At 68.0% G+C, this 227,218-nt stretch carries 207 protein-coding genes and 2 pseudogenes (1 of these 209 cut by a window edge); 110 read left to right on the top strand and 99 right to left on the bottom strand.

Features of this window, described 5'->3' with window-relative positions:
- Positions 1–736, top strand: the 3' portion of a protein-coding gene (locus tag CDO46_RS26060; protein ID WP_243724575.1) for a protein-glutamate O-methyltransferase CheR. 143 nt of this gene lie to the left of the window's left edge; the window shows 736 of its 879 coding nt (coding positions 144–879); its start codon lies off the left edge, out of view; it ends in the stop codon at positions 734–736.
- 77 nt (positions 737–813) lie between these two features.
- Positions 814–1,401, top strand: a pseudogene (locus CDO46_RS26055) (CheB methylesterase domain-containing protein); the annotation flags it as partial.
- Positions 1,402–1,586: 185 nt separating this feature from the next.
- On the opposite strand, the gene dapB reads toward CDO46_RS26055, so the two are convergent.
- Both dapB and CDO46_RS28745 read right to left on the bottom strand, forming a co-directional pair.
- A complete protein-coding gene (dapB, locus tag CDO46_RS26050; protein WP_087841464.1) occupies positions 1,587–2,396 on the bottom strand; it encodes a 4-hydroxy-tetrahydrodipicolinate reductase in 810 nt (269 codons plus the stop codon).
- A 5-nt stretch (positions 2,397–2,401) separates the two neighbouring features.
- Positions 2,402–2,944: an outer membrane protein assembly factor BamE gene (locus CDO46_RS28745; protein ID WP_243724592.1), complete on the bottom strand. Its 543-nt coding sequence runs from the start codon at positions 2,942–2,944 to the stop codon at positions 2,402–2,404.
- A 354-nt stretch (positions 2,945–3,298) separates the two neighbouring features.
- Here CDO46_RS28745 and fur point away from each other — a divergent pair, with 354 nt between their 5' ends.
- Entirely contained in the window at positions 3,299–3,718 is a 420-nt protein-coding gene (gene fur / locus CDO46_RS26040; protein ID WP_087841463.1) for a ferric iron uptake transcriptional regulator, read from the top strand.
- A 30-nt stretch (positions 3,719–3,748) separates the two neighbouring features.
- On the opposite strand, the gene recN is transcribed toward fur, so the two are convergent.
- Complete coding sequence (gene recN, locus CDO46_RS26035) at positions 3,749–5,392, bottom strand: DNA repair protein RecN (RefSeq protein ID WP_087841462.1); 1,644 nt, start codon at positions 5,390–5,392, stop codon at positions 3,749–3,751.
- A 32-nt stretch (positions 5,393–5,424) separates the two neighbouring features.
- Positions 5,425–6,321 (bottom strand): NAD kinase, encoded by an 897-nt coding sequence (locus CDO46_RS26030; protein ID WP_087841461.1) that lies wholly within the window; start codon positions 6,319–6,321, stop codon positions 5,425–5,427.
- Between the two features lie 227 nt (positions 6,322–6,548).
- Between CDO46_RS26030 and hrcA the strand changes: the two genes are divergently transcribed.
- The 6 genes from hrcA to dnaJ all read left to right on the top strand — a co-directional run bounded on the left by hrcA (position 6,549) and on the right by dnaJ (position 13,410).
- Entirely contained in the window at positions 6,549–7,553 is a 1,005-nt protein-coding gene (gene hrcA / locus CDO46_RS26025; RefSeq protein ID WP_087841460.1) for a heat-inducible transcriptional repressor HrcA, read from the top strand.
- Between the two features lie 83 nt (positions 7,554–7,636).
- Entirely contained in the window at positions 7,637–8,746 is a 1,110-nt protein-coding gene (hemH, locus tag CDO46_RS26020; protein ID WP_087841459.1) for a ferrochelatase, read from the top strand.
- Positions 8,747–8,750: 4 nt separating this feature from the next.
- Positions 8,751–9,131 carry an RNA-binding S4 domain-containing protein gene (locus tag CDO46_RS26015; RefSeq protein ID WP_087841458.1) on the top strand — a complete coding sequence of 127 codons (381 nt, stop codon included), beginning with the start codon at positions 8,751–8,753 and terminating at the stop codon, positions 9,129–9,131.
- A gap of 339 nt (positions 9,132–9,470) precedes the next feature.
- On the top strand, positions 9,471–10,037 hold the full coding sequence (grpE, locus tag CDO46_RS26010; RefSeq protein ID WP_087841457.1) for a nucleotide exchange factor GrpE: 567 nt from the start codon (positions 9,471–9,473) through the stop codon (positions 10,035–10,037).
- A 105-nt stretch (positions 10,038–10,142) separates the two neighbouring features.
- A complete protein-coding gene (gene dnaK / locus CDO46_RS26005; RefSeq protein ID WP_087841456.1) occupies positions 10,143–12,083 on the top strand; it encodes a molecular chaperone DnaK in 1,941 nt (646 codons plus the stop codon).
- 205 nt (positions 12,084–12,288) lie between these two features.
- On the top strand, positions 12,289–13,410 hold the full coding sequence (gene dnaJ, locus CDO46_RS26000; protein ID WP_087841455.1) for a molecular chaperone DnaJ: 1,122 nt from the start codon (positions 12,289–12,291) through the stop codon (positions 13,408–13,410).
- Positions 13,411–13,433: 23 nt separating this feature from the next.
- On the opposite strand, the gene CDO46_RS25995 is transcribed toward dnaJ, so the two are convergent.
- The 3 genes from CDO46_RS25995 to CDO46_RS25985 form a co-directional block, all read right to left on the bottom strand.
- Entirely contained in the window at positions 13,434–14,399 is a 966-nt protein-coding gene (locus tag CDO46_RS25995; protein ID WP_087841454.1) for a D-2-hydroxyacid dehydrogenase, read from the bottom strand.
- 4 nt (positions 14,400–14,403) lie between these two features.
- Positions 14,404–15,375: a tripartite tricarboxylate transporter substrate binding protein gene (locus tag CDO46_RS25990; protein ID WP_087841453.1), complete on the bottom strand. Its 972-nt coding sequence runs from the start codon at positions 15,373–15,375 to the stop codon at positions 14,404–14,406.
- Between the two features lie 90 nt (positions 15,376–15,465).
- On the bottom strand, positions 15,466–16,257 hold the full coding sequence (locus CDO46_RS25985; protein ID WP_087841452.1) for a class II aldolase/adducin family protein: 792 nt from the start codon (positions 16,255–16,257) through the stop codon (positions 15,466–15,468).
- Between the two features lie 121 nt (positions 16,258–16,378).
- Between CDO46_RS25985 and CDO46_RS25980 the strand changes: the two genes are divergently transcribed.
- On the top strand, positions 16,379–17,299 hold the full coding sequence (locus CDO46_RS25980) for a LysR family transcriptional regulator (RefSeq protein WP_087841451.1): 921 nt from the start codon (positions 16,379–16,381) through the stop codon (positions 17,297–17,299).
- 35 nt (positions 17,300–17,334) lie between these two features.
- Here the strand turns inward: CDO46_RS25980 and CDO46_RS25975 are convergent, their stop codons facing one another.
- Positions 17,335–18,213 (bottom strand): LysR substrate-binding domain-containing protein, encoded by an 879-nt coding sequence (locus CDO46_RS25975; protein ID WP_087841450.1) that lies wholly within the window; start codon positions 18,211–18,213, stop codon positions 17,335–17,337.
- A 163-nt stretch (positions 18,214–18,376) separates the two neighbouring features.
- On the opposite strand from CDO46_RS25975, the gene CDO46_RS25970 reads away from it, so the two are divergent.
- The 5 genes from CDO46_RS25970 to CDO46_RS25950 all read left to right on the top strand — a co-directional run bounded on the left by CDO46_RS25970 (position 18,377) and on the right by CDO46_RS25950 (position 23,704).
- Entirely contained in the window at positions 18,377–19,960 is a 1,584-nt protein-coding gene (locus CDO46_RS25970; RefSeq protein ID WP_087841449.1) for a rhodanese-like domain-containing protein, read from the top strand.
- Between the two features lie 17 nt (positions 19,961–19,977).
- Positions 19,978–20,982, top strand: a complete 1,005-nt coding sequence (locus CDO46_RS25965) for a tripartite tricarboxylate transporter substrate binding protein (RefSeq protein WP_087841448.1) — start codon at positions 19,978–19,980, stop codon at positions 20,980–20,982.
- A 57-nt stretch (positions 20,983–21,039) separates the two neighbouring features.
- Complete coding sequence (locus CDO46_RS25960; protein ID WP_087841447.1) at positions 21,040–21,498, top strand: tripartite tricarboxylate transporter TctB family protein; 459 nt, start codon at positions 21,040–21,042, stop codon at positions 21,496–21,498.
- A gap of 10 nt (positions 21,499–21,508) precedes the next feature.
- The gene (locus CDO46_RS25955; RefSeq protein ID WP_087841446.1) at positions 21,509–23,020 is read left to right on the top strand and encodes a tripartite tricarboxylate transporter permease; all 1,512 of its coding nucleotides are present in this window, start codon (positions 21,509–21,511) and stop codon (positions 23,018–23,020) included.
- Between the two features lie 90 nt (positions 23,021–23,110).
- The gene (locus tag CDO46_RS25950; RefSeq protein ID WP_087841445.1) at positions 23,111–23,704 is read left to right on the top strand and encodes a DUF2889 domain-containing protein; all 594 of its coding nucleotides are present in this window, start codon (positions 23,111–23,113) and stop codon (positions 23,702–23,704) included.
- Here the strand turns inward: CDO46_RS25950 and CDO46_RS25945 are convergent.
- The 3 genes from CDO46_RS25945 to CDO46_RS25935 form a co-directional block, all read right to left on the bottom strand.
- The gene (locus tag CDO46_RS25945; protein WP_087841444.1) at positions 23,694–26,477 is read right to left on the bottom strand and encodes a pitrilysin family protein; all 2,784 of its coding nucleotides are present in this window, start codon (positions 26,475–26,477) and stop codon (positions 23,694–23,696) included. The genes CDO46_RS25950 and CDO46_RS25945 overlap by 11 nt on opposite strands.
- A gap of 76 nt (positions 26,478–26,553) precedes the next feature.
- Positions 26,554–27,726, bottom strand: coding sequence for a VWA domain-containing protein (locus CDO46_RS25940; RefSeq protein WP_087841443.1), 1,173 nt, complete (start codon positions 27,724–27,726; stop codon positions 26,554–26,556).
- A gap of 185 nt (positions 27,727–27,911) precedes the next feature.
- Positions 27,912–28,787: a MoxR family ATPase gene (locus CDO46_RS25935; protein WP_087841442.1), complete on the bottom strand. Its 876-nt coding sequence runs from the start codon at positions 28,785–28,787 to the stop codon at positions 27,912–27,914.
- 288 nt (positions 28,788–29,075) lie between these two features.
- On the opposite strand from CDO46_RS25935, the gene CDO46_RS25930 reads away from it, so the two are divergent.
- Together CDO46_RS25930 and CDO46_RS25925 are read left to right on the top strand one after the other, a co-directional pair.
- On the top strand, positions 29,076–29,435 hold the full coding sequence (locus CDO46_RS25930; protein ID WP_087841441.1) for a cytochrome c: 360 nt from the start codon (positions 29,076–29,078) through the stop codon (positions 29,433–29,435).
- An 11-nt stretch (positions 29,436–29,446) separates the two neighbouring features.
- Positions 29,447–29,815, top strand: coding sequence for a c-type cytochrome (locus CDO46_RS25925; RefSeq protein WP_087841440.1), 369 nt, complete (start codon positions 29,447–29,449; stop codon positions 29,813–29,815).
- Positions 29,816–30,003: 188 nt separating this feature from the next.
- Here the strand turns inward: CDO46_RS25925 and CDO46_RS25920 are convergent, their stop codons facing one another.
- From CDO46_RS25920 to CDO46_RS25905, 4 genes are all read right to left on the bottom strand, one after another.
- Entirely contained in the window at positions 30,004–30,984 is a 981-nt protein-coding gene (locus tag CDO46_RS25920) for a tripartite tricarboxylate transporter substrate binding protein (protein ID WP_087841439.1), read from the bottom strand.
- A 27-nt stretch (positions 30,985–31,011) separates the two neighbouring features.
- Complete coding sequence (locus CDO46_RS25915; RefSeq protein WP_087841438.1) at positions 31,012–32,568, bottom strand: sulfatase; 1,557 nt, start codon at positions 32,566–32,568, stop codon at positions 31,012–31,014.
- A 111-nt stretch (positions 32,569–32,679) separates the two neighbouring features.
- Positions 32,680–33,567 carry a LysR family transcriptional regulator gene (locus tag CDO46_RS25910; protein ID WP_087841437.1) on the bottom strand — a complete coding sequence of 296 codons (888 nt, stop codon included), beginning with the start codon at positions 33,565–33,567 and terminating at the stop codon, positions 32,680–32,682.
- Between the two features lie 46 nt (positions 33,568–33,613).
- Complete coding sequence (locus tag CDO46_RS25905) at positions 33,614–34,039, bottom strand: DUF1841 family protein (RefSeq protein ID WP_087841529.1); 426 nt, start codon at positions 34,037–34,039, stop codon at positions 33,614–33,616.
- 137 nt (positions 34,040–34,176) lie between these two features.
- On the opposite strand from CDO46_RS25905, the gene icd reads away from it, so the two are divergent.
- Positions 34,177–35,436, top strand: coding sequence for an NADP-dependent isocitrate dehydrogenase (icd, locus tag CDO46_RS25900; protein ID WP_087841436.1), 1,260 nt, complete (start codon positions 34,177–34,179; stop codon positions 35,434–35,436).
- Positions 35,437–35,484: 48 nt separating this feature from the next.
- Here icd and CDO46_RS25895 read toward each other — a convergent pair whose 3' ends face one another.
- From CDO46_RS25895 to CDO46_RS25880, 4 genes are all read right to left on the bottom strand, one after another.
- Positions 35,485–36,621 (bottom strand): PepSY domain-containing protein, encoded by a 1,137-nt coding sequence (locus tag CDO46_RS25895; RefSeq protein WP_087841435.1) that lies wholly within the window; start codon positions 36,619–36,621, stop codon positions 35,485–35,487.
- 59 nt (positions 36,622–36,680) lie between these two features.
- Complete coding sequence (locus tag CDO46_RS25890; protein ID WP_087841434.1) at positions 36,681–36,890, bottom strand: hypothetical protein; 210 nt, start codon at positions 36,888–36,890, stop codon at positions 36,681–36,683.
- Between the two features lie 148 nt (positions 36,891–37,038).
- Complete coding sequence (locus CDO46_RS25885) at positions 37,039–38,013, bottom strand: tripartite tricarboxylate transporter substrate binding protein (RefSeq protein WP_165963220.1); 975 nt, start codon at positions 38,011–38,013, stop codon at positions 37,039–37,041.
- Positions 38,014–38,113: 100 nt separating this feature from the next.
- A complete protein-coding gene (locus tag CDO46_RS25880) occupies positions 38,114–39,088 on the bottom strand; it encodes a tripartite tricarboxylate transporter substrate binding protein (protein WP_087841432.1) in 975 nt (324 codons plus the stop codon).
- Positions 39,089–39,374: 286 nt separating this feature from the next.
- Here CDO46_RS25880 and CDO46_RS25875 point away from each other — a divergent pair, with 286 nt between their 5' ends.
- The 8 genes from CDO46_RS25875 to CDO46_RS25840 are packed head-to-tail and all read left to right on the top strand — an operon-like array spanning position 39,375 to position 47,370.
- Positions 39,375–40,571, top strand: coding sequence for an NAD(P)/FAD-dependent oxidoreductase (locus tag CDO46_RS25875; protein WP_087841431.1), 1,197 nt, complete (start codon positions 39,375–39,377; stop codon positions 40,569–40,571).
- A gap of 16 nt (positions 40,572–40,587) precedes the next feature.
- A complete protein-coding gene (locus CDO46_RS25870; RefSeq protein ID WP_087841430.1) occupies positions 40,588–41,202 on the top strand; it encodes an isochorismatase family protein in 615 nt (204 codons plus the stop codon).
- Positions 41,203–41,212: 10 nt separating this feature from the next.
- The gene (locus tag CDO46_RS25865) at positions 41,213–41,953 is read left to right on the top strand and encodes an arylmalonate decarboxylase (RefSeq protein ID WP_087841429.1); all 741 of its coding nucleotides are present in this window, start codon (positions 41,213–41,215) and stop codon (positions 41,951–41,953) included.
- An 18-nt stretch (positions 41,954–41,971) separates the two neighbouring features.
- Positions 41,972–43,294 (top strand): histidinol dehydrogenase, encoded by a 1,323-nt coding sequence (hisD, locus tag CDO46_RS25860; protein WP_087841428.1) that lies wholly within the window; start codon positions 41,972–41,974, stop codon positions 43,292–43,294.
- Positions 43,291–44,694 carry a 3-isopropylmalate dehydratase large subunit gene (leuC, locus tag CDO46_RS25855; RefSeq protein ID WP_087841427.1) on the top strand — a complete coding sequence of 468 codons (1,404 nt, stop codon included), beginning with the start codon at positions 43,291–43,293 and terminating at the stop codon, positions 44,692–44,694. The genes hisD and leuC overlap by 4 nt, the downstream gene beginning before the upstream one ends.
- On the top strand, positions 44,691–45,296 hold the full coding sequence (gene leuD / locus CDO46_RS25850) for a 3-isopropylmalate dehydratase small subunit (RefSeq protein WP_087841426.1): 606 nt from the start codon (positions 44,691–44,693) through the stop codon (positions 45,294–45,296). The genes leuC and leuD overlap by 4 nt, the downstream gene beginning before the upstream one ends.
- A gap of 33 nt (positions 45,297–45,329) precedes the next feature.
- A complete protein-coding gene (locus tag CDO46_RS25845) occupies positions 45,330–46,193 on the top strand; it encodes an oxaloacetate decarboxylase (RefSeq protein WP_087841425.1) in 864 nt (287 codons plus the stop codon).
- A 19-nt stretch (positions 46,194–46,212) separates the two neighbouring features.
- Positions 46,213–47,370 (top strand): iron-containing alcohol dehydrogenase, encoded by a 1,158-nt coding sequence (locus tag CDO46_RS25840; RefSeq protein WP_087841424.1) that lies wholly within the window; start codon positions 46,213–46,215, stop codon positions 47,368–47,370.
- On the opposite strand, the gene CDO46_RS25835 is transcribed toward CDO46_RS25840, so the two are convergent.
- The 9 genes from CDO46_RS25835 to CDO46_RS25795 all read right to left on the bottom strand — a co-directional run bounded on the left by CDO46_RS25835 (position 47,352) and on the right by CDO46_RS25795 (position 56,314).
- Positions 47,352–48,098, bottom strand: a complete 747-nt coding sequence (locus CDO46_RS25835; RefSeq protein WP_165963221.1) for a GntR family transcriptional regulator — start codon at positions 48,096–48,098, stop codon at positions 47,352–47,354. The two genes, CDO46_RS25840 and CDO46_RS25835, sit on opposite strands and share 19 nt — an antisense overlap.
- A gap of 86 nt (positions 48,099–48,184) precedes the next feature.
- Positions 48,185–48,787, bottom strand: a complete 603-nt coding sequence (locus tag CDO46_RS25830; protein WP_087841422.1) for a bifunctional 2-polyprenyl-6-hydroxyphenol methylase/3-demethylubiquinol 3-O-methyltransferase UbiG — start codon at positions 48,785–48,787, stop codon at positions 48,185–48,187.
- 27 nt (positions 48,788–48,814) lie between these two features.
- A complete protein-coding gene (cydX, locus tag CDO46_RS25825) occupies positions 48,815–48,910 on the bottom strand; it encodes a cytochrome bd-I oxidase subunit CydX (protein WP_087841421.1) in 96 nt (31 codons plus the stop codon).
- A gap of 20 nt (positions 48,911–48,930) precedes the next feature.
- The gene (gene cydB / locus CDO46_RS25820) at positions 48,931–50,085 is read right to left on the bottom strand and encodes a cytochrome d ubiquinol oxidase subunit II (RefSeq protein WP_087841420.1); all 1,155 of its coding nucleotides are present in this window, start codon (positions 50,083–50,085) and stop codon (positions 48,931–48,933) included.
- A 3-nt stretch (positions 50,086–50,088) separates the two neighbouring features.
- On the bottom strand, positions 50,089–51,678 hold the full coding sequence (locus CDO46_RS25815) for a cytochrome ubiquinol oxidase subunit I (RefSeq protein ID WP_087841419.1): 1,590 nt from the start codon (positions 51,676–51,678) through the stop codon (positions 50,089–50,091).
- Positions 51,679–51,694: 16 nt separating this feature from the next.
- Positions 51,695–53,380, bottom strand: a complete 1,686-nt coding sequence (locus CDO46_RS25810; RefSeq protein ID WP_087841418.1) for an amino acid ABC transporter ATP-binding/permease protein — start codon at positions 53,378–53,380, stop codon at positions 51,695–51,697.
- A complete protein-coding gene (cydD, locus tag CDO46_RS25805; RefSeq protein WP_254914692.1) occupies positions 53,377–55,038 on the bottom strand; it encodes a thiol reductant ABC exporter subunit CydD in 1,662 nt (553 codons plus the stop codon). Before cydD ends, CDO46_RS25810 begins: the two co-directional genes overlap by 4 nt.
- 214 nt (positions 55,039–55,252) lie before the next feature.
- The gene (locus tag CDO46_RS25800; protein ID WP_087841416.1) at positions 55,253–55,564 is read right to left on the bottom strand and encodes a hypothetical protein; all 312 of its coding nucleotides are present in this window, start codon (positions 55,562–55,564) and stop codon (positions 55,253–55,255) included.
- Between the two features lie 138 nt (positions 55,565–55,702).
- Complete coding sequence (locus CDO46_RS25795) at positions 55,703–56,314, bottom strand: NAD(P)-dependent oxidoreductase (RefSeq protein WP_087841415.1); 612 nt, start codon at positions 56,312–56,314, stop codon at positions 55,703–55,705.
- 318 nt (positions 56,315–56,632) lie between these two features.
- On the opposite strand from CDO46_RS25795, the gene egtD reads away from it, so the two are divergent.
- The 3 genes from egtD to CDO46_RS25780 are packed head-to-tail and all read left to right on the top strand — an operon-like array spanning position 56,633 to position 59,137.
- Positions 56,633–57,628: an L-histidine N(alpha)-methyltransferase gene (gene egtD, locus CDO46_RS25790; protein ID WP_165963222.1), complete on the top strand. Its 996-nt coding sequence runs from the start codon at positions 56,633–56,635 to the stop codon at positions 57,626–57,628.
- Complete coding sequence (egtB, locus tag CDO46_RS25785; RefSeq protein ID WP_087841413.1) at positions 57,625–58,896, top strand: ergothioneine biosynthesis protein EgtB; 1,272 nt, start codon at positions 57,625–57,627, stop codon at positions 58,894–58,896. The genes egtD and egtB overlap by 4 nt, the downstream gene beginning before the upstream one ends.
- Before the next feature lie 10 nt (positions 58,897–58,906).
- Positions 58,907–59,137 (top strand): hypothetical protein, encoded by a 231-nt coding sequence (locus CDO46_RS25780; protein ID WP_087841412.1) that lies wholly within the window; start codon positions 58,907–58,909, stop codon positions 59,135–59,137.
- Between the two features lie 15 nt (positions 59,138–59,152).
- Here the strand turns inward: CDO46_RS25780 and CDO46_RS25775 are convergent, their stop codons facing one another.
- Positions 59,153–61,102 (bottom strand): AsmA family protein, encoded by a 1,950-nt coding sequence (locus tag CDO46_RS25775; RefSeq protein WP_087841411.1) that lies wholly within the window; start codon positions 61,100–61,102, stop codon positions 59,153–59,155.
- A gap of 49 nt (positions 61,103–61,151) precedes the next feature.
- Positions 61,152–62,594 (bottom strand): RNA polymerase factor sigma-54, encoded by a 1,443-nt coding sequence (locus tag CDO46_RS25770; RefSeq protein WP_254914689.1) that lies wholly within the window; start codon positions 62,592–62,594, stop codon positions 61,152–61,154.
- 217 nt (positions 62,595–62,811) lie between these two features.
- Between CDO46_RS25770 and cls the strand changes: the two genes are divergently transcribed.
- Positions 62,812–64,203, top strand: coding sequence for a cardiolipin synthase (gene cls / locus CDO46_RS25765; RefSeq protein ID WP_087841409.1), 1,392 nt, complete (start codon positions 62,812–62,814; stop codon positions 64,201–64,203).
- Positions 64,204–64,211: 8 nt separating this feature from the next.
- On the opposite strand, the gene CDO46_RS25760 is transcribed toward cls, so the two are convergent.
- Entirely contained in the window at positions 64,212–65,288 is a 1,077-nt protein-coding gene (locus tag CDO46_RS25760; protein ID WP_243724576.1) for a sigma-54-dependent Fis family transcriptional regulator, read from the bottom strand.
- Between the two features lie 288 nt (positions 65,289–65,576).
- On the opposite strand from CDO46_RS25760, the gene CDO46_RS25755 reads away from it, so the two are divergent.
- From CDO46_RS25755 to CDO46_RS25740, 5 genes are read left to right on the top strand one after another with little or no spacing between them, the layout of a single operon-like run.
- Positions 65,577–65,738 (top strand): DUF1328 domain-containing protein, encoded by a 162-nt coding sequence (locus CDO46_RS25755; protein ID WP_087781354.1) that lies wholly within the window; start codon positions 65,577–65,579, stop codon positions 65,736–65,738.
- A 32-nt stretch (positions 65,739–65,770) separates the two neighbouring features.
- Positions 65,771–66,091: a YqjD family protein gene (locus tag CDO46_RS25750; RefSeq protein WP_087841408.1), complete on the top strand. Its 321-nt coding sequence runs from the start codon at positions 65,771–65,773 to the stop codon at positions 66,089–66,091.
- A gap of 54 nt (positions 66,092–66,145) precedes the next feature.
- Positions 66,146–67,531, top strand: coding sequence for a sigma-54 dependent transcriptional regulator (locus CDO46_RS25745; RefSeq protein ID WP_087841407.1), 1,386 nt, complete (start codon positions 66,146–66,148; stop codon positions 67,529–67,531).
- Positions 67,532–67,580: 49 nt separating this feature from the next.
- Complete coding sequence (locus CDO46_RS28765) at positions 67,581–67,754, top strand: hypothetical protein (RefSeq protein ID WP_165963223.1); 174 nt, start codon at positions 67,581–67,583, stop codon at positions 67,752–67,754.
- Between the two features lie 54 nt (positions 67,755–67,808).
- The gene (locus CDO46_RS25740) at positions 67,809–68,426 is read left to right on the top strand and encodes a hypothetical protein (RefSeq protein WP_243724577.1); all 618 of its coding nucleotides are present in this window, start codon (positions 67,809–67,811) and stop codon (positions 68,424–68,426) included.
- A gap of 21 nt (positions 68,427–68,447) precedes the next feature.
- Here CDO46_RS25740 and CDO46_RS25735 read toward each other — a convergent pair whose 3' ends face one another.
- The 6 genes from CDO46_RS25735 to fdxA all read right to left on the bottom strand — a co-directional run bounded on the left by CDO46_RS25735 (position 68,448) and on the right by fdxA (position 72,767).
- Entirely contained in the window at positions 68,448–68,735 is a 288-nt protein-coding gene (locus tag CDO46_RS25735) for a hypothetical protein (RefSeq protein ID WP_243724578.1), read from the bottom strand.
- Between the two features lie 101 nt (positions 68,736–68,836).
- On the bottom strand, positions 68,837–69,478 hold the full coding sequence (nth, locus tag CDO46_RS25730) for an endonuclease III (protein WP_087841406.1): 642 nt from the start codon (positions 69,476–69,478) through the stop codon (positions 68,837–68,839).
- A gap of 40 nt (positions 69,479–69,518) precedes the next feature.
- Positions 69,519–70,163, bottom strand: coding sequence for an electron transport complex subunit RsxB (rsxB, locus tag CDO46_RS25725; protein ID WP_087841405.1), 645 nt, complete (start codon positions 70,161–70,163; stop codon positions 69,519–69,521).
- A gap of 13 nt (positions 70,164–70,176) precedes the next feature.
- Positions 70,177–71,430, bottom strand: a complete 1,254-nt coding sequence (locus CDO46_RS25720; RefSeq protein WP_087841404.1) for a polyhydroxyalkanoate depolymerase — start codon at positions 71,428–71,430, stop codon at positions 70,177–70,179.
- A gap of 97 nt (positions 71,431–71,527) precedes the next feature.
- Positions 71,528–72,334, bottom strand: a complete 807-nt coding sequence (locus CDO46_RS25715) for a ferredoxin--NADP reductase (protein ID WP_087841526.1) — start codon at positions 72,332–72,334, stop codon at positions 71,528–71,530.
- A gap of 109 nt (positions 72,335–72,443) precedes the next feature.
- Positions 72,444–72,767, bottom strand: coding sequence for a ferredoxin FdxA (gene fdxA, locus CDO46_RS25710; RefSeq protein ID WP_087841403.1), 324 nt, complete (start codon positions 72,765–72,767; stop codon positions 72,444–72,446).
- A gap of 192 nt (positions 72,768–72,959) precedes the next feature.
- Here fdxA and panB point away from each other — a divergent pair, with 192 nt between their 5' ends.
- Positions 72,960–73,811, top strand: coding sequence for a 3-methyl-2-oxobutanoate hydroxymethyltransferase (gene panB, locus CDO46_RS25705; RefSeq protein WP_087841402.1), 852 nt, complete (start codon positions 72,960–72,962; stop codon positions 73,809–73,811).
- Positions 73,812–73,813: 2 nt separating this feature from the next.
- Positions 73,814–75,013, top strand: coding sequence for a nicotinate phosphoribosyltransferase (gene pncB / locus CDO46_RS25700; RefSeq protein WP_087841401.1), 1,200 nt, complete (start codon positions 73,814–73,816; stop codon positions 75,011–75,013).
- A 20-nt stretch (positions 75,014–75,033) separates the two neighbouring features.
- Here pncB and CDO46_RS25695 read toward each other — a convergent pair whose 3' ends face one another.
- The 9 genes from CDO46_RS25695 to CDO46_RS25655 form a co-directional block, all read right to left on the bottom strand.
- Positions 75,034–75,744: an ABC transporter ATP-binding protein gene (locus CDO46_RS25695; protein WP_087841400.1), complete on the bottom strand. Its 711-nt coding sequence runs from the start codon at positions 75,742–75,744 to the stop codon at positions 75,034–75,036.
- A gap of 28 nt (positions 75,745–75,772) precedes the next feature.
- Positions 75,773–76,519, bottom strand: coding sequence for an ABC transporter ATP-binding protein (locus tag CDO46_RS25690; protein ID WP_087841399.1), 747 nt, complete (start codon positions 76,517–76,519; stop codon positions 75,773–75,775).
- Positions 76,516–77,562, bottom strand: a complete 1,047-nt coding sequence (locus tag CDO46_RS25685; RefSeq protein ID WP_087841398.1) for a branched-chain amino acid ABC transporter permease — start codon at positions 77,560–77,562, stop codon at positions 76,516–76,518. Before CDO46_RS25685 ends, CDO46_RS25690 begins: the two co-directional genes overlap by 4 nt.
- Before the next feature lie 154 nt (positions 77,563–77,716).
- Entirely contained in the window at positions 77,717–78,586 is an 870-nt protein-coding gene (locus tag CDO46_RS25680; protein ID WP_087841397.1) for a branched-chain amino acid ABC transporter permease, read from the bottom strand.
- A 197-nt stretch (positions 78,587–78,783) separates the two neighbouring features.
- Positions 78,784–79,923 carry an ABC transporter substrate-binding protein gene (locus CDO46_RS25675; protein WP_243724593.1) on the bottom strand — a complete coding sequence of 380 codons (1,140 nt, stop codon included), beginning with the start codon at positions 79,921–79,923 and terminating at the stop codon, positions 78,784–78,786.
- A gap of 159 nt (positions 79,924–80,082) precedes the next feature.
- Positions 80,083–80,847, bottom strand: a complete 765-nt coding sequence (locus CDO46_RS25670) for an alpha/beta fold hydrolase (protein WP_087841525.1) — start codon at positions 80,845–80,847, stop codon at positions 80,083–80,085.
- 83 nt (positions 80,848–80,930) lie between these two features.
- Entirely contained in the window at positions 80,931–82,520 is a 1,590-nt protein-coding gene (locus CDO46_RS25665; protein WP_254914688.1) for a benzoate-CoA ligase family protein, read from the bottom strand.
- 79 nt (positions 82,521–82,599) lie between these two features.
- The gene (locus CDO46_RS25660; protein ID WP_087841394.1) at positions 82,600–84,177 is read right to left on the bottom strand and encodes a 3,4-dehydroadipyl-CoA semialdehyde dehydrogenase; all 1,578 of its coding nucleotides are present in this window, start codon (positions 84,175–84,177) and stop codon (positions 82,600–82,602) included.
- The gene (locus CDO46_RS25655; RefSeq protein WP_087841393.1) at positions 84,174–84,638 is read right to left on the bottom strand and encodes a DUF4863 family protein; all 465 of its coding nucleotides are present in this window, start codon (positions 84,636–84,638) and stop codon (positions 84,174–84,176) included. Before CDO46_RS25655 ends, CDO46_RS25660 begins: the two co-directional genes overlap by 4 nt.
- 171 nt (positions 84,639–84,809) lie before the next feature.
- Here CDO46_RS25655 and CDO46_RS25650 point away from each other — a divergent pair, with 171 nt between their 5' ends.
- From CDO46_RS25650 to CDO46_RS25620, 7 genes are all read left to right on the top strand, one after another.
- Positions 84,810–85,739 (top strand): helix-turn-helix transcriptional regulator, encoded by a 930-nt coding sequence (locus CDO46_RS25650; protein ID WP_087841392.1) that lies wholly within the window; start codon positions 84,810–84,812, stop codon positions 85,737–85,739.
- A gap of 317 nt (positions 85,740–86,056) precedes the next feature.
- The gene (gene boxC, locus CDO46_RS25645; RefSeq protein WP_087841391.1) at positions 86,057–87,736 is read left to right on the top strand and encodes a 2,3-epoxybenzoyl-CoA dihydrolase; all 1,680 of its coding nucleotides are present in this window, start codon (positions 86,057–86,059) and stop codon (positions 87,734–87,736) included.
- A 33-nt stretch (positions 87,737–87,769) separates the two neighbouring features.
- Positions 87,770–89,197, top strand: a complete 1,428-nt coding sequence (gene boxB, locus CDO46_RS25640; RefSeq protein WP_087841390.1) for a benzoyl-CoA 2,3-epoxidase subunit BoxB — start codon at positions 87,770–87,772, stop codon at positions 89,195–89,197.
- Between the two features lie 13 nt (positions 89,198–89,210).
- A complete protein-coding gene (gene boxA, locus CDO46_RS25635; RefSeq protein ID WP_087841389.1) occupies positions 89,211–90,482 on the top strand; it encodes a benzoyl-CoA 2,3-epoxidase subunit BoxA in 1,272 nt (423 codons plus the stop codon).
- A gap of 5 nt (positions 90,483–90,487) precedes the next feature.
- Positions 90,488–91,273: an enoyl-CoA hydratase-related protein gene (locus CDO46_RS25630; protein WP_087841388.1), complete on the top strand. Its 786-nt coding sequence runs from the start codon at positions 90,488–90,490 to the stop codon at positions 91,271–91,273.
- A 91-nt stretch (positions 91,274–91,364) separates the two neighbouring features.
- Positions 91,365–92,189: an enoyl-CoA hydratase/isomerase family protein gene (locus CDO46_RS25625; protein ID WP_087841387.1), complete on the top strand. Its 825-nt coding sequence runs from the start codon at positions 91,365–91,367 to the stop codon at positions 92,187–92,189.
- Entirely contained in the window at positions 92,186–92,638 is a 453-nt protein-coding gene (locus CDO46_RS25620; protein ID WP_087841386.1) for a MaoC family dehydratase, read from the top strand. Before CDO46_RS25625 ends, CDO46_RS25620 begins: the two co-directional genes overlap by 4 nt.
- A gap of 20 nt (positions 92,639–92,658) precedes the next feature.
- On the opposite strand, the gene CDO46_RS25615 is transcribed toward CDO46_RS25620, so the two are convergent.
- Genes CDO46_RS25615 through CDO46_RS25605 form a run of 3 tightly spaced genes read right to left on the bottom strand, consistent with a single transcriptional unit; the run spans position 92,659 to position 95,049 of the window.
- Positions 92,659–92,937 (bottom strand): DUF6587 family protein, encoded by a 279-nt coding sequence (locus CDO46_RS25615; RefSeq protein WP_087841385.1) that lies wholly within the window; start codon positions 92,935–92,937, stop codon positions 92,659–92,661.
- A 15-nt stretch (positions 92,938–92,952) separates the two neighbouring features.
- Positions 92,953–94,800: a ferrous iron transport protein B gene (gene feoB / locus CDO46_RS25610; protein ID WP_087841384.1), complete on the bottom strand. Its 1,848-nt coding sequence runs from the start codon at positions 94,798–94,800 to the stop codon at positions 92,953–92,955.
- A 6-nt stretch (positions 94,801–94,806) separates the two neighbouring features.
- The gene (locus CDO46_RS25605; RefSeq protein ID WP_087841524.1) at positions 94,807–95,049 is read right to left on the bottom strand and encodes a FeoA family protein; all 243 of its coding nucleotides are present in this window, start codon (positions 95,047–95,049) and stop codon (positions 94,807–94,809) included.
- A 197-nt stretch (positions 95,050–95,246) separates the two neighbouring features.
- Between CDO46_RS25605 and CDO46_RS25600 the strand changes: the two genes are divergently transcribed.
- The gene (locus tag CDO46_RS25600; protein WP_087841383.1) at positions 95,247–95,465 is read left to right on the top strand and encodes a hypothetical protein; all 219 of its coding nucleotides are present in this window, start codon (positions 95,247–95,249) and stop codon (positions 95,463–95,465) included.
- Positions 95,466–95,483: 18 nt separating this feature from the next.
- Here the strand turns inward: CDO46_RS25600 and CDO46_RS25595 are convergent, their stop codons facing one another.
- The 5 genes from CDO46_RS25595 to CDO46_RS25575 form a co-directional block, all read right to left on the bottom strand.
- On the bottom strand, positions 95,484–96,371 hold the full coding sequence (locus tag CDO46_RS25595; RefSeq protein ID WP_176400848.1) for a UDP-2,3-diacylglucosamine diphosphatase: 888 nt from the start codon (positions 96,369–96,371) through the stop codon (positions 95,484–95,486).
- Positions 96,372–96,448: 77 nt separating this feature from the next.
- Entirely contained in the window at positions 96,449–97,372 is a 924-nt protein-coding gene (locus CDO46_RS25590) for a triacylglycerol lipase (RefSeq protein WP_087841381.1), read from the bottom strand.
- Positions 97,369–98,130 carry a tetratricopeptide repeat protein gene (locus CDO46_RS25585; RefSeq protein ID WP_087841380.1) on the bottom strand — a complete coding sequence of 254 codons (762 nt, stop codon included), beginning with the start codon at positions 98,128–98,130 and terminating at the stop codon, positions 97,369–97,371. The genes CDO46_RS25590 and CDO46_RS25585 overlap by 4 nt, the downstream gene beginning before the upstream one ends.
- A gap of 511 nt (positions 98,131–98,641) precedes the next feature.
- Positions 98,642–100,900 carry a TonB-dependent siderophore receptor gene (locus CDO46_RS25580; protein WP_243724580.1) on the bottom strand — a complete coding sequence of 753 codons (2,259 nt, stop codon included), beginning with the start codon at positions 100,898–100,900 and terminating at the stop codon, positions 98,642–98,644.
- Positions 100,901–101,135: 235 nt separating this feature from the next.
- Positions 101,136–101,573, bottom strand: a complete 438-nt coding sequence (locus CDO46_RS25575; protein WP_087841379.1) for an RDD family protein — start codon at positions 101,571–101,573, stop codon at positions 101,136–101,138.
- A 457-nt stretch (positions 101,574–102,030) separates the two neighbouring features.
- Here CDO46_RS25575 and CDO46_RS25570 point away from each other — a divergent pair, with 457 nt between their 5' ends.
- From CDO46_RS25570 to ilvC, 3 genes are all read left to right on the top strand, one after another.
- Entirely contained in the window at positions 102,031–103,752 is a 1,722-nt protein-coding gene (locus CDO46_RS25570) for an acetolactate synthase 3 catalytic subunit (protein ID WP_087841378.1), read from the top strand.
- Positions 103,753–103,761: 9 nt separating this feature from the next.
- Positions 103,762–104,253: an acetolactate synthase small subunit gene (ilvN, locus tag CDO46_RS25565; protein WP_087841377.1), complete on the top strand. Its 492-nt coding sequence runs from the start codon at positions 103,762–103,764 to the stop codon at positions 104,251–104,253.
- Positions 104,254–104,438: 185 nt separating this feature from the next.
- On the top strand, positions 104,439–105,455 hold the full coding sequence (ilvC, locus tag CDO46_RS25560; RefSeq protein WP_087841376.1) for a ketol-acid reductoisomerase: 1,017 nt from the start codon (positions 104,439–104,441) through the stop codon (positions 105,453–105,455).
- A gap of 121 nt (positions 105,456–105,576) precedes the next feature.
- On the opposite strand, the gene CDO46_RS25555 is transcribed toward ilvC, so the two are convergent.
- On the bottom strand, positions 105,577–106,485 hold the full coding sequence (locus tag CDO46_RS25555; protein WP_087841375.1) for a LysR family transcriptional regulator: 909 nt from the start codon (positions 106,483–106,485) through the stop codon (positions 105,577–105,579).
- Positions 106,486–106,588: 103 nt separating this feature from the next.
- Between CDO46_RS25555 and CDO46_RS25550 the strand changes: the two genes are divergently transcribed.
- From CDO46_RS25550 to CDO46_RS25540, 3 genes are read left to right on the top strand one after another with little or no spacing between them, the layout of a single operon-like run.
- Positions 106,589–107,191, top strand: coding sequence for an amino acid synthesis family protein (locus CDO46_RS25550; RefSeq protein WP_087841374.1), 603 nt, complete (start codon positions 106,589–106,591; stop codon positions 107,189–107,191).
- Positions 107,188–107,979 (top strand): alpha/beta fold hydrolase, encoded by a 792-nt coding sequence (locus tag CDO46_RS25545; RefSeq protein WP_087841373.1) that lies wholly within the window; start codon positions 107,188–107,190, stop codon positions 107,977–107,979. Before CDO46_RS25550 ends, CDO46_RS25545 begins: the two co-directional genes overlap by 4 nt.
- A 34-nt stretch (positions 107,980–108,013) precedes the next feature.
- Positions 108,014–108,988 carry a tripartite tricarboxylate transporter substrate binding protein gene (locus CDO46_RS25540; RefSeq protein WP_087841372.1) on the top strand — a complete coding sequence of 325 codons (975 nt, stop codon included), beginning with the start codon at positions 108,014–108,016 and terminating at the stop codon, positions 108,986–108,988.
- Positions 108,989–109,166: 178 nt separating this feature from the next.
- Here the strand turns inward: CDO46_RS25540 and CDO46_RS25535 are convergent, their stop codons facing one another.
- Both CDO46_RS25535 and CDO46_RS25530 read right to left on the bottom strand, forming a co-directional pair.
- A complete protein-coding gene (locus CDO46_RS25535) occupies positions 109,167–110,135 on the bottom strand; it encodes a tripartite tricarboxylate transporter substrate binding protein (protein ID WP_087841371.1) in 969 nt (322 codons plus the stop codon).
- Positions 110,136–110,139: 4 nt separating this feature from the next.
- On the bottom strand, positions 110,140–111,054 hold the full coding sequence (locus tag CDO46_RS25530) for an alpha/beta hydrolase (RefSeq protein WP_087841370.1): 915 nt from the start codon (positions 111,052–111,054) through the stop codon (positions 110,140–110,142).
- 353 nt (positions 111,055–111,407) lie between these two features.
- Between CDO46_RS25530 and pssA the strand changes: the two genes are divergently transcribed.
- The 8 genes from pssA to CDO46_RS25490 all read left to right on the top strand — a co-directional run bounded on the left by pssA (position 111,408) and on the right by CDO46_RS25490 (position 131,406).
- Positions 111,408–112,151 carry a CDP-diacylglycerol--serine O-phosphatidyltransferase gene (gene pssA, locus CDO46_RS25525; protein ID WP_087841369.1) on the top strand — a complete coding sequence of 248 codons (744 nt, stop codon included), beginning with the start codon at positions 111,408–111,410 and terminating at the stop codon, positions 112,149–112,151.
- 389 nt (positions 112,152–112,540) lie between these two features.
- Positions 112,541–114,082: a 2-isopropylmalate synthase gene (locus CDO46_RS25520; RefSeq protein ID WP_087841368.1), complete on the top strand. Its 1,542-nt coding sequence runs from the start codon at positions 112,541–112,543 to the stop codon at positions 114,080–114,082.
- A complete protein-coding gene (locus CDO46_RS25515; protein WP_243724581.1) occupies positions 114,082–114,612 on the top strand; it encodes a GNAT family N-acetyltransferase in 531 nt (176 codons plus the stop codon). Before CDO46_RS25520 ends, CDO46_RS25515 begins: the two co-directional genes overlap by 1 nt.
- 162 nt (positions 114,613–114,774) lie before the next feature.
- A complete protein-coding gene (locus tag CDO46_RS25510; protein WP_132980079.1) occupies positions 114,775–115,275 on the top strand; it encodes a YbaB/EbfC family DNA-binding protein in 501 nt (166 codons plus the stop codon).
- A 200-nt stretch (positions 115,276–115,475) separates the two neighbouring features.
- Entirely contained in the window at positions 115,476–116,120 is a 645-nt protein-coding gene (locus tag CDO46_RS25505) for an STN domain-containing protein (protein ID WP_087841366.1), read from the top strand.
- On the top strand, positions 116,117–116,725 hold the full coding sequence (locus CDO46_RS25500; RefSeq protein WP_087841365.1) for an RNA polymerase sigma factor: 609 nt from the start codon (positions 116,117–116,119) through the stop codon (positions 116,723–116,725). Before CDO46_RS25505 ends, CDO46_RS25500 begins: the two co-directional genes overlap by 4 nt.
- A gap of 57 nt (positions 116,726–116,782) precedes the next feature.
- The gene (locus CDO46_RS25495) at positions 116,783–117,739 is read left to right on the top strand and encodes a FecR domain-containing protein (RefSeq protein ID WP_243724582.1); all 957 of its coding nucleotides are present in this window, start codon (positions 116,783–116,785) and stop codon (positions 117,737–117,739) included.
- Between the two features lie 158 nt (positions 117,740–117,897).
- Positions 117,898–131,406: a filamentous haemagglutinin family protein gene (locus CDO46_RS25490; RefSeq protein WP_176400847.1), complete on the top strand. Its 13,509-nt coding sequence runs from the start codon at positions 117,898–117,900 to the stop codon at positions 131,404–131,406.
- A gap of 63 nt (positions 131,407–131,469) precedes the next feature.
- On the opposite strand, the gene CDO46_RS25485 is transcribed toward CDO46_RS25490, so the two are convergent.
- Positions 131,470–131,835 carry a hypothetical protein gene (locus tag CDO46_RS25485; protein WP_087841363.1) on the bottom strand — a complete coding sequence of 122 codons (366 nt, stop codon included), beginning with the start codon at positions 131,833–131,835 and terminating at the stop codon, positions 131,470–131,472.
- Between the two features lie 236 nt (positions 131,836–132,071).
- On the opposite strand from CDO46_RS25485, the gene CDO46_RS25480 reads away from it, so the two are divergent.
- The 10 genes from CDO46_RS25480 (at position 132,072) to CDO46_RS25435 (ending at position 143,011) form a co-directional block, all read left to right on the top strand.
- Complete coding sequence (locus tag CDO46_RS25480) at positions 132,072–133,703, top strand: ShlB/FhaC/HecB family hemolysin secretion/activation protein (RefSeq protein WP_087841362.1); 1,632 nt, start codon at positions 132,072–132,074, stop codon at positions 133,701–133,703.
- Between the two features lie 55 nt (positions 133,704–133,758).
- Positions 133,759–135,558 (top strand): DUF2341 domain-containing protein, encoded by a 1,800-nt coding sequence (locus tag CDO46_RS25475; protein WP_087841361.1) that lies wholly within the window; start codon positions 133,759–133,761, stop codon positions 135,556–135,558.
- 14 nt (positions 135,559–135,572) lie between these two features.
- Positions 135,573–135,983, top strand: a complete 411-nt coding sequence (locus tag CDO46_RS25470) for a biopolymer transporter ExbD (protein WP_087781292.1) — start codon at positions 135,573–135,575, stop codon at positions 135,981–135,983.
- Between the two features lie 10 nt (positions 135,984–135,993).
- Positions 135,994–136,710: an energy transducer TonB gene (locus CDO46_RS25465; protein WP_254914687.1), complete on the top strand. Its 717-nt coding sequence runs from the start codon at positions 135,994–135,996 to the stop codon at positions 136,708–136,710.
- Between the two features lie 50 nt (positions 136,711–136,760).
- Positions 136,761–138,587, top strand: a complete 1,827-nt coding sequence (locus CDO46_RS25460; protein WP_087841360.1) for a putative porin — start codon at positions 136,761–136,763, stop codon at positions 138,585–138,587.
- Between the two features lie 10 nt (positions 138,588–138,597).
- The gene (locus tag CDO46_RS25455; RefSeq protein ID WP_087841359.1) at positions 138,598–139,293 is read left to right on the top strand and encodes a hypothetical protein; all 696 of its coding nucleotides are present in this window, start codon (positions 138,598–138,600) and stop codon (positions 139,291–139,293) included.
- A gap of 133 nt (positions 139,294–139,426) precedes the next feature.
- A complete protein-coding gene (locus tag CDO46_RS25450; RefSeq protein WP_087841358.1) occupies positions 139,427–140,359 on the top strand; it encodes a peptidylprolyl isomerase in 933 nt (310 codons plus the stop codon).
- Between the two features lie 25 nt (positions 140,360–140,384).
- Positions 140,385–140,897 carry a YbjN domain-containing protein gene (locus CDO46_RS25445; protein WP_087841357.1) on the top strand — a complete coding sequence of 171 codons (513 nt, stop codon included), beginning with the start codon at positions 140,385–140,387 and terminating at the stop codon, positions 140,895–140,897.
- 43 nt (positions 140,898–140,940) lie between these two features.
- The gene (locus tag CDO46_RS25440; RefSeq protein WP_087841356.1) at positions 140,941–141,180 is read left to right on the top strand and encodes a hypothetical protein; all 240 of its coding nucleotides are present in this window, start codon (positions 140,941–140,943) and stop codon (positions 141,178–141,180) included.
- A 175-nt stretch (positions 141,181–141,355) separates the two neighbouring features.
- Positions 141,356–143,011: a tannase/feruloyl esterase family alpha/beta hydrolase gene (locus CDO46_RS25435; RefSeq protein ID WP_087841355.1), complete on the top strand. Its 1,656-nt coding sequence runs from the start codon at positions 141,356–141,358 to the stop codon at positions 143,009–143,011.
- A gap of 174 nt (positions 143,012–143,185) precedes the next feature.
- Here the strand turns inward: CDO46_RS25435 and CDO46_RS25430 are convergent, their stop codons facing one another.
- Entirely contained in the window at positions 143,186–144,052 is an 867-nt protein-coding gene (locus tag CDO46_RS25430) for a pirin family protein (protein ID WP_087841354.1), read from the bottom strand.
- Between the two features lie 116 nt (positions 144,053–144,168).
- On the opposite strand from CDO46_RS25430, the gene CDO46_RS25425 reads away from it, so the two are divergent.
- Together CDO46_RS25425 and CDO46_RS25420 are read left to right on the top strand one after the other, a co-directional pair.
- A complete protein-coding gene (locus CDO46_RS25425; RefSeq protein ID WP_087841519.1) occupies positions 144,169–145,071 on the top strand; it encodes a LysR family transcriptional regulator in 903 nt (300 codons plus the stop codon).
- A gap of 11 nt (positions 145,072–145,082) precedes the next feature.
- A complete protein-coding gene (locus CDO46_RS25420) occupies positions 145,083–146,009 on the top strand; it encodes a LysR family transcriptional regulator (RefSeq protein WP_087841353.1) in 927 nt (308 codons plus the stop codon).
- 15 nt (positions 146,010–146,024) lie between these two features.
- Here the strand turns inward: CDO46_RS25420 and CDO46_RS25415 are convergent, their stop codons facing one another.
- Positions 146,025–146,999 carry a tripartite tricarboxylate transporter substrate binding protein gene (locus CDO46_RS25415; protein WP_087841352.1) on the bottom strand — a complete coding sequence of 325 codons (975 nt, stop codon included), beginning with the start codon at positions 146,997–146,999 and terminating at the stop codon, positions 146,025–146,027.
- Between the two features lie 151 nt (positions 147,000–147,150).
- Between CDO46_RS25415 and CDO46_RS25410 the strand changes: the two genes are divergently transcribed.
- Both CDO46_RS25410 and CDO46_RS25405 read left to right on the top strand, forming a co-directional pair.
- Entirely contained in the window at positions 147,151–147,870 is a 720-nt protein-coding gene (locus CDO46_RS25410; protein ID WP_087841351.1) for a class II aldolase/adducin family protein, read from the top strand.
- Positions 147,871–147,969: 99 nt separating this feature from the next.
- Positions 147,970–148,389: a cupin domain-containing protein gene (locus CDO46_RS25405; protein WP_087841350.1), complete on the top strand. Its 420-nt coding sequence runs from the start codon at positions 147,970–147,972 to the stop codon at positions 148,387–148,389.
- 5 nt (positions 148,390–148,394) lie between these two features.
- Here the strand turns inward: CDO46_RS25405 and CDO46_RS25400 are convergent, their stop codons facing one another.
- Together CDO46_RS25400 and CDO46_RS28185 are read right to left on the bottom strand one after the other, a co-directional pair.
- On the bottom strand, positions 148,395–149,369 hold the full coding sequence (locus tag CDO46_RS25400) for a fumarylacetoacetate hydrolase family protein (RefSeq protein ID WP_243724584.1): 975 nt from the start codon (positions 149,367–149,369) through the stop codon (positions 148,395–148,397).
- Between the two features lie 128 nt (positions 149,370–149,497).
- Positions 149,498–150,274 (bottom strand): helix-turn-helix domain-containing protein, encoded by a 777-nt coding sequence (locus tag CDO46_RS28185; protein ID WP_176400846.1) that lies wholly within the window; start codon positions 150,272–150,274, stop codon positions 149,498–149,500.
- 190 nt (positions 150,275–150,464) lie between these two features.
- Between CDO46_RS28185 and CDO46_RS25385 the strand changes: the two genes are divergently transcribed.
- Positions 150,465–151,454: a tripartite tricarboxylate transporter substrate binding protein gene (locus tag CDO46_RS25385; protein ID WP_087841516.1), complete on the top strand. Its 990-nt coding sequence runs from the start codon at positions 150,465–150,467 to the stop codon at positions 151,452–151,454.
- Positions 151,455–151,463: 9 nt separating this feature from the next.
- Positions 151,464–152,435, top strand: a complete 972-nt coding sequence (locus tag CDO46_RS25380) for a tripartite tricarboxylate transporter substrate binding protein (RefSeq protein WP_087841349.1) — start codon at positions 151,464–151,466, stop codon at positions 152,433–152,435.
- Here CDO46_RS25380 and CDO46_RS25375 read toward each other — a convergent pair.
- Together CDO46_RS25375 and CDO46_RS25370 are read right to left on the bottom strand one after the other, a co-directional pair.
- Positions 152,432–153,766 (bottom strand): hypothetical protein, encoded by a 1,335-nt coding sequence (locus CDO46_RS25375; RefSeq protein ID WP_338615627.1) that lies wholly within the window; start codon positions 153,764–153,766, stop codon positions 152,432–152,434. The genes CDO46_RS25380 and CDO46_RS25375 overlap by 4 nt on opposite strands.
- A complete protein-coding gene (locus tag CDO46_RS25370) occupies positions 153,763–156,438 on the bottom strand; it encodes a tannase/feruloyl esterase family alpha/beta hydrolase (RefSeq protein ID WP_087841348.1) in 2,676 nt (891 codons plus the stop codon). Before CDO46_RS25370 ends, CDO46_RS25375 begins: the two co-directional genes overlap by 4 nt.
- Before the next feature lie 116 nt (positions 156,439–156,554).
- Here CDO46_RS25370 and CDO46_RS25365 point away from each other — a divergent pair, with 116 nt between their 5' ends.
- Together CDO46_RS25365 and CDO46_RS25360 are read left to right on the top strand one after the other, a co-directional pair.
- Positions 156,555–157,469, top strand: a complete 915-nt coding sequence (locus CDO46_RS25365) for a LysR family transcriptional regulator (RefSeq protein WP_087841347.1) — start codon at positions 156,555–156,557, stop codon at positions 157,467–157,469.
- Positions 157,466–158,491 carry a tripartite tricarboxylate transporter substrate binding protein gene (locus tag CDO46_RS25360; protein ID WP_087841346.1) on the top strand — a complete coding sequence of 342 codons (1,026 nt, stop codon included), beginning with the start codon at positions 157,466–157,468 and terminating at the stop codon, positions 158,489–158,491. The genes CDO46_RS25365 and CDO46_RS25360 overlap by 4 nt, the downstream gene beginning before the upstream one ends.
- Positions 158,492–158,500: 9 nt before the next feature.
- Here CDO46_RS25360 and CDO46_RS25355 read toward each other — a convergent pair whose 3' ends face one another.
- A complete protein-coding gene (locus CDO46_RS25355) occupies positions 158,501–159,907 on the bottom strand; it encodes an MFS transporter (protein ID WP_254914686.1) in 1,407 nt (468 codons plus the stop codon).
- 131 nt (positions 159,908–160,038) lie between these two features.
- On the opposite strand from CDO46_RS25355, the gene CDO46_RS25350 reads away from it, so the two are divergent.
- On the top strand, positions 160,039–160,908 hold the full coding sequence (locus CDO46_RS25350; RefSeq protein ID WP_087841344.1) for a LysR family transcriptional regulator: 870 nt from the start codon (positions 160,039–160,041) through the stop codon (positions 160,906–160,908).
- A gap of 2 nt (positions 160,909–160,910) precedes the next feature.
- Here CDO46_RS25350 and CDO46_RS25345 read toward each other — a convergent pair whose 3' ends face one another.
- Positions 160,911–161,423, bottom strand: coding sequence for a hypothetical protein (locus tag CDO46_RS25345; RefSeq protein ID WP_087841343.1), 513 nt, complete (start codon positions 161,421–161,423; stop codon positions 160,911–160,913).
- Positions 161,424–161,457: 34 nt separating this feature from the next.
- Here CDO46_RS25345 and CDO46_RS25340 point away from each other — a divergent pair, with 34 nt between their 5' ends.
- The 4 genes from CDO46_RS25340 to CDO46_RS28850 all read left to right on the top strand — a co-directional run bounded on the left by CDO46_RS25340 (position 161,458) and on the right by CDO46_RS28850 (position 166,060).
- The gene (locus tag CDO46_RS25340) at positions 161,458–162,753 is read left to right on the top strand and encodes a branched-chain amino acid ABC transporter substrate-binding protein (protein WP_087841342.1); all 1,296 of its coding nucleotides are present in this window, start codon (positions 161,458–161,460) and stop codon (positions 162,751–162,753) included.
- Positions 162,754–162,903: 150 nt separating this feature from the next.
- On the top strand, positions 162,904–163,173 hold the full coding sequence (gene rpsO, locus CDO46_RS25335) for a 30S ribosomal protein S15 (protein ID WP_087841341.1): 270 nt from the start codon (positions 162,904–162,906) through the stop codon (positions 163,171–163,173).
- Between the two features lie 207 nt (positions 163,174–163,380).
- Positions 163,381–165,480: a polyribonucleotide nucleotidyltransferase gene (gene pnp, locus CDO46_RS25330; protein WP_087841340.1), complete on the top strand. Its 2,100-nt coding sequence runs from the start codon at positions 163,381–163,383 to the stop codon at positions 165,478–165,480.
- Positions 165,481–165,889: 409 nt separating this feature from the next.
- Positions 165,890–166,060 (top strand): helix-turn-helix domain-containing protein, encoded by a 171-nt coding sequence (locus CDO46_RS28850; RefSeq protein ID WP_369597227.1) that lies wholly within the window; start codon positions 165,890–165,892, stop codon positions 166,058–166,060.
- 74 nt (positions 166,061–166,134) lie between these two features.
- Here the strand turns inward: CDO46_RS28850 and CDO46_RS25320 are convergent, their stop codons facing one another.
- The 3 genes from CDO46_RS25320 to CDO46_RS25310 form a co-directional block, all read right to left on the bottom strand.
- Positions 166,135–166,506, bottom strand: a complete 372-nt coding sequence (locus CDO46_RS25320) for a type II toxin-antitoxin system HigA family antitoxin (protein ID WP_087841339.1) — start codon at positions 166,504–166,506, stop codon at positions 166,135–166,137.
- A 3-nt stretch (positions 166,507–166,509) separates the two neighbouring features.
- The gene (locus tag CDO46_RS25315; protein WP_087841338.1) at positions 166,510–166,812 is read right to left on the bottom strand and encodes a type II toxin-antitoxin system HigB family toxin; all 303 of its coding nucleotides are present in this window, start codon (positions 166,810–166,812) and stop codon (positions 166,510–166,512) included.
- A 163-nt stretch (positions 166,813–166,975) separates the two neighbouring features.
- Positions 166,976–167,881, bottom strand: coding sequence for a LysR family transcriptional regulator (locus CDO46_RS25310; RefSeq protein ID WP_087841337.1), 906 nt, complete (start codon positions 167,879–167,881; stop codon positions 166,976–166,978).
- 111 nt (positions 167,882–167,992) lie between these two features.
- Here CDO46_RS25310 and CDO46_RS25305 point away from each other — a divergent pair, with 111 nt between their 5' ends.
- The 4 genes from CDO46_RS25305 (at position 167,993) to CDO46_RS25290 (ending at position 172,004) form a co-directional block, all read left to right on the top strand.
- Positions 167,993–168,421 carry a hypothetical protein gene (locus CDO46_RS25305; protein ID WP_087841336.1) on the top strand — a complete coding sequence of 143 codons (429 nt, stop codon included), beginning with the start codon at positions 167,993–167,995 and terminating at the stop codon, positions 168,419–168,421.
- A 70-nt stretch (positions 168,422–168,491) separates the two neighbouring features.
- Entirely contained in the window at positions 168,492–170,021 is a 1,530-nt protein-coding gene (locus tag CDO46_RS25300) for an ABC transporter ATP-binding protein (protein ID WP_087841335.1), read from the top strand.
- Positions 170,008–171,081 (top strand): ABC transporter permease, encoded by a 1,074-nt coding sequence (locus CDO46_RS25295; protein ID WP_087841334.1) that lies wholly within the window; start codon positions 170,008–170,010, stop codon positions 171,079–171,081. Before CDO46_RS25300 ends, CDO46_RS25295 begins: the two co-directional genes overlap by 14 nt.
- Before the next feature lie 5 nt (positions 171,082–171,086).
- Positions 171,087–172,004 carry an ABC transporter permease gene (locus tag CDO46_RS25290; protein ID WP_087841333.1) on the top strand — a complete coding sequence of 306 codons (918 nt, stop codon included), beginning with the start codon at positions 171,087–171,089 and terminating at the stop codon, positions 172,002–172,004.
- Between the two features lie 18 nt (positions 172,005–172,022).
- On the opposite strand, the gene CDO46_RS25285 is transcribed toward CDO46_RS25290, so the two are convergent.
- The 5 genes from CDO46_RS25285 to CDO46_RS25265 all read right to left on the bottom strand — a co-directional run bounded on the left by CDO46_RS25285 (position 172,023) and on the right by CDO46_RS25265 (position 178,288).
- Positions 172,023–174,464 (bottom strand): penicillin acylase family protein, encoded by a 2,442-nt coding sequence (locus CDO46_RS25285; protein WP_087841514.1) that lies wholly within the window; start codon positions 174,462–174,464, stop codon positions 172,023–172,025.
- Positions 174,465–174,643: 179 nt separating this feature from the next.
- Positions 174,644–175,348, bottom strand: coding sequence for a 2OG-Fe(II) oxygenase (locus CDO46_RS25280; RefSeq protein WP_087841332.1), 705 nt, complete (start codon positions 175,346–175,348; stop codon positions 174,644–174,646).
- A gap of 41 nt (positions 175,349–175,389) precedes the next feature.
- Positions 175,390–176,112 carry a 2OG-Fe(II) oxygenase gene (locus tag CDO46_RS25275; protein ID WP_087841331.1) on the bottom strand — a complete coding sequence of 241 codons (723 nt, stop codon included), beginning with the start codon at positions 176,110–176,112 and terminating at the stop codon, positions 175,390–175,392.
- A complete protein-coding gene (locus CDO46_RS25270; protein WP_087841330.1) occupies positions 176,109–176,690 on the bottom strand; it encodes a methylated-DNA--[protein]-cysteine S-methyltransferase in 582 nt (193 codons plus the stop codon). Before CDO46_RS25270 ends, CDO46_RS25275 begins: the two co-directional genes overlap by 4 nt.
- A 161-nt stretch (positions 176,691–176,851) precedes the next feature.
- Positions 176,852–178,288: a catalase gene (locus CDO46_RS25265; protein WP_087841329.1), complete on the bottom strand. Its 1,437-nt coding sequence runs from the start codon at positions 178,286–178,288 to the stop codon at positions 176,852–176,854.
- A gap of 187 nt (positions 178,289–178,475) precedes the next feature.
- On the opposite strand from CDO46_RS25265, the gene CDO46_RS25260 reads away from it, so the two are divergent.
- The 3 genes from CDO46_RS25260 to CDO46_RS25250 all read left to right on the top strand — a co-directional run bounded on the left by CDO46_RS25260 (position 178,476) and on the right by CDO46_RS25250 (position 182,769).
- Positions 178,476–179,648 carry a BMP family ABC transporter substrate-binding protein gene (locus tag CDO46_RS25260; protein ID WP_254914685.1) on the top strand — a complete coding sequence of 391 codons (1,173 nt, stop codon included), beginning with the start codon at positions 178,476–178,478 and terminating at the stop codon, positions 179,646–179,648.
- 140 nt (positions 179,649–179,788) lie between these two features.
- A complete protein-coding gene (locus CDO46_RS25255) occupies positions 179,789–182,317 on the top strand; it encodes an ABC transporter permease (protein ID WP_254914684.1) in 2,529 nt (842 codons plus the stop codon).
- A 20-nt stretch (positions 182,318–182,337) separates the two neighbouring features.
- A complete protein-coding gene (locus CDO46_RS25250; RefSeq protein WP_087841327.1) occupies positions 182,338–182,769 on the top strand; it encodes a group II truncated hemoglobin in 432 nt (143 codons plus the stop codon).
- A gap of 7 nt (positions 182,770–182,776) precedes the next feature.
- On the opposite strand, the gene CDO46_RS25245 is transcribed toward CDO46_RS25250, so the two are convergent.
- Positions 182,777–183,688 carry a LysR family transcriptional regulator gene (locus CDO46_RS25245; RefSeq protein ID WP_087841326.1) on the bottom strand — a complete coding sequence of 304 codons (912 nt, stop codon included), beginning with the start codon at positions 183,686–183,688 and terminating at the stop codon, positions 182,777–182,779.
- A 100-nt stretch (positions 183,689–183,788) separates the two neighbouring features.
- On the opposite strand from CDO46_RS25245, the gene CDO46_RS25240 reads away from it, so the two are divergent.
- From CDO46_RS25240 to CDO46_RS25195, 10 genes are all read left to right on the top strand, one after another.
- The gene (locus CDO46_RS25240) at positions 183,789–185,147 is read left to right on the top strand and encodes an FAD-dependent oxidoreductase (protein ID WP_087841325.1); all 1,359 of its coding nucleotides are present in this window, start codon (positions 183,789–183,791) and stop codon (positions 185,145–185,147) included.
- Between the two features lie 46 nt (positions 185,148–185,193).
- Entirely contained in the window at positions 185,194–186,156 is a 963-nt protein-coding gene (locus CDO46_RS25235; RefSeq protein ID WP_254914683.1) for a tripartite tricarboxylate transporter substrate binding protein, read from the top strand.
- Between the two features lie 70 nt (positions 186,157–186,226).
- Entirely contained in the window at positions 186,227–187,708 is a 1,482-nt protein-coding gene (locus CDO46_RS25230) for a DNA recombination protein RmuC (protein ID WP_087841324.1), read from the top strand.
- 33 nt (positions 187,709–187,741) lie between these two features.
- The gene (locus tag CDO46_RS25225) at positions 187,742–188,131 is read left to right on the top strand and encodes an MAPEG family protein (RefSeq protein ID WP_087841323.1); all 390 of its coding nucleotides are present in this window, start codon (positions 187,742–187,744) and stop codon (positions 188,129–188,131) included.
- A gap of 84 nt (positions 188,132–188,215) precedes the next feature.
- Entirely contained in the window at positions 188,216–188,734 is a 519-nt protein-coding gene (locus CDO46_RS25220) for an SRPBCC family protein (RefSeq protein ID WP_087841322.1), read from the top strand.
- Positions 188,718–189,047 (top strand): helix-turn-helix transcriptional regulator, encoded by a 330-nt coding sequence (locus CDO46_RS25215; protein WP_087841321.1) that lies wholly within the window; start codon positions 188,718–188,720, stop codon positions 189,045–189,047. The genes CDO46_RS25220 and CDO46_RS25215 overlap by 17 nt, the downstream gene beginning before the upstream one ends.
- Positions 189,048–189,186: 139 nt before the next feature.
- Positions 189,187–189,648, top strand: coding sequence for a (2Fe-2S)-binding protein (locus tag CDO46_RS25210; protein ID WP_087841320.1), 462 nt, complete (start codon positions 189,187–189,189; stop codon positions 189,646–189,648).
- Positions 189,649–189,661: 13 nt separating this feature from the next.
- Positions 189,662–191,905 carry a xanthine dehydrogenase family protein molybdopterin-binding subunit gene (locus tag CDO46_RS25205; protein ID WP_087841319.1) on the top strand — a complete coding sequence of 748 codons (2,244 nt, stop codon included), beginning with the start codon at positions 189,662–189,664 and terminating at the stop codon, positions 191,903–191,905.
- Positions 191,906–191,948: 43 nt separating this feature from the next.
- Positions 191,949–192,914, top strand: a complete 966-nt coding sequence (locus tag CDO46_RS25200) for an AraC family transcriptional regulator (protein WP_087841511.1) — start codon at positions 191,949–191,951, stop codon at positions 192,912–192,914.
- Between the two features lie 66 nt (positions 192,915–192,980).
- The gene (locus tag CDO46_RS25195; protein ID WP_087841510.1) at positions 192,981–194,645 is read left to right on the top strand and encodes an isovaleryl-CoA dehydrogenase; all 1,665 of its coding nucleotides are present in this window, start codon (positions 192,981–192,983) and stop codon (positions 194,643–194,645) included.
- A gap of 6 nt (positions 194,646–194,651) precedes the next feature.
- Here the strand turns inward: CDO46_RS25195 and CDO46_RS25190 are convergent, their stop codons facing one another.
- On the bottom strand, positions 194,652–196,130 hold the full coding sequence (locus CDO46_RS25190) for a TAXI family TRAP transporter solute-binding subunit (RefSeq protein ID WP_087841318.1): 1,479 nt from the start codon (positions 196,128–196,130) through the stop codon (positions 194,652–194,654).
- Positions 196,131–196,144: 14 nt separating this feature from the next.
- Positions 196,145–197,359, bottom strand: coding sequence for a sodium/glutamate symporter (gene gltS / locus CDO46_RS25185; protein ID WP_254914681.1), 1,215 nt, complete (start codon positions 197,357–197,359; stop codon positions 196,145–196,147).
- A 116-nt stretch (positions 197,360–197,475) separates the two neighbouring features.
- On the opposite strand from gltS, the gene rpiA reads away from it, so the two are divergent.
- On the top strand, positions 197,476–198,162 hold the full coding sequence (gene rpiA / locus CDO46_RS25180; protein WP_087841317.1) for a ribose-5-phosphate isomerase RpiA: 687 nt from the start codon (positions 197,476–197,478) through the stop codon (positions 198,160–198,162).
- Positions 198,163–198,292: 130 nt separating this feature from the next.
- Positions 198,293–198,994, top strand: a complete 702-nt coding sequence (gene phoU, locus CDO46_RS25175; protein WP_087841316.1) for a phosphate signaling complex protein PhoU — start codon at positions 198,293–198,295, stop codon at positions 198,992–198,994.
- 288 nt (positions 198,995–199,282) lie between these two features.
- Here phoU and CDO46_RS25170 read toward each other — a convergent pair whose 3' ends face one another.
- Together CDO46_RS25170 and CDO46_RS25165 are read right to left on the bottom strand one after the other, a co-directional pair.
- Entirely contained in the window at positions 199,283–199,552 is a 270-nt protein-coding gene (locus CDO46_RS25170; RefSeq protein ID WP_087841315.1) for an oxidative damage protection protein, read from the bottom strand.
- 59 nt (positions 199,553–199,611) lie between these two features.
- A complete protein-coding gene (locus CDO46_RS25165; RefSeq protein WP_087841314.1) occupies positions 199,612–200,328 on the bottom strand; it encodes a GntR family transcriptional regulator in 717 nt (238 codons plus the stop codon).
- Between the two features lie 160 nt (positions 200,329–200,488).
- Between CDO46_RS25165 and CDO46_RS25160 the strand changes: the two genes are divergently transcribed.
- The gene (locus CDO46_RS25160; RefSeq protein WP_087841313.1) at positions 200,489–201,646 is read left to right on the top strand and encodes a hypothetical protein; all 1,158 of its coding nucleotides are present in this window, start codon (positions 200,489–200,491) and stop codon (positions 201,644–201,646) included.
- Between the two features lie 36 nt (positions 201,647–201,682).
- Positions 201,683–202,675 (top strand): tripartite tricarboxylate transporter substrate binding protein, encoded by a 993-nt coding sequence (locus CDO46_RS25155; protein ID WP_087841312.1) that lies wholly within the window; start codon positions 201,683–201,685, stop codon positions 202,673–202,675.
- Between the two features lie 76 nt (positions 202,676–202,751).
- Here the strand turns inward: CDO46_RS25155 and CDO46_RS25150 are convergent, their stop codons facing one another.
- The gene (locus CDO46_RS25150) at positions 202,752–203,306 is read right to left on the bottom strand and encodes a hypothetical protein (protein ID WP_087841311.1); all 555 of its coding nucleotides are present in this window, start codon (positions 203,304–203,306) and stop codon (positions 202,752–202,754) included.
- Positions 203,306–205,081: a hypothetical protein gene (locus tag CDO46_RS25145; RefSeq protein WP_132980102.1), complete on the bottom strand. Its 1,776-nt coding sequence runs from the start codon at positions 205,079–205,081 to the stop codon at positions 203,306–203,308. Before CDO46_RS25145 ends, CDO46_RS25150 begins: the two co-directional genes overlap by 1 nt.
- 103 nt (positions 205,082–205,184) lie before the next feature.
- Between CDO46_RS25145 and CDO46_RS25140 the strand changes: the two genes are divergently transcribed.
- Positions 205,185–205,499, top strand: a complete 315-nt coding sequence (locus CDO46_RS25140; RefSeq protein ID WP_087841309.1) for a DUF962 domain-containing protein — start codon at positions 205,185–205,187, stop codon at positions 205,497–205,499.
- Between the two features lie 28 nt (positions 205,500–205,527).
- Here CDO46_RS25140 and CDO46_RS25135 read toward each other — a convergent pair whose 3' ends face one another.
- From CDO46_RS25135 to CDO46_RS25115, 5 genes are read right to left on the bottom strand one after another with little or no spacing between them, the layout of a single operon-like run.
- Entirely contained in the window at positions 205,528–206,886 is a 1,359-nt protein-coding gene (locus CDO46_RS25135; protein ID WP_087841308.1) for an amidase family protein, read from the bottom strand.
- Complete coding sequence (locus CDO46_RS25130; RefSeq protein ID WP_087841307.1) at positions 206,879–207,817, bottom strand: alpha/beta fold hydrolase; 939 nt, start codon at positions 207,815–207,817, stop codon at positions 206,879–206,881. Before CDO46_RS25130 ends, CDO46_RS25135 begins: the two co-directional genes overlap by 8 nt.
- 19 nt (positions 207,818–207,836) lie before the next feature.
- Positions 207,837–209,141: a TRAP transporter large permease gene (locus CDO46_RS25125; RefSeq protein ID WP_087841306.1), complete on the bottom strand. Its 1,305-nt coding sequence runs from the start codon at positions 209,139–209,141 to the stop codon at positions 207,837–207,839.
- Positions 209,142–209,154: 13 nt separating this feature from the next.
- Entirely contained in the window at positions 209,155–209,646 is a 492-nt protein-coding gene (locus CDO46_RS25120; protein ID WP_217896334.1) for a TRAP transporter small permease, read from the bottom strand.
- Between the two features lie 19 nt (positions 209,647–209,665).
- On the bottom strand, positions 209,666–210,700 hold the full coding sequence (locus CDO46_RS25115) for a TRAP transporter substrate-binding protein (protein ID WP_207958666.1): 1,035 nt from the start codon (positions 210,698–210,700) through the stop codon (positions 209,666–209,668).
- Positions 210,701–210,876: 176 nt separating this feature from the next.
- On the opposite strand from CDO46_RS25115, the gene CDO46_RS25110 reads away from it, so the two are divergent.
- Both CDO46_RS25110 and CDO46_RS25105 read left to right on the top strand, forming a co-directional pair.
- Positions 210,877–211,686 carry an IclR family transcriptional regulator gene (locus CDO46_RS25110; RefSeq protein WP_207958667.1) on the top strand — a complete coding sequence of 270 codons (810 nt, stop codon included), beginning with the start codon at positions 210,877–210,879 and terminating at the stop codon, positions 211,684–211,686.
- The gene (locus CDO46_RS25105; protein ID WP_087841304.1) at positions 211,683–212,492 is read left to right on the top strand and encodes an aspartate dehydrogenase; all 810 of its coding nucleotides are present in this window, start codon (positions 211,683–211,685) and stop codon (positions 212,490–212,492) included. The genes CDO46_RS25110 and CDO46_RS25105 overlap by 4 nt, the downstream gene beginning before the upstream one ends.
- Positions 212,493–212,547: 55 nt before the next feature.
- Here CDO46_RS25105 and CDO46_RS25100 read toward each other — a convergent pair whose 3' ends face one another.
- The 5 genes from CDO46_RS25100 to CDO46_RS25080 are packed head-to-tail and all read right to left on the bottom strand — an operon-like array spanning position 212,548 to position 216,414.
- The gene (locus CDO46_RS25100; protein ID WP_087841303.1) at positions 212,548–212,940 is read right to left on the bottom strand and encodes a RidA family protein; all 393 of its coding nucleotides are present in this window, start codon (positions 212,938–212,940) and stop codon (positions 212,548–212,550) included.
- A gap of 31 nt (positions 212,941–212,971) precedes the next feature.
- A complete protein-coding gene (locus tag CDO46_RS25095; RefSeq protein ID WP_087841302.1) occupies positions 212,972–213,511 on the bottom strand; it encodes a hypothetical protein in 540 nt (179 codons plus the stop codon).
- A gap of 13 nt (positions 213,512–213,524) precedes the next feature.
- Positions 213,525–214,772, bottom strand: coding sequence for an aconitase family protein (locus CDO46_RS25090; protein WP_176400845.1), 1,248 nt, complete (start codon positions 214,770–214,772; stop codon positions 213,525–213,527).
- 32 nt (positions 214,773–214,804) lie between these two features.
- Positions 214,805–215,419 carry an RraA family protein gene (locus CDO46_RS25085; protein WP_165963232.1) on the bottom strand — a complete coding sequence of 205 codons (615 nt, stop codon included), beginning with the start codon at positions 215,417–215,419 and terminating at the stop codon, positions 214,805–214,807.
- Positions 215,420–215,433: 14 nt separating this feature from the next.
- Entirely contained in the window at positions 215,434–216,414 is a 981-nt protein-coding gene (locus CDO46_RS25080; protein WP_087841299.1) for a tripartite tricarboxylate transporter substrate binding protein, read from the bottom strand.
- Positions 216,415–216,611: 197 nt separating this feature from the next.
- Here CDO46_RS25080 and CDO46_RS25075 point away from each other — a divergent pair, with 197 nt between their 5' ends.
- On the top strand, positions 216,612–217,319 hold the full coding sequence (locus CDO46_RS25075) for a GntR family transcriptional regulator (protein WP_176400844.1): 708 nt from the start codon (positions 216,612–216,614) through the stop codon (positions 217,317–217,319).
- On the opposite strand, the gene CDO46_RS25070 is transcribed toward CDO46_RS25075, so the two are convergent.
- Positions 217,311–217,529 (bottom strand): DUF3820 family protein, encoded by a 219-nt coding sequence (locus CDO46_RS25070; protein WP_087841297.1) that lies wholly within the window; start codon positions 217,527–217,529, stop codon positions 217,311–217,313. The genes CDO46_RS25075 and CDO46_RS25070 overlap by 9 nt on opposite strands.
- 151 nt (positions 217,530–217,680) lie before the next feature.
- On the opposite strand from CDO46_RS25070, the gene CDO46_RS25065 reads away from it, so the two are divergent.
- Positions 217,681–219,381, top strand: coding sequence for an amidohydrolase (locus CDO46_RS25065; RefSeq protein WP_254914680.1), 1,701 nt, complete (start codon positions 217,681–217,683; stop codon positions 219,379–219,381).
- Positions 219,382–219,391: 10 nt separating this feature from the next.
- Here CDO46_RS25065 and CDO46_RS25060 read toward each other — a convergent pair whose 3' ends face one another.
- Positions 219,392–220,561, bottom strand: a complete 1,170-nt coding sequence (locus tag CDO46_RS25060) for a zinc-dependent alcohol dehydrogenase (protein WP_087841296.1) — start codon at positions 220,559–220,561, stop codon at positions 219,392–219,394.
- 89 nt (positions 220,562–220,650) lie between these two features.
- On the opposite strand from CDO46_RS25060, the gene CDO46_RS25055 reads away from it, so the two are divergent.
- Positions 220,651–221,655, top strand: coding sequence for a GlxA family transcriptional regulator (locus CDO46_RS25055; RefSeq protein WP_087841295.1), 1,005 nt, complete (start codon positions 220,651–220,653; stop codon positions 221,653–221,655).
- Here the strand turns inward: CDO46_RS25055 and CDO46_RS25050 are convergent.
- The 3 genes from CDO46_RS25050 to CDO46_RS25040 are packed head-to-tail and all read right to left on the bottom strand — an operon-like array spanning position 221,652 to position 224,027.
- The gene (locus CDO46_RS25050) at positions 221,652–222,827 is read right to left on the bottom strand and encodes a 4-hydroxybenzoate 3-monooxygenase (protein ID WP_087841294.1); all 1,176 of its coding nucleotides are present in this window, start codon (positions 222,825–222,827) and stop codon (positions 221,652–221,654) included. The genes CDO46_RS25055 and CDO46_RS25050 overlap by 4 nt on opposite strands.
- Positions 222,824–223,663: a class III extradiol dioxygenase family protein gene (locus tag CDO46_RS25045; RefSeq protein ID WP_087841293.1), complete on the bottom strand. Its 840-nt coding sequence runs from the start codon at positions 223,661–223,663 to the stop codon at positions 222,824–222,826. Before CDO46_RS25045 ends, CDO46_RS25050 begins: the two co-directional genes overlap by 4 nt.
- A 1-nt stretch (position 223,664) precedes the next feature.
- Positions 223,665–224,027, bottom strand: coding sequence for a protocatechuate 3,4-dioxygenase (locus CDO46_RS25040; RefSeq protein WP_087841292.1), 363 nt, complete (start codon positions 224,025–224,027; stop codon positions 223,665–223,667).
- Positions 224,028–224,170: 143 nt separating this feature from the next.
- Here CDO46_RS25040 and CDO46_RS25035 point away from each other — a divergent pair, with 143 nt between their 5' ends.
- Positions 224,171–224,710 (top strand): MarR family winged helix-turn-helix transcriptional regulator, encoded by a 540-nt coding sequence (locus tag CDO46_RS25035; RefSeq protein ID WP_087841291.1) that lies wholly within the window; start codon positions 224,171–224,173, stop codon positions 224,708–224,710.
- A gap of 23 nt (positions 224,711–224,733) precedes the next feature.
- On the opposite strand, the gene CDO46_RS25030 is transcribed toward CDO46_RS25035, so the two are convergent.
- The 3 genes and pseudogenes from CDO46_RS25030 to CDO46_RS25020 form a co-directional block, all read right to left on the bottom strand.
- Positions 224,734–225,738 (bottom strand): tripartite tricarboxylate transporter substrate binding protein, encoded by a 1,005-nt coding sequence (locus CDO46_RS25030; RefSeq protein ID WP_087841290.1) that lies wholly within the window; start codon positions 225,736–225,738, stop codon positions 224,734–224,736.
- A gap of 54 nt (positions 225,739–225,792) precedes the next feature.
- Entirely contained in the window at positions 225,793–226,848 is a 1,056-nt protein-coding gene (locus tag CDO46_RS25025) for an aromatic ring-hydroxylating dioxygenase subunit alpha (protein WP_176400843.1), read from the bottom strand.
- Between the two features lie 139 nt (positions 226,849–226,987).
- Positions 226,988–227,218: pseudogene (locus CDO46_RS25020) on the bottom strand (S-(hydroxymethyl)glutathione dehydrogenase); the annotation flags it as partial.

Here is a 227,218-nt window from a genome sequence, read left to right as displayed (position 1 = left end):
GTCGGACGCCAAGCGCAGCATGGTCTACAGCCGGCTGGCCCGGCGGCTGCGCGCGACCGGCCGTCCGTCCTTCAGCGCCTACCTGGAGGGCCTGCGCGCCGGCGCGCCTGAATGGGAATACTTCGTCAACGCGCTGACCACGAATCTCACGTATTTCTACCGCGAGAACCACCATTTCCAGATCCTGGCCGCCTACCTGAAGCGGCTGGCCGCCGAGCGCCCGGGCCAGACCCTGCAACTCTGGTGCGCGGCCGCTTCCACGGGCGAAGAGGCCTGGACCCTGGCCATCACGGCCGCCGAGGTGTTCGGGACCCTGGCGCCGCCGGTGCGCATCCTGGCGACCGACCTGGACACCCATGTGCTGGCCACCGCGCGCCAGGCCGTGTACCGGCGGGATCAACTGGCCAAGGTGCCCGACCAGCAGGCGCGGCGCTACTTCATCGAGGAAGCCGAGGGCTTGTACGCCGTGCGGCCCGAACTGCGCGCGCTGGTGAATTTCCGCCAGTTGAACCTGCTGGATCCCGCCTGGCCGGTGCGCGGGCCGCTCGATGCGGTGTTCTGCCGCAACGTCCTCATCTATTTCGACCGCCCCACGCAATTGCGGGTGGTCGAGCGCATGGCCGGGTTGATGCCGGCCGGAGCCCTGCTGTTCGTCGGGCATTCCGAAAGCTTTTCCCAGGGGCAGCAGCGCTTCGTGCTCCAGGGGCGTACCGTCTACGCCAGGCAGCCGGGCTGAGCGCATCCATGACCGACGAGCACCACCGGCCCGCCGACGGCCGCGCGCCTCCGCCGTCCCAATACGACCGCAGGCTGCTGGTCGCCATCGGCGCCTCGACGGGCGGCACCGAAGCGCTGCGCGACCTGCTGGAAGCGCTGCCCGCCGACCTGCCGCCCATCGTCATCACCCAGCACATGCCGCCCGGGTTCACGCGCAGCTTCGCCGAGCGCCTGGACAAGCACACGCCGCTGCGCGTCAAGGAAGCCGAGCACAACGAACGGCTGCATCCAGGGCACGTCTATGTGGCTCCCGGCCACGCGCACCTGGCGGTGCGGCCGCTGCCGCTGCTGGGCTATCACGCGCAGTTGTCCGAGGGCGAGCCGGTCAATCGCCACCGTCCCTCGGTCGAAGTCCTGTTCCTGTCGGCCGCCCGCGCGGCGGGGGCGTGCACCGTGGCCGTCATGCTGACCGGCATGGGCAAGGACGGCGCGCGGGCCATGCTGACGCTGCGCGAGGCCGGCGCCTACAACCTTGCCCAGGACGAAGCGTCGAGCGTGGTCTTCGGCATGCCTCGCGAAGCCATCGCCCTGGGCGCCGTCCACGAGATCGTCCCGCTGCCCCAGATGGCCCAGCGCCTGGTCATCGCCGTAGAAGCCAAGAACAAGGCCATCAATGGACCCTGAAAAGCAAAACGGCCCCATAAGAGGCCGTTCTAGCCGTTGCCAGGGCACAGCGGATCCGGCTTTGCCGGTCCGCCAGCACCGTTGAGGGGATGCGGCGCTCCGCCCCGAGACGTCCGCACCCAGACCCAGGATGCGGTGGATCCGGCTTTGCCGGTCCACCCGCATCGCCCCCTGCGGGGCGCGCGTTAGCGCGTAGGGGGGGACCTCAGACCCAGGACGTCCTGCATGTCATACAGGCCGGCCGACTTGTCCGCCAGATAGCGGGCGGCGCGCAGGCTGCCTTCGGCGTAGTTGACGCGGCTGCTCGAGCGGTGGGTGATCTCGATGCGTTCGCCCGGGCCACAGAAGAAGACCGTGTGGTCTCCCACCACGTCGCCGCCGCGGGCGGAGGAAAAGCCGATGGTGCCGTGCTTGCGGGCTCCGGTGTCGCCATGGCGGGCCCACTCGGCCACCTCGGACAGCGGCTTGCCCCAGGCCTGCGCCACGGTTTCACCCATTTTCAGCGCCGTGCCGGATGGAGCATCCACCTTGTGCTTGTGGTGGACCTCGAACACTTCCACGTCGTAATCGTCCTTCAGGATGCGGGCGGCGATGTCCAGCAGCTTGAGGGTGACGTTCACGCCCACGCTCATGTTGGGCGCGAAGACCACGCCGACCTTGTCGGCGGCCGCCGCGATCGCGGCCTTGCCGGCTTCGTCGAAGCCCGTGGTGCCGATGACCAGCTTGACGCCGTGGCGGCGGCAGGCTTCCAGGTGGGCCAGCGTGGCCTCGGGTCGGGTGAAGTCGATCAGGCAGTCGGCCTGGGCAAGAGCGTCCAGGTCGTCGGTGATGATGACCTTGCTTTGTTTGCCCAGGAACTCGGCGGCATCGTGGCCGATGGCGGGGCTGCCTGCGCGGTCCAGCGCGACGGCCAGTTCCAGGTCGGGGGCGGCGAGCACGGCTTCGATCAGCATGTGGCCCATGCGGCCGGTAGCCCCGGCAATGGCGATACGCATCGAGGTCATTCCTTGGTATTCGTGGCGGGTTGAGCGGGGGCCGCGTCGCCGGAGGGCGGTGCGGCGGGAGGCGCGAGCGGAGCGACCGGCGTGGCGACGGCGGGCGCGGAACCGGGGTCCAGGCTGGGAGAGGCGGCGTTGCCCTCGACCGTCAGGGGCGCCGCGTTCGGGGCCTGCTGGGCCGGCTGCGTGATGGCGCCCAGGGCCTTGCGCGTGTCCTTCTGCTGGAACGGCTGGCGGGCGGGCTGTTCATCGCCGGTCCAGCGCTCGAGCCGGTCGTTGACGAAATAGACGGTGAAGCGCCGTTCCTCGGTCTGCCCGTGGCCCGGCGTGAACAGGTACGGATAGTCCCAACGGTCGGAATGGAAAATGCTGGTCAGGGTAGGGCTGCCCAGGGCGAAACGCACCTGTTCGCGGGTCATGCCGGGGCGCAGCAGCTCCACTTGTTGCTGGGTCAGCCAGTTGCCCTGCTGGACGTCGGCCCGGTAGGGTTTGACGAAGTTCGGGACGTAGTTGTTGACCGAGCTGCATGCCGCCAGGCCCAGCAGCGCGGCCGGGGCCAGCCGCCGCAAGGTGCCGGCTTGGCCGTGGATGAAGGAAATCAGAGCGTTTGGCACAGATCCGCACTCGTCTTGATTGGGGAAACCGTTATCATAAAGCCCTCGGGGATTGCCTGGGCTTTTCCGGGGCTTTCCCGGCACTTCAGGACGGCTGCCGCGGGACGGGTAACAGGGCGCTTCGTGCGCCGAGCCGGGCCGTCCCGCCGCCTTCCATGCCGGAGCGCCGCGCCATGCGCGTGTCGCGCGCCAGATGGCTGACTGGGCTCGAAGACCCAGCACCCACGCCGGTTCCCGCCGTCCAGCGGGGACCGACACACGAAACCGCTTTCAGAAGGGATCATCATGACAGATCAAAGCGAACTCAAAAGTATAGGCCTGAAAGCGACCTTTCCCCGGCTCAAGATCCTGGATGTCTTCCGCAAGGCCGAAGTGCGCCACATGAGCGCCGAAGACGTCTATCGGGCCCTGATCGGCGAAAGCGTCGAGATCGGGCTGGCCACGGTCTATCGCGTGCTGACGCAGTTCGAGCAGGCCGGGCTGCTGGTCCGCAGCCAGTTCGACAGCGGCAAGGCCGTGTTCGAGCTGAACGAGGGCGACCACCATGACCATCTGGTCTGCACCAATTGCGGCAAGGTCGAGGAGTTCTTCGACGCGGAAATCGAAAAACGCCAGCAGAAGATCGCCAAGGATCACAACTTCGTGCTGACCGGGCACGCGCTGTCGCTCTACGGCATCTGCCAGAACTGCGCCAAGAGCCGCTGAAGGCAGGCAAGGGGCGGGCGCTGGCCCGCCTCAGTTGTTGCCTATCATTTCCCGCGCATGCTTGCGCGTCGTGGCGGTGATCTCTATGCCGCCCAGCATCCGGGCGATCTCGTCCACCCGTCCCCCCCTGTCCAGCCGATTGACCGTGGAGATCGCCGCGCCTTTCTCCTGGCGCTTGTCGACCCGCAGGTGCGTATTGCCGCAAGCGGCGACCTGGGGCAGGTGGGTGACGCACAATACTTGATGCAAACTGCCTAGTTCGCGCAGCAGCCTGCCCACCACCTCGGCCACCGCGCCGCCTATGCCCGTGTCGACTTCGTCGAAGATCAGGGTCGGAACCCGCGCTGCGCGGCTGGCGATGACGGACAGGGCCAGCGAGATCCGCGCCAGTTCGCCCCCGGACGCCACCTTGGCCAGCGGACGGGGCGTGGTGCCCGCATGTCCGGCGACGCGGAATTCGATGGCCTCCGATCCGTGGATACCGGGGTCGGCCGGCTCGACCGCGACCTCGAAGCGGCCGCCGGTCATGGCCAGCGTCTGCATGGCCTGGGTCACCGCCTTGGACAACGAGCCGGCCGCCTTCTTGCGGGCCCGGCCGAGCTTGGCGGCGGCGGCGTCGTAGGCGGCCTTGGCGGCTTCGGCCCTGGCGCGCAGCGCCTGGACGTCCTCGGCTTCCTTCAGGGTCTCGAGCTGGGCCAGCAGCGTGGCATGCCGTTCGGGCAATTCCTCCGGTTGCAGGCGGAACTTCCTGGCGGTGTCGAACACCGCCTGCAGGCGCGCCTCGACTTCGCCCAGGCGCTGGGGGTCGAGCTCCAGGCGCCCCAGATAGCTGTTCAGGTCGGAGACGGCTTCCTGCAACGCGATACGGGCCGATTCCAGCGCCTCGGACACCGGTGCCAGCGCGGCGTCGTGCACCGCCAGCTGGCCGATGCGCTGGGCCGCGGCGGCCAGGCGGGCATGGGCGGCGTCATCGTCTTCTTCCAGGGCGGCGATGGTCTGGCTGGCGCCGTCGATCAGCGACTGGGCATGGGCCAGCCTGCCGTGCTCGGCCTGCAGGTGCTCCCATTCGCCGTCCTTCAGCGCCAGCCTGTCGAGCTCGTCGGCCTGCCATTGCAGGCGCTCGCGCTCCTGCTGCAGCGAGGCCGCGTCGCGTTCCACGGCTTCGAGCCTGCGCGCCAGCTCGCGCCAGGCCTTCCAGGCCTGGGCCACCTCGCGCCGCAAGGCGCCGTGGTCCCCGTGGTCGTCCAGCATGTCGCGCTGGGAATCGGTCTTGAGCAGGCTCTGGTGCGCGTGCTGGCCATGGATGTCGACCAGGTGCTCGCCCAATTCGCGCAGCTGGGTCAGGGTGGCGGGTACGCCGTTGATGTAGCCGCGGCTGCGGCCCTGGGCATCGATGACTCGCCGCAGCACCAGGCTGTCGGTGTCCAGCTCGCGTTCGGCCAGCCAGTCCAGCAGGGCCGGCGGAACGTCGAACACCGCGCTGACCTCGGCCCGACTGGCGCCTTCCCGCAGCACCGACGCATCGGCGCGTTCGCCCAGGGCCAGCGCCAGCGCATCGATCAGGATCGACTTGCCGGCGCCCGTTTCGCCGGAGAAAACGGTGAAGCCGGGGCCGAATTCGACCTCGGTCTGGTCGACGATCACGAAATCGTTGATGTGCAGGGCGCGCAGCATACGAATGGGGCCGGTGGAAGGGGCGGGAAAGACTAGTCGATCGCGGTGCCGGAAATCTGGTTCCAGTGCAGCTTGCGCCGCAGGGTGGAAAAATAACTGTATCCGGCCGGGTGCAGGAAGCGGATGGTATGTTCGGCGCGTTTCACCAGGACGCGGTCGCCTTCCTGCAGCGACGACCAGCTTTGCATGTCGAAGTGCACGCTGGCGCTTTCGTCGCGGCCCCCCGGAGAGCGGGTGAGGGTGATGTCTATCGTGCAGTCGTCCGGGATCGCGATCGGCCGGTTCGACAGCGCCTGCGGCGCCACCGGCACCAGCACCAGCCCGCGCAGCGACGGATGCAGGATGGGGCCGTTGGCCGACAGCGCGTAGGCCGTCGATCCCGTGGGCGTGGCGATGATCAGGCCGTCGGCGCGTTGCTTGGACATGTACAGGCCATCCACCTGCACCGTGACTTCCAGCATGCCGCCCAGGCCGGCCCGGCTCAGCACCACGTCGTTCAAGGCCAGCGCCGAGACCAGCGTGGTTTCGCCCCGGATGACGCTGCAGGCCAGCAGGGTGCGGGTTTCCGACTCGAACTGGCCGTCGAGGATGCCGGCGATGGCGGTGCCGGCATCCTCGATGGGGACGTCGGTGATGAATCCCAGCCGGCCGTGGTTGATTCCCACCACCGGCACGTCCCAGGGCGCCAGCTGCCGCGCCACCCCCAGCATCGTGCCGTCGCCCCCCATGACGATGGCCAGCGACGCGCGCTGCCCGATCTCCTCGACGGTGGCGGAGGGGTAGTCCAGGACGCCGATATTGGTGGCGGTGTCCTTCTCGAACACGACCTCGCGTCCGGCATCGCGCAGCATCTGCGCGACCGCGCGCAACGGCGCGGCGATGCCGGTATCGTGGTATTTGCCGACGAGGGCGACGATGGGAAAATGCATGCAGGCATTATATGAGGGGAGACCCCCCAACGGGGCCCCATGTGGTCCTTTTTGCCATTCCCAATACTCAATCCGTTCACCCACCTTGAACGCCGTTCCTCTAAAGAACCCCGGCCCCTATCAGCCTGGCAGTTGCCAGGGCACTGCGGATCCGGCTCCGCCGGTCCGCCAGTGCCGCCCCCCCCGGGGGGGCGCGCGTAAGCGCGTAGGGGGGGTACAATCCCTTTATGGACGATCGCGCACGTACATTGTTGAAAGCTCTCATCGAGCGTTACATCACCGACGGACAGCCTGTCGGTTCGCGCACGCTCTCCAAGGTCTTCGACCTGTCGCCGGCCACGATCCGCAACGTCATGGCCGACCTCGAGGACCATGGCCTGATCCACAGCCCCCATACTTCCGCCGGGCGCGTCCCCACTCCCCGAGGCTACCGGATGTTCGTCGACTCGCTGTTGACGGTGCAGCCCTACGAAGTCTCCGAGGCCACCCACATCCAGACCCTGCTGCCTTCGGCCGAACCGCAGCGCGTCATCGCGGCCGCGGCTTCGCTGCTGTCCAAGCTGACCCAGTTCGCCGGCGTGGTGATGTCGCCCAAGCGCAGCCAGATGTTCCGCCAGATCGAGTTCATCCGGCTGTCCGACACCAGGGTGCTCCTGATCATCGTGACGCCCGAGGGCGACGTGCAGAACCGCATGCTGATGGTCCAGCGGGATTATTCCTCGACCGAGCTGACCGAGGCGGCCAATTTCTTCAACCAGCATTTCAGCGGCAAGTCGTTCGAGGACGTGCGCCAGATCCTCCAGCGGGAACTGAGCCAGTTGCGCGAGGACATCTCCCGGCTGATGGAGCTGGCGGTGGATGCCAGCGCCGAGGCGGCCACCGAGGACGACAGCGTCGTCATCTCGGGTGAATTGAACCTGTTGGGCGTGTCCGACATCACCGCCGACATGGACAAGCTGCGGAGGATGTTCGAGCTGTTCGAGAAAAAGACCGACCTGATGCAGCTGCTGGACGTCTCGAGCCGGGCGCAGGGCGTCCAGATCTACATCGGCGGCGACTCGCAGCTCGTGCCGATGGAAGAGGTCAGCGTCATCACGGCGCCCTACGGGGTGGACGGCAAGGTCGTGGGGACCCTGGGCGTGATCGGCCCCACCCGGATGTCGTACGAGCGGGTGATTCCCATCGTCGACATCACCGCGCGGCTGTTGTCCAACGCGTTGAGCCATCATTGAGCCGGCGTCCGCCGGCAACGGCCGGGGGCATCTCCGTCCCGCGCCGTTCCTCCCGCCATTCCTGAGACCCGCACACGCCACGCATGCGTTTCCTTCCCGAGCCGCCGCCGTCTTCCCTCCATCCCACCCGCACCGGCCTGCTGCTGGTCAACCTGGGCACGCCCGACGCACCTACTGCCTCCGCGGTCCGCCGCTACCTGGCCGAGTTCCTGTCCGATCCCCGGGTAGTCGAGATTCCGCGCCTGGTCTGGCTGCCCATCCTGTACGGCCTGGTCCTGACCCTGCGGCCGCGCGACGCGGCGGCGCGCTACGCCTCGGTGTGGACGCCCGAGGGTTCCCCGCTCCTGGCCTGGAGCCGCCGCCAGGCCGAGGCGCTGTCGCGCGCGCTGTCCGACCGGGGGCTGGTCGTGGAGGTGGCGCTGGCCATGCGCTACGGCAATCCGTCGCTCGAGGCGGCCATCGCCTCGCTGCGCGAGACCGGCTGCGAGCGCATCCTGGTCCTGCCGCTGTATCCGCAGTACGCGGCCAGCACCACGGCCGCGGTGTCCGACGCCGTGGGCGCGTGCCTGGCCCGGCTGCGCAACGTGCCCGAGGTCCGGTTCGTGCGCGATTTCCACGCCGATCCGGGCTATATCGAGGCGATGGCCATCCGCATCCTGGATTTCTGGCGCAGCAACGGGCGAGGCCAGAAACTGGTGCTGAGTTTCCACGGCCTGCCCAAGCGTTCCATCGCGCTGGGAGACCCCTATCACGAGCAATGCCTGGAGACCGGCCGGCTGCTGGCCGAGCGGCTGGGCCTGTATGCCGAACAGGTCGAGATTACGTTCCAGAGCCGTTTCGGCGCCGCCGAGTGGCTCCAGCCATATACTGAACCCCGGCTGAAGGAACTGGCGAAAAGCGGCGTGTCGGACGTGGACGTGTTCTGCCCGGGCTTCGTCGCCGATTGCATCGAAACCCTGGAAGAGATCGCGATGCAGGGCAAGGAAGCCTTCCTGCTGGCGGGGGGCCGGCAACTACGCTACATCGACGCGTTGAACGACTCGCCGGCGTGGATAGGGGCCTTGGCAGACCTGGCCGGGCGCCACATGCAAGGCTGGACCACCCGCTCCGAGGCCCGCCAGCCCACCGACGCGGCGCATGCAGCCGTCTTGCTGCAGCGCAAGAACGACAAGACGCCGGCGACGGACCGGTAATGTGATGGAAGAACTACGTATCGACAAATGGCTGTGGGCGGCACGGTTCTACAAGACCCGTACGCTGGCCCAGGAAGCGGTCGAGGCAGGGCAGGTGAAGGTGTCCGGCGAACGGGTCAAGCCCTCGCGCGCCGTGCGTCCCGGCGACATCCTGCAAATCCGCGCCGGAGACCAGGATTGGGAGGTCCTGGTCCGAGCCCTCTCCACCCAGCGCGGCCCGGCGGTCTTCGCGCGCACCCTGTACGACGAGACCCAGCAAGGCATGAAACGCCGCCTGGAAGCCATCGAACTGCGCCGCCAGAACGCCGACCCCGCCGCGACCCTGAAAGGCCGCCCCACCAAGCAAGACCGCCGCAAGATCGAGAGGTTTAGAACCCCCAATTGAGGACCCCCCCTACGCGCTGACGCGCGCCCCCCAGGGGGCGATGCGGGTGGACCGGCAAAGCCGGATCCACCGCATCCTGGGTCTAGTGGGACCATCTTGGGTCGTGGCCCGGTTGCTATCGCTGGCTGCCAGCGGTAGCAACCGTGCTTCAGTCCAAGATCGTTTCCCTAGACCCAGGAAACCGCGGATCCGGCTTTGCCGGTCCGCCGGTTTCGCCCCCTGGGGGGCGCGCGTTAGCGCGTAGGGGGGGGATATACTTGAAAGCGCAGATTTCACCCCCATCTCGCGCATAGAGTTCAAGCAAGTCACTGATTTTTCTGGTTTTTCATGGAGGCACCAATGTCGGCTGAGCACAAGCCTGGCGACCAACCCAATTTGGATCCCGAAAACGTGAACCCCGCTCCGGCGGCGGAAACGCCCGAAACCGAGGGCGGCGAGGATCCCATCGTCGCGCTGCAGGCCCAGCTGGCCGCGGCCCAGGCCGAGGCCAAGGACAACTACGATGCCATGCTGCGCGCCCGTGCCGAGGCGGACAATATCCGTCGTCGCGCCCAGGAGGAAGTCTCCAAGGCCCAGAAGTTCGGCATCGAGGCATTCGCGGAAAACCTGTTGCCGGTCAAGGACAGCCTGGAGGCTGCCCTGGCCCAGGAAAACCAGTCCATCGACACCCTGCGTGAGGGCGTGGATGTGACCCTCAAGCAGCTGATCGGCGCCTTCGAGCGCAACAAACTGGTCGAGATCGCCCCGGTGCCCGGGGACAAATTCAATCCGCACCACCATCAGGCCATCGCGTCGGTTCCGTCGGACGAGCCGGCCAACACGGTCCTGCAGACCCTGCAGAAGGGCTACATGATCGTCGATCGAGTACTGCGTCCGGCACTGGTGACGGTCGCGGCCGCCAAATAAGGCCCGCCGCGATCGAAAGAAGCTATCGCAGGCATTGAAATAACGAAATTCCCACCTATTTATTGATCAAGCGAAATTTTCTGATTTCTTTCAGGAACAAGGATTATGGGCAAAATCATAGGCATCGACCTGGGCACCACCAATAGCTGCGTCGCAGTGATGGAAGGCCAGCAGGTCAAGATCATCGAAAACGCCGAAGGCGCCCGCACCACCCCCTCGATCGTCGCCTACATGGAAGACGGCGAGATCCTGGTCGGCGCGCCGGCCAAGCGCCAGGCGGTTACCAACCCCAAGAACACCCTGTACGCCGTCAAGCGCCTGATCGGCCGCAAGTTCGACGAACAGGCGGTGCAGAAGGACATCGACCTGATGCCCTACGCCATCGTCAAGGCCGACAACGGCGACGCCTGGGTGCAGGTGCGCGACAAGAAGCTGGCCCCGCCGCAGGTGTCGGCCGAAGTGCTGCGCAAGATGAAGAAGACCGCCGAGGACTACCTGGGCGAGGAAGTGACCGAGGCCGTGATCACGGTGCCGGCCTACTTCAACGACAGCCAGCGCCAGGCGACCAAGGACGCCGGCCGCATCGCCGGCCTGGACGTCAAGCGCATCATCAACGAGCCCACCGCGGCCGCGCTGGCGTTCGGCCTGGACAAGTCGGAAAAGGGCGACCGCAAGATCGCCGTCTATGACCTGGGCGGCGGCACGTTCGACGTGTCCATCATCGAGATCGCCGACGTCGACGGCGAGAAGCAGTTCGAGGTGCTGTCCACCAACGGCGACACCTTCCTGGGCGGCGAGGACTTCGACCAGGTGCTGATCAACTACATCATCGCCGAGTTCAAGAAGGAACAGGGCGTGGACCTGTCCAAGGACGTCCTGGCCCTGCAGCGCCTGAAGGAAGCCGCTGAAAAGGCCAAGATCGAACTGTCGTCGGCCACGCAGACCGAGATCAACCTGCCGTACATCACGGCCGACGCCTCCGGTCCCAAGCACCTGAACCTGAAGGTCACCCGCGCCAAGCTGGAAGCGCTGGTCGAGGACCTGATCAACCGCACGATCGAGCCCTGCCGCATCGCCATCAAGGATGCGGGCGTCAAGGTCTCGGACATCGACGACGTGATCCTGGTCGGCGGCATGACGCGCATGCCCAAGGTGCAGGAGAAGGTCAAGGAGTTCTTCGGCAAGGATCCGCGCAAGGACGTGAACCCCGACGAGGCCGTCGCCGCCGGCGCCGCGATCCAGGGCTCCGTGCTGTCGGGCGACCGCAAGGACGTGCTGCTGCTGGACGTGACGCCCCTGTCCCTGGGTATCGAGACCCTGGGTGGCGTCATGACCAAGATGATCAAGAAGAACACCACGATTCCGACCAAGTTCTCGCAGGTGTTCTCTACCGCCGACGACAACCAGCCGGCCGTGACCATCAAGGTGTTCCAGGGCGAGCGCGAAATCGCCGCCGGCAACAAGGCGCTGGGCGAATTCAACCTCGAAGGCATCCCGCCCTCGCCGCGCGGCACGCCGCAGATCGAGGTCACCTTCGACATCGACGCCAACGGCATCCTGCACGTGTCGGCCAAGGACAAGGGCACCGGCAAGGAAAACAAGATCACGATCAAGGCCAACTCCGGCCTGACCGAGGATGAAGTCGAACGCATGGTGCGCGACGCCGAGGCGAACGCCGACGAGGACAAGCGCGTGGCCGAGCTGGCGCAGTCGCGCAACCAGGCCGACGCCCTGGTCCACGCCACCCGCAAGTCGCTGGAGGAATACGGCGACAAGCTCGAGGCGTCCGAGAAGGAATCCATCGAGGCCGCCATCAAGGATCTCGAGGACGTCCTGAAGGAAGGCGACAAGGCCACCATCGACGCCAAGGTCGAGGCGCTGTCCAAGGCTTCGCAGAAGCTCGGCGAAAAGATGTACGCCGACATGCAAGCCCAGGCCCAGGCCGCCGGCGCGGGTGCGGCTCCTGGCGGTGACGCCGGCGGAGCGAAGGCCGACGACAACGTGGTCGACGCCGACTTCAAGGAAGTCAAAAGAGACGACAAGTAAGCGGTACCCGCGGAGCGGCCTACAATGTGGGCCGTTCCGCTTTTCGTTTTGACTGCGCTGGTGCAGGCACCGGTGCAGGATTTGGGTAGGCCCCCTGGCTGCCCCGCGACGTCAGGGGGCCTACCCAAATCCGTCAATAGCACGCAACCGCTATTCACCAGAGATATTGCCGGCCTCGTGAAAACGGGCCACCGAAGAAAGAACCATGTCCACCAAACGCGATCTGTATGAAGTCCTCGGCGTTGCCCGCACCGCCACCGAGGAAGAAATCAAGAAGGCCTACCGCAAGCTGGCCATGAAGTACCACCCCGACCGCAACCCCGGCTCCAAGGAAGCGGAAGAGAAGTTCAAAGAGGTCAAGTACGCCTACGAGATCCTCTGCGAAGCCGAGAAGCGCGATGCCTACGACCGCTACGGCCATGCCGGCGTCGATGCGGCGGCCGCGGGCGGCATGGGCGGCGGGGCGGGGGGCTTCGCCGACGCGTTCGGCGACATCTTCGGCGAGATATTCGGCGGCGGCCGCCAGCGCGGCGGCGCCCAGATGTACCGCGGCGCCGACCTGAAATACAGCATGGAAATCACGCTGGAGCAGGCCGCCACCGGCTTCGACACCGAGATCCGCGTCCCCAGCTGGGACAACTGCGACACCTGCCACGGCTCCGGCGCCAAGCCCGGCACCCAGCCCAAGACCTGCCACACCTGCGGCGGTACCGGCGCGGTGCGCATGCAGCAGGGCTTCTTCAGCGTCCAGCAGACCTGCCCGACCTGCCACGGCACGGGCAAGGTCATCCCCGATCCGTGCACGGCCTGCGACGGCGTCGGCAAGGTCCGCCGCAACAAGACCCTGCAGGTCAAGATCCCGGCCGGCATCGACGACGGCATGCGCATCCGCTCCTCCGGCAACGGCGAGCCCGGCGTCAACGGCGGTCCTTCGGGCGACCTCTACGTCGAGATCCACATCAAGCCGCACGGCATCTTCCAGCGCGACGGCGACGACCTGCACTGCGAGCTGACCATTCCGTTCACCACCGCGGCGCTGGGCGGGGACCTGGAAGTGCCCACGCTGGGCGGCCGCGGCGAGATCAGCATCCCGGAAGGCACGCAGTCGGGCAAGGTCTTCCGCCTGCGCGGCAAGGGCATACGCGGCGTGCGCTCCAGCTATCCGGGCGACCTCTATTGCCACGTCGTGCTCGAGACCCCGGTGCGCCTGAACGACAAGCAGAAGCAGATGCTGCGCGACTTCGAGGCTTCGCTAAGCGAAGGCGGCGACAAGCATTCTCCGCAGAGCAAGTCGTGGACGGACAGGGTGAAGGAGTTCTTCAGCTGATATCGGACCGGACGACCGGACGTTCAGCGCACCCGGTTGCGCAGGCCGGCCCGGTCGCCGCTGGCCCAGGCACGCGCGTTGTGCGCGATGAGCGGCAGCACCTGGTCGGCATAACGGTCCGACTCGCCGCCGATGTGCGGCGTGATCAACAGCCTGGGTACCGACCACAAGGGATCGTCTTCAGGCAGGGGCTCGCGTTCGAATACGTCCAGCGCGGCGCCTGCCAGCCTGTCGCCGCGAAGTGCGTCCACGAGCGCGGCGGTATCGCATAGCGCCGCGCGCGCCAGGTTGATGAGGAAGGCGCCGGGTTTCATCGCCGCCAGCACGGCGGCGTCCACCAATCCCCGCGTTGCCTGGGTCAGGGGGGCCAGGAGCACCAGGAAGTCCGCTTGCGCAGCCACGTCGCGCAGCGTGCCATGGGCGTGCACCCGGTCGAAGCCCGCCACCTGGCGAGGGCTCGCCGATACCGCCAGCGTATGCATGCCCAGCGCCTGGCACTTGATTGCCAGTTCGCTGGCTATCAAGCCCGTTCCCACTACCGCGAGCGTCTTGCCGTGCAGCAGCGGCTGGCGTCGGCGCTGCCAGCGGCGTGCGCGTTGGTCCGCCAGGATGGACGGGAGATCGCGCGCCAGGGCGAGCATCAGCGTCAAGGCCATTTCCGAGACGGCCGGGCCGTGGATGCCGTGTGCCGACGTCAACGCCACGGCCGGCGGCAGGTCCGGATGATCCGCGATGCCGTCCACGCCGGAGGACAAGGCCTGCAGCCACTGCAACCGGGGCAAGGCACGCAGCAAGCCATGGTTCAACGCGCTGGCGAAACACGCCAGTGCCGTGGCCTGCCGAGCCGAATCGGGTATCGGCTGGTTCGGGCCAATCCAGTCGAACGCGAGATCAGGCAGGCGCCGGGTCAGTTCCCGCGCATAGTATTGGCCATCGGCGTTGACGATGAGCAGCCGGAAATCATCCGTGGATGCAGGGGACGTCCGCATGGCATCAGTCCGTGCTGATCTTCGCCGCCGAGATCAGCGGCCCGTAGGACTGCTGTTCGCTTTCGATGCGGGCCCGTACCGCGCTGGCGGTGGACGGCGCGGCTTCCTGGCCGAGCGCGTTCAGTGCCTGCCGGGCTTCCGGTGTCGCCAGCCACGCCCGGATTTCATCGCCAAGCTTGTCGATGATCGCGCTCGGCGTGCGCGCCGGGGCGTAGAGCGCGAACCACGTTTCCAGCTCATAGCCGGGGAAGCCCAGTTCGGCCAGGGTCGGCACGTCCGGATACATGCTGGAGCGTTGCAGCGACGTGGCAGCCAGTACCTTGATGCGGCCCGACTTGCCGAATCCTCCCAACGCGGCCTGGTCCAGCATGGCCAGCGGCGTGCGTCCCGACACCACGTCGGCGATCGCGGGGGCAAAGCCCTTGTAGGGCACGTGGTTGAGCCGCACGTCGGCCCGCTGGGCAAGCAGTTCCATGCCAAGGTGGGCGGAGCCGCCAATGGCATTGGACGCATACGACAGCGCGCCGGGCTTGGCCCGCGCCATGGCGAGCACCTCGTCCAGCGTATTGGCGCCGAGTTCGGCCGACACGCAAAGAAGGTACGGGCCCTTGGACAGCATGCTGATGGGGGCGAAGTCGGCCCGGACATCGTAGGGTACCTGCTTGCTGGTGAGCGGGATCAGGGACATGGTCGAACCGCCCGTCATCAACAGCGTGTAGCCGTCGGGGGTGGCCCGCGCGACCGCTTGCGCGGCGATCACGGTATTGCCACCGGAGCGCGATTCGACCAGCACGGGCTGGCCCAGGGTTTTTTCCAGGCGCTGGGCAAGCAGGCGGGACAAGCCGTCCGCACCGCCTCCCGGCGCGTACGGAATGATGATGCGTATCGGCCTGTCGGGATAGGCGTGGGCGGGCGTGGCCGCCAGGGCCAGCGCGGCGGCCAGGCCGGCGAACAGATAGCGGCAACGATGAAACATGCCTGTCTCCTTGCGCGCGGCTCTTGCCGCGCTGCGTTTTTGTCGTGAGGCCGGCGCGCGCCGGTGGCGGGCCGGATGCGATGGGGTGAATCAAGTGCGATAGGACGGATCCTTGCGGTCCAGCATGCGCAAGAGCGCGGGCCATTCGAGGTTGCCCAGGGGACTGACGGTTCCGTCCGAGCGGACCGTGCCGGGCGGACGGAAGCCGGCCGCGGAGATCTTGTCGGCCAGGGCGGAGTCGGGAAGAGTCAATTCCTGGCCGCTGGCCAGTGCATCGACCTGGGCCTGCATCGCCATTTCCAGGTGCCACATCATCGCGAAGGCCTGGCCGATGCTTGCTCCGGCCACCAGCGTGCCGTGGTTGCGCAGGATCATGACCGGCTTGTCGCCCAGGTCGGCGATCAGGCGTTCGCGTTCGGAGATCTGGTTGGCCAGTCCTTCGCTGTCATGGTAGGCAACCTTGCCGTGGAACAGCATGGCGTGCTGGGTCAACGGCAGCAGTCCGCACTTCATCGCCGACACGGCCATGCCGGCCCGGGTATGGGCGTGGATGACGCAGCGCGCATCCGGACGCGCGGCATGGACGGCACTGTGGATGACGAATCCGGCACGATGGACGGGATGCTGCGTGGGTTCGACGACGTTGCCGTCGATGTCGATCTTGACGAGGTTCGAGGCGCAGACCTCGTCGAACATCAGTCCGAAGGGGTTGAGCAGGAAGTGTTCCTCGGCACCCGGCACGCGCGCCGAGATGTGCGTATAGATGAGATCGGTCCACCCGTAGTGGGCATGGAGCCGGTAGCAGGCGGCCAGGTCCACGCGCATCTGCCATTCTTCGGCGTGGGGCACGGGGCGGGAGGAGGAGGGGGTATCGGTCCGCATGAATTCCTGAGCGTGTTCAATATGGCGAGGCGCTCCGGCCGCGCTTGGGATAGAGTATTGAATCGCCTGGTCGCGCCAAAGCCAATCAAAACATTTTGTTCGAATCTTGAGAAAAATCTGAATGAGCATCGAGACCCAGTTGAGCCTGCGGCAACTGCGGGCTTTCGTCGCCGTCTACAGGTTCGGCAAGCTCGCGACCGCCGCGAGCCGCCTTTCCGTGACCGAATCGGCGGTCAGCACCATGCTCAGACAGATGGAGTCCACGTTGAACCTGCGGTTGTTCGACCGCACCTCGCGGTCGCTGGTGCCGACCCAGGCCGCCCAGGAGATCATCGCCACCGCCGAACGCATACTGGGCGACGTGGCCTGGCTGGGCACGCGGATGGAAGACCTGGGCGACCGCCGTATCGGCCGCGTCCACGTGGCGGTCACCGCCACCGTGGGCAGCGTCCTGATGCCGGGCGTGGTGCGGCGTTTTCGCGACGCCTATCCCGGCGTGCAACTGGTGCTGGACGATTGCGCGCCGGACCAGTTCCTGGCCAGGGTGCTGTCCGAGCCCGTGGATTTCGGCATCGGCACGCCGGAGCGCGAGGACGCCCTGCTGATATCCCGGGTGCTGCTGCGCGATCACCTGTGCCTGGTATGCGCGACGGACCATCCGTTGGCGGGCCGCCGCCAGGTGCGCTGGCGTGACCTCGCCCGGGAGCCGGTCATAGCCGTGCGGCAGGGGTTGGCCTATGGCATGCGCGGCCGGATGGAGGCGGCCGCGGCCAGTGCCGGCATCGCGCTCAACGTCGTGCACGAGGTCAATTTCCTGTCCTCGGCATTCTGGATGGCGGCCAGCGGGCTGGGGGTGTCGATCTGGGCATCGGCGCTGGCGGGAGGCATGCGCTACGAGAATCTCACGCGCTGCCGGCTGGTGGGCCCGCGGGTACCGATGGATTTTTCGCTGGTGCATAAACGGGGCCGGAGCCTGTCGCCGGCCGCCGAAGCCTTCGTGGAAATCGCGCGCGACGAACTCGCGGGCATGGATACCCTTTAGGGCCTGTGCGAGCCTCCTTTTGGCGTGAACAGGTCCTAGGCAGCGCTTCCGCCGCGCAGGTCCAGCGGCCGCAAGGTGGACTTCAGCCCGTCGTAGACCTGGCGCAGCACCGGGTTCAGCGAGTCCGGGCGCATCCAGAGGTAGTAGCTCACGTCGGGCAGCCGGGGCAGGCCGTCCTTCTCGCCCAGCACCCGCATATCGGGCCCCAGCAGTTCCACCGAGCGGGCGGTCACGCCCAGGCCGGCCCGTATCGCAGCCTTGATGCCTATCATGTGCGGCGCGAGGTAGGCCGTGCGCCATGACATCCTGGCCGCATCGAGCGCGGTCAGCGCGATGCGGCGGTACAGGCTGTGTTCGTCCGCGATGATCAGCGGCACCGGCTTGCCGGGTTCGAAAACGTAGTCCGCCGAGCATAGCCAGACCGTGGGCGAGGTGCGTAGCACCATGCCTTCCAGCGCCGGATCCTCGCGCGTCGAGACCGTCAGGTCCAGTTCGCCCATGCGCAGCGACTCCATCAGGAAAGGGCTGCGGCCCACGTGGATCTCCATCTGCAGCCTGGGGGAGAGCCGCGCGATGTTCGCCAGCAGCGGCGGCAGGATGCTGTCGGCCACATCCTGCGGCGAGCCCACGCGCAGCGAGCCGGTCAGCTCGCGGTCTTTCAGGGCTCGCCACGCTTCGTCGTTGATGGCGATCATGTGCTTGGCGTAGTCCAGCAGCCTGCGCCCGTGCGCCGTCAGGCGCTTGTAGCGTCCGGCCTTCTCGAACAGCGGCACGCCCGCCTGCGCTTCCAGGCGCTGCATCTGCTGGGTCAGCGCCGCCTGCGTGCGGTGCGTCTTCTCGGCGGCCGCGAGGTAGGTCTCGTGTTCCGCGATCGCCACCAGGGTGCGCAACTGCGTCAGGTCGAAATTCTTCATATAAGAAATGCTTATATTTTAGGGTCGATTTCTAAATTGTGCTGGGTGTGCTCGCTGCATAGACTGTGGGTAGGTCAAAAGAATTATAAGTTTCCAAGATAGTTTTATCGAGGTCACCCAGGCCGGATGCGGGATCGACCGGCTTCATCCACAGATATCTCCCATGAGCAAAACCATCACCGCAGGGCAAGCGAAACAATGGCTGGACGAAGGCGGAGAGATCGCCTTCCTGGACGTGCGCGAGCACGGGCAGTACGGCGAAGAGCATCCTTTCTTCGTCGTGTCGGTTCCCTACAGCAGGCTGGAGCTGGACGTCGAGCGCCTGGTGCCGCGCAAGACCGTTCCCGTCGTGCTGCTGGACGACGGCGATGGCGTGGCCGAACGCGCCGCCGCGCGGCTGGAGGCGGTGGGCTATGGCCACATGCACGTGCTGCGCGGCGGCGCGGCCGCCTGGAAGGCCGCCGGCTACGGGATGTTCCAGGGCGTGCACCTGCCGTCCAAGACCTTCGGCGAACTGGTGGAGCACGCCTATCACACGCCCCGGCTCCAGGCCCCGGAACTGGCCGCCATGCAGGCGCGGGGGGAAGCGGTGGTGGTCCTGGACGGCCGTCCCGTGGACGAATTCCGCAAGATGAACATCCCGGGCGCGGTCTGCTGCCCCAACGGCGAACTGGCGCTGCGCATCCACGCGCTGGTGCCGGATGACCGCACGCCCGTGGTGATCAATTGCGCCGGCCGTACGCGCAGCATCATCGGCGCGCAGACCCTGATCAACATCGGCATTCCCAATCCCGTCTATGCCCTGGAGAACGGTACGCAGGGCTGGTATCTGAACGACCTGGCGCTGGAGCACGGCAACGACAGGCGCTATCCGCAGGTGGACGCGGCGGCGCCGGACTTGAAGGCGCGGCGGGACAGGGCCCGGGAGTTGGCCGGCCGGCACGGCGTCGCCGAGGTCGACGCGGCGACGCTGGCCGGCTGGATGCGCCAGGAGGATCGCACCACGTTCCTGCTGGACGTGCGCACCGGCGAGGAGTTCGCCGCCGGTTCGCTGCCTGGCGCCCAGCACGCGCCGGGCGGCCAGCTCCTGCAGGGCACCGATCTGTACGTGGGAGTCAAGGGCGCCCGGCTGGTGGTGACGGACGACGACGGCATCCGCGCGCGGGTGGTGGCGAGCTGGCTGGCCCAGATGGGGCGTGAAATCCATGTGCTGCCCCCCGAAGAATGGACCCGCGCGGGCGCGGCGCTGCCGCCGCCGGCGCCGGCGGTCGCCGTGCAGGGCCTGCCGCTGGTGGGCCCGGCGGAACTGGCCGCCCTGGTGGCCGCGGGCCAGGTGCAGATCCTGGACGTCCGCGCCAGCATGGCCTACCGCCAGGCGCATATCGCGGGGGCGCGCTGGGCCATCCGTCCGCGCATGGCGGGCCTGGCAGGCACGGAGTCGGGCGCGCTGGTGCGGGGGGCGGCCAGCGACGAGCTGGCCGCGCTGGCCGCGGGCGAGCTGCCCGAAGCGCTCCGCGCCGGGGCGCGCGCGCTGGTCGCGCCGGTTGCGCAGTGGCGGGAGGCGGGGCTGGCGGTCGAGGCCACGCCCGATACGCCGCGCGATGCAGACTGCATCGATTTTCTTTTCTTCGTCCACGACAGGCACGACGGCAACAAGGAGGCCGCCCGGCGCTATCTCGCCTGGGAAACGGGCCTGATCGGACAGCTCGACGCACAAGAGCGGGGCGCATATCGCATCTCGCCATGACACCTGAGGAGGAAAGCATGAAGACCAAGAACACGAAGCGAGGCGGCAGGGCGCCGGCGTCCGGCCTGCTCCTGGTCGCGGCGCTGGCCGTGGCGTGGGCGGGACCGGGGCGGGCGGCCGATCCGGGCGCCTTCCCGGCCAAGACGGTCCGGATGGTGGTGCCGGTATCGGCCGGCGGCAGCACCGACAAGATCGCCCGCCTGCTGGCGGAAAAACTGAATGCCAGGTGGGGCCAGGCGGTGGTGGTGGAGAACGTCACCGGGGCGGGCGGCTCGATCGGGGCGGCGCAGGTGGCCAAGGCGGCGCCCGATGGCTACACCCTGCTGCTGCACAGCGACGCCGTGGTGCTGAACACCGCGCTGCTCAAGAAGCCGCCCTATGCGCTCAAGGATTTCTCGGGGGTGGTGCGGGCCATCGCCAATCCGCAGATCCTGGTGGTCCGGCCCACGCTGGGAGTCAAGACCTTCCAGCAATACCTGGCGCTGGCGAAGAAGTCGCCGGGCCAGGTGACGGTCGGCCTGCCCACCAGCGGTGGAATCGCTCACATCGCTCACGAAATGATCCAGGCGCAGACCGGCATCGACGTCAACTACATCCCGTACCCCGGGGGCGGGCCGGCCGCGGTCGATGTCATGGGCGGGCACATCGACGCCACCATGATCACCATGGCCGCGGTCACCGAATTCATCAAGGCCGGGCGCCTCGTGCCGCTGGCCGTCACGACTTCCTACCGCTCGCCGGCGCTGCCCGACGTGCCGACCGTGGCGGAGTCCGGGGTGCCGGGATTCGACGTCGAGTCCTGGCAGGGCATCCTGGCGCCGGCCAAGACGCCCGCGGCCGTGATCGAGAAGATCAATCGCGACGTGATGGAGATCCTGCGCCAGCCAGACATCAAGGCGCAGGTCGAGAGCATGGGGTATGGCGTCGCGGGCGGCACGCCGGCCGAGTTCGACCAGTCGCTCAGGCAGGACCTGGAGCGCTATTCCAAGGTCATCAAGGCCGCGCGCATTACCTTGCAGTAACCGGGTGCGGGCCATCGCGCCCGCGGCTCCGGCCGACAAGACCAAGAAGAGGGGACCATGTATCCGCGTAGTGAAAAAAGGCTGGCCACGGGCCTGCTGTATCTATTGCTCGGGGCCGGCACGTCGCTGCTCGCCTTGGGCTATCCCATGGGCACGCCCGCGCGCATCGGGCCCGGCTATTTCCCGTTCTGGCTGGGGCTCCTGCTTGCGGCTCTGGGCCTGTCCATCACCGTGCGGGCGTACGCGGCGGGAGCGCCGCGGGAAAAACTGGCGCGCTGGGACTTCCGGTCGCTGTCCTGGATGACCGGATCGGTGGTGCTGTTCGGCGTCATGCTCAAACCCCTCGGGCTGGTGCTCGCGATCGCCACGCTGGTCGTCGTGGCCAGCCGCGCCAGCCACGAATTCACGTGGCGCGGCGCGCTGGCCAACGCGGCCGTCATGGTGGCGCTGATCGTCGGCGCATTCGTCCACGGGTTGGGGCTGCCGTTCAACCTGTGGCCGGCCTTCCTGGACTGAGGAGCCTCGCATGGAATTGTTGGACCATCTGGCGCTGGGCTTCGCCACCGCGCTGTCGTGGCAGAACCTTGCCTATGCCTTCGCCGGCTGCCTGCTGGGCACCCTGATCGGCGTCCTGCCCGGGCTGGGGCCGGTGCCGACCATCGCGATGCTGCTGCCCATCACCTATGCGCTGCCGCCCACGTCGGCGCTCATCATGCTCGCCAGCATCTACTACGGCGCCCAGTACGGCGGGTCGACCACCGCCATCCTGGTGAAGCTGCCGGGCGAGTCCTCGTCGGCAGTCACGCTGATCGATGGACATGCCATGGCCACGCAGGGCAGGGCGGGCCCGGCGCTCGCCACGGCGGCCATCGCCTCCTTCTTCGCCGGCTGCGTCGGCGTGCTGCTGCTGGCGGCGTTCGCCGCGCCGCTGGCCGAGATGGCGTTCAAGTTCGGGCCGGCGGAGTATTTCTCGCTGATGCTGCTGGGGCTGGTCGGCGCCGTGGCGCTGTCTTCCGAGTCGCTGGACGTGTCGCTGGGCATGATCGCCATCGGCATCATCCTCGGCCTGGTCGGGACCGACGTGAACAGCGGCACGGTGCGGCTGGCCTTCGAGATTCCACAGTTGATGGAGGGCATCGAGTTCACCTGCCTCGCCATGGGCCTGTTCGGCGTGGCCGAGATCGTGGCGAACCTGGAAATGCAGAAGGCCTCCGGAACGACAGCCGTGGCGCCCATCGCCAGCCTGATGCCCACCCGGGACGACATCCGGAGGATGGCGCCCTCGATCGTCCGGGGTACCGCGCTCGGGTCGGCCCTCGGCATCCTGCCCGGAGCGGGCGTGACCATTTCCGCCTTCTCGGCCTACACGCTGGAGAAAAAACTGTCGTCCAGGTCGGCGGAAATGGGGCATGGCGCCATCGAAGGCGTCGCCGCGCCCGAAGCCGCCAACAACGCCGCCGCGCAGACCAACTTCATCCCGCTGCTGACGCTGGGCGTTCCCGGCAGCGCCGTCATGGCCCTGATGCTGGGCGCGATGACCATCCACAACATCCAGCCGGGACCGCAGGTCATGACCAGCCATCCCGCGCTGTTCTGGGGCCTGATCGCGTCGATGTGGATAGGCAACCTGATCCTGGTGGTCCTGAACCTGCCGCTGATCGGACTGTGGGTGCGGCTGCTCAAGGTGCCGTACCGGCTGCTGTATCCAGCCATCCTGGTGTTCTGCTGCGTCGGGGTCTATTCGATCCAGAATTCGGTGGCGGACGTGTTCCTGGTCGCCTGCTTTGGCGTGGCCGGCTACCTGTTCGGCAAGCTGTCGATATCGCCGGTGCCGTTGTTGCTGGGCTTCGTGCTGGGGCCCATGATGGAGACGAGCTTCCGGCGCACGCTCATGGTGGCGCGCGGCGATTTCTCGGTATTCGTCACGCGGCCCATCTCGCTGGGGCTGCTGATCGCCACGGCGCTGTTGATCGTGCTGGCGCTTGCGCCGGCCATCCGGCGCAAGCGGGCCGTGGTGCTGGCCGAGGCGCAAGCCTAGCGTTGCTGGCATGGAGGCCGGGCCCGCCGATTCGATCGCGCGGGCCGGTGCCTCTACAATGGCTGGGCGCCAGCCAGGAAGCCTGCCATCATGCCTCTACCGGAACCCTCCGCCCGCCGCTCCGTCCACCACCGCGTCATCGACATGCAGACCTACGCCCGCGAAGACGGCCTCTACGACGTGGAAGCCCGGCTGGTCGACCGCAAGCCCTTTCCCTTCCAACTCATGAGTTCGGACGACCCGCTGCCCGCGGGAGAAGCGCTCCACGACCTGTGGATACGCCTGACGGTGGACGACGCGTATGTGATCCGGGACATCGTGGCGGCGTCGGATTCGACGCCCTGGCCGCTATGCAAGGAAGCCACGGACACGCTGCGCGTGCTGGTCGGCGAGCGCATCGCCCGGGGCTGGACGGCCATGGTCAAGGACCGGTTGCGAGGCGCGGCCAGCTGTACCCACTTGATGGAAATGCTGGTGCCGATGGCGACCACGGCCTTGCAAGGCATACGCGGGCTGCAGCGCGACATGCCCCTGCTGATGGGCGAGGAGCGGGCACGGGAGAAGATCGATTCCTGTTTTGCCTTCGGCCGCGACCGGGAAGTGGTGAAGATGCTGTGGCCGCAGCATGCGGCCGGGAGGCCCGACGGCGACGGGCCTCCCGACGGGGGGCGGACTACGGCTTGAAGGTCCCCGCCACCGCGGTGCTGAAGTCTTCGGGCTTGAAGTACTTGCGCAGCGCCGCGTTGACCTGCTCCGCGGTCAGGGCCTTGAGCTTGCGGTCGGATTCCGCCGCGAAGGCGAAGGTGCGGTCCAGGTCCAGGTAGTCCGACCAGGCACCCGCCAGCCGCCGATCCTGCGCGCGGGCCAGGTGGCGCAGGTTCATCAGCGAGTCGATGCCGTCCTTGACCTCTTGCGCGCTGAAGCCTTCGCGCAGGACGCGCTCGGATTCCTCCTTGATGGCCGTCTCCAGCCGCGCCCGGTTGCTGGGCGCGTAGATGGCGTACAGCGTCCACTGGCCCGAGGGTTCGTAGGACGAGGCCGACAGCTGGCTGCGCACGTTGTACGACAGGCCTTCGCGTTCGCGCACCCGCATCCACAGCCGCGAGGTCTCGGAACTGCCCAGCAGGTAGTTCGCCAGCATGGCCGCGGGATAGTCCGGATCGGTGTCCTGCAGCCTGATCGGCATGGTGGACAGGTAGAAGGCGTTGGCCTTGTCGGGCAGCGAGATGTCGAAGCGCTTGGCCGGCACCGCATGGTAGGGATCGTCCACGCGCGTGTAGGCCGGAGCCTTCTTCCATCCTTGCAGGCCCTTGGTCAGCGACTGCTCGACCGCCGCCGGGTCGAAGTCGCCCACGGCGGCCAGCCGCACGCGGCCCGCGCCGTAGAATCGGTCATGGAACTGCACCAGCGCATCGCGGGTCAGCGCCTTGTAGGCGGCCTCCTGCTCGTCGAAGCTGGGGGTGTAGCGCAGGTCGTCGGCAGGCCATGGGTTGTCGTGCCGCGCCAAGGCCTGTTGCGCGACGGCCGTGGGCTCCTGGCGGGCGCTTTCCACCGAGGCCAGGCCGCGGCGGCGGTACTCGTCCAACTGGTCTTCGGGGAAGTTGGCGTTGCGCAGCACGTCCAGCACCAGTTCCAGCGTGGCGGGCAGGTTGTCGCGGGTGGTCGAGATGTCGACCGCCGCGCTGGTGCCGCCCCCGGCGAAGCCGACGTCCGCCCGCAGCGCGTCGAAACGGTCCTCGATCTGCTGCCGCGTCATCGTGGCCGTGCCGTTGTCGAGCAGGGCGCCCACGGCGCGCGAGATCTCGCGCTGGCCGCGCAGCGTCTCGGCGTCGCCGAACTGCACCACCAGGCGGGCATTGACCAGGTGGCCGCGCGTCGACTTGGGCAGCAGCGCCAGCTTGACCGGCCCGTTGGGCAGGTCCAGCGTCTTGCGCTGGGTGCGGGCGTCGATATTGGCCGGCGTGGCGTCGAAGGCCTCGGCCTGCACGAAGTCGGTGTCGCCCTTGTAGCCTTTCAGCTCGGCCTGCAGGTCCAGGGGCTGCGGCGCGGGAGCGCGCTGGGGACCGTCGGTCGGGATGTAGGTGCCCAGCGTGCGGTTCGATTGCAGCAGGTAGCTTTCCGCCACGCGCTGCACGTCGGCCAGCTTCAGGTCGCGGATACGGTCCCGGGTCACGAAGAACAGTCGCCAGTCGCCCTGGGCGATGCTCTCGGACAGCGACACGCCCACCTTCTGCGGATCGCTGTAGGCCATGTCCCAGTCCTTGAGCCAGCGGGTGCGCGCGCGCTCCAGCTCTTCGCTGGTGATCGGCTGCGCCTTGATGGACTCGATGGTCTCCAGCATCTTGTCGCGCGCGGCATCCAGGCTGGCGCCGGGCTGCAGCTGGGCGCCCATCATGATCATGCCCGGATCGTACATGCCGAAGGTGAAGCCGAAGGTGGAGGCGGCCAGCTTGGTTTCCACCAGCGACTTGTACAACCGGCCCGAGGGCGCGTCGCCCAGGATGCCGGCCAGCATTTCCATGGCCGCGGAATCGGCCGCGCCGCCCTGCGGCGTGTGGTACATGGCCGCGACCATGGGCGAGCCGCCGGCGCGGCGCAGCGTGACGCTACGCTCGCCGTCCTGGACCGGTTCCTCGGTGTACAGGCGCGGCAGGGTGCGCTTGGGCTTGGGTATCTTGCCGAAGGTGCGGGCGATGACGGCCAGCGTCTTGGCCTCGTCGAACTGGCCCGAGACGATCAGCACGGCGTTGTCCGGCTGGTAGTAGGTACGGTAGAAGGCCTGCAGGCGGCCGATGTCGACGTTCTCGACGTCCGAGCGCGCGCCTATCGTGGTCTTGCCGTAGTTGTGCCACTGATAGGCCGCGGCCATCATCTTGCTCATCAGCACACGGAACGGATTGTTCTCGCCGCTTTCCATCTCGTTGCGCACGACGGTCATTTCCGAGTCCAGGTCCTTGCGCGCGATCAGCGAGTTGACCATGGCGTCGGCCTGCCAGCCCAGGTACCAGTCCAGGTTGGCCTCGTTGGCGGCGAAGCTGGCGAAATAGTTCGTGCGGTCGGTCCAGGTGCTGCCGTTGGCCTGCAGGCCGCGGCGCGAAAACTCGGCCAGCGCGTTGCGCATCGTGGGCGTACCCTTGAACAGCATGTGTTCCAGCAGGTGCGCCATGCCGGTTTCGCCGTAGTTTTCCTGGCGGGAACCCACGAGATAGGTCATGTTGACCGTAGTGGTCGGCTTGGACTGGTCGGGTGCCAGCAGGATGCGCAACCCGTTGTTCAGCCGGTATTCGTTGATGCCTTCGACCGAGGTGACCTTCTGTACGCCGGCAGGGACGGCTGCCTGCGTCCGGGCCTGGGCGGCGTGGGTAGCCGGCGGCAGCAGGGCGGCCGCGGACAGGGCCACGCAGGCGAAGGCCCGGCCCAGGAGACCGGAGCGGTTGGCGGTGAGCGATGATGGCATAGGCGGACTCGAACCGTTCAGGAAGTGGATTGGAGTGCCGGGCCGCGACAACGTTCCCGCCGCGCGGCCCGGGATGCTACTTGGACAGCAGCCGCATGGCCTGTTCCAGGCCGCTCAGCGTGACGGGATACATGCGGCCCTGCATCAGTTTCCGGATGATGTCGGTGGATTGGCGGTAGGGCCACAGGCCCTCCGGCTCGGGATTGAGCCAGACGAAACGGGGATAGGCCGCGGCCATGCGCTGCAGCCAGACCGCGCCGGCCTCGGTGTTGTGGTATTCCACCGAACCGCCCGGCTGCAGGATCTCGTACGGGCTCATGGTGGCGTCGCCGACGAAGATCAGGCGCCAGTCCGGGTTGTACTTGCGCAGCACGTCCCAGGTGTGGGCGCGCTCGGCGTGGCGCCGGCGGTTGCTTTGCCAGACCCAGTCGTACAGGCAGTTGTGGAAATAATAGACTTCCAGGTGCTTGAACTCGCTGCGCGCGGCCGAGAACAGTTCCTCGATCCGCTGGATGTGGCTGTCCATCGTGCCGCCCACGTCCAGCATCATCAGCACCTTCACCGTATTGTGCCGCTCGGGCACCATGCGGATGTCCAGGTGCCCGGCATTGCGCGCCGTGCTGCGTATGGTGTCGTCCAGGTCCAGTTCCAGGTCGGCGCCTTCGCGGGCGAAGCGGCGCAGCCGCCGCAGGGCCACCTTGATGTTGCGCGTGCCCAGTTCCACCTGATCGTCGTAGTCGCGGAAGCTGCGCATGTCCCAGGCCTTGACCGCGCTGTGGTTGCCGGCGCTGTCCTGGCCGATGCGGATGCCCTCGGGGTGGTAGCCGCCGCTGCCGAAGGGCGAAGTGCCGCCGGTACCTATCCACTTGCTGCCGCCCTCGTGGCGTTCCTTCTGCTCCTCCAGCCGCTGGCGGAACAGTTCCATCAGCTTGTCCCAGCCCAGCTTCTCGATCGCGGCCTTGTCCTCGGGCGACAGCTCGCGCATGAAGCGCTGCACCAGCCATTCGGCCGGGATCTCCTTGCCCGGCGGGAAGGCCGCCTCGATGCCCTTGTAGTAGCTGGCGAAGGCCCGGTCATAGCGGTCGAACTGGCTTTCGTCCTTGACCAGCGTCATCCGGGCCAGCAGATAGAACTCGTCCACCGACGGCGCGATCACCCGGCGCGACAGCGCTTCCAGCAGCGTCAGGTACTCGTTGATGGAGACCGGCAACTGGTGCTTGCGCAGATGGTAAAAAAAATCAATGAGCATGAGGCCCCCCTACGCGCTTCGCGCGCCCCGAACGGTGAGCCCCCCGCCGCTGCGCGGCAGCCCCCCGAGGGAGCCTGGGCCCGCCTTGGGGCGGCCCGGCGCCGGGCCCAGGGGGCGGCGCTGGCGGACCGGCGAAGCCGGATCCGCGGCACCCTGAATGACGCGCGGGGTGGATCGATGCGATTTCATGCCCGTCTGCCGCTTCTAGCCATGAGGATCAGGCGTTCGAACAGGTGGACGTCTTGTTCGTTTTTCAGCAGCGCGCCATGCAGCGGAGGCACGGCGGCTTCGCGGTCGGTGCTTTTCAAGGCTTCAGGCGGGATGTCCTCGGCCAGCAGGACCTTGAGCCAGTCCAGCAGTTCGGACGTGGACGGTTTCTTCTTCAGGCCCGGGGTCTCGCGCAGCTGGAAGAAGCTGTCCAGCGCCGCCGACAACAGTTCCTTCTTCAGGCCGGGGTAGTGGACTTCGACGATGCGTTCCATGGTCTCCTTCTCGGGAAACCGGATGTAGTGGAAGAAGCAGCGCCGCAGGAAGGCGTCCGGCAGGTCCTTCTCGTTGTTGGAGGTGATGATGACCAGCGGCCGGTGCACGGCACGCACGGTTTCACGCGTTTCGTACACGTGGAATTCCATGCGGTCCAGCTCGCGCAGCAGGTCGTTGGGGAATTCGATGTCGGCCTTGTCGATCTCGTCGATCAGCAGCACCACCGGCTCGGGCGAGGCGAAGGCCTGCCACAGCACCCCGCGCACGATGTAGTTCGTGATGTCGCGCACCTTCTCGTCGCCCAACTGCGAATCGCGCAGGCGCGAGACCGCGTCGTATTCGTACAGCCCCTGGTGCGCCTTGGTGGTGGACTTGATGTGCCATTGCAGCAGCGGCCGCCCCAGCGCCCGGGCCACTTCCTCGGCCAGCATGGTCTTGCCGGTGCCGGGTTCGCCCTTGATCAGGAGCGGGCGCTCGAGCGTGAGCGCGGCATTGACGGCCAGCGTCAGGTCGTCGGTGGCGACGTAGGTGTCGGTGCCCTGGAAGCGGGCGGCGGACGGCGAGACGGACTGGGGCATGGTCGGGCTGGCGGTAGGGCCCCGCGGGGGCGAAGCACCCAGTATAAGAAAACTCCGGACGGGCAGGGTGAACCGGCGCCCGTCCCGCAAAAGGGGCGGCGGACGGAGGTTGTTCCTGATGTATCATTAGGGGTTAAATAAAGACGGAAACCGGACCTGAGTACAACAATACGGTTTCTCGATGGAATAAAACGGAGACGCTTCGTTGGCCTGTGGGGGCCGGGCGTTGCCGCTCAGTCGTTTCGCCGCCCGGTATCGGGATTTCCTTGATTCTGATAGAGCGTTCTAATGAAGTTGAGCATAACGAAGCGGGCGCTGCCCGCGTTGGCCGCCCTGGCCGCCTGTGCGGTCGTCGGCTCGGCCGTGGCCCAATCGGCCCCGCCGGCTACCATCACCGGCAACGCCGATGCCGCCCGTGACAAGAATTCCATGTGCATAGGCTGCCATGGCATCCCGGGCTACAAAGCCAGCTTTCCCGAGGTCTATCACGTTCCGATGATTGCTGGGCAGAACGCCAAGTACATCGAGGCGGCGCTGAAGGAGTACGCCAGCGGCGCGCGGACGCATCCTTCCATGGTTGGCATCGCCAAGAGCCTGTCCGAGCAGGACATCGCCGATCTGGCCGCCTATTACTCCAGCCTGAAGTGAGCCGTCCGACCATGAAGACCATCCAGCGCCTTTCCTTCCTCGTCGGCAGCGCCTTGCTCTCGCTGTCGGCCGCCCAGGCCGCCGGCGACATCGCCGCCGGCAAGGCGGTGTTCGATCGCATCAACTGTGCCTCCTGCCACGGTGCCGATGCCAAGACCTCCATCGATCCCAGCTATCCCCAACTGGCGGGCCAGCATCCCGACTACCTCGCGCATGCGCTGAAGGCGTATCGCCGGGGCCAGTCCAATGCCGCGCCGTCGGCCAACATCCGCAAGAACGCCATCATGGGTGCGTTCGCCGTCCAACTGTCCGACAAGGACATCGAGGATGTGGCGGCGTACCTGTCCAGCCTGCCTGGCAACCTGGCCGTACGTAAGTAGTAGGGTCCTCCTACGCGCTGACGCGCGCCCAGAATGGTGGGCCCCAGCCGCTATGCGGCAGCCCCAAGGGGCCGGGACCCGCCTTGGGGCGGCCCGGCGCCGGGTCCCGAGGGGCGATGCGGATGGACCGGCAAAGCCGGATCCACCGCATCCTCAATCTTCCATTTCGCTCCTGTGTGGAGCCTTGCTTATTCGGGGAGCAGGCCGGTCTGCCGGGTGATGCGTTGCCAGGTGGCGTGTTCCTGTTGCAGGAACCGGCGGTTCTGGTCGGCGGTGGACAGGGCCGGATCGGTGTCCAGGCCCAGGGAGGCCAGGTGTCGGGCGATTTCCGGCTTGGCCAGCAGCGTGTCGAGTTCCCGGTTCAGGCGCGCCACGACGGAAGCGGGCGTGCCGGCGGGGGCCGCGAGCATGTGCCAACCGGCCAGTCCGAAGCCGGGAAAAGTTTCTCCCAGGGCCGGAACGTCCGGCATCGACGGCAGCCGCGATGCGGTGCTGACCGCCAGGGCCTTCAGCCGGCCTTGCCCGACATGATTCATCACCACGATGGCAGGCAGGACGACGAGGTCGGTCCGGCCGGCTATGGTGTCCTGCAGCGCTTCCGAGGACTTCGAATAAGGCACCGTGGTCCAGCGGGCTCCTGACATCGATTCCAATGTGTTGGCCAGTATGCCCGAGAAGGTCTTGGCGCCTTCGGTCGCGACGCGAGGGCCCGTGCCGTCCTTGCCGGGGGCCGACAAGGCCTCCTTCAGCGTGGATGCCTTCAGCCCCGCGGTGGCTGCGATCATGAACGGGCTGTAGCCGATGAACCGGATGGGGACGAAGTCCTTGACGGGATCGTAGGGCAGTCCCTTGATCGTATAAAGATTACTGACCAGGGCGCTGGTGGTGCCGTAGAACAGCGTGTAGCCATCAGGCGAGGCGCGGGTGACGGCCTGGGCGCCGATGATGTTTTGCCCGCCGGGCTTGTTTTCTATCACGATCGGCTGGGCCCAGCCGCGGGCAAGCTGGGTTGCGATGTATCGCGCCACGATGTCGGTGCTCGAGCCGGGCGCGTGCGAGACGACCAGCTTGACCGGCCGCGTCGGCCAGTCGTCGCCCAGGGCGGGTGATTGCCAGGCGAGCGGGGCAAGGCCTGCGCAAAGCAGCCAGGATGTTGCGAAGCGGGGCATGTTGTCTCCTTGTGAGTATCTTTTCCGTCACGCAACGGCCAGCGGCGACAGGGCGGTGTCCGGGTGCGCCATGGCCTGGCGCAGCAACTGCTGGATCAGGGCGTCGCGGATGCCGCGGTGGGCGGCGCTGTCCCAGAGGTTGGCGCACTCGAGCGGATCGTCCAGGCGGTCGTACAGTTCGCCCCATTCCACGCCGTCATACACGCTGAGCCGGTAGCGGGGATGGACCAGGGTTCGCATCCGGACGGGGGCGTCGAAGCCGAAATAGGTCCGTTGGCCTTCCTCTTCGATCAGTACCGCGTCGCGGGCCTGGAACGGCCGCGCCTGGATCGAGGGCAGGAAGGACATGCCTTGCATGCCGTTGCAGGCTTCGACGCCGGCAGCTTCCAGAATCGTGGGCGCGATGTCGATGGTCGAAAGCAGGCCGTTTTCCCGCACGCGCCGGGCGTCCGGCGCGGCCCATATGAGCGGTGTACGTATCAGGCTGCGGTAATGCAGGGAGCCCTTGAACAGCAACTGATGATCGCCGCCGTATTCTCCATGATCGGCCGTGAAGATCACGATCGTGTTGTCGGCCAGCCCGCATTCTTCCAGGGTTTGCAGTACACGGCCGATGTTTGCGTCGATGAAGCTGATGGCCCCGTAGTTGAGCGCGATTGCCTCTCGTACTTCTCGTTCCGTGGCGGCAAAGCAGGCCATGGAGGTCTTGTGGGCGCGCCCCGCGTCGCGCTGGCGGCGCAGCCACGCCAGGTGGGGCGGCGGGGTGTCCGAGCGGTAGGACGCGGGCAGCGCCATGTCCTCCGGACGGTACATGTCCCAGTATCGGCCCGGCGGCGTATAGGGATGGTGCGGGTCCGGAAACGAGGCATACAGGAAGAACGGCGCATCGTTCCGCGCATAGGCGCGCAGACGGTCGCAGGTCCGCTCGGCTACCCACGCGCTGGGGTGCAAGGCTTCGGGTACGCGCGTGCGCCAGGCCTGGCCGACCGCCGCCAGCTCGTAGTCGCTGGGCAGGGCATTGGACCGGCCGATCCATGTTTCCGCGTCGGCGCACTTGCCGCGCAGCCATTGCCGGTAGTGGCCGTTGATGTCGTCGCCATGTTCGATGCCGATCTCCGCATGGCCGAAGCCGTAGTAGGGCAGGCTCATGGGGTATTCGTGGCCGCGCCAGCTGGCGACGCTTTCCTGCAGGTAGTCCCCGGGGTAATGCCGGGCGCCGTCGCGGGCCCGGCGGGGTGTCCTGGGATCGGGAAGCGGCGCATGGTCCGTCATGGTCTGGAGATGCGACTTGCCTATCAGTGCCGTGGCGTAGCCCGCCTCGCGCAGCAGCTCCGGGAAGGTCACGGCTTCCAGCCCCAGCGGCAGGCCGTTGTGGCGGACGCCGTGGGCCGACGGCATGCGGCCGGTCATCAGGCTGGAGCGGTTGGGCATGCAGATCGGCGTGGCGACGTAGGTGTTCGAGCTGGTCCAGCCCCGCTCGGCGAGCCGGTCGATATTCGGGGTCCGCACCGTGGTGTTGCCGTAGCAGCCGAGGTGATCGGCGCACAGCTGGTCGACGATGAACATCAGGAAATTGGGCCGCATGCTTTGCTTCGTGGAAGGAAGGGTCTCGGAGCCGAGATCCTAGCGGCTGGGGCCGGCTGACCGGTAATAGGAAGTTTTGAGAGCGCCATCACCCCGCGTGATGGCGGGCAGTCAAACCTGGCTTGCCAGCGTGGCCTTCATGATGCGCTCGGCCGCGATGACGGCATGGGACTTGGGCAGGTCGGGGCAGGCGCGTACGACCACGCGGCGGGAAAAGGCGGGGTGGGCGATGCGTCGGACGACCAGCGACGTGCCTCGCGTCAGCGTGCCCGCCAGTCCTTCGGGCAGCAGGGTGGAGAATTGGCCAGTCTCGCACAAGAGGAGGAGCGAGGAAATGTCCTCCACGCCGCCCATGATGTTCAGCCGGAGCTTCTGCGCCTGGGCCAGGGCAAGCAGCGACTGGTGCAGGGGCTGTGCCATGGACAGCAGCAGGGGAAAGTCCTGGAGGCTCGGCAGTTCCACCGGCGGCGTTCCGCCGGCATGGCTGGCCGGCGTCACCAGGCAGATGTTTTCCTCGTATAGATGCGCGTCGGATTCCCCCCGCTCGTCACTGGCCAGCACCAGCATGGCCAGGTCCAGTTCGCCGCGGCGCAGCCGCTGCGCCAGGGCGTCGGAATAGCCCACCACCAACTGGGGCTGGATGCCGGGGGCCTCCTGGCGCAGGCGGGTGAACAGCGGAGCGCAGGCGACCGGCGCGGCGCTGTGCAGGATGCCTATGCGCACCGGGCCGCTGGCGGTGTCCAGGGTGGACTGGATGGCGGCCCTGGCCCGGTCGATCTGCCTGAGGATGGCCAGCGCATGGTGCAGCAGTTCCGTCCCCGACGTGGTCGGGACCACGCCCGTGGGGCCGCGGGTGAATAAAGGCGTGCCGAGTTCGGTTTCCAGAGCGGCCAGGGCCTGGCTCAAGGCCGGTTGGACCACGTGCAGGCGCCGCGCCGCCGCGGAAAGGCTGCCCTGCTGGGCAATGGCGACGAAGTATCGGAGCTGCTTGACGTCCATGTCGTGGCCGGCCTGCTGAAGGACCGCGTGGCGGGAATGCGGCGGCCTACGAGCCGGCGCGCTGGCGGATCAGCTCGATATAGGCATCGGTATCGAGCGGGGTGCCCAGGCGCTGGGCTTCCCATACGACGCGGCCCAGGCATTCCATGATTTCGTGCGCCGCTTCGTGGGCGCCCTTGCGCTGGGCCAGCCGCTGGTAGGCGTCGCGGATGCCGGGCGGGTGGTCGATCGAAAGCTGTTCGGCGATCGCCAGGTGCATGGACAGGTGCAGGAAGGGGTTGGTGCGGCCGGCCTCGACGCTGTAGTCGGCCTGGGCGGCCTCGGGGTTCTCGAGGTCGCCGTGGTATTCGGGGTGTTCCAGGATCCAGTCCAGCGCGGTGGCTTCCAGCGGCGTCAGGACTTCGCCGGCGCGATGCTTGCGCCAGGTCTCGGTGAAGAACTGGCGGACCTGGTCTCGGGTTGGATTGAACATCATCCGGGCATTGTACCCGCCGCGCCGGGCCCGCCCCGCCGCCGGCCGCGTGCGCCGCCCGGCCGAATACGGGATAATCCACGGGATGTGACAGGGCCGCGCCGCGGCTTGCTTCAACGATCGTTCGGAAACGCCGCATGTCTTCCTACAAGCATATCCAGGTGCCCGCCCAGGGCAGCCGCATCACCGTCAACGCGGATTTCTCCCTCAACGTGCCCGACCAGCCCATCGTCGCCTACATCGAGGGCGACGGCACCGGGCGCGACATCACGCCGGTGGCGCTGAAGGTGATCGATGCGGCCGTGGCCAGGGCCTATGGCGAGGCCCGCCGCATCCACTGGATGGAAATCTACGCCGGTCGCAAGGCGACCACGCTGTATGGCGAGGGGGGCTGGCTGCCCGACGAGACCGTGGCCGCATTGCGCGAGTTCGTCGTCGCGATCAAGGGTCCGCTGGGCACGCCGCCGGGCGGCGGTTTCCGTTCGCTGAACGTGATGATGCGGCAGGCGCTGGACCTGTACGTCTGCCTGCGGCCCATCCAGTACCTGCGCGGGGTGCCGTCGCCGCTGAAGCAGCCGGAGAAGACCAACATGGTCATCTTCCGCGAGAACTCCGAGGACATCTACGCCGGGATCGAGTACGCCGCGGGTTCGCCCGAGGCCGTGGAGCTGATCACCGTGCTGGAGGAGAAACTCGGGGCCAAGCACCTGCGCTTCCCGGCCACCTCCGGCATCGGCATCAAGCCGGTCTCGCGCGAGGGCACCGAGCGCCTGGTGCGCAAGGCCATCCAGTATGCCCTGGACCACGACCGCCGCTCGGTCACGCTGGTGCACAAGGGCAACATCATGAAGTATACCGAGGGCGCGTTCCGGGACTGGGGCTACGAGATCGCCCGCCGCGAATTCGCCGCCGAGACCATAGACGCGGGGCCGTTCTGCCGCATCCGCAACCCGCGCACCGGCCGGGACGTCCTGATCAAGGACTGCCTGATCGACACGTTCTCGCAGACCATGCTGCTGCGCCCGGTCGAGTTCGACGTGATCGCCACGCCCAACCTGAACGGCGACTATCTTTCATCGGCGCTGGCCGCGCAGGTCGGGGGCGCCGGCATCGCCCCGGGCGCGAACATGAGCGATTCGGTGGCCGTGTTCGAAGCCACCCACGGGACGTCCGCCAAGTACGCCGGCAAGGATTACGTCAATCCCAGTTCCGAGATCCTGTCGGGCCGCATGATGCTGCAGCACATGGGCTGGCACGAGGCGGCCGACCTGATCCTGCCGGCCATGGAGCGAACCATCCAGTCCAAGCGCGTGACCTACGATTTCGCGCGCCAGATGGAGGGCGCGACCCAGGTGTCGTGCTCGGGATTCGGGGAATCGGTCATCGCCAACATGTAGGCTGCGAGTCCGCGCCCCCCGCGCCGCGCCCCCAAGGGGGCGGCGCGGTCACGCGGACGCCGTGGCCTGCTTGCGCCGCGCCGCCGTGGCGGGTTGCCGCTTCCTGAGCCAGAGGTACAGGCCGCTGCCAAGCACAATGATGGTCGCGATGTCCAGCAGCGCCCAGATGATCTGCATGGGCAGGCCGCCGTAGTCGCCGAAGTGCAAGGGCTGAGAGACCAGGAGCGCCGTCAGGTACCAGGGCAGCCTGGGCGCCGCGGTGACCTCGGCGGTCTTGGCATCGACCAGCACCGGCTGCAGCAGCTTGGAGGTGAGCGGTTCGTTGCCGGCCAGGAAGAAGGTGTTGTGGTGGGGGCTGGAGAACGCCGTGCCGGGGAAGGCGATGAACGACAGGCGGGTGCCGGGGGCGGCCGCCTTGGCTGCTTCCATGGACCGCTGCAGCGAGGCCCGCTCGGGCGCCGGCGTGAGGGGCTGGCCCTGATAGGGCGCGAGCAGGGTGCTGAGCTGATCGTACTGCCAATACTTGATCATCAGGTCGGCCCAGGTATTGATCATGCCCGTGCCACCGACGACGAAGGCCCAGACCAGGGTCACGATGCCCAGCAGATTGTGCAGGTCCAGCCATTTCACGCGCTTGGTGCGATGGCGCCGGACCTCGCCGAAGTCCAGCTTCTTGGTGAAGGGACCGTACAGGACGGTGCCGCTGACGATGGCGATGAGCAGCAGCAGCCCCATGAAACCCAGGAACAGCTTGCCGGCCAGGCCCGCGAACAGGTCGACGTGCAGCTTGAGCATCACGTACATGAAGCCTTCGTCGAAGCGCGGCTCGGCCAGGATCTCGCCGGTGCGCGCATCCACCGCCACGGAACGGAAATCGTCGGTGGGGGCGGGCGTGGGGGTAAGCGTGACGAACCAGATGCGCTCGTCATCCTCGTCTTGCGAGGCGAACTGGATGACCCGTTCGGGGTAGCGCGCATGCGCGACTTCCAGGATGCGGTCCAGGCTGACCCGGGCGCTGTCGTCCTGCATCGCGGGCGCTTCGACCTCGGTTCCCAGCAGGTGGCCGATTTCGTGGTGGAAGATCAGCGGCAGGCCCGTCAGGCACAGCAGCAGCATGAACACCGTGCAGACCAGGCTGCTCCATTTGTGCAGCCAGGCCCAGGTCTTGAGCGAGCGGGCGGACATGCGTCAGTCCTTCGTGAAGGTGGTGGGGCCGCGGGTGCCGGCGGAGTGGGTCGAGACGTTCATGAGCGGTGGTGCGATCCATGGGCGCGGGCCCGGACGGGACGGCGGCGCAAGCCGAACCAGAGCATGACTGCGACCGGGGTGCCCAGGCCGACCCAGGACCAGGCGTCGCCCCAGGTATCGGACACGAGGGCGCTGAGCAGTCCGGTGATGGTGAGGATGCCAAGCGCGAGCGGCCAGGCCCAGATGCGAAGCGTCAGGGTCGACATCGGTCCTCCATGGGAACCGAGAAAAAGAAGAATAATAATGATTTTTATTTAAAAAATAAACCGTGCGCGTGGGGCGCAATGGCGGTCCGGGGGAGGGGGAGGCAGGGGCGGAGGGCGGCGCGCGACCGCTCTCCGGTCGGCGGGGCCGCTACTTGCTGCGCTTGTCCAGCAGCGGGTCGATCTTGTTCCGTTCCTCCGTGAGGAACTTGGCGAAGCTGGCCGCACCGGGCTCCATGGCGCTGGCGCCGGCATCGACGAAGATCTTGTCCACCTTGGGGTCGGCCAGCGCCTTGCCGGCGGCTTGTTCGAGGCGGGCGATGATCGCGGGTGGCGTTCCCCTGGGCGCGAACAGGCCGAACCAGCCGTTGAAGTCGAAGTCCGGCAGGTTCAGGGCTTCGGCCACGGTCGGCACGTCAGGCAGTAGCGGCGATCGGGTCTTTGACGTAACGGCCAGCGCGCGCAGGCGGCCTTCCTTAAGGAAGGGGGCGGCCACGGGCGTGTTGACGAATCCCATCTGCAGCGTGCCGCCCAGCAGGTCGGTCATGGCTTGGGCGTTGCCGCGATAGGGCGTGTGGGTGAATCGGGCGCCGGTCCGGGCGGACAGCATTTCGCCCGCGATGTGGCTGGAGGTGCCTTCGCCGGGCGAGCCGTACACGAACCGGTCCGGCGATTTCCTGGCCTCGGCTACCAGTTCGGGCAGCGACTTGACCGGGACCGACGCGTTGACGGTGATGACGTTGGTCATCTTGGCGACTCCCGAGATCGGCACCAGATCGGTCGCGGGGTTGAAGCCCAGGTTGGGGAAAAGATGGGGGTTGGCCACGATGGGCAAGCCGTTGATGAGGATGGTGTAGCCGTCCGGCTTGGCGCGTACGACGTATTCGGTGCCGATGTTCGTACCTGCTCCGGGCTTGTATTCGACGATGACGGGTTGTCCGAGCGTCGATGCCATGTGGTCGCCGATGGCGCGCGCAAAGACATCCGAGGATCCTCCCGCCGCGCCGCCGATGATCATCCTGATCGGCCGGGTGGGGTAGGCGTCGTCCGGTTGAGCCGCGTGGGCGCCACCCGAGATGGCAACCATGAGTGCGAAGCAGCTGGCCTTGAGTCGTGTGTTACGCATGGTACGTGCTCCCTGCGTTGTCGGTCGGTCCATCGTCGAGGTCCGGGCACGAGGCGTGCCACGGACCCCTGCTCGAGCATCCTGACTTTCCCGGGGCGGGCTATTTGTTGACGGAGGCGCCCGATTGCTTGACCAGCTCCGTCAGGCGCTCGGTGTCCACGCGCAGTGTGCGCGCGAAGTCGGCGCTCGATCCGCCAACCACTTCGGCGCCCGCGTTCATGATCGTCTCGCGCGAGGAGGGGTCGGCCAGGGCCTGGGCCGAGGCCTTGTGCAGCCTGGCGATGATGTCGCCGGGCGTGCCGGCCGGGGCCAGCAGGCCGAACCAGCCCGTGAGTTCATAGTCGATGTTCAGGGCCTCGGCCACCGTGGGCACGTCGGGCAACAGCGACGAACGGGTCGAGGATGTGACCGCCAGCGGCCTCAGCTTGCCGGATTTCACGAACGGCAATGCCACGGGCAGGTTGACGAAGCCGACCTCCAGCAGCCCTGCGAGGTGATCGTTCGTCGCCTGGGCGTTGCCCTGGTAGGCCACGTGCGTCAGCTTGGCGCCCGTCTTCATCTCGAGCAGTTGGCCGGACAGGCTGGCGGAGCTGCCGAAACCGGGCGAGCCGTAGTTGTACTTGCCGGGGTTCTTCTTCGCCAGCGCGATGAGTTCCTTCAGGTTGTGGACCGGCAACTGGGGATTGACCGTGATCACGTTGGACATGGCGGCGGCTTCGATGATCGGTGTCAGGTCTTTCAGCGGGTTATACGGCAGGTCGGGATATAGCACCTGGCTCGTCGCCATCGAGATGCCATTGAGCAGCAGCGTGTAGCCGTCCGGTGCCGCCTTGGCCACGTAGTCGCTGCCGAGGTTGGTGCCGGCACCGGCCTTGTATTCCACGATGAAAGGCTTGCCCATGGACTCTTGCAGCTTCATCGCAAGCAGCCGGGCAACGATGTCCGAAGTGCCGCCCGCGGCTGCGGGGACGATGATCCGTACCGGCTTGCTGGGGTAGGGCTGTGCGTTGGCCGTTGCGGGAAGGATCGCGACGGCGGCCGCGATGTGCAGGGAGGCTAGAAGCGGTCGAAGCATGGTGGTTCCTCGGTTGTGTTCGGGAGGGGCGGCGACTGCCACGATGGCATCCTGAGGATGTCTTGTTTTGTACACAATCCAATCCTAATCCTTATTTGCTCGATTGGTTCGATGTTTTGGTGAAAACCCCGAGAAAATTTTCGAATTCACCATTTTGGCGTTTGTTTTCGCCAGTTTGCGCTTGATTGGTGCATAGGCGGGAAAGTTTGAAAAGGAACTAAGCGCTGGACTGGCGGTTTTCTTTGGCTCATAATTTTTCTCAGATTGTGTACAAAGCGAGAAAGAGATGCCCAAAGCAAGAGTTCTGGTGGCCGGGGCCGGCCCGGTGGGCCTGGTCAGTGCCATGGTGCTGGCCGATGCCGGGATCGAAGTTGAGTTATTCGAGCGCAATGCCAGCGTGATGGAGGACCTGCGTGCCTCGACCTTTCATCCGCCCACGCTCGATATGCTCGATCGCTACGGTATTGCCGACCCCCTGGTCGAGGCCGGCCTGAAGGCGCGCTATACCCAGCAGCGGGACCGTCGCAAGGGACTGATCGCCGAGTTCGATCTGGCTCGGCTGGCCGGCAGCACCAAGTATCCCTTCCGGTTGCAATGCGAGCAGTGGAAGCTGAACGACGAGCTGGTCAAGAAACTGGCCAGTTATCCGAATGCCAGAGTGCGGTTCGGCTGCGCGGTCGAGTCGGTGCAGCAGGACGAAGGCGGCGTCACGGTGCAATTGCGCACGGCCGACGGCATCGAGACCGCCTGCGGCGACTTTCTCATCGGCGCGGATGGCGCCTGGAGCGCGGTGCGCAACAGCGTCGGCATCGAATTCGAGGGCTACACCTATCCCGAGCGTTTCCTGGTGGTGTCGACGCAGTTCCCGTTCGAGCAGCACTTCGAGAACCTGTCACTGGTGAACTACATCTCGGATCCGGAGGAATGGTGCGTGCTGCTCAAGGTGCCGTCGCTGTGGCGCGTGCTGTTTCCCACGCCCGAGCACGAGTCCGACGAGCGGGTCCTCTCGGATGCCGTCATCGAGCGACGCCTGCAAGGCCTGTTGCCCCAGCCGCGGCCCTACCAGATCGTTCATCGCACGCTGTACAAGGTGCACCAGCGCGTGGCCGCGCAGTTTCGCAAGGGTCGGGTACTGCTGGCGGGAGACTCCGCGCACATCAACAACCCGCTGGGCGGCATGGGCATGAATGGCGGCGTGCATGACGCCTTCAACCTGACCGGCAAGCTGATCGAGGTCCTGGCCGGACGCGCGCCCATCGAACTGCTCGACCTGTACGAACGCCAGCGCCGCACCGTCGCCATCGAATACATCAACGCCAACACCGCGCGCAACAAGAAGATGATCGAAGAACGCGACGAGGCCGTGCGCTCCCGCATCCACGATGAGCTGCGCGCCACCGCGACCGACCCGGTCGCGTCGCTGGACTATATCCGCAAGACCTCGATGTTCGACGCGCTGGAGCGCGCGGCGGAAATTGCGTGACCTGAAGGGGAAGGACATGGATGAACTGGATGTCTACCAGCGCCAGGGCCTGGGACATGCAAGCGGCGTGGGACGCCAGTGCGGGCTGGTGCTGGTCGATTTCATCAACGGTTTCGTCGATCCGGCGCTGTTGGGAGGCGCGCATGTGAGCGAGGCGGCGCAACGCACGCAAGGCCTGCTGCATGCCTTCCGTCAGCGCAACTGGCCAATCGCGCATGCGCGCATGGTGTATGCCGAGGATGGCAGCGATCACAACGTTTTCTGCCGCAAGACACCGAGCCTGACCCGATTTACCGAAACAGCCGAGTGTTCGCAGATCGTCCCGGGGCTCGCGCCAACCGCCGGCGAGTACATCGTGCGCAAGCAGGGCGCCTCGGCTTTCTTCGCGACAGGCCTGGCCGACTGGCTGCGCGGCAAGGGCGTGGACACCGCGGTGGTGGTGGGTTGCACCACCAGCGGCTGCGTACGCGCAACTGCGCTTGACGCCATGCAGCACAACTTCCTGACCGTGGTGGTGGCCGATTGCGTGGGCGACCGCGCGATGGGTCCGCACCAGGCCAGCCTGTTCGACATGGGGCAGAAGTATGCGGACGTGATGGATCGCGACGAACTGATTTCACTTTTTTCTTGAGGAGCAAGCCATGGATCACCTGGGTTATCGGATGAAGTTCGGCGTGATTGGGCCGTCGACCAATACCATCGTGCAACCGGATTTCGACGACATGCGCCCGGTAGGCGTCACCAACCACTACAGCCGCATCGAGATTCCCGACTTCAAGGTCGACAGTGACGAGAGCTTCGTGCACATGATGGAGTCGATTTCGGGCAACACCATGCAGGCGGCCAGTGTGCTCAAGACCTGCGAGATGCAATACCTGATCATGGGCATGTCGGCGGTAATGTTCTGGGGGGGCAAGAAAGGGGCTCAGGCGTATCTGGAAAAGATGCGCGAGCACGTGGGCGTGGATGTGAGCTGCGGTTCGTTCGCGCTGGAGGCAGCGTTGAATGCCTACGGCGCGCGCAGGATTGCCTTTCTTTCTCCCTACTACCCCGTGGCGAATGCGGAAGCGCGGCAGTTTTTCGAGGACTGCGGCTTCACGGTCGTGCGCGACATCTGCCTGCGCCGCCCGAGCCCGGTCCAGATCGCGCATACCACCGACCAGATGTGCCGCGACGCGATAAACGAGCTCAATGGCGATGACGTCGACGCCATCGTGCAACTCGGTACCAATCTCTCCATGGTCCGGCTGGCCGCCGCCGCCGAACTCTTCCTGGACAAGCCCGTCATCGCGATCAACACGGCCACGTACTGGCACGCGCTGCGCCAGTGCGGCATCCAGGACAAGGTCCAGGGGCTGGGGCGCCTGTTGTCGCACTACTGAACACGATCAGGAGACGCCATGATTCGCTATCTCAAGCGCGGCCGTGATGTCCAGGCCCGTGCCAACGACGACGTCGCCGTCCGCAACACCGTCGAGGGCATCATCCGCGACATCGAGGCTCGCGGCGACGAGGCCGTCCGCGAGTACAGCAGGAAATTCGACAACTGGGATCCGCAGGACTTCCGCCTGTCGCGGCCGGCCATCGAGCGGGCGATGAAGAGCCTCTCGTCCGGCGAACTGGACGACATCCGCTTCGCCCAGGCGCAGGTGCGCAACTTCGCCCGGATCCAGCGCGAATCCATGCTGGACGTGGAGGTCGAGACCCGTCCCGGCGTTTTCCTGGGGCACCGCCATATTCCCCTCAACGCGGTCGGCTGCTACATCCCCGGGGGCAAGTATCCGCTGCTGGCGTCGGCGCACATGAGCGTGCTGACCGCGAAGGTGGCGGGCGTGAAGCGGGTGGTGGCTACCGCGCCTCCTTTCCACGGGGAACCCCACCCGGCCATCGTCGCCGCGATGCACATGGCGGGCGCGGACGAGATCCTGGTCCTGGGCGGCGTGCAGGCCGTGGTGGCGATGGCGGTCGGCACGTCTTCGATCGCACCGGTGGACATGCTGGTCGGTCCGGGCAACATGTTCGTGGCGGAAGCCAAGCGCCAGCTGTTCGGCCGCGTGGGAATCGACCTGTTTGCCGGCCCTACCGAAACGCTGGTCATCGCGGACGAGTCGGTGGATGGCGAAATCTGCGCGGTCGACCTGCTTGGACAGGCGGAACATGGGCCGACTTCGCCGGCCGTGCTGCTGACCGACAGCGAAGCGCTGGCGCACGCCACCATGGCCGAAGTGGAACGGCAGCTCAAGATCCTGCCCACCGCCGAGATCGCGGCTCGTTCGTGGGCGGAGTTCGGCGAGGTCATCGTCTGCGATACGCGGGAAGAAATGCTGCAGAAGGCGGATGAGCTGGCCTCGGAGCACGTGCAGGTGATGACCCGCGATCCGGACTGGTTCCTGCAAAACATGACCAACTACGGCGCGCTGTTCCTGGGGCCGCGCACGAACGTCGCCTTCGGCGACAAGGTGATCGGCACCAACCACACGTTGCCCACCAACAAGGCGGCGCGCTACACCGGCGGCTTGTGGGTCGGCAAGTTCCTGAAGACCTGCACCTTCCAGCGCGTGACGACCGACGCGGCCAGTGCCGAGATCGGCGAATACTGCTCGCGCCTGTGCCATATGGAGAATTTCGCGGGGCATGGCGAGCAGGCCAACATCCGCGTGCGTCGCTACGGCAACCGGCCGGAACTGCCGTGGTACGAGCCAGTGGCGGCCTCGCAGCCATGACCACGCTATTCGACAAGATCTGGGCGGAACACTCGGTCGCCCGCAATGATTCCGGCGAAGACCTGATCTATATCGACCGGCATCTGGTGCAGGAGGTATCCAGCCCGCAAGCCTTCGCCAGCATGGCCGAGGCCGGCCGCTCGCTGCGTTCGCCGCGGCGGCACATCGCGGTGCAGGACCACAATGTACCCACCACGGCCGACCGGCTGTCGAACATTCCCAATGCGGAAAGCCGGGAGCAGATCGCCACGCTGCGGCGCAATACCCGGCGCACGGGCATGCGCCTGTTCGACCTCGACCATCCGCTGCAAGGCATCGTGCACGTCATCGCGCCGGAGCTGGGCTACGTGCTGCCGGGCAGCACCGTGGTCTGCGGCGATTCGCACAGTGCCACGCTGGGCGCGCTGGGGGCGCTGGCCTGGGGCATAGGCACCTCGGAAGTGGGCCATGTGATGAGCACCCAGAGCCTCTGGATGCGCAAGCCGAAGACGATGGGTGTCCGGATCTCGGGGCAGTTGTCCGCGGGAGTCTATGCCAAGGATCTCGCGCTGGCCCTGATCCACCACATCGGCACCAGCGGCGGGACCGGCCATGGCATCGAATACCTGGGCCCGCTGGTGCAGGCGCTCTCGATGGAGGCGCGGCTCACGCTGTGCAACATGACCATCGAGGCCGGCTCGCGCTTCGGCCTGATTGCGCCCGACGCCATCACGCTGGCCTACCTGCGCGAACGGGTCCAGGGGGCGGCGCGCGAACATTTCGAACAGGCGGCACAGGCCTGGGCCGCGCTGCGCACCGACGAGACGGCCGACTATGACCGTTACGTCGAGTTCGACGCCGACGGGATCATGCCGCTCGTGACCTGGGGCACGACGCCGGCCGACAGCGCCCCGTTCTCGGGCCGCGTGGGCGACGGGATCGTGCCCAGGGACGACGCCGACCGCGACCGCCTGCGGGAGAGCCTGGCCTATATGGGTCTCGAACACGGCCAGCCGCTCGCTTCGGTGCCCATCGACGTGGCTTTCATCGGCTCGTGCACCAACGGCCGCCTGGAAGACCTGCGCGCCGCCGCGCAAGTGGTGCGCGGCCGTCGTGTCGCCGCGGGCGTGCGCGCGCTGGTGGTGCCGGGCTCGACCAGCGTCAGGCGCGCGGCCGAGACCGAAGGCCTGGCGCAGGTTTTCGTCGACGCCGGCTTCGAGTGGCGAGAGTCCGGCTGTTCCATGTGCATAGGCATGAACGGCGACAGCCTGATGCCGGGCCAGCGCTGCGCATCCACCTCCAACCGCAATTTCGAGAACCGGCAGGGGCAGGGGGGGCGCACCCACCTGATGAGTCCCGCCGCGGTGGCGGCATCCGCCCTTCGGGGCCGCCTGGCCGATCCCCGGGAGTACCTGGCATGAAAGCAGTCATTGCGGAAGTCCACGGCCGCGCCGTCCTGCTGCCGCGCGACGATATCGATACCGACGCCCTGTTTCCCGGCCGCTTCCTGCGCGCGGTGCACCGCACGGGCCTGGGGGCGCACCTTTTCGCCGACTGGCGGGCCGAAGGCCGGCCCGAGGTGGCCTTCATGGAACAGGCCGAGCCGCCCAGCGTGCTGGTGGCGCTTTCCAACTTCGGCTGCGGATCGTCGCGCGAACATGCGGTGTGGGCGTTGGCGGACTATGGCGTACGGGCGGTCGTGGCCCTTTCCTTCGGCGATATCTTCCGCAACAACTGCGTGAAGAACGGCCTGGTGCCTGCCACGGTGACGCCGGCCGACCACGAACGCCTGGTACGGGCATGGGCGGGGCCGGCCCAGCCCATGCTGCGCCTGAGGGTGGCGCAGCGGACTCTCACGCTCCCGGATGGCGGCGCCATCCCGATCACACTGGCCGACGGCCATGCGGAACAACTGCTTTCGGCCGAGGACGAGATAGACCGCACATTGCGTCACGACGCGGCGCTGCGCGCCTATGAAGGGCGTATCCAGCGCGACCGGCCCTGGCTGGCGTCCATGGACTGAATGGTTCCCTTTTCTTCGCTTAGTGGAGGCCGCATGGCCAACCCGATTCTCAGACAAAAACTCTCCAGCGGCGAATTCATCGTCATCCCGGGCGTGCAGGACATGATCGCCACCATCATGACCACCAAGGTCGGTTTCGACATCGTCTACGGTTCGGGCTATTGGCTCACGGCCTCCAACCTGGGGTTGCCGGACGCCGGCATCGCCACCTATACCCAGATGGTGGATCGCATGCGCACCATCACGCGCACGACCTCGGCGGCACTGATCGCCGACGCGGATACGGGCTATGGCGGCTTGCTCAATGTGCACCACACCGTACGCGGCTACGAGGAAGCCGGCGTCACCGCCATCCAGCTGGAAGACCAGGAGTTTCCCAAGAAGTGCGGCCATACGCCCAACAAGCGTTGCGTACCGATCGAGGACATGGTCGACAAGATCAAGGTTGCCTGCGATGCCCGGCAAGACAAGGAAAACTTCCTCATCATCGCCCGCACCGATGCGCGCGCCAGCCTGGGCGTGGATGACGCCATGCGCCGCATGGAAGCCTATGCGAAAGCCGGCGCCGATATCCTGTTCTTCGAGGCCCCCCAGAGCGAAGAGGAAATGCGCCGCGTTTGCGAGGCCTTCGACCTGCCCATGATCGCCAACATGGCCGACGGCGGCAAGACCCCGATCCTGCCGGCTCATGTGCTCAAGGAAATTGGTTTCTCGCTCGCGATCTTTCCGGCCATGACCAGCCTGGTCGCGGCCGCGGCGATGGAAAAGGCGCTGCGCCACCTCAAGGAGACGGGCACCAGTCTGTCGCCCGACATTCCCATGGCCGATTTCAGGGAGTTCTGCGAACTGATCGGCTTCGGGGATGTGTGGGATTTCGAGAAGCGCTGGGCGCGTTGACGTATTCGGGAGCCCGAACGTGGACAGGTTCGAATTTTCCACCGTACCGCAGCTGATCGTGGAGCGGGGCGCCGCGCGTCGCTTGGGCCGGCTGCTGCGGGACCGTCATTCCGCCATGCGCCTGTGCCTGGTCACGGACCGGTTCCTGCATGCCAGCGGACTGCTGGCGCCCGCGCTGGCCGATTTGCGGGACCACGGCTGGGAGGTCACCGTCATCGACGACGTGGTGGCGGATCCACCCGATCATGTGGTGGCGAAAGCGGCCGATCGCGCGCGCGATGCCAGGGCGCAAGTCGTGCTGGGCATGGGCGGCGGGTCTTCGATGGACGTGGCCAAGCTCATCGCCGTGCTTTGCGGCTCGGCCCAGCCTCTGGCCGAGATGTATGGCATAGGCAAGGTCGCCGGTCCGCGCCTGCCGTTGATCCTGATGCCCACCACGGCGGGCACGGGTTCCGAGGTGACGGCGATCTCGATCGTGACGACGGGCGAGACCAGCAAGAGCGGGGTCGTCTCGCCGTTGCTGATGGCAGACCTGGCCATCCTGGATGCCGAACTGACCGTGGCACTTCCGGCCGCCGCCACGGCAGCGACGGGCATAGACGCCATGGTCCATGCGATCGAGGCCTATACGTCGGCGCGATTGAAGAACCCCTTGTCCGACATGCTGGCCCGGCGCGCCATGCAATGGCTGTCGAGGAATCTGCTGCAGGCCTGCCGCGAACCCTCGAATCTGGATGCGCGCGAGGCCATGCTGCTCGGGGCCATGCTGGCCGGGCAGGCGTTTTCCAATGCGCCCGTCGCGGCGGTTCATGCATTGGCCTATCCCCTGGGTGGGCATTTTCACGTGCCGCATGGACTGTCCAATGCCCTGGTCCTGAACCACGTGCTGCGTTTCAATCTCCCTGCCGCGCGGCCGCTGTACGCCGACTTGGCACGCGTGGTGCAGGCAGAGTATGCCGGCGCCGATGATCTGGCGGCGGCGGATGGCTTCATCCGCTACATGGAAGAGCTGGTGCGCGCAACCGGCATTCCCCGTTCGTTGCGCGAAGTGGGCGTGGCGCAGGCCGATCTTCCCATGCTCGCGCGCGATGCCATGATGCAGCAGCGATTGTTGGTCAACAATCCGCGGCCGGTGTCGGAAGAGGACGCGTTGGCGATCTATCGAGCGGCGTTCTGATCCACGGGGGACGAGGCGCGTTCGAGCAGCGCGAACTGGGCCGACCGCAGGTGGCCATGCATGACCGCGCGTGCCCATTCGGGGTCGCGCGCGGTGAATGCATCGATCAGTTCACGATGATGCTGGAAGGTACGCGCCAGGCGCGAGCGGTCGTAGCTGCGCCGCGTCAGCAGGATGATCTTGATGTCCACGCCCTTGGTGCGCATGGCCAGCAGCCGCGGGTTGCCGGCGGATTCGGAGATGCGCGCGTGGAAGTTCCGGTTCAGCGGGGCGATGCGGTCGAGGTTGGCGGGACTGATGTCCGGGCCGCGTGATTCCATCTCGTCCTGGATCTCGTGCAGCTCGGCCAGCGTGGCCGGGCTCATGCGGGTCGCGGCCAGGGCGGCCAGTTCCGATTCGATCAGGATGCGCACCGCGTAGAGATCCCGGATTTCCTGGGTGGTCCAGGTTCGCACGGTGGCCCCCGCGTTGGCGCGCAAGATCAGCAGGCCATCGGCCACGAGCAGCCTGAGCCCTTCGCGTACCGGCGTGCGCGATAACCCCAGTGCTTCCGAAACTTCCTTTTCCGTGATGCGCGCGCCCTCGGGAAACCGGCCCGAGATGATGCCGTCCCGCACGTAAGCGTAGGCTTGCTGGACGGACGGGGCCCGCGTGGTCAGATCGGAGGACAGCGAATACGTATCGGACGAGAGCGTCGGTACGGACGAAGATTTCGAAGTAGGGGACATGCGCGCGGCAGCCAGGCTTGGTGCAACAACTATAGCGGATATGCCGCCAGGCATGGGGCGGCTGGCATGGGCCGGCGTGCCGCAGGCTAGGCCGCGCGCCGGCCCACGTAGCGGGTAACGAAGGCCGGCCCGCGGTGCCCGTCTCCTTCGTCCAGTTCCACCTCGCCTTCCCAGCCGTGCACTTCCTCGAGCAGGCCGGCGAAGTCCGCGCGTATCGTGGCCAGGTCGCTCAGCATGTCGACGTCACGGGGACCGCCGCTCCGGTAGGCCAGCTGGCGCGGGTGGAAGGATTCCAGGACCAGCCAGCCGCCGGGAGCCAGCGCGCCCGCCAGGCGACGGTGGGCGTCGGCCCGGAAGCCGCTGGGCAGGTGGACATAGATCAGCACGACCGCTGCACAGGTGGCCGGCGGCGGTGTCCAGGCGGCCAGGTCCGCGTTCAGCGTGGTGATGGTGACGCCGCGGTTCGACGCCAGGGCCAGCGCCTTGTCCAGTCCGACATGCGAATTGTCGACCGCCAGCACTTGGTGTCCGCGCTCGGCCAGCCACACGCTGTTGCGGCCCTCGCCATCGCCGGGCAGCAGCACCCGGCTACCGGCCGGCAGGCGGGGTTCCTGCTCGGCCAGGAAGCGGTTGGGCGCGGTTCCGTACTTGTAGCCAGGTTCGGAAAAGCGTTGATCCCAAGTCTTCATACCGCTCGATATCTCCGATAGGGGGACTTACTCGTCTTGTTCCCTGAGTTCGTACCACATGGCGTTCAGGACGGCGAAGGTCGCCGCCAGGCCCAACCCCAGTATCCAGGAAAAGTACCACATGCTCGTTCCTCCCAGGTGTGTCAGTAGGCGTGGTTGCCGGGTTCTTTCAGGGACGCTTCGTCGACCTTGCCCCACAGGACCCGGTAGACCCAGGACGTGTAGGCGACGATGATCGGGACGAAGATGGCCGATGCCACCAGCATGATGAACAGCGTCAGGTGGCTGGAGGAGGCATCCCAGACGGTCAGGCTGGCCCGCGGGTCGGCGGACGACGGCAGCAGGAACGGGAAGATCGAGACGCCCACGGTCAGGATGATGCCCAGTATGGCCAGCGAGCTGGCCAGCAGCGCACCGACCTCGCTGCGCACCCGGAGCAGCAGCAGGGCCAGCGCGGAGCCGGCCAGGCCGGCGGCCGGTGCGAGCATCAGCCACGGATGGGCCGCATAGTTGTCGAACCAGGCGCCCGTCGCGGTTTCCGCCGTCTTGCGCAGCGGATTGGAGGCGCCCAGGGGATCGATGGCGCTCGTGATCCGGTACCCGTCCACCCATGCCCACAGCGCGATGCCGCCCAGCGCGAACAGCAGCAGCGTCAGGAACGCCGCCGCGCTGCCGTAGCGGCGCGCGCGCTCGGCCACCTCGCCGCTGGTCTTCAGGACCAGCCAGCACGCGCCTTGCGTGGCCAGCATGGCCACCGATACCAGGCCGCACAGCAGGGCGAAGGGCGACAGCAGTCCGAAAAAGCTGCCGTCGTAGAAGATGCGCAGATCGCCGTCGAGCCTGAAGGGCACGCCCAGCAGCACGTTGCCCACCGCCACGCCCAGGATCAGCGAGGGCACCAGGCCGCCGGCGAACAGCGCCCAGTCCCAGACCGCGCGCCAGCGCGTGCCTTCGCGCTTGCTGCGGTACTTGAAGCCCACCGGCCGCAGGATCAGCGCGAACAGGATGGCGAACATCGCGAGATAGAAGCTCGAGAAGGACACCGCATACAGCGGCGGCCAGGCGGCGAAGATGGCGCCGCCTCCCAGGATCAGCCACACCTGGTTGCCTTCCCACACGGGGCCGATGGTATTGATGACCACGCGGCGCTCGATGTCGGTGCGGCCAACGAAGGGCAGCAGCATGCCCGTGCCCAGGTCGAAGCCGTCGGTCAGCGCGAATGCGATCAGCAGGATGCCCAGCAGCGCCCACCAGATCAGGCGCAGCACGTCGTAGTCGATGAGTGTGTGCAGAATCATGGCTTACTCCTGGGCGGTAAGGCGTTGGGACAGGTGCGGGGCCACGAGCCGGACTTCCGGATCGGGGTCGGGTTCCACGCCCTTGCGAATGGCGCGCAGCATCAGGCTCATCTCGACGATGAACAGCACGGTATAGAGCGCGGTGAAACCCAGGATGGTCAGCAGTACCGTCTCCACGCCCAGGTCGGAGACGGCGGCGGCGGTGGGCAGCACGCCTTCGATGACCCACGGCTGACGGCCGAACTCGGCCACGATCCAGCCCATCTCGGCGGCGATCCAGGGCAGCGGGATCGAGAACACCGCGACCTTGAGCAGCCAGCGGTGCGCGTCGAGCCGGCGGCGGGCCGACAGGATGAAGAACGTGGCCGTCAGCAGGATGAAGAAGAAACCCAGGCCGACCATGATGCGGAAGGACCAGAACAGCGGCAGGACCATGGGCACGGTGTCCCAGGCGGCCTGGTCGATCTGCGCGGCCGTGGCCTGGCGCGGGTCGTCCAGGTAGCGCTTGAGCAGCAGGGCGTAGCCGAGGTCGCGGCCGTGCTCCTCGAACGCGTCGCGGTCGGCAGGCGCGATGGCGGCGGAGCTTCCCGCCGCGCGTATGCGCTGCAAGGCGTCGAAGGCCACGATGCCGCTGCGTATGCGGTCCCGTGCGTGGTCGACCAGCGTGGTGATGCCGGGGATCTCGGTGGTGAGCGAGCGCGTGCCGATCAGGCCCATGACGGCCGGGATGCGGATGGCGTAGTGGGTCTCGCGCGCCTGCTGGTCCGGGATGCCGACGATGGTGAAGGGAGCGGGCGCGGGCTCGGTTTCCCACATGCCTTCGATGGCGGCCAGCTTCATCTTCTGGTGCTCGGTCGACAGGTAGCCGCTTTCGTCGCCCAGGACCACCACCGACAGCGCCGAGGCCAGCCCGAACGAGGCGGCCACCGTCATCGAGCGCTTGGCCACGTCGATGTGCCGGCCCTTCAGCAGGTACCAGGCCGATACGCCCAGCACGAACACCGAGGCGGTCACGTAGCCGGCCGATACCGTGTGGACGAACTTGGCCTGTGCCACCGGGTTCGTCAGGACGGCGAAGAAGTCGCTGACTTCCATGCGCATGGTCTCGGGATTGAAGGCCGAGCCGACGGGGTTCTGCATCCACCCGTTGGCGATCAGGATCCACAGCGCCGAGAAGTTCGATCCCAGCGCCACGCACCAGGTCGCCACCAGGTGGCCGACGCGCGACAGCTTGTTCCAGCCGAAGAAGAACAGGCCGACGAAGGTCGCTTCCAGGAAGAAGGCCATCAGGCCTTCCAGCGCCAGCGGCGCGCCGAAGATGTCGCCAACGTAGTGGCTGTAGTAGCTCCAGTTCATGCCGAACTGGAACTCCATCACCAGGCCGGTGGCCACGCCCAGCACGAAGTTGATGCCGAACAGCGTGCCCCAGAATTTGGTCATCTGCCGCCAGATCTTGCGCCCGGTCATGACGTAGACCGTCTCCATGATGGCGATGACGACCGACAGGCCCAGCGTGAGCGGGACGAAAAGGAAGTGGTAGAGCGCCGTCAATGCGAACTGCAGGCGCGAGAGTGAAACGATGTCGAGGTCCATGGTGCCAGCTTCCTCCTCAGTCCGGGCGCAGGGTGTGAAGTTGATGATCGAAGGCGGGAGTGCCGCGGCGCAGGTCGGCGGCCACGATGCCGGCGGCCAGCACGACGATGCGGTCCGCCAGGGCGGCCTCCCGCCTGATATGGGTGGCGATGAGGAGGGTCCGGCCATGGGCCTGTCCGGCCAATCGGTCGACCACGTCGCGCGCGGTCGGCGCGTCCAGCCCTTCCGTGGGTTCGTCCAGCAGCCACAGCCGCGTGGGGCGCAGGAACAGCCGCGCCAGCGCGAGCCGGCGTGCCTGTCCGGCGGACAGCCCCAGGCCGCCTTCGCCCAGCCGCGTATCCAGGCCGGCGGGCAGGGCGGCGATGGCCTGGTCCAGGCCCGCGGCCCGCAGCGCGGCCCACAGCTCGTCGTCGCTGGCATCGGGGCGGGCCAGGCGCAGGTTGTCGCGCACGCTGTCCTGGAACAGCTCGGTGCGCTGGGTCAGCAGACAGGAGGCGGGGGCCTGGACCCGCCCGCCGGAGGGCAGCCGTTCGCCCGCCACCAGGGCTAGCAGCGTCGACTTGCCCGCGCCGCTGGGGCCGACCACCGCGACTCGCTCGCCGGGCCGGACCACGAGCGTGACGTCCGCCAGTGCCAGGCCGGCGGGCAGGCCGGGCCGGCTTTCGTGGCCCAGGCTGGCGTGTTCGAGCCGGATGTCGCCGGAGGCGGCGCGGGGCGGGGGCGCGGCGGGTGCGTCCAGTCTTGGCGCCAGGCGGCGGATGGCCAAGAGGGTGCGGCCCAGCTCCAGGATTCCCCGCCGCAGCGGCGTGAGCGGTTCGGCGCTTGCCAGCACGAGCAGCAGCGCCAGCGCCGCCACGGGGGCGCCGATGGCCGAGCCGGCCACCAGCAGGACACAGGCCGCCAGCGTGGCGCCCATGGCAAGCGTGCCCGCCATGGCCTGCAGGAATCCGCCTTGCGTGTCGGCGCGGTTGATGGTGTCGTCGGCGGCGGCCAGCCGGTGTTCGGTCCGTGCCAGCAGCCGGCATCGCTGCGCCAATTGGCCGGCCATGGCCAGTTCGGTCTGGCCGGAGACGAGGTCGATGGCCTGCGCACGCAGGGCTTCGAGCGCATGGGCGCGGCGGCAGGCGGCGCGGCGGCTGCGGCGCATGGTCCAGGCCAGTATGCCGGCGCCGGCGGCCAGCAGCCAGCCGGCCATTGCCAGGCCCAGCGGCAGGCTGATCACGCCCAGCGCGACGCCGGCCAGCGCGATGGCGGCACAGGCGGCCCCGGCGGGAACCAGCACGCGCAGGTACAGCGCGTCCAGCGCGTCGGCGTCGGCGGTCAGGCGGAACAGCAGCCGGGCCGGCCGGGCGAGCAGCTTGCGCGCGGCCTCGGGCCGGGCCCAGCCCGCGAACAGCCGGGGACGCAGCGCGGCGATGACCGCCAGCGCCGCATCGTGGGTGACGACCCGCTCGCCATAGCGGGCCGCCGTGCGGACCAGGGCCAGCAGCCGTATGCCGGCGCCGGGAGTGAACACGTCGAACGCCAGGGCGGTGCCGGCGGCCAGTCCTGCCAGCGCGGTGGCGGTGATGAACCATCCGGACAGGCCCAGCAGCCCCATGCCGGCGAAGACCGTCAGCGCGGCCAGCGCGATGCCGCTCCACAACAGGCGCCGCCGACCGGCGAAGAACAGCCGCAAGACGGCGCCAATGGAGGCCTTCATGACGCGGCCTCCATGACGTCCTGCGCGGCCAGGTCCGTGCCGGCCGGCGCCGCGCGCGGGGGGGCCAGGTCGATCACCCGGTCCATGCGCGAGGCCAGTTCGGGGTCGTGCGTGGCGACGATCAGGGTCTTGCCCGCGGACTGCGCCAGCAGCCGGCGGGTCAGCTCCCGGGCCGTGGCGGCGTCCAGGTGGGCGGTGGGTTCGTCGGCCAGCCACAGGTCGCTGCCGGGCGCGGCGACTGCCCTGGCCATTGCCAGGCGCAGGCATTCTCCGCCGGACAGGCCGGTGCCGGCTTCGCCCAGCGGGCGTCCGGCTTCGCGTCCCGCGAGCAGCTCCAGGGTCGCGGCCCGCAGGGCGCGGTCCACCGCCCGCGGGTCCACGTCCGGGCGGCCCAGGGCGACGTTGGCGGCCAGCGTACCGGCAAAGACATGCGGCTTCTGCCCTATCCAGGCCATGCGTGCCCGCAGACGCGGCGCGTTCTGGTCATCCAGCGCCACGCCGTCGATGAGGACGGCGCCGGACTGGGCCGGCACGAGGCCGGCGATCAACGCCAGCAGCGTCGACTTGCCCGCGCCGCTCGGTCCGACGATGGCTACCCGCTCGCCCGGGGCCACGCGCAGGTCCAGGCCGTCGATGACCGGTGGCGCCGAATCGGCGTGCGCGAAGCGCAATTGGACGAGTTCGACGGCGGGGGGAGGGCGACGGGCGGGCGCGTCGTCCGGCGAGGGCAAGGGGAGGATGCCGCCCACCAGCTTCGTGGGCGCGGCGGCGAGCGCCCGCAGCGCCTCCAGCGCCGCCCGGCCCGCGGCCCGGTCATGCCAGGCCGTGGAAAGGTCGCGCAGCGGTTCGAAGAAACTGGGGGCCAGCAGCAGGACGAAGAGCCCCTGGCCGAGGGAGAGCGGACTGCCCCAGGTGCCGAAGGGCAAGGTGCCCAGCAGGTGGAATCCTACGTAGACCGCGACCATGGCGACCCCGATGGCGGAAAACAATTCCAGCACCGCCGAGGACAGGAAGGCGATGCGCAGTACCGCCATGGTACGCGTATGCAGTGTTTGTGCAACGTATGCCAGCCGTCCGGTGGTGGCGTCGACGGCGTCAAGCGCCCGCAGCGTGGCCAGCCCGCGCAGGCGATCCAGCAGGAAGGCGTTCAGCGTGCCCATCTCCGCCAGGTGGGCCTGGCTGGCGCGCTGGGCGCGCCAGCCCACCAGCGCCATGAAGACCGGGATCAGCGGGGCCGAGGCCAGCAGGACCAGCGCCGCGACCCACGACAGCGGCGCGACGGCCGCCAGGATGGCCAGCGGCACGACCAGTATCTTCAACTGGATGGCGGGATAGCGGGCCAGGTAGGGCAGCGCGGCATCGGCCTGTTCGGCCAGCACGCTGGCCGCGTGGCCGGCGGCGGGGCGGCGCTTGTCCAGCGGGGAACCGCTTGCCAGCGCGTCGACCGCGGCGGCACGCAGCGCCGACAGGCGGCTCCTTGCGACCTGGAAGCTCAGGCGCGTTCCCCACGCATCGCACGCCGCGCGCAGGGCGCCGGCAAGCAGGAAGGCCGCGGCGGACACCAGGCCTGCGGCCACGTCGCCGGGATCCGCCGCCATGCGCTGCACCGCCGCGGCCAGGATGCCGGCCTGGGCCAGCCACGTCAGCGATCCGGCCAGTTGCAGCCAGTCGCCGGGGGAGGGGCGAAGCGCGTCGCCGGAGCGCGCGCAGGCAGGGCGGGACAGGGGCGTACTCCCGTTGTACGTTGGGCTACGCCTAAGGTATCAGTGCTCGGCCGTACGTGACAATGATCTACGTCAAGTCGCGACATTCGGTCGCGCCTTCGGGGGCGGCCGGCGGCAAAAAGAAACGGCCCCGTCTAGGGGCCGTCGTTCAATCGCGGTAGCCGTGGCGCCGGTAGTGGCGCTCTTCGCGGTAGCGCTCGCGCTCCCAGCGCCGCTCCTGTTCCCAGCGCCTTTCCCGCCAGTACGGGTCGTAGGGCACGTAGCCGACCGGCCCGGGGATCACCATGACGGGGGGAGGCGGGGGCACGTAGACCGGCGCGGGGGCCACGTAGACCGGTGGCGGGCCATAGACGATACCTGGTATGCCGATGCCTATGGATACGCTCACGCGGGCCTGGGCCGTCGCGCTGACGGCCAAGAGGGCCGCGGCCATCAGCCCTGCCATTGCCAGCCGTTTCATACAGATTCTCCGAAACTGCGATAGTCCGACTGTAGGGGCGATTTCCGGCCGGCGGTTTGTGCGGGCTGTTGCAATCGTCGCTACATGTAACGGCCCCGGGGCGGGCGTCGCGGTTCGCGTTGCCCCGCCGCGACGCCATCAGTATCCGACGGTGAAGCGCCGCCCCGTATGCGCGGGCTTTTCCACTTCGTCCAGCATCGCGATGGCGAAGTCTTCCATGGAGATCCAGCTGCGGCCGTCCGCCGCGGTCAGCAGCGTATCGCCGCCCAGGCGGAACGTGCCCGTGCGCTCGCCCGGCGTGAACAGCGCCGAGGGCGACAGGAACGTCCAATCCAGGTCCTTCTCGGTCCGCAGGGCGTTCAGCCAGTCACGCCCGGCCAGCGCCTCGGGCTTGTACTCGGCCGGGAACGTCGGCGTGTCCACCAGCGCGATTCCGGGAGCCACCTCCAGGCTGCCGGCGCCGCCCACTACCAGCAGTCGCCGCACGCCGGCCTGCCTGACGGGGCCGAGGACGGCGGCCAGAGGCGAGGTGGCGAAGCGCACACTGCTGATGACCGCGTCCTTGCCGCGCAGGGCGTCGGCCAGCTTCGCGCCGTCGGCCAGGTCGACGTCCAGGGTCTCCAGGCCGGGGCGTGCGGCGAGCTTCGAGGCGTGGCGGGCGAGGGCAGTGACGTGGTGGCCGCGGGCCAGGGCTTCGTTGACGAGGCGGCTGCCGACGTTGCCGGTGGCGCCGAGGATGGCGATGTTCATGGAAACTCCTTGATGGTGGGGGGACGGAGGGAAACCGTCGCGACAGCCATCAGCTTAGGGGCTGTTCCATGAGGGAAAAACAGGGGTGGCCGCCATAGTTTGTTTCGGTTTACGGTCAAATGCGGGCTCCTTTCGCAGCGTCGTAGGCAAGGGTTACATCCCATTCCTGTTCCCCGGGAAGCGACAAGCGTATAGATAGGGCCCATGTCCGACGGCCGCGGCCGGGCATTGCGCTTGCTACGGCCCGGGGCGGACACTCTGCCGCTGTCCCCCAAGGAGCCCATATTGACCACCATGCTTCGAGGTCCCGCGCACAGAATGGCCGGGAACGACACCGCCTTTTCGATGGAAGGCGCGCCGTCCCCCGGGCGGCGCGCCGATACGGCGCCGCTCGACAATCGCGCGGCGGAACTGGCCGCCGGCCTGCGGGATGCGCAGGCCCATATCGATCCGAAGTTTCTTTACGACGCGCAAGGGTGCGTCCTGTTCAACGCCATCTGCGAACTCGAGGAGTACTACCCGACCCGCACCGAGCGGGCCATCTTCGAGGCCCATCGTCCGGCCATCGCCCGGTCCCTGCCGCGCCGCATCCAGTGGGTGGACCTGGGCTGCGGAGATTGCGCGAAGTCCCGTTCCTGGCTGGCCCACGTGGACGCCTGCCGATATCTGGGCGTGGACATCGCCGCCGACTGCCTGCGGCACGAGGTGGCGGCGCTGGGGCGCAAATTCCCCCAGATCGCCTGCGTGGCCGTGGAGGCGGACTTCTCGGGCGACCTGGACCTGCGCCGCCACCTGGTCGATATCGAGGAGCATCCGCCGGTGTTTTTCTACCCCGGATCGTCCATCGGCAACTTCGATCCGGAGCGAGCCGTCGCGCTGATGGCCGCGATCTGCCGCCAGGCCGGTCCGCGCGGCAGTCTGTTGATCAGCGCCGACCTGCGCAAGGACAGGCGCGTGATGGAGCGCGCCTATGCCGACGACCTGGGCGTGACGGCGGCATTCAACCGCAACGTGCTGCGCGTATGCAACCGGGTGCTGGGCAGCGACTTCCAGCCGGCCGAGTTCGACCATGAGTCGCGCTTCGACGATGGCCACGGCCGTATCGAGATGCGGCTGCGGGCCCGGCAGCGGCAGCGCGTATGCTGGGGGACGTCGGAGCGGATATTCGAGGCAGGCGAGGACATCGTGACCGAGCATTCCTACAAGTACACGCCGGCGCAGTTCGATGCCATGCTGGCGCAGGCGGGTTTTTCGGTGCGCAACATGTGGACCGATCCCCGTTCGTGGTTCGGCGTTTTCCTGGCCCAGCGATGAACGCGCGCGACGATGTGTTCGTTCCCGAGTTGCTGGCCCGCCGCGTGGCGGCCGTGCGCGAGGCGACGCTGGCCCTCCTGGACGGGTTGACGCCCGAGGACTGCATGCTGCAGTCCATGCCCGAGGCCAGTCCGGTCAAGTGGCACGTCGGCCACGTCGCGTGGTTCTTCGAGACCTTCGTGCTCGAACCGTGGCAGCCGGGCTTCAGGCCCTTCGATCCCGCCTTCCGCGAGCTGTTCAACTCCTACTACGTGGGCGTCGGCGAGCGGCATCCGCGCGGCCAGCGGGGGCTGCTCTCGCGTCCGTCGCTGGACCGGGTCATGGCCTACCAGCAGTCGGTGCTGGAACGCCTGCTGGCCTGGATGGACGATGACGCGCCGCCGCGGGCGCTGGCGCTGGTCGAGCTCGGCCTGCATCACGAACAGCAGCACCAGGAACTGATCGCGACCGACCTGAAGCACCACTTCTGGCACAACCCTCTGCTGCCCGCGTGGCGGCCGGCCCGGGCCAAGGAACCGCCGTCGGAACCCGGGCCGGCGGCATTCCTGCGCTATGACGAGGGACTGGCGGACGTGGGGCATGCGGGCGAAGGCTTTGCCTTCGACAACGAGGCGCCGCGGCACCGCGTGTGGGTCGATGCGTTCGAACTGGCGCAGCGCCCGGTCTCGAATGCGGAATACCTGGCCTTCATCGAGGACGACGGCTATCGCCGGCCGGACTTGTGGTTGTCCGACGGCTGGGATGCGCGCGTGCGCGGTGGATGGGACATGCCGCTGTACTGGATGCGGCGCGACGGCCGATGGATGTGCCATACGGTGGCCGGGCCGCTCCCCATGGACCCGGCCGAGCCCGTCTGCCACTTGAGCTATTACGAGGCCGATGCCTATGCCCGGTGGGCGGGCGCCCGGCTGCCGACGGAACAGGAATGGGAAATCGCGGCCGCGCGGGCCATGGCCGAAGGCGCCGGCCTGCCGGCCGATGGGGACTTCGCCGAGTCGGGGCTGCTGCATCCAGCGCGGCTGCGCGCCGATGCGCCCGGTTTCCTGGGCGGTGTCTGGGAGTGGACGCAAAGCGCCTACCTGCCGTATCCGGGTTTTCGTCCCGCCGCCGGCGCGGTGGGGGAATACAACGGCAAGTTCATGATCAACCAGATGGTGCTGCGGGGCGGGTCCTGCGCCACGCCTCGCAGTCACATCCGTGTCACGTACCGCAATTTCTTTGCGCCTGGCTCGCGCTGGCAGTACGCCGGCCTGCGGCTGGCGCGATAAGGAGCCGAGCATGAAGGAACCCGAGAAGCGGCGGCCGGAACGGACCCGGGCCCAGGACGACATGGGCCGGGGCGAGCCGCGGCTGCCCCACGAGCACGACGAATCGCACGACAGCCAGGAAAGCGCGCCGCGCAAGGTGATCGAGCAGGCCTACGAGGATGTGCAATCGGGCCAGGAAGACACCGACCTGCGCTCCAGCGGAGGCCGGCGCGAGCCGAGCGTGCCGCGCAACGAACGCTGAAGCGGGCGGGGCCGTTTAGCGCGCCTTGCCCTTGGGGGCGGCGGTATCGGCGTTGCGGCGGGCCTCGCGCAGGTTGGCCAGCAGGCCCTGGCAGTCGGCGTCGGTGCCGGGGCCGGTCTCGATCAGCGGGATCAGCGCGGCCAGCGGATTGATGAATGCCAGCGCGACGGAAGCGCCCGCGCGCGCGAACAGCGAGGCTTTGTCGATCTTGAAGTCGGGGGCGCCGAAAGTGCCGACGATGTCGATGGGCGAGCGGGCCACCAGTATGCTCTTGTCCTTGGGCCGGGGTTCGAAGCGCAGCCCCAGGCGTTCGTTGCGCAGGTCTATGGTCCCATGGCCGTCGATGCGCGTGTCGTCGGTGTCGACGACCAGGGCCTGCGAAGTGGCGATGCCGTCCTTGACCCCGAAGGTGGCGACCGCGCAGCGCAGCCGCGTGTCCTTGTCTCCGCCGATCAGGAATCCCAGCGCCTGGGAGGCGTCCAGGCCGATGGCCTCGACCAGCAGGTTGGAGATCTCGCCGCCGGTCACGGCCACGCCCACGGTGCCGTCGGCACGCCCCAGCATGGCCCGTATCGAGTTGCCGGCGGTCTTGAGCTTCACGTCGGCGCCCAGCGTACCCTCGCTTTTCTGCATCAGTTTCACGTCGGGGAACAGCCGGTTCAGCCGGGCCCGCCGCACGCCGATATGGGCGTCGGTGCGTATCACCGGCTGGCGTGCGTCCAGCGTGATGTCCGAGCGCAGCTCGCCGCCCGCATAGCCGAAATTCAGCGGCACCAGCTTGAGCACGCCGTCCTGCAGCACGAGGTGGGCCGAGAAATCGTCGAAGGCCCAGGGGCCTCGCACGCGCACGTCGCCCGCGTCCAGCGTGACGTCGGCGTCGATGGCGTTGAGCCGCTCCAGCCTGAACTCGGCGTCGGGCAGGATGCGGCGGTCGGCCGCCGGCCGGGGCGCGGCCTGCTCCTTCTGCGCCGTGGCATCGTCGCGCACGCCGATCAGGGGGCCGAGATCCTTCATGTCCAGCACGCGGCTCTTGAGCTTGGCGCGCAGCATGGGCTTGTCGCGGCGCATCTCGTAGCTGGCGTCGCCGGAGATGTCGGTCGAGCCTATCCTGCCGTCCATGCCCGTCAGGCCGAAGTTCATGCCGTCGCGCTTCAATCGGCCCTTGATGCGGTAGGGCGGGGTGGTGGGCAGGGGCAGGTTGATGTACGGATACAGCGTGGACAGGGTCGGCCCGGCGATGTCCAGCGCCACGTCCACGGAGGCATCGCCGAACGGATCGCCCACCTGGCCCTCGGCCCGGATGCGGGTGGGGCCGCCCTTGGCATCGATGAAGAACGGAAAGGGCGTACCCGAATCGCGCAGCGTCAGGATGCCGCCGGTGCGCGCCACGCCGCCGAAGGCGGCGTCATGGTAGTGGCCGCCGAATTCCAGCTTCATCCCGTAGGCCGGCCCGGAGGCGGGCGTCTCCATGCTGTCGGCCTGCAAGTAGGCATCGGCCTTCAGCACGCGGTCGTCGTAGTTCACCTTCACGCGGTTCAAGGACAGCGCGCGCACCACCACGTCGGGGGGCGGTCCGCCATCGTCCTGCCGGGCCAGGGTCCAGTTGTTGGCGCCCGACGCATCGCGGGCCAGATGGGCCTGGGCGCCGTCCACCGACAGCAGGTCCAGCACGACGGCGTGCCGCAGCAGGGGCAGCAGCCGGACCTGGACCTCGATGGATTCGGCCTGCAGCATGCGCTCGGGCTTGGCGCCGGGAATGTTGTTCACGGCCAGCCCGTGCAGGCGGATGCGGGTGACGGGCCGCAGCCGCATGCGGAAGTCCTCGAGCACCACTTGCCGCCCCAGCCTTTCGGTGGCCAGTCTTTCCACCGGCCCCCGCAGGAAGCGCCAGTCGGTCAGCAAGGCGGCGACAACCAGAAGGACGACGACTCCAGCAACGGCGGCAAGGATTCCTTTTGTTCGCATCGGCAGGTTCCGCGAGTGGGGGATACCCCTGTCCCCGCGTTTTAACGGCTCACGGCTGTTTGCGCAATTCCGCGGGCGGCAGCTTCATCAGGTCGCGGTACTTGGTGACGGTGCGCCGTGCCACCACCACGCCCTGTTCGGCCAGCATCCTGGTCAACGAGACGTCGGACAGGGGGTCGCGGCGATCCTCGGCGGCGATCATGTCGCGGATCAGCGCCCGCACGGCGGCGGCCGAACATCGGCCGCCGGTTTCGGTGGCCAGTTCGCGCGAGAAGAAATGCTTGAACTCGAACACGCCGCGCGGCGTGGCCATGTACTTGTTGTTCGTCGCCCGCGACACCGTGGATTCATGCAGGTCCAGTTCTTCGGCCACCTTGCGCAGCACCAGCGGCTTGAGCGCGATCTCGCCATAATCGAAGAAGGTGCGCTGGTGCGCGACGATGGCCTCGGCCACGCGCTGGATGGTGGTGAAGCGCTGTTCGACGTTGCGTATCAGCCAGCGTGCTTCCTGCAGTTCCTGCGCGAGCGGGGCGCGGTCGTCGCAGCGCGCCTTGCGGAACAGGTTGGCATAGGCGTGGTGCAGGCGAGCCTTGGGCATGACCGCGGGATTGGTGGAGATCACCCATTTGTTCCGGACCTTGCGCACGATCACGTCCGGCACGATATGGTCGGTGCCTTCTTCCGAGAACGCCAGGCCCGGCCGGGGCGTCAGGCTGCGAATAAGGCGGCAGGCCACCGCCAGGTCTTCGTCGTTGCATCCCAGCCGGCGGCGCAGTTCGGCCGTCTCGCGGCGCGCCATCAGGTCCAGGTAGCGGTCGGCGATCGCCATCGCCAGCGCGCGCCCCGGCGTCGTCTCGGCCAGCGCTGCCAGCTGCAGGCGCAGGCATTCTCCCAGGTTGCGCGCGGCAAGCCCCGGAGCGTCCAGGTGCTGGACCAGGGTCAGGGCGACCATCCATTCGTCGTGCGTGGGGGCGGGTTGTACGGCGAGCGTGGCCGCCAGATCGTCGAAGTCCTGGCGCAGATAGCCGTCCTCGTCCAGCGCCTCGATGATGATCTCGGCCAGCAGCCGGTCGCGGTCCCCGAGCCGGTAGCCGCACAACTGCTGGTGCAGGTGGTCGTGCAGCCCCATGGAACTGTGCGTCCACTGCCCGATGTCGGGACGATTCTCGCCATCGTCGTCGCGCGTCCGGGTGCCGGCGTAGCTGCCGCCATAGGGTTCCGGGTCGAACGTGGGCGGTGGGGGTTCCTGGGCATCGTCGGCCTCGGCGGAGCCGGTGGTGTTGCGGTCCACGGAAAGGATCGAATCGCCGGCTTGCGCCCCCGAAGAGGCTTCCTGGTCGTCTTCCTCCAGGAAGGGATTGTTCGCGATGGCTTGCTGCAGCTCCTGTGTGAACTCGAGCGCGGACATCTGCAACAACTTGACGGACTGCTGGAGCCTGGGCGTCAAGGACAGTTGCTGCCGCACACGCATGTCGTAAGTAGCTTGAACCAATGCTGTCTCCCATGCTTGGCCGGAGGGTCGGCCGTTGATGTCGCAATCCCCCTACTTGCAAGCTTCGTGCCAATGCGAAGACGTAGGCACGGCGCGCCGGACGGTGGAAAATAGCGTGCAGCTCTTGCCGGTCCGGTAAGTTTTACCGGTGCGGTCGCCGGCGGCCAGGGTCCATGCTCGACGAAACGGGTCTGTCTCGTAACAGAATGAGAAGAACATGCGAAGCTTCCTGCGCGTCCTCCTGTACGGCCTGTGCGCGGCGCTGTTGTGCCACTGCGCCAGTCCGCTTCCCGATCCGGCCAGCGGCGTGGAGCCGCGCCGCAAGGTACGCATCTCCAGCGACGCGGGGCTGCTGACCTACCGCGAGAGCCGCCGCATCATCCAGCAACTGGACGCGCGGGCCCAGGCGGGTGATTTCCTGGCGCGGCACCTGCAGGTCGAGGAAGCCGTGGCCGATGCGCCGCTGGTCGTCGGCAACGAAGTGCGGCTCTTCGGCGACGGGCCCAGCACCTACCGCGCCATGGAAGAGGCCATAGGCGCCGCTCGCCGCTTCATACACCTGGAAAGCTACATCTTCGAGGACGACCAGATCGGCAACCGCATCGCCGAGATGCTCATCGCCAAGCGTGCGCAGGGGGTCGCCGTGGCCGTCATGGTCGATGACATCGGCACCTTGTCCGTGCCGCCCGATCTTTTCGACCGCATGCGGCAGGCCGGCGTCCAGGTGGTCTTCTTCAATCCCGTCAACCCGCTCAAGAGCCGGGGCGGATGGTCCATCAACGAGCGCAGCCATCGCAAGATCCTGGTGGTTGATGGCGAGATCGCCTTCGTGGGCGGCATCAACCTGAGCGACGTGTACGCGTCCCGGCCGGTGGCCGGTTCGGCCCGGGCCCACGACGCCGGCAGCCAGCAGGACGCGCCCTGGCGGGACACGCACATCAGCATCCGCGGTCCCGCCGTGCCCGACGTGGAGCGGGTGTTCCTGGAGGGGTGGCGCAGCCAGGGCGGGCCGCCGCTGGGCGATCTCGATTTTCTGCCGCAGCAGCCCCGGCGCGGGCCGCACGTGGTCCGTATCCTGGTCAACCGCCCGGGTTCGGCGGACAACCACGCCATCTACCTGACGCTGCTGTCCGCCATCAACAGCTCGCAACGGTCCGTGCACATCACCATGGCCTATTTCGTGCCCGATCCGGGCTTCATCGAGGCCCTGGCCGATGCCGCGCGCCGTGGTGTCGACGTGACGCTGCTGCTGCCGGGATTCAGCGATTTCTCGATCGTGCTGCATGCCGGCAGATCCCACTACGAAGAACTGCTCGAGGCCGGCGTGAAGATCTACGAGCGCAAGGATGCGCTGCTGCACGCCAAGACCGCCGTGGTGGACGGCGTCTGGTCCACGGCCGGATCCAGCAATCTCGATTGGCGCAGCTTCACCTTGAACCACGAGATCAACGCGGTGATCCTGGGCGCCGATTTCGGCGCCCAGATGGAAGCCCTGTTCGAGCGCGACAGGCAGGCGTCCGAACCGGTGTCACTGGAGCAGTGGAAGCGGCGGCCGCTGACGGACAGGCTCAAGGAATTCATGTCGCGCCTGCTGGAGCGGTGGCTGTAGCGGCGGTTCTAGGCGTCGCCGCCGTGCTTGTAGGTGTCCAGCCGGTTGTAGAGCGTCTTGAGGCTGATGCCCAGCGTGCTGGCAGCCTGGCGCTTGTCGCCGCCGAAGTGGGCCAGCGTCGCGAGGATCAGCTCCCGCTGCGCGTCGGGCAGCGGTATCCCCACCGCCAGTTCCAGGCTGCCCTCGCGCCGGACCACCCGGCGATTGCGCGGAGCGGGTTCGGGATTCTGCACCTCGACCTCGTCGTCGGCCAGAATGAACGCCCGGTGCACGGCGTTCTTCAGTTCCCGGACGTTGCCCGGCCAGTGGTACTGGCGCAGGCCGTCCAGGGTGCCGCGGGCGAAACGCTTGCGGGTCTTCTCGGTTGCGTTGAGCTGGTCGAGGAAGCGCTGGGCCAGCAGTTCGATGTCGGCGGGACGCTCGCGCAGCGGCGGGACCCGCAGCGGGAACACCGCCAGCCGATAGAGCAGGTCTTCGCGGAAGCGTCCTTCCCGCACCGCCACCTGGGGATCGCGGTTGGTCGCGGCGATGACCCGGACGTCCGCGGAAATCTGTTCCGTTCCGCCGACACGGTGGAAGGCCGAGGTCTCCAGCACGCGCAGCAGCTTGATCTGCATCTCCGGGGCCATTTCCGTGATCTCGTCCAGGAAGATGGTGCCGCCGGCCGCACGTTCGAAATATCCCACGTGCTGCTGGATGGCGCCGGTGAAGCTGCCTTTCTCGTGTCCGAACAGTTCTCCCTCGATCAGCGTCGAGGGGATGGCACCGCAGTTGACCGGGATGAAGGGGCCGGTATCGCGCGGGCTCTTCTCGTGCAGGGTGCGCGCGACCAATTCCTTGCCCGTGCCGCTTTCGCCCACGATAAGCACCGTCAGCGCGGTGGGCGCCACTTTGTCGATCTGCTGGTACAGCTCCCGCATGGGTATCGAGGCGCCGTACAGCAGCCCGTAGTGCTGGGGCGGCGGAGCCGGGCGCACGGGTTCGGCCGCGATCGGGGCGGCGGGGCCGGACGCCTCGTAGGGCGTATCGGTGTCCAGGATCGGTGCCAAGGCTTCGTCAGGGCGCATCGCCTGTTCCTTCCGCATGAGTCTCCAGGGTGGGGCCGGGGCGGGAGTGCCCACGGCAGGGCGGGAGTCCCATTCTAAGCAAGGCGTCCCCCGTCCAGGAAGGCGGTCGCGGGGGGTATGGTAACGGGCTGTCGCAAGCCCCGCGCGGGTCGGGGGAATTTACAAGTTTTCATGTAATTCTTACCTATTGCTTGCACTTGGGCCAGGGGAGCGCGGGGCGGAACGGAAACTGCGGCGGCATGGGGCCGAACACCGCGCCGGATCCGTCCCCGCGGCCCCTGGGGCAGTCTATACAAGGAGTAAGCAATGTTGCGATGGGCAGCCATTTTCTTCGTAATTGCCTTGATTGCCGCATTATTCGGGTTTGGCGGGATCGCCTCCGGAGCGGCGGAGATCGCGAAGATCCTGTTTTATATTTTCGTCATCGTCTTCGTGGTCACGCTCCTGCTTGGAGCGTTCCGACGATAGGGATGGCGTCTGGAACGTCAAAAGGAGCGAATATGGGCAAGTATCGGGTTGCGGGACTGCGCGACGTGGAGGGCGCCATCGGCCAGGTTCGGAGCCTGGTCGAGGATGCCGAGGCGCTCCTGCGGAACACCGCCGGCCACGCGGGCGGCGAACTCGAGGCGGCGCGGGCGCGGCTGCGCGACCAGTTGGACCGGGCCCAGGACCTGTTCCAGGACGCGCGCCGCAGCGCCGCCGAGTCCTACCGGCAGGCGTCCGCCCAGACCGATGCCTATGTCCATGACAATCCCTGGCGGGCGGTGGGCATCGCCATCGCGGTGGGCGTCGTCATAGGCCTGCTCGCGCCCAGGCGCTAGCCGCCGTTTCCGTCCCCCCGTTTCCAACCTCATCGTATCGAGGAGCCTGACTGCATGCCGCATGTCCTGATCGTGGACGACGAACCGAATACCCGGGCAGCCCTGGCGGAAATCGTCAGCGCCGAGGGGTTCACCAACGCCGTTGCGGGCGACCTCCGGGAGGCCCGCATTCAGATCGTGCGCCAGAGTCCCGACGTCGTGCTGACCGACCTGAAGCTGCCGGACGGCAGCGGGATGGACCTGTTCAAGGAGCTGGACCCGTCCATCCCCGTGGAGGTCATCCTGATCACCGGCCACGCCAGCGTGGAGAGCGCGGTCGACGCCCTTCGCCTGGGCGCGGCCGACTATCTCATCAAGCCGATCAACATGCAGCGCCTCAAGGCCATCCTGGACCGCATTCCGCGGGCGGGCGACCTGAAGGCCGAGATCGGTTCGCTGCGCGGCGAGCTGCGCCGCTTCGGCCGCTTCGGCCGCATGCTGGGCGGTTCTCCCGCCATGCAGGACCTGTACGACCAGATCGGCAAGGTCGCGCCCACCGAGGCGACCGTGCTGCTGATCGGCGAAAGCGGCACGGGCAAGGAGCTGGCGGCCCAGACGCTGCACGACCTGAGCCTGAGGCGCAAGCGCCCGTTCCTGGCGGTGAACTGCGGCGCGATTTCGCCCAACCTGATCGAGAGCGAGATGTTCGGCCACGAGCGCGGCAGCTTCACCGGCGCCGAGCGCCAGCACAAGGGCTATTTCGAACGTTCGCACGGCGGCACGCTGTTCCTGGACGAGATCACGGAGATGCCCATCGAGCTCCAGGTCAAGCTGCTGCGCGTGCTCGAGACCGGATTGTTCATGCGCGTCGGTACCAACCAGGAAACCGAATGCGACGTGCGCATCATTGCCGCCACCAACCGCAACCCGCAGGAAGCGGTGGCCGACGGCAAGCTGCGGGAAGATCTCTATCACCGCCTGAACGTCTTTCCCATCCATCTTCCGCCCTTGCGCGAGCGGGCCAAGGACGTCGAACTCCTGGCCCAGAGTTTCCTCGACATGCTCAACGAGACGCACAAGTCGGCCAAGGCCTTCTCGCCCGCCATGCTGGCCGACATGGCCTCGCATGCCTGGCCCGGCAACGTGCGCGAACTGAAGAACTACGTGCATCGTGCCTTCATCATGACCGATGGCGGCCTGATCGACACGGTGGCGGCGCCCATTCAACTGGCGCCTGCCGGCAAGACGGAAAGCGAGCCCATCGTCACCATACCCGTGGGTACATCGCTTGCTGAGGCGGACCGGCGGCTGATCTTCGCCACCCTGCAGCACTGCGGGGGAGTCAAGAAGCACGCGGCCGAAGTGTTGGGCATCAGCCTGAAGACGCTCTACAACCGGCTGGAGGATTACGCCGCAGACGACGCCCGCGAGGCGGACATGCAGGACGTGCCGGTTTCTTGAGCGCGCCTGCTGCCGTCGCGAAAGGCGCCAAGCGCCATGGAGCCCTGATATGTCCCCGTCGTACGCGCATTCCGTTCCCCCGGATCCTCCCGTCAAGGATCCGCCACCGGTCGGCGATCCCCCCAACCAGCCGGTGGGGGATCCGCCGGTGCCGCCGGCCCAGCAGCCCGATCCCATCGATCCCGAGCTGCCTCCTCCGCCTCCCGCGCCGCCGGGCGAATAAGGCGCGGCACGCTACGTGCTGGCAACTCCTCATCCGTGATTCGAGGAGATTGCCGTGTCGCTCATCGTCGCTGCCCGTTTCGACTCCTTTCCCGAGGCCGAGGAGGCCGGCCGCAAACTGTTCGCCGCCGGCTTTGCCCATGAGGACGTCTCCATCTTCTTCGTCAATCCCGCCGGCCAGCATGACCGCTATCCCCTGGGCGGAGACCAGGCCGCCGACCCGGGCGCGCGCAAGACCCGGCGCGGCGCCGTGGCGGGCGCTGCCCTGCTGGGCCTGCTCGGAGCCGTCATCGGCTCCATCGTCTGGCTGTATGCCGCCGGCTCCGTGCTCGCGCTGATCATCGCGGTGGGTGTCGGCGCCTACATCGGCTCGCTGGGCGGCGCACTGGTGGCCACCCGCAGCGCTTCGCGCGCCTACCGGGCCGGCCACAGCACGGGAATGCGGCGCGCCGGCGTCCTGACGGCCGTCCACGTCACCGTTGCCACCGAAGCCGCCGCCGCGCAGGTGCTCAGGGACTGCGGCGGCAAGGACGTGGAGCAGGCCGAGGGCCGGTGGCGCGACGGCGACTGGGTGGACTTCGACCCCGTGGCCGCTCCCGTCCTGAGCGACAAGGTGCAGGCCAGGCCGTCCGATGCCATGGATTCCCGGGAATCCCGCGCCATGCAGCACTGACCCCGAGCGCTACCCGGGATGTCAACGGGCGCGGGTCGCGTCGTCTTCGTCGTCGCCGGGGTGCGAGCGGGCCAGGCGTTCCTCGTCCACCACCTCGTCGGGCAGCACGTCGGCGCCGGTACGTTCTTCCTCGTCGGGGTCGACGGAGAGCCGTTCTCCCGTCCTGCTCGAATCCGTGCCGGCCTCGTCCTCGGGCAGCCCGGCCAGATCGCTGCCGGAGTCGGAGGTATCGCTGGGACCGAGTTTGCCGTTCTTGCTGCTGTCTTCCGGCAGGCTTTCGCCCGTGCCTAGCAAGGTACTGTTGGACATGGTGTGCTCCTTTTCACAAGCTTGGCAGGGGAATTGTCGCGCCGCGCGACATCCCCGCTCAAGCCTGCCGACGCAAACCGCGTACCCGGCCGCGAGCCGCCCTAGGCGGTGGCCGGCGTCTTGTCCTTGTATTCGCACAGGTCGGCGATGCCGCATTGCGGACATTTGGGCTTGCGCGCGACGCAGATGTAGCGTCCATGCAGAATCAGCCAGTGGTGGGCGTCCAGCAGGAACTCCTTGGGCACGACCTTGAGCAGCTTGTCCTCGACCTGGCGCACGGTCTTGCCCGGCGCGATGCCGGTGCGGTTGGAGACCCGGAAGATGTGCGTATCGACCGCCATGGCCACCTGCCGGAAGGCGGTGTTGAGCACCACGTTGGCGGTCTTGCGGCCCACGCCCGGCAGGGCCTCCAGCGCGTCGCGGTCGGCGGGTACTTCCCCGCCGTGCTGTTCCAGCAGGATGCGACAGGTGGCGATCACGTTCTTGGCCTTGGTCTTGTACAGGCCTATGGTGCGTATGTACTGGCTCAGCCCCTCTTCGCCCAGGGCCAGCAGCCGCTCGGGCGTGCCGTGTTCGGGGAAGAAGCGCCGCGTGGCCAGGTTGACCGACTTGTCCGTGGCCTGCGCCGACAGCATGACGGCGATCAGCAACTGGAAGGTCGACCCGTATTCGAGTTCGGTCTGGGGGGAGGGATTGGCGGCGCGCAGGCGCTCGAAGATCGCTAGTCGTTTGGCGGTGTTCATGCGGACACGGCTTGGGCCGTTGTTGTGATGAAGGACGAGGTCAGTGCGCGCGCCGGGAACGGGCCCGGGCGAGAGCGGCCTCCAGTATGGCACGCTTGCGCTCGGCCGCCTGATCGCCGGCCTGCGCTTCGGCCGGCAGGGCGGGGGACGCAGGCTCTGCCACGGCCGAACGGGCGCGCAGCCGCTCCTGGTCCTCGCGGCTCTCGCGGTCCAGCCGCGCCTGGCGACGCTGGTGGCGGGCGCGGGCCGCGGCGGCGTCGCCGTCGGTCCAGGCGCGCGCCGGTTCGACGGGCTCCATGCTGATGCAATCGACGGGACAGGGGGCCACGCACAAGTCGCAGCCCGTGCACAGGGCCGCCAGCACGGTATGCATGGCCTTGTTGGCGCCCACGATGGCATCCACCGGGCAGGCCTGGATGCACAGCGTGCAGCCTATGCAATGCTGCTCGTCGATACGGGCTACCTGCAGGGGAAGATGCCGGCCCCGCGTCTCGTCCAGGGGCAGGATGGGCTTGCCGAGCACCGCCGCCAGCCTGGCGATGCCGACATCGCCTCCGGGCGGACAGCGGTTGATGGGTACCTCGTCATCGACCAGCGCCTGCGCATAGGGCCGGCAGCCGTCATAGCCGCACTTGGTACACTGGGTCTGCGGCAGTTGCGCATCGACGAGATCGACCCGATTCACGGCTGGCTTCCGGTCAAGCCGCGTCCCGGTGCTGGCGGATGAACTCGGCGATCTGGGGACAGATGACTTCGCGCCAGCGCCGGCCCGAGAAAATGCCGTAGTGCCCGCAGCGCGGGGCGGTGAAATGGCGCTTGCGATCCGCCGGGATGCCGCTGCACAGGTCCTGCGCGGCCTGGGTCTGGCCCGACCCCGAGATGTCGTCCAGCTCGCCTTCGATCGTGAACAGCGCCACCGAGCGGATGTCGGAAGGCTTGACCAGGTGGCCGTTCACCTTCCAGACGCCGCGCGGCAGCTCGAAGTCCTGGAACACGGTGCGTATCGTGTCCAGGTAGTATTCGGCGGGCATGTCCAGGACCGCGTTGTACTCGTCGTAGAAGCGGCGGTGGGCCTCGGCATCATCATCGTCGCCGCGCACCAGGTCCAGATAGAAGTCGTAGTGCGATTTGAGGTGGCGGTCGGGATTCATGCTGACGAAGCCCGCGTGCTGCAGGAAGCCGGGATAGACCTTGCGCCCCGAGCCGGGGAAGCGCGGCGGCACCCGGTGGATGAGGGTGTTCTCGAACCAGGAGTAAGGCTTGGTCTTGGCGAGGTTGTTGACCTGCGTGGGGGACTTGCGCGGGTCGATGGGGCCGCCCATCATGATCATGCTGCGCGGCAGCTTGGGGTCGTTGTCCGAAGCCATCAGCGATACCGCCGCCAGCACCGGCACCGTGGGCTGGCACACCGAGATGACATGGACGTCCGGGCCCAGCTGGCCGATGAAGTCGCGGATGTAGTCGACGTAGTCGGCCAGGTGGAAGGGGCCGGCCGACTGCGGCACCATGCGGGCGTCGATCCAGTCGGTGACGTAGACGTCGTGTTCGGGCAGCAGGGCGCGCACGGTATCGCGCAGCAGCGTGGCGTGGTGGCCGGACAGCGGCGCCACCAGCAGCACCGTGGGGTCGGGCTTGCGCCGGGCCGCGGCCTTGCGGGGCGACACCGGGGTGCGCACGAAATGCACCAGGTTACAGAAGGGCCGGGCCGCCGCGATCTGTTCCGTGACGGTGGCCTCGGCGCCGTCGAGCGTGGTGGTGGGCAGATCCCAGGCCGGTTTCTCGTAGTCCTTGCCCAGCCGGTACAGCAGCTCGTAGCCGGCCGCCAGCCGCCGCGACAGCGGGGTGTAGGCAAGCGGGCTATAGGGATTCGAGAACAACTGGGCCGACGCATCGGCGAAGTGGGCAAAGGGCGTCAACAGGGCGCGCTGCCATTCATGTAATTGGTACAGCATCCTTGCTCCAGACCACGGGGTGGGCAATCGATTCACCAGTAAACCGATTATATTGCATTGCACAATCGGTGTGTCACGCCGGCCGCGCAACTCGGTGTCACCAATAGTTTTCCACGGCCAGATTGCCTGGTTTACCCCGCCGGGAGGCCCCGAAACCGCGTTCCGCCAGCAATTTGCGCAAATCAGACACCATTTCGGGGTTGCCGCACAACATGATGCGCGAACGCGACGGATCCAGCGTGACGCCGGCCCGGCGTTCCAGCTCGCCGCTGGCGATCAGCGCCGTGATGCGGGCATCCATGGCGCCCTCGACCCGCTCGCGCGTGACCGAGGGCAGGTAGATCAGCTTGCCCGGCTGTTCCCGGCAGAATTCGCCGAAGACCTCGTGGTCGCGCAGCCCTTCTATGGTGTCCCGGTAGACCAGTTCCTCGGCCGTGCGCACGCTGTGGACCACGATCAGATGATCGTAGGTCTCCCACACCTCCAGGTCCTGCAGGACGGAAACGAACGGGGCGAGCCCCGTGCCGGAGGCCAGCATCCACAGATCCTTGCCGCTGGGGAACGCGGCGGTGGTCAGGAAGCCGAAATTGGTCTTGTCGACGTAAAGCTTGTCGCCTTCGCGCAGGTGCTCGAGCGCGCTGGTGAACTCGCCGTCGGGCACGACGATGGAGAAGAACTCCAGGAAATCGTCGTAGGGCGCCGACACGATCGAATAGGCCCGCCAGACGATGCGGCGGCCCGACCCGTCCTCGGCGTCCGGATCCGGGCGCTCGATGCCCAGCCGCGCGAACTGCCCCGGCACGAACCGGAAGCCGGGCGAGCGCGTGGTGCGGAACGAGAAGAGCTTGTGCGGCACCCAGGTCTTGACCCAGGTAACCGTCTCGACGGTGTACTTGTCCGACATCAATCCATTAATTCCGGGCGGCGGGTTACCCCAGGGCACAGCGGATCCGGCTCCGCCGGTCCGCCAGTGCCGCCCCCTGGGGGGCGCGCGTCAGCGCGTAGGGGGGGGCCTACCTCTCTAGGAGATCCAGCTTGCCTTCCTTGTCCTTCCACTCGTCGGCGTCGGGCAGGGGCGGCTTGGTGCGCGTGATGCTGGGCCAGCTTTGCGACAGGTCGGCGTTGATCTGGATGAAATGCATCTGGTTGGCGGGGACGTCTTCCTCGGCCAGGATGGCATTGGCCGGGCATTCGGGGATACAGACGGCGCAGTCGATGCACTCGTCGGGATCGATCACCAGGAAGTTCGGGCCTTCGCGAAAGCAGTCGACCGGGCAGACATCCACGCAATCGGTGTATTTGCACTTGATGCAGTTCTCGGTCACGACGTGAGTCATAGGCGGCTCCAGGACGATGCTGGATAAAAGTTCAGGTCAGCCCATGATTTTACCGGACTCGGGCGGTTCGGCCGGCCATTCCCCTTGAAGGGCCATGGGAGTGGGCGGTGGAGGGGCGGTCTTGGGCGGGGGTAAGTCCTCTCTTGTGCTATTTTCTTCGGTTACACAACAGGCATCCCCGGAGACCGTACGATGCGATCCACCCTGAACGTCCTGCGCAAGAAGCTTGCCGCGGGGCGGAAGATTTCCATGCTGACGTGCTACGACGCCGGTTTCGCCAAGGTCATGGAGGACGCGGAGGTCGATTGCATCCTGGTGGGCGACACGCTGGGCATGCTCGTGCAGGGCAGGGATTCGACGCTGCCGGTCCTGTTGCAGGACATCGCCTATCACGTCTCCTGCGTCGCGCGTGGCACCCGGCGTCCGTTCCTGCTGGCGGACATGCCCTTCGGCACCTACCAGGAAAGCCCGCAGCAGGCCCTGCGCAACGCCGTGACGCTGATGCAGGCCGGCGCGCAGATGGTCAAGATCGAGGGCGGGGCCGAACTGGCGCCCACCATCGAACTGCTGACCCGCAGCGGCATTCCCGTCTGCGGCCACATCGGCCTCCTGCCATCCCACGTGCATGCCCTGGGCGGCTACCGCGTGCAGGGCAAGGAAGACGCCGAGGCGCGCCGCATCGTCGCCGATGCCCGCGCGGTCGAGGCGGCTGGCGCGGCCATGATGGTGATCGAGGCGGTTCCCGACCCCGTCGCCCGCCAGGTATGCGAGGCGGTGCAACTGATCACCATCGGCATCGGCGCCTCGGTGGCGTGTTCCGGCCAGGTGCTCGTCCTGCACGACATGCTGGGCCTCACGGCCACGCCCGCCAAGTTCGTCAAGAACTACATGGTGGGGGCGCCCGCCGGCGGCGATGCGGTCCTGCAGGCTTTCCGGCGCTATGCCCAGGAAGTGGAGACCGGCGCGTTTCCCGGCGTGGAGCACGTCTACGGCATGACCGCCGGCAACATCGGCACCCCCTACGGCAACCAGAGCGGTTCTTAGCCATGATCATCACGTCTTTGCTGGATACCGACCTCTACAAGTTCACGATGATGCAGGTCGTCCTGCATCAGTTCCCCGCGGCGCAGGTCGAGTACAAGTACAAGTGCCGTACCCCGGGGATAGACTTGCATCCCTATGTGGACGAGATCCGCGAAGAAATCGAGGCGCTGTGCGAACTGCGCTTCACCCAGGAGGAGCTGGACTACCTTGGCGGCATGCGCTTCATCAAGAGCGATTTCGTCGACTTCCTGAGGCTGTTCCACCTGCCCCGGCGGTGCATCTCGGTGTCCAGGTCGCAGTCGCCGGGCGAGCTCGACATCATCGTGCAGGGGCCCTGGCTTCACACCATCCTGTTCGAGATCCCGGTGCTGGCCATCGTCAACGAGGTCTATTTCCGCAACAACCACCTGGTGCCGGCCTATGCCGAGGGCCGCCAGCGCCTGATGAGCAAGGTGGAACTGGTGCGCGGCGACCCCGACCTGCGCGACTTCCATATCGCCGACTACGGCACGCGCCGCCGCTTCTCCAAGGCCTGGCACGAGGAAGTCATCATCACGCTCAAGGACCAGATGCGCGAGCATTTCGCGGGCACCAGCAACGTGTATTTCGCGATGAAGCACGGGTTGACGCCGCTGGGCACCATGGCGCACGAATACCTGCAGGCTTGCCAGGGCCTGGGGCCGCGCCTGCGCGACTCGCAGATCTACGGCTTCGAGGTGTGGGCGCGCGAATACCGCGGCGACCTGGGCATCGCGCTGTCCGACGTCTACGGCATGAGCGCCTTCCTGCGCGATTTCGACATGTATTTCTGCAAGCTGTTCGACGGCGCGCGGCACGACTCGGGCGATCCCTTCAACTGGGGCGAGCGGCTGCTGGAGCACTACAAGCAGAACCGGGTGGATCCCCGCACCAAGACGCTGGTGTTCTCGGACGGCCTGACTTTCCCGCTGGCGATCAGCCTGGCCAAGCACTTCGCGGGGCGTTGCATCACCGCCTTCGGCATCGGCACCAACCTGACCAACGACCTGAGCTACCAGCCCCTGCAGGTGGTGATGAAGATGGTCAAGTGCAACGGCCAGCCGGTGGCCAAGGTGTCCGACACGCCCGAGAAGACCATGTGCGAGGACAAGGCCTACCTGGCCTACCTGCGCCAGGTGTTCGAGATCCCGCCGGAGCAGGTGGGCGAGACCGCCGACGATTGAGCGGGGCGGCTCGCCCGGGGCTACACCCCCAGGTAGCGGCTGAGCGCCTCGGGCCGGTGGGCGAGATCCCCGGCCTGGCCTTCCAGCACCATGCGGCCCTTCTCCATCACGACCAGCCGGTCGGAATTGGCCATGACCATCCGGTAGTTGCGGTCCACCACCAGGGTGGCCAGGCCGCTGCGCCGGATGTCGCCGATCACCCGCCAGATCTCGGCCACGATCAGCGGCGCCAGTCCTTCGGTGGCTTCGTCCAGGATGACGGCGCTGGGATTGGTCATCAGCGCGCGGCCGATGGACAGCATCTGCTGTTCGCCGCCCGAGAGCTGCCAGCCCAGGTTGCCCATGCGTTCGGTCAGCCGGGGAAAGGTAGTCAGCACGCGTTCCAGCGTCCAGTCGGCCTGGCCGTCGACGCCGCGGCGCGCGGCCATGACGAGGTTTTCCTTCACGGTCAGGTTGGGGAAGATGCCCCGCCCCTCGGGCACGTAGGCGATGCCGGCCTTGGCGGCTTCGTAGGGCTTGCCGCGCGACAGGTCGCGGCCGCCTATCGAAATGCGTCCGTCGCGCTGCTTGACGTGGCCCAGCAGGGTGCGGATAAGGGTGGATTTCCCCATGCCGTTGCGGCCCAGCAGGCCGACGGTTTCCCCGCGTCCCAGGCGGAAATCCACCCCGTGCAGGATATGGCTGCTGCCGTACCAGGCGTGCACCTGGCTGGCGTCGATGAGCGCTTCCATCTGTCTTCCTTTTCTCCGGCCGCCGGGGTCAGTGGGCCGCGCCCAGGTAGGCTTCCTGGACGTCCGGGTTGTTGCGCACGTCGGCCGGCAGCCCGCTGGCGATGGGGCTGCCGTTGACCATCACGGTGATGTCGTCCGCCACCGCGAATACCGCGTCCATGTCGTGCTCGACCAGCAGGATGGCATGGCCCTGCCGCAGCCGCCGCAGCAGCTCCAGCATGCGTTCGGACTCTTCCGCGCCCATGCCGGCCAGCGGCTCGTCCAGCAATAGCACCGTGGGCGAGGTAGCCAGGCACATCGCCACTTCCAACTGGCGCTTCTGGCCGTGCGACAGGCTGGCGGCCATCTTGCCCGCCACCGCGGCCAGCCCGGCACGCTCCATGACTTCATCGGCGCGGTCCAGACTGGCGCGGCAGGCTTGGGCCGATTGCCAGAAATGCCAGGGACGCTGCGTCCGAGCCTGCGCGGCCAGCCGGCAGTTCTCGCGCACCGTCAGCGGCAGGAAGATCGTGTTGCGCTGATAGCTGCGCCCGATGCCCGCCTGCGCGCGGCGGGGTTGCGACCAGTTGGTGATTTCCCGTCCATGCAGGCGGACGTGGCCGGCCGTGGGCGGCAACTCGCCGGACAGCAGGTGGATGAGGGTCGACTTGCCCGCGCCGTTGGTGCCGATTACGGCATGGATGCGGTCGGGGGCGAGCGACAGCGAGACGTTGTCGATGGCCCTGAGCGCGCCGAAGTGGCGGCTCAGGCCCTGGGCTTGGAGCACTGCCGTCATGTCCTCTGCTCCGTAGCGGGGGTCGGGGTGGGGGAAGCCTTGTCGCCGGCTGCCGTGGCGGCGGGGGGCAGGGCGCGGGGCCGTCCCCGGCGCGGCATGCGCAGGCGCGAGAAACCTCCCGCCAGGCCCTGCGGCATCCAGGCGACGGCGAGGATGATGAAGCCGCCCATGAGCAATTGCCAGTGCTTGGTCAGATCCTGGAACCACTCCGCCAGCAGGACGAAGGCGAAGGCTCCGATCACCGCGCCCGCCAGACTGCCCAGCCCACCCAGGATGATCATCAGCAGCGCGTTGCCGGACTGGTGCCAGGACACCAGTTCGGGATTGACGTAGCCGTGCTGGGTGGCATACAGGAAGCCCGCCAGCCCCGCCAGCGCGCCGCCCAGGGTGAAGCTGGCGAGCTTGTAGGCAAGGGTGTTGTAGCCGGCCGCCCGCATGCGCGGCTCGTTGTGCTTGATGCCCACCAGCGCGTGGCCCAGGCGCGACCGCAGCACCAGCCCCAGCACGGCCAGTGTCAGGGCCAGCCCGGCCAGCGTGAACCAGTAGAACTGCGGCGCCTGGTCCAGGTCCACCAGGGCGCGCCCGGCCAGCGTGAAGGCCGGCTTGTTGTAGATGTAGGTGCCGTCGCTGCCGCCGAAGGCCTCGACGTCGTGGAACACGAAGTACACCAGTTGTCCGAAGGCCAGCGTGACCATGATGAAATAGATGCCGCGCGTGCGCATCACCAGCAGGCCGATCAGGAGCGCCAGCAAGGCGGCGCATCCGACGGCGGCCAGGAGCAGCAGCCAGCCGTTGCCCGCCTCGTAGCGCGGCGTCAACATCGCGACCGCATACGCCGCGGCGCCGAAGTAGGCCGCGTGCCCCAGGCTGACCAGTCCCGTGTAGCCCACCAGCAGCTGCAGGCTCAGCGCGAAGATCGCCATGATCAGCACCTTGGCGCCGAGCTCGACGTGGAACGGCGTGCCGACCGGCTCGGGCAGCACCGGCAGCAAGGCCAGCACCGCCAGCGCCACGATCCAGGCAAGAAGAGAAGAAGCTTTCATTCCATATCCACCGTTGCTCCCGTTGGCAGCCAGCGAAGCGCCGCTGCCACAACCCAAAATAAAAGCACTAGACCCAGGATGCGGAGGATCCGGCTCTGCCGGTCCTCTCGCATCGCCCCCTGGGGGGCGCGCGAAGCGCGTAGGGGGGGGGCCTCTAAGTCCCTTGTTTGAAGAGGCCTTCCGGTTTCCACAGCAGGATGGCGGCCATCAGCACGTAGATCAGCGCGCCGGCGGCCTGCTGCCAGAACACCTTGCCGAAGGTGTCGACGAAGCCGATCAGCAGCGAGGCCACCAGCGCGCCCTTGATCGAGCCGATGCCGCCGATGACCACGACGACGAAACAGATGATCAGCACCGATCCCCCCATGCCCGGATACACCGAGGACACCGGCGCCGCGATCATGCCGGCCAGCACCGCGATGGCCACGCCCACGGCGAAGACGATGCGATACAGCAGCGAGATGTTGATGCCGAGCGACTGCACCATTTCGCGGTTGGTCGCCCCGGCGCGCACCATCATGCCGAGCCGTGTCTTCTTGAGCGCGGCATACATGGCCACGGCCAGCAGCACGCACACGCCGGAAATGAACAGCCGGTAGATCGGGTACGTCATGTCGTTGCCGATGGCAATGCCGCCGGCCAGCCAGTCGGGCACCGGCACCCCGTGGACGTCGTCGCCCACCAGGATGCTGCGCATTTCCTCGAACACCAGGATCAGCCCGTAGGTCATCAATACCTGCTGCAGGTGCTCGCGTTCATACAGGAAGCTGAAGAAGCACCACTCCAGCACATACCCGAACGCCACCGCCAGCACCACGCCCAGCACCAGCGCCGCCACGAAATTGCCCGTCAGCGACGACAGCGAGAACGCCATGTAGGCGCCGATCATGTAGAAACTGCCATGCGCCAGATTGATCACGCCCATGATCCCGAAGATCAGCGTCAGCCCGCTGGCGATCAGGAACAGCAGCAATCCATACTGCACGCTGTTCAAACACTGAATAAGAAACGTCGTCAAATCCATCCCACACTCCGCCATCTAGATACGACAACCAGGCCAGCGTCGAACGGCATGCTCGGCTTTCCCACATGGAACCAAAACACGCCACCCCCCGCTAGCCTGGTTTTTCCCCAGGGCACAGCGGATCCGGCTCCGCCGGTCCGCCAGTGCCGCCCCCTGGGGGGCGCGCGTAAGCGCGTAGGGGGGGGCATTCCCTTGGGTTACATCCTGCAGCCCCGCGCCGGATCGGCCAGCGCCTTCACCGCCACGCCCACCAGCTGGTTGGTCTTGTTCTCGACCTTGCGCAGGTAGATGTCCTGGATGGGGTTGTGGGCCTTGGACATCGTGAACGGGCCGCGCGGGCTGTCAATCTTGGCCTGCTCCATGCCTTTGACGACGGCGTCGCGCTTGCTGATGTCGCCGCCCGCGGCCTTCAGCCCGGCGTCCAGCAACTGGGCGGCGTCATAGCCCTGCACGGCGTAGACGTCCGGCTGCAGCTTGTAGGTCTTGGCGTAGTCCGTGCGGAAGGCCTTGTCCTTGGGCAGGGTCAGGCCGTCGGCGTAGTGCAGCGTGGTCAGCAGGCCGTCGGCTGCCGCGCCCTGGGCCTCCAGCGTGCCGTCGGTCAGGAAGCCGGCGCCGTACAGGGGGATCTTGTCCTTCAGGCCCGCCGCGGCGTAGTCCTTGACGAACTTGACCGCGCCGCCGCCGGCGAAGAACACGTAGACCGCGTCGGGCTTGAGCGCGGCGATCTCGGTCAGCAGCGCCTGGAATTCCACGTTGGGGAAGGGCAGGTTCAATTGCTTGATGACCTTGCCCCCCTTGGATTCGAACCCCTCCTTGAAACCGTTGGTGGATTCGTCGCCGGCCGCGTATTTCCAGCTGAGCGTGACGGCGGTCTTGTGCTTGAGCTGGGTGGCGGCGACCAGGCCCATGGCGTAGGCCGGCTGCCAGTTGCTGAAAGACGAGCGGAAGATGTTGGGCGCGCACAGCGGGCCGGTGACGTCGTCGGCGCCGGCGTTCGGGATGATGAGCAGCGTCTTGTTGTCCTTGGCGACCTTGGCCATGGCCATCGCGACGCCGGAGTGGACGGTGCCCACCAGCACGTCGACCTGGTCGCGCTTGACCAGCTTGTTGGCGTTGTCCGAGCCCTTGGCCGGATCGGATTCGTCGTCCACCTTGAAGTACTCGATCTCGCGCCCGGCCAGTTTGCCGCCCTGTTCCTGCACGTACAGCCGGAAGCCGTTCTCGATGGCGGTGCCCAGGGCGGAATAGGTGCCGGTGTAGGGCAGCATGAGGCCGACCTTGACCTTGCCGGGCGCCTGGGCGCCGGCGGGCACCGCCAGGCACGAGGCAGCCATCATGGCGGCGGCGAGGACGGTGAATTTGCGTTTGGAAGCGTTCATCGCGAGTCTCCTGGTGGGCGGCCATGCTGCGTGGTCGGCTGCCCTGTTCTTGGTGGAAAAGGCCGATGCGCCATGCGGATGCGCATCGTTGCGGCGTCCGGCAAGCCGGACAGGGTGCTACGTGCGGTGGCGCCGCATGAACGCCACGCTTGCCTCGATCAATCGGGCGGGCTGGTCGCGGTGCGGCGAGTGGCCGCAGTCGTCCAGCTTGAGCAGTTCGGCATGGGGAACCTCCTGGGCGATGCCGTCTATCTGGGCCATGGAGCCGTATTCGTCGTCATGGCCCTGCACCGCCAGTACGGGACAGCGTATGGCGGACAGCAGCGCCTGGATGTTCCAGTGCTTGAATTCCGGGTTCAGCCAGACGTCGTTCCAGCCCCAGAAGGCCGAGTCCGGGTCGGCGTGGTAGCGCGCGAGCTTGCTGCGCAGGTCCGTCGTTACGTAGCCGTCGCGTGCCTGCTGGATGCTGGCCAGCGTGACGGGTTCGACGAACAGGTGGGGCGCGGCCACGATCAATCCGCCCACGCGGCCGGGCCAGGCCGCCGCGTGCAGCAGCGCGATCGATCCGCCGTCGCTGTGCCCGTACAGCCAGGGCGGATCGGCCCGGGTGTCGTGGCCGACGGCCTCGAAGAAGGCCGGCAGGAAGTCGCGCGCCTGGCGGTGCATGAAATCGACCGGCCATTTTTCGTGCGCGGGACGCGGGCTGGACCGGCCGTAGCCCCAGCGCGACAGGACCAGTCCCCGGCAGCCGGCGGCCTCGCACAGCGCATAGGGGAAGTCCTTCCACATCGTGACCGATCCCAGGCCTTCGTGCAGGAACACGAGCAGGGGCTGCCGGGTTCGCTGGGGGGCGATGAGCACGTACTCGATGTCGTGCCGCATGCCGTCCCAGGAGACGTCGGCGAACCGTACGGGCAGATCCTCGGCGATGCCCGAGACGGCGGCGTTCAACGGGGCGCGCGAGTTCATGCGTGGACTCCCTGCGACGCGGCCTCTTGTTCGCGCAGGCGGAAGCGCTGGATCTTGCCGGTGGCGGTCTTGGGCAGGTCGCCGACGAATTCGATCTGGCGGGGATACTTGTGCGGCGCCAGCCGCGACTTCACGAACGCCTTCAGGTCGGCGGCCAGCGCATCGCTCGCCTGCTGGCCGGGCTTGAGCACCACGTAGGCCTTGGTCTTGGTCAGGCCTTCGGCGTCGGCCACGCCGATGACGGCGGCCTCCAGCACGGCCGGATGCTGCACCAGCGTGGCCTCGACCTCGAAGGGCGAGACGTACTGGCCGCTGACCTTGAGCATGTCGTCGCTGCGGCCCGCGTAGGTGTAGTAGCCGTCGGCATCGCAGCTGTACTTGTCGCCGCTCCTGGTCCAGGCGCCCAGGAAGGTCTCGCGGCTCTTGTCGCGATTGTTCCAGTACATCAGCGCCGAACTCGGACCGCGTATGTAGAGGTCGCCGATCTCGCCGACCGCCACCGGCTTGCCGTCCTCGCCTCGCAGCTCGACCTCGTAGCCGTCGACCGGCTTGCCCGTGGTGCCGTAGCGCACGTCGCCCACGCGGTTGGAAATGAAGATGTGCAGCATTTCGGTCGAGCCGATGCCGTCGATGATCTCGCAGCCGAAATGCGAGGTGAAGCGTTCGCCGATGTCCTGGGGCAGGGCTTCGCCGGCAGACGAGCACAGGCGCAGGGCGACCTGGTCGCGCGGCGGCAGCGCGGGACTGGCGAGCATGCCGGCATAGCCGGTGGGCGCGCCGCAGAAGATGGTGGGCCGCAGGCGGGTGAGACGCTCGAAACAGGCTTCGGGGGTGGGGCGTTCGGCCATCAGGACCACCGTGGCGCCCACGCTGAGCGGAAAGGTCAAGGCATTGCCCAGGCCGTAGGCGAAGAACAGCTTGGCGGCCGAGAACACGGTATCGTCTTCGCGCATGCCCAGCACGGGCTTGGCGTAGAGCTCGGCCGTCCAGTAGGGGTTGCCGTGGGTGTGCACCGTGCCCTTGGGCTTGCCGGTGGACCCGGACGAATACAGCCAGAACGCGGGTTCGTCGGCAAGCGTGGGGGCAGGCGCCGCGAGCGGCTCATGCCCGGCCAGCAGGTCGTCGAAGTCCAGCGTGCCGCCCGCTTCGCCGTCTGAGCCATCGCGCGAGACGACGATATGGCGCACGCCGTGCCGGCACGCGCCTAGCGCGGCGGAAAGCTTGGGCAACAGGGCGCGGGAGACCAGCGCGGCGCGGGCGCGGCTGTGTTCCAGCATGTAGGCGTAGTCGGCCGGCGTGAGCAGCGTGTTGACCGCCACCGGCACGATGCCGGCATAGAGCGCGCCCAGGAAGGTGACGGGCCAGTCCGTGCAGTCGTTCATCAGCAGCAGGACGCGGTCCTCGGGCCGGATGCCCAGGCCAAGCAAGGCGCCGGCCGCGCGGCGCACTTTTTCGTCCAGTTCGCCGTATGTCAGCCGGCCGCGATCGTCGATGTAGGCGGTCTTGGCGGCGCGCTCGGCATTGATCGCCAGCAGGTGGCCGGCGAAATTGAATTCCGGCGGTGGGGCGGAGCAATCGGCAGGCATGATGGTCTCCTCGTTCATGCAATAAGGCGCGAAATCGCCGGCGGCCTCTGGTCGGGCCTGGCGCCGGCGGGCTCTCGTGTCAATGTCCTGGGACGCCCTCCGGCGCGGTGCCGTCCAGAAGGTCCGTCACGGCGGCGGCGGCCTGGACGGCGGCGCGGCGGTGATAGAAGCCGAGGGCCCGCAAGCCGCCCAGTTCCTCGCCGCCGCCGGCCCGGCCGGGGCCGCCGTGCAGCGACATGGGCATGACGTTGCCGTGGCCGGTATGGACGGCTGCCACCTCGGGAGTCACGACGTGCACGCGTCCATGGCTGTCGGCCAGCGCCAGCGCCGCATCGGCGGCCCGCGCGGTATCGGCCGTGTAGAGGGAGGCCACCAGCGATCCCTGCCCCAGGCGTATCTGGGCCAGCGCGTCGGACCATCCGTCATAAGGCAGCAGCGTGGCGACCGGACCGAACACCTCGGTGTCGTGCACGATGCAGGCGGCCTCGCGGCGGCCGGCGCCCAGCAGCGTCGGGCCGACACAGGCGGCCACGGCCGGGTCGGCATCCACCAGCGGGGCCGCCGAACCGTCGTGCAGGACGTCCGCGTGCCGGCGCAGGGCCGCGGTGCCAGCCCGCACGCTCTCCCATTGCTGGCGGCTGGCCAGCGCGCCCATGCGGACCGTTTCGTTGCGCGGATTGCCCACGGTGATGCGCGACAGTTTCGCGGCGATGGCCTCGCCCGCTGCCGCGTAACAGGACGCGGGAACGAAGATGCGCCGGATGGCCGTGCATTTCTGCCCCGACTTGACCGTCATTTCACGCACCACTTCGCGTACCAGCAGATCGAAGGCCTCGGAGCCGGGCTGCGCGTCGGGCAGCAGCAGGGCGCTGTTCAGGCTGTCGGCCTCGATGTTGACTCGCACCGAGCGGCGCACGACGGCATCGTGCGAGCGTATCGCCGAGGCGGTCTCGGCCGAGCCGGTGAACGACACCACGTCGAACGGCTGCAGGGGCGACAGCAGCCCTTGCGCGCTGCCGCAGACGACGGACAAGGCGCCGGCCGGCAGAATGCCCGCGGCGATCACGTCGGCGACCATCGCCTGCGTCAGCCACGCGGTGGCGGTGGCCGGCTTGGCGACGACAGGTACTCCCGAGAGCAGCGCCGGCGCGGCTTTCTCCCACAGGCCCCAGGCGGGGAAATTGAAGGCGTTGATGAACAGGGCGAGGCCGCGCGTCGGCACCTGCACGTGGCGGCTGCGGAACGCGCCGTCCTTGGCCAGGGGAACGGTCTCGCCATCCGGCAACCAGTGCGTGCCGCCCAGCGACGCGCCCCAGCGGGCGTATTGGCCCAGCGTGAAGATGGCGCCGTCGATGTCGACGGCGGAGTCCTGCCTCGTGGTGCCGGAGTTGGCCAGCGCGATGTCGAAGTAGCGATCGCGGTTGGCCTTGAGCACGTCCACGATGCCGGACAGCAGGCCCGCGCGCTGCGCATAGGTCAGGGCGCGCAGCGCGGCGCCGCCTTCGTCGCGGGCGTAGGCATAGGCTGCTTCCAGGTCCAGTCCGGCGTTCGAGACGCGGACCAGCTCGGTGCCCAGCACCGGGTCGAAGAGCGGTGTGCCGGGGCCGCCGCCGGTCTGCCAGCGGCCCGCCAGGTGGTTGGGAAGAAGTTCGCTCATGATCGGGTGAATTCGATGGCGCCGTCGGGCAGCAGATACAGGACCAGCGCGCGGCCGCCCGCGACGGTGGGGCGATGGGCGCTGCCGGGCGGATAGACCTTCCAGCCCGCCGGCGTGCCGTCGAAGCGGGCGCCGGCCGTCTGGGGCATGACCATGTCTATTTCGCCGTTGGGATGGACGTGGTGGGGGCCGGCCAGGTCGGTCATGTCGACCACGTCCACCGAGAAGCCGGCGGAGCCGGGCCCGGGCTTGACCACCCGGCCGTAGCGCACGCCGCCGGCTTCCCGGTTGCACAGCCAGCCCTCGTCCACGCCGGCTTCACAGGCGCGGGTCATGTCGCGGAACCAGTCCGAGCCGGGGCCGTGCTGGCGGTTGAGGTAGGCCTCGAGCGCGGCGTCCACGGGGCGGCCGGCAATGGACTGGGTTATCGTCTTTACCAGGGATTCAAATGAATCGCGCATGAACTCGTCTCCTCAGGCATACTGAACTTCATGTCGCCGCATTCTTGATCATGAAGTATCGTGCATGTTCATGTGTCGAGACAATACGCGGCATGCTTGGGTCGTGTCAAAAAGAATCTGCATCCTGCGGGTAAATCCCAGGGGTGCGCATCATCTTGCGGGTGAGGTCCGATGAAAGAAGAGGCAGTTTCCGAAGCGGGGCAGGCCGCGGCCAACGACGCGCCGGCCAAGGAGCCTTTTCTGGTGACGCTGGGAGAACGAATACGGACGCTGCGGGCCAGGCGAGGCCTGACCCGCAAGGCCACGGCCTCGGCAGCCGGGATTTCCGAGAGGCATCTCGCCAACCTGGAGCTGGGCACGGGCAACGCCTCCATCCTGATCCTGCTGCAGGTTTCCCAGGCCTTGCAGTGCTCGCTGGCCGAAATCCTGGGCGATGTCACCACCACCAGTCCGGAATGGCTGTTGATCCGCGAGTTGCTGGAAGGCCGCTCCGAGGCGGACCTGCATCGCGCCCGCAATACCTTGACGGAAATGTTCGGCTCGCGCGGGGACAATCATTCCCGCCTGTCCCGCATCGCCCTGGTCGGCCTGCGGGGGGCGGGCAAGTCCACGCTGGGGCGGATGCTGGCCGAGGACCTGGGCTACACCTTCATCGAGCTGAGCCGGGAAATCGAGAAAGTGGCCGGCTGCAGCATCGTCGAGATCCATTCGCTGTACGGCGCCAACGCCTATCGCCGCTACGAGCGGCGGGCGCTGGAGGAGACCGTGCAGATCCATCCCGAGGTCGTGATCGCCACGCCGGGCGGCCTGGTGTCGGACGTCTCGACCTTCAATCTGCTGCTGTCGCACTGCTATACGGTCTGGCTGCAGGCCGACCCCGAGGACCACATGCGCCGGGTCGTGGCGCAGGGCGATTTCCGCCCGATGTCGGGCAGCCGCGAGGCCATGGACGACCTCAAGCGCATCCTGGCGGGGCGGGCGGCGTTCTATGCCAAGGCCGACGCCCGCTACAACACCAGCGGCCATTCGCTTGAAGAGGCTTTTGCCGGCCTGCGTTCGCTGGTGCGCAATGCGGCGGGCATGGTGGACTGGAGTATGTAGTAGAGCCCCCCTACGCGCTGACGCGCGCCCGGCATGGTGAGCCCCCAGCCGCTACGCGGCAGCCCCCCGAGGGGGGGCCGGGGCCCGCCTTGGGTCGGCCCGGCGCCGGGCCCCGTAGGGGCGAAACCGGTGGACCGGCGGAGCCGGATCCGCGGTTTCCTGGGTCTGGGGCGGTTGTCTGGGTTTGGGAGGTTCGGTTTTCTGAATCGTCAGGGTTGATCCTAGTTGGCGGAGGCTTGACGCGCTTGGGTTCATGAACTATCTTTCATTCAATAGCTGGTTGATGCACTAAGATGCATAAACGTCGAGGAGATGTCATGAGCAACGTCGTTCAGGCCGATCAGGCTGCCGGGAAGGTGGACTACCGCACGGATCCGTCCCAGTACCGGCATTGGAAGCTGAGTTTCGAGGGGCCGGTGGCGACGCTGGGCCTGGATATCGCCGAGGATGGCGGGTTGCGGCCGGGGTATCGGCTCAAGCTCAATTCCTACGACCTGGGCGTGGACATCGAGCTGCACGACGCCCTGAACCGTATCCGTTTCGAGCATCCCGAAGTGCGCACGGTGGTGGTTACCAGCATGAAAGACCGGATTTTCTGTTCGGGCGCCAACATCTTCATGCTGGGCCTGTCGAGCCACGCCTGGAAGGTGAATTTCTGCAAGTTCACCAACGAGACCCGCAACGGCATCGAGGACTCCAGCCGCCATTCCGGGTTGAAGTTCCTGGCCGCCATCAACGGCGCCTGCGCCGGCGGCGGTTATGAACTGGCGCTGGCTTGCGACGACCTGGTGCTGATCGACGACAAGTCCTCGTCGGTGTCGCTGCCCGAGGTGCCGCTGCTGGGCGTGCTGCCCGGTACGGGCGGCCTGACCCGCGTCACCGACAAGCGCCACGTGCGCCATGACCTGGCGGACATTTTCTGCACGACCAGCGAAGGCGTGCGGGGCCAGCGCGCGGTGGAATGGCGGCTGGTCGATTGCGCGCCCAAGCCTTCGCAGTTCGCCCAGGTGGTACAGGAGCGCGCGCAACGGCTGGCCGAGTCCAGCGATCGCCCTGCGGGCGCCCGCGGTGTGCCCCTGGCCCGCATCGAGCGCACCGAGGAGGCCGATGCGCTGGGCTATCGCTACGTGGACGTGCGCATCGACCGCGCCAACCGCAGCGCCGTGTTCACCGTGAAGGCGCCGGATGCCGCGCAGCCCGAGGACGTGGACGGCATCGTGGCGGCCGGCGCGGATTGGTGGCCGATGGCGATGGCGCGCGAACTGGATGACGCCATCCTGCACATGCGCACCAACGAACTGGACATCGGCACCTGGCTGCTCAAGACCCAGGGCGATGCCGACCGGGTGCTGGCCTGCGACGCCACGCTCCAGCGGCATGCCGGGAACTGGTTCGTGCGCGAGGTCACGGGCCTGCTGCGGCGTACGCTGGCTCGGCTGGACGTTTCGTCCCGCTCGCTGTTCGCGCTGATCGAACCCGGTTCATGCTTTGCCGGCACGCTGGCCGAACTGGCCTTCGCCGCCGACCGCGCCTACATGCTGGCGCTGCCCGACGAACCCGGCCGCGCGCCGCGGCTGACGCTGTCGGAACTGAATTTCGGCACCTACCCGATGGTCAACGGCCAGTCGCGCCTGGCCCGCCGGTTCTACGAAGAGGCCGAGCCGCTCGCCGCCGCGCGCGCCCGGGCCGGCCAGGCGCTGGACGCGGACGCGGCCTACGCGCTGGGCCTGGTGACGGCGGCGCCGGACGACATCGACTGGGCCGACGAGATCCGCATCGCCATCGAGGAGCGCGCCGCCATGTCGCCGGATGCCCTGACCGGGCTGGAGGCCAACCTGCGCTTCGCCAGCCAGGAAACCATGGAAACCCGGATTTTCGGCCGTTTGAGCGCGTGGCAGAACTGGATCTTCAACCGTCCGAACGCGGTGGGGGAAAAGGGCGCCCTGAAGGTGTACGGCAAGGGCGAGAAAGCGGCCTTCGATCTGAATCGAGTGTAACCATCCCGCAGTCCGGACCAACGGAGTCGAGACATGTCCAGCATCAACTACAGCGAGAAGATTCCCAACAACGTCAATCTGTCGGAGGACCGCACGCTGCAACGCGCGCTGGAACAATGGCAGCCGAACTTCCTGAGCTGGTGGGGCGACGTCGGTCCGGAAGGAAGCACGAACTACGACGTCTACCTGCGCACCGCCATCAGCGTCGATCCGCAGGGCTGGGCCCAGTTCGGCCACGTGAAGATGCCCGACTACCGCTGGGGCATCTTCCTGAACCCGGCCGAGAAGGACCGCAAGATCCATTTCGGCGATCACATGGGCGAGGCCGCGTGGCAGGACGTTCCGGGCGAGCACCGCGCCAACCTGCGCCGCATCATCGTCACGCAGGGGGATACCGAGCCGGCGTCGGTGGAGCAGCAGCGCCACCTGGGGCTGACCGCCCCGTCCATGTACGACCTGCGCAACCTGTTCCAGGTCAACGTCGAGGAAGGCCGCCACCTGTGGGCCATGGTCTACCTGCTGCACCGCTATTTCGGCCGCGACGGCCGCGAGGAAGCCGAGGCGCTGCTGGATCGCCGCTCGGGCGACCAGGACAACCCCCGCATACTGGGGGCCTTCAACGAGCGCACCCCGGACTGGCTGTCCTTCTTCATGTTCACGTATTTCACCGACCGCGACGGCAAGTTCCAGTTGAGCGCGCTGGCCGAATCGGGTTTCGATCCGCTGGCCCGCACGACCAAGTTCATGCTGACCGAGGAAGCGCACCACATGTTCGTGGGCGAGTCGGGCGTCTCGCGCGTGATCCAGCGCACCTGCGAGGTGATGAACCAGCTCAAGACCGACGACCCCGCCCGCATCCGCGCGGCCGGCGTGATCGATTTCGGCACCATCCAGCGCTACCTGAATTTCCACTACAGTGTCACGATCGACCTGTTCGGCGCCGACGAGTCTTCCAACGCCGCGGCCTTCTACAGCTCCGGCCTGAAGGGGCGCTACGAGGAGGGCAAGCGTACCGACGACCACAAGCTGCGCAACGAGAGCTACAAGGTGCTGGAAGTGCGCGACGGCAAGCTGGTCGAGAAGGACGTCCCCATGCTGAACGGCCTGAACGAAGTCCTGCGCGACGACTACATCAAGGATTCGATGGCGGGCGTGGCGCGCTGGAACAAGGTGATCGAGAAGGCCGGCATCCCCGTGCGGCTGACCGTGCCGCACAAGGCGTTCAACCGCCAGATCGGTTCGTTGTCCGGCGTGCGCGTTTCGCCCGAGGGCCAGGTCGTGTCGCAGGCCGAGTGGGACGCCAAGAAGGACCAGTGGCTGGCCACGCCGGAAGACCGCGCCTTCGTCGCCTCGTTGATGGGGCGCGTGGTCGAGCCGGGCAAGTTCGCCAACTGGATCGCGCCTCCGGTCATGGGCATCAATCGCCAGCCGGTGGATTTCGAGTACATCCGGTTCAACTGAGCAAGCCCCCATCATGGATACGCCAGTCCAGACGGTCGTCATCAAGCAGCACCTGATCGACCCGGAAATCTGCATACGCTGCAACACGTGCGAAGCGACGTGTCCCGTCGGGGCCATCACGCACGACGACAACAACTACGTCGTGCGGGCCGACGTATGCAACAGTTGCATGGCCTGTGTGCCGCCGTGCCCCACGGGGGCGATCGACAACTGGCGTTCCGTTCCGAAATCCGCCGCCTACAGCATCGAGGACCAGTTCACGTGGGACGAGCTGCCCGGCAAACTTACCCCCGATCAACTGGCGGCGGCGGGCGCGGAAGCGATCGAGGAAGAGGCCGTCCAGGAAGCGGCGCCGCTTCCCGTTGCGCCTGGCGCCGACGAGGCGTTCAATTCGGGCGCCTATGGCGCCACCACGCCTCCGTGGTCGGCCGCCCATGCCTATACGAACCTTTATGGCCCGCGCAATCCGATCACGGCCACCGTGGTCGGCAACGTGCGCGTCAACGAGCCCGGCACGCAGAACGAGACCCATCACATCGTGCTGGATTTCGGCTCGCTGCCGTTTCCGGTGCTGGAAGGGCAGTCCATCGGCATCGTGCCGCCGGGGACCGACGGCCAGGGCAAGGCGCACCACGCGCGCCAGTACTCCATCGCCAGTCCCCGCAACGGCGAGCGGCCCGGCTACAACAACATTTCCCTGACGGTCAAGCGCGTGACGGCCGATCATCAAGGCAATCCGGTGCAGGGCCTCTGTTCGAATTACGTGTGCGACCTGAAGGTGGGGGACAAGGTCCAGGTCATCGGCCCCTTCGGCGCGTCGTTCCTGATGCCCAACCATCCGCGTTCGCACATCGTGATGATCTGTACCGGGACCGGCAGCGCGCCCATGCGGGCCATGACCGAGTGGCGCCGCCGCCTGCGCGGAAAGGGGCGGTTCGAGAGCGGCAAGCTGATGCTGTTCTTCGGCGCCCGCACCAAGGAAGAACTGCCTTATTTCGGTCCCCTGATGAGCCTGCCCAAGGATTTCATCGACATCAACCTGGCGTTCTCGCGCGCGCCGGGTGCGCCCAAGCGCTATGTCCAGGATCTGATGCGCGAGCGCGCCGCCGACCTGGCGGGGCTGCTGCAGGATGCCAATACGCATTTCTATGTCTGTGGACTCAAGAGCATGGAAGAGGGCGTCGTCCTCGCATTGCGCGACGTGGCCTTGCAGGCCGGGCTGAACTGGGAGGCCATCTCGGGTTCGCTCAAGCGCGAAGGCCGCCTGCATCTCGAAACCTACTAACGCCCATGGATACTCTTCGGATAACCAGGAACGAATCGGGCGTGGTCGATGTGCGCATGGCGCGGCCCGAGGTCTTCAACGCCTTCGACGAACGGATGATCGAAGAACTGGCGCAGGCCTTCGCCGAACTGGGCGGCGATCCGTCCACGCGCGCGATCGTGCTTTCCGGGGAAGGCAAGGCGTTCAGCGCGGGCGCGGACCTGCAGTGGATGCAGCGCGCCAGCCAGGCCAGCGAGGAATGGAACCTGGAGGACGCGCGGCGCTTCGCCGCCATGCTCGATGCCATCGCCTCCTGTCCCAAGCCGACGATCGCCCGCGTCCATGGCGTGGCGCTGGGCGGCGGCGTGGGGCTGGCCTGCGCGTGCGACATGGCGGTGGCCAGCAGCGATGCCCGTTTTGCCGCCAGCGAGGCCCGCTTCGGCATCCTGCCCGCCGTCATCAGCCCCTATCTCGTCAATGCGGTGGGCAAGCGCCATGCCTTGCGCCTGGCGCTGACCGCCGCGCGCATCGACGCGCAGACGGCGCTGCACATGGGTATGGTGCAGCAGGTGGTCGACGCCGCCGGCCTGGATGCCGCGGTGCAGGCGATCGTGGCCGAACTGCTGGCCAATGGTCCGCATGCGCTGGCCGAGATCAAGGCCTTGTTCGGACGGCTGGAGGTCGGTCCCGTCACCCCCGAGGTGCGCGAGCTGACGGCTCGCACGATCAGCCGGGTGCGGGGCACGGACGAGGCGCGCGAGGGATTCGCCGCCTTCCTGGCCAAACGGCCCGCGGCCTGGATCCGGCAATAGTCAGGCAGGGCCGCCAGCTTCCGCGCACGGCGGTCCGCCGGACCGCCGTTCTTGCATGTCCACGATCCCACCGTCTCCAAGGAGAGCCGCGATGCCTCGTTCCCTAGCCGTAGAAACCCAGGATTTCCGCATCGACCTCGCCGACGACGGCGTGGCCGAACTCGTGCTGGGGCCGGCGGGCGGCATGCCGGCGCTGGGCGCCGACGGCCACGCCGAACTCGCCGCCGTCTGGCCGCGCCTGGCGCGCGAACCGGGCGTGCGCTGTGTCCTGGTACGCAGCGAGGGCAAGGGGTTCTGCGCCGGCGGACACATGGAACTGGTGCAGGGCATGCTGGAACACGAGAGCGACCGGCTGCGCGTCATGCGCGAGGCGCGCGACATCGTCCAGGGCATGATCGACTGCGACCTGCCCGTGGTGTCCGCCATCAACGGCGCGGCGGTGGGGGCCGGCGCCGTGCTGGCCCTGCTGGCCGACGTGTCCGTCGCAGCCAGAAGAGCCAAGCTGATCGACGGCCACACCAAGCTGGGCGTGGCGGCGGGCGATCACGCGGCCATCATCTGGCCGCTGCTTTGCGGCATGGCCAAGGCCAAGTACCATCTGCTGACCTGCGCGCCCCTGGACGGCGAAGCGGCCGAACGCATCGGGCTGGTCAGCCTGTGCGTGGACGATGCCGAGCTGCTGTCCACGGCGCGGGGCATCGCCGCGCAACTCGCCGCTGGCAGCCCTACCGCGCTGGCCTGGACCAAGCGCAGCCTGAATCACTGGCTGCGCGCCGCCTGGCCGGCCTTCGAGCATTCCCTGGCGATGGAGATCATGGGATTCGCGGGGGCCGACGCGCGCGAGGGGCTCGCGGCATTGAGCGAAAAGCGGCCGCCGCGTTTCGGCGCGTCCACGACCAGGAGAACGACCCAATGAAGTTTGCCGATTTCCAGCCCGGCATGATCATCGAAGCCGGCCCCCGGCGGATCGAGGAAACGGAGATGCTGGCGTTCGCGCGCAGCTACGATCCGCAGTGGTTCCATGTGGACGGCAAGGCGGCGGGCAAGGGCCGGTTCGGGGCGCTGATCGCCAGCGGATGGCAGACCTGCGGCATCGCGATGGAGCTGGCGGTCAGGGCCGTGCTGCACGACTCCGAGTCGTTCGCGTCGCCGGGCGTGGAGGAGGTCCGCTGGCCCCATCCGGTCATGTCGGGAGACGAATTGCGACTGCGCGCCGAGGTGCTGGAAGTGCGGACTTCGCGCAGCCGGCCCGAACTGGGCGTGCTGCGGTGGCGCTGGCATCTGTTGAACCAGGACGGCAAGGAGGTCCTGGAGTTGACGGCCACGAGCCTGTTCGACCTGAAGCTCGAGGCGCCGCGAGGCTGACGCCCGGCTTCGTCGCGGCCTTATTTCCTGGCGTGGACCTGGATGGTCTTGGTTTCGCCGGGGCCGCAGGTTCCGCATGTTCCGCAGCCGCTGCCGCATCCCGCATCGGGCGTCGCGGCGCCCAGGCTCCTGCCCAGCTTCCGCACCCAGGCGGCCTGGCCCGGACGGTCCATGCGGCGCGCGAGCCAGGACTGCATGCGCATGCGCGTCTTGGGCGCGAACCGGCCGAAGGCCTTGATCACGCAGGCGGCGACGATCAGCGCCACCAGCGTCATTTCGAACAGGGAATAGGCGCTCACGGAAGCCTCCCGGAATCAGGTCAGCAGCCTCGTCACCTGGTAGGTGATGAAGGATGCGATGTAAGCCAGCCCGAACAGGTAGCCCGCGGTCAGCGCGACCACCTTCCAGGAATTCGTTTCGCGCCGGATCACGGCCAGCGTCGACAGGCATTGCGGCGCGAAGATGAACCAGGCCAGCAGCGAGAACGCGGTCGCCAGCGGCCATTGGGCGGCGATCAGCGGCGTCAGCATGGTCGAGGCCGCGTCGTCGTCGGCGGCCGACAGCGCGTACACCGTGGCCAGCGCGCCCACCGCGACTTCCCGCGCGGCCAGGCCGGGGATCAGCGCGATCGATATCTGCCAGTTGAAGCCGATGGGCGCGAACACGGTCTGCAGGGCTTCCCCGATGCGGCCGGCGAAGCTGTACTCGATGGCCGGGCCGGTGGCGCCCTCGGGCGGGCCGGGGAAGCTGGACAGGAACCAGATCAGCACGGTCAGCGCCATGATGATGCCGCCCACGCGCGCCAGGAAGATGCGTGCCCGCTCGACCAGCCCGGTGGCCACGTCGCGCAGGTTGGGGATGCGGTAGGAGGGCAGTTCCAGCAGCAGCGAATGCTCCGTGGCGTCGCGGCGCAGCAGCTTCATGACCCAGGACACCACCAGGGCGCTGACGATGCCGGCCACATACAGCGCGAACAGCGTGACGCCCTGGAGGTTGAAGATGCCGAGCACCGTCCGGCTGGGAATGAAGGCGCCGATCAGCAGCGTGTAGACCGGCAGGCGCGCCGAGCAGGTCATCAGCGGCGCGACCAGGATAGTGGCCAGCCGGTCGCGCGGGTCCTGGATGGTGCGCGTGGCCATGATGCCCGGGATCGCGCAGGCGAAGCTCGACAGCAGCGGGATGAAGGAGCGGCCGGTCAGGCCGGCGCCCACCATCATGCGGTCCAGCAGGAAGGCGGCGCGCGGCAGATAGCCCGACTCTTCCAGCAGCAGGATGAAGAAGAACAGGAACAGGATCTGCGGCAGGAACACCAGCACGCTGCCGGCGCCGGCGATGATGCCGTCCACCAGCAGGCTGTTGAGCATGCCTTCGGGCAGCGTCTGGCCCACCCAGGCGCCCAGGGACGAGACCGACGTCTCGATCAGGTCCATGAGCGGCTCGGCCCACGAGAACACGGCCTGGAACATCAGGAACATGACGATGGCCAGCGTGACCAGCCCCAGCACGGGGTGCAGGACCCAGCGGTCGATGGCGTCGTCGATGGCGGCGGTGCGCCGCGGCATCGACACGGCCTCGCTCAGCAGCCCGTTGACCGCCTGGTGCAGGTCGGCGCCGGCGGGCAGCGCGGGCGGCGCGGCGGGCATGTCGCCGTCGATGCGCGCCAGCAGCTGCGCCGCGCCGTCGCGCTTGATCGCGATGGTTTCGACGATGGGGATGCCCAGCGCCTGCTGGAGCTTGTCGCGGTCGATCCGGATGCCGCGCTTGGCGGCGGCGTCCACCATGTTGAGCGCCAGGACCATGGGCAGCCCGAGCCGCTGCAGTTCCAGCACGAAGTGCAGGTGCAGGCGCAGGTTGGTCGCGTCCACCACGGCCACCAGCAGGTCCGGACGGCGCTCGCCGGCGAAGTTGCCCATGCAGACGTCGCGGGTGATGGCTTCGTCCGGGCTCGTGGCATGCAGGCTGTAGGCGCCGGGCAGGTCCAGCACGCTGACCTGCAGGCCCGAGGGCGTGACCAGCCTGCCCTCCTTGCGCTCGACGGTGACGCCGGCGTAGTTGGCCACCTTCTGGCGGCTGCCCGTCAGCAGGTTGAACAGGGCGGTCTTTCCGCAGTTCGGGTTGCCGACCAGGGCAACGCGCAGATTGGACAAGGTAGTGGTGGACATCGGGATTCAGGAGGCGAGCGGTTCGACCAGGACCCGCGCGGCTTCGGAGCGGCGCAGGGCGAAACGGGTGAAACCGATCTGGATCAGCAGGGGATCGGCCCCGATCGGGCCGCGCGCCACGATGCGCACGCGCTCGCCCGCCACGAAGCCCAGGTCGCGCAGGCGCACGGCGATGGGGTCCGCCGGGGCGGCGTCTTCGACGGCGTTGACGGCGGCGTCATGGCCATAAGGTAGCTCGGAGAGGCGGATAGCCATGTGCTCGGTTGGTAGAAGAAAATGAAAACGATTACTAATTATAAAAGTTTTGCACCGATCCGGGGCGAATAGCCGCCATATCGACAAGGGCAGGGGAAGCGGGCGGCCAGAGGTAAGGAATTGCTAGCCGCTCCACCGTGGCGGCCGGGCATCGGTTATCTTGATGCCGTCACATCACCGAAGGGGGAGATATGAAGGCATCCGTCATCATCGGCCTGCTGCTGATCGTGCTGGGCGTGGTCGCGCTGGGCTACAAGAGTTTTTCGTACACGTCGGAAGAAACGCTGCTCAAGGTCGGTCCGGTCGAGGCCACGGCCGATACCCGTAAGACGGTTCCCATTCCCACCTGGGCCGGCGTGGCCGCCATCGTGGTCGGCGCCGCGGTGATCGTGCTGGGACGCCGGCGCTAGCCGCCGCGCCCGGGCGGCTCAGACGTCGGCCGTCTCGGTCTGCGAGCTTTCGCGCGCCGGCTGGGAAGCGGGGCGGGGCGCCAGCGCCGAAGGAAGCGCAGGCAGCTCCAGCGGCCGGCGCCGCTTGGACTTCACCGCCGCCGGCTCGCCCGCGTCGGTCAGGTGGGTCCAGTACACGAGCCGCAACTGGCCGTGCTCGTCCTCGACCAGGGCCGACAGGCTTTCCACCCAATCCCCGTCATTGCAGTACAGCACCCCGTCCACATGCCGGATTTCCGGCTTGTGGATGTGGCCGCACACGACGCCATCGTAGCCCTGGCGCCTGGCCTCGTTGACCAGCACGTCCTCGAAGTTGGTGATGAAGGACACGGCGTTCTTCACCTTGTGCTTCAGGTATTGCGACAGCGACCAGTAGTGCAGCCCCAGCCGGCGGCGCACGCGGTTGAAGTGCAGGTTGAGCCATAGCGCGAAGGTGTAGAGCGTATCGCCCAGGTGGGCCAGCCACTTGCTGTGCTGGATCACGCCGTCGAACTGGTCGCCGTGGGTGACCCACAGGCGCTTGCCGTCGGCCGTGACGTGGACCGCGTCTTCCTGGACCTGGATGTCGCCGAAGGCGTAGCCGATGAACTGGCGGGCGAATTCATCGTGGTTGCCGGGAATGAAGATGACCCGCGTGCCCTTGCGCGCCTTGCGCAATACTTTCTGCACCACGTCGTTGTGGGCCTGCGGCCAGGTCCAGCTTTTGCGAAGCTGCCAGCCGTCGATGATGTCGCCGACCAGGTAGAGGGTCTCGGCCTCGTTGTGCTTGAGGAAGTCCAGCAAGTGGCTGGCGTTGCAGCCGGCGGTTCCCAGATGCAGATCCGAGATCCAGATGGTGCGCCATTGGGTGGAGGGCGATGTCGTCACGCTGGCCGGGAGGATGTTTCCATGGAATGAATGGAAACATGCCGCGATGACGTGTTTGTGACGGTGCGGGACCGTTGTCAGGCCGCGTCGCTTTTCGCCGTGTCCGAAGCGTGCAGGGCGTCCAGGCGCTCTTCGACGAAGGCCCGCACACCGGCGTCATGGGCAAGGGCCATGTGCCCGACGCGGGCGACCACGAGATAGGCCGCTGCACCCGGCAGCAGGGCGCGGTCGACCGGGCAGACGATGTTGTCGTGGTGCGAGGCGATGCAGGTGCAGCGGCTGGCCACGGCCGGTGTCTCGGCGGTCTGCAGGTCGCACAGCCACGGGCTGTCGGGCAGCATCTGGGCCGCGCACAAGCCGCGTCCGAAGCGCGCGTGCCAGGTACCCCGGTGCGGCGTGCCCAGCGTGATGACGTGGCCGATGGGCGCGTCGGGCGCGATGCGCAGCGCGGCCCGCGCCGCGAGGCCGCCCATGCTGTGGGCGATCACGGTCACGCGCTCGTGGCCCGCGCGCAGCGCCAGCGCGGCGGCCTCGGCGGCCACCTGCGCGCCGAATCCGTCTATGCCGGCCCGCGGAGGTTCCAGGTCCAGCGCGGCGACGATCCAGCCGCGCGCGGCCAGCCAGGTATCGAAGTCGCGCCAGATGCCCCGATTGCAGCCGTAGCCGTGCACCAGCAGCACGGCGCCCCGGGGGCGGGCCGGCACGCGGATGGGCCAGCGGTGCCGCCACGGGATGTCGAGGTACATGTTGCGCAGGGACAGGTAGATTTCCTCGGGCATGGCGGCCAGCCAGCCGGGCGGGCCGGCGGGGCCGGTGCGATCGGTCAGCAGCCGGGCCAGCGCGAAGCCCAGGGCGACGATCGCCGCGTGGATGACGACGGCCAGCAGGAGCGCGGTCAGCAGGGCCGCGGGCCAGGGCAGCCATGCCGACAGCGCCCAGGAGGTCAGGGCCACCAGGATCGCCACGCCGAGCGTGAACCCGCGCATGGCCCATGCCATCATGCGGCCGGACCTCGCGTGGCCGCGCGCGCGGCCAGTTCGGCGGCCTTGGCGCGTACCCGCGCATCGGCCGCCTGTTCCAGGAAAGCGCAGGCCTTGGCGAGAAAGGCCGCCGTGGCGGTCTCGGGCACACGATCCAGCCAGGGCAGCGCGGCGTCGATCTGGCCACGCTCGATCAGCAGGCGCGCATAGTTGAACTGTCCGCGGAAGTCGCCGCCCTCGGCCGCGCGCCGGTAGTGTTCGAACGCCTGTTGCCTGTCGACGGGCACTTCCCAGCCGTCCTCGTGGAAGCCGCCGATGATATTGATCGACTTGGCATGGCCCAGGGCCGCCGCCTTTTCGAACCACGCCAGCGCCTGCGCCCGGTCCGCGGCAACACCCTCGCCCAGCGCCAGGGCGGTCGCATAGTTGTACATGCCCCAGTCCAGCCCCTGTTGCGCGGCCAGCCGGTACCAGTAGGCCGCCAGCACGAGGTTGACGGGCACGCCCCAGCCGTGGTGGTGGCATTGGCCGAGCATGTTCATGGCCATGGGGTGGTCGGCGTCGGCGGCACGCTTGAACCAGTACACGGCCTGTTTCCGATCGACGGGCAGGCCCTGGCCGTCCAGCAGCATCTGTCCGAACACCGCCTGCGCCTCGACGACACCGCCTTCAGCCGCCGCCCGCACCCAGGCCGCGGCGCGCTCGCGCGGGCCGCGCAGGATCTCGGCCAGGTCGTCGGCGGTGGCGGCGTTCAGTTGCTGTGGAGAGATGGGCTCCATGTTTTTTAGGGTGTTGATGGGACTCATGGGATTGTGCATCAAGAACTTGGGTTCCAAACACGGCCGTGTCCGGAGGCGCGGGGCCGCATGGGGCGCAACGGAGCCGGTCCTGGCCTTTGGCCAGGACTTCCCGGCGTTCAGGTGCTTGGCGGGGCGGGCGCAGAACTCGGGCGGGCACAGTCCCCCGGACTGTGCCTACTGCCGCGCTCAGACAGCTGCGCCCTTGCTTCCCCGCCAAGCACCTGAACGCCGGCGGCTCCAATGCGCCCCATCCGGCCCCGCGCCCCCGGACACGGCCTGCAACGTCGCGAAGCGTGGCTCACATGGAGCGGGGTAGGGCGGAAAAGAAAAGAGGCGCCTTGCTCACGCAAGGCACCTCCCACAGGCCAACCAGGACACGCAGAATAGCCGCCCCCCGCCAGCCTATTAGTCCCCCAGGGCACAGCGGATCCGGCTCTGCCGGTCCGCCAGTGCCGCCCCCTGGGGGGCGCGCGTAAGCGCGTAGGGGGGGTCAATACTTCAAGTTGAGGTTCAGGATCGCGGCGCGGCCGGCGCCGACCGACGCGTAGTGGGTCGAGTAGGTCGTGGTGAAGTAGCGCTTGTCGGTCAGGTTCATCAGGTTCAGCTGCAGGCTGACGTTGCGGTTGATCCGGTAGGCCGCCATCGCGTCGAAGCGGGTGTAGCCGGGGATGTAGCGGCGCACCGCCGCGTTAGAACCGTATTGCTTGCTGGAGATGAACACGCCGCCGCCGATCGAGAAGTCGCTGTTGATGGCATACGTGGTCCACAGCGTGGCCGTGTGCTTGGGCGTGTTGGGGAACGCCTGGCCGCTGGCGGCGGCGGTGTCCCGGCCCAGGTCGCGGACTTCGCTGTCCAGGAACGTGTAGCCGCCGAACACTTGCCAGGCCTTGGTGATGTTGCCCGAGGCACCGATTTCGAAGCCGTTGATGCGGCGGTTGCCGGCCATGGCGTAGGTGCCGTCGGGCTGGGTCACGCGGGCGTTGGTGGTGTCGATGCGGAAGATCGCCCCGGACAGCGCCAGGCGGTTGTCCAGCACGTTCCACTTGGTGCCGACTTCCAGCGAACGGTTCTTCTCCGGAGCCATGTCCTTGGCGTTGACGCCCACGCCGTTGCGTCCCGGGACGATGCCCTGGGATTCCGAGCCCTGGCCCAGGGTGGAGTTCGCCGGCGTCGACGACGTGCCGTACGACACGTAGACGCTGCCGTTCTTGGCCGGCTTGTAGATCAGGCCCAGCTGGTAGTTGAACAGCGTGTCGCTGCGGCCCACGTCGGCGGTCGGGCTGACCAGGCCGGTCTTGTAGTTGTCCACGCGCGCGCCGAGGTTGGTCAGCCACTTCTCGCTCAGCTTGATGGTGTCGAAGCCGTAGACCGAGAAGGTGGTGGCCTTGAAGTGATTGTTGCGCTGGCCTTCGACCGTCGAGCCGTTCCACGGATCGTTGGGGTTGGGGTTGTAGAGGTCCGTGCAGTTGTAGCCGGACGGCGCGCCCACGCCCGCAGCGCAAGTCGCGGCTCCGGTATTGTTGGGGCTCGGCAGCGTGCGCGCGACGGTGTACGAGCCGGTGTCCGATTTCTCGCGCGAGATCTCGATGCCGGTGTTGAAGCTGTGCTCGTAGCCGCCCAGGTTGGCCTTGCCGAACAGTTCGGTCTGGTTGGCGATGGTGTGCACGCCGCCGGTGCGGGACTTCGCGTTGCGCCAGACGCGGCCGTCGTTCACGTTGCCCTGGCTGTCATCGGGGTTGGTCCACACGTAGCGCTGGTCCACGGACGTGTAGCGCAGCGTGTTGCGTACCGTGAGGTTGCTGCTGATGTCGTGTTCGACGCGGGCGGTGGCAACGTCCGAGCGGGTCTTGTAGAAGTCGCTTTTCAGGCCGTAGAAGTTGTCCATGTTGACGGTGACGGGGCGGATCGCCGTCACGCCGGCCGGGACCCGGTTGCCGTACATGAACGGGATGCCGGAGTCCGGCGTATCGTCGGTCTGGATGTGCGAATAGCTGAGGGTGACGCGGGTGGGGGTGTTCAAGCCCCAGGTAAACGACGGCGCGATACCCCAGCGGGATACGTCCACGCCGTTGCGGCCTGCGACGTCGGCGTCGTGCGCCATGGCATTCAGGCGGAAGGCCATGCTGTCGCCCAGCAACCAGTTGCCGTCGACCGTGGCGCGCTTGTAGTTGTCCGTGCCCAGGCCCAGCGTGGCATTGGTGAACTTCTCGGCCTTGGGGGTCTTGGTGATCAGGTTGATGCTGCCGCCCGCGCCGCCGCGGCCGCCGTAGGCGCCGTCCGGTCCCTTGATGACCTCGATCTGTTCGAGGTTGAAGACTTCACGCGTCACGGCGCCGATATCGCGCATGCCGTCGATGTACGTGCTCGATTGCGCGTCGTAGCCGCGGATGAAAGGCCGGTCGCCCAGCGGGTTGCCGCCTTCACCGGCCCCGAACGAGATGCCCGGTGTCAGGCGCAGCGCTTCGGTCAGCGTGGTGGACGCGGTGTTCTCGATGATTTCCTGAGGGATGACGGTGACGCTCTTGGGCGTGTCCAGCAGCGGCGCGGTGAATTTCTGCGAGGCGGACTGGTCGGCCTTGTACGCCGATTCGGCCTCGCCGCGCACCGTGATGGGCGCGAGCTGGCCGCTGGTGCGGGGCGCGTCGGCCGAGTTGGCGCTCTGCGCCTGGGCCTGGGCGGCGGGCACGAACGTGAGCGCGCTGATGGCGGCCGCCAGGGTATTGAACCGGAACTGGTTCGTAGATATCACCGTGAAATCCCCCGAAGGTGGGCGCGAGGCCCGTCATGGATGCGGGGCGGGGTGTCTGGCCCCCGCCCTCGTGAGATGAGATGAAACTCTAACGAAGAATGATTCGCATTCTTCGTTGACCAGGGAAGATAGGCGCCGTGAGCTTACAGATAGCTGAACAGTGGCCGGCAAGCCGGGGATTTCGTGAAAAATGCAACACCAGGCGCCGGATTTCCGGCGCCTGGCCGGGGACGGATCACCGCGTGGAGACGAGCCGGGTGCCGACGATGCGATCGTGGGGGAACTGGCGGTCGCGGTCGAAGAAGGTCCAGACGAAACCCAGTCCGGTCAGCGTGAAGGGCCAGGCCAGGACGTAGCGCAGCACGGCTTTCCAGACCGGCGGGCGGCCGCCGCCGGCGTCGATCAGCCGGATGTGCCAGGTCTTCATGGGCAGGGTCTGTCCACCCAGCCGCCAGCACAGCACGAAATAGACGCCGATGACGCAGAACAGCCACGCCTGCCGCTCGTGCCGCAGCATGAGCGCATGCCGGCTCTGGGTCAGGGTATCGAACAGATAGTCGGCCACGAACACCACCCCGAACAGCAGGATGGCTTCATACATCATGCAGGCGAACCGGCGCCAGCGGCCCGGCGCGGCCTGGAGGGCGGGAGAGGCGGAAGGGGTGTCGTTCATGGGGCGCTACGATAACCGAGCATGGCCGGCTCCGTCCGCCCGTGGCCGCGACCCGGGGGAAAATCCCAGTCACTGCGGTGAGCCTTGACCGCATCGCAACATTCCTGATAGCCTAGCGGGCTCGCCGAAAGCGTTACAAAAGTCGACGGCAGAGAGCTTCATCTGACGCCAGGCACCCTTCGGCGTCATGCAGTGCAGTCAACCAAGCCTGGCCCGCGCCAAAAGCGTTGTGGCGGCCTTAGCCCCAGGGCGAAGGCAGTCCGGTCCCGGCCTTCCGTTTCAACCTTCAGTGCTCGTTCCGGTGAACGTGCGCGAGGTCGGCAAGGTGGGCGAGTGGAACGGTTCCGTGAACCGTGAAGCGTCGCCGCATGTTGCCGGTGCCCGCGCAGGTTTGGTTTCCCTGCCTGAGGCAGTACCGCCCGGGGCGTCAGCGCGAACTTGAATGGACGAAAATCTAATGGAACTCACAGGCGCAGAGATCGTCGTGCGCGCCCTGGCCGACGAAGGGGTCGAACATGTGTTCGGCTATCCGGGCGGCTCGGTCTTGTACATCTACGACGAGATCTTCAAGCAAGACAGATTCAAGCACATCCTGGTGCGTCACGAGCAGGCAGCCGTGCACGCCGCGGACGCGTATTCGCGCGTATCGAACCGCGTCGGCGTGGCGCTGGTCACCAGCGGTCCCGGCGTGACCAACGCGGTCACCGGCATCGCCACCGCCTACATGGACTCCATCCCCATGGTGGTGCTGACCGGCCAGGTGCCCACCTCGGCCATCGGCCAGGATGCCTTCCAGGAAGCCGACACGGTCGGCATCACCCGGCCGTGCGTCAAGCACAACTTCCTGGTCAAGGACGTCAAGGACCTCGCGGACGTCATCCGCAAGGCCTTCTACATCGCCCGCACCGGCCGTCCCGGCCCCGTGCTGGTCGACATCCCCAAGGACATCACGATCGCCCGCGGGAAGTACACCCCGCCGACGGGCGAGATCAAGATGCGTTCCTACTCGCCCGTCGTGAAGGGGCACCAGGGCCAGATCAAGAAGGCGGTCCAGCTGCTGCTGCAGGCCGAGCGCCCCATGATCTACACCGGCGGCGGCGTGATCCTGTCCGACGCTGCGCCCGAGCTGACCAAGCTCGTGCAGATGCTGGACATGCCCTGCACCAACACGCTGATGGGCCTGGGCGCGTTCCCGGCGGACGACCGGCGCTTCGTGGGGATGCCCGGCATGCACGGCACCTACGAAGCCAACATGGCGATGCAGCACTGCGACGTGCTGGTGGCCATCGGCGCCCGCTTCGACGACCGCGTCATCGGCAATCCCAAGCATTTCGCGCAGAACGCCCGCAAGATCGTCCACATCGACATCGACCCGTCGTCGATCTCCAAGCGCGTGAAGGTCGACGTGCCCATCGTGGGCGACGTCAAGGACGTGCTGGTGGACTTCCTGGCGCAGGTCGAGGCCTCGCTCAAGGAAACCCGGCGCAATCCCGAGCAGATCGCCGGATGGTGGAAGCAGATCGGCGCCTGGCGCGAGCGCGAGTGCCTGAAGTACACGTCCTCCAATGACGTCATCAAGCCGCAGTTCGTGATCGAGAAGCTGTGCGAGATCACCCGCGGCGAGGCCTTCGTGACCTCGGACGTGGGCCAGCACCAGATGTGGGCCGCGCAGTACTACCGCTTCAACAAGCCGCGCCGCTGGGTCAATTCCGGCGGCCTGGGCACCATGGGTGTGGGCCTGCCGTACGCCATGGGCGTGCAGATGATGCATCCGGATGCCGACATCGCCGTCATCACCGGCGAAGGCTCGATCCAGATGAACATCCAGGAGCTGTCGACCTGCCAGCAGTACCACCTCAGCCCCAAGATCCTGTGCCTGAACAACCGGTACCTGGGCATGGTGCGCCAGTGGCAGCAGATCGACTACGGCTCGCGCTATGCCGAGTCGTACATGGATTCGCTGCCTGACTTCGTCAAGCTGGTCGAGGCCTACGGCCACGTCGGCATGCGCATCGAAAGCCCCCGCGACGTCGAGGGCGCGCTGCGCGAAGCCTTCACCACGCACAAGAAACGCCTGGTGTTCCTGGACATCATCACGGACCGCACGGAAAACGTGTGGCCCATGGTGAAGGCCGGCAAGGGCCTGACCGAGATGCTGCTCGGTTCCGAAGACCTGTAAGGAGCGCACATGAGACATGCCATATCCGTGCTCCTGGAGAACGAAGCCGGTGCACTTTCCCGGGTGGTCGGGCTTTTCTCGGCCCGCGGCTACAACATCGAGACCCTGACCGTCGCCCCGACCGAGGATGCCACCCTTTCGCGCATGACCATCGTCACCTCGGGCTCCGACGACGTCATCGAGCAGATCACCAAGCACCTGAACCGCCTGGTCGAGGTGGTCAAGGTGGTGGACCTGACCGAGGCGCCCCACATCGAACGCGAACTGATGCTGATCAAGGTTCGCGCGGTAGGCAAGGAGCGCGAGGAAATGAAGCGGATGGTCGATATCTTCCGCGGCCATATCGTCGACGTGACCGACAAGAGCTACACCGTCGAGCTGACCGGCGACAAGGGCAAGCTCGACGCGTTCATCGAAGCGCTCGATCGCGCCAGCATCCTTGAAACGGTGCGCACCGGCAGTTGCGGCGTCGGCCGTGGCGAACGGGTATTGAAGATCTAACCCCCCTGATTGGTAGTCCCCCCCTACGCGCTGACGCGCGCCCCCCAGGGGGCGGCACTGGCGGACCGGCAAAGCCGGATCCGCGGTGCCCTTGGTCTCTCGGGTTCACCCGCGGGGCCGAGGTGGGGGTGGTACGTGTTTGATTGAATTTGAATTGATTCTGGATTGAATTTTGGAGAGCATCCATGAAAGTTTTCTACGATAAAGATTGTGATCTGTCGCTGATCAAGGGCAAGACCGTCGCCATCATCGGCTACGGCTCGCAAGGCCATGCCCATGCCCAGAACCTGAACGATTCCGGCGTCAAGGTCGTGGTCGGCCTGCGCAAGGGCGGGGCTTCGTGGGACAAGGCCGCCAACGCCGGCCTGACGGTCAAGGAAGTGAACGAGGCGGTGAAGGAAGCCGACGTCGTCATGATCCTGCTGCCCGACGAGAACATCGCCAAGGTCTACGCCGAGAACGTCGGCCCCAACATGAAGAAGGGCGCCGTGCTGGCCTTCGCCCACGGCTTCAACGTCCACTACGGCGCCGTCGTGCCCCGTGAGGACGTGGACGTCATCATGGTCGCTCCCAAGGCCCCCGGCCACACCGTGCGCTCCACCTACACCCAGGGCGGCGGCGTGCCCCACCTGGTGGCCGTGTACCAGGACAAGTCCGGCGCCGCCCGCGACATCGCCCTGTCGTACGCCATGGCCAACGGCGGCGGCCGTGCCGGCATCATCGAGACCAACTTTCGCGAAGAAACCGAAACCGACCTGTTCGGCGAGCAGGCCGTGCTGTGCGGCGGTACCGTCGAACTGATCAAGGCCGGCTTCGAGACGCTGGTGGAAGCCGGCTACGCGCCCGAGATGGCCTACTTCGAGTGCCTGCACGAGCTCAAGCTGATCGTCGACCTGATCTACGAAGGCGGCATCGCGAACATGAACTACTCGATCTCGAACAACGCGGAATACGGCGAGTACGTCACCGGCCCGCGCATCGTGACCGAGGACACCAAGAACGCCATGCGCGCCGTCCTGAAGGACATCCAGACCGGCGAATACGCCAAGAGCTTCCTGCTGGAGAACATGGCCGGCGCCCCGACGCTGAAGTCGCGCCGCCGCCTGACGGCCGAGCACGACATCGAGCAGGTCGGTGGCAAGCTGCGCGAAATGATGCCCTGGATCCGCAAGAACAAGCTGGTCGACCAGAGCAAGAACTAGACCCCCCCTACGCGCTTACGCGCGCCCCCCAGGGGGCGATGCGGGTGGACCGGCGGAGCCGGATCCACCGCATCCTGGGTCTTGAACCCTCACGCTTGCGTGGGGGTTTTTCTTTTGCCGGTCAGGAGAGGAGTTCGCCGCCTTTGTCGGCGGCGAGTTCGCGCATCAGGTCGACCAGCAGGTCGTGCATGTGGCGGGCGGCGGGGGAGAGGCTTTGGCCGGGGCGGGTGACGAGGCCGACGGTGCGGGCGATGACGGGGCGGTGCAGGCGGACGAAGGCCAGTTTGTGGCGGCGTGCCGGGCGGGCCAGGGTGGGAAGGATGGTGATGCCCAGGCCCGAGCGCACGCTGGCGATGAGCGAGGTCCGGTTGGTGACGGTCATGCCGGGCGTGGCCACCCATGGCGGGATGTCGGGGTGGCGCAAGGCTTCGAAGGTGGCGTTGGCGATCAGGCGTTCGCCCTGCAGTTCGCTCCAGTCCACCGGCTTGCGCCGTCCGGCCAGGCGATGCGAGGGCGGGCAGATGATGCCGAATTCGTCGCGCGCGATGGGCAGGAAGTCCAGCCGGGGTTCGTCGGCCAGGAGGCCGGCGATGCCGATGTCGACTTCGCCGCTCAGCACGAGTTGGCGCACGGCCTGTGAAGGCATGTCGATGGCGCGCAGGCGGACCTGGGGGAACTGGCGGGTGTAGCGGGCCAGGATGTCGGGCAGCCATTCGTCCGCCAGCGAGGGCATGACCGCCAGCGAGACCGAGCCGTGGCGTGCTTGCGCCAGTTCGTTGGCTTCCAGCCGGACACGGTCGTGTATCGCCAGCAGTTCGCGGAACAGGGGCAGGACGCTCCAGCCGAGCGGCGTGGGCCGGGCCCGCTTGCCGGGTTCGAACAGCGGGGCGCCTACCTGCCGTTCCAGATCGTCCATGGCGGCGGAGACGGCGGCCTGGGAGCGGAAGGTAGCCTGCGCCGCCGCGAGAAAGCTGCCGCTGTCGACGGCGGCCACGAATTGCCTCAGGTGCTGGATCTTGAAGGGGTCCATGGCAGTCCGTAAATTCAGGTTTTCCGAATTTTATTTCCACAAATTTGGCTTGGCAAAAATCAGGGCCATGGCGACCATATCCGCAGGACAAGAAGGAGGTCGCATGACGCTGGAAGTGCGCAAAGTCGTTTCGTATGTCGAGGAAACGCGGGTGGAGGGCGGCAGGAAGGCCGAACGGCCCCTGCTGATGGTGCTGAGCGCCGCGGTCCTGAAGAATCCGTGGGCGGGGCGGCCATACACCGAGGACCTGCAGCCCGAGATCCTGCGCATCGCGCCGCCGCTGGGCGATCTGCTGGTGGGGGAGATCCTGAAGTACACGGGCTCCGGCGAGCGGGTCGAGGGCTACGGCAAGGCCGCCGTGGTCGGTGCCGACGGCGAGGTCGAGCATGCCTCGGCGCTCATCCATACGCTGCGATTCGGGAACAAGTACCGGAACGCGGTGGGAGGCACGAGCTATCTGAGTTTCACCAACTCGCGCGGACCGATGGGGTGTCCCATCGTCGTGCCGATGATGCACAAGAACGACGAGGGGATGCGGTCCCACTACCTGACGGTGCAGGCCACCATTGCCGATGCGCCCGCGGCGGACGAGGTCGTCGTCGCGCTGGGCGCCAGCGTGGGAGGGCGGCCGCACCATCGCATCGGCGACCGCTACCAGGACATGCGCGAGATGGGGCTGGCCCCGGCCGGGAAGGAGGCCTCGTGACCTGGCCGACCCGAGTAGTCCGCAGCGGCTCGGGGGCGCCCGTCGTCCTGGTCCACGGCGTCGGCCTGGATCTGGGCATGTGGGACGAACTGGCGCGCGAGCTGGGGAACGAGTTCGAGCTGATCCGCTATGACATGCTGGGGCATGGCAGCACACCGCTGCCGGCGGGCGAAGCCGGGCTGGACCGGTACGTGGCGCAACTGGGCGACGTGCTGCGCGAGCAAGGGTTGCGCCAGCCCGCCGTGGTGGGGTATTCGATGGGCGGGCTGGTTGCCGGGCGGTTCGCCGCGCGCCATCCCGGCGAAGTGGGGAAACTGGTGCTGATGAGTACCGTCTTTCGCCGTACCGAGGCCGAGCGCCTGGCGGTACGGGCGCGGCTGGAGCAGGCCGAGGGCGGGGACGGGGCGGCGAGCGCGCAGGCATCCGTGGCGCGCTGGTTCTCGCCGGCGTTCGTCGAGGCCGCGCCGGGCCGCGTCGAAGCGATCCGGCAGCGGCTGCTGGCAAACCGGCGCGAGGATTTCCTGGCGGCCTATCGCATCTTCGCGGGCGCCGACGGCGTCCTGCCCGAGGCGGCGCCGCAGATCCTCTGTCCGACGCTGGTGATGACGGGCGACCAGGACACCGGGTCCACGCCCCGCATGGCGGAGGAGCTGGCGCGGTCCATCCCTCACGCCGCGCTGCGGATCGTGCCGGGACAGAAGCACATGTTGCCCGTAGAGGGCGTGACGGCTGCCGCGGCGGCCCTCAGGGAATTCCTGGGGTCGGGTGGCACGCGGCGGGCCGCCTGAACGGACCGCACCATACCAAGCAAGGAGACAAGACATGCAACGCAGACACATGCTGGGCGCGATGGCCGCGCTCGCGTCCTCGGCATACCTGGGGAAGGGATACGCGCAAGGTGCGGGAAGCAGCGTACCGCTGCACGTGGTCGTGCCATTCCCGCCCGGAGGCGGCACGGACGTGCTGGGGCGGGCCATCGGCTACCGGCTGGAAAAGCTGCTGGGCCGCCCGGTCGTGGTCGAGAACAAGCCCGGGGCCAGCGGCATCGTCGGCGCCGAATACGTGGCGAAGTCCGACCGCGACGGCAACACCCTGCTGTTCTCGGGACTGGTGCCTTCCGTGCGCTACTACAGCCGCCCGATCTCGCAGATCGGCGCCGAACTGGCGCCGGTGTGCATGATCGCCCGGTCGCCCTATCTGGTCGCGGTCAATCCCGGCGTGCCGGCGAAGACGCTGGGCGAGTTCGTGCAATTGGCCAGGAGCAAGCCCGGCACGCTGACCTTCGGGTCGCCGGGCAATGCCACGCCGCAGCACCTGGCGACCGAGCGTTTTCGTTCCCAGGTCGGCATCGACATCCTGCACGTGCCGTATCGCGGCACGGGCCCGATGATGACCGACCTGCTGGGCGGCCAGATCCAGCTGGTGTTCGCGACGGTGGCGGCAGCCGAGCAGCACGTGAAGTCCGGGCGCCTGCGCGCGCTGGCGGTGACCAGCGCCGAGCGGCTGGATCGCCTGCCCGACGTGCCCACCGTGGCGGAGGCGGGCATCGCGGACTTCGTGGCCGAGATCGCCTTCGGCACCTATGTCGCGGCAGGCACGCCGGCGGCGGCGATAGGCGGGCTCAACCGCGCGATCAACCAGGCGCTGGCCGACGGCGACGTGCGCGGCAAGCTGGTGGAGCAAGGCTTCATTCCCGTCGGCGGCGCCCCCGCGGACCTCGAGAAAAGCCTGTTGGCGGAGGTCAAGGCGGTGTCCGAGCTGGTCCGCTCGGGCAAGGTGCGCATCGACGCCGCCTGAAGCCGGCTGCCAGCGGCGGGGGCGTGCCTCCATCCGCCGCGGAGCAGCGTCCACTGCCCACCCAGGCGATGGGGCCAGCCCGCTGGCGATAGAGTAGGCCGTCCTGTGACATGCTCGCTTGTTCGAGCGGTGGACGCGCGGCCACGCGGTGGCGTTCTCCTAACTGGAAGCCGCGCGGTCAATCGATCCGGATTTCCAGTCCGCGGATGACGTCGCCCCACATGGCGTTCTCCTGCGCCATGTATTGCGCCAGTTCTTCCGGCGTGGACACCGCCACGTCCACGCCCGCCCCGGCCAGGGCTTCCCGCGCCTCGGGCCTGGACAGCCCGGTTCGCACCGCCTCGTTCAGGCGCGAGACGATGTCCTTGGGCATTCCCGCCGGTCCCAGCAGCGCCAGCCATACCACTGCGTCGTAGTCCGGGACGCCCGCTTCAGCCAGGCTGGGTACGTCCGGCAACTGGGCGTTGCGGCGCGTGCTGGTGACGCCCAATGCCCTGATCTTGCCGCTCTTGACGTGGGGCAGGCCGTTGGACACGGCGGCAAAGCTGGTTTCCACGAAACCCGCGGCCAGGTCCTTCATGGCGCCGCCGCTGCCACGGTAGGGAACGTGTTCCAGCTTGGCGCCGGACTTGGCCAGGAACAGCGCTCCCATCAGGTGCTGCGTGCTGCCGTTGCCGGACGAGGCGTAGCGCAGGTGCGCACCGTTGGACTTGGACAGTGCAATGAGTTCCTGTACCGACTGGACGGGCAGCTTGGTGTTGACGAAAAGCACGTACGGGCTGTCCGCCAGCTTGGAGATAGGCGTGAAGCTCTTGATCGGGTCGTAGTCCAGGTTCTTGTACAGCCGATGGCTGGTGACGTGGTTGGTCGAGACGATCTCGAGGGTGTAGCCGTCGGGAGCCGCCTTGGCCACGAAGTCCGTGCCTATGGTCGATCCCGCGCCGGGCTTGTTCTCGACGATGAAGGACTGGCCCAGCGCGCTGCCGAGCTGCTGGGCGACGACGCGCGCCACGACGTCGGTGAAACCGCCGGGCTCGAAGGGAACGATGACCTTGACCGGGCGTTCCGGATAGGTCTCGGCGGCCCCTGCATGCAGCGAAAGTGCGAGCAGCGGCGCTGCCCATGCCATGCCGTGGATGCGCTTCATGGAGTCAACCTCCGTATCGGGCTTCGGGGAGCGTGAGAAAAGCGTGCAGGATGTGATAGACGCGCAGGTAGTTCTTCTGCTGGAAGCTGGCGTGCGAGATGCCCGACATGACGGTGAACTGCTTGTCCATGTTGGGGAGCTGCTCGAAGAAACGCATCAGGTCGTCGAAGCTGGCGATGCCGTCGTACTCGCCGCGCATGACCAGGGTCGGTACATGCAGGCGACGCGGGTCGATCAGCGGCAGCTTCGAGCACATGTCCACATAGGTGCCCGTGGGCATGGAGTCGTCCAGGGTCAGGATGGCATCGGCGAAGGCCTCGACGGTGGCGTCGTCGGCGGTGCCGGGGTGGTCGCGGTTGAAGATGCTGTGGACGAAGGCACGGTCGATGGGGCGGCGCGTCTTGGCCAGGAATTCGGGCAGCTTCTTGGCCCGTTCCTTCAGGGTCGGGCTGCCTTCGCCGGTCCAGACGAAGGCATCGAGCGCGAGGCGGGCGACGCGCTCGGGATGTCGCTGGGCGAAAAGCGCCGCTTTCAGCGCGCCCGACGATATGCCATAGACGAACAACGGCTTGCCGCCGTTGCGAGCCAGGATGTATTGCGATCCCGCGTCGAGGTCGTCGGCGCCGTTGGCGATGTCGAAGTTGATGGGACGATGCTTGTCGGAACGGCCGTAGCCTTCGTTGTCCATGCACCAGGTATCGAAGCCCCGGCGCGCGAACCAGTCCATGACGGAGGAGTCCGGCCGGCCGGGGACGGACAGGTCGAAGGTGGGCTGCGACGCCATGGACGAACCGTGTACGAAAAGGATGGTGCCGGCGAACGGCACGTTCGCGGCGGCCGGCTTCTGCCAGAGGAAGAGGCGGATGTCGTCCTTGGTCGTCCAGTGTTCGGTACCGCCTTGCCATTCGACGTGGGCCATGTTGTCTCCAATTGGTACATTTATGGTTTTGATATTTGTACCAATCTTGCAGCGTGGCATTTTGCAAGTCAATAGAAGCGGGGGCGGAACGTAACCCGAAGAGTCAGGGATATCCAGGATTTAATGACGTTTCAACATGTCCCGGCATTGCGGCAGGGAGTGGACCAATTTGGTTCATTTCATGAAAATTGGTCTTGGTGGGCGGCTCCCCAGCCAGTCCCGCGCAATTGGCCTGCCGGCACGGCATCGGTTAACCTTCATCCCATGCTCAAAACCACTCTTTCTCCTTATTCCATGGGGGGCATTGCAACGTGGGTGCACCTCGACCATCCCTCTTCCGGCGGAGTCCAGTCGTGAAAGATCTGGAGCATCGCCATCGCGGCATCTACCTGCTGCCCAACGCATTCACGACGGCGGCGCTGTTCGCCGGCTTCTATGCCATCGTGCAGGCCATGAACGACCGCTTCGAGGCGGCGGCCATCGCCATCTTCGTCGCGATGGTGCTCGACGGCATGGACGGCCGCGTCGCGCGCCTGACCAATACCCAATCGGCATTCGGCGAACAGTACGATTCGCTGTCCGACATGACCTCGTTCGGCGTCGCGCCGGCCCTGGTCATGTATGAATGGATCCTGACCGGCCTGGGGCGGTGGGGCTGGCTGGCGGCCTTCATCTACGTGGCCGGCGCGGCATTGCGGCTGGCCCGTTTCAACATCAATGTCGGCGTGGTCGACAAGCGCTTCTTCCAGGGGCTTCCCAGCCCGGCGGCGGCGGCGCTGGTGGCGGGATTCGTCTGGCTCGCGGTCGACAACAAGCTGCCCATCCGCGAACTGTGGATGCCCTGGGTGGCCTTCGGCCTGACCGTCTATGCGGGCGTCAGCATGGTGTCGAACGCGCCCTTCTTCAGCGGCAAGTCGTTCGCGCTGGGGCGCAGCGTGCCGTTCTGGACCATCCTGCTGGTGGTGCTGGCCTTCGTCTTCATCTCCAGCGATCCGCCCATCGTGCTGTTCGCGCTGTTCGTGATCTACGGCCTGTCCGGCTATGTGCTGTGGGGCATGAAGTGGAGGAAGAGCCGGCGGCCCCTTCCCAGGCCTTGAGCGGCGTCCTTCGGAAAACAGGAACGGCCTTGCCTGCAAGCAAGGCCGTTTCTGTTTCCGGTCGGATCACTTCACCGACGATACTTCCATCGAGCGCTTGAACGTCAGCGTCTTTCCCGGGGGGCAGAAGGAGAAAGACGGGGCCGAGGAATCCGGCTATCCGGCGTAGCAGGCCAGAGGAAGGGCGGGATGTCATGCGTGTCTCCATCGTCGAGGGGCGGCTTGGATTGCCTCGTGATGTTGCGTCAGGCGTCCGCCGCCCATCATCACGCATTTGTGGGTTGCGCAAATTAGCCACATCGTGCCGTGCGGCACCGCATCGAACCGGGCGAAGCGGCATGGGGAAGATGGGAGGGGGGTAGAATCTTCTGTCAGAAGGAGAGATACCCATGAGCGACAAACTGATCGTTTTCGATACCACGCTGCGCGACGGCGAGCAGAGCCCCGGCGCGTCGATGACGCACGAGGAAAAGGTCCGCATCGCCAAGCAGCTCGAGAAGCTGCGCGTGGACATCATCGAGGCGGGGTTCGCCGCGGCCAGCAACGGCGATTTCGACTCGGTCCGGGCCATCGCGCTGGCCATCAAGGATTCCACCGTCTGTTCGCTGGCGCGCGCCAACGACCGCGACATCGCCCGCGCGGGCGATGCGCTGCGGGGCGCGAACAGCGCGCGCATCCACACCTTCATCGCGACCAGCGCGCTCCACATGGAGAAGAAGCTGCGCATGACGCCCGACCAGGTCTTCGAGCAGGCCCGGCTGGCGGTGCGCTTCGCGCGCCAGTACACGGACAACATCGAGTTCTCGCCCGAGGACGGCAGCCGCTCGGATCCGGATTTCCTGTGCCGGGTCCTGGAAGCGGTGATCGCCGAAGGCGCCACCACCATCAACGTGGCCGACACCGTCGGCTACGCGGTGCCCGAGCAATACGGCGAGTTCATCCGCAAGCTGCGCGAGCGCATTCCCAATTCCGACAAGGCGGTCTGGTCGGTCCACTGCCACGACGACCTGGGCCTGGCCGTGGCCAACTCGCTGGCCGGCATCAAGATCGGCGGCGCCCGCCAGGTGGAGTGCACGATCAACGCCCTGGGCGAGCGCGCCGGCAACTGTTCGCTGGAAGAAGTGGTGATGGCGGTGAAGACCCGCAAGGACTACTTCGGCCTGGACGTGGGCATCGACACCACGCAGATCATGCCGGCCTCGCGCCTGGTGTCGGGCATCACGGGCTTCGTCGTGCAGCCGAACAAGGCCATCGTCGGCGCCAATGCCTTCGCGCATGCCTCGGGCATCCACCAGGACGGCGTGCTCAAGGCGCGCCAGACCTACGAGATCATGCGCGCCGAGGACGTCGGTTGGGCGGCCAACAAGATCGTGCTGGGCAAGCTGTCCGGGCGCAACGCGTTCAAGCAGCGCTTGCAGGAACTCGGCATCGAGCTCGATTCCGAGCAGGCGGTGAACGAGGCTTTCGCGCGTTTCAAGGACCTGGCGGACCGCAAGTCCGAGATCTTCGACGAAGACATCCATGCGCTGGTGTCGGGCGAGCAGGGCGAAGCCGGGGAGGGCGCCTACCGTTTCGTTGCGCTCGCGCAGCGGTCGGAAACGGGCGAGCGGCCCCACGCCCGCGTGGTGTTCTCTGAAAATGGCAAGGAAGTGGTGGCCGAGGCGCAGGGCAACGGTCCCGTCGATGCCACGGTGAACGCCATCGAAAGCCATGTCCGCAGCAGCGCCGAGCTGCTGCTGTTCTCGGTCAACGCCATCACCACCGGCACCGAGTCGCAGGGCGAGGTCACCATGCGGCTGTCCCGCTCCGGCCGCATCGTCAACGGCGTGGGGGCCGATCCCGACATCGTCGTGGCGGCGGCCAAGGCCTATCTGTCGGCGTTGAACAAGCTGCAATCGCCGGTGGAGAAGGTGCACGCGCAGGGGATCTGATGTCCGGCTCCCCCCGTTTTCCGGCCGGATTCGCCGTCCAGGCGATGCAGCCGGCCGACGTCGAGGCCGTGCTGGTGGTGCAGGCCCAGGCCTATGCCGGCTTCGACCTGCTCGAGGATGCGGGTTTCTTCCTGAACCGCATCGAACTGTCGCCGCGCACCTGCTGGATCGCGCGCGGCGACGGCGAGCTGCTGGGCTACCTGGTGTCCTATCCCTGGACGCTGGGCGAGCCGCCGCAGCTCAATGTCCCGCTGCGCGCCTTGCCCGCGGGCGCGCATAGCTGGTTCCTGCACGATTGCGCCGTGGCGCCCGCCGCCTCCGGCCGGGGCGTGGGCCGCGCACTGGTCAGTGCAGGACTGCGCCATGCGAGTGCGTCGGGCCTGGCCTGCGCGACGCTGGTATCGCTGGGGCCGGCCAGGTCGTACTGGGCCGCGCTGGGCTTCGAGCCGGTGGCGACGGATGCCGGCCTGCTCGACGGCTATGGCACCGATGCCTGCTATATGCGCCGCCTGCTGAGCGCGGAACGCTGACGCCTCGCTTTCCTCTTCGTCGTGTGAAATTTTCGTGACAGCGGGGGGCGCCGGCAGGTTTCCGTCTGGATAGAAGGCGCGGCACGGCCGACATATTCCGGCAATCGTCCAGAGGTAGCTTGTGCGGTTGACGCTGTTTTCCCATTCTTGTGCGTGGTCGACATGGCACGGTCTTTTTCTTCGAATCGATCCCGCTCTCCCGGACGCGGCAGCCCGTTTGCCCGCGTCCGGGAGCGCCTCGCCCGCCTTGCCGGCGCGCTGGGGCTGGGGCTGACCACGGCGGCGGGCGGTCCCGCCGCGGCCCAGGCGCCGGCGCAACCCGTGCCGCAGCACTGGATCAGCTACGCGCAGATGACCGGCAACCAGTTCCAGGCCTGGCTGAGCGACCCCGACAGCCAGGCGGTCCAGCGGCTGCATGCCTGGATGCAGGAGCGCATGTTGCAGGAGGGGCCGGCCGGGCCGCCGGCGCCCTTGATCGTGCGCGTCTGGGTGGGGCAGGCGGGCAAGGTCGAACGGCTGGAGTTCGCGTCGCTGGGACAGCCCCAGGCGGACGAGGACCTGCGCGCGCTGCTGACTGCTCAGCCTTTGTCCGAGCCGCCTCCGCCGGACATGCGCCAGCCCATGGTGCTGCAACTGGAACTCGGCTTTGTGGCCAAGGGCTAGGCGGCCTTCGCGTTGCCCGGCCGTTGCCCGCGCGGTAACGCGAATGTAATCCGGTTGTCACGCCTGCCCGCTACGATGCGGCGGCCTTGCCGCATGTCCGGTCCGGCCGTGCGGCCCCTGAAGAACTGCCGCGTTTGGGGTGGAATGTCCTGCCAGCCGTTGCCTGCCTGTCAGCCCGTCGCCTGCACGTCCGTGTGTGCATGATGTTGCTTGCCTGGATCCTGGGGCCGTTCTGCTGCGGCTTCGTCAATCTCGCCGCTGCGGCGCCGGCAGCCGGACGAGACGCCGGCGCGTTCGTCATCGACAGCCAGCCTTTGCACGATGCGTTGCAGGCCTATAGCCGGGCGACCGGGCGGTCGGTGCTTTACGACGCCGGCCAGGTGGCCCACCTGCGGTCGACGGCCATCGATGGAAGCCTGGATCCCGACGCCGCCTTGGCCGCCCTGTTGCAGGGAACCGGGATGCAGGCCAGGTTCGCCTCGACCGGGGCGTTCGTGATCGTGCCGGTCGAGCCGACGGCGCCAACCGCGACGCAGGGCGAAGCAGCAGCCGCGCTTCACGCCGCTTTCTACGGCAGGGTGCAGCGCGTGGCCACCAGTATTCTTTGCGCCGACGCCGGCCTAGCGATCGGCCGGTACCGGCTGGCGATCAGCGCCTACGTCAGCCGATCCGGCGAACTGCAACGGGTCAAGGCCGCGGCCCAGGGACATGCCGAACTCGAGCCCCGCATCGAAGCCAGCCTGGAGGGGGCGCGGCTGGACATCGAGCCGCCGCCGGCGCTGGTCCAGCCCATCGTGCTGCTGGTGACGCAGCAGGCCGGCCGCTTGAAGGCTTGCGCATCATGACCGGCGGCGGCCTGGCCGAATTGAAGCGGCTGTTTACCGAACGCTACGAAACGCTCAAGGCGCAGTTGGCCAGGCGCCTGGGGTCGGCGGAGCTGGCGAGCGATGCGCTGCACGATGCCTATGTGCAGTTGGCGGACCGCGAGGGCTTGAACGAGGTCAGGCACCCCCAGGCCTATCTGCTGCATACCGCCTTCAATGCCGCGATCGACAGGCTGCGCGGCACCCAGCGTTATCTGAGCGCCGACGAAGTGGCCGATCTGTACGAACTGGCGGACCCCGCGCCCGGTCCGTCGCGCGTGGCGCAGGCCCGCTTCGACCTGGGGCGTGCGGCTGATGCCCTGGCCGCCCTGCCTGTCAGGCAGCGCGACGTGCTCTACGCTGCGCGGGTCGACGGCCTGACGCTGAAGGAACTGGCCCAGCGCTGGGGCGTATCCACGAGGCTGATCAGCCGGGAATTGCAGGCGGCGCACGAATTCTGCGCGCGTCATATGGAAATGGCGGAGGAAACGCCGGCGGCCGTCCCGGACCGTTCCGGCAGAGATGGCAACAAATTGTCAGATCCCGCAGAAAAGCGTGCGCATATCCGTGTCTCCAAACGTCTATAAGAAGAAGGAAAAACGAACATGGACACCAGGCTCCACGGCATGATGGCAGGAGACCCTATGAATGATCCCGGCGCGGACGGCGTCGACGTCGTGTTGCAGCAGGCGCGTGCATGGGCGCGGCGGCTGGCCGTCGGCCGTCCGACCACCGCCGATGCCGAGGCCCTGCGCCGCTGGTGCGCGCAAAGCGCCATGCATGCGCAGATGTGGCGGCGGGCGAGCGCGGAATGGCGCGAAATGGGCGACGTCCTGCAGACGGTCCGGTGCCGGATCCCGGCGGCGCGGATCGCGCGGCCAGCCTCGCCGGGCCGCCGATGGTTCGTCGGCGCCGCGGTCGCCACGGCCGCGGGCGTGGTGGGCATGGTGAATCCCCCTCTGGGCCTGTGGCCTTCGTGGTCCGAGATGGGGGCGGACTATCGCACGGCCGTGGGCGAGCAGCGCAGCGTGGCCCTGAGCGCGCACATACAGCTGCTGTTGAATACCCAGACCAGCGTCTCGGTGCGGCAGGCCGATCCCCTGCGGGTCGAGCTGATCGCCGGCGAAGCCGAGATCCGCAGCGATGGCCAGGCCGCGCTCGAAATCCAGGCCGGCTCGGGGCGCATCCAGCTCGCGGCGGGATGCGTGGAGGTCAGGCATCTGGCCAACGAGGAAACCCGGGTGTTGTGCACCGAGGGCCGGGCCGAGGTGCGCCACGCCCACGGCGTCCTGACCCTGAACGCTCGCGAGTCGGCTTCGTACGGCGCCGGCCGTACGCTTGCCGCCATGCGCGACCAGCCCGCCGCGCCCTCGGGGTGGCGCCAGGGATACATCGTCTTCCACGATACGCCGCTGACCGACGCCGTGGCCGAGATCAACCGCTACCGCAGCGGCCGCGTGATCCTGATGAACGACGAACTGGCCCGCCAGCGCATCAGTGGCCGCTTCACCATCCAGGACACCGACCAGGCCATCGCGCTTATCCAGCAACTCTATGCCGCCCACGTTCGCCGTGTGGCGAACGTCGTGATGCTGGGGTGACCTGTCACCAAAAATTCATGCGGGTTTCTGTTCCATCTTTTTCCCAGGGGGCGTCTATACGGACATAGGGGCGTGCGGCTCGCGCGCCCGAGTTGATTCATCTGTCTAGGATCCGACCCGATATGTCCGTGCCCGTCCAGCCTGTCGCTTTACCCCGTGTGGCGTTCCCAATCCGATCCGCGCGCCGCACCGCATGGCGGCGTACCCCGACGGCGGCGGCGATCGCGGCGCTGGCGCTGGCCGGGGCGTTCACCGAACCGGCACACGCGCAGCAGGCGTTCAGTCCGGCGTGGTTCGCGGCCAAGGGGGCGGCGCAGGGCACGGCGACGGCGACGGGGCGCTTGCCCAACGGCCTGCCGGCTTCGTCGCTGACGGCGCCCGAGCAGCAGTCGGCGGCGGCGCGGCAGAAGCTGCAGACCTCGATCAACAACCTGAACCTGGCGGCGCAGGCGATCGCGGCGCAGCAGGCACTGCAGAAGGCGGCGCGGGAAGCGGCGCAGGCGAGCGGATCGGTACCTGATGGCCTGGGCGAGGGGGGCCTGAAGGTCGACACCAACAGCCTGACGGCGGGTTGGCTCAACGCCAGGGATCCGGTGCAGACGGCCGCGGGCGGCCAGACCAAGGTGACGATCGAGCAGACGGCGGACAAGGCGATCCTGAACTGGGAGACGTTCAACGTTGGCCATAACACGACGGTGGCGTTCGACCAGCAGGCCAACTGGTCGGTGCTGAACCGGGTGAACGATCCGCAGGCGCGTCCGAGCCAGATCCAGGGACGGATCGAAGCGCCCGGGACGGTGATGATCGTGAACCGCAACGGGATCGTGTTCAGCGGGTCGAGCCAGGTGAACGTGCGCAACCTGGCGGCTGCCGCGGCGGGGATGACCGACAGCCAGTTCAAGAAGGGGCTGTACAGCGAGGCGCAGGGCAGTGGGCACATCCCGACCTTCGCCAATGACTTGCAGACGACGGCCAGCGGCAATAGCTACGGCGCGGCGACAGGGCAAGTGGTGGTGGAGCGGGGGGCGCGGATCGCCACGCATGTACCGCAGACGGTGACCGAGGGCGGCGGCTATGTGCTGCTGCTGGGCGGCGAGGTGCACAACGTGGGCCAGATCACCACCGATCGCGGGCAGACGGTGATGGCCGCGGGCGATGCCTTCGTGATCAAGAAGGGCATGGGCACCGATGCGAACCAGAACTCGACCACGCGCGGCAACGTGGTCGGCACGCAGCACCTGGACGGTGGCGCCAGCGGCCTGGCGAGCAACACCGGCCTGATCCAGGCATCGACCGGCGACATCACGCTGGCCGGCCACGACGTGCGCCAGGGGGGCGTCGCGGTGGCGACGACCTCGGTGCACTCGCGCGGCACCATTCACCTGATGGCGAGCGGAGGCGACACCACGCAGGTCGGTCTGGAAGAGGGCGGCGTCACCGCCATCGTGCTCGATGCAAGCGCCTCGACAGCGCTGGACGTGCAGCGCGAGACCCTGGTCCAGGATAGCGACAAGGCGGGCGACGGCATCGCCCACCGGCGCGACCAGTCGCTGGTGCAGATCGCCAGCAGCGGCGACGTGCGCTTCGAAGGCGATAGCCTGACCCTGGCCACCAGCGGCCAGGTCTACGTCGACGCGTCGGGCACCAGCGAGGTCAAGGACGGCGCCGCGATCGACGTCTCCGGCTATGTCGGCGTGCGCGTCGCGATGGAAGCGAACAATGTCCTGGTCAACGTGCAGGGCTTCGAACAGCGCGACGCCTCGGTCAACCGCGACGGCGACAAGCTGCGCAACAGCGATATCTGGCTCGATCGCCGCGACCTGGTCCTGGTGCCGGCCGGCACCAATGGCTATGAAACGGATCGCTGGTACACGGCGGGCGGCCTGCTGGAGGTCGGCGGCTATCTTGGCATCACGGGCCATGGCATCGGTGAATGGTCGGCGCAGGGCGGCACCGTGCAATTCAGTGGCGGCAACCTTTTGACGCGCCAGGGTTCGCTGATCAATCTCTCGGGCGGCGCGCTGGACGTGCAGACCGGCTATGTGGCCCAGACCTGGCTCAAGGGTCCGGACGGCAACCTGTATAACGCCTCGACGGCGCCGGGCGATCTGCTATATGCCGGTTTGTACCGGGGTTTCGAGACCGACGCTTCGCGCTGGGGCGATACGGCGAAAGAGAGTTTCTACAACCCGATCATCGCGCCGCTGAGGCGCCTGGAGAATGGTTATACGGTGGGCCGCGACGGCGGCCGACTGGTGGTGGCGACGGCTGCGGCGACGCTGCAGGGCGACGTCGAAACCAGCACTTATCAAGGCGAGCGGCAGCAACGCCCGCGCGAGGCGGGCCTGGACGGCTACCGGCAGGCGCAGACGGCCGCCGCGCGCAACGGCGAGCTGGTCATCGGCACCTGGACGCCGGTCTACGACGCCGACAGCGGCGACCTGCGCCACAGTCCGGGCGCAGTGGTCGACTCCGTCAAGATAGGCGGCACGGGCGGCGACATCGCGCTCGAGGCGGCCTGGCTCAACGCGCTGGAACTGGGCGGACTGCGGGTCTACGCCAAGGGCGGCATCGAGGTGGGCGCATCGGTGGCGGTCGCGCCGGGCGGAGAAATCGCCCTGCATGCGACGCAGGTCGATGTCGATGCCGATCTGACGGCGCGCGGCGGCGCCATTGTCCTGGGCAACATGGTCGACCGGCACGTCAGTGCCAGCACGGGCTGGCAGCGGCTTCCGCTGGTGACGGCCGTGCCGGCGGGCTACGTGGCGGGCGTTTCCATTGGCGATGGCGTGACGCTGGACGCGCGCGGCCTGTGGAGCAACCTGCTGCAGGACGGTGTCGGCATCGACAGTCTGCCGTTCGTCAACGGCGGCCGCATCGACGTGCGCAGCAGCGGCGACGTACGGGTGGGTGCGGGCGCGCTGCTCGACGTGTCGTCGGGCGCGGCGCTCATGGCCGACGACAGCCTGCGCGGAGGCAAGGGCGGCGACATCGCGCTGGTTGCCGACGCCTACTCGGCGGCCGCAGGAGCCAAGGGCAGGCTCGTGCTGGAAGGCGAACTGCGCGGCCACGGCGTCAAGGGAGGCGGCACGCTGACCTTGCAAACCGGCAATGCCGTGGTCGTCGGCGGACAGGTCGCAGGCAGCGACGGGGTCCTGAAGGCGGGCGAGACTTCGCTGGTCGACCTGATCACCAGCGAGGCGTTCACCGTCGCCGAGGGCGCGGTGCTGCCGGTGGATTATCACTATGTCCGCACGCACGCCAATCCGGGCGAGGCGATCGGCGGTGCACCGCAGATCGTTGCCGGCAATCCGGCAAGCTGGGTCACGCTGGGCGCGGCCTGGACGCTGCCGAAGGCGGCCAACCAGAACGTCAGCTACGGCGTGACGCTTTCCAACGGCCAGTACCTGACAGTCGACGGCTATAGCTGGAGCACGCCGCCGACGCTGCCGGCGGGCACGGTCATCACGTCGGTGGTGAGTCCGATGAATTTTCCCATCAACTATGTCGTGGATGCCGCCATCCTGCCGAACGGTATCCCGATCGCGCCAACGCCCGGTGTGATCAAGGCCGGCACCGTCGCCGCCAGCGAGGTGACCTATGCCGCGGGCACCGTGATCCGCGCGGGCTCTTCCCTGCCGCAGGCGGCGGCGGTCGGGGCCTTGTTGCATCTGGACGCCGCGCGCTTCCGGCAGGGTTTTTCGCGTTACGAGGTGACGGGCGGCGATGGCCTGGCCGTGGCCGAAGGCGCCGATCTGCGCGCGACGATGCCGGTCCTGCACGCGGATCTTTCCGCGGCGCGCGGGGTGGCCACCGGCGCTGATCCGCAAGAGGCGCTGGAGCGGCGACTCGCACCGCTGTTCGCCGAGGATGCCGGCAAGGGGCGGATGACGCAGCGCGGTGGCGCGGATCTCGTGCTGACCGCCGGGAACGCGCGCAGCATGGTCGAAGGGGGAGAGAGGCCCACCCTCGCCATTGGCGAGGGCGCTCGCATCGAAGTGGATCCGGGGCGCAGCATCGTCCTGAAGGGCAACGGCCAGATCAATATCGACGGCGGACTGCGCGCCGCCGGCGGCCGCATCGGCGTGTATGGCCTGGGGTTTGGCACCGAGGATGTCGGTAACCTGAAGGGCCACGACGGTTCGGTGTGGATAGGAAGCAAGGCCGTGCTCGACGTGGCGGGCCTTGCCCGGACCGCGGTGGATGCGCAGGGGCGCCGTTACGGCGTGGTGCTGGACGGGGGCCGGATAGAAATCGGCGGCAAGTACCAGGCCTACGCCACCCAGGCCGATGCCATCGACAATTTCATCGTCATCCGGCCCGGCGCGCGCCTGGACGCCTCGGGCGCCGCGGCGAAGCTGGACCTGCCGGGGCTGGGCGAGACCCTGCTGGCTTCCGGCGGCGGCGTGATCCATCTGGCCAGCTTCAACGGCCTGTATCTCGACGGCGATATGCAAGCGGCGGCGGGGGGCGCGGGCGCCGCCGGCGGTACGCTGTCCCTGGCGCTGGAAGCGCCCGCCTACCGGGATGCGGGCAATCCGGCCGATCGCGTACTGGTGCATCGCGAACTGCAATTGGTGAAGGAGCAGGCGCCCGAGAGCCTGGCGGCCGGGCTGCGTCCGGGTCAGGCCGATCCGGGACTGGTCTACGGCCATGGCCGTCTCGGCGCGGATCGCGTCGAGGCGGGTGGCTTCGGCAACCTGTCCATGCTGGTCAACGGCGTGCTTTCCCTGGACGATGGCGTGGATCTTGCACTGGGTCAGAGCCTGCACCTGGCATCGCGCGCGATCGTTCTGGCGGAGGGGGCGCCGGTCGGTGCCAACGTGGACCTGGCTGCGCCTTACGTTCGCCTGGCGGGCACTTCCCGCCCGGGCAAGGACAAGTACACCATACCGTTCCTGAACGATCCCAGTTCCTACCAAGGCGGCATGGTTGCGTTGCAGGACGACACGCGGCTGCGCGTGGAGGCCGGCGTGCTGGACGTGATCAACGGAGTGCGGTTCGGTGCCTATGGCTACTCGGTGCAGAGCGGCAAGGCCCTGGTTGCGCGCCACGGCTTCGAGCAGGTGGAGCTGCGCAGCCAGGACGATCTGCGCTTCCTCAAGCATACGGTCGGCGACCGTACTTCCCTGACGACCGAAGGCGACCTGCTTCTGGCCGGTAGCCAGATCTATCCGGCCACCGGCTCGGTGGTCGACGTGATCGCGGGGCGCAAAGGGATTTTCGACCAGTGGGGGACCTATCAGATCACCTACGATCCCGAGCGCAGCCTGCGCATCGAGCGCAGCGGCGATGGCGCGGCGCCGCCGGTGCCGTACTCGGCCTTCGGTACCTTGCGCCTGCGGTCGGCCAACATCGACCAGGGCGGCGTGGTCCGCGCGCCGCTGGGCATGCTGGACCTTGGCGTCGCCGTGGGGAACTACCAGGAACCGGGCAGAATCGTGCTGCGCCCGGGCAGTGTCACGTCCGTCAGCGCCGCGGGACTGGTCATGCCCTACGGCGGCACGGTCGACGGCCTGAGCTACAACTATGCTGGAGCGGAAGCCTGGTTCTCCGGGCTGGGCGGCGGCCTGGGCAATGTGCAGCTGACGGCGGACAGCATCGAAGTGCAGGACGGCGCGCGGATCGACCTGTCCGGCGGTGGCGAACTGAAGGGGGCGGGCTTCTTGACCGGGCGCGGCGGATCCACCGATGCGCGCCTGCATCCGCTGGTGCAGATGGCCAGCGACGGTTTCGTGCTGCCAGGGCTGTCGACCAATCCGGTCTACGCCATCGTTCCTGGCGCGCAACCCGCCGTGGCGCCGATCGCGGCCGAGAAGGGCGCGGGCGATCCGATGATCGGCCGCCAGATCACGGTGGGCGACGGTGTGCCGGGCCTGGCGGCGGGCACCTATACCCTGTTGCCGTCCACCTATGCGCTGCTGCCGGGTGCCTTCCGCGTGGAATTGAACGGACTGGCTTCGAGCCAGGCCGCTTTCGGCAGCGGCACCGCCATGCGCAACGGATCCTACGCCACGGCCGCGCGCCTGGGTATCGCCAACACCGGCATTGCCGACGCGCAAACCACGCAGGCGGTGCTGACGCCGGCGGACACCTTGCGTAGCTATGCGCAGTACAACGAGACCAGCTACGCGCAGTTCGGCCTGGATTGGGCGGCGCGGGACGGCGCGCCGCGGCCGCAGCTGGAGCGCGATGCGCGGCAACTGGGTCTTTCGCCGGGCAGCCGTCTGGATATCGCCGCCGGCACGACGGATTTCACCCCGGCAGCGGGCGGGCGCGGCGGTACCGTGGTGTTGAACGGCAGCCGCATCGAGATCCTTGCCGATGGCGCGGCGCCCACCGAAGGCTTCGACGGCACATCGGTCTACGCCAGCACGCTCAATGGCCTGGGCGCCGCCGGCATCAGCATCGGCGGATCGCCGGTGTCCACGTTCGCTGTGCAGAACGACAGCGGTTCGTCGACCCAGAATGCCTGGCAGGTCGGCCTGGGCAACGGCAGGACCGGCGAACTCGTCCTGCGCCAGGGCGCCGTGCTGGAAGCGGCATCGGTCTTCCTGGCGGTCAACGACAAGAACCAAGGCCTGACCATCGAGCAGGGCGCGGGCATCAATACCTTGGGGCGGGGCAAGGCGCCCTGGGATGCGAACGACGGTTATGTGCTGATGCCGGGCCAGACCGGGGTCTTGGCGGTGACCAACGGCTGGCTGGACGTGACCTCGCCTACTGCCGATGACGCTTCCGGTGTACTCGGCGCGGGCTATCTGCACGTCGGCGCCTGCGCCGCGGGGGCGAGCTGCGTCGGCGAAACGGTGCTGTACTCGGAAGGCACGATCACCGCCGCCACCAACAAGTCGTTCGAGCTGGGCGAGTCGGTGCGCTACGGCACCCGCAACCTGGTGCTGGCCATGGGCGGCATCAACGTGGGCAGCGCGGAGGCGCTGGCGCAGGCCGGGGCCGCGGGCATCCTGCCCTCGGGCCTGACACTGAACCAGGGCGTGCTCGACCGCCTGCTGCGGGGCGATACCCGCACCGGCGCGCCGGCCCTGGAAAACCTCGTTCTGACCGCTGGCGATTCGGTCAATTTCTACGGCAACGTGAATTTGAGCACCATCGATCCGGTCACCGGCAAGTCCGCCCTGGAGCGTTTGGTGCTGGGCACGCCGGCCATCTACGGCCATGGCGGCGCGGGCGACGTCGCCCGGATCGAAACCGGTACCCTGGCCTGGAACGGCGCGACCACGCCGGCGGGCAATGTCATCGCCGGCGGCGCCGGCACCGGCAGCGGAAAACTGGTCATCGATGCGGACATCATCGAGTTCGGCTACGGCCCCCGAAGCCAGCCCGATACCGTAGGCACGCACGAACGCCTGGCGCTGGGCTTTGCCAGCGTGGATCTCAACGCGGCCGAACGCATCACGGCCAACCACAAGGGCGCGCTGGCGGTGTACCAGTCCCGGGGCGCCTGGGACGACACGGCCAAGGCATGGACCTACAGCGGCGGCGACCTGAACCTCAACACGCCGCTGCTGACCGGCCAAGCCGGTTCGGTGAACCGGATCAAGGCAGGCGGCGCCATCACGGTCGCGGCCCCGGCAGGCGCCGCCGCGCCGCTGGCAGACAACGCCACCTTGGCCGATACCCTGGGCGCCGAGCTTGCGCTGGACGCTGGCTCGCATCTCGTGCTGGACACCGCGGTGCTGCTGCCCAGTGGCAAGCTCAAGCTGTCGGCGCAGGGCGACGTGACGCTGGCGGAAGGCGCGCAGCTGGACCTGGCCGGCCGCAAGATCGACTTCTTCGACGTCAGCAAATACAGCTGGGGCGGCGACGTGATGCTGTCGAGCCGACAAGGCAGCGTCGTCCAGCATGCCGGATCGACGATAGACCTGGCCGCCGAAAACAATCGCGCCGGCAAGCTCACGGTGCTGGCGCTGGAAGGGACGGCCGATCTCGCTGGCGCTGTCCTGGGCGGCAGCGCCGGGCACTACGATGCGGGTGGCACCCGGGTCCCGTTCGCGGCGGGCCACATCGACGTGCGCGCGCAGCACATCGCGGATTTTGCCGGCCTGAACGAACGATTGACCCAGGGCGAAGTCTTCGGCGGCCGCAGCTTCCAGCTGAAACAAGGCGACCTGGTCATCGGCGACGAACTCAAGGCCCGCGAGATCAACGTCTCGGTCGATAACGGCAGCCTGACGGTAACGGGCCGGGTCGATGCCAGCGGCGAGCAGGCCGGCAGCATCCGCCTGGCCGCCAACGGGGGCGTCACCCTGGCCGGCAGCGCCATGCTCGATGCCAGCGCCAGCGTGCTGCGCAAGGACAGCTACGGGCAGGCGATCGACGCGCCCAACCGCGCCGTCATCGAGATCGACTCGGGCAGCGGCCGACTGGTGCTGGCCGACGGCGTGCGCATGGACCTGGGCGTGGCCGGCGCGAGCGCGAACTACGGCACGGTGGCGTTGAACGCCCCACGCCTGGGCGGCGCCAGGGGCAACGACGTCGACATCGAGGCCAGCGGCGCCATCGTGATCGCCGGCGCCAAGTCCGTCGCCGTCAATGCCTTCCACACCTATGACGACGCGGCCGCCGGCACCGAGACCACGGTGGACGGCCGAAGCTACCAGACCATCGACCAGGCCTACCTGGACGGCAAGCACGCCGACAGCCTCGCCTTCATCGACAACGCGCTGGCCAATAGCGCGCTGATGAACGGCAAGCTTGCAGGCTTGCGCGCCCATGCCGGCGCGTTCCGCCTGCGTCCCGGCGTGGAGATCGTCAGCAACGCGGCGGTCAATCCCGACGGCAACCTGCACGTGGACGGCGATATCGACCTGTCCGGCCACCGCTACGCCAGCGTCAATCCGCGCACGCAGAAGACGTCCGCCCATGGTTCTGGCGAAGCCGGCGCGCTGGTGCTGCGCGCCCAGGGCGATCTGGCGATCTTCGGCAGCATCACCGACGGTTTCGACACGAGCAAGCTGGGGGTGACCGCAGACGACAATGGCTGGGTGCTACCCGCGGGACGCATGCCTTTCGGCGGGGATCTCGTCATCCCGCACGGCGGTATGGCGACGCTGGACGCCGGCACCCAGTTCGCCGGCGGCCGCACGCTGAACTATGAGCTGCCGGTATCGAGCCTGACCTTGCCGGCCGGCACGCTCCTGCCCGCCGCCATGCCGCTGGCGCAGAGCCTGACGCTGCCGGCCGGCACGGTGCTGGGGGCGGCGGTGCTCGATGGCCAGGGCAACGTGGTGCACGCGGCCGGTACCGTACTGCAAGCGCCGGTGACGCTGGACGCCGGCATGCAGCTGGCCGCGGGCTTCCGATTGCCGGCGCAGGCGCAGATCGGGGCCACGACATGGCCCAAGGGCGTTGTGCTGCCGGTGGCAATGAAGCTGGCCCGGCCGCTGGCGCTGGCCAAGGGTGCCATCGTGCCGTCGGAAACCGACGTGGTGCTGCCGGGCGGCGTGGAGATGGTGGACCTGCGTCCCAAGGGGGCCGACGGCACCCAGGGTCGCACCTTGGCGCTGGCGCCGATGCTGGAGGCCGGTTCGCAATCGTGGGACATCCGGCTGGTGGCCGGCGCCGACACGACGGCGGCCGACGCACGCCTGACATTGCCGGACAGCATGGCGCGCTTGCGCCTGTCCGACACGCATTTCGGCATGGGACACGTGCTCACGCCGATTCCCGGCACCGGTACGCCGGCCACGTACGGGGCCGCCACGTCGCCAGAAGCCGAGGCCTTCTTCGCGGATCTCGCGGCGTGGTACGGCATCGTGCTGACACCAGGCCAGGCGATCACCCCAAGCGACGTGCAGAACCTCAAGGACAACTGGATCATTTCCGAGAGCGTTACCGAACTCAACGACTGGGGCTATGGTGAAGTGGTCCATGTCGTAGATGCCGGGACGCCGCCGGACCTGGAGTTCGTGCCCAAGCTAGCGCGGCAGCAATTGTTCAGCGCGTTGCGCACCGGCACCGGCGACCTGGACCTGGTTTCCGGCGGGGATGTCGAAATGACCTCGCTCTACGGCGTCTACACGGCGGGCACCTCCTCGGCGCCGCCGGGCAGCGGCTATAACCAGGCGCGCGGCCGTTTGACCGACGGTACGGTGCTGCGTCCCGAAGGGGCGATTTTCGAAGCGCTGGTCGATGGCGGCGCCGAAAGCCTGTACGCGGCCTGGTACCCGGAGCAGGGCGGTAATGTGTTGTTGCGTGCCGGCGGCGATCTTAAGGGCGACCTGGTCGGCAACAACGAGAACCGCAGCGACGTTGACGCCTATACCTTCTACAACACGCGCCAGCAGATCGCGACCGCGGCGGTTGGCAACTGGCTGTGGCGGCAGGGTACCGGTAGCGTCGAGGCGGGCGCCGACGCGGTGCCGACGGCGTGGTGGATCAACTTCGGCACTTATGTCGCGGGTGGCGCCACCGGCCAGACCGATCCTTACGGTACGAGGCTATTCGGCAATGCCCCTTTCCTGGTGGGCTTCACCGGCATCGGCACGCTCGGTGGCGGCAATCTGGTCGTGGAGGCCGGCGGCGATGCTGGCATGATCGATGCGCGCGGCCTTCAGGCGACCTGGAACGAGACGCGCCATACTCCGCGCAGCCAGGGTCTGCATCTGGCCGTGGCCAGTACCGGTCGCATCACGCCGAGCGGCGAACTGGTGCAGACGGGCGGCGGCGACCTCTCGCTGCGCCTGGGCGGTACCTTGAATCCGAATCCGGAACTGCGGGTCAACGAGCACGACCTGAACAGTACCTTCGTCAATCTGCGCGGCGCCACGATGATCGATGCCGGCGCCATGGGCGGAGTGAAGCTCGGCTATGGCGGGCGGGATCAGATGGATTCCCGCCGGGGCGACGTGTACGCGGCCGGGGGCGGCCAGGCCACCGGCGGGCCTATCCTGGTGCTGGGCGATTCCGCTGTCCGCATTGAGACCCGCGGCGATCTGGTGTTGGGCGGTACGGCCGACCCCGGCCGGACCCTGCTGCTCAATGCAACCCCTTTCACCTACCAGGGCGCGGATTACGCCGGTAACGGCTGGACCTGGTTCTCGCTGTGGACGCCGGCTACCGCCATCGATCTGTTCAGCGCAGGCGGCAACCTGACTCCCGTCACGACCTGGGACGAAAGGGATATCAACGAAAACGTGCGCGGAGGCGGCAAGGGTCGCAACCAGTCGGCCAACGGTGACGGCTCTTTCTACCCGTCCGTCCTGCGAGCGGCCGCCGCCAATGGCAGCCTGTACTACGGCGCCAGCGCCAGCAGCGCGCGCCATTTTTCCACCGGAATCATGCGCTATGCCCACGGCACTGTGCTGGCGCCTTCGCCGGTCGGCGCACAGTTCGTCAATGCCATCGGCAAGGGCGAACTTCAACTGCTGGCGCAGGAGTCGATTCATGGCGCAGGTTATGTGTTCTCGACCTCTACGGCCGACCCGTCGGGGATGGCCAGCCCGTTCCGTCCCGGTTTTGTCGGCATGCTGGCCCAAACAGGTGGCGGCCAGTACGGCACCGATCCGCTTCTGGTCCACAACGCGTCGGCCGAAGCGGCGCTGTACAACGATTGGCTGGGGGGCCAAACCTTGGGACGCATGAATACTGCCGCGTTGTTTACCTTCGGTGGCACGGCGACCGTCGCGGGGGCGGCGGTGGGACGGGAGCCGGCGCGCTATTACGCGGTGCAAGGCGACATCGTCGGCCTGCGCGTCGGCCAGGAAGTGTTGCTGGGCTATCCGGCGGGCTCGGCAGGGTCGCGCTACGAGGCGTCGGGTCCGGTGGCGATACGCGCCGGCCGCGACATTGCGGATTCCGGTACGCCGCTGGGTCAGAAGGATCCGACGGCAGGGCGCCTGGACTCGACCGCCTCGACCCGCGGCAACCTGATCGCTCATGCCTATGCCGACGAGATATCGGTGGTGCAGGCCGGCCGCGATCTGCGCAGCAGCAGCTTCTATATCCTCGGCCCGGGCCTGCTCGATGTATCGGCTGGCCGCCACGTCTATCTGGGCAACAAGGGCGAGATCAAGAGCCTGGGGCCGCTCGGCGGTGTCGAGGCGTCGGGCGGCCGCAGCGGCGGCGCCAGTATCTCGGTGTCGGCGGGAATGGGCGAGGGCGCTTACTGGGATGCCTTTGCCAGGCGTTATCTGGACCCGTCCAACCAGGCCGATCCGGGCCGGCCCTTCGCTGACCAGCCAGGCAAGGCCTTGATCGTCTACAGCGGCAAGCTCACGCTGGCGCAATGGCTGCAAAGCGAGTTCGGCTACACCGGCGACGAGGCCGGCGCGCAAGACTTCCTGGCGCAGCAGCAGGCGCAGCTGGATGAGGCGCGCGCCGCCGCGCTGGCCCAGGGCCGCACCGCCAGCAACCGTTCGCTGGCGCGCGAGTTCCAGCAGCAAAGCCAGCTGCATCTGGTGAACTGGCTGAGCGACCGCTTCGGCGGCGCCAATGGCCTGGGCCTGCATTTCGATGCCGCGACTACAGACGCGCGCGCCTTCTTCGATGCACTGCCGCCGGAGCAGCGGCACGCCTACTTGCGCAATGTCTATTATGCCGAGTTGCGCGAGTCCGGCCGCGAGTACAACGATGCCGACGGCAAGCGCTTCGGCAGCTACCTGCGCGGCCGTGAAGCCATCGCGACCTTGTTTCCCGAGCAGGACGCGCAGGGCAGGGCACTGACGTACGAAGGCGACCTGACCATGTTCAGCAGCGCGCTCTACTACAACGCCGACTATGTAAACAACCCCGTCGGCCAGGCGCGTCCGACGCCGGGCACGACCTACATCACCAAGGCGCAGTGGGAGGCGCTGGGCAGCCCCGGCTACAACGTGTCGTTCTACGACGTGCTCGATGCCGGCATCCATACCAACTTCGGCGGCGACATCAGCATCTTGGCGCCGGGGGGGCGCACGCTGGTCGGCATCGACGGCGGCTTCAACCCGGGCCCGGGCTCGGGCGTGATGACGCAGGGAGAGGGCGACATCAATATTTACGCTCTCGGCAGCATCCTGATGGGGCAGAGCCGCGTCTTCACCACCTTCGGCGGCAATATTCTGGGTTGGTCGGCCGCTGGCGACATCAATGCCGGCAGGGGCTCCAAGACGACAGTGGTCTATACGCCCTCGCGGCGCACGTACGACAGCGTCGGCAACGTCACCTTGTCGCCGCAGGCGCCGAGCACGGGCGCCGGCATCGCCACGCTGAACCCGATCCCGGAGGTGCCTCCCGGCGACATCGACCTGATCGCGCCCTTGGGAACGATCGACGCGGGCGAAGCGGGGATCCGGGTGTCGGGCAACGTGAACCTGGCGGCGCTGCGCGTGGTGAACGCGGAGAACATCCAGGTGCAGGGCAAGGCGGTGGGGATTCCGGTCGTGGCGGCGGTGAACGTGGCGGCGCTGAGCAATGCGAGCGCGGCGGCCTCGCAGGCGGCGACGGCGGCGCAGGACGTAATGCAGCGCGAGCGGGCGGCGTCGCGCCAGGCCTTGCCGTCGGTCTTTACCGTGCGGGTGCTGGGTTTCGGCAACGAGACCGCGCCTGCTTCGCAGGAACCGGTGGCGCCGCGTGCCGTGGAACCTTCGGCTTATCGGCCGGAGGGGTTGGTGAAGGTGGTGGATGCGTCGGCGCTGACGGCGCGGGAGCGGGCGCGGCTGGGGTTGTAAGCGAGACCGCCGTGTCCGGGCGGCGCGCGGGTCGGGTTTTCCGGACCGCGCGCCGCTTTTTTATCAGGGCGCGCCGAAGATCGGGCTGCCGTATTGCGGGGTGGGTGGCCGTTGCGGATAGACCGAGGTGCCGAAGGTGTTGCCCATCCGGTTGGCCATGGCCGCGCGGTTGAACAGGCCCAGTTGGTTGGAAGCGCGTTGGACGATGGCTTCGGACGCGAGTTCGGGGCCGCCCTCCATCTTTCCCGGCGCGGGCTTGGGCTGCAGCTTCTGCGTCAGGCATCCATAGGAAGGCGCGCGCTGGCCGTTGACTTCGACATCGAAGCACGACGGTTCGGCGGTGTCGGGAGCGGCCGAGGCGGCGGCGCCCGACACGAGGGCGCAGGCGAGGGTGGCGAGGGACAGGATCAGGGGGCGGTTCAGGTTCATGGCGTTCTCCTGGTAGCCAGCGTAGCACCCAGCATCGATTCCCTCTACCTCGCCGCGGCGCCATTCGCGGGAGATCGCCGGCCGCCGATTTTCTTCATGAACTTTTCATGACAAACGACAGTCCGGGGCCGCCCCGTCCGTCTAAGCAAAAGAACGACCCGGACCCCGTGCCGCTTCCGGCATGACGCCGGGAGGGGATGCCGCGAAGGCTACTACTTGAGAAACGAATTCGACACATGCATGAGCTGAGAAAGAACGGACCGTCGGCGGCATGGCGGGCCCTTTGCGTGGTGGCTCTCTCGCTGGGCACGCCTGCCCTGGCGCCGGCCCAGGAGCAGGGCGCGGCGCCGTCGGCCGACACGCCCAGCGGGGCTGAGCGCCGCGTGGACATCAACGAGTACATCGTGCGTGGCAACACGGTGCTGGACGTACGATCCATCGAGAAGGCGGTGACGCCTTTCCTCGGGCCGGGCCGTACGCTCAAGGACATGGAAGGCGCGCGCGACGCGCTGTTGTCCGCCTACCAGTCCAAGGGCTACCAATCCGTCTATGTCGACCTGCCGGAGCAACAGGTCGTGGCCGGCATCGTCTATCTGCAGGTTTCCGAGACCAAGGTGGGGCGCGTCCGCGTCGTGGGCGCCGAGTATTCGTCGCCGCTCGAGGTGCGGGACCAGGTGCCGGCGCTGGCCGAAGGCCAGGTCCCCGATTTCAACAAGGCGCAAGCCCAGTTGACCGAATTGAACCGGGCCGGCCGCCGGCAGGTGATGCCCCTGGTCCGGCAGGGCAAGCTGCCCGGGACGATGGATGTGGACCTGAAGGTGGAGGACAACAGCCCGTGGCGCGCCAGCGCGGGCCTGAACAACGACCGCAGCCCGGACACCAAGTCGCTGCGGGCCACGGCCTCCATCGGGCACGACAATTTGTGGCAGATGGGGCACAGCGCGTCGCTCAGCTTCTTCGGCGCGCCGCAGGACCTGGACCAGACCAAGGTGTGGTCCGGTTCGTACGTCGCGCCGCTGCGCGATACGAACTGGAGCCTCGAGGCGTCGGGCTACGTCTCGGACAGCAACGTCTCGACCGTGGGCGGTACCTCGGTGCTGGGCAAGGGCCATGCCATCGGCCTGAAGGCCACCTACACCGTTCCCAACGCGGGCGAGTGGTGGCACGCCTTCAGCGCGGGCATCGACTTCAAGAGCAATAAGGAACAATTGCGCCTGGGCGCCACCGGCGACGAGGTCCCGCTCAAGTACGCGCCGGTCACGCTGTCGTATTCGGGGTTCCGCCAGACCGAGCGTGGCCAGTACGCGCTGGGCATGTCGTTCGTGACCGGCACCCGCAGCCTGTTCGGCTACGGCAGCAATTGGCAGGAATTCAACTACAAGCGCTACAAGGCCAAGCCTGGCTTCATGGTGCTGAAGGCCGACGTCAACGCGACCTACAACTTCGCCGGCGAATCCCAGCTGGGATTCAGGCTGGCCGGACAGATGACCGATTCGCCGCTGGTGTCGGGCGAGCAGATCGCCGCCGGCGGCATGAACTCCGTGCGCGGCTACATGTCGGCCGAATCCACCGGCGACTACGGCCTGGTCGGTTCGGTCGAGTGGCGCACCAAACCCCTGCAGTGGGCCGGAACCTGGGTCGAGAACTGGCGCGCGTACGCGTTCCTGGATGCCGCCCAGCTTCGCCTGCAGGACCCGCTGCCGGAGCAGCAGTCGCGCTTCACGCTGGCCTCGGTGGGGATCGGAACCAGTTTCCGCATCGGCCAGCGCGTGTCCGGCCGGCTGGATTTCGGCTATCCGCTCAGGGACGGCCCCCGCACGGAAAAGCACGATCCGCGCGTGACCTTCAGCATCAACGCCAGTTATTGATCATCGCCACTCGCTTCCATTCATGTCTTTCAGAAAAGATCCCGGAGAGTTTTCCATGCGACGCATTCTGCTTCTCGCGCTCACGATGCTGAGCGCGGTCCTGCCCGGCCTGGCGCAGGCCTGGTGGCAGCCCGACTGGGCCTACCGCAAGCCCATCACCATCGACGCCACGCCGCAGGGCGCCGCCCTGGGCGGCGAGGCCGGCCGCACCCCCGTGCTGGTCCGCCTGCATACCGGCAACTTCAGTTTCGAGGGCGTGGGCGAGAACGGCGCCGACCTGCGCTTCGTCGCGGGCGACGACAAGACCGTGCTCAACCACCAGGTCGAGCAATTCGATCCCTTGCTGGGTATCGCGCTGATCTGGGTCGACGTACCCAACGTCTCGGCCGGCGCCGCGCAGCAGCTGTGGATGTACTACGGCAATCCGAAGGCGCCGGCCTCGGCCAATGGCCAGCTGACTTTCGATCCGGACTACACGCTGGTCTACCACTTCGCCGAGGCCAACGTGCCGGCGCGCGACACCACCGCCTACGGCAACCATGCGCAGACCGCCGTGGTCAGTGTCGACGGCACTGTCATCGGCAAGGGTGCCCAGCTAGGCGTCGCGCCGCTCATGTTGCCGGCTTCGCCGTCGCTGTCGCTGCAGGCCGGCGCGCCTTTCACGTTCTCCGCCTGGGTGCGTCCCGACCAGCTCGGCGCCGAGCAGGCTCTTTACGTCCGCCGCGAAGGCGCCAGCGAATTCATCGTGGGCGTGGATCAGGGGGTGCCGTTCGTACAGGTCAATGGCCGGCGCAGCGCCCCCGGCCAGCCGATCCAGGCAGGCCAGTGGTCGCACATCGCGGTCAAGGCCGATGCCGGCAATGTCGTGCTGTTCGTCGCGGGCCGACAGGCCGCGGCTATCGCCGCCAGCCTACCCGCGTTCAACGCCTCGGCCGCGGTCGGCGGCGACATCGCCCGCTCCGCGGCGCCCGGCCAGGCGGCTTCCGGCCAGGCGCTGGCGCCGTTCACCGGTGCCATCGATGAACTGCGCCTGTCCAAGGCTGCCCGTCCCGACGCGCTGATCCTGGCCGACGCGATCTCGCAGGGCGCCGATTCGCGCCTGACGGCGTTCGGCGCCGACGAGCAGCAGGCAGGCAAGAGCCACTTCGGTTTCATCCTGGCCGCCATGCCGCTGGATGCCTGGGTGGTCGTGGCCATCCTGGGCCTGATGATGCTGGTCTCTTGGGCCATCATGATCGGCAAGGGTCGCAGCTATGGCGCCATGTCGCGCGCCAACGGCTCGTTCATGGCTTTCTTCCGCGAGGCGGCCGGCGCGCCGCTCGACAGCCTGGCCAACAGCAATCGCGTGCCGGAAGACGTCAAGCAGGATTCGTCGCTGTGGCGCCTGTATGAAGTGGCGATCGAGGAAATGCGTCGCCGCCAGGAACGCGGCTACGACATCAACGCCGTGTCGGATGCCACCATCGGCGCCATCCGCGCCGCGATGGACGGCGTGATGGTGCGCGAGAACGAACGCATGTCCAAGCGCATGAACTGGCTCTCGACCACCATCGAAGGCGCGCCTTACGTGGGCCTGTTCGGCACGGTGATCGGGATCATGCTGGTGTTCGTGGTCGCGGCCATGGCGGGCGCGGTCGACATCAACTCCGTCGCGCCGGGCATGGCGGCCGCGCTCTTGTGTACCGCGGCCGGCCTGGGCGTCGCGATCCCCGCGCTGTTCGGCTACAACTGGCTGGCCTCGCGTTCGGAAGCCATCGGCGCCGACATGGCCGTGTTCGTGGATGAGTTCTCCACGCGCCTGGCCGAAGAGCAGGGCGCGGGCCGCCAGGTCCGCCCCGCCTTGCAGCGCGCTTGACGGAGCGGGCGACCATGGCAACCGCAGTCAAGTTCGGCACCAAGAAGCGTGCCAACGGCATCAACATCACGCCCTTCGTCGACGTGCTGCTGGTGGTGCTGGTCATCTTCATCCTGACCAGCAACGCCAGCATCCCGGGCATCCGCGTGGACCTGCCCAAGGCGAGCGCCTCGGTCCCGCTGGAAAAGCCCAAGACCAAGGCCATCACCATCGACAACGCCGGCCAGGTGTTCCTGGATGCCTATCCGGTCACGCTGCCCGAACTGGAAGAGCGGTTGCGCACGGAGAAGGCGCTGTCGCCCGACTTCCCGGTGATCGTCCGCGGCGATGCCTCGGTCCAGTACGCGAAGGTGGTCGAAGTGCTCGACCTGCTGCGCCGGATCGAGCTCAACCAGGTCGGCCTGGTGACGGGCAAGCCGGCCTGAGGAGAGCAATGTGACCAGTCGTGATCCCGTCTCTCGCCCGGCCTCGCCAGGCAGCCGCCTGTGGCGGCGCTGGGGCGGGCTCGTCATCGGGTTGGGCGTGGCGGCCATTCTTGCCGGGTTGCTGTGGTATCTGCTTGCCGATACCGCCAGTACCAAGCGCGAAGTGGCGGCAACCCCGATGCTGATGCTGCCCCCGCCGCCTCCGCCGCCACCCGAGCCGGAAAAATTGCCCGAGCCTGAACCGGAGATCAAGCCGGAAGTCGTCGAGCCCGAGCCCACGCCCATCGAACCGCTGGATGCGCCGCCGGAAGACGCGCCGCCGAGCCCGTCGCAGGACCTGGGCGATCCCGTCACCATCGACGGCGCCGCCCAGGCCGGCTCGGATGCTTTCGGCGTGGCGGCCGGCCGCGGTGGCGGATCCTCGGGAGCGGGGCGCGGAGGGCTCGGCAATGCCGCCTATTCCTCCTACTACTCGAATGCCTTGCAGCGGTTGCTGGGGCGTGACCCGCGTACGCGCAACCTGGCGTTCCAGGATATACGCATTGACTTCTGGTTGACCGCGGATGGCCAGGTGGCGAAGGTCCAACTGGTGAAGAGCAGCGGCGATCCCGAGGTCGACAAGGCTGTTCTGGACGTCGTGCGCGAAGGAGACATCTCCGACGAGCGGCCCCCCGCCTCGATGCGTTATCCGATGCGGCTCACCATGAAGGGACAGCGTCCGTCATGAGTGCGTCGCCACAACCCCATCCGTTTCCACCCCATTCCGTGAATTCGCTCATGAATCAATCGACAGCATCCGATCGCCGCGCGACCCGCGGCAGCCACAGCCGGGCGCAGCGGCCGGCCGCGCAAGCGACGCACGGCCGCCCCGGCCTCCGAGCCATCGCCGCCGCCGTTGCCTCGGTCGTCGGGCTGCTGGGAACCGTCCCGGCCCAGGCCCAGACCGCAGCGCCCAATGAAAGCGCGATGGTCCGCCTGATCCGCGGCCTGATCCAGAGCGGCGCCCTGGCCAAGGACGTGGGCGAGGCGCTGCTGGCGCAGGCCCAGACCGAGGCGCTTGCCGCGCAGCAGGCGCAGCGCCAGGCGGCGACCGCCGCCACGGCCGGCGCCGCCGGCGGCGCGCTGCGTCCCGAGCCGGGCGACGTACGCGTCCCGTACATTCCCGAGACCGTGCGCGACCAGATCCGCGACGAGATCAAGGGCCAGGTCATGGCCCAGGCCAAGTCCGAGGGCTGGGCGGCCCCCAACGAGACGCCCGAGTGGACCAAGCGCATCCGCATCGAGGGCGACATGCGCGTGCGCAACGAATCGCGCTTCTATTCGGACGGCAACAGCAACATCGAGGTGGACTGGGCCGCGATCAACCGGGGCAGCGGCTATGACGTCAACGGCAACACCAATCTGTCGCTGCCCAACACCATCAACACCCGCGAGAACCGCAAGAACGTGTTCCGCGCCCGAGCCCGGCTGGGCGTCTACGCCGACCTCTCGGACCGGACCGAAGTGGGCGTGAGGCTGGCCACCGGCAGCGACGAAAGCCCGGTGTCGACCACCCAGACACTGGGGGGCGGCCTGGGCAAGAAGAACGTCTGGCTGGACCAGGCCTACCTGGCGCACAAGCCGCTCGACTGGCTGACGGTGGTGGGCGGCCGTTTCGGCAATCCCTTCTTTTCGTCCGACACCCTGTTCTCGTCGGACCTGAATTTCGATGGCCTGGCGGTGAAGGCCGAGCGGCCGTTCGCGGCGAATCCGGACGTGTCGCTGTTCGGCAGCCTGGGCCTGATTCCGCTGGAGTATTCATCGGACAGCTTCCCGGGCACCAGCCAGGACAAGGCGCGCAGCCACAACAAGTGGCTGATCGGCGCGCAGATCGGTTCGAACTGGAAGGTGAACGAGGACAACCGCCTGCGCGGCGCGGTGGCGTACTACGACTTCCGCAACATCAGCGGCAAGGTGTCGCAGCCCTGCGCCCTGTATGCCGGCGCCGACCATTGCAGCACCGACTGGTCGCGTCCCGCCTTCATGCAGAAGGGCAACACGCTGATGCTGTTGCGCAATATCTCGCTCGATCCGCTGGATCCCGCCAACACGAAGATGCCGCAATACGTCGGACTGGCGTCCAAGTTCCAGTTGCTGGACCTGAACTTGCGCTGGGACACCAAGGTCGCCGGCGGCTACGGACTCAGGCTGGATGCGAACTACATCCGCAACCTGGCCTATGACGCCGACGAAATGTGGACCCGCTCGGGCGGCGGCATCGTCAACAACTTCGGCGGCACGGGCGGCACCGGGCGTTCGGACTTCAGGAGCGGCGCCAACGCCTACATGCTGCAGGTCACGTTCGGCAAGCCCGCGCCGGTCGCGCGCGGCGACTGGAACCTGCTGGCCGGCTACAAGCGCATCGAGCCCGATGCCCTGCCGGACGCCTACAACGATTCGTCCTTCCACCTGGGGGGAACGAACGCCAAGGGCTACTACGTGGGCGGTTCGTACGCCATCGACAAGAACACCTGGTTCACCGGCCGCTGGATGTCGACCAAGGAAGTCTACGGCGCGCCGTTCTCCGTCGACATGCTGCAGGTCGAGTTCAACGCCCGCTTCTAAGGAGAACGACGTGCATTTCGCATCCATAGTGCCGTCGGCGGCCGCAGGGCGCCGCGCCGCCTGCGCGGCGGCGCTGCTGCTCGCCGCCGCCGGCGGCGTCCAGGCCCAGCAGGCACCAAGCATGGAGGAACGTTTGCGGGCCCAGCTGCGCATCACGACCTCCCAGCTCCAGCAGGCGCAGAACGAACTGGCTGCGCTCAAGGCCGGCCAGGGGCCCGCCGCGGCGCCGGCCAAGTCCGACGAACTGGCGGCGATGAAGGAGGAACTGTCGCGCGCCAAGGCCCAACTGGCGGCCGAGCGCGAGTCGCGGCAGAAGGCTCGCGATGACAGCGTGCAGCTCAAGGAACAGGCCGAGGCCGCCCTGGAGAAGGCGGGCGCTCAGGTCGCCCAGTACCGCAACGCCTACGACGAACTGCTGAAGATGGCCCGGGCATCGGAGGCCGAACGCCAGCGCCTGGCGTCGGAGACGTCGGCGCAGCGCACCGCGATCGGCCAGTGCGAGGCGAAGAACGCCCAGCTGTATGCCGTGGGCAAGGATATCCTCCACGCCTACGAAACCATGGATGTCGGCACCGTGCTGGCCGCGCGCCAGCCGTTCGCGGGCGCCGCGCGGGTCAGGCTGGACGAGACGGCCCAGCAGTTCGGCGACAAGCTGTACGAGGGCCGGTTCGACGCCCGTGGCGCGGCATCCGCCGCGGCGCAGTAGCCCGGGCGCGGTGCGGGTGCTGGTGTCGGCCGAGGTGGTCTTGTCACATTGTTTCGCTGCAATAGGGCACACCGGCCGCCACGGCACCGTCATCACCGCGTAGCAGTCACGATCAGAGAAGGAAGTCGAAGTCATGAAACTCAAGCAGAACCCCTCCACGCACTCCATGCCGGCCGTCCTGGCGGCCTTGTTCGCCGCCTGGCTGAGCGTCGCCGCCACGGCTCACGCAGCGGACAGCGGCGCTGCGGTCGCCAGCGTGGGCAGCGTCTCGATCAGGCAACAGGAGGTCGAGCAGCTCCTGCGCGGCATGCCCGATGCCGAGCGCGATGCCGTCAAGGGCAATCGCGCCGGTCTCGAGAACTGGCTGCGCCAGCGCCTGGCCAGCGAGGCGCTGCTCAAGGAGGCCCAGGCCAAGGGCTGGGACAAGCGCACGGAAATCAAGACGCGCGTGGACGCGGCGGTACGCGAGGTCACGGATCGCATCGTCGCCACCTCGTACCTGGATTCGGTCGCGCAGCTTCCCGAAGGCTATCCCTCGGAGGCCGACGTGCGCGCCGCCTACGAACGCGCCAAGGAGGGCTTCCAGCTTCCCGCCGCCTATCACGTAGCCCAGATCTTCCTGGCGGCGCCGGCCGACGACGGCGCTGCGGTGGCCAAGGCCCGCGCACAGGCGCAGGATCTGGCGGCCCAGGCCCGCCGCGGCGATTTCGCCGAACTGGCGCGCAAGCATTCGCAGGACGAGCGCTCGGCGGCGCGCGGCGGCGACGTCGGAACCCTGCCCCTGGCGCAGTTGCTGCCCGAGGTGCGAGAACCCGTTTCCCGGCTGCAGCCCGGCCAGGTGAGCGAGCCGGTCCAGTCCCAGGCAGGAATACATGTACTCAAGCTGCTCGACTCGCAGGCGCCGCGCACCGCGACCCTGGACGAGGTCAGGCCGCGCCTGCAACAGGTGCTGCGGCAGCAGCGCAAGCAGGAACTGATCGAGGCCTACATGGCCAGGCTGGCACCGGCCGGCTCGGTCAAGATCGACAGCGCGGCGCTGGATGCCGCGATGAGCAAGGCCAACTGAACATCATTCATCATCAGGACAGAACATGAGCAAGAACGATAACCAAGCCGCCGTGGAAACCACCGCAGCCCCGGTGCTGACTGTCGTCGGCGCGGACCAGGTGGCCGAAGCCATCAAGGCCGCCGGCTGCGCCGTGACCCCGATCGAACAGGATGGCGTGGTCCGCCTGCACAGCGCCAGTCACGGTGTCGGCTTCCAGGTGCTCTGGGGCAACGCCCAGGCCAAGGACCAGTACGCCGATTTCACCTTCAGCTGCCCGCTGCGGGTACAGGGCGGCGAACTTCCGGCCGGCCTGCTGACCGAATGGCATCGCACCAAGCGCTTCGCACGCGTTTCCCAGCATGGCGATTTCGTCGTGCTGGAGATGGACGTGGTGGCGGCCGGCGGCGTGTCGCCCAACCACCTGGCCGTCGCGGCGCAGATCTGGACGCAGATGATGGGCCAGTTCTTCCTCTACCTGCGCAATTTCCGCGCCGAAGAGGGGCAGCAGGCCGGAATCGGCGAGGCCGAGAACGCGCCCGCCATCGCGACGGCTTGACGCAGCGCAGCCGCCGGATCGCTGGGTGACACGGGAGAAGCACATGCAGGAGACGATCGCTGTCCGCCATGACGCCGAAGGCGCGGCGCAGGAAGCCATCCAGCGGCGATTGAACGCGACGGCGCGTCAGCTGGAGCGGACGCGGCGTGTGGAGACCGCTCGCATCCGGCAGCGCGAGCGGCTGCTGCGCATGCTGGCGGAGTCCATGGCGGAGCTCGGTATCTCGGGCGCGGAGCTCCAGGCCGCGCGCCGCGCCTACAAGCAGGCGACGGACAAGAAGTAGCAGGAGCGGGCCGGTCGGGCCCGCTTTCACGGATCCGGCCTTGATACAAAGTAAGGTGACTTGATTATTTACTTTGTTAATCAATTGAGGCATCTTTGCCGGACGCGCGCCATGGCTCGTGTCCGGGCTGGTGGGTGCGCGAGAACGACAAGAAACTCGCATCCGGGGGAGATCCATGAAGATCCGTCACGTCCCGCTCTCCGCATTCCTGTTCGCCGCCCTGGCGGCCTGCGGCGGCAGCGATGACCCCGCACCCACGCCATCCGACCCCGGTCCGGGGCCGTCCGCCGCCCAGTCGTGCAGCGACCTGAACGGCAGGATGATCGCCAAGGCCGAGATCGGCAAGCCGACCTCGGGCGCCGTGGTGCAGTCGGCCACGCTGGTCAAGGCCGATGCCGAGGGCAACGCCAACGGCGAATACTGCGCCGTGCGCGGCATCGTCATGCCGGTCGATCCGGCCGCGCCCAACCTGGAGTTCCAGGTGAACCTTCCCACGGCCTGGAACAAGCGCGCGCTGCAACTGGGCGGCGGGGCGTTCAACGGTTCGCTGGTGACGGGACTGGGCAAGTATCCGCTGCAGCCGGCCGATTCCAAGGCGCCGCTGGCGCAGGGCTACGTGACCCTGGGCAGCGACGGCGGTCACAAGTCCAGCGCGGGCTTCGATGCCTCGTTCGCGCTGAACGCCGAGTCGCTGATGAACTTCGGCCAGTTGTCCATCAAGAAGACGCACGACGTGGCGATGGCGCTGATCAAGGCCCGCTACGGCGCCGCGCCCGAGCGCTTCTATTTCATCGGCGCTTCGCAGGGCGGCCACGAGGCGCTGGACGCCGCGGCGCGCTATCCCGACGACTATGACGGCGTGGTGTCGAACTACCCGGCCTACAACGTGACCATGCTGCACCTGGGGTCCCTGAACGCGGGCCGCGCCATGTACGGCAACGGCGGCGCCAACTGGATGAACGCGGCCAAGGTCAAGCTCCTGACCGATGCCGTCTATGCCGCCTGCGATCCGCTGGACGGCCTGAAGGACGGCGTCATCAGCAACGTGGCCGGTTGCGACGCGGCGTTCGGCATCGCCGGCGTGCGCGCCACGCTGCGCTGCGCGGGGGGCGGCGACATGGGCGACACCTGCCTGTCCGACGCGCAGATAGCGGGCGTGGAGACGATCGCTTCGCCCTACAAGCCAGGCGTGGAAATCGCCGGCATGACCCAGTTCGAACGCTGGCCGATACTGGAAGGCGCGCTGTTCAACGTGTCGTCCTATGGCACCGTTCCCCAGCCCTCCAACCCGCTGTCGGGCAAGGAGGCGCTGCTGTACTCGGTCGGCGCGGCCACGACCAAGTACATCATCACCCGCGACGTCAACTTCGATCCCATGACGCTCGATCCCAAGACCTACGAGACGCGCATCAAGGAGGTGGGCGGCATCATGGACGTGTCCGACGTCGACCTGGGGCCGTTCATCCAGAAGGGCGGCAAGCTGATCATGATCCACGGCACCGCCGACGACTTCATCACGCCGCACAATTCCATCGTCTATTGGAACAAGCTGGTGGCGGGCAAGGGCCAGTCCACGGTCGACGGGTTCGCGCGCTTCTACGTGGTGCCCGGCCTGGGACATGGCTTCGGGCCGTTCAATGCGACCTACGACGCGCTGGGGGCATTGACCGGCTGGGTCGAGCGGGGAGCCGCGCCGGGCGTGTTGACCGCCATCGATGCCAACCCGGGCGCGGCCCGGACGCGGCCGATGTGCCGGTTCCCGGGATGGCCTAAGTACAAGGGCGAAGGGCCGGTCGGCGACGCGGCAAGCTTCGCCTGCGTGACGGAGTAGGAGAGGGCGCGGGCCGGGGCGCCTTGTGGGCGACCCTGCCCGCCCGCTTACTTCGACGGATTCAGCGTGTTGTAGCTGGTGATCAGGTTGCGCCGGCGATGATGAGCTGCTTTTTGCCGGGGGCAAGCGAAGGCTGCCCCGCGGGCAGGGGCCGGGAGCGGCGCTCCCGGGAAGTCAGGCCGCGGCGCGCTCGAAGCGCCCGGCGTTGTAGTCGTCGATGGCCTGCTGGATCTCGGCCTGCGTGTTCATGACGAAGGGACCATAGCCCACGACCGGTTCGTCGATGGGTTCGCCCGCCAGCCACAGCACGACGGCATCATTGTTGGCCTCCAGCGTGACACCGGTGCCATCGCGCTCGAAGTGGACGAGCTGTCCTTCGCGCGCCACGGTCTCGCCGTTCACCAGCACCGTCCCGCGCAGCACGACCAGCGCCAAGGTGTGGCCAGGCGTGCCGTCGAAGCGGGCGTGGCCGCCCTGCGCCAGGCGGATGTCCCACATGTCGATGGGCGTATGGGTCCGGGCCGGGCCCTTGCCGCCGCCGTATTCCCCGGCGATCACCCGCACGCGGCCGGCGCCGTCGGGCAGGTCGATCGAGGGAATCTGCGCGTCGAGCAGGGTCTGGTAGCCCGGTTCGCTCATCTTGTCCCGCGCGGGCAGGTTGACCCACAGCTGCACCATTTCCATGGTGCCGCCGCGCTCGGTGAAGGCGCGCGAGTGGAATTCCTCGTGCAGGATACCGCCGGCCGCGGTCATCCACTGCACGTCGCCCGGGCCGATCAGGCCGCCGGCGCCGGTGGAGTCGCGATGCTCGACCTCGCCCTGGTAGACGACCGTGACGGTCTCGAACCCCCGGTGCGGATGGCGGCCCACCCCGCGCGGACGGGCGGCGGGCGGAAAGGATGTGGGGGCGGCATGGTCCAGCAGCAGGAACGGGCTGAGGTGGCGGCCCAGGCCGTCGTAGCCGAACAGCGAGCGCACGGGAAACCCGTCGCCCACCCAATGGGGCCGGGGAGCGCTGTAGACGCCGAGGATTTTCTTCATGCCGATCTCCTGGTAGGAACCGTGGTAACGGTCGATGTAGACATGATATGGACGGGACGAAACGCCCGGTAGGTGGCAGAATTCGCATGGAGCGTTCTATTTAAGGAACGATGGACATGCAGGATCTCAACGATCTCTATTACTACGTGCAGGTGGTGGACCACGGCGGTTTCGCCCCGGCCGGGCGCGCCCTGGGCATACCCAAGTCCAAGCTCAGCCGCCGCATCGCGCTGCTGGAGGAACGCCTGGGGGCCCGGCTCATCCAGCGCTCGACCCGCCGCTTCGCGGTGACGGAGATCGGCCAGACCTACTACGGCCATTGCAAGGCCATGCTGGTGGAGGCCGAGGCCGCCGACGAGGCCATCGCCGTGATGCATGCCGAGCCGCGAGGCACCGTGCGCATGTCATGCCCGGTAGCGCTGCTGGATGCGCGGGTGGCCGACATGGTGGCCGAATTCATGGTTGCCCATCCCCGCGTGGAAGTTCATCTGGAGGAGACCAACCGGCGGGTGGACGTGGTGGGAGAGGGCCTGGACATCGCCTTGCGGGTGCGGCCGCCGCCGCTCGAGGACAGCGGGCTGGTCATGCGGGTGCTGGCGAACCGCGGGCAGTACCTGGTGGCATGCCCGGAGCTGCTCAGGAACGGCATCCCTCGCGTGCCGGCGGATCTCGCGGACCTGCCCAGCATGGCGCTGGGCGTGCCGCAGCAGGAGTATGTCTGGAACCTGATCGGACCCGACGGCGCGCATGCCGCCGTGCGTCACCACCCGCGGCTGATCACGCGCGGCATGCCGGCGCTGCGCGCGGCCGCCGTGGCGGGCGTCGGCGTGGTGCAATTGCCGGCGATGATGGTACGCGACGAGCTGGTCAGCGGCGAACTGGTGCACGTCATTCCCGGCTGGGCGCCGCCGCGCGAGATCATCCATGCGGTATTCGCATCGCGGCGCGGCCTGTTGCCTGCCGTGCGGGCCCTGGTCGAGCACCTGGCCGACCGGTTCGCGGAACTGGACGAAGACTGAGGCCCCCCGACATGGACGACGATCGCAAGGGCGCGGACGCCAGGAGTTTCCCCGACTACCGCCAGATCAGCATATTCACCGCCTTGTACGAGGTCGCGAGCATCGCGCGCGTGGCCGCGCGCCTGGGGATGAATCCTTCCACCGTCAGCATGGCGCTGGCCCGGCTGCGCGAGATCTACCAGGACGACCTGTTCGTGCGCAGCGCCGTCGGCATGATCCCGACCATCAAGGCGGAATCCATCTATCCGGGCCTGAAGCAGGCCCAGCAGCTGTTGCAGGCCAGCGCACTGGAGGGCGATGCCTTCGATCCCGCGGTGGCGACCCGCCACTTCCGGGTGGCGATGAGCGAAATCGGCGTCTATGTGCTGATGCCCGGGCTACGCTCGTTGCTGGCGGGCGAGGCGCCGGGCGTCAGCCTGGAACAGATCGAGATCACCGCCGATACCCCCTGGCACCTGGAGTCAGGCACACTGGACCTGGTGCTGGGCCATGTGCCGACCATGGGCAAATCGGTCATCCGCCAGCGGCTGTATCGCGAGCACTATGTCTGCCTGGGGCGCGCCAGCCATCCGGCGCTCCGGGCCGGCATGCCGGTGGAGGACTTCCTGCGGCTGCCGCACCTGTCGGTGGCCAGCCGGGGCCGCAACCGGCGGCGCTGGGAGGATCATGCGGCCGAGAAGCTGGGCGCGCGGCCCAACATCCGGTTGGAGCAATCGAGTTTCGCCGGCATCGAGCACCTGCTGGCCGACAGCGACCTGGTGGCCGTGGTGCCGGCCCGCCTGAGCCGTGCATTGATGCGCTTCGCGCCGCTGATGGCGGTGGACCTGCCGTTCGAGTCGCCCAGCTACGTGGTCCACCAGCATTGGCATTCCCGGCACAGGAAGGATGCCGGGGCGACCTGGCTCAGGAAGGCGCTGGCCCGCATCGCGCAGGGCTGAGCGCCGGCGGGCCGTTTATTCGACCGTGATGTGGTTGCGCTCGATCAGCGATTTCCACATCGCGCGTTCTTCCTTCAACTGTTGGCTGAACCTGGCCGGCGTGTCCGAGACCGGGAGATAGCCTTGCTCGATCAGGCGCTGCTTGACCGACGGCTCCTGCATGGCCTTGACCACGGTCTGGCTCATCTTCTGGATGACGGCGTCGGGCGTGCCGGCGGGCGCCATCACGCTGAAGGACTGCGGCACGTCGGGCAGGCCCTTGTCGGTCCAGACCGGCACCTTGGGGAACAGCGGCGACTTGCTGCTGATGGCGAGCGGGACGGCCTTGCCGGACTTGATGTGGGGCAGCACGGATGCCACGTCCGATTGCAGGAAGTCGAGCCGTCCGCCCAGGAAGTCCTGCATGGTCGGCGCCATGCCCTTGTACGGCACGTGCGTGAACGCGGCGCCGGTTTTTTCTTCCATGACCTTCACGCCCAGGAAGGTGGGCGAACCGTGGCCGGCCGATCCGAAGGCCAGCTTGCCGGGTTCGCTCTTGCCGGCGGCCAGCAGGTCGTCCAGCGTCTTGAAGCGCGAGCCGGGCGGCACGACGTAGACCAGGGGCGCGTCCACGCCGCGGGCCACCGGCACGAGATCCTTCTCGGCGTCGTAGGGCAGGTTCTTGTACAGATAGGGATTGACCGCGATCGCCGGCGTGGCCGAGACCAGGAAGGTGTAGCCGTCGGGCGTGGCGCGCGCCGCCGCCGCCGCGCCGATGTTGCCGCTGGCGCCGGGCTTGTTCTCTACCACGACGGTCTGCCTGAGCGCCTTGCCCACGCCTTCGGCCAGCAGCCGGGCATAGATGTCGGTGCCGCCGCCGGGCGACGAGGGCACGACGAAGGTGATGGGACGGGTGGGCCAGTTGTCGGCCGCGGTGGCGGCCAGGGCGAACGAAAGCGCCAGACCGCCGCCGATCAGGGCCAGCCCGCGCGCGAGGGGAGTTGGGGTCATGCGTGTCCTCCGGATGTTCTCTTGTTGGGGCCGAGTATTTCACAGGCTGGCCGCCAAGTCGGTCAGCCGGATTGATGTCGAAGATCAAGAAAATTGATGCATGCTCCGGGTGCACAATATGCGATCGATACTACGAGCGGAAACGGGGAGCATGCTCATGAACGAAATCGTGCTGGAGGCGCGCCGCAACCTGGCGCGGGCCAACCGCATCCTCTACCTGAAAGGCATCGTCGACGGGTTCGGACACGTCAGTTGCCGGCACCCCGAGATCGCCGGCCACTACCTGATCTCGTGCAACCGGGCGCCCAACCTGGTCAAGGAAGCGGATATCGTCGAGCTGGACGAGGATTCGAACCCGGTGGGCGGCGATACCCGGCGCCTGTACCTGGAACGCTTCATCCACGGCGAGATCTACCGTACCCGTCCCGACGTCCGCGCCGTGGTCCACAGCCACTCGGCGGCCATGATCACCATCGCCGCCACCGACGTATCCGTCAAGCCCATGTTCCACATGGCCGGGTTCCTGACGCGCACCGCGAAGTTCGACATCCGCGAGGCGACCGGCCGCGAGACCGACATGCTGATACGCGACCACGACCTGGGCCGCCACCTGGCCGACACCCTGGGACCCGCCAGCGCGGTGCTGATGGTCGGCCATGGATCGACCATGGTGGGGACCAGCCTGGAAGAAGCCATCTACCGGGCGGTGTACGCCGAGGTCAACGCGGGCATGCAACTGGGGGCGATGCGGATCTCGGACAATGTGCGCTACCTGTCCGAGACCGAGTCCGACCTGGCCACCGAGACCAACCGCGGCCAGCTCAAGCGGTGCTGGGACCTGTGGTGCGAGGAAGTGGACATCGACGCCTGACCCGCGCGCGGCGCTACGCCGGCGCCGCCACCGGTGGTATCGTGCGATCCGGACGGCACATGGGCCGCCGCACAATAATCAAGGCAAGGGGACATCGCCATGAAACGGATCGTGGGGGGACTGGCCGCGCTGGCATTGGCGCTGGCCGGGGGCACGGGCATGGCGGCGGAATCGCCCGGCGTGCAGGTCGAGAAGCTGATGGAGAGCGGCGCGTCGTGGGACGGCCGTCCCTACGTGGCCTATCCGTCCGGCGCGCCGATGTTGACGGTGCTTCGGATCACGATTCCCGCCCACAGCGCGCTGCCCTGGCATACCCATCCCATTCCGAACGCGGCCTATGTCCTGTCGGGCGAACTGACGGTCGAGAAAAAGGAAACGGGCGAGACGCGCCTGCTCAAGCAGGGCGACGTCCTGCCGGAAATGGTGGGCGAATACCACCGCGGCGTGACCGGCGACCAGGGCGTGGTGCTGATCGTGTTCTATGCCGGCAGCCGCGGCTTGCCGCTGTCGCAGCAATAGGGGCGTCAGCCCGCCTGCACCGGGTTGCTGAGCTTGCCTATCCCCGCCACGGTAACGCTGACGGGGCCGCCGATCTTGTTCAGGTCGGCGTTCTGGACCGCCCGGCCGGGCTTGCCGCCCGAGGCCAGCGCCGTGCCCATCGACACCACGTCGCCCGGCACCAGCGTCATGTAGCTGGAGACGAAGGCCAGGACCTCGGGCAGCTTGTGGAAGAGGTTCGCCGTGTTGTCGCTGGCGTATTGTTCGTCGCGGACGTGGCACGAGATGTCCAGCGCGTGCGGGTTGGGAATCTCGTCGCGGGTGACGATCCACGGGCCCAGCGGCGAGAACGTGTCCGAACCCTTGTAGCGGCCGCTGTACGAGACGTGGCTTTCGACGTAGCGGATGCCTTCGCCTTCCAGCGCCGGATGGATGGCGCGGTAGTGGAAGCTGTCCTCGTCGCGCATGGTGGGCGAGGTCAGGTCGTTGTGGATGGTGTAGCCGAACACATGGTCATAGGCGTCGGCCGCGTCGATGTCGCGCGCCAGCTTGCCGATCACGACCGCCAGTTCGGGTTCGGGGTGCACGCGGCCGTAGTGGGGCTTCAGGCGTATCGGTTCGCCGTGGCCGGCCAGTGCCGACCAGGGCTTGGTGAAGACCGCCGGGTGCTTGGGGCCCTTGACGATGCGGTCGGTGTTGGCGCTGTTGTTCAGGGCCAGGCAGCACAGTTTCGAGGGGCGCGGCACGGCGGGAAGGAAGCGGACCGTGTCCATGGGCAGGCGCGGCAGCCCGGCCTGGCCCAGCGCGGCATGTACCTGCCGGAGCTGGTCCCAGAAATCGGGGCCGGCTTCGATCAGCCGGTGCATGTCCAGGGGGCCCTGGAAGTCGGGTGCGAATTGGCGGCATGCGGTTTCGGCGTCGATCAGTTCGGAATCGGAGATCACGAATCCGACGCGCGCGGCGTCGGGCCGGTCGAAGGTGGCGTAGCTGGCGAGTTTCAAGCGAGGCTCCAGTCCTGACGAGAGTGGGAACGGGGCGGCGCACGGGCCGCCTCGCGGCACGACAGCTTAATTCCGCGCGGCGGCGGCGCAGAATCTCGCCGCCGCTTCTTTCCGTGTCGCGGAACGCGTCAGCCGAGCGCGAGCCGCTCGTCGACGGCGGCGCAGATTTCCTGGCGCGTCCGATCGAGCTGGTCCACGCATTCACGCAGGCGCTCCGGGGTCAGCAATGCGCTGAAGGTGGTCAGCGACAGGACGCCCAGCACGCGGTCGCCGTGGGCGAGCGGCACGGCCAGCGTGGTGCTGGAACCGCGGCCCTGGCCCTTGCGCAGGCCGTACCCGCGCCGGCGCGTGGTGGCCAGTTGATGCTGGATGTCTTGTTCGACCGGCGGCCACAGGGCCGGTTCGGGTAGCGAGGCCTGCATCCACTGCAGCAGGCGGTCGCGTTCGGCCTGGCCGCAATAGGCCAGGTAGGCCTGCCCCATGCCGGAATGCACGAGGTCGTGGACGTGGCCGACCGTGGTGTGCTCGGACCCGATGGGGCTGTAGGGCATGGAGCTGTAGCGCACGACGATGTGGCCGCGGTCCAGGGTGCCCAGGGCCAGCGGCAGGCCGGTGGCGCGCGTGTTCCTGAGCACGATGGGCGCGCCGACTTCCACCACCAGTTCGGGCTCGGAGAAGCCTTCGCTCAGGCACAGGACCTTCTCGGTCAGCGTGTACGTGCCCTTGACCACGTCGGCGCGCACGTAGCCCTCGCTCTTGAGCGTGGCCAGCAGGCGGTGGATGGTGGACTTGGGCAGTCCGGTGGCCTGGTGCAGGGACTGGAGCGAACTCTGCGGCTGGTGGTTCAGCGCCCGCAGGATGTTCAGCGCCCGGACCACCGGCCCGATGGCGTTCGTTTCGGACATGCCTGCCGTTTCCTCCATGTGCTGGCGCCCCGATGATAGCGCCGGGCCGGCTCTTTCCGGAATCGCCGCGTTCCGTGACACGGAATGCTCGCGTGCGGAGTGGCAGCGGCGGCGGAGGGCGCTCCTATACTGCGCCCCGGCGACCCCCGCAGAGGGGCGCGACCATGAAGAATGAATGAAGGAGACCCCGATGGGGACTGGCAACTTATCCCGTCGTGCCATGCTGGCGCTCGCGGCCGGCTCGATGCTGCGTCCGGTTGCAGCCGCCTCCGGCGCGTCCTCCGCCTATCCGAGCCGTCCTGTCCGGCTGATCTCGTCGTTCGCGGCGGGCGGCACCACCGACATCCTCGCGCGCCTGGTGGGCAAGCAGCTCTTTCCGTCCGCGGGGCAGGTCGTCGTGGTCGAGAACCTTCCCGGGGCGGGCGGAACGATAGGGGCGGCGGCCGTCGCCCGCGCGCCCGCCGACGGCTACACGCTGGAGATGGGCGGCGTGTCCACGCATGCGATGGCCGGCGCGCTGTACAAGCAACTGCCGTTCGACCCGGTGGCGTCCTTCGAGCCGGTATGCATGCTGGTCTACGCGACCACCGCGATCGCCGTGCCCGCCTCGTCGCCGTTCCGCAGCCTGGCTGACCTGATCGCGCATGCGCGCGCGAACCCCGGCAAGATCACCTACGGCTCGGGCGGCATAGGCAGCATCAACCACCTGGCCCTGGCCTCGCTGGCGAGCGCGGTCGGCATCGACCTGCTGCACGTGCCGTACAAGGGCGGCGGCCCGGCGGTGACCTCGCTCCTGCAGGGCGAGACCCAGTTGTTCGCGGGCGGCAGCTCGCTGCTGCTGCCCCATGTGCGGGCCGGCAAGCTGCGGATACTGGCGGTGACCGAGGACAAGCGCGCCCGCGTGCTGCCGGACATTCCCACGGTGGGCGAGACGGTGCGTGGATTCCGCGTGGTCAACTGGTACGGCGTGCTCGGGCCCGCTGGCCTCGCGCCCGGGATCCGGGAGGCGCTATGGAAGGAACTCGACCGCGTCATGCGCCTGCCCGAGGTCGAACGCCAGCTCGATGCGATGGGCCTGGAGTATCCGGGCATGTCGTCGGCCGCTTTCAAGGCGTCCCTGGCCGAGGATAAGGAACGCTGGGGACGCGCCATCCGGGAACTGGGCATCCTGCCCGAATAGGAGATCGATATGCGGACCATCCTGCTTGCCGTCCTGGGGACGGCCATGTTGTCCACCTCGCCCGCGCTGCAGGCGCAGGAACCGGCGTATCCGTCGCGGCCGATCCGGCTCATCGTGGCGTTCGGGCCGGGCAGCGTGAACGACGCGATGGCCAGGGAACTGGCCAAGACCCTGTACGGCGAACTGGGCCAGCCGGTGATCGTCGAGAACAAGCCCGGCGCGGGCGGCGTGGTCGGTACCGACTATGTCGCCAAGGCGGCGCCCGACGGCTACACCCTGGGCTTCGGGACCAGCTCGCAACTGGTGATGAACGTCGGCCTGCAGAAGTCGCTGCCGTTCGACGTGGAGCGCGACCTGGCGCCCATCGGCCTGGTTTCGCGCACCCCGTTGGCGCTGGCGGTGCCGGCGGGCGGGCCGGGCTCGCTGGCCGACCTGGTCAAGGCGGCCAAGGGGCGCTCGCAGTCGATGACGTATTCGTCCAGCGGCGTGGGCTCGATCAACCACATCGCCGGCGCCGCGTTCGCGCGCGCCGCGGGCATCGACCTGATGCACGTGCCCTACAAGGGCGCGGCCGTGGCGGCCGCCGACCTGGCCGCGGGCCGGGTCGACATGATGCTGGTGACGCTGCCCAGCATGGCCGGCCTGGTGGAGCAGGGGAAGGTCAAGGTGCTGGCCAACGGCGTCGATCGCCGCGGTGCCTCGACGCCCGACGTCCCGACGTTCGCGCAGGCCGGCCTGCCGGCTTTCAAGGGCTACACCTGGAACAACGTGTTCGCCCCCGCGGGCACGCCGGCCGCGATCGTCGCCCGGCTCAACGCCGCGCTGAACCGTGTCCTGGCCGACCCGCAGGTGGTCCAGTTCGCCCAGCGCCAGACGGCCGAGATCATGGCGCCATCCACGCCGGCCCAGGCCCTGGCGTTCGAGAAGAACGAGCGCGCGACCTGGGTGCCGTTCATCCGCAGCCTGGGCATCGAGCCTTAGCGCGGCGGGACCCGCGAGGACAGCGGCGGCGGCTGGTAGCCGACCTGGATGCGGCAGGTCTGTTTGCCGCCGTGGCCGTAGTCCCGTTCATAGCCCTTGCACAGCCGCGCCACTTTCTCGGGCGTCGGTTTTTCCCCCTTGTCCACCCAGTCCATCAGCGCGGTGAACAAGGCGGGGTACTGGGGTTCGCTCAGGTAGCTGTGTTCGGCCTCGTCCGAGAACGTCTGCACCAGCTTGTCGCCGCTGCCCGCCCGGTCGACCCGTTCGCGGTAGGCCGATTCCAGTTCGACGAAGGCCGTCGGGTCATGGATGGCATGCAGGGTCAGCACGGGCATGGCAAGCCTGCCGCCCGGCGTGCTGTCCACCATCAGCCGTCCCACCGCCAGCGGATCCGCGCGATAGCGGGCCACCCCGGCGTTCAGCGCGGCATCGTCCGGCGAGCCGCCGTACACCACCTTCTCGTTGCCGAAGGGATTGCGGCCGTCCAGCCGTTCCTGCGTAAGATCCCGGAACAGCCAGGTGGCCCAGTTCATGTTGGACACGAAGGTGCGTTCGGGAATCTTCACCACCGACAGGATGGTCTTGAGCCTGGCCGCCTGCTCGGCGCTGCGCTGCGCGGCCGGCTGGCCGACGCCCGTGCATTCCCGGATGCGCGCGGCCAGGTCCGCCCGGGTCAGCGTGGAATCCTTGGGCAGCCCCATCCACAGCGGGTACTGGGGTTCGTCGGGGCGCGGATGGTTGCGGCAGACGTACTGGTACACGACGCGCAGGTCCAGGCGGAAATCGTAGGCGGTGTTGCCGCCGCCCAGCACGCCGCTGGTCAGCAGTACGGCGTCGTAGGGGCCGGGCCGGCCTTCGACGGTGCCATACAGCTCCGCCGCCTTGGAGGCCACGCCGCCGCCGTAGCTCTGGCCGTGCAGCAAGGTGCGCCGGGGCTGGCCGAACTGCCGGACGAACAGGCGGCGCAGGCGCTCGGTGTCCTCGGCGGCCATGGTGACCCCATAGCCGCCCCGGCGGTAGGACGAGCCGGCCCAGGCATAGCCCGCCTTCACGGTCACGGCCCAGCGGGTCAGGTCTTCCTGGCTGCGTTTCAGGGTGGAGGGGCCCAGGTCGGGACCGCCGTGGGCGTGCATGACCAGCACCCGGTTCCAGTCGCGGGGGATCGCGATCCAGTAATAGGCGCCTTCGCTGTCCTGTCCGTTATAGCAACGCGCGTCGGCGGGAACGTCCTTGGGGCAGGGCGCGGGCCGGGCGCGGTCGGTGGCGGCGTGGGCCGTGGCCGCGCCGAAGGCCAGCGCGGCCAGCAGGGAGAGTCGGGGCAGGGTTTTCAATGGCGGACTCCGGTGGCGAAGATGGCGGTGGATCCCGTGCCCGAGGCGTAACCCAGGATCCCGTGGGTGAAGAGGAAATGGTCGTTGCCCGAGGTGCCCGCTTGGGCGACGCCCGGCACCGGGGTGTCGTAGGCCACGGCCATCGTGCCGCCGTCCAGGTCCAGCGTGGCGCCGGACAGGGTGGCTTCCAGATTGCGCGCGCCGGTGCCGGCAACGGCGTAGACCCCGTCGGCCGCGCCGGAGGCCAGCGACTGCTGCGGCGCATACAGGCGCATGCCGTAGCTGGTGGCCGACTCCCGTACCAGTTGCAGCGGGACGGCATTGCCGTTGACCAGCCCGATCACCATGGAGCCTGCGGGCGTGCCGCCGGTGGTGCTGGCCGGATCGGCGGGCGCAGTGGCCAGCAGGTCGAAGGCCCCGCGTGCGGCGTTGTAGGTGATGTATCCCTTGGCGGTGGACGTGCATGCGGCGTCGTAGGTCATGAAGCCGCCGGTGACGGGATCCCGGCACAACTGGAAGGTGCCGGCGTTGCGCAGCCGGCCCGCCGCCTTGTAGGCCGCTGCCGTGCCGCCCGCGCCATGGTGGACGCCGATCAGGTCGTAGATGGCGGCGACCGGATTGAAGACGGTGGGCGAACCGGTGTTCTCGAACGTGGTGGCAAAGGCCAGCAGCGGTTCGAAGCCGCCGCCGGATGCCGGCAGCACGCCGCCCTGCAGGACACCGCCCGCGCCGAACATGTAGACCGCGCCGCCTTCGTCGCTCGCATAGGCGCAAGTCGTCTGGGCGCGCAGGCTGCCCTCGCGCACGGTGCCGGCCGCGCGTTGCAGGCTGGCGTCTATCGTGACGGTGTAGCGCAGCGAAGCGGGGTCCACGGTCACCGTCAGTTCCTCGCCCAGCGTGTTGCCGCCCTTGTAGCGGGTCACCGCGGCGGGCAGGTTGGGGCAGGCCAGCGGGTCGCCCGTTTCCTGTACGCAGCTGTAGTTGACGGCGGCGTCCAGGCTGCCGCTGCCGCGGTACTTGGGCCAGGCGGGGTATTGGCACAGGGGCCGCGTGCGGCCATAAGTGGCGGCCACCGCGTCGGCCGCCACCGGCGTGCCCGGAGGCAGGCCTTGCTCCACCCAGCCTTCCAGCGCGGCCAGCGAATCCCAGTTGGGAATGAACACGCCGGTGCCGTGGCCCATGCCGGGCACGGTGTAGAAGCGTATGCCCTTGTCCACGGCCTCCTGCCCCACGGTGGCGACCACGCGCTGGTAGTAGTCGATGGTGGAGTTGGGACTGATGACCTCGTCGGCCAGGCCGTGCAGCATGATGAGCTTGCCGCCGCGGGACAGGAAGGGGCGCAGGTCCGGATCGGTGGCGTCGGTGATCGCGGACACGGCCTGCACCCGCGCGGTGTAGGCGCCGGGGTTCTGCGGGTCGAAGCCCAGCGTGTCGAAGGTGGCAGAGCGGGTGACGAAATACTTGACCCACTGGTCGCCCGTCACGTACATGTTGGCATCGGCCGAGGTTGCCGGGTTGCCCGGCACGCGCCGCGTACCCAGGTCCCGCGAGGTGTAGGGGCCGGCCACCAGCGCGCCTTCCAGGATGTTGTAGCCGCCCGCGCGTTCGACGCCGTTGGCGAGCCGGTAGGAGGAGAACTCCAGCGGCGCCTCGAGCGTGCGGATCGTGGCCAGTTGCGCGGCGGACAGGCAGTGATCGCCTTCGTCTGCGCCCGAGGGGCAGCGCATGGCCGCCAGGTTGGACGCGTTCAGCAGCCGGCAGCTCTCCACGTTGCTGACGATGTCGTCGACCGCGCCGTCCAGCTTGTCGCAGGCCTGCTTGACCGTGTTCTGCACCATCAGCGTCTTGGCCACGTTGAGCCAGCCGGCTCCGCCATTGGCGTACAGGGCGCGGCCGAGCGCGACGTTGGACAGGCGCGTGCCGGAGTAGTTGAGCGCGGGCTCGTTGGCGATGACGCCGTCGTAGTCCGTCGGCCAGCGCTGGATGTGCGCCAGCGCGTCGCGGCCGCCCGTGGAAGTGCCCAGGAAATAGGCGTGCCTGGGCGCCATGTCGTAGTAGGCCCGCACCAGTTGCGCGGCGACGTCGCGGGTCTTCTTCAGCGACTGGCCGCCGTAGTTGGACAGGGCCTCGTCGTTGGCGGCGAACTTGCCGTCGGTGATGCTGCCGCTCTGGTGGCCGGAGTCGTCGCCGTAGGTGGCGTAGCCCAGGGCCAGCGGGGCGGGCTTGTCGGCGGGGCCGAAGCGTATGGTCTCGGTGCCGTCGATGAGCCGGCCGTTGAAGCCGCCGCCGCCGAAGTGGATGGTCTTGCCGTTCCAGCGCAGCGGCAGGTTCAGCGCGAAGTTGATGTCGGGCGAACCGGCGTTCACGGGCTTGATGACGCCGCGGACCCGGCAATAGGCGCCCAGGGCGTTGCCCTCGGCATCGGCGGCGACGTCCACCGCCTCGGACACCGTTGCGCCGCCCGAGGGCAGCGTCAGCTGGGCGGGAGAAAAGCCGCGCGCGGCCAGCGAGGCGCAGGCCAGGGCGGGGGCATAGGGCGGGCCCGAGGCGGCCGGAGGGTCTTCGGGCGGGTGGCCGGCGGGCGAGTCGCCATCGCCGCCGCCGCAGCCGGCCAGCGCCGCGACGGCGGCAAGCAGCAGGGGCAGGGCGGGGTGGGAGCGGGGTGCGGTCATCGTATCGTCTCCAGGGCCGGCCCTCTCGAGGCGGGGGCGCGTGCACGGCGGATGATGCGAGCGCGCCGATCGGTACGTCAAATACAATAAAAGCGGAGACTCGATATATAAAAAATATGGACCTGCGCCATCTGCGTTACTTCGTCACCGTCGCCGAAACCGGGCACATGACGCGCGCCGCCGAGCGGCTCGGCATCCAGCAGCCCCCGCTCAGCCAGCAGATCAAGGTGCTGGAGCGGGAGCTGGGCGTCGAACTGCTGCGCCGTCATCCGCGGGGCGTGGCCTTGACCGACGCCGGCCGGCACTTCCTGCGCGAGGCCGAGAGCCTGCTGGAAGGCTACGCGCAGATGCGCCAGCGGATGGCGCGGGTGGCCAACGGCCAGGAAGGGCTGCTGGCGGTGGGCTTCACCAGCTCGGCCGCGGCGCACGCCTTCACGCCCGAGGCCCTGCGCCTGTACCGGCGGGACTATCCGGGCGTGGAGCTGGACATCCACGAGGACAACGCCGCGGGGCTGACCGCGGCCATCGCCGCCGGACGGCTGCATTGCGGCTTGCTGCGCGTGCCGGTGTCGCGGCCTGACGGGCTGGTGTTCGAAACCCTGCTGACCGAGCCCGCGGTGGCCGCCGTGCCATGCGACCATCCCCTCGCGCGGGGCAGGCAGGCCAGCCGGCCTCGCGCGATCTCGCTGGCCGAGCTGTGCCAGGAGAAGATCATCCTGGTGCGCCAGCCGGGCGCGCCAGGCCTGTACGCCAACCTGCTCGCGCTGTGCGAAAGCCAGGGGCTGCGGCCACGCATCGCCGCCGAGGTCGACCGCATGATGACCAATCTGAACCTGGTGGCGGCGGGCGCGGGCGTGTCGGTCGTGCCCAAGTCCATCAGCGGCGCGCATGCGCACGCCGTGACCTATCTGCCGCTGGCGCGGGCCGAACGGCTGGATGCGCCGCTGACGCTGGTGTCCCGCGACGGCGAGGACAACCTGCCGGCCCGGCATTTCGCCGCGCTGGCGCGGCGGCTGGCGGCGGGGCGATGACGGCCGCGCGCTTCCGGGCGTCGCGCCGCCGCGTCCTGCAGGCCGTGGCCGCGCTGCCCCTGGCTGGCGTGGGGCAGCGTGCCGCTTCGGCGGACGGGGACGGACGGACCTGGCCGACGCGCGCCATACGGATGGTGGTCGTCTATCCGCCCGGGGGCGTGAGCGACACCATCGCCCGCATCCTGGCCGAGGCGTTGTCGCGCGACCTGGGCGTGCCGGCCTGGGTCGAGAACAAGGGCGGGGCGGGCGGAGGCGTGGGAATGGAGGCCGTGGCGCGCGCGGCGCCCGACGGCCATACGCTGGCCTTCTCCGCCTTGACGCCGCTCACGCTCAATCCGCTGCTGAGCCGCCCGTCGGCCGACCATGATCCCCTGCGGGACATCGCCCCCGTGGCCGCCGTCATGCGCACGCCGGTACTGGTGGCCGGCACGCCGGCCTTCACCGGCCGCGGTTTCGCCGATCTGGTGGACGAGGCGCGCCGCAGGCCAGGGGCGATCCGCTGGGCCAGCTCGGGCATCGCCACGACGGGGCACATGGTGATGGCGCAGGTGGCCGCGGCGAGCGGCGCGCGCATCACCCACATTCCCTATCACGGCGGCGGGCCGCAATTGAACGATGCCTTGAGCGGGCGTTTCGAGGTGCTGTCGACCAACGTCGCGGCGCTGCAATTGGACTATGTGCGGACGGGGCGGCTGAAGGCGCTGGCGGTGGGCGCGCCCGCCAGGCTGGGCGCGCTGCCGGAGGTGCCGACGCTGTCGGAGCTGGGCTATCCCCAGGCCAACCTGATGTCGCTGTTCGGGCTGTTCGTGCCCGCGGCCACGCCCAGGCCCGTGCAGGAACGCATCAACGCCGCGGTCAACCGCGTGCTGGTGGGCGGACCGCTGGCCGGGCGGCTGGAGCGGGCCTACAACCTGCCGGCCGCGGGTGGCATCGATGATTTTCGCGCGGCGGTGCGGGACGACTACGAGGCGAATCGCCGGCTGGTCGCGGCGGGCGCGCTGCGCGGCGACCGGACGCCCTGACCGGCGGCGTCAGCGCGCGGGTTGGCGCCGCGCCGCGTTTCCTGCGCGCAGAATGCACAACCAGGCCGCGCCATAGGCTGTGGCCACCACGGCCAGGCCCGCAGGCAGGCTGTCCGACCAGTCGGGCAGCCCGTGCAGCAGGCTGCCCATGACGGCGACCCCCAGCAGCGTGCCGATCTGCCGGTTCGCGTTCAGGATGGCCGCGGCGCTGTTGGCATGCTCCTTCCCGCCGGACTGCATCACCGTGGCGGTCATGGCCGGAATGGCGATGGCGGCGCCCAGGTTGCCGCATACCAGCAGCGCCATCATCAGCCAGTAGGGCAGCGCCAGGCCGTCGAACGCGGCCGCCGCGGTGACCAGCGCGGCGAGGCCGGTGCCGGCCAGCATCGGGAAGCGCGTGCCGCGCTGGCTGGAAAGCCGGCCAGACAGCAGGTTGCCCACGACCAGGATGAGCATCAGCGGCATCAACTGGAAACCGGTGTCGAGCGGCCCGGCGCCCCGTGCGCGCTGCAGGTAGAGGCTGAGCAGGAACAACTGGCCGTACACCGCGAAGCTGGCCAGGGCGCCCAGGGCGTTGGCCGGCAGGAAGCGCGGCTCGGCCAGGAGCTGCCGGGGTACCAGCGGCGATGCGGCCCGTCGTTCCAGCCAGGCCAGCATGGCGCCGGCCGCGAGGGCCAGGACTGCCGCCAGCAGGATGGAGGGCGCGGTCCAGCCCCGCTCCGGACCCTGGATGAGCGCATAGCACAGGGCCGCCAGCCCCGTGATGCCCAACGCATGGCTGGCGGGGTTCAGGGCGCGTGGCCGGCGGGGGGCGGGGCGGACCAGCTTCAGGGTAAGCAGCGCGCCGGCGATGCCGATGGGGACGTTGATCAGGAAGACGCTGCGCCAGCCGAAATGCGCGATCAGCAGGCCGCCCACCAGCGGTCCCGCCGCCACCGACAAGGTGACGATGGCCGACCACAGCGCCACCATCCGAGCCCGGACGCGTTCGTCGGCATAGGTGTGGACCAGCAGGCTGAGCGAGCTGGGAACGAACAGGGAAGCACCCACGCCCTGTGCCAGGCGGGCGCCGGCCAGCGCCATGCCGTCCTGGGCCAGGCCGCACGCCACGGAGGCCAGCGTGAAGATGGCCAGTCCCGCCAGATACACGGCGCGCGCGCCCAGGCGGTCGGCCAGCGCGCCGCCGACCAGCAGCATGGCGGCGAAGGCCAGCGTATAGCCGTCGACCACCCATACCAGGCCCGACAGGGAGACCTCCAGGCTGCGGGCGATGTCGCTCAGCGCCACGTTGACGACGGTGACGTCGAGCATGGCCATGATGAAGCCCACCGCCAGCGCGGCCAGCGGCATGGGATCGGCCGATGCCTGCCGCGCGGGGGCCGGGGAGAGGGGAATATCGGGGCAGGGGTAGCGCACGGTCGTCGTCCGGAAAACGGTAGAAGGCGTTATCCTAGGCGCCGGAGTGATGCAGAAAAAGTGGTGAAAATGCAGTTCGATGATGCAAAAATGCATTCCGCCGAAGGGCCTTCGGCCAGCGTGGGACGGCCATGAACTGGGACGATGCCCGGGTCTTCCTGGCCATCCGGCGCGCCGGCACGCTGCGGGGGGCCGCGGCGCTGCTGGAGGTGGACCAGGCCACGGCCGGCCGCCGGCTGGCCGCCCTGGAGGCCGCGCTGGGCGCGCGCCTGTTCCTGCGCACGCCCAACGGCTACGTGCCCACGCCGGCCGGAGAACTGGCCGGCACCGCCGCCGAACGGATGGAGCAGGCGGCCAATCAATTGCAGCGGCAGATGCAGGGCCTGGACGACAAGCTGTGCGGCGTGGTGCGCGTGGCCACCTCCGACACCATGGCGAGCTTCTATGTGATCCCGGCGCTGCGGGCGCTGCGCGAGGCCCACCCGGACATCAGGGTGGTGCTGGGCACGTCCACCCAGCTCACCAACCTGACCCGCCGCGAGGCCGACATCGCCGTGCGCACGGTCAAGCCCACGAGTCCGGACCTGATCGCGCGGCGGCTGGCGCGCAGGCAGATAGGCGTCTATGCCTCGCGCGACTACCTGCGCCGTCGCGGAGAGCCCGCGGTGGACGCGGCGCTCAAGGGCCACGACGTGATCCGGTACGATCGTCCGCTCGGGCCGCTGGATGGCGGCAGGCTGGGCGGGGTGTCGATCGGCAATGCCCGGGTGGCGCTGGAAGTGAATTCAGGGATGATGATGCTGGAGGCGGTCAGGGCGGGTCTGGGACTGGGCGAGCTGGCCGTGTCGACGGCGCAGGGCGATCCGGAGCTCGTGCGCATCTGGCCCGAGCGGACCGAGCGCCTGGATGTCTGGCTGGTGCTGCACGCCGACCTGAACCGCACGGCCCGCGTGCGGGCCGTGGCCGATGCCATCATCGCCGCATTCAAGGGCGAAGACTGAGGCTACATACCCAGCTGGAAGCGGGGCTCCATCAGCGGGTCGGGTCCCGGGTGGTAGCGCGTGACCACGCCCTGGTCATTGACGTAGACGTACATCAGCGAATTCCACACGCCGTCCTCGCGGAAGCGGTAGCCCCAGACGATCTGCTCGCCCTTCAGGCCGACGCGGGTGATCTCGGCCGGGGGGCCGAACTCGAACAGCAGCCGCTCGGTATCCCAGTGTCCGGAGTCCAGCATGCGGAAGCGTTCGCTGGTCAAGGCCTGGGTGGTGCCGATGACCTTGCCGTCGGGACCGACGTCGGTGATCCAGGCGTACTGCCCCATGGGCTGGCTGGAATAGATCAGGCGCTGGCCGCCGCCCGGCAGGGGGCGTTCGAGCGTGGGCCGGCCCAGGCGGGCCGTGACGGCCGAGCCGGATTCGCCCGGCTGGATGCCGGCCGGGCTGGCACAGGCCGCAAGCAGCGCCGCCATGCCCAGCAGGCAGGCGCCACGGCGCAGGAGGAGGGCGATGCTCATACAATTCACCTTGTTCTTGGATTGACGACCGGAGATGACCGTGTTTCTGTCACGCAGGCGTGGCTATGGTTCGCTGATTGTAGGACTTGCGCTGGCTTGCGCAGGTTCCATGCCGGCCCGGGCCCAGGGAGAGGCGGCCGCGCCGGTTCGCATCGCCGTGATCGAGGCCATGTCCGGGCCCTTCGCCAATACCGGCGAGGCCATCATGCGCAACCTGCGCTTCGCGGTCGAGCGCATCAACGCCCGGGGCGGCGTGAAGCTGGCCGACGGCGCGCACCGGCTCGAGCTCGTTCCCTTCGACAGCAAGAACCAGATGGACGAAGCCTTGCTGCTGCTGCGCGGCGCGGCCGACCAGTCCATACGCATCGTCATGCAAGGCAACAGCTCGGCCGTGGCGGCGGGCCTGATCGAGGGCGTCAATCGCCACAACCAGCGCAATCCCGGCCAGCGCATGGTGTTCCTGAACTACTCGGCCGTCGATCCCGCGCTGACCAACGAGAAGTGCAGCCCGTGGCACTTCCGCTTCGATGCCAGTTCCGACATGCGGATGGCGGCCCTGACCGAGGTCATGCGGCGCGACCGCGAGGTGCGCAAGGTCTACCTGATCAACCAGGACTACAGCTTCGGCCAGGAAGTGTCGCGCAGCGCCCGGGCGATGCTGGCCGAGAAGCGGCCCGACGTCGAGGTCGTGGCCGACGAGTTCCATGCCATCGGCAAGGTCAAGGATTTCTCGCCCTATGCGGCCAAGATCCTGTCCAGCGGCGCCGATACCGTCATCACCGGCAATTGGGGCAACGACCTGACGCTGCTGGTGAAGGCCGCCCGCGAAGCGGGATTCAAAGGCAGCTTCTACACCTTCTACGGCAATGCGCTGGGCGCGCCGGCCGCGCTGGGGGACGCCGGCGTGGGCAAGGTGCGCGCGGTGGCCGAATGGCATTACAACGCCGGCGAGCCCGGCATGGACCGCGCCTACGACGACTACCGGCGCATGTTCCCGCGGCCGGCCGACGACTACCTGAACGCCCGGATGCTGCACATGACCGACATGCTCGCGGCGGCGCTGGAGCGGGCCGGGAAGGTGGACGCCGCGGCCATCGCGCGCCAGCTGTCGGGCATGCGATGGACTTCCGAGGGGGCGGACCTGTGGATGCGGCCCGACGACCACCAGGCCATCAAGCCCCTGTATGTGTTCACCATGCAGAAGGCGGGCATCGGCCCGGTCAGGCGCGACGTGGAAGGCAGCGGCTATGGCTTCGAGACCACGCTGAAGGTTTCCGCGGCCGACCTGACGCTGCCTACGCGTTGCAAAATGGCAAAGCTCCCCGAATAAGGCTATACTTCCTGGCTAACTTTCAGTTTTTGCCTATTTTCAGGCGGCGCTGATCGTTAACCTTCCGGCCGCGACCAGATATGTCGTGGCCGGGTCGTCAACTTTCACGGCAGGGCGCCTCGGCCTTGCCGCCAGTCCGAGAGGAAAAAAATGTCCGTCGCCGACATCAACAAGGCCAATATCGTCTCCGAATTCCAACGCGCCCAGGGTGATACCGGATCCCCCGAAGTGCAGGTCGCTCTCCTGACCGCCCGGATCAACGAATTGACCAGCCATTTCAAAGAGCACACCAAAGACCACCATTCCCGTCGCGGGCTGCTGCGCATGGTCAGCCGTCGCCGCAAGCTGCTCGACTACCTGAAGGGCCGCAACGCCGACGCGTACCGCGCCCTGATCGAGAAGCTCGGTCTGCGTAAGTGAATTTCCAGGGGATCGGGAACCCGGCGGGCGCTGCCCTCGCAGCGCCGCTCCGCGTTTCCGGTGGTTGCCGGTTTCGTCGCTTCCTGTTCGGGCGCGACGCAGCCGGCACTCTAGCAACCCCCTCCTGAAATATGAGAGTGCCTGTGTCAGGGACCGCCTGTCACAGGCATTTTCGTTTCAGAAGGGCAATCGCAAAGGATGCCTGTCATGTTCAATAAAGTCACAAAAACCTTCCAATATGGCCAGCATACCGTCACGCTCGAAACCGGCGAGGTTGCTCGCCAGGCTTCGGGCGCGGTAATGGTGTCCATCGAGGACACCGTCGTGCTGGCAACCGTGGTCGGGGCCAAGAAAGCCAAGCCCGGCCAGGATTTCTTCCCGCTCACCGTCGACTACATCGAGAAGACCTACGCCGCCGGGCGCATCCCGGGCGGGTTCTTCAAGCGCGAGGGCAAGCCCTCCGAGAAGGAAACGCTGACCTCGCGTCTGATCGATCGGCCGCTGCGTCCGCTGTTCCCCGAGGGCTTCTACAACGACGTGCACGTGGTCATCCACACGCTGTCGGTCAATCCCGAGATCGATCCCGACATCGCCGCGATGATCGGTTCGTCGGCCGCCCTGGCCATCTCCGGCATCCCGTTCAACGGCCCGATCGGCGCCGCGCGCGTGGGCTGGATCGATGATCAGTACGTGCTCAACCCCACCGCCTCGCAGCTCAAGACCTCCAAGCTGGACCTGGTGGTGGCCGGTACCGATGCCGCCGTGCTCATGGTCGAATCCGAAGCCCAGCAGCTGTCCGAAGAGGTCATGCTGGGTGGCGTGGTCTACGGCCACGAGCAGATGCAGACCGTCATCAATGCGATCAACGACCTGGTGCGCGAAGCCGGCAAGCCCGAATGGGACTGGAAGCCCGCCGCCAAGAACGAGGAACTGATCGCCTCGGTGCGCGCCGTGGCCGAGGAAGGCCTGAAGGCCGCCTACCAGATCCGCTCCAAGCAGGAGCGCACCACCAAGCTGCGCGAAGTCTATGCCGACGTGCACGCCAAGCTGGCCGCCCAGGCCGAGGCCTCGGGTACCGCGGTCGACGGCGTCGAAGTGGACAACATCCTGTTCGACTTCGAAGCGCAGATCGTGCGCGGCCAGATCCTGAACGGCGAGCCCCGCATCGACGGCCGCGATACCCGCACGGTGCGTCCGATCAGCATCCGCCTGGGCGTGCTGCCCCGCGCGCACGGCAGCGCGCTGTTCACCCGCGGCGAAACCCAGGCCCTGGTGATTGCCACGCTGGGCACCAAGCAGGACGAGCAGATCATCGACGCGCTGATGGGCGAGTATCGCGATCGCTTCATGCTCCACTACAACATGCCTCCGTTCGCCACCGGCGAAACCGGCCGCATCGGCACGCCCAAGCGCCGCGAAGTCGGCCACGGCCGCCTGGCCAAGCGCGCCCTGGTGTCGCTGCTGCCCGCGCCGCAGGACTTCCAGTACACCATCCGCGTGGTGTCGGAAATCACCGAGTCGAACGGTTCGTCGTCGATGGCGTCCGTGTGCGGCGGCTCGCTGGCCATGATGGACGCCGGCGTGCCGATCAAGGATCACGTGGCCGGCGTGGCCATGGGCCTGATCAAGGACGGCGGCAAGTTCGCCGTGCTGACCGACATCCTGGGCGACGAAGACCACCTGGGCGACATGGACTTCAAGGTGGCCGGTACCGTCAATGGCGTGACCGCGCTGCAGATGGACATCAAGATCCAGGGCATCACCAAGGAAATCATGCAGGTGGCGCTGGCCCAGGCCCGCGAAGGCCGCCTGCACATCCTGGAAAAGATGCGCGAGGCCCTGGAAGGTTCGCGCGGCGAGCTGTCGGCGTTCGCGCCGCGCATGCTGTCCATGAAGATCAACCCCGAGAAGATCCGCGACGTGATCGGCAAGGGCGGCGCCACCATCCGTGCGCTGACCGAGGAAACCGGCACGCAGATCGACATCTCGGACGACGGCACCATCGTCATCTCCAGCGCCGACCTGGACCGCGCCAAGGAAGCGCAGCGTCGCATCGCCGACCTGACCGCCGACGTGGAAGTGGGCCAGATCTACGAGGGCGCCGTGCTGCGCCTGCTGGATTTCGGTGCCATCGTCCAGGTGCTGCCGGGCCGCGACGGCCTGCTGCACATCTCGGAAATCGCCAACCATCGCATCGCCAACATCAACGATGTGCTGAAGGTCGGCCAGCAGGTCCGCGTCAAGGTCATCGAGGCCGATGACAAGGGCCGCCTGCGTCTGTCGATGAAGGCGATTGCTGCTGAATAGGCGGTCCCCCCCTACGCCCTTCGGGCGCCCAGCATGGCGAGCCCCCAGCCGCTACGCGGCAGCCCCCCGAGGGGGCGGGGACCCGCCTTGGGGCGGCCCAGCGGCGGGTCCCCCGGGCGGCACTGGCGGACCGGCGGAGCCGGATCCGCTGTGCCCTGGGTCGGGGGGAGGGGTGTAGTGCTGACGGCGTCCTGTGGGGCGCCGTTTTTTATTTTGTGGGATGTTTCCATCCTATGAGGAGACGACACATGACGACGAGCAAGCCTGGCCGCTTGGCCAGTGAACTTCTGGAAATGGCCGACTCCCAGCACCGCTTGGGGATCATGGACAAGGCGACGCATCAGAAAATCACTGCCGCCACCTGGGAGCGGATGCGCTGCCTACCTCGGAGCCTATTACCGCGGCTCAAGTGCGGGAAGTGCGCGAGAAGGCTCACCTCAGTCAAGCCGCGCTTGCCCGGTATCTCAATATGACGCCGGGCTATGTCTCGCAGCTCGAGCGCGGCGCGACGCATGCGAAAGGCCCTGCGCTGGCACTGTTGAACGTTATCCGGCGCAAGGGAATCGAGGCGCTTCTCTAAGTGTGAGGATCCGGAGCGAGCGGTGGGATCGTGTTGCGATTTTCTTCGCAGGCCACCGTGGTCCTACCGGGAGATCAGGAGTTCGACGGGGGTTTGACCAGGCTTTCGGCGGGGATGCCTAGCCCTTTGTGCAGATTCCAGATCATTTGCAGTGTCAGGCTGCGCTTGCGGTTCAGGATTTCGTAGACGCGGTTGCGGCGGCCGATCATGGGCTCGAGGTCTTTGGCGGTCAGGCCGGCTTGCTCCATGCGGAATTTGATCGCTTCGACGGGGTCGGGCAGGTCGATGGGAAAGTGTCTGGCTTCGTAGGCTTGTACCAGCGTAGCCAGGATGTCCAGGCGATCGCCATCCGGCGTTCCGGGTTCAGGATCGCTTTCCATGAGGCGTGAGATGTCTTTCAGGGCCATCTTGTAGTCCGCTTCGCTACGGATGGGGCGAATCTCCATGTCTTACTCCATTTCTATGGTCTCGGCATCGATCGCGTCATATTCCCAGTGTGTCCCCACGAACTTCACATAGACGATGCGCAAGCGGTAGGCGACCGCGACGATCAATCGATAGTCATTGCCTTTGATGTTGAAAACCACGCGACGATTCTTGAGGATGCTGGCGCTGCGGTAATGAGCCTTGATATCCGAAGGTTGCGTCCATGTGGCTTGGCTTGCTTCATCCACCCAAGCCTTGAGGGGTTGCTCTGCGTCCGGATGGGTTTTCCAGAACTGGCGCAATGTGCTGACGGCAATGACCCGCATGAGTTAAGATTAGTCCCAAATTGGGACTTTCGCAAGTGGTTGTTCGAAGCACCGCCGGGAGCTTTAGCTATCTCTCGTGGAGGCGGGCCGTTGCACCGAGGAATGTATCAACATCCTCGCGATATGGCCGAGTGCACTCGGACACGAATATCGCAGCGGTACCCTAAGGCAGCAGCGGCACGCCGGCATCGCCGGCCAGGTGGCTCAGCAGGTCCCGGACCGGGGCCGACAGGCCGGCCCAGTCGCGCAGGCACAGGCACAGGCGGCGGTGGGCCCAGGCGTCCGCCAGCGCGATGCGCTGGTAGGGATGGCGGCGGCGATGGCTCTGGGCGATGCTGTCGGGAATGACGGCCACGCCTACGCCGTGCGAGACCATTTCGCACAGCCCGCCGAAGGTGTTCATCCTGATCCGCAGGGCCAGTGCGTGGCCGGCGCGCCGCGCATGTTCGTCGATGTGGTCCTGCAGCGCGCTGCCGGGGGCCAGTCCCACGAAGGGCTCGCGCACGATCTCGGCGAACGGGACCACGCGCCGCTGCGCCAGGGGGTGGCCGCGGGCGGTGATCAGGACGAGGTGGTCGGTGGCGACGGGGTGCAGTTGCAGCCCGGCGGCATCGACCTGGTCCGAAGTGATGCCGGCTTCGACCAGTCCGGCGGAGACCGCCTTGACGATTTCCTTGCTGGTGCGCTCGCGGATGTCGACGTTCAGGTGCGGGCGGGCGGCCATCCACGGGGCCAGCTTGCGCGGCAGGAAGGCCGTCAGGGCCGCGGTGTTGGCGTGGATGCGGATGGTCCCGCGGGCGCCGGAGGCGAAGTCCAGCAGCTCGCCCTGCATCAGTTCCCGCTGGCGCAGGATCAGCCGGGCATGATGGGCCAGCGCCTCGCCGGCCTCGGTGGCGACCACGCCGCGATGGCGGCGCTCCAGCAGCCGCACGCCGGCATCGGCCTCGATGTTGCGCAGGCGTTCGCTGGCCGAGGCCAGCGCCAGGTTCGCGCGCGTGGCGCCCTGCGTGATGCTGCCGGCGTCGACGATGGCGAGGAACAGGCGCAGGTCCGCGAGATCGAGGCGCATGGAAATGCTCCGTGGTGGAGTGCCTTCGGGACAGCCGAAGGCACGAGGCATAGAACCGCATTGTGCCAAAGCGCGCCGACAGGCCCAATAGGCATGTCAAAGGAGACGGCCGTGAAGCGCTCGCACATTATTTCCCGTTGGGTTCGTATCTCGGCGCCGTGGCTGTTTGCCGCGGCGGTCGTGGCTCCCGCTGCGTCGGCGGCACCGCCGCTTTCGGAAATCGCGACCTCCGAGCAGTTCTATCAGATGGCGCTGGAGGCTCGCTCGGAAGGGGACTACGGCACGATGCTGGCGCGGTTGCGGCAGGCCGCGACGCGGGGCGACCTGGAGGCCCAGGAGATGCTGGCCTCGGTCCTGCTGGCCGGTCCGGCCCTGTACGGACCGAAGGTGAAGGCCGATCCGTGCGAGGCGATGCACTGGGCCCACCTGGCCCTGGAGCGGGGCAGCGCGACGGGGCGGCATCAATGGATGGTGCTGAACGGTTTGCGCGACGTGCCCCGCATACGGAAAGACTGCCGGCCTCCGCCCGTGTATCGATGAAGCCCCGAGGCGGGCGGCGCGAAAAGGGGCGGTCTACAATGAGCGCCTCCTGTCCACCCGCTTCGTTCTCATGGCCGTTCCTCGACTCGAACTGCGCGGGATCACCAAACGGTATCCCGGCGTTCTCGCGAACGACGAGGTCTCGCTGGCCATCGCGCCGGGCGAGATCCACGCCGTGCTGGGCGAGAACGGGGCGGGCAAGTCGACCCTGATGAAGATCGCGTACGGCGCGCTGGCGCCGGATGCGGGACAGATCCTGTGGGACGGCCGTCCGGTGGCGCCACGCGCGCCGGACGATGCGCGCGCGTTGGGCGTGGGCATGGTGTTCCAGCACTTCGTGCTGTTCGACACGTTGACGGTGGCGCAGAACGTGCTGCTGGGGTTGCCGGCCGCACTGGCGCGCGAGCTGTCCCGGGGTGCCTCGGCGAGCGCCTGGCTGGCGCCGCTGATCGAACGCTATCGCCTGGACCTGGATCCCGATGCCCATGTGGGCGACCTGTCGGTGGGCGAACACCAGCGCGTCGAGCTGCTGCGCGCCCTGGCCGCGCGGCCGCGCCTGCTGATCCTGGACGAGCCGACCTCGGTGCTGTCGCCCGAGGCCAGGACCGCCTTGTTCGCCACCTTGCGGCAACTGGCGGCCGAGGGGTGCAGCGTGGCCTACATCAGCCACAAGCTGGCGGAGATCCGCGAGTTGTGCGATCGCTGCACGGTGCTGCGGGCGGGTCGTGCGGTGGCCGTGGTCGATCCGCGCGCAATGGCGCAGGACGAACTGGCCACCCTGATGCTGGGAAGCGCGGTGGACGAGGTCCGGAGCGCTTCGCCGCGGCCGGCGGGCGATCCGGTCTTGCGCGTGAAGCATCTGTCGATGCCCGCGCCGCCCGGCCAGCGCGTGGGCTTGCGCGAGGTCTCGTTCGAGCTGCGGGCCGGCGAGATACTGGGCGTGGCGGGTGTGTCCGGCAACGGCCAGTCGCTGCTGCTGTCGGTGTTGTCGGGCGAGGAGATCCACGTGCCGCACGATGCCGTGCATCTGCTGGGACATCCCATCGGCCGGCTTCGGCCGGCCGCGCGGCGCGGGCTGGGATTGCGCGCGATTCCCGAGGAACGCCTGGGACGCGGATGCGTGCCCGAGATGGGGCTGGACGAGAACATGCTGCTGACCATGGCATCCGGTCAAGCGTCATCCGGAGGCTGGATACGGCGGCGCGGGCTGGCCGAGGCCGCCTCCCGCGTCATCGCGCGCCACGGCGTGCGGGCGGCATCGCCGCGCGCACCGGCACGCAGCCTGTCCGGCGGCAATCTGCAGAAATTCATGGTGGGCCGCGAGCTCGACGGTGCGCCGCGCGTGCTGCTGGCGGCGCAGCCGACCTGGGGGGTGGACGTCGGCGCCGCCGCGCGCATCCACCAGGCGCTGATCGATCTGCGCGACGCCGGCGGCGCGGTCCTGGTCATTTCCGAGGACCTGGACGAGCTGCTCGCGCTGTGCGACAGGCTGGCGGTCATGGCAGGCGGGCGGCTGTCGCCGGCGGTGGCGCGCGCCCAGGTCACGGCCGACATGCTGGGCCGCTGGATGGAAGGGCGGTGGACCCATGATCCAGCTTGAGCCGCGTGCCTCCGCCTCGCGGCTGGCGGCCTGGCTGTCGCCGCTGGCCGCGCTGGCGCTGACCATGCTGGGCGGCGCCGCGCTGTTCGCGACGCTGGGCATCGATGCCTGGCAAGGGTTGCGGCTGTTCCTGGTCGAGCCTTTCAACGGCGTCTACGCGTGGGGCGAACTCGCGGTCAAGGCGGTGCCGCTGGTCCTGTGCGCGGTGGGCCTGTCGCTGTGCTTTCGCGCCAACGTCTGGAACATCGGCGCCGAAGGGCAACTGATCGCCGGCGCCATCGCCGGCGGCGGCGTGGCGCTGCTGGCCGGGCCGGACACGTGGCAGGGCTACGTGGTGCTGGTCATGGCCGCGGGCATGCTGGGGGGCATGCTGTGGGCCGCGCTGACGGCCTGGCTCAAGGACCGGTTCGGCGCCAATGAAATGCTGGTCAGCCTGATGCTGACCTATGTGGCGCAGCTCCTGCTCGGCTATCTGGTGTTCGGACCCTGGCGCGATCCCTACGGCTACAACTTCCCGCAGTCCCGATCGTTCGACGAGGCGGCCGTCCTGCCCGTGCTCTGGGAGGGCACACGCGCCCACGCCGGGCTGTGGCTGGCGCTCGCGGCCACCGGCGCGGCCTGGCTGTTCCTGGCGCGTTCCCATCCGGGCTTCCGCCTGCGCGTGACGGGCGCCGCGCCCGCCGCCGCGCGCTATGCGGGGTATTCGCCGCGCCAGGCCTTGTGGACTTCCATGCTGGCATGCGGCGCGCTGGCCGGGCTGGCCGGCATAGGCGAAGTCGCGGGGCCGATGCAGCGGCTCACGACTTCGGTGTCGCCGGGCTATGGTTTCGCGGCGGTGATCGCGGCCTTCCTGGGGCGCCTGCATCCGGCCGGCGCGCTGCTGGCCGGCCTGGTCATGGCGGCGTTCTACATAGGCGGGGAGCTGGCGCAGTCGCGCCTCGGCCTGCCGGCTTCCATCGTCGGCGTGTTCCAGGGGCTGGCGCTGGCGTTGCTGCTGCTGGGCGATACGCTGGTGCGCTATCGCATCCGCCGGCGCCGCCCGGCGGCCGTGGCAAGGTGAGCGGCATGGAAAGCCTGCTGCAACTCCTGGCCGCGACGCTGAACGCCGGCACGCCGCTGGCGCTGGCGGCGCTGGGGCTGGCCATCCACGAGCGCGCCGGCGTGATCAATCTCGGAGCCGAGGGCATGATGCTGCTGGCCGCCGCCGCCGGTTTCGCCGTGGCCTTCCACACCGGGAGCCCGGTATGGGGGCTGGCGGCGGGGGCGGGAGCAGGGGCTGCGCTGGCCGCCGTGTTCGCGCTGCTGGTGGTCGTCTTCAACGCCAGCCAGTACGGCAGCGGCCTGGCGGTGATGCTGCTGGGGTCGGGGCTATCGGCCTTCGCCGGCGTGTCCTACGCCGGCCGTTCGCTCGGGCAGGGCCAGGCAGGCCTACCGTGGCTGCGCGGCATTCCCGGCCTGGGAAGCACCGTGTTCGCGCTGCATCCGCTGGTGTACGCGACGATGGCGCTGGCCGGCCTGCTGGCGGTATTCCTGTACCGCACGAGGGCCGGCATGCTGCTGCGGGCGGTGGGGGAGTCGCCGGAGTCGGCGCACGCGCTCGGCTATCCGGTGGGCCGCATACGCGTGCTCGCGATCCTCGCGGGGGGGCTGTGCTGCGGGCTCGCGGGTGCGTATCTGTCGGTGGTCTATACGCAATTGTGGAGCGAGGGCATGGTGGCCGGCCGGGGCTGGATGGCCCTGGCGTTGATCGCCTTCGGCATGTGGCATCCCGTGCGCATCCTGCTGGGCGCGTATCTGTTCGGCGGGCTGACCATGTTGCAGTTCCAGCTGCAAGGCATGGGCGTTCAGGTGCCCTCGCAGTTCCTGGCGATGCTGCCCTACGTCTGCACCGTCGCGGTGCTGGCCTTGCGCGGCGGCAACCCCGGCTGGATGCGCCGGAACATGCCGCGCGCGCTGGGCAGGCCCTTCCTGCCCGAACGCTAGGCCGCGCTACGCCTTGCGTCAGTGGCCGGATCCCGCCGGGAGCAGCGTCAGTCGATGGACGTCGGGGCCGGGCAGGAAGGGCGTGGCCTTGCCATCCGTCCATGCCGAGTGGCCGGCCAGGAAAAAGGGCGACAGCGGATGGCCCGAGGCGCCGCCCGGCATTTCCATCAGTCCGTGTTCCTCATGTCCCGGCGACACCACGAAACGCTCGGACGCGCCGAACGACGGGCCCTGGATGCGCGGCATGTGGATGTCGCCCGGCATGGGGCGGGCAGGCGCCGACAGCCAGGGCCTGACGGCCGCCGGCAGCACCCGGGCCAGGGGATGCTCCATGGCGAGGCGGTTGCGGTCGCCCCAGCGGATCTCGTCCAGGGGGCGGCCGTCGGCGCTGACCGAGGCGATGGCCGTGTCGATGCGTTCGAGCATGAAGGCGTGCCAATCCGCGGCATAGGCCGGTTTCCAGGCACGGACACGCATCAGGCTTTCCATGGTGGCCAGCACGCGCGACGAGGCGCGGCGCATCGACAGTCCACCGTCGATGGCGGCCAGTCGCTCGTCCAACGCGCCGAACCACGCGTCGTACAACGCGTCGTGGTAGGCGCGCAGCAGCGCGTAGCCGGCACTGCCGGTGTCGGCGCGTCCGCTCCAGGATTGCACGATGCGCCGGAAGGCGGCCCGCCGCGGATGGCTGGCGACGGCGGTGTCGTCCAGCTCGGCCAGGGCCTGCTCGCGCAGGAATGCGATCCACGAGGCCCGGTCGTCCAGCTGGATGGCGAGCAGGTCGCGCTCGCTGAAGCGTTCGCCGGCGAACAGCGCATCGCGTATCTGAGTTCCGCGGGCACCGACATCGGCGCCGCCGTCCCCGATCCTGCGTTGCGTGGCTTCGTTCGCGAGTTGCGTGCTGTTGGCCGTCCAGAGCCGCCCGTAGGCCGGGGCGACGATCGCGGGATAGTCCGCCGGAGCGAGGCGGGCGAGTGCTGCCGCGGCATGGTCCGCCTCGACCGGAAAACCCAGCGGATCGAGCGTGGCGGTGGGCAAGGGACCGGCCAGCGTCCAGCCTATGTCGCCGCGGCGATCCGCCACCACCAGATTCTGCGTGGGAATCCCGGCCGTCTGCGCGACGTGCATCGCCTGTTCGACGTCGTGCGCCTCTTCCATGTCGGCCAGCCCCACGTTGGCGGCATCCGGCAGGTAGGCGATCCAGCGTATCGCGTAGACCTTGCCGTTGGCCTGCCGCAGCGGACCCCATGGGGTCTCGCGCACGGGCAGCATGACGGGCCCGGCCCCTTTCACGTCGATGCGCTCCATCGTTTCCGGCGCGGTTTCCCACGTGCCGGCCGGGCCCCGGTAGCGCGACGGATCGGCCGCATCGGGCTCCAGCCGCACCAGGTCGATGAAATGGCCGTAGCTGTTGGTGAAACCCCAGGCGACGTCGCCGTTGCTGCCCGCCACCACGATGGGGGCGCCGGGCAGGCTGACGCCGCTGATACGCCGTGGGCCCGAGGCCGAGGGAAACTCCAGCGTCAGCCGATACCAGACGTTGGGCAGGCGCAGGCCCAGGTGCATGTCGTTGGCCACCAGCGCGCGGCCGCCGGCGCCATGGCGCGCGTCCACGGCCCAGCCGTTGCTGCCCAGCGCCGACGAAGTGGTACCGGCATCCACCATCAGTTCGGCGGGAATCGCACCGCGCGTGCGTGGCGCGCGGGGCGCGTCGATCCAGTCGGGATGCGCATCCACCAGCGCGGTGTCCGGCGCGGCCGGCTGCGCGGGGAAAGGGGGGCGGTCCAGCGGCGCGTCCCAGTGGCTGCGCGTGGGCAGCAGCGCCGCGAGCAGCGGAGCGGGCAGGAGGTCGCGCAGCGCCTCGCGCGAGCGCACCCGCAGCAGTTCGCCGCCTTGCAGGTCCAGGTACATCGCATAGATGGCCAGCAGCGTGTCCACGGGCCGCCAGGGTTGTGGCGGCGCGCCCAGCAAAAAGTATTCGAACGGCCGTGCGCCCAGCGCGGCCAGGCCGGCATTGACGCCATCCGCGTAGCGTTCCAGCAAGGCGCGGTGGGCGGGCGGGAGCGCGGCGTAGGCCTGCTCCGCGCGGGCGCGGAAACGGTGCACGCGCACGCGCCGGTCCAGCGGCACGGCGGCCTCGCCCACCAGCGCGGCCAGTTCGCCGGCGGCCGAGCGCCGTACCAGGTCCATCTGGAAATAGCGGTCCTGCGCATGGGCGAAGCCGGTGGCGTAGGCGGCGTCGGCGCGGTTGGCCGCACGGATGGTGACGCTGCCCTGGGCATCGCGCGCGATCGTGGCGGGCTGGGCCGTGCCGGATGCGCCGAGTTCTCCGTCGACCCGGGGCAGGCTGGCGCGCAGGGTGAGCCAGGCGGCCGCGATGGTGGCGATGCCCAGGACGAGCACCGCCGCCACCGTGAGCAGGGCAAGACGGGCGGGGCGTTGGGGGCTACGGAATTTCATGGTGCGCGGATTGCCGTCCAATGTGTTTGCCGGGCACATTGTGCCCGTTCTGTTTCAAACGCACGACATTCCGGGCTGTCGATGAAAAATTCTTGGTTGTCCGCGGACATGGACAGTGGCGCGTTCATGAACGGGTCTTCTTCCAGGCCGAGGTGGGCCTGTGCCGTTCATCCGCAGCGTCAGGCTGCATCGTGGAACAGCAGTTCCAAGCCGATGCGTTCGCCCTTGCGGACACGGCTGATGGCGTGTTTGAGGTTGACCCGGTAATAGCCCTGGCTTCCCTTGACGGGGCGTTCCGCCGTGGCTATGACGGCCACGTCTCCAAGCTTGAGCGGCAACACCGCCGGCCGCGACTGCATGCGCGGGCGTTGCTCGGTCATCACGAATTCGCCTCCCTGGAAATCGACGCCCGGCTCGGACAGCACGGCGACGATCTGCATGGGGAAGACCTGCTCGCCGTCATTGCGCTGGTGCAGCGATACATGGCCTTCGCCGCCGAGCCGGCTCAGATGGGACTGCGCCCGCGTCTGGCCTGCCTCCCGGTTGCGCCGCAAGAAGTCCCCCAGTTCCGCCGGATAGCGAAGAGCGACGCCCAGGGTTTCGTTCCAGCGATTGGCGATGGCGACAAGGCGGCGATAAAGCGCCGTGCGCCACAGTTCCAGAGGTGCCGGCATACCGGCGTCGAAGTAGAACAACTCACCGCGCCCAAGATCACCGGCTTCCAAAGCCACTCGGCGGGCGCCTGCCGCCGTGGCCTGTTGGGCCAGATCGCGCGCCACGTCCACACCCAACAGACCGGGCAGCACGACATAGCCCTCGGCATCGAGCTGCAGGCCGATGTCCGTCCAGTTCAGGCGATCGAGGGGCGCGTCAAGCGAGGTCATGAGAACTCCTCCCATCCTTTAAGGTTCGAGCGTTTCCATGGTCACTTCGCGTCGTGGAAGATCAGGCCCACGGTATGGCGGTGACCGCTTCGGATGCGACTGACGCCATGCCGCATGGCCACCTTGCGGGTGCCGCGCCGACCCATTGCCGGTCGCTGGTTGACGGTGAACACCACCGCGTCGCCTTTGCGCAGCGCGACGACATCCGCGCGGTGGCCCTTGTTCGACAGCTCCGTCATGATGAACTCGCCGCCGGTGAAGTCCCTGCCGGGTTCCGACAGCAGGATGGCAACCTGCAAAGGAAAGACGTGATCGCCGTAGAGATCCCGGTGCAGGCAGTTGTAGTCGCCCTCGCCGTACTGGAGGATCAGCGGCGTCGGCCGGGTCTGGCCGGCCTCATGGCACCGGCGCAGATAGGCGTCCAGGTCATGAGGGTACTGCGCGCCGATCTGCAGCTGTCGATTCCAACGATTGGCGATCGGCGCCAGGCGGGGATACAGCGCGTGGCGCAACTGGTCGAGCAGCGGTGGCAAGGGGTAGGCGAAGTATTTGTACTCGCCTCGCCCGAAGCCGTGGCGAGCCATGACGATCCGCGCGCGATAGCCTTCTTCTCGCGCATAGAGTGCTGCGAGGTCATCGCATTGCCCCGCCGTCAGCAGGTTGGGCAGCACGGCATGTCCCTGTGCATCGAGCGACTGTTCGATGCCCGGCCAGTCGTACGTCTCGGGCGCCATGGCAAGTCCCTGGCTTGCCACGGCGTTCATGCCGCGAACCCTGCAGCCACCTTGCCGGCTTCCTTGGCCAGCAGCGTGCGCTTGCGCTCGACGCCCCAGCGATAGCCGGAGATCGAGCCATCCCTGCGCACCACGCGATGACAGGGAATGGCGATGGCCAGGACGTTGGCCGCGCAGGCACCCGCTACGGCACGGACGGCTTCCGGTACGCCGAGATCACGCGCGACGTCGCTGTAGCTGCGGATCTTGCCTGCCGGGATGCCGCACAATACCTGCCAGACCTTCTGCTGGAACGCGGTGCCGCCGATGTCGAGATTGATAACGCCCTGGGACGCGTCTTGGTCGATGAAGCCAATGATTTGTCCCAGCTCGTGTCGCAGAGAAGGCTGATCAGGCTGCAACTCGATATTCGGAAAGGCAGCCGTGAGCTGGTCGCTCAATGCCCGCGCCTCCTCGCCAAGGAAGATGGCGCAGATGCCGCGCCGGCTCCGGGCGACAAGCACTTCGCCCAGCGCTGCTTGACCGACGGCGAAGCGAATAGGGCCTTCCACCTGGCTGCCAGGGGCGCGAAAGTCGTACTTGAACATAGAAACGGAACGGGGCTTCATGGCAATGTTCCTCGGTGGTGACAAGGTGGGATCAGTCTAGGCGTCCATTCCCTTCTTGAAACTCCGCTCTTTGCGGTTGAATTCTTTTTCCCGCCTCGCCATTCAAGAAGTCGCATCTTGCCGTCGATCCCCCTTAGCACCGTGGTGCCGGTGAAGGGCCTCTAGGCGGCCAGTCCCAACCCCTTCGCCACGCCTTCCCCATACCGCGGATCCGCCTTGGCGAAGTGCGCGATCTGGCGTTCCTGGATCTCGCGCGGCACCGTCTTCATCGCGTTGACGATGTTCTCGATCAACAGGGCCTGCTGGCCGGCGCTCATGAGGCGGAACAGGTCGCCGGCCTGCGTGTAGTCGTCATTGCCGGCGCGATGGTCGTAGCGGTCGGCATCGCCCGAGAGCGGCAGCGGCGGTTCGCGGTGCGCCGCATCCTGGCGGGGCGCGTCGGCCACGCTGTTGGGCTCGTAGTTGGCGGCGCCGCCGAAGTTGCCATCGAAGCGCATGGCGCCGTCGCGCTGGTAGGTCCGCACCGGCGCATGGGGCCGGTTGACCGGCAGCGCCTGGTAGTTCGTGCCGACGCGGTACAGGTGCGCGTCATGGTAGGCGAACAGGCGGGCCTGCAGCATCCTGTCGGGGCTGAAGCCCAGTCCACGCACGATCGCCGACGGCGAGAACGCGGCCTGCTCGACCTCGGCGAAATAGTTCTCCGGATTGCGGTTCAGCGTGATGACGCCCACTTCGATGAGCGGGAAGTCCGCGTGGGGCCAGACCTTGGTCAGGTCGAAGGGATCGTAGGGCGTGGCGCGCGCCTGATCCTCGGTCATGACCTGGATGCAGAAGCGCCACTTGGGGTAGTCGCCCCGCTCGATCGCCTCGAACAGGTCGCGCTGGGCGTAGTCGGGATCCTCGCCGGCAAGCCGGGCGGCGTCGCGCGGATGCAGGTTGCGTATGCCCTGCAGGCTGAGTACGTGGTACTTGACCCAGACGCGCCGGCCCTGGGCATCGAGCATGCTGAACGTGTGGCTGCCGAATCCGTGCATGGCGCGATAGCCGTCGGGCGTGCCGCGGTCGGAGAACAGCGTGGTGACCTGGTGCAGCGATTCGGGCGACAGCGACCAGAAGTCCCACATCGCGGTGGGGTTCTTCATGTTGGTGCGCGGGTCTCGCTTCTGGGTGTGGATGAAGTCGGGGAACTTGATGCCGTCGCGGATGAAGAAGACCGGCGTGTTGTTGCCCACCAGGTCCCAGTTGCCTTCGTTGGTGTAGAACTTGATGGCGAAGCCGCGCGGGTCGCGCTCGGTGTCGGCCGAGCCCTTCTCGCCGCCCACGGTGGAGAAGCGGATGAAGACGTCGGTCTTGCGGCCTACTTGCGCGAACAGGTCGGCGCAGGTGTAGCGGGTGATGTCGTTGGTCACCTCGAAGACGCCGTAGGCGCCCGAGCCCTTGGCATGCACCACGCGCTCGGGGATGCGTTCGCGGTTGAAGTGCTGCAGCTTCTCGACCAGGTGGAAATCCTCGATCAGGACGGGGCCGCGCGGGCCGGCGGTCTTCGAGTTCTGGTTGTCGGCGACAGGCGCGCCCGTTGCGGTGGTGAGAGTCGTCATGCCTAGCTCCGAATTGTCGAGGCCCTACGATAGGCCGCCCTGGGTTATTGGTAAATTGAATTGAATAAATCATCGCAATAGGTCGATTCAATGAATGATAAAATGGCGCGTTCGTTCGTGTCCGCCCCGGCGCAGCTTCCCGCCGGCCGGATCTTTTTCCGGGAAGCCGTGTTCGAGGAGAACCAGCGTGAAAAACCTCGTTTCGGTGCCGCTTGCGCACCGTGAACAACCTTGTCCCCACGAAATGGAAACCATGGCCGGCCTTGCCAGCGCGGGGCGCCGCCGCGTCCTGGGCTGGCTGGCGGCGGGCGCGCCCATCGCCGGCGCGGCCCTGGGCATGCCGCGCCTGGCCCGGGCGGCCGATCCGCTGTCCGTGGGGTTCGTGTACATGTCGCCCATCACCGATGCGGGCTGGACGCGCCAGCACGAGGATGGCCGCCTGGCCATGGTCGCCGCGCTGGGGGCGCGGGTGGCCACCCGGGTCGTCGAGAACGTGCCCGAGAACGCCGACGCCGAGCGGGTGATACGCGATCTCGCGCGCCAGGGCTGCAAGCTCGTCTTCACCACGTCCTTCGGCTACATGGACGCGGTGATGCGGGTTGCCCGCGAGTTCCCGGGCGTGGTGTTCGACCAGGCCTCGGGCTACCGCCTCGCGCGCAACCTGGGCGCCTACAACATCCGCTTCTACGAGGGCCGCTATCTGGCCGGACTGGTGGCGGGGGCGATGACGCGCAGCCACGTCCTGGGCTATGTCGCGGCCCTGCCTATCCCGGAGGTGATCCAGGGCATCAACGCCTTCACGCTGGCAGCACGCAGCGTCAACCCCAAGGTCCAGGTGCGCGTGGTCTGGACGCAGAACTGGTTCGATCCCCCGCGCGAGCGCGACGCGGCCCAGGCTGTGCTGCGCCAGGGCGCCGACGTGCTGACCAACCACTCGGGGTCGTCCGCGGTGGCGCAGGCAGCCGAGGCGGCGGGGGCGTGGATGCTGGGCTATACGTCCGACATGAGCCGCTATGCGCCGACGCGCCAGCTCGGCGCCGTCGTGCATCGCTGGGGCGACCATTACATCCAGGCCGCGCGCGAAGTGCTGGACGGCACCTGGACCTCGCGGGCCATCATGGGCGGCCTCAAGGACGGGATGATCGCGCTCGAGGCGCTGTCGCCCAAGGTGCCCCAGGCGGTGCGCGCGTCGGTGGACGAGGCGCGCGGCAAGATCGCGGCGGGCGCGCTCCATCCCTTCGGCGGCCGGCTGGTGGACAACCAGGGCAAGGTGCGCCAGCAATCCGGCGTGCCGAGCCAGAAGGACGTCGACCACATGGACTGGTTCGTCGAGGGCGTGGTGGGCAAGGCAGTGGCCTGACGGCGCTCCGGTAAAGTAGCGGGGCCGCGTGAACCGCGGGCGGCCGGCGTGGTCCTATCGGGGCTGCCCGGCACGCCACGCGTAGCGCGGCATGCATCGCCCGGGCGTTCGCCTTCGATCCACTTCCTTTCCCGCCGGCCATGACCACCGACATCCGTTCGTTCTCACCGCTGTCCCTCCTGGCCCAGGCCCGGCGCATGACCGTGCGCGACTGGCGCGCCGGGGAACTCAGGCTGCTGGCGATGGCGCTGGTCATTGCCGTGGCCTCGGTTTCCAGCGTGGGTTTCCTGGCCGACCGCATCCGCCAGGCGCTGGAACGGGATGCCGCCCAATTGCTGGGCGGCGACGTGGTGCTGATTTCCGATAACCCGATCGACCAGGGGCCGCGCGAAGAGGCGCGCCGGCTGGGGCTGACGGTGACCCAGAACCTGCAGTTTCCCTCCATGGCCAGCGTCGGGACGGGCGATGCCGCGCGTTCGCAACTGGCGGCCTTGAAGGCGGTGCGGCCGGGCTATCCGCTGCGCGGCAGCCTGCGCGTGGCCGAAGGCCCCACCGCGCCCGACCAACCGACGCGCGAGATCCCCGCGCCCGGGACCGCCTGGGTGGACCCGCAACTGCTGTCGCTGCTGGAGGTGCGCGTGGGAGACGACCTGCAACTGGGCGACCGGCATTTCCGCATCGCACGCGTGATCACGGTGGAACCCGATCGCGGCATGAATTTCATCAACGTCGCGCCGCGGGTCATGATCCGCGAGGACGACCTGGCGTCCACCGGCTTGGTGACCTTCGGCAGCCGTATCACCTACCGCCTGCTCGCCGCCGGACAACCGGCGGCGGCACGCGAGTACGCGGCCTGGCTGCAGGCCCATCCGCAGCGCGGGCAGCGCGTGGAGACGCTGGATTCGGGCCGGCCCGAGATGCGGCGGACCATCGACCGGGCGCAGCAGTTCCTGTCTCTGGTGGCCCTGCTGGCGGCCCTGATCGCGGCGGTGGCCGTGGCGCTGGCCGCACGGCGCTTCACGCTGCGCCATTTCGACAGCGTGGCGGTGATGCGCTGCCTGGGCGCGACGCAGACCACGCTGACCTGGCTGTTCGCCGCCGAGTTCCTGATCATCGCCCTGGGGGCGGCCGCCGTCGGCAGCGCGCTCGGCTATGCCGCGCACGAAGGCCTGATCGCCGCGCTGGGCGGCCTGATCACGGCCGATCTGCCGCGTGCCGGGCCGCTGCCCGCGATACAGGGTTTTCTTGCCGGCGTCTGGCTGCTGATGGGCTTCGCGTTGCCGCCGCTGGCCCAGTTGCGCCATGTCGCGCCCGCCCGGGTATTGCGCCGCGACACCGGCGTCGCGCCGGCGCGCACCGCGCTCGGCTACGGCATGGGCGCGGTGGGCTTCGCGCTGCTGCTGCTATGGTTCGCGCGCGACCTGAAGCTGGGCCTGATGGTAGCCGGGGGATTCCTGGGCGGCTTCCTGCTGTTTTCCGGCATCTCGTGGCTGGGGCTGCGTTGGCTGGAGCCGCTGCGGCAATGGCAGCGCGGGCCGGTGGCCCTGCGTTTCGCGCTGGCGGGCGTGGTCCGCCGCCGTGGCGCCACGGTGGCGCAGATATGCGCCCTGGCGGTGGGGCTGATGGCGATCCTGCTGCTGTCCATCACCCGCGGCGACCTGGTCGAGGGCTGGCGCAGCGCCGCGCCGCCCGACGCGCCCAACCGTTTCCTGATCAACATCCAGCCGGACCAGCGCGAGGCGGTCACGCAGCGCCTGGCGCAGGCGGGACTGGGCCACGTGCAGCTGTACCCCATGATCCGTGGGCGCCTGGTCGAGATCAACGGCCGCGCGGTGGGGCCGGCCGACTACCAGGACGATCGCGCGCAGCGGCTGGTGGACCGGGAGTTCAACCTGTCCTACATGGACCAGTTGCCGGGCCACAACCGCGACGTGGCCGGCCGCTGGCTGGACCCGGATGCCGCCGAGGTGTCGATGGAGCAGGGCATCGCGAAGACCCTGGGCGTGAACCTGGGCGACACGCTCCGGTTCGACATCGCCGGCAACGCGGTCGACGTGAAGGTGACCGGCCTGCGGGCGGTGGACTGGGATTCCATGCAGGTGAACTTCTTCGCCATCCTGTCGCCGGCGGCGCTGCGCGACATGCCGCAGAGCTGGATCACCGCGCTGCACCTGCCGCCCGAGCAGGCCGACCTGTCCAACGCGCTGATCCGCGAGTTTCCCAACCTGACCATCTTCGATACCAGCGCCATCCTGCGACAGGTGCAGGACGTGCTGGAGCAGGTGGTGGCGGCGGTGCAGTTCCTGTTCCTGTTCACGCTGGCCGCCGGCTGCCTGGTCCTGTATGCGGCGCTGGCCTCCACCCGCGACGAGCGGGTGCGCGAGGCCGGGCTGCTGCGCGCGCTGGGGGCCACGCGCCGGCAGCTGTCGCTGGCGCAGTGGCTGGAGCTGGCCGCCATAGGCGGCGCGGCGGGCGTGCTGGCCGCGGCCGGCGCGTCGGTGATCGCGTGGTTGCTGGCCCGCCATGTGTTCAACTTCGCGCTGACGCCGAACCCGTGGGTTTGGGTGGCCGGGCTGCTGGTGGGCGTGGCGTGCGCCTGGGCGGGGGGATGGATGGGGCTGCGCGGCGTGCTGCGCCAGCCGCCGCTGGCGACCCTCAGGGAAACCTAGCGCTTTTCGATGATACCGAGATGAACGACAAGACGATATTGATACGCGAGCCCGAGGAACCGGCTCCGGCCGGCCAGACCCTGTTCGACGCGATAGGCGGCGAAGCGCGCGTGCGTGAACTGGTCGACCGGTTCTACGACCTGATGGACCTGGACGCCGACCTGGCCGAGCTGCGTGCCGCGCACGGCCCGTCGCTGGACCAGGCCAGGGAGAAGTTGTTCTGGTTCCTGTGCGGCTGGATGGGCGGCCCCGATTACTACATTCGCCGCTTCGGCCATCCCCGCCTGCGGGCACGCCATCTGCCGTTCTCGATCGGCACCACGGAGCGCGACCAGTGGGTGGTCTGCATGGGCCGGGCGATGCAGCAGGTCGGCGTCGAGCCGGCGCTGGCCGACAAGCTGCTGGCCTCGTTCTACAACACGGCGGACTGGATGCGGAACCGGCCGGAGTAGGCCGGACTCATGCGCCGTCGCCGGATCTCTCCCAGGGGGGCGTGCCGCCCAGGTGGTCGCGCAGCCAGGCCAGCAGCAGTTCCATGCGCGGCAAGGCGCGCTTGCGGGCCGGGATCAGGGCCTTGAGCCATACGTCCTGTAAGGGGTGGTCCTCCAGCAGCGCCACCAGGCTGCCGTCCGCGAGCGCGCGCCGCGCAACATAGGTGGGCAGGACGGCGATGCCGTTGCCGGCGCGGGCCGAGGCATAGAGCACATAGTTGTCGTTGGCGCCCAGGCGCGCGGGCACGTCGACGCTGATGGGCCCGCTCGCGCTGTTGAAGTGCCAGCTGTGGCCGGTGGGATTGAACACCAGGCAGTCGTGGTCGGCCAGGTCGCGCGGATGGCGCGGGGCGGGCCGGCGCGCCAGGTAGCCGGGCGCGGCGCAGACGACCTGGCGCAGCGGGCACAGCGGCTCGTCCACCACGCCCTCATAGCTGTCGGCGCGGCCGCTGACCGAGATGTCGAAGCCTTCCTCGGCGGGATTGGCCGACCGGTCCAGCAGCGCGACCTCCAGGGTCAGCCGTTCATGGCGCCGCTGGAAGGCCGCGAGGATGTCGGCCAGGTACAGCACCGTGAGCGAGGTCGGGGCCCGCAGCCGGATGTGGCCGTCCAGCGCATCCTGGTCGCGCTTGAGTTCCGAGGCGATGTCATCGAAATCGCTGACCAGCGCGCGCGCCCGCGCGTGGAACTTGTGGCCGGCCTCGGTCAGCGTCACGCGGCGGCTGGAGCGTTCGAACAGGCGCGCGCCCAAGGTCCATTCGAGATGGCCGACGCGCTTGGCCACGACCGAGGGCACGGTATCGAGCTGGCGCGCGGCCTCCGAGAAATTGCCGCCGCGCACCGTGGCAAGAAAGGCGCGCAGGTTGGCCAGGGTATCCATTTTCTATTCCAAAACGCGAAAACTGGTGCTTCGAATTAGACCAGATAATCCGTTTTGAAATAGATAACATGTCCGCTTCCCTGAATGACAAGGTGGAGCAATGACAACGGCACATCCGGCCAGCGTGACCGAACCCGCGCGGCAGACCCCCATCCTGGGCGAATTCGACGTGGTGGTGCTGGGCGGCGGCCCCGCCGGCATGACGGCCGCCGCCGCGGCGGCGCGCCACGGCTGCCGTACCTTGCTGATCGAGCGCTACGGATTCCTGGGCGGCATGGGCACGGCGGCCGGCGTGACCAATTTCTGCGGCCTGCACGCCAATGTATTCGGCGACAACCGGCGCGTGGTGCACGGCCTGGCGGACGAACTGCTGGCCACGCTGGAGAAGCTGGGCGGTTTGTGCGAGCCGCATCGCATGTTCCAGGACAAGATCATGGCGCAGGCCTACGACAACGCGGCCTACAAACTGGCCGCCGACGATCTGGTCGTCGCCAGCGGCAGCCAGCTTCTGTTCCACGCGCAGGCGGCCGGGGTGCTGATGCGCTCGCCGGCCGAGATTGCCGCGCTGCTGGTCGAGACCAAGTCCGGCCGTGCCGCGGTGGTCGGCAGGATCTACATCGATTGCTCGGGCGACGGCGACATGGCGGCCGCGGCGGGCGTGCCCTATGAAAAGGGCGATGGCCACGGCGGCATGCTGTATCCGTCGACCATGTTCCGCGTCAACAACGTCGATCCGGCCCGTGCCGGCAGGGCCTGGGAACACTTCGGCCGCCTGATGGAGGAGGCCGCCCGCGACGGCCGCCGGTTCGCCCGCAAGACGCCCATCGTGCGGCCGCAGAAGAATCCGGTCGAATGGCGCGCCAACGTGACCCAGCTCAGCAACCCGGACGGGACCGCGATCGACGGCACCGATGCCTGGCAACTGAGCGAGGGCGAGTTGCAGGGACGGCGCCAGGCCCGCGACTTCTTCGAGTTCCTGCGCGAGTACGCGCCGGGTTTCGATGCCTCGTACATCCTGGAGATCGCGCCGCAGGTCGGCATACGCGAGACGCGCCGCATCGTCGGCGAATACCAGTTGACCGAGGGCGACGTGCTGGGCTGCGCGAGCTTCGAGGACACCATAGGCGTGAACGGCTGGCCGGTCGAGGCCCACGTCGCCGGCGACATCGTATTCAAGTTCGTCGACGTGCCCAACGTCAGGGGCTTCAACCACCTGCCGTACCGCATGCTGCTGCCGCTGGGCGTGGACAACCTCCTGGTCGCGGGGCGCTGCGCCTCGATGACCCACATGGGCCAGTCGGCCGCGCGCGTGACCGGCCCGTGCTTCGCCATGGGCCAGGCGGCCGGCACGGCGGCGGCCCTGTCGCTGCGCGCCGGCGTGGCGCCGCGCCGACTCGACGTGGCCGCCCTGCAGCAAGTGCTGGAGCGGGACGGCGCCTACCTGGGCCGGGACATGTAGGCCTGGCGGCAGTAGGTAATTTTCTTCATCACAAGGAGACAATATCGTGATCAGACGCCTGGCTGCGGCCATGTTTTTCGCCCCTTTGCTGGCCGTTCCCGCCCATGCGCAATGGCCCGAGAGGCCGGTGCGCATCATCGCTCCCTTCGCTCCGGCTTCCACGCCGGATACCCTGGCCAGAGTGCTGTCCGAACGCCTGTCCAAGCGGCTCAAGCAGACTTTCGTCGTCGAGAACAAGGCCGGCGCCGGTGGCATGATAGGCACCGACCACGTCGCCAAGGCGGCGCCCGACGGCCTGACGCTGGGCGTAAGCATCACCGGTCCGCTGGTGAACAACAAGCTGCTCTACAAGAAGATGCCGTATGACCCGGACCGCGACCTGACGCCCATCACCATCGCCGTGATGCAGCCCAGCGTGATCGTCGCACGTGCCGGACTGCCTGCTGCCAACCTGGAGCAACTGGTCGCGCTGCTCAGGCAGTCGCCCGGCAAGTTCAACTACGCCTCCATCGGCAATGGCTCGCTGTCGCACCTGACGATGGAACTGGTCGCCTCGCGCAGCGGCACCAGCATCGTCCATGTGCCGTACGGCGGTTCGAGCCAGGCTGTGACCGCCTTGCTCGCCGGCGATGTCGACATGGCGTGCCTGCCCGCCGCCGCGGTGCAGTCCTTCGTGAAGGCCGGCAAGCTGCGCGCCATCGCCGTCACCACCGGCGCCCGCACCCGCTTCATGCCCGAGGTCCCGACCCTGGCCGAACAGGGCATGAAGGGCGTGGACACCGGTGCCTGGATGGGGATCGTCGCGCCGGCCGGCCTGGATCCGGCCTTGAAGTCCCGCATCCACGACGAGGTCGTCCGGGCGCTGGAGGAACCCGAGGCGCGCAAGGCGTTCGACAGCCAGATGATGGAAGTCGTGGCGGGTACGCCCGAGGCGTTTTCCGCCTACCTGAAGGAAGAGGCGGATCGCTGGTTTCCCATCATCCGCAAGAACGGGATCGAGCTGGATTGAGCGCGCACGGCCCCCCGGCTTGGGGCCCGCGGCGCCTGAGCCTAAAATCCCTGGTTTTGGGGGCCGAGTCTTGACCGAATACCTGTTGTGGGGCAGCGCCGTCGCTGCCGTGCTCGCGGCATTGTTCGCACTGTTGGCGCTGCTGCGCAAGCCGGGGGCGGATCCGCGCCTGGACCAGATCCTGACCGAGCAGGAGCGCCTGGAGCGCACGCTGCGGGCCGACATCACCGAGAGCCAGCGTGGCCTGCGGTCGGAACTGGCCGAGTCCACGCGCGGGCTGCGCACCGAACTGGGCCAGACGCTGGCCCAGGGCATGCAGGCGCTGGGCGGCCAGCAGGCGCAGCAGGCCCAGGTGCTGAACCAGCAGCTCGACGCTTTCGCCCAGAACCTGACCACGCTGACGGCGCAATTGCAGGAACGCTTCGAGGCGCTGCGCATTTCGCTGACCCGCGACGCCGCGGCCAACCGCGACGAGAGCGCGCAGGCCCTGCAGCGCTTCGCCGATCGTTTCTCCGAACAATTGCGCGTGCTGACCGAGGCCAACGAGCGCCGCATGGTCGAGGTCCGCACGACCGTGGAGCAGCGCCTCAAGGACATGCAGGCCGACAACTCCGTGAAGCTCGAGGAGATGCGCCGCACCGTGGACGAGAAACTGCACGCCACGCTGGAACAGCGGCTGGGCGAGTCCTTCAAGCTGGTCTCCGACCGGCTGGAGGCCGTGCACAAGGGGCTGGGCGAAATGCAATCGCTGGCGGCCGGCGTGGGCGACCTCAAGCGCGTGCTGACCAACGTGAAGACGCGCGGGACCTGGGGCGAAGTGCAGCTCGGCATGCTGATCGAGCAGACCATGACGCCGGCGCAGTATGCCCGCAACATCAAGCCGGTGCCCGGCAGCGACGAACTGGTGGAGTTCGCCATCCGCCTGCCGGGACGCGGTGACGATGCCGTACCGGTGTGGCTGCCGATCGACGCCAAGTTCCCCAAGGAGGAATACGAGCGGCTGGTGGACGCGCAGGAGCGCGCCGACCTCGATGCCGTGCGCGCCGCCGGGCAGGCCTTCGAGCGCGGCGTGGAGCTGGAGGGCCGCCGCATCGGCTCCAAGTACATCGCGCCGCCGCACACCACCGATTTCGCCATCATGTTCCTGCCCACCGAGGGGCTGTACGCCGAGGTCCTGCGGCGGGCCGGCCTGATGGACAAGCTGCATGCGCTGCGCATCAACGTGGCCGGCCCCAGCACCCTGGCCGCGCTGCTGAACAGCCTGCAGATGGGGTTCCGGACGCTGGCCATCGAGCAGCGTTCGTCCGAGGTCTGGAAGGTACTGGGCGCGGTCAAGTCGGAATTCGGCAAGTTCGGCGACGCGTTGGCCAGCGTGAAGAAGACGCTGGAAACCGCCAGCAACAAGATCGGACAGACCGAGGTGCGCACCCGCGCCATGCTGCGCAACCTGAAAACCGTCGAAGCCCTGCCGGAAGGCGAGACACGCCAGTTGCTGGGGACCGAGGACGACAACCTCGCGGCCGACGAGGCCGACGGGGAAGCGGACAACTAGGACACGCGGGGCCAGGCCCCCGGGGAGGCTGGCATGACCATCGCATTCTGGTGTGTGTTCGTCGCGGTACTGATGCCCTACGTCTGCTTCGGTATCGCCCGGAACAGGGCGCGGCCGTTGCGCGACAACCGCGATCCGCGCGATTTCCCGAACCGCATACAAGGCATCGCCAAGCGCGCCTGGAGCGCGCACCTGAACGCATTCGAGACCCTGCCGGGTTTCGCCGCAGCGGTGATCATCGCGCACCTGGCCGGTACCCCGCAGCACCTGGCGGATGGCTGGGCGCTGGCCTGGGTCGCGGCGCGGCTGCTGTTCATCGGTTGGTACCTGGGCGACAAGCCGGGCCTGCGCTCGGCCGCGCACGTCGCCAGCATGATGTGCGTGCTGGGGCTGTTCGTGTCCGCGGCCGTGGCGGCGGCATGAGGCCGTAAAAATGTGCAACAGAATGGTTGCACGTATCCCGGGCCTCGATATACTGCAACCGAAACGTTGCAGAAGGGGTCTCCCATGAAGACGTACGACCGCATCGAAAAGCAGGTCGTGTTGCGCGCGCCGGTCGAGCGCGTGTGGCACGCCCTGACCAATATCCAGGAGTTCGCGCAGTGGTTCGGTGTCAAGCTGGACCAGCCCTTCGCCCCCGGCCGCGCCATCACCGGCAGCTTCGAGGGCGGCTTCGACCAGGACGAGATCGAGCGCTACCAGGCCTCGCTGGGCCTGCAGCCGGCGGCGATACGGCAGCCGCTGCCGCATGAGGTGTTCTGCACCGTCGAGCGCATGGAAGCGCCGCGTCTCTTCAGCTTCCGCTGGGTGCCGTTCGGCATCGACGCGGACTGCGATCCCGGGCAGGAGCCGACGACCCTGGTCGAGTTCCAGTTGGAACCCATCCCCGAGGGCACGCGGTTGACCATTACCGAGTCGGGCTTCGAGCGCGTGCCGGCACACCGGCGCGAACGGGCCTTCATGATGAACGATGGTGGCTGGAGTGCCCAGGCCGACAACATCCGGCGCCATGTCGAAGGTGCGTGAGCATGAACTGGCGCGGGTGTTCGCCGCGCTGGGCGATGCGACCCGGCTGGCCCTGGTCGCCCATCTGCTGGCCGGCGGAGCCCTGTCGGCCACCGCGCTGGCCGAGGGCAGGGACATTTCGCGGCAGGCCATCGTCAAGCATCTCCAGGTGCTGGAGGCGGCGGATCTCGTCGTACGCGAGCGCCATGGCCGCGAGGTGCTGTACGCCCTGGATCCGCGCCGCGTGGACGAGGCCAGGGCGTTCCTGGACGCGATCTCGGCCGGGTGGGACCGCGCCATCGGCCGCTTGAGGAAACTCGTCGAGTCGCCGTGACGCCGCTGGCCTGGCCCGGCGTTTGCAGGATCAGGCAAAACACACGCAGGAATCGGTATTGTCCCCGGGCTATCGCCTTACGTAACCTCTGTTCCGGGCCGGATAGGGATCCGGCATCTTTTCCGCAGGGGACGTGGCAATGGCGATTCAGCTCGAGATCAATGGCAAACAGACTGCGCTGGACGCGCCCGGCGAGATGCCGCTGCTATGGGCCCTGCGCGATCTGGCAAACCTGACCGGCACGAAATACGGGTGCGGGATGGCGCTGTGCGGCGCCTGTACGGTGCATGTGGGCGGCGAGCCGGTGCGTGCCTGCGTGACGCCGGTGTCGTCCATCGAAGGCAAGCCCGTCACGACCATCGAAGGCGTGGGGAGCGACGCCGTGGGCCGTGCGGTGCAGGCCGCGTGGCAGGAACTGGACGTCGCGCAATGCGGGTACTGCCAGTCGGGCCAGATCATGTCGGCCGCCGCGCTGCTGCGCACGAACCCGCGTCCCACGGACGAGGACATCGACGGAGCGATGAGCGGCAATGCCTGCCGCTGCGCGACCTATGTCCGTATCCGGGCCGCAATCCATCGCGCCGCCCAGGCGCTGGCTTGAGGGGGAAGGCATCATGGCATTCACCCTCGACAACCATGCGGACCGCCATCAAGCCTCCCTGGTCAACGTCAGCCGCCGCCGGTTCGTGCAAGGCGCGGGCGTGCTCGTGCTGGGCTGGCAGCTGCCCGGCGTCCTGGCGGCGCAACCGGCGGACAAGGCGGACCCCTTCGTTCCCAATGCCTTTCTGTCCATCGATACCCAGGGCCGCGTGACGGTGTACGCCAAGCACGTGGAGATGGGGCAGGGGGCCTATACGGGCCTGGCGACCCTGGTGGCCGATGAGCTGGACGCGGACTGGGCGCAGGTACGGGTCGAAGGCGCGCCCGCCGACACGGCGCGCTACAAGAACCTGGCCATGGGCATACAAGGTACCGGCGGCAGCACGGCCATGGCCAACTCCTTCAAGCAGATGCGCGAGGCGGGCGCCGCCGCGCGCGCGATGCTGGTCGGGGCGGCGGCGCAGGCGTGGAAGGTCGACCCGGCCACGATCACGGTGCGCGAAGGCGTCGTCCGCCACGCCGCGTCGGGCCGGCAGGCCGGGTTCGGCGAACTGGCCGCGGCCGCCGCGGCGCAGCCTGTGCCCGCCAGGCCCAGGCTGAAGTCGCCCAAGGATTTCCGCCTGATCGGCAAGGCGTCGCTGCGGCGAACGGATTCGGCCGACAAGGTGCACGGCCGTGCCCGTTTCACGCAGGACGTCAAGCTGCCTGGCATGCTGGTCGCCATCGCGGCCCACGCGCCGCGTTTCGGTGCGACCGTGGCCGGCTACGACGCCAGCGCCGCCCTGGCCGTCCCCGGCGTGGTGGCGGCGATTCCTTTCGAGGGTTCGGCGCATCGCTCGGCCGGCGTCGCGGTGCTGGCGCGCAATACCTGGGCCGCACGCACCGGGCGCGATGCCCTGAAGGTGCGGTGGGATGAAAGCCGCGCCTACACCGAGGGCAGCGACGAACTCCTGGCCCGGTATCGCCAGGCCGCGTCGCGCCCGGGTTTGCCCGCCGCCACGCGCGGCAACGTCGAGACCGCGTTCGCCAAGGCCGCCAAGGTGATCGAGGCGGACTACGAGTTCCCGTTTCTGGCCCATGCCAGCATGGAGCCGCTGAACTGTGTCGTGCAACTGGGCGACGGCCGGTGCGAGATCTGGAACGGCGAGCAGTTCCAGACCATGGACCAGAAGGCCGTGGCCGACTATCTCGGCATCGCGCCCGGGCACGTCACGATCAATCAGCTGTATGCCGGCGGCAGCTTCGGCCGGCGTGCCAGCCCGCACGCCGACTACGTGGTCGAGGCCGTCGCCATCGCGCAGGGTGCGCGCAAGGCGGGATTCGACGTTCCGGTCAAGATGGTGTGGACGCGCGAGGATGACATGCGAGGCGGCTACTACCGGCCCGCCTACCTGCACCGCGCCAGGCTCGCGCTGGACGAGCGGGGCAGGCTGCAGGGATGGCAGGTGCGGGTGGTCGGGCAATCGCTGATCAAGGGTTCCGTGTTCGAGGAATTCATGGTCAAGAACGGCATCGACGCGACCTCGGTCGAGGGCCTGTCCGACCTGCCTTACGGCATCCCCAACCTGAGCGTGGAGCTGCATACTCCCGACGACGTGCGGGTACCCGTGCAGTGGTACCGGTCGGTCGGGCATACGCACACCGCGTTCACCGCCGAGACGCTGGTCGACGAGGCGGCGCATGCCGCGCGCCGCGATCCGGTGGCTTTGCGGCGCGAGCTGCTCAAGGGCCATCCGCGCCACCTGGCGGCGCTGGAGACGGCGGTGCGCGCCGCGCAATGGGACCGTCCGCTGGCGGCGGGGAAAAGCGGCGTGCGCCGGGGCCGGGGCGTGGCGGTGCACGAGTCCTTCAACAGCGTGGTCGCGCAGGTGGTCGAGGTGAGCGTGGATGCCGGGGGCGAACTGAAGGTGGATCGCGTCGTGTGTGCCGTGGCGTGCGGGCTGGCGATCAATCCGGACGTGGTCAAGGCGCAGATGGAGGGCGGCATAGGCTTCGCGCTGTCGACGGCCCTGCACGGCGCCATCACGCTCGACAAGGGAGCCGTGGTGCAGAGCAACTTCCACGATTATCCCGTGCTGCGCATCAACGAGATGCCGCGTGTCGAGGTGCACATCGTGCCGTCCCAGGACGACCCCACCGGCGTGGGCGAGCCCGGCGTACCGCCGCTGGCGCCGGCCCTGGCCAATGCGATCTTCGAGGCGACCGGGGAACGCGTGCGTACCCTGCCGATCCGCACGCCTTTGCGCAAGGCGGTCTGAGCATGGCAATATCGTCGCTCCGCGCCTGCTTCCCGCGATGACCATGTCCCAGCCGGCTCTTCCCCTCGATACCGTTGCATCGGACGAAGCCCCAGGGCGGCTGGCCGCCGCGCGGCGCGAGCTGGCCAGCTGCATCGCGCGGCACGCGCCGGTCGACGGGACGCATCCCAGCGCGTATCCGGGGCTGTCGTTCGTGCGCTTCTCCGGTCCCTCGGGATCGAACTGCGGCTTCTATCGTCCTTCGCTCACGATCGCCGCGCAGGGCGCCAAGCGCGTCGAACTGGGCGAAGCCGTCTACGAGTACGACGAGCGCCACTTCCTGCTGTCCTCGTTCGACCTGCCGGTGCAGGCCCGCATCACCTGCGCGTCGCGGGCCGAACCGTATCTGTGCGTGGCGCTGGACATCGACCCGCAGCGCCTGGGCGAACTGGTGGGCGAGCACGGCCTGCCATCTGCTCCCGAGGCTCCCGGCATGCGTGGGCTGGCGGTCGGGACGACGCCGCTGGCCCTGATCGAGCCCATGCTGCGCCTGGTGCGCCTGCTGGATACGCCCGAGCACCTGCCGGTGCTCGGGCCGCTGGCCGAGCGCGAGATCCTGTACCGGGTGCTGACCGGCGAACTGGGGCGGCGGCTGCGCCAGGCGGCCCTGTCGGCCGGGGCTTCCAGCCAGATCGCCCGCGCCATTGCCTGGATCAAGGAAAACTACACCGAGCCGCTGCGCATCGAGGCGCTCGCCCAGGCGGTGAACATGAGCCCGTCCTCGCTGCATCATCATTTCAAGGCCGTCACGGCCATGAGCCCGCTGCAGTTCCAGAAGCAGCTGCGCCTGCGCGAGGCCCGCATGCTGATGCTGTCCGAGTTGCTGGACGCCGGCAGCGCGGCGCGCCGGGTCGGCTATGAAAGTGCTTCCCAGTTCAGCCGCGAATACAGCCGCCTGTTCGGCTCGCCGCCCCTGCGCGACGTGGCCAGGCTGCGCGACGGCGATCCGGCCGAGACCGTGGCGGCCTGAGTCCGCGGCGGTCGGCGCTACACTGCGGGCATGGCGGCCAAGCCGCCGCGACGGCGGGGAGCGATCATGACGGACAGCGACCGGGACGACGCGTTCAACGTGGTGGAGCCGCGCAGCGGCTACAACCTGTACGACACCGACCCCGCGCTGCGGGAAGCGGTCCGGCGCGAAGGGGCCGGCCATGCCGAGGCATCCCTGCGCGAGCAGGGCCGCTGGCTGGGCAGCCGCGAGGCCATGGACGCCGGGCGCGACGCCAACGAGCACCCGCCGCGCTTCGTGCCCCTGGATCCGGTCGGGCGCCGCATCGACGAGGTGCGCTTCCATCCCGCCTGGCATGTCCTGATGACAGACATCGTCGCGCGCGGCCTGCATTCCGCGCCATGGGCGGCGCCCGCGCCGGGCGCCATGGTCGAGCGCGCGGCAGGCTACCTCATGCAGGGCCAGGTCGAGGCAGGCACGCTCTGCCCGACCACCATGACCTTCGGCGCGATTCCCGTGCTGGCGGGCGAACCGGCCGGAGAGGTCGACTTCGCCCGTGACTGGCTGCCGCGCCTTCATGCCCGCCACTACGACGCGTCGGATGCCCCGGTGGCCGGCAAGCGCGGCGTGCTGATCGGCATGGGGATGACCGAGAAGCAGGGCGGTTCGGACGTGCGGACCAATACGACACGGGCCGTGCCATGCGGAGCTTCCGGCCGGGGGCGGGGCTATCTGCTCGAGGGCCACAAGTGGTTCTATTCGGTGCCCCAGTCCGACGCCCACCTGGTGCTGGCCCAGGCCGATGAAGGGCTGTCGTGCTTCTTCGTGCCGCGCTACGCGCCCGACGGCCGCCGCAACGGCGTGCGCATCCAGCGCCTGAAGGACAAGCTGGGCAATCGCAGCAACGCCAGCGCCGAGGTCGAATTCCACGGCGCATGGGGCGCCATGCTGGGCGAACCGGGGCGGGGCGTGGCCACCATCGTGGAGATGGCCACCTACACGCGGCTGGACTGCGTGCTGGGCAGCGCCGCGCTGCTGCGGCAGGCCACGGTCCAGGCGCTGCACTTCTGCTCGCGGCGCCAGGCGTTCGGCCGGCCGCTACGCGAGCAGCCCCTGATGCGCCACGTCCTGGCTGATCTCGCCCTGGAAAGCGAGGCCGCGACCGCGCTGGGGCTGCGGCTGGCGCGCGCCTTCGAGTCCGATGCGCCGCTGGAGCGGGCCATACGGCGCATCGTCACGCCGGCGGCCAAGTACTGGGTCTGCAAACGCGCCGTGTCGGCCATTGCCGAATGCATGGAGGCATGCGGCGGCAATGGCTACGTCGAAGACGGCCCGATGCCCCGGCTCTACCGCGAGGCGCCCGTCAACGCGATCTGGGAGGGGTCGGGCAACGTCATGTGCCTGGACGTGCTGCGCGCGATCCGGCGCGATCCGCAGGCGTTCGAGGCGCTGGGCGAACACCTGCGCGAGCGGGGCGGCGGCAGTCCGGAGTTCCGCTCGGCCTGGCAGACCTGGATGGACCTGTGCGCGGGCGACGGCCAGGCCGAGTTCAAGGCGCGCCGCATCGCCGGCCTGCTGACCGGGCTGATGCAGGCGGCGCTGCTGCTGGAGGCGCCGGGCGGCCTGGTGGGAGAAGCCTTCGTGGCGGCCCGGCTGGCGCAGGCCAGCTGGCTGTACGGCGACAGCGACACCGGCCACGGCGACGCCGTGTGCGCGGAGCTGCTGGCCCGCGCGTGGCCGCCGGGGGGTTGACGCGATCTAGCGCGGCGCCGGGGCCGCCTGGAAATAGCGGTCGGCGGCCTCGTGCATGGGGATGGTCACGCCTTCGCGGGCGGTCGCGCGCGTGATCTGTCCGCCGGCCGGGCTGCCAGCCGCCACGAAGTCGGCCTGTTCGAACACCGCCTGCAATACGCTGCGCACTTCGTCCGCGGGCGTGTCGGCGCCGGTGACCAGCAACGCGGTGACGCCCACCGTGGCGATGGGCGCGCCCTGGCCCGGATAGGTGCCGGGCGCGAGCACGAGGCGCACGAAGGCGGGATCGTCCCGCGCGAGCTGCGCGATCGCGGGCGGGGACAATGGCAGGATGCGCACCCGGTGGTCGGCGGCCAGGCGCTGCAGTTGCCGCGCGGGCGCATGGATCACGCTGGCGATCGCGTCGACGCGCCTGTCGAGCAGGGCTTGCACCGCCTGGTCGAAGTCGGCGCTGGCGACGAGTTCCACGCTGTTTTCCGGCACTCCGTGCGCGGCCAGTACCTGCAGCGTCGAGGCGCGGCTGCCGGACGCGGCCAGGCCGGCATCGAGCCGTCGTCCACGCAGATCGGCGATGGACTGGACCGGGCCGTCGGCCAGCACGGCGATGTGGAAGGCTTCCGGGTACAGGCTGGCGATGGCGCGCAGGCTGGGGTTGTGGGCCGTGCCGCCGAAGGCGTCCTGTCCCAGGTAGGCCTGCCTGGCGATGTCGCCCTGCGCGAGCGCGATGTTGGCCGCGCCTCGCTGGAGCAACTGGAGGTTCTCGATGCTGCCCTGGGTGGACGAGCCGCTGGCGCTGAAACCTTGCGCCGTCAGGCGCGCCGCGATGGTGCGGGCGACCAGGTCGTACTCGCCGGCTTGCGGTCCGCCCGCGACCACGAAGGCGCGGCGCAGCCGGTCCAGGCGACGCGTGATCTGCCGGTCGGCCGCCGCCAGTTCCTCGGTGATGATGGCGCGGGCGCGCGGGCTGTTGGGGGGCAGCGTGTTGAACAGGTTCTGGATGCGTTCGATGGTGGCACGGGCCGGCGAACCGGCGGCGGCCTGGCTGGCCGTGGCCTGCGGTGGCGGCACGAAATCCACCGGCTGCCATCCGTCGGGCCCTTCGCGGAACGTGACCGAACCGCGTACCAGCAGGATGTCGCCGGCGCGGTTGCCGTCGCGCGCGATACCTTCGACGCCGCGTTCGGTCGCGCCCAGCAGCGTGGCCAGCGCGGCCGGATTGAGCGATTGCCAGTCGCCGAAGGCATAGTCGCGGGCCAGGCGGAAGCGCCCGTTGAAATAGATGATGCGGCGGGCCGCGCCATCGGGCGCATCGGCCAGCGGGCCGCTGCCCAGGCGCCGCAGGGATTCCACGTCCAGCACCGGTTTGGCGAAGACCGCCTGCAGGCGGTTCTCCACGGCGGCCCGGACCTGAGACTGGTCGGGCCCGCGGCTGCAGCCCGACAGCAGCAGGGCGGCCAGGACGAGAAGAAGCAATCGTCGGATCATGGTTGCGCTCGCTGTCAGAAGCCGAAAAGAGGCAGGCCGAGATAACCCTGGATGACCAGCGCGTTGGTGATGTCGATCAGGAATGCGCCGACGATGGGCAGGATCAGGAAGGCCTGGGGCGAGGGGCCGTACTTGTTCGTGACCGCCTGCATGTTGGCGATGGCGGTGGGCGTGGCGCCCAGGCCGATGCCGCAGGCGCCGGCGGCCAGCACCGCCGCGTCGTAGTTGGCGCCCATGATGCGGAAGGTGACCAGACTGGTATAGGCCGCGACGAAGGCCGTCTGCACCGCCAGGATCGCCAGGATGGGCAGCGCCAGCGACACGAGCTCCCACAGCCGCAGCGAGATCAGCGCCATGGTCAGGAACAGCGATAGCGCCACGCCGCCGAACAGTTGCACCGCGTCGTCGTCGACTTCGCGGATGCGGGCCAGCCCCAGTACGTTACGCAGCACGACGCCGGTGAACAGGGTCCAGACGAAGGGAGGCAGGGTCAGCAGCCTGCCTTTCATGAGCTCCCCCAGCGTGCTGCCGACCACCACGCACGCCACGATCAGCAGCAGGGTCTCGAGAAAGAGCGGCAGGGTCAGCGGCCGGGGCGCCTGGGAAGGCGCGTCGGCGCCGGCCTGGCCGGATGGCGCCGAGCTGCCGTCGCCCGGCGTCAGGCCGTGGCGCGTGATGAGGCGCTGGGCCACGGGTCCGCCTATGATGCCGCCCAGCACCAGGCCGAACGTCGCGCAGGCCATGGCCAGCTCCATGGCGCCCTGCAGGTTGTCGACGTCGGAGAACTGGGTGGCATAGGCCGCGCCGGTCCCGTGGCCGCCCAGCATCGTGATCGAGCCGGCCAGCAGCCCGTTCAGGGGATGAAGGTCCATGCTGAAGGCGCCGGCCAGGCCGATGGCGTTCTGCAGCACGAGCATGATGGCGATGGCGATCAGGAACAGGACCACCCCCCGGCCGCCGCGCACCAGCGTCCTGACGTCGGCGCCCAGGCCCACCGTGGCGAAGAAGGCCAGCATGAAGGGCGTCTGCAGCGCCATGTCGAACGACAGCTCGGTGCTGGCGGCGACCTTGGCGATCGTGATGGCGATGGCCGCCAGCATCCCGCCCACCACCGGCTCGGGGATGTTGTAGCGTTGCAGCGGGGGGATGCGGCCGATCAGCCAGCGCCCGATCAACAGCACCACGATGGCGACCAGGAGTGTGGTGGTGACGTCTATTTCTATCAGCATAATGCCCCTTCACTGCGCGCGTGCCCGCGCGTCGGCCGGAACGCCGGTGGCGTTCGCGCGTCCAAGTGCTAAAGTGTCTGCTGGCAACCCTTAGCACCGTCTTTGCACCACCTATTATGCTTTCTCAACAGGAACTGAAACAGCAGGCGGCCGACGCGGCGCTTGCCTTCGTCGCCGAAGTGGCGGCGCCCGACGTGGTCATCGGAGTCGGCACGGGGTCGACGGCCGACCTGTTCATCGACGGACTGGCCGCCTACAAGGGGCGCATCCGCGGCACGGTCGCCAGTTCCGAGCGCAGCGCGGCGCGCCTGGCCGGCCACGGGCTGCCGGTATTCGACCTGAACGACGTGGCGTTCATGCCCATCTACGTCGACGGCGCGGACGAGATCGACGACCACCTGCACATGATCAAGGGCGGCGGCGGCGCGCTGACCCGCGAGAAGATCGTCGCCTCGGTGGCCGAGCGCTTCATCTGCATCGCCGACGAGTCCAAGCTGGTCGGGCAACTGGGGGCCTTTCCGCTTCCGGTCGAGGTGATACCCATGGCCCGCGAGGCGGTAGCCCGGGCGCTGCGCCTGCTGGGCGGGCAGCCCCGGCTGCGCGAAGGGTTCGTCACCGACAACGGCAACGTCATCCTGGACGTGCACGGCATGCAGATCGCCGAGGCCCAGGGCATGGAAAAGGTGATCAACGACCTGCCTGGCGTGGTGACCTGCGGCCTGTTCGCGCTGCGCGGCGCGGACGTGGCCCTGCTGGCCACGCAGTCCGGCGTGCGCCGGCTGGACAAGCCGCGCCACGCCTAGCCTACATTGACCGCGCGGCCGACGTCGGAGACATATTCCTGTCACATGGCGTTCATAAACTGCGCGGTGCATTGCCCATGCGGCCGGGGCACAAACGGCCAGGCCCATTGTTCTTCCGCTGGGAGCCGGCATGACTGAACATACCCACAAACAATACGACGCCGAACTCGAGGAGGTCCGGTCGCGCTTCCTGCAGATGGGAGGCCTGGTCGAATCCCAGATCACCGGCGCCATCGATGGCCTGGCCAACGGCGATCTCGCCGCGCTGGAGCGCGTGATCGTGCGCGATACCGAGGTCAACCGCTTCGAGGTGGAGCTGGACGAGGCGTGCAGCCATATCCTGGCCCGCCGCCAGCCCACCGCGGGCGACCTGCGCATGATCATCACGGTCATCAAGATGATCACCGACATGGAGCGCGCCGGCGACGAGGCCGAGAAGATCGCCCGCATGGCCAAGCTCATCCACGAGGCCGGCCGCGTCAACATGCCCGCCGTCGAGCTCTGGCACATGGCCAACACCGTCGTCACGATGCTGCGCAAGGCCCTGGACGCCTTCGCCCGCCTGGACGCCCAGGCCGCGGCCCAGGTCGTCCGCCAGGACAAGTCGGTGGACTCGGAGTGGCAGGGGGTGATCCGCCAGTTGATCACCTACATGATCGAAGACCCGCGCAAGATCTCGCGTTCCATCGAACTGCTGTTCATCGCCAAGGCGCTCGAGCGCATCGGCGACCACGCCAAGAACATGTGCGAGCTCGTGGTCTACATGGTCAAGGGCCGCGACGTGCGCCACACGGGCGTGGACAACGTCGAGCGGGAAGCCGCGGCGGGGTAGTGGACCCCCCCCTACGCCCTTCGGGCGCCCCCCAGGGGGCGATTCGGGTGGACCGGCGGAGCCGGATCCACCGCATCCTGGGGTAACAACGGGCTGGCGGGGACTGGCGATACTGCCTGGCAGCTGGTTCGGTTGAAAATGAAAACGGCCTTGCGTACAAGCAAGGCCGTCTTTCTTCCGTGAGCGTCCCCAGACCCAGGGCGCAGCGGATCCGGCTTTGCCGGTCCGCCAGCGCCGCCCCCTGGGGGGCGCCCGAAGGGCGTAGGGGGGGGCTTAGTACGGGGGGGCTTAATTCGGCGGGACGTAGCCTTGTGCTTCGACGTTGCCGTCTTCGAATAGATAGCGCTGCATCTGCTGTTGCAGGTACTTGCGGGCGCGGGCGTCGGCGAGGTTCAGGCGGTTTTCGTTGACGAGGCGGGTCTGGGTCTGGACCCACTCCTGCCAGGCCTGCTTGGAAATGTTCTGCCAGATCTTGGTGCCGAGTTCGCCCGGGTAGGGAGGGAAGTCCAGACCTTCGGCTTCTTTCTTGAGCTTGACGCAATAAATCATGCGAGCCATGTGACCACCTGTTCCGCGATAGTTTGCAATGGCCCTATTGTAGCGGCCGCGCCATGTCCTTACCTGGCCGGACGGCGCAGGGCATCGATGCGGAGCTGGTAGATGCGACGCTTGTTGTCGCGGCTGCGGCGCACGTGTTCGCGCATCAGGTTTTCGGCGCGTGCGCCTTCGCCCAGTTCGATGGCCGCGACGATGTCGTCGTGGTCCTGCTGGGCGCGATGGATGTAGGCGTATTCGGGTTGCGGCATGGTGTCGTCCAGGCCCAGGCCCAGCACGGCCGCGCCCACCAGCGGGATCTGCGAGACGTGCGCCAGCGCGCTGGCCAGCGGCGGGTTGCCCGCGGCCTGGATCAGCACGGCATGGAATTTCTCGTTCATGGCGGACCAGCGAGGCGTTTCCACGCGATAGCCGTTGCCGGCCGCATCCTCGAGCAGGTTCCAGCCTTCCTCCACGCAATCGCGCAGGGCCTGCGTCACCTCCGGCCGCGCGCCTTGCTCGGCCACCAGCCGCGCCGCCATGCCTTCCAGCGTGCCGCGTACGTCCAGGGCGTTGGCAAGGTCGTCCAGGTCCACCGCCTTGACCCGGAAGCCACGGGTCGGTAGCCGCTCCAGCAGGCCTTCCTTGACCAGTTCCTCGAACGCGAGGCGGATGGGCGTGCGCGAGACGCCCAGGTCCGCCGCGAGCTGCAGTTCGACCAGCCGTTCGCCGGGCGGATAGGTGCCGGACATGATGCGTCGGCGCAGTTCGCCTGCGACGGTGTGTATTTGAGTGGCCATCTGCCGGGGACGAGCGTCGTAGTCCTTGGTGCGGGGGATAGTAACCGCTATGTCGGGATCATACTGATTTGCATGCAAAATTAGATTGATATTGAATAAAAAAGAAGATTGCCCAATAATTTGCATGCAATTTAATTATAGATCTAAGAAAGAGGAAGCCATGATCCCATCTTCCGCCTTCGTGGGCCTGCCGCCTGCGCTGGCCGACTCCGTCGTGCAGACCAAGCACTTCTTCCAGGCGCTGGATAACTTCGCCAAGGTGTTCGCCATCCGGCCGGGCGAGCGCGTGTTGATGCTGACCGATCAATTGCTCGATACCCGGGTGGTCGATGCGGTGGTGGGGCTGGCCAAGGCGCGCGGCGCGCAGGTGCGCGTCTATACCGAACCCAATTCGCGCGTGACCGAGGTGCCGGAGCCCGTGAAAGGCCTGCTCGAGCAGGCGGACTTCGTGGTGTCCACCTGGTTCTGTTCGATCGAGGACCCGTTCTGCATCGCGATGCGCAAGCAGGGGCAGCGCTGGGTGAAGATCACCTACTTCCGCAATCTCGACCTGCTGCACACGCCGCAGGCGCGCTTTCCGAGCGAGATCGTGGGGGCGCTGTGCCGGGCCACGGCCGGCCGCTATCCCAAGGGAGAGGATTTCGACCTGCATTTCACCGACGCGCGCGGGACCGACTTCCGCATCGGCTTCACGCCGGAAACGCGCGACACGATGCTGTCGTCCAATCGTTGGCGCGGCGTGACGACGGCCGAGGAGCCCGGCTGCTACGTGCACTACCTGCCGACCCACGGTCCCAACCTCTGGGACCGGACGGCGGTGCGCAACGACCACGCCGTCAAGACACCGATGTCGGGCGTGATCTATCCGCAGTGGGCAGTGGGCTTCGCCCGGCCTTTCGAAGAACGGATCGCCGTGCGTTTCGAAGGCGAATACGTCAGCGCGGTCGAGGGCAATTCAGAGGAGGCGAAGATCCTGCGCGACATGCTGGTGGGCGGCCGCATGATCGAAGGCGGCGGCTGCGGCTTCAATCCCAAGGCGCCGCGCCACACCATCTATCCCGCCGGTTCGAACGCCCCGGGGGCGCTGCATTTCGGCATCGACCTGGCCAAGCCGAACGACTACATCCGCCGCGTGCTGCCCGACTGGGAAGAGCCGCCCGTGCACATGGACCTGGTGTGCCTGGACGCCACCGTCACGGCAGGGCGCAACACCCTGATCGACCAGGGTTTCCTGTGCGCGCTGCGCGATCCCGAGGTGGTCGCGATTGCCGCCCGCTACGGCGACCCGGTCGAGCTGCTGGAAGCCGGGGTGGATTGACCGGGACAGGTTCACAGACAAGACAAGGAGACAAGCATGCATGTGAAAAAGAACGGGAAGCCGGCCCGCATCCTCGGCACCCTGGCCCTGCTGGCCGCGATGGCGTCGGGTGCCGCCGCGGCCGGCGCCGCCGAGTGGCCCCAGCGTCCGCTGACCATGATCGTCCCTTTCGTCGCGGGCGGCGGCGGCGACACGCTGGCCAGGCTGTATGCGCGTGAAATGGAAAAGCAATTGCGCCAGCCCATCATCATCGACAACCGGGCTGGGGCTGGGGGCAACATCGGCACCGCCGCCGGCGCCCGCGCCGCCCCGGACGGACAGACGGTGGTGTTCGGCACGAACGGCACGATGGCGACCAACCACTGGTTGTACAAGGCGGTGGGCTACGCGCCGGACGATTTCGAGCCGGTCGCGCGTTTTTCGGTCATCTCGATGGTGATGTTCGTCAGTCCCGACTCGCCGTTCAATTCCGCGCAGGAACTGATCGGCTATGCGAAGAAGCACCCGGGCGAACTGACCTGCGCCTCGGCCGGCAACGGCACGGCGTCGCACATGGCCTGTGGCCTGCTCCAGCAGATGGCGAAGATCGACCTTACGCACGTGCCCTACAAGGGCGGCGCGCCGGCCTCGACCGACGTACGGTCGGGCCGCGTGTCCTTCATGATCGACGTCGCGCCCTATCTCGTGCCGCTGGCCAAGAGCAAGCAGATCAAGGTGCTGGCCGTTTCCACGCCGCAGCGCATTCCCACGCTGCCGGACGCGCCCACGCTGTCCGAAAGCGGGGTGCCGGGGTATGAGCTGTTTGCCTGGGACGGTCTGTTCGTGCCCAAGGGAACGCCGCCCGAGCGGCTGGATCGCCTGCACCAGGCGGTGAACGCCGTGCTGAGCGATCCGGCGTTCGAGCGTTCCATGGAAGAGCGTGGTTCGATCAATTCGCCGATGAGCCGCCGCGAGTTCGCCGATTTCGTCCACAAGGAGTATCGGCGCCAGGGCGAGATCGCGAAGATGATAGGCGTGCAGGTGGATTGAGCGTTGCGCGGCCGGCCGGGCATGGCGCCCGGCCGGTGCGCGGGATGGCGGCGCGGACGCGCCGCCCGGGACCGGGCTATTGCGCGGTACCGCCGGAGCGGGTTTCCTGCGCCGGCAGCACGACGAAGTCGCCCTGGTCGGGCGCGGACTGCTTGCGGTTCCGGGTGGCCGCCTGGCCGGCGTCCAGGCGCACCGAGAAGGCACTGTGCCGTCCGTTGGCCGTGACGTAGACGTTCAGGTAGTGCACCCCGGTGCCCAACACCGTGACGGGCACCTCGACGACGGCGCGCCGCTGGGCATCCAGCGGGACGACCGTGGGCGACGCCGCATCCACGCGCAGCGCGCCTTCGACGCCGTACTTCAGTTCCACCTGGGTCACCCCCGGCGATCCGCGCAGCGACAGACCAACGGAAGCGGGGCCCGTGGCCAGCGGCGCCGACGGCGCCCGGACCGAGACGGCGACGAGGTCGCCGGGCTTGCCTGGACGCGCCACGAAGGCGTTGGCGCCGGTGGCCGGAGCCGTCGCCGCGGGCGCTTGCCGGGCTTCATGGGCGCAGGCGGGAAGAATGGGAAGAGCGGCCGCCAGCAGGATGGCCAGGCGGGCGGCGGCGATGTTCAGAGGCGGGCGCATTACAGGGCTCCTGCGGAAGTACGTTCGAGACTCACCTGGTAGCAGACACGGGTGTTGGCGGGGACCGGGGCGGGGCCGGGGTCGGGGGCGGCGCTGTCCTCGTCGTCGTCGCCACCGTTGGTCAGCGCGGTATCCACCAGGAAGGCGGTGTAGGTGCCGGCTTCGAGCGTGCTTTCGACCGCGTCGTCGTCCTCCTGGATCTTCACACCCTGGCGGGACAGCCACAAGTGGGCCTTGGTTACCAAAGCCGGGGGCGAGACGAGGGTCGCGCTCAGCCGGTAGGTGCCCGCGCTGGGCACTTCGAGCCGCAGGAAGCGACCCTGGTCCAGCTTGTTGTATTCCCCGCCCAGCAGGTTGGATACGCATACCTGCTGCGTGGCCGCGGGGGCGCCGGCGGCGGGCGCATCGAAGCGGACATAGGGTTTGGCGACTTCCGGCGGCACGGTCGGAATCGTGTAGGACGCGGGGCCGCCCCAATCGTCCAGCTCGTCCAGCGTGGGCGTGCCGACCGAGGTCAGCAGCGCGTTCACCTTGCCGATCACGGTGCTGTCGGTGAGGTGTTTGGCCAGGGCGGTGCCGAACGGGAAGATGCTGGTGAAGGCCGGCGTGCGCTTCTGCTCGTTGCGGAGGATGGAGATCGTGGTCTCGAAGCCGCCGGGCTGCTGCGCGAGCTGGTAGATGAAGTACTGCATTGCCGATTCGTTGTACCAGGCGGCATCGTCGGGCGGAGCCGGCGGTGCGCTGACGTCGAGGTAGAAGCTGTCCTGCTGCTTCTTGCCCGAGGTGTCGACGTAGAAGGGATCGTTGCGCACGATGCCGGCCAGCCCGTTGCCCCAGCCTTCGCCCCAGGCCACGCGCATGTCGAGCTTGTCGCCGGCGCCGTGCGAGCCGCCCACGGAGTCCGAGCGCGAGATCCGGCCTTCGAAGTAGTGGCCCCATTCATGGACCAGCACGCCGGTGTCGTACTCGTCGGTGTCGACGTCTTCCTTGCCCAGGATGTAGAGGCCGGGAGCGGGGCCTTCGGAATTGAAGTGGCTGGTGCCGATGTCGCCGTTCTTCGGCTCGCCCTCGGCAGGCCCGTTGTTCTCGCTCCAGTAGATGTTCAGGTGGGGGAAGTTGATATCCGGCGCGATGGCCAGGAAGCGCTGCATGGCGCCGTAGGCCTGGTCCAGCACGGAGAAGGGCGCGGCCGCGCGGGCGCCGGCGTAGCTGCCCGCGGTGTTGCTGCCGCTCCAGCCCGACGCCGCGTGCAGGTCGAGGACCATGCTTTCCTGGGGCACGGACAGCGCCTTGCTTTCCATGGCATAGATGGGCGCGTTGGTGGGAACCGCCGTGTAGCCCGGCTTGGTGTTGTCGCGTATCGCCACGCTCCAGGCGCCTTCCTTGCTTTCGCGCAACAGGCGCGCCTGCACCCGGATCTTGACCTCGCGGCCCGGAGGCAGCACGAGGGAATACCTGCCCTGGGCGTCGGTCACGGTGCTGCCCAGGATCTCGGCTCCGCTGAAGGCTTCCACCACGGCGCCGCGCACCGGCAGCGCACGGGTCTTGGCGTAGTCCAGTCCCTGGGACTTGACCGCCGGCACGAAGTCGTAGGTGACCATGCCGGATACCTTGCCGGCCTCGGGAGCCGGCTTGGCGCCGCTGCCGCCACCGCAGGCGGCCAGCATGGCCGACAACAGCATCACGGCCACTGCCGCCCGGCCCCGGCGCATGCCATGATTGCCGGACCGGACCGAGGGCATGGTCGCTTGCCCCTTTTCGGCGAGTATTCTCATCGGTGTGATTCCCCCACGGGATGGATGTTTGGTTACACGATGATACACGGGGGATCGCAAGAAAGGCGCTACCCAGTCATGGGTATTTGCGGGAGGACGGGACATGCGCGAAGCCGCGCGGCGTTATCGCAATTTCGATGAGTTCTACGGGTTTTACCTGGGGGAACACGCGCATCCCGTATCCCGGCGCCTGCACGTCGCGGGTACGGGCCTGGCCCTGCTGCTGGTATTGCTGGCGGCCGGGCTGCGCCAGCCCTGGCTGCTCGTGGCCGCGCTGGCCTGCGGGTACGGCCTGGCCTGGACCGGGCATTTCTTCTTCGAGAAGAACCGCCCCGCCACGTTCACCCATCCCTGGTGGTCGCTGCGGGGCGATTTCCGGCTGCTGGCCGAGACGTTGGCCGGCCGCCGGAAGTGGTGAGGCGAGCCCCTTTGGGCGTGAACAGGTCCTAGGCCGCCAATTCGCGCTCGACGGCAAGGCCGAGCGCCAGCAGGGCTTCGTCGCGGCCGGTCGCCATCGCCAGGCTCATGCCGGCGGGCAGGCCGGCGCCGTCGGTGCCGCAGGGCAGGGCGAGCGTGGGCATGTCCAGATAGCTGCCTATCATGGTGTTGCGCAGCACGCGCGCATTGCATTGCGCGAACCAGGCCGGATCGGCCGCCAGCGCCGCGATGGGCGGGGCCGCCATGGGCACGGTGGGAAACAGCAGCGCCTCGCCGGGAGCGAGGGCCGTGGCCAAGGCCGACACCAGCAGCGGCCGGTTGTCGCGCAGGGCCTGCCGGCTTGGCGCCGGGATGGCCTGGCCCAGCCGCAGCCGCTGCACGATGCGGGCGTCGACCCGCGCGAGCGCCGCCGGATCGTCCAGCAGTTCGCGGTGTACGGCGGCCGCCTCGATGCCCACCAGCGTGCCGAACGTGGCGAACAGGTAATGGGTCAGGTCCAGCGCGGGGACCGACCGGCGTTCGACGGTGAAGCCGCGCCGGGACAGGCGCTCGGCCGCGGCCTCGAACGCGGCGGCCACGCCCGGTTCGAGCTCGCTCATGACGATGCCCGAGGGAATCACCAGCCGCGCGGCGGGGCGGTCGGCGCTCGTCCGCAGGACCGGCGCGCGGCCCAGCAGAGCATCGTCGATCAGGCAGGCATCGGCCACGGTCCGCACCAGGGGGCCGATGCTGTCGAGCGAAGGCGCCAGCGGAAAGACGTCGCGTTGATCGTAGCGGGCCGAACTGGGCTTCCAGCCGACCAGCCCGTTCAGGGCCGCCGGTACCCGGATCGAACCCGAGGTGTCGGTGCCCATGGCGCAGGGGACGACCTGGCGGGCAACGGCCACGGCCGATCCCGACGAGGAGCCGCCCGGGATGCGCGGGACCGAAGCGTCGTGCGGGTTGGGCGGCGTACCGAAATGCAGGTTGATGCCCAGTCCCGAGAAAGCGAATTCGCTCAGGTTGGTCTTGCCCACGCTGACCATGCCGGCGGCCGAGAGCGCGCGCACGGCGGGCGCATCGGCCGTGGCGGGCGCCGCCCGCCGGCGCGTGTCCGACGCGCAGGTGGTGACGGTGCCCGCCATGTCGAACAGGTCCTTCCAGGCCAGGGGCACGCCGTCCAGCGGCCCCAGGGGCCGGCCTTCGCGCCAGCGCGCCTGACTGGCGCGGGCCTCTTCCATGGCGCGTTCTTCCAGCAGCGTGATGAAGACCGCGTCCATGCCGGGGCCGCGTGCCTGGTCCAGCGCCTGGCGCGCGACGTCCACCGGATCCAGGCTGCCCTGGGCGTAGCCCTGGGCCAGCGCGGCGATTCCCCGTGCGTCAGTCATGATGCTCCTTCGTGTTCCGGACATGTCCGGCCAGCCAGTTGGCGATGACGGCGGCCGCTTCGATCTCGTGGCCGGCGTACCAATGGTTGCCGCCCAGCACCGCGGACGAGAACGATAGCGCGGATGTCGCGTGGCTGCGCAGCAGTTCGATCGCGCCCCGGACTCCGGCGGTCCCGACGATCTCGCCTTCGGAACCGTACAGCGACAGGATCGGCGCCGTTATCGTCGAAAGATCCCGGAAGGCCTGCGGCGAGTGGCGATCGTGGAAGTCGAAGGTATCGGCGGGCCGGCCTTCCTCGAAGCGGTCCAGCAAGGTCTGCGCGGAAATGCGCTGCCGCAGCAGGCCCAGGACGCAGTCCTCTCCCATCAGCGTGCGGCCCTGGCCGGCGTCCACCCATTGCCGCGCCTGGGCCAGGAAGGCCGCGGCCTTTTCCTCGCCATGCAGGGCGAAGAAGGCGCCGCGCAGGTCGGCGGCCGACGCCAGCACCAGCCCGCGCACGCGCGCGTCGCCGGTCGCCGCGGCATAGCGCAGGATTTTCGAGGCGCCCAGCGAATGGCCCATCAGGACGATGGGGCCGGCGTGCGACCTGGCCGCGAAGTCCATCCACGCGGCCAGGTCGGGAATGCAGTCGTCGAAATACTCGAACGCCGAGCCGGTCAGCCTGTAGACCGGTTCGGCGCCGACCCGCGACATGGCGATGTTCCCGTGGCCGCTGCATCCGATGGACAGCAGGTGGACGCCGGCCAGGTCGGGGCTTTGCAGGAAATCGAAGGTGAAACTGGTGTCGAAGTTGCCGCTCAGGCCGTGCAGGCTGATCAGCACGGGGGCGTCCGCCGCGGGGGCGGGCGCGAGGAATCCGGTCAGTTCGACCTGCTGGGTGGTGCGCACGCGCACCAGTCGGCCGCTGCGCGGCTCAGTCTTCATGGTCATGGGTACGTCTACTACGCGTTCAGCGCGCCATGTCGGGGAGGAACAGCACCAGGCTGGGGAAGGCGATCAGGAGGCCTATGCGCAGCAGGTCCACGATGATGAAGGGCGTGACACCCTTGTAGATGGTCCAGATGTCGGTCCGCTTGGACAGGCCCTTGATCACGAAGACATTCAGCCCGAAGGGCGGGGTGATGAGGCCCAGCTCCACGCACATGGTCACGATCACGCCGAACCAGATCGGATCGAAGCCCAGCTGCATCACGATGGGATAGACCAGGGGCACGATCAGGATGACCACTGCCAGGGCATCGATCAGGCAGCCCAGCACCAGCATGATGCCGATGATCACGAGCAGCGTGCCATAGCGGCCCAGGTTGGCGTCGATGAGCAGTTGCGCCGCCTTCTGCGGCGTCTCGGTCACGGCCAGGAAGTAGCCGAACAGCACGGCGCCCGCCATGATCAGCAGGATGGCCGCGCCCATGCGGACGCTTTCCGCCAGTGAGGAGAACAGCGTCTTCCAGGACAGGCGCCGGCCCAGTGCGACGATGGCGATGGCGCCGGCGGCGCCCACGGCACCGGCCTCGGTGGGCGTGAACAGGCCGCCATAGATGCCGCCGATGACGAACAGGATGAGCAGCATGATGGGACCGAGCCGCGTCAGGCTGGACAGGCGTTCGCGCATCGCGGCCTGCTGGCCTGCCGGCGCATCCTGCGGGCGCACGGCCAGCCACACCTTGACCACCAGCATGTACATGGCGATGGCGATGATGCCCGGTATGACGCCGGCCATGAACAACAGGCCCACGCTTTGCTGGGTCAGCAAGCCGTAGACGGCCAGCGCGATCGAGGGCGGGATCAGCACGCCCAGCGTGCCGCCGGCCGCGATCACGCCGGTGGCCAGGCGTTCCGAATAGCCGTGCTTTTTCATCTCGGGCAGGGCGACCCGCGTCATGGTGGCGGCGGTGGCGGCCGACGAGCCGCAGATGGCGGCGAAGCCGCCGCACGAGGCCACGGTGGCCACGGCCAGGCCGCCGCGGAAGTTGCCCAGCCAGAGCTGCGCGGCGCGGAACAACTCCCCGCTCATGCCCGAGGCCACGGCCACCGTGCCCATCAGGATGAACAGCGGCACCAGCCCCATGGTGTAGTCGGAGAAGGTGGAAATGACGGAGTGCGACAGCAGTTTGAAGGCGGGCTCGAAGCCGGTCATCAGGCCGAAGCCCAGGATGCCGGAGGCGCCCATGGCCAGGCCGATGGGGACGCGCAGCAGGCAGAGCAGCAGCAGGGAGCCGAAGCCGATGAGGATGGCGAGATTGGGGCCGATCATGGTGTGCGTCCGTTCAGACCGTGGCGTCCGGATGGCCGTCGTGGGCCTCCGGCTCGGGGGGAGCGATGACCTGCTGGAGCAGGATGAAGAAGCAGGCCAGGGTGCCGAGCCAGGCGGCGGTGTAGAAGCCCCAGACCGGCAGTTCCAGGTCCACGGTCAGCAGCCCCGCTTCGAAGACGTCGACGACCTTGGTGCCCAGGGCGTAGGAGAAGCCGCCGACGATGCACAGGCACAGCGCGGCGCCGATGCGGGTCAGTACGCGCTTGGCGCGCGGCCCCAGCGCGCTCCAGAAGATGTCGAGCTGGATGTGGTCGTCATGGCGGAAGGCCGCCGCGATGCCCCAGCACACCACCACGCTCAGGAGCAGGCGCGAGATCTCGTACTCGTCCGGAAGCGGGTAGGCGAAGAGGTAGCGCGTGGCCACCGATGCGGACGTGAGTATCGCCATGCACAGCAGCAGGACCGACGGCACGAACTCGAGGAAGGCAAGCAGACGTTGTTTCATGGCGATGCCCGTCGGACGGTCAGTAGGCGGCGTTGTATTTCTTCAGCGTGTCCTGCAGTTCGCCGAACACCTTGGCGCCGTCGACGCGGTTCTTCTTGACGCTGTTTTCCCATTCGCCGCGGACCTTGGCGGCCATGGCCTTCCATTCGCCGACCTTGGCGTCCGAGATCGTATAGACCGTGTGGCCCGGCTTCTTCAGCAGCGCGGCCCGGCCTTCCTGTTCCCAGTTGTACCAGGGCATGGGCAGGCGCTCGGCCCAGTCGGCGTTGCAGTGGTTGTCGATGACCTTCTTCTGGTCGGCCGACAGCTTGCCGTACGACGACTTGTTCATCAGGATCGCCGTGCCCAGCGAATAGAAGTTCATGTCGAGGTGATAGGTCAACGCGCGGTCCGCGCCCAGGGCCTGCAGCAGGTTCCAGGGGAACGAGATCGCGTCCACCACGCCGCGCTCGACGGCTTCGGCCGCGTCGGACGCCGACAGCTGGACGGGCGAGGCGCCGGACAGGCGGTAGAAGTTGGCCGCCATGACGTTCGGGGAACGGATCTTCAGGCCGGCCAGGTCGGTGGGGCTTTCGATGCGCTTCTTGGAATGGATGGTGCCGCCGCCGTCATAGAACATGGTGCAGACCTTGACGTCGGCCATCTCTTTCTTGGCGTAGGGCTGGTACCACTCGTACAGCGCCCGCGAGCCCTTGGCGGTGTCGGACACCAGGAAGGGCATCTCGGCGGCGGTGACGATGGGGAAGCGGCCCGGCTCGATACCCACCAGGTAGAAGGCCAGGTCGGCGATGCCGTCGCGGGCCAGGTTGTAGTGGTCCTTGGCGGGGCCCAGTTGCTGCGCGGGGAATACCTGGATCGCGATGCTGCCGCCCGAGTCCTTTTCGATCGACTGCGCCCAGGGAACCAGCACGCCGTAGTGCAGGGGGTTGGTGGTGGGCAGGTTGTGCGACAGCCGCAGGCTGACTTTCTTGTCGGCGGCGTGGGCCGGACCGGCCAGGACGGCGGCTGCCATGGCGGCGGCCACGAGCGGCTTCAAAGCATGGTTCTTACGCATGGAGTTCCCCCTTGCACTGGGTCGATGAAAGGAAGCCGGCCCGGGTCCGGCAAAAAAAGTTCCGTTTTTCGGAACTAATCTATCGTTATATGGAACATAATGCAGGTTGGCACGTAATTTCGTCAAGGCGTTTTCATTGCGGGCAAAATTTCGCCTGGCTCACGTTGGGAGGAGATGTGGAAGAAGAGTCGTCGAAGAACCGGTTCCTGCTGGAACGGCAGATGCAGGTGATCGAACTGGTCGCGCGCCATCCCGCCGGGCTGGCGTTCGGCGAGATACAGGCGGCGCTGGACATGCCCAAGGGCACGCTGCACCGGATGCTGGCCGGTTTGTGCCGCGCCGGCTGCCTGGACGCCGAACCGCCGTTCGAGGCGGAGGCGGGCAACGCGCGCCGCACCTATCTCCTGGGCGGGCGCATGCGCCGGCTGCTGGGAACGGCGATTTCGCCCGACCAGATGGCGGCGGTCGCCCATACCGTGCTCTACGGCCTGGTCGAGCAGTTCCAGGAGACGGCTTTCCTGAGCATGCTGCGCGGCAATCGCATCGAGAGCATCGTCATGGCCACGCCGCCCAAGGACTGGCACGGCTACGTCAACCCGGGCCACGTCATGCCGCCCCATGCGGCGGCCTCGGCCAAGGCCATCCTGGCGTTTCGCGACGAACGGGAATGGGAGGCGCTGCTGGACGAGCCGCTGCCCGCGCTGACGGATCGCACGATCACTTCGCCGCAGCAGTTGCGGGACGAATTGCGGCGGGTTCGCAAGACCGGCATCGCCTATTGCCGGGAGGAGATCGACCGCGGGCTGGTGGCGGTGGCCGCGCCCATACCGCTTTCCCAGGTCGGCGTGATGTTCTCGGTGTCCATCGTCGGGCCTTCGCAGCGCATGCAGGGCTACGACGACGAGAAAATGAAGCGCGCCCTGCTCGATGCCGCCAGCAAGCTCGCGGCGATTTTTTCCAAACAGATGAACGCGGACCTCAAATGACCCGACCCACCATAGCCGTGATCGGACTGGGCGGGATTGCCCGCGGCCTGCTGGATGCCCTGGCCGGCGATGCCTGCGCCGACGTGCGCAACGTCGTCGTGCGCGCGGGCAAGGAAGGCGAGGCGGCGGCATCGTTGCCGCCTTCGATCGAACCGGTTGGCGACATCGCGTCGCTGGCAAGGGAAGTCGACCTGGTGATCGAGGCGGCGGGCCAGGGCGCCGTGGCGCAATACGGCGCCGACGTGCTGCGCAGCGGCCGCCATTTCGCGCTGGTCTCGGCCGGCGCGCTGGCCGACGACGGCCTGCTGCGGACGTTGAAGGAGGAAGCGGCCAGGACCGGCCGCCGGCTGCACCTGATCAGCGGCGCCATCGGCGGCCTGGACGCGCTGGCCACGGCCCGCGCCGCCGGCCCGGTCGAGGTCCGCTATACCGGTATCAAGCCGCCGCGCGCCTGGCTGGGCACCCCGGCGGAACAGGCCTGCGATCTACATGCCTTGGCCGGACCGGCCGTCGTGTTCGAAGGCAGCGCCCGCGAGGTGGCGCGGCGCTATCCGCGGAATGCCAACGTGGCGGCCACGGTCGCCCTCGCGGGAGCCGGGCTGGACGCCACCCGGGTCACGCTGGTCGCGGATCCCGCCGCCACGCGCAACAGCCACCGGATCGAGGCGCGCGGCGTGCTGGGCGAGTTCCGCTTCGATACGCAGGCCGAACCGTCCGCCGCCAATCCGAAGACCTCGGCCAGCACCGCCTGCAGCATCCTGGCCTACCTGAAGGGCGGCCCCAACGCGCTCGCGCTGCAAGGCTGAGGGCGGCTGGCCGTCCGCCTCGCGGGCCGCCAGCGCCTGGTTCGCGAACCGCGGATCAGGCCTCGCGGTAGAAGCAGAACTCGATTTCCACCGTGGCGTTCAGCGGCAGGGCCACGACGCCCATGGCGGTGCGCGCGGGCGGGGTCGTGCCTTCGGGGAAATAGCCTTCCCAGACGCGGTTGATCTCGGCGAACTGGTCGAAGCGGGTGGTGAAGATGCGCGCGATGACGAGCTGGTCCAGGGCCAGTCCGTATTCGGGCAGGGCGCCCAGCATGTTGCGCATGATCTTGTCCGTTTCCGCGGCGACGCCGCCGCTTTCCAGCTGGCCGCTCTGGGCATCGAGCGCGATCATGCCGGCCAGCTGGTAATAGGGGCCGGCCTGGATGCAGGGGGTGTAGCGGAAGCGTGGCTTGGGCAGCGTCTTGGCGTAGTGGGCTTGCAAGGGCATGGTGGCGGGCCTCGAAGGAAAGGCCCGTAGTCTACTCCGCGTAGGGCCGGCCGAGTTCGGGATGCGCGCGCAGATGGGCCTGCAGGGCGCCGCGCATGCCGCCGTTGCCGATCATGGCGCGTATCTCGGGTGCCAGCGGCGGGTAGCGGTGGACCTGGCCGGTGGCGCATCGCGTGACGGTGCCGTTGGCGTAGTCCACTTCGATCTCTTCCCCGTCGGACAGCACGTCCACAATGCCGCTGCAGGACGCGAGCGCGGGCACGGCCAGCGCCACCACGCCCTGGAAGGCGCGCACCGACATGGACTCGCACAGAATGCCCAGGCCCAGCGCCTTCATGGCGATGATGCCGGTGTTGTGCGCCTTGCCGGCCAGGAAGTTGCGGCCGGCGACGATCAGGTCGCCGGGACGGATGCGGCCGGCCAGGCCCGGATCGAGTTCGGCGAAGAGATGCGGGATCAGTTCGCCGGGATTGGTGTTGCGCGAGAGCACGATGTCGAACGCCATGACCGCGCCGTCGTGGGGAACGTCATGGCCCAGCACATGGGCGGTGCCGCGTTGTATCCAGTTCATCGATGGGAACTCCTCAATGCGCCGGGCGCGGATCGGCGATCCGGCCGGCGATGGCGGACGCCGCCACGGTAAGCGGGCTGCCCAGGTAGCAATAGGCGTCCTTCGCGCCCATGCGGCCCTGGCCATTGGTGGCTGCGGTCGAGATCGACACTTCCCCGGAAGCCAGGGGACCGCCGGCGCCGCCGGCACAGGGGCCGCAGCCGGGGGGGAGCAGGATGGCCCCGGCGTCCAGGAAGCGTTGGGTCAGGCCGTCGCGCGCCATGCGCTTGGCCGTCTCGACGGTGCCCGGCACGACGATGAAGCGCACCCCGTTCGCCACCCGGTGGCCGGCAAGCACCTCGGCGGCGGCCTGGAAGTCCTCGTACATGCCCGATCCACAGGATCCCAGGTAGGCCTGATCGATCGCGACACCCACGGTATCCCCGACCGGGACCGCTCGATCGGGCGAGCCCGGCAGCGCCACCTGCGGCGCCAGGCGCGAGACGTCCAGCGCGAGCGTATGTTCGAAGCGGGCGTCGGCATCGCTTTCCAGCCAGCTGCCGTCGCGGGGCGCGCCCAGCGGCGACATGGGCGGAAACACGATGTTGAGCACGCCGATCTCGGTCAAGGTATTGCACAGCGCGACCCGTCCCGACAGCGGCAAGCGATCGCAGTACGAACCGCCGAACTCCACCACGCGATAGTCGAATTCGACACCCAGTTCTCCCGAGGCCAGCCGATGGGCCAGCCAGAAACCGACGTCGCGGGGATGCACGCCGGGCGGCGGCTGGCCTTCCAGCGTGACGCGCAGCGTGTGCGGCACGACGGTCCAGGTCGTGCCCGTGGCCAGCACCGATACCACGTTGGGCCCGGCGCGCATCGCGAATGCGCCGATGGCGCCGAAGTTCGTGCAGTGCATGTCGTAGGCGAAGAGGAACATGCCGGGCCTGACCAGGCCGTTTTCCATGGGAAAGAGGTGGCCGTGCCCGCCCTGGCCGGCATCGTGGAAGTGGCCGATGCGCCATTCCCCGGCAATGCGCCGATTGGCGCGACCGCGCAGGATCGAGGCCGGAGTGGTGTAGACGACCTGGTGGTCGGTGACGAAGACCACCCGCTCCGGATGCGTGACGCGGCGATAGCCGATGTCGTGCAACTGCTTGTAGGCGGTTTCGACATAGCCATCGTGCAGGATGACCAGTTCCGGCTCGGGCAGCACGATGTCGCCCGGCCGGACCGAAGTCTTGCCGCTGGCGCGGGCCAGCATCTTTTCAACGAGAGTCATGCCCATGTGGGAGCTTCCATGCTTGGGGCCGGTCACGGACGGCCGCTGACGGCCTGCGCGTACGGGATACCGGCCCGAACCCGCGCATCGGCATCGCGTTCGAAGGCCAGGCGGGCGGCCAGGCGTTCGGCGAAGATATCGAAATATTGCTGCCCGATGACGACGACACCGTCATCATCGGCGCAGACGAGATCGCCCGGGCGCACGATCTGGCCGCCGATCGCCACGGGGACCTGGAGTTCGGCCGTTCCGTCCTTGCGGCTGCTGCGCACGGTGCCGCCGCGTGCGAACACCGGGAATCGCAATGCCCGGATCTCGGCCAGGTCGCGCACGCGGCCGTTGGTGACGCAGCCGGCGATGCCCCGCATCTGCGCGGCCAGCGAACCGGTGCCGCCGAGCGCGCAAGTATCCGGATCGCCGCCGGTGTCGATGACCAGTACGGAACCGGGCGGAGCCAGGTCGAGCGCCTGGTTCGCCGATCCGCTGCGGTGCGGTGGTGCGCTCACGGTGTATGCCGGGCCGATGCAGACCGTGCCCGGCACTTGCGTGCCGATGACCGGGTCCAGGTCGCCGCGGCGGCCCAGGGCTTCATAGGCCGCGGCCGCGGAGGCGCCGGCCAGCAGGCTCGCGAGTTGTTCCACGCTCATTCCCATGGCCTTCCTCAGTCGAGTTGGATCTTCACTTCCTTGGCGACGCGCGCCCACTTGCCTCGCTCCGCATCGATGAAGCGGGCGAACTGCTCGGGCGTGTTGGCCATGGGCAGGAGCCCCTGTCCGCGCAATTGGCGCACCACGCCCGGCTCGGCAAGAATGGCCGCGATGGCCGTGTGCAGCGTGTCGATGATGGCGACAGGCGTGCCCGCGGGCGCCATGAAGCCGTTCCAGTCGAACATCTCGTAGCCCGGCAGCGTCTCGGCCACCACGGGCGTGTCGGGGAATTCCGCCACCCGTTGGTCGCTGGTGAGCGCCAGCGCCCGCAGCTTGCCGGCCTTGACCATGGGCCAGGCCGGAGGCTGTCCGCCGAACGTTAGGGTGACGGCGCCGCTGGCGACGCCGGTCAGGGCTTCGGGCGCCGTCTTGAACGGCACGTGGGTGATGGAGATGCCCGCGAGTGCCTTGAAATATTCCCCCGACATGTGCGAGGCGGTGCCGTTGCCGGCCGATGAGAACGTCAGCTTGCCGGGGTCGGCCTTGGCGGCGGCGATGACGTCGGCGATCGACTTGTAGGGCGACTCGGCGGAAACGACGACCACCAGGGGCGTGCGGGCCGACAGCATGATGGGCGCGAAGTCCTTGACCGGGTCGTAAGGCAGCTTGCTGTAGACGTTCGGATTGATGGTGAGCGTGCCGATGTGGCCCACCGTCAGCGTGTAGCCGTCCGCGGGGGCCCGGGCGGCGGCGCCCAGGCCTATGGTCCCGCCGGCGCCGGCGCGGTTCTCGACCACGAATGGCTGCCCGAGGCGCTCGCCCAGGTGTTGCGCGACGAGGCGCGTGATGGTGTCGGGCGACGAGCCGGCGCCATGCGGAACGATGATGCGCACGGGGCGGGTCGGATAGGACTGGGCGCTGGCGCCCTGGGGGGCGCAAGCGATGGCGGCGGCCAGGGCCAGCGCCGTGGCCAGGAGCCGGGAGTGCAGCGGCATGGTGTGTCTCCTCGAGGGTTGCAAGGCTGGTTTGCCTTTTTGTATGACAAATTTTGTTATTGTTGGCGAAAATATGCCATGAAACGGGCGTTATTTTCAATAATGTAAGACAATTTAGGTGGATGGCGAGAAAAAAGCCCGGTGCGATAGGCTTGCCTTTGCGTCGCTACAATGCAGATTCCTGCCGCGACCGATCCATGGACCAAAAAATCGTTGCCTTGAACGAGACCGCCGTGCCGGCCGGCGATCCGGCCCGGCAGCAACTGGCCGACCGCCTGCGCGATGCCATCACCGAAGGGGTCTATCTCCCGGGCGACAAGCTGACCGAACGGGAGCTGTGTGAACGTTTTGCCGCCAGCCGCCCATCGATGCGCGAAGCCATCCGGCAACTCGACGGCGAAGGCTTGCTGGAAGTGGCGCCGCATCGCGGGCCTGCCGTGCGGGCGATCGACGAAGCGCAATTCCACGAGCTGCACGAAGTGCGGGTGGCCCTGCAGAAACTGGCGGCGGCATGTTTCGCGACGCGCGGCACGCCCGAGCAGATGGACGCCTTCGCCGTGCGCATCGACGAGTTCGAGCAGGCATTGGTTTCGCGCGACGTGCCGCGCATACGCGCGACCAAGCATCAATTGTTCGAAGCCTTCGTCGCGGGAGCCAGGAACGAACCGCTCGCGGCCTTCATTCGCAAGATCAATGCACGCCTGGGTTTCCTGTGGGCGTCATCGATGAATCATCCGAACCGGCCGGCGGAAAGCGTGGATGAGTTCCACCGTCTTCTGGACGCGATACGCGAACGCGACCCCGAAGCCGCGCAGGCGGCCATCGTGCTTCAGAACCAGCGTGCCCGCGCGGTTGGATTGCATGCGCTCGAGCTGTTCCAGAAGCGTCGCCGCGCATCATCGTGACCGCTGGCGCAGCGGCGCCAGCAGCGGCGACAGCCCGTTGTGATCGATTTCGTGCATCAGCGCCAGCAGGCGCCCCAGTTCGCCGGGCGGGAATCCCTTGCGGGCGAACCAGGCCAGGTAGGGACCGGGCAGGTCGGCGATCAGCCTGTCCTTGTACTTGCCGTAGGGCATGGCGACCGTTACCAGGCGTTGCAGATCTTCGGGGTTCATGAATGAGAGGGGGGGTGTCCTGGTGGACCACGCCCGCATTGTGCACGAAGCGCGGGCTCTGTGACATGCGCCGCCATGGCGGATAAGTATTTGACATTTAAAGATTATCGGGATCACACTGGTGCCTTCCGACGACGAGGGAGGGCGGGCCATGGAAGCGATGGTTGGCGGGACTTGGGGACGGGGCGTGGTCGTGGCGGCGGCGGTGGGGCTGCTGGCCGCATGCGCGGCACGCGGACCGGGCGGCGCAGCGCCGGCGGAGGCCGCGGATGCGGTCTTCGTCAACGGCAAGGTCGCCACGGTGGATGCCGGCTCTTCCATTGTCCAGGCTTTCGCCGTGCGCCAAGGGCGATTCGTCGCGGTGGGGGCGAACGAGCGCATCATGGCCTACGCGGGGCCCGCCACGCAGGTGATCGACCTGCGCGGCCGCACGGTCGTTCCGGGCCTGGCGGATTCCCATCTGCACGCCGTGGGCGGCGGTCCCGGCATCGATCTGTCCGCCACGCGTTCGATCGCCGAGCTGTGCGCCAAGGTGGCCGAGGCGGCCAAGGGCGCCAAGCCGGGCGAGGTGCTGGTGTCCAACAGCGATTGGCACGAAGCGCAACTCAAGGAGCAACGCCTGCCTACTGCGGACGAGCTGGAGGCGGCGGCGCCCGGCGTGCCGGTGATCCTGGTGCGCGGCGGCCACAGCTATTTCCTCAACAACACGGCGCTGGCCAGGTACGGCATCACGCCCGCGACCCCGGTGCCGCCGGGCGGCGCGATTCCGCGCAACGCCGCCGGGCGGCTGACCGGCGAGCTGACCGATACGGCCAAGCGTCTCGCGCCGCTGCCGCCTCCGCCGCCGATGACGCTGGCCGTGCTCGAGGCACAGCAGAAGAAGCTGAACGAATACGGCCTGACCAGCATACGGATACCGGGCACGAACGTGGCGGCGTATCGCCAGTTCCAGCAACTGCGCGACAGCGGCAAGGCCACGGTCCGCTACAGCATCCTGTTCCGCCCGAAGGACCTGGCCGATTTCCGGTCCAGTATCGTCGGGGCCGGCATCCGGCAGGGGGAAGGCGACGAGTGGGTCAAGGTCTGGGGCATCAAGATCAGCGTGGACGGCGGATTCGAGGGCGGCTACATGACCCGGCCCTACGAAGGGGAGATGGGCAAGGGTGGCACCTACTACGGCTTGCAGACCATTCCGCAGGCGACGTTCAACGAATACGTGGCCGGCATCAACCAGGCCGGCTGGCGCGTGGCGGTGCACGCGGTGGGCGATGCCGCCGTGGACGAGGTGCTGCAAGGCTACGAGCGGGCCCATGCCCAGCGCGACATCCGCGCGCAGGGCTGGACCATCGAGCACGCCTTCATCACCCGCCCCGACCAGTATCCGCGCATCCGGGCGATGAATCTCAGGATGTCGGTGCAGGACCATCTCTATCTGGCCGCGCCCGTGCTCAGGCGGTATTGGGGCATGGACCGCGCCTCGCAGGTCACGCCGCTCAAGACCTACATGGAGCAGGGCTTCATGCTGGCGGGTGGCACCGATTCGCCGGTGATTCCGGTCAATCCGTTCTGGGCCATGTACCACTTCCTGACGCGGGACACGATCTCCGACGGCGTCTACGGCGCCGACCAGGCCGTGCCTTCGCGCGACGCCGTGCTCAGGCTGATGACGATCAACAACGCGCGCCTGACCGACGAACAGGACATCAAGGGGTCGATCGAACCCGGCAAGCTGGCCGACTTCGTCGTGCTGTCGGCCGACTATCTCAGCATCCCGGCGGCCGAGGTGCAGCGGTTGAAGGCGCTGGCGACCTACGTGGGCGGCAGGCAGGTGTACCGGGCCGAGTCGTTCTGAAGCGGGGTGGTCACGGTTTCAGGACCACCTTCACGCAGCCGTCCTCCTTGTCGCGGAAGATCTCGTACATGTCCGGCCCGTCCTCCAGCGCCTCGCTGTGGGTGATGACGAAAGAGGGGTCGATCCGGCCCTCGGCGATGAGTTCGAGCAGGGCCTGGCTCCAGCGCTGGACGTGGGTCTGGCCCATGCGCCAGGTCAGTCCCTTGTTCATCGAGGCGCCGAACGGAATCTTGTCGATCAGCCCGCCGTAGACGCCGGGAATGGACAGCACGCCGGCCGGGCGGCAGACGTAGATCATTTCCCGCAGCACGTGGGGGCGGTCGCTTTCCAGCATCACCGCCTGCTTGGCCCGGTCGTACATGGCGTCCAGCGACCGGGCGGCGTGCGATTCCAGGCCCACCGCGTCTATGCACTTCTCCGGCCCCTTGCCGCCGGTCAGGTCGCGCAGGCGTTCGACCACGCTTTCCTGGTCGAAGTCGATGGGGATGGCGCCGGCCTGGGCCACCATGGCCAGGCGCTCGGGCACGTGATCGATGACCACCACCTGGCGGGCGCCTTGCAACTGGGCGCTGCGCATGGCCATCAGTCCCACCGGGCCGGCTCCCCAGATGGCGACCGTGTCGGTGGGCTGGATGTCGCACTGGGCCGCCGCCTGCCAGCCGGTGGGAAGAATGTCGCCCAGGAACAGCACCTGTTCGTCCGGCAGGCCGGCGGGCACCTTGATGTGGGTGGAATCGGCGTGCGGCACGCGCACGTATTCGGCCTGCCCGCCGGCGTAGCCGCCCGTCAGGTGGGTGTAGCCGAACAGGCCCGCCGTGGAATGGCCGAAGGCCTTGTCGGCCAGCTCCTTGTTGCGATTGGTTCGTTCACACACCGAATAGTTGCCGCGCCGGCATTGCTCGCAGGCGCCGCAGGCAATGGTGAAGGGCACGACCACGCGATCGCCCACCTTCAGGTCGTGCGTGTCCGGTCCCGCCTCGACCACTTCGCCCATGAACTCGTGTCCCATGATGTCGCCGGATTTCATGCCGGGGATGAAGCCGTCGAACAAGTGCAGGTCGGAGCCGCAGATGGCGCAGGCGGAGACCTTGACGATGGCATCGCCCGGTTGCTCGATGCGGGGATCGGGCACGGTCTCGTACCGGATGTCCTTCTTGCCATGCCAGCACAGTGCTTTCATGACGTTCTCCTTCGTCATACGCGCCGGTTGCGCGGGCCTGGGCACGCAGCAAGCGCCGTGCCGCGCGCGTCGCGCACTAAAATCCACGCATGAGCAGCCATTTCCGCGTCCGCCGCATCGATATCGTCGTCTATCCCGGGTTCAAGTCGCTGGAGGCCATCGGTCCGCTGTGCGTGTTCGACTACGCCAACGTGCACCTGCGCAAGCGCGACCTGCCGCCGGCCTATCAGGTCGAGATCGCCGCGCCGCAACCGGGGGCGGTGCAGTCGGACACCCTGATGTCGCTGCACGCCGGCAAGGGACTGGACAGCCGCGATCTGCCCGATACCGCCATCCTGGTGGGGGCGCGCAACATCCAGGAAGCCATGCGGCATTCGTCGGCCATCGTCGACTGGGCGGCGGCGGTCGCGCCCCGCATCGCGCGATTGGCCGCCCTGTGCTCGGGCAGTTTCTTTCTTGCTGAAGCAGGCCTGCTGGACGGCCGGCGCGCCACCACGCACTGGAGCGTGTCGCGCCTGCTCCAGCAGCGCTATCCGCGTATCGACGTACAGGCCGATGCGATCTATATCCGGCAGGGCAACATCTGGACCTCGGCCGGCGTCACGGCCGGCATAGACCTGGCGCTGGCCCTGGTGGAAGAGGATTGCGGCCGCGATCTCGCCCTGGAGGTCGCGCGCGACATGGTGGTCTACCTGAAGCGCCCGGGCGGGCAATCGCAGTTCAGCATGCACCTGGATAGCCAGACCACCAGCCATCCGGGCATACGCAAGACCCAGGACTGGATCCTGTCCAACCTGCACCAGCCGCTGGCCGTGCCGGAACTGGCCGCTCATGCGGCCATGAGCGTGCGCAATTTCACGCGCGTGTTCGTGCGCGAGACCGGCACCACGCCGCAGGCCTTCGTCGAGACGGCCAGGGTGGACCTGGTACGCCGGCTGCTCGAGGACGCGGCCCTGCCGCTCAAGACCGTGGCCGCGCGGGCCGGCTTCGGCTCGGATGCCCAGTTGCGCAAGGTGTTCCAGCGCCACCTGGGCGTGACGCCCCGCGCCTATCGCGAGCGTTTCGCCAGCGCGGGCGGCAGCAGGGGCGACTAGGCCTCGATCGGCAACCCGGTGAAGTTCTCCGAGAAGGCCCGCCGGCCCGGTTCGGATCCCGTCATGTAGTCCAGGTCGGCCCGCTGCAGGCGCCGGGCGAAGTCGCTCTGCCCCGGAAAGCTGTGCACCATGGTGCACAGGCCCGCCGAGAAGCGATGCACCAGCCACATGCGCCGCAGGCAGGTTTCCGAATAGCTGTCCAGGAGCCGGGCCGAACCTTGCCGGTAATACTCGACCAAGGCGCGGCCCAGTACCCGGATGTCGGCCACGGCGGAGTTCAGCCCCTTGGCGCCGGTGGGCGGAACGATGTGCGCCGCGTCGCCGGCCAGGAACAGGGCGCCGTGGCGCAGCGGCTCGACCTGGAAACTGCGCATGGCGGTCACGCCCTTTTGCACGATGGGGCCTTCGATCAGCGGCGGCATGCCGGGAACGTCCAGGCGTTCGTGCAGCGCGCTCCAGATGCGGTCGTCGGACCAGTTGTCCGGGTCGTCGTCCGGTTCGCATTGCAGGTAGAGGCGGCTGCGCGTGGGAGAGCGGAAGCTCAGCATGGCGAAGCCGGTCTCGTGGCAGCCCCAGGTCACGTCCGGCGCGGCCGGCGGAACCTCGGCCAGGATGCCCAGCCAGCCGAAGGGGTAGACGCGGTCGTAGGTCTTCATCACCGAGGCGGGAATGGCGTCGCGGCAGATGCCGTGAAAGCCGTCGCAGCCGGCGATGAAGTCGCAGCGCACCGGCCTGCCTTCGGGGCCGGCCAGGATCGTGGGGGCGGGGCCTTCCAGGCCCCGGACGGCGGTGACCGGGGTGTCGAAGCGCAGGTCGCCGCCGGCGGCCAGCCGCGCCTCGATCAGGTCGTGGACCACCTCGTGCTGCGGATAGACCATGACCGTGCGGCCGATTTCCCGGGCGAAGTCGATGCGGTGGGAGGCCTGGGCGTAGCGGAAGTCCAGGCTGGTCTGCGGCATGCCCAGGCGCCGCATGCGCTCGCCCAGTCCGACCTGCGCCAAGAGGTCGACGGTTCCTTGTTCCAGCACGCCGGCCCGCAGGCGCCCCTGCACGTGCTCGCGGCTGCGGTTGTCGAACACGATGGACTCGATGCCTTCCCGATGCAACAGGTGGGAGAGCAGGAGTCCTGCGGGGCCGGCGCCGACGATGCCGACCTGGGTGCGTTCGATCATGCCGGCTCCTCGAGGGTGATCAGTCCCATGCCGGTGGTCATGGGAGCGTAGTAGTTGCGATGCACGCGCCGCGCCTGGTTCGACAGCGCGCCGCGCATGACCAGCCACATGATCAGCTCGATGCCTTCGGCGCCATGGCGTTCCATCAGCGTCTGGTGGGTCAGCTCGCACAGGCTGCCGGGGTCGTGTTCGATCCGGTCCAGGAAGTCCTGGTCCCAGTCCTTGTCCATCCTGCCGAAGTGCGGGCCCGTCAATTGATGGGACATGCCGCCGGTGCCCAGGATGACGACGCGCAGGTCGCCGGGATAGGACTCCACGGCCCGCCGTATGGCCTGTCCGAGCCGGTAGCATCGGCGCGCGGTGGGTAGCGGATGCTGCAGGACATTGACGGCCAGCGGCACGGCCGCCACGTTCCACCCGGGGGTGTGCTCGAAGCACAGGTGCATGGGCACCAGGAAGCCGTGCTCGACCCGCATTTCCTGGCAGACCGTCAGGTCGAATTCGTCGTAGACCAGCGATTCGCACAGGTGCTGCGAGAATTCCAGGTGGCCGTCTATGGGCGGGAGCGGGCGCACGCCGAAGCCTTCGTCGGCGATGTCGTAGCGGTCGGCCGCGCCCACGGCGAAGGTGGGATACTTGTCGAAGAAGAAATCGGCGCCGTGGTCGTTGTAGACCATGATGGCCACGTCGGGCTTGAGTTCCTCCAGCCACTCGCGCACCGGGACATAGGCGTCGAACAGGGGACGCCAGGCCGGCGTGGCCTGCTTGCCGCGGTCGTAGGCCGCGCCGATGGAGGGCACGTGAGAGGTGCCTATGCCTGCGATGATGCGTCCCATGTCAGACCGCTCCCTTGTCGTTGCGGGTGGCCAGGAAGTCCTCGTAGCTTTCCCCGCGCATCCGCGCGCCCATGACATACAGGCCGTTGCCGGTGACCACGCCCAGCTTGAGCAGGAAATAGATGTTGGCGCCGGCGTCGAGCAGGCCGGTGAAATCGCGCGCACGTATCAGCGCCTTCTGCTCGTCGGACAGGCCGAAGCGCGTCATGTACGCCTCTTCATCCGCCCGGTAGGCATCGCGGTTGGCGGCTTCGCTGAGCGAGTTGCAAAGCTTGTTGATGCGGTATCCCTTCCATGAAAGCCGCAGGTCGAAGACGTGCGAGTCGGCGATCGGCCGTGTCCGGTCGCGTTGGGGAAGTGCCATGGGCGATGCTCCTTGGGTAGAGGGAAAACGGCCAGGGCCGCGCCGGCGCGCGGCGTTGCGGCTGCTGTGCTTTTTGTGGAGAATGACTCTAGCTTTCATGTCCTTGATTGTTCTAATCAACCGCCGTCGGCGCAGGAGCGGCCATGTCCTTCGAGCAGCCCGCCAATTGCGAGGAACTCCTGAATTACCGGATCGCCAGGCTGCTGTCGGTCAGCGGGGCGCTGGTGATTCGGTTGTGCGAGGGCCGCTACGGCATCAGCCGGCGGGAATGGCGCCTGATCGCGATGCTGGCCGACTACGGCACGATGGCGCCTTCCGAGCTGGCCGAGCGCGCGCATACCGACCGGCCCCTGGTGTCCCGCGCCATCAGCGACCTGGTCGCCAAGGGGCTGGTGTCGCGGATCGGCCGCAGCAGCGACAGGCATCGCGTCGCCATCGAACTGACCGACAAGGGCAGGGCCCTGCATGCCGAACTTTTTCCCATCACCGCCGACATCAACGGCCGTATCCTCAAGGCGCTGCCACCGGAGGCAATCCAGGCGCTCGATGGCATGCTGGACGTCCTGACCGACACGGCCACGCGGCTCAACCAGGACTATCCGCTGAAGGAAAAGGCCGACCGCCGCAACGGCGGGAGCCGCCAGTTGGCTTCGTCCAGGCCGGACCTGGCGGACATCTGGTAGGCGGATGTTCCCGCGCGCCGGCGTCAATTGTTCGACGTCGCGCCCGACGCCTTGATCAGGCGTGCCCACTTCGCGATCTCGGCCTGCTGGAAGCGGCCCAGCTGCTCCGGCGACGAAGCCGAGACCGTGAGGCCGTCCTGCACGAATGCGGCCCGCGTGGCGGGCTTGCCCATGGCGCGCGCGATTTCCTGGTTCAGCTTGAGCACGATGTCGGCCGGCGTGCCCTTGGGCGCGAACACCGAGAACCACAGCACGATCTCGTAGTCGGGCACGCCGGCCTCGATCATGGTCGGCAGTTCGGGCGCGGCGGGCGAGCGTTCGCGGCTGGTCACGGCCAGCGCCCGCAGCTTGCCCGAGCGCACGATGGGCATGCCGATGGCGACCGAGTCGAACAGGATGTCGGCATGGCCGCCCATGACGTCGCTGACCGCCTGCGCCGGACCGCGCGCGGGGATGTGGACCATGTCTATGCCCGCCAGCGACTTGAACAGGTCGCCCGACATGTGCCCGGAGGTGCCGATGCCCTGGGAGACGAAGTTGAGCGAACCGGGCTTGCGCCTGGCCAGCTGTATCAGTTCCTGCACGCTGTGCGCCGGCACCGAGGGATGCACCATGAGGACATTGGGCACCGTCGCCAGCAGGCTGACGGGCTCGAAGTCGCGCACCGCGTCGTAGGGCAGGTTGGCGAGCAGGGTGACGTTGATGGCGTGGGTCGCATGGGTGCCCAGCAGGATCGTGTAGCCGTCGGCCGGCGCCTTGGCCACCAGGTCGGCGCCTATGGTGCCTCCCGCGCCGGGCTTGTTCTCGACGATGACCGGCTGCTGCCAGGCCTCCTGCAGGTCGTGCGCCACGCTGCGCGCCAGCTTGTCGGTCAGTCCGCCGGGCGTGAAGGGGACGATGAAGCGGATGGGCCGGCTGGGATAGCCGTCGGCGGCGCCGGCACAGGCCTGCGTCGCCGCCAGGGCGAGCGCCAGGCCCGCCAGCAGTGACGAGGCACGAAGGAAACGAGGGTGCGGACGGTGGGACATGGTGGCCTCCTTGGCGGCACGCAAGCGGGTGGACGGGCAGGGGATGGGCTGGCGTCAGGACGCCGTCGAAGTGGCCGGGGCGGCGGCCGCCGAGTCGGCGGCTGCCATCTTCTCGATCATGCGGCGGGCACGGCTGGGGCCCGCGTCGATGCGCAGCCACGCCAGCTGCCGCACGCCGGTGGCATCCTGTTCGCGCTGCATGGCGGACACGATGACGTTGTCTTCTTCGAAGGTGCGGCCCATGTCGCGTATCAAGCGCTGGTCGAGTTCCTTGTCGTCCACGCCGAAGTTGCGCACGTGCAGCCAGAAGAAATGCGTGGCCGCATCCGTTTCGGGTGTCAGGAACTTGTAGCTGAACGCGCGCAGGCCGCGGTCCATGTTGGCTTCCGTGTGTTCCTGGCCGGCCTGCATCGTCACCACGTCCACGCGCGAGGTGCAGGGCGGGAAGAAGTGGTAGTACTGGCAGCGATCGGCCGGTCCGCTGAAGCTGGCGTTCCTGCGGTCGAGAGGGGGCGGCTCGGCATCGAGTGTCCAGCGGTAGGTCACGATGTGGCCCTCGCTTTCCTCGATGACGGGAAGTATGTCGCTCGATGCCGGATTGCCGATGGTGCCTGGATGGACGTAGGTCGTGTGCGCGGGGTCCTGGAGGTTCTCGACGATGTTCAGGTAGTGCGAGCGATGGTATTGGGGCTCGCCCCGGATGACCGTCCAGCCCGGCGTGCCATAGCGCTCGATGACGGGGATGAGCCGGGGGTCGGCGCGTTGCGCGTCTCCCATCCAGATCCAGGCGGCGCCGTATCTTTCCGTGATGGGAAAACTGCGGACCCGCGCGGCGGGCGGCACGTTCTCCTGGCCCGGGACGTGCACGCAAGCTCCGGTGCCGTCATAGCGCAGGCCGTGATAGCCGCATTGCAGCGTGTCGTCCACCACGCTGCCCAGCGACAGGGGGACGAGGCGGTGCGCGCAGCGGTCCAGCAGGGCGGCGAGCCGGCCGTCGCGCCGGCGGAAGGCCACGACGGGTTCGTCCAGTACCCGCCGGGCGAAGGGCCCGGTGCCGATTTCTGCGGTCCAGCCCAGTACGTACCAGGCATTGCGAACGACGTGCTCCACGGACGAATCTCCTTGAACCGGACCGCCACGGCGTGGCGGCTTCGATGCGGGAGACTCTATCGGCGGGGAAGTGAATTGTTCTATACAACGACGGGCGGGGGTTTTCCCGCCCGTCGCCGCGCCGGGCCGAGGGCCTGGGTCAGTACAGCACGACCGAGCGTATCGACTGTCCGCTCTTCATGAGGTCGAATCCCTCGTTGATGCGTTCGAGGGGCAGGGTGTGGGTGATGAGCTCGTCGATCTTGATCTTGCCGTCCATGTACCAGTCGACGATGGTGGGCACGTCGGTGCGTCCGCGGGCGCCGCCGAAGGCCGAGCCTTTCCATTCCCGGCCGGTGACCAGCTGGAAGGGCCGGGTGGCGATCTCGGC

Source organism: Pigmentiphaga sp. NML030171 (assembly GCF_002188635.1).
In the GTDB taxonomy this organism is placed as follows: Bacteria; Pseudomonadota; Gammaproteobacteria; order Burkholderiales; family Burkholderiaceae_B; genus Pigmentiphaga; species Pigmentiphaga daeguensis.
This window is presented reverse-complemented; position numbering and strand designations above follow the sequence as displayed.

Coding starts and splice junctions, on each gene's coding strand:
- CDO46_RS25600 (WP_087841383.1), top strand. CDS start 95,247: ATGAAGGCATCCGTCATCATCGGCCTGCTGCTGATCGTGCTGGGCGTG.
- CDO46_RS25420 (WP_087841353.1), top strand. CDS start 145,083: ATGGACGACGATCGCAAGGGCGCGGACGCCAGGAGTTTCCCCGACTAC.
- pnp (WP_087841340.1), top strand. CDS start 163,381: ATGTTCAATAAAGTCACAAAAACCTTCCAATATGGCCAGCATACCGTC.
- CDO46_RS25995 (WP_087841454.1), bottom strand. CDS start 14,399: ATGCGGACGTCCCCTGCATCCACGGATGATTTCCGGCTGCTCATCGTC.
- CDO46_RS26030 (WP_087841461.1), bottom strand. CDS start 6,321: ATGCATTTTCCCATCGTCGCCCTCGTCGGCAAATACCACGATACCGGC.
- CDO46_RS25780 (WP_087841412.1), top strand. CDS start 58,907: ATGAAGGAACCCGAGAAGCGGCGGCCGGAACGGACCCGGGCCCAGGAC.
- CDO46_RS25135 (WP_087841308.1), bottom strand. CDS start 206,886: ATGACTGACGCACGGGGAATCGCCGCGCTGGCCCAGGGCTACGCCCAG.
- fdxA (WP_087841403.1), bottom strand. CDS start 72,767: ATGACTCACGTCGTGACCGAGAACTGCATCAAGTGCAAATACACCGAT.
- CDO46_RS25165 (WP_087841314.1), bottom strand. CDS start 200,328: ATGGCCACTCAAATACACACCGTCGCAGGCGAACTGCGCCGACGCATC.
- CDO46_RS25695 (WP_087841400.1), bottom strand. CDS start 75,744: ATGGAAGCGCTCATCGACGCCAGCCAGGTGCACGCCTGGTACGGCAGC.
- CDO46_RS25055 (WP_087841295.1), top strand. CDS start 220,651: ATGAGCAGCCATTTCCGCGTCCGCCGCATCGATATCGTCGTCTATCCC.
- CDO46_RS25520 (WP_087841368.1), top strand. CDS start 112,541: ATGAGCGACAAACTGATCGTTTTCGATACCACGCTGCGCGACGGCGAG.
- CDO46_RS25145 (WP_132980102.1), bottom strand. CDS start 205,081: ATGAGAATACTCGCCGAAAAGGGGCAAGCGACCATGCCCTCGGTCCGG.
- CDO46_RS25890 (WP_087841434.1), bottom strand. CDS start 36,890: ATGTCGACCCTGACGCTTCGCATCTGGGCCTGGCCGCTCGCGCTTGGC.
- CDO46_RS25715 (WP_087841526.1), bottom strand. CDS start 72,334: ATGTCGGACAAGTACACCGTCGAGACGGTTACCTGGGTCAAGACCTGG.
- CDO46_RS25035 (WP_087841291.1), top strand. CDS start 224,171: ATGTCCTTCGAGCAGCCCGCCAATTGCGAGGAACTCCTGAATTACCGG.
- CDO46_RS25810 (WP_087841418.1), bottom strand. CDS start 53,380: ATGAAGGCCTCCATTGGCGCCGTCTTGCGGCTGTTCTTCGCCGGTCGG.
- CDO46_RS25945 (WP_087841444.1), bottom strand. CDS start 26,477: ATGCCATCATCGCTCACCGCCAACCGCTCCGGTCTCCTGGGCCGGGCC.
- egtD (WP_165963222.1), top strand. CDS start 56,633: ATGGCCGGGAACGACACCGCCTTTTCGATGGAAGGCGCGCCGTCCCCC.
- CDO46_RS25160 (WP_087841313.1), top strand. CDS start 200,489: ATGATCCCATCTTCCGCCTTCGTGGGCCTGCCGCCTGCGCTGGCCGAC.
- CDO46_RS25295 (WP_087841334.1), top strand. CDS start 170,008: ATGATCCAGCTTGAGCCGCGTGCCTCCGCCTCGCGGCTGGCGGCCTGG.
- CDO46_RS25125 (WP_087841306.1), bottom strand. CDS start 209,141: ATGATCGGCCCCAATCTCGCCATCCTCATCGGCTTCGGCTCCCTGCTG.
- CDO46_RS25755 (WP_087781354.1), top strand. CDS start 65,577: ATGTTGCGATGGGCAGCCATTTTCTTCGTAATTGCCTTGATTGCCGCA.
- CDO46_RS25320 (WP_087841339.1), bottom strand. CDS start 166,506: ATGGAGATTCGCCCCATCCGTAGCGAAGCGGACTACAAGATGGCCCTG.
- CDO46_RS25480 (WP_087841362.1), top strand. CDS start 132,072: ATGCATGAGCTGAGAAAGAACGGACCGTCGGCGGCATGGCGGGCCCTT.
- CDO46_RS25965 (WP_087841448.1), top strand. CDS start 19,978: ATGAAGACCAAGAACACGAAGCGAGGCGGCAGGGCGCCGGCGTCCGGC.
- CDO46_RS25170 (WP_087841315.1), bottom strand. CDS start 199,552: ATGGCTCGCATGATTTATTGCGTCAAGCTCAAGAAAGAAGCCGAAGGT.
- CDO46_RS25080 (WP_087841299.1), bottom strand. CDS start 216,414: ATGCCGCTGCACTCCCGGCTCCTGGCCACGGCGCTGGCCCTGGCCGCC.
- CDO46_RS25240 (WP_087841325.1), top strand. CDS start 183,789: ATGACAACGGCACATCCGGCCAGCGTGACCGAACCCGCGCGGCAGACC.
- CDO46_RS25685 (WP_087841398.1), bottom strand. CDS start 77,562: ATGAAAGCTTCTTCTCTTCTTGCCTGGATCGTGGCGCTGGCGGTGCTG.
- CDO46_RS25255 (WP_254914684.1), top strand. CDS start 179,789: ATGACCACCGACATCCGTTCGTTCTCACCGCTGTCCCTCCTGGCCCAG.
- CDO46_RS25245 (WP_087841326.1), bottom strand. CDS start 183,688: ATGGATACCCTGGCCAACCTGCGCGCCTTTCTTGCCACGGTGCGCGGC.
- CDO46_RS25285 (WP_087841514.1), bottom strand. CDS start 174,464: ATGAAATTCCGTAGCCCCCAACGCCCCGCCCGTCTTGCCCTGCTCACG.
- CDO46_RS25975 (WP_087841450.1), bottom strand. CDS start 18,213: ATGAAGAATTTCGACCTGACGCAGTTGCGCACCCTGGTGGCGATCGCG.
- CDO46_RS25345 (WP_087841343.1), bottom strand. CDS start 161,423: ATGAGCATCGCCCTCCTCCTGCGCCGTGGCGCCTGCCTGCTGGGCATG.
- CDO46_RS25650 (WP_087841392.1), top strand. CDS start 84,810: ATGAAAGAAGAGGCAGTTTCCGAAGCGGGGCAGGCCGCGGCCAACGAC.
- CDO46_RS25735 (WP_243724578.1), bottom strand. CDS start 68,735: ATGTCCAACAGTACCTTGCTAGGCACGGGCGAAAGCCTGCCGGAAGAC.
- hemH (WP_087841459.1), top strand. CDS start 7,637: ATGCGTTTCCTTCCCGAGCCGCCGCCGTCTTCCCTCCATCCCACCCGC.
- CDO46_RS25140 (WP_087841309.1), top strand. CDS start 205,185: ATGCGCGAAGCCGCGCGGCGTTATCGCAATTTCGATGAGTTCTACGGG.
- boxA (WP_087841389.1), top strand. CDS start 89,211: ATGGATACGCCAGTCCAGACGGTCGTCATCAAGCAGCACCTGATCGAC.
- CDO46_RS25870 (WP_087841430.1), top strand. CDS start 40,588: ATGGATGAACTGGATGTCTACCAGCGCCAGGGCCTGGGACATGCAAGC.
- CDO46_RS25720 (WP_087841404.1), bottom strand. CDS start 71,430: ATGCTGTACCAATTACATGAATGGCAGCGCGCCCTGTTGACGCCCTTT.
- CDO46_RS25625 (WP_087841387.1), top strand. CDS start 91,365: ATGCCTCGTTCCCTAGCCGTAGAAACCCAGGATTTCCGCATCGACCTC.
- CDO46_RS25425 (WP_087841519.1), top strand. CDS start 144,169: ATGCAGGATCTCAACGATCTCTATTACTACGTGCAGGTGGTGGACCAC.
- CDO46_RS25835 (WP_165963221.1), bottom strand. CDS start 48,098: ATGTCCCCTACTTCGAAATCTTCGTCCGTACCGACGCTCTCGTCCGAT.
- CDO46_RS25435 (WP_087841355.1), top strand. CDS start 141,356: ATGAAGATCCGTCACGTCCCGCTCTCCGCATTCCTGTTCGCCGCCCTG.
- CDO46_RS25210 (WP_087841320.1), top strand. CDS start 189,187: ATGGCGATTCAGCTCGAGATCAATGGCAAACAGACTGCGCTGGACGCG.
- CDO46_RS25190 (WP_087841318.1), bottom strand. CDS start 196,130: ATGATCCGACGATTGCTTCTTCTCGTCCTGGCCGCCCTGCTGCTGTCG.
- cydX (WP_087841421.1), bottom strand. CDS start 48,910: ATGTGGTACTTTTCCTGGATACTGGGGTTGGGCCTGGCGGCGACCTTC.
- rpiA (WP_087841317.1), top strand. CDS start 197,476: ATGCTTTCTCAACAGGAACTGAAACAGCAGGCGGCCGACGCGGCGCTT.
- CDO46_RS25495 (WP_243724582.1), top strand. CDS start 116,783: ATGAATGATCCCGGCGCGGACGGCGTCGACGTCGTGTTGCAGCAGGCG.
- CDO46_RS25665 (WP_254914688.1), bottom strand. CDS start 82,520: ATGCCTGCCGATTGCTCCGCCCCACCGCCGGAATTCAATTTCGCCGGC.
- rpsO (WP_087841341.1), top strand. CDS start 162,904: ATGTCCGTCGCCGACATCAACAAGGCCAATATCGTCTCCGAATTCCAA.
- boxC (WP_087841391.1), top strand. CDS start 86,057: ATGAGCAACGTCGTTCAGGCCGATCAGGCTGCCGGGAAGGTGGACTAC.
- CDO46_RS25950 (WP_087841445.1), top strand. CDS start 23,111: ATGCCTCTACCGGAACCCTCCGCCCGCCGCTCCGTCCACCACCGCGTC.
- CDO46_RS25750 (WP_087841408.1), top strand. CDS start 65,771: ATGGGCAAGTATCGGGTTGCGGGACTGCGCGACGTGGAGGGCGCCATC.
- CDO46_RS25065 (WP_254914680.1), top strand. CDS start 217,681: ATGGAAGCGATGGTTGGCGGGACTTGGGGACGGGGCGTGGTCGTGGCG.
- CDO46_RS25200 (WP_087841511.1), top strand. CDS start 191,949: ATGTCCCAGCCGGCTCTTCCCCTCGATACCGTTGCATCGGACGAAGCC.
- CDO46_RS25930 (WP_087841441.1), top strand. CDS start 29,076: ATGAAGTTGAGCATAACGAAGCGGGCGCTGCCCGCGTTGGCCGCCCTG.
- CDO46_RS25925 (WP_087841440.1), top strand. CDS start 29,447: ATGAAGACCATCCAGCGCCTTTCCTTCCTCGTCGGCAGCGCCTTGCTC.
- CDO46_RS25970 (WP_087841449.1), top strand. CDS start 18,377: ATGAGCAAAACCATCACCGCAGGGCAAGCGAAACAATGGCTGGACGAA.
- pncB (WP_087841401.1), top strand. CDS start 73,814: ATGATCATCACGTCTTTGCTGGATACCGACCTCTACAAGTTCACGATG.
- recN (WP_087841462.1), bottom strand. CDS start 5,392: ATGCTGCGCGCCCTGCACATCAACGATTTCGTGATCGTCGACCAGACC.
- CDO46_RS25505 (WP_087841366.1), top strand. CDS start 115,476: ATGATGTTGCTTGCCTGGATCCTGGGGCCGTTCTGCTGCGGCTTCGTC.
- CDO46_RS25440 (WP_087841356.1), top strand. CDS start 140,941: ATGCAGGAGACGATCGCTGTCCGCCATGACGCCGAAGGCGCGGCGCAG.
- gltS (WP_254914681.1), bottom strand. CDS start 197,359: ATGCTGATAGAAATAGACGTCACCACCACACTCCTGGTCGCCATCGTG.
- CDO46_RS25050 (WP_087841294.1), bottom strand. CDS start 222,827: ATGATCGAACGCACCCAGGTCGGCATCGTCGGCGCCGGCCCCGCAGGA.
- CDO46_RS25655 (WP_087841393.1), bottom strand. CDS start 84,638: ATGCGCGATTCATTTGAATCCCTGGTAAAGACGATAACCCAGTCCATT.
- CDO46_RS25760 (WP_243724576.1), bottom strand. CDS start 65,288: ATGCGGAAGGAACAGGCGATGCGCCCTGACGAAGCCTTGGCACCGATC.
- icd (WP_087841436.1), top strand. CDS start 34,177: ATGTCTTCCTACAAGCATATCCAGGTGCCCGCCCAGGGCAGCCGCATC.
- hisD (WP_087841428.1), top strand. CDS start 41,972: ATGATTCGCTATCTCAAGCGCGGCCGTGATGTCCAGGCCCGTGCCAAC.
- CDO46_RS25415 (WP_087841352.1), bottom strand. CDS start 146,999: ATGACCCCAACTCCCCTCGCGCGCGGGCTGGCCCTGATCGGCGGCGGT.
- egtB (WP_087841413.1), top strand. CDS start 57,625: ATGAACGCGCGCGACGATGTGTTCGTTCCCGAGTTGCTGGCCCGCCGC.
- CDO46_RS25745 (WP_087841407.1), top strand. CDS start 66,146: ATGCCGCATGTCCTGATCGTGGACGACGAACCGAATACCCGGGCAGCC.
- CDO46_RS26015 (WP_087841458.1), top strand. CDS start 8,751: ATGGAAGAACTACGTATCGACAAATGGCTGTGGGCGGCACGGTTCTAC.
- CDO46_RS25535 (WP_087841371.1), bottom strand. CDS start 110,135: ATGAAGCGCATCCACGGCATGGCATGGGCAGCGCCGCTGCTCGCACTT.
- CDO46_RS25550 (WP_087841374.1), top strand. CDS start 106,589: ATGACGCTGGAAGTGCGCAAAGTCGTTTCGTATGTCGAGGAAACGCGG.
- CDO46_RS25920 (WP_087841439.1), bottom strand. CDS start 30,984: ATGCCCCGCTTCGCAACATCCTGGCTGCTTTGCGCAGGCCTTGCCCCG.
- CDO46_RS25150 (WP_087841311.1), bottom strand. CDS start 203,306: ATGCGCCCGCCTCTGAACATCGCCGCCGCCCGCCTGGCCATCCTGCTG.
- CDO46_RS25090 (WP_176400845.1), bottom strand. CDS start 214,772: ATGACTCTCGTTGAAAAGATGCTGGCCCGCGCCAGCGGCAAGACTTCG.
- CDO46_RS25540 (WP_087841372.1), top strand. CDS start 108,014: ATGCAACGCAGACACATGCTGGGCGCGATGGCCGCGCTCGCGTCCTCG.
- CDO46_RS25045 (WP_087841293.1), bottom strand. CDS start 223,663: ATGGGACGCATCATCGCAGGCATAGGCACCTCTCACGTGCCCTCCATC.
- CDO46_RS25270 (WP_087841330.1), bottom strand. CDS start 176,690: ATGAAGCCCCGTTCCGTTTCTATGTTCAAGTACGACTTTCGCGCCCCT.
- CDO46_RS25095 (WP_087841302.1), bottom strand. CDS start 213,511: ATGAACTGGATACAACGCGGCACCGCCCATGTGCTGGGCCATGACGTT.
- panB (WP_087841402.1), top strand. CDS start 72,960: ATGCGATCCACCCTGAACGTCCTGCGCAAGAAGCTTGCCGCGGGGCGG.
- CDO46_RS25955 (WP_087841446.1), top strand. CDS start 21,509: ATGGAATTGTTGGACCATCTGGCGCTGGGCTTCGCCACCGCGCTGTCG.
- CDO46_RS25845 (WP_087841425.1), top strand. CDS start 45,330: ATGGCCAACCCGATTCTCAGACAAAAACTCTCCAGCGGCGAATTCATC.
- CDO46_RS25040 (WP_087841292.1), bottom strand. CDS start 224,027: ATGGCACTTCCCCAACGCGACCGGACACGGCCGATCGCCGACTCGCAC.
- boxB (WP_087841390.1), top strand. CDS start 87,770: ATGTCCAGCATCAACTACAGCGAGAAGATTCCCAACAACGTCAATCTG.
- CDO46_RS25380 (WP_087841349.1), top strand. CDS start 151,464: ATGCGGACCATCCTGCTTGCCGTCCTGGGGACGGCCATGTTGTCCACC.
- CDO46_RS25280 (WP_087841332.1), bottom strand. CDS start 175,348: ATGACCTCGCTTGACGCGCCCCTCGATCGCCTGAACTGGACGGACATC.
- CDO46_RS25585 (WP_087841380.1), bottom strand. CDS start 98,130: ATGGAGCCCATCTCTCCACAGCAACTGAACGCCGCCACCGCCGACGAC.
- dapB (WP_087841464.1), bottom strand. CDS start 2,396: ATGCGTATCGCCATTGCCGGGGCTACCGGCCGCATGGGCCACATGCTG.
- CDO46_RS25815 (WP_087841419.1), bottom strand. CDS start 51,678: ATGGACCTCGACATCGTTTCACTCTCGCGCCTGCAGTTCGCATTGACG.
- CDO46_RS25905 (WP_087841529.1), bottom strand. CDS start 34,039: ATGTTCAATCCAACCCGAGACCAGGTCCGCCAGTTCTTCACCGAGACC.
- CDO46_RS25680 (WP_087841397.1), bottom strand. CDS start 78,586: ATGGATTTGACGACGTTTCTTATTCAGTGTTTGAACAGCGTGCAGTAT.
- ilvC (WP_087841376.1), top strand. CDS start 104,439: ATGAAAGTTTTCTACGATAAAGATTGTGATCTGTCGCTGATCAAGGGC.
- CDO46_RS28185 (WP_176400846.1), bottom strand. CDS start 150,274: ATGTCCGAAACGAACGCCATCGGGCCGGTGGTCCGGGCGCTGAACATC.
- CDO46_RS25115 (WP_207958666.1), bottom strand. CDS start 210,700: ATGCGTAAGAACCATGCTTTGAAGCCGCTCGTGGCCGCCGCCATGGCA.
- fur (WP_087841463.1), top strand. CDS start 3,299: ATGACAGATCAAAGCGAACTCAAAAGTATAGGCCTGAAAGCGACCTTT.
- CDO46_RS25220 (WP_087841322.1), top strand. CDS start 188,216: ATGAAGACGTACGACCGCATCGAAAAGCAGGTCGTGTTGCGCGCGCCG.
- nth (WP_087841406.1), bottom strand. CDS start 69,478: ATGAACACCGCCAAACGACTAGCGATCTTCGAGCGCCTGCGCGCCGCC.
- CDO46_RS25990 (WP_087841453.1), bottom strand. CDS start 15,375: ATGTTTCATCGTTGCCGCTATCTGTTCGCCGGCCTGGCCGCCGCGCTG.
- CDO46_RS25290 (WP_087841333.1), top strand. CDS start 171,087: ATGGAAAGCCTGCTGCAACTCCTGGCCGCGACGCTGAACGCCGGCACG.
- ilvN (WP_087841377.1), top strand. CDS start 103,762: ATGAGACATGCCATATCCGTGCTCCTGGAGAACGAAGCCGGTGCACTT.
- CDO46_RS25885 (WP_165963220.1), bottom strand. CDS start 38,013: ATGCGTAACACACGACTCAAGGCCAGCTGCTTCGCACTCATGGTTGCC.
- CDO46_RS25895 (WP_087841435.1), bottom strand. CDS start 36,621: ATGTCCGCCCGCTCGCTCAAGACCTGGGCCTGGCTGCACAAATGGAGC.
- CDO46_RS25315 (WP_087841338.1), bottom strand. CDS start 166,812: ATGCGGGTCATTGCCGTCAGCACATTGCGCCAGTTCTGGAAAACCCAT.
- cydB (WP_087841420.1), bottom strand. CDS start 50,085: ATGATTCTGCACACACTCATCGACTACGACGTGCTGCGCCTGATCTGG.
- CDO46_RS25960 (WP_087841447.1), top strand. CDS start 21,040: ATGTATCCGCGTAGTGAAAAAAGGCTGGCCACGGGCCTGCTGTATCTA.
- CDO46_RS25365 (WP_087841347.1), top strand. CDS start 156,555: ATGGACCTGCGCCATCTGCGTTACTTCGTCACCGTCGCCGAAACCGGG.
- feoB (WP_087841384.1), bottom strand. CDS start 94,800: ATGTCCACCACTACCTTGTCCAATCTGCGCGTTGCCCTGGTCGGCAAC.
- CDO46_RS25530 (WP_087841370.1), bottom strand. CDS start 111,054: ATGGCCCACGTCGAATGGCAAGGCGGTACCGAACACTGGACGACCAAG.
- cls (WP_087841409.1), top strand. CDS start 62,812: ATGCGAAGCTTCCTGCGCGTCCTCCTGTACGGCCTGTGCGCGGCGCTG.
- CDO46_RS25370 (WP_087841348.1), bottom strand. CDS start 156,438: ATGACCGCACCCCGCTCCCACCCCGCCCTGCCCCTGCTGCTTGCCGCC.
- CDO46_RS25875 (WP_087841431.1), top strand. CDS start 39,375: ATGCCCAAAGCAAGAGTTCTGGTGGCCGGGGCCGGCCCGGTGGGCCTG.
- CDO46_RS25575 (WP_087841379.1), bottom strand. CDS start 101,573: ATGAACGACACCCCTTCCGCCTCTCCCGCCCTCCAGGCCGCGCCGGGC.
- CDO46_RS25555 (WP_087841375.1), bottom strand. CDS start 106,485: ATGGACCCCTTCAAGATCCAGCACCTGAGGCAATTCGTGGCCGCCGTC.
- CDO46_RS25250 (WP_087841327.1), top strand. CDS start 182,338: ATGAACGACAAGACGATATTGATACGCGAGCCCGAGGAACCGGCTCCG.
- CDO46_RS25910 (WP_087841437.1), bottom strand. CDS start 33,567: ATGGACGTCAAGCAGCTCCGATACTTCGTCGCCATTGCCCAGCAGGGC.
- CDO46_RS25075 (WP_176400844.1), top strand. CDS start 216,612: ATGGACCAAAAAATCGTTGCCTTGAACGAGACCGCCGTGCCGGCCGGC.
- CDO46_RS25935 (WP_087841442.1), bottom strand. CDS start 28,787: ATGCCCCAGTCCGTCTCGCCGTCCGCCGCCCGCTTCCAGGGCACCGAC.
- CDO46_RS25105 (WP_087841304.1), top strand. CDS start 211,683: ATGACCCGACCCACCATAGCCGTGATCGGACTGGGCGGGATTGCCCGC.
- CDO46_RS25630 (WP_087841388.1), top strand. CDS start 90,488: ATGGATACTCTTCGGATAACCAGGAACGAATCGGGCGTGGTCGATGTG.
- CDO46_RS25300 (WP_087841335.1), top strand. CDS start 168,492: ATGGCCGTTCCTCGACTCGAACTGCGCGGGATCACCAAACGGTATCCC.
- CDO46_RS25500 (WP_087841365.1), top strand. CDS start 116,117: ATGACCGGCGGCGGCCTGGCCGAATTGAAGCGGCTGTTTACCGAACGC.
- CDO46_RS25590 (WP_087841381.1), bottom strand. CDS start 97,372: ATGATGGCATGGGCCATGCGCGGGTTCACGCTCGGCGTGGCGATCCTG.
- CDO46_RS25460 (WP_087841360.1), top strand. CDS start 136,761: ATGAATCAATCGACAGCATCCGATCGCCGCGCGACCCGCGGCAGCCAC.
- phoU (WP_087841316.1), top strand. CDS start 198,293: ATGACTGAACATACCCACAAACAATACGACGCCGAACTCGAGGAGGTC.
- leuC (WP_087841427.1), top strand. CDS start 43,291: ATGACCACGCTATTCGACAAGATCTGGGCGGAACACTCGGTCGCCCGC.
- CDO46_RS25360 (WP_087841346.1), top strand. CDS start 157,466: ATGACGGCCGCGCGCTTCCGGGCGTCGCGCCGCCGCGTCCTGCAGGCC.
- CDO46_RS25130 (WP_087841307.1), bottom strand. CDS start 207,817: ATGACCATGAAGACTGAGCCGCGCAGCGGCCGACTGGTGCGCGTGCGC.
- CDO46_RS25100 (WP_087841303.1), bottom strand. CDS start 212,940: ATGCCCTTGCAAGCCCACTACGCCAAGACGCTGCCCAAGCCACGCTTC.
- CDO46_RS25830 (WP_087841422.1), bottom strand. CDS start 48,787: ATGAAGACTTGGGATCAACGCTTTTCCGAACCTGGCTACAAGTACGGA.
- CDO46_RS25670 (WP_087841525.1), bottom strand. CDS start 80,847: ATGCGGCACGACATCGAGTACGTGCTCATCGCCCCCCAGCGAACCCGG.
- CDO46_RS25085 (WP_165963232.1), bottom strand. CDS start 215,419: ATGAGCGTGGAACAACTCGCGAGCCTGCTGGCCGGCGCCTCCGCGGCC.
- CDO46_RS25570 (WP_087841378.1), top strand. CDS start 102,031: ATGGAACTCACAGGCGCAGAGATCGTCGTGCGCGCCCTGGCCGACGAA.
- CDO46_RS28765 (WP_165963223.1), top strand. CDS start 67,581: ATGTCCCCGTCGTACGCGCATTCCGTTCCCCCGGATCCTCCCGTCAAG.
- CDO46_RS25385 (WP_087841516.1), top strand. CDS start 150,465: ATGGGGACTGGCAACTTATCCCGTCGTGCCATGCTGGCGCTCGCGGCC.
- CDO46_RS25410 (WP_087841351.1), top strand. CDS start 147,151: ATGCTCATGAACGAAATCGTGCTGGAGGCGCGCCGCAACCTGGCGCGG.
- dnaJ (WP_087841455.1), top strand. CDS start 12,289: ATGTCCACCAAACGCGATCTGTATGAAGTCCTCGGCGTTGCCCGCACC.
- CDO46_RS25155 (WP_087841312.1), top strand. CDS start 201,683: ATGCATGTGAAAAAGAACGGGAAGCCGGCCCGCATCCTCGGCACCCTG.
- CDO46_RS25070 (WP_087841297.1), bottom strand. CDS start 217,529: ATGAACCCCGAAGATCTGCAACGCCTGGTAACGGTCGCCATGCCCTAC.
- CDO46_RS25215 (WP_087841321.1), top strand. CDS start 188,718: ATGTCGAAGGTGCGTGAGCATGAACTGGCGCGGGTGTTCGCCGCGCTG.
- CDO46_RS25915 (WP_087841438.1), bottom strand. CDS start 32,568: ATGCGGCCCAATTTCCTGATGTTCATCGTCGACCAGCTGTGCGCCGAT.
- CDO46_RS25795 (WP_087841415.1), bottom strand. CDS start 56,314: ATGAACATCGCCATCCTCGGCGCCACCGGCAACGTCGGCAGCCGCCTC.
- CDO46_RS25030 (WP_087841290.1), bottom strand. CDS start 225,738: ATGTCCCACCGTCCGCACCCTCGTTTCCTTCGTGCCTCGTCACTGCTG.
- CDO46_RS25660 (WP_087841394.1), bottom strand. CDS start 84,177: ATGAGCGAACTTCTTCCCAACCACCTGGCGGGCCGCTGGCAGACCGGC.
- CDO46_RS25060 (WP_087841296.1), bottom strand. CDS start 220,561: ATGAAAGCACTGTGCTGGCATGGCAAGAAGGACATCCGGTACGAGACC.
- dnaK (WP_087841456.1), top strand. CDS start 10,143: ATGGGCAAAATCATAGGCATCGACCTGGGCACCACCAATAGCTGCGTC.
- CDO46_RS25225 (WP_087841323.1), top strand. CDS start 187,742: ATGACCATCGCATTCTGGTGTGTGTTCGTCGCGGTACTGATGCCCTAC.
- CDO46_RS25510 (WP_132980079.1), top strand. CDS start 114,775: ATGGCACGGTCTTTTTCTTCGAATCGATCCCGCTCTCCCGGACGCGGC.
- CDO46_RS25800 (WP_087841416.1), bottom strand. CDS start 55,564: ATGAAACGGCTGGCAATGGCAGGGCTGATGGCCGCGGCCCTCTTGGCC.
- CDO46_RS25470 (WP_087781292.1), top strand. CDS start 135,573: ATGGCAACCGCAGTCAAGTTCGGCACCAAGAAGCGTGCCAACGGCATC.
- CDO46_RS25865 (WP_087841429.1), top strand. CDS start 41,213: ATGGATCACCTGGGTTATCGGATGAAGTTCGGCGTGATTGGGCCGTCG.
- CDO46_RS25485 (WP_087841363.1), bottom strand. CDS start 131,835: ATGAACCTGAACCGCCCCCTGATCCTGTCCCTCGCCACCCTCGCCTGC.
- CDO46_RS25775 (WP_087841411.1), bottom strand. CDS start 61,102: ATGCGAACAAAAGGAATCCTTGCCGCCGTTGCTGGAGTCGTCGTCCTT.
- CDO46_RS25430 (WP_087841354.1), bottom strand. CDS start 144,052: ATGAAGAAAATCCTCGGCGTCTACAGCGCTCCCCGGCCCCATTGGGTG.
- CDO46_RS25475 (WP_087841361.1), top strand. CDS start 133,759: ATGCGACGCATTCTGCTTCTCGCGCTCACGATGCTGAGCGCGGTCCTG.
- CDO46_RS25980 (WP_087841451.1), top strand. CDS start 16,379: ATGAGCATCGAGACCCAGTTGAGCCTGCGGCAACTGCGGGCTTTCGTC.
- CDO46_RS25450 (WP_087841358.1), top strand. CDS start 139,427: ATGAAACTCAAGCAGAACCCCTCCACGCACTCCATGCCGGCCGTCCTG.
- CDO46_RS25940 (WP_087841443.1), bottom strand. CDS start 27,726: ATGCTCATTGATTTTTTTTACCATCTGCGCAAGCACCAGTTGCCGGTC.
- CDO46_RS25195 (WP_087841510.1), top strand. CDS start 192,981: ATGACGGACAGCGACCGGGACGACGCGTTCAACGTGGTGGAGCCGCGC.
- CDO46_RS25675 (WP_243724593.1), bottom strand. CDS start 79,923: ATGATGGCTGCCTCGTGCCTGGCGGTGCCCGCCGGCGCCCAGGCGCCC.
- CDO46_RS25350 (WP_087841344.1), top strand. CDS start 160,039: ATGAACTGGGACGATGCCCGGGTCTTCCTGGCCATCCGGCGCGCCGGC.
- CDO46_RS25515 (WP_243724581.1), top strand. CDS start 114,082: ATGTCCGGCTCCCCCCGTTTTCCGGCCGGATTCGCCGTCCAGGCGATG.
- CDO46_RS25690 (WP_087841399.1), bottom strand. CDS start 76,519: ATGACGGCAGTGCTCCAAGCCCAGGGCCTGAGCCGCCACTTCGGCGCG.
- CDO46_RS25310 (WP_087841337.1), bottom strand. CDS start 167,881: ATGCGCCTCGATCTCGCGGACCTGCGCCTGTTCCTCGCCATCGTCGAC.
- CDO46_RS25405 (WP_087841350.1), top strand. CDS start 147,970: ATGAAACGGATCGTGGGGGGACTGGCCGCGCTGGCATTGGCGCTGGCC.
- leuD (WP_087841426.1), top strand. CDS start 44,691: ATGAAAGCAGTCATTGCGGAAGTCCACGGCCGCGCCGTCCTGCTGCCG.
- CDO46_RS25120 (WP_217896334.1), bottom strand. CDS start 209,646: ATGAAACAACGTCTGCTTGCCTTCCTCGAGTTCGTGCCGTCGGTCCTG.
- grpE (WP_087841457.1), top strand. CDS start 9,471: ATGTCGGCTGAGCACAAGCCTGGCGACCAACCCAATTTGGATCCCGAA.
- CDO46_RS25275 (WP_087841331.1), bottom strand. CDS start 176,112: ATGAACGCCGTGGCAAGCCAGGGACTTGCCATGGCGCCCGAGACGTAC.
- CDO46_RS25445 (WP_087841357.1), top strand. CDS start 140,385: ATGAGCAAGAACGATAACCAAGCCGCCGTGGAAACCACCGCAGCCCCG.
- CDO46_RS25880 (WP_087841432.1), bottom strand. CDS start 39,088: ATGCTTCGACCGCTTCTAGCCTCCCTGCACATCGCGGCCGCCGTCGCG.
- CDO46_RS25265 (WP_087841329.1), bottom strand. CDS start 178,288: ATGACGACTCTCACCACCGCAACGGGCGCGCCTGTCGCCGACAACCAG.
- CDO46_RS25620 (WP_087841386.1), top strand. CDS start 92,186: ATGAAGTTTGCCGATTTCCAGCCCGGCATGATCATCGAAGCCGGCCCC.
- CDO46_RS25985 (WP_087841452.1), bottom strand. CDS start 16,257: ATGCGGACCGATACCCCCTCCTCCTCCCGCCCCGTGCCCCACGCCGAA.
- CDO46_RS25340 (WP_087841342.1), top strand. CDS start 161,458: ATGACCGTGTTTCTGTCACGCAGGCGTGGCTATGGTTCGCTGATTGTA.
- CDO46_RS25205 (WP_087841319.1), top strand. CDS start 189,662: ATGGCATTCACCCTCGACAACCATGCGGACCGCCATCAAGCCTCCCTG.
- hrcA (WP_087841460.1), top strand. CDS start 6,549: ATGGACGATCGCGCACGTACATTGTTGAAAGCTCTCATCGAGCGTTAC.